Raw genomic sequence first — 228,307 nt, 5'->3', positions numbered from 1 at the left:
CTGCGGGAGGTCGTCACGGCGCGCTGCGCGCAGCGCGGGATCCGCGTGGTGGTCCCGCCGCTGTCCCTGTGCACGGACAACGGGGCCATGGTGGCGGCCCTCGGTGCCCGCCTCGTCACGCGCGGCGTGGCACCCACGGGCATCGAGTTCACCGCGGATCCGGGACTGCCCGTGACCACGGTGTCGGTGCCCGCTCCGGCCTGAGTCCGCGCCACCCGGACTGCGCCGGTGCGACCTGCCCGGACCGGCCCCGGGGTCAGCGGATCTCGCGGTTCTGCGCCACGATGTCCCGCACCACGGCCCGCAGGTCCCCGCCGTTCTCCTGGGCGATCCGGCGCTGGCGCAGGTAGCCGGCTTCACCGCTCATCATGGTCTCCACGTAGGCCAGCTCTTGGGCGCACCCGAGCTCCGCGGCGAGCGGCTCCAGGCGGTTCAGCACGTCGGTGAGGTCCTCGGTGAGCGGTGTCTGGTGGTTCTGCGCGTCCTTGATGACCACGGCGTCCAGACCGTAGCGGGCGGCACGCCACTTGTTCTCCTGGTGGTGCCACGGGGGCATCACGGGGATGCTGCCGCCCTCGTCCAGCGTGCGGGAGAAGGACTCCACGAGGCACTGGGTCAGGGCCGTCAGCGCACCCACCTCACGCAGGTTGGAGGGACCGTCGCACACGCGCATCTCCACCGTGCCGAAGCGTGGGACGGGGCGGATGTCCCAGCGGTTCTCGGAGGTCTCCTCGATCACGTCCGTGGCGATCAGGTCCGCCACGTAGGCCTCGTACTCGTCCCACGAGTCGAAGTGGAAGGGCAGCCCGGCCGTGGAGAGCTGCTGGAACAGCTGCGCGCGCTGCGAGGCGTAGCCGGTGTCGTGGCCGCACCAGTACGGCGAGTTGGCGGACAGCGCCAGCAGGTGCGGGTAGTAGTTCATGAGCCCGTCCAGCACGGGCAGCGCCTTGTCCCGGTGGTCGACCCCCACGTGCACGTGCAGCCCGAAGATCACCATCTGACGGCCCCAGTACTGCGCGCGGTCCAGCACCTTGTAGTAGCGCTCCGCGTCCACCACCGGCTGGTCCGCCCAGTCCGAGAACGGGTGGGTTCCCGCCGCGAAGATCTCGAGCCCGCGCGGGTCCGTGACCTCCCGGATCCGGTCCTGGGTCTGCGAGAGGTGCTCGAGGGCCTCGGGGACGTTCTGGCACACGCCCGTGACCATCTCCACGGTGTTCTGCAGGAACTCGCCCGTGACCTGGGGGTGGTCCCCCTCCTCGCCGAGCTCCGGGTACTCGGACACCACGGCCTCGAGGACCTCCTGCGCCCGCTGCGCGAGCTCTCCGGAGTCCCGGTCCACCAGGGCGACCTCCCACTCGACACCCAGGGTGGAGTTGTCGGAGATCTCGAAGTCAATGTGCACGGCGTGGTCCTCTCATGGGTTCGCCGGGAGCGGCTGCTGCGTCCTGGAGCGTGGCCGCGGCTCGCGGTCCGAACGCAGGGGCTCTCAGTGTAGGGGGTTAACGGCCAGCACCACACGACGTTCCCCGCCGGGCTCGGCCACGCGTGTCATCACCAGGGTGGCGCGCTGCGTGCCGCGCGGCGCGAGCTGCTTCCGCAGCTGCTCAGGGGTCACGTCCGTGCCGCGCTTCTTCACGTCCAGGGTGCCCACGTCGTGCTCCCGCACCCACCGGCGCAGCACCTTGACCGTGTGCGGCAGCACCTCGCGCACCTCGTACGCGCGGGCCAGCGGAGTCTCCACCAGGGTCTCCGAGGAGAGGTACGCGATGTCCGGGTGCACCAGGTGCGCCTCGAGGCGCCGCGCGAGGTCGGTGACGAGCCCCGCGCGGATCACGGCGCCGTCGGGCTCGTAGAGGTAGCGGCCCACGGGGCCCAGCAGGGGGCCCTCGGGGGCCGGGGAGTCCCAGGAGCCGGAGGTCAGTTCCGCCGCCGACGACGCCGCGGAGCCGGGTTCCGCGCCCCCGCCCAGCACGAGCGCGGAGCGCACCACGTCCGGGCGGCGCACCGCCCCGAACCACAGGACGGCCTCCACCACGTCCCCGCGGTCGGAGATCCACTGGGCCTCCGCGCCCTCGGGCACGTGCTCGTGGGGGATCCCGGGTCCGATCTTCGCGCCCACGGCGAGTCCGGCCTCCGCGAGCGACGTGACGAAGGACAGCGGAGGGGAGAATGCCTCGGGGTCGAAGATCCTGCGGGTGCGGCCACCGCCCGTGACGCGGCGAGCCGGATCCAGCCACACCCCGTGGACGGGGCCGTTCTCCAGCGCGGAGAGATCCAGTTCCTGCGCGTCCGAGCACAGCACGCGGGCCCGCGGCCAGCCCGTGAGGTTCACGGTGGCCGCCGCCGCAGTGAGGGGATCCCGCTCGACCGCGGTGACCGTACGGTCCAGGGCCGCAAGCGCCAGCGAGTCTGCGCCGATGCCGCAGCCGAGGTCCACCACGTGCTCCGCGCCCGCCTGGGCGAAGCGCTGGGCGTGCAGGGCGGCCACGGACCACCGGGTGGCCTGCTCCACGCCGTCGCGCGTGAAGACCAGCTGCCGCGCGAAGTCCCCGAACTTCGTCCGGGCCTTCTCCCTCAGTCGGGACTGGGTGAGGGCCGCGGCCACGAGCTCGGGGTCGTGGCCCTGGTCGCGCAGGGACTTGTTCAGCGCGAGCGAGGCCGAGGCGTCGTACGGGGGGAGGGCGTCGAGCAGGTGGCGGCCCTCGGGAGTGAGGAGGCGGGCCAGGCCGCGGGCCTCGGCGTCGTCCGGAGCGGTGGGTGCAGTCACCCGACCATCACATCACGCCCCGGAGGCGGAGCGGGCGCCGCGGCTGTGACGCCCGGCAGGAGGGCTCCCGAGCGGCGTCGGCCGGGCCTGTTCAGCCCACAGGGGAGTGGCGCGGGCGCGTCTTGACCGGGCGCGGCCCGCGTCCCTACAGTGCTATTAGCACTCTCCCATGGAGGGTGCTAAAGGCCAGGCGCTCAATCGGCACCGCGACGACGGTTGGCACGCCAACTGGCCTGTGGCGCTCGCCGTCATGGGACCCCATGGCACGCGGCGGACGCACACCGTCTCACACGCCTAGAAGAAAGGGAGAAATCGTGTCGGTCTCCATCAAGCCCCTCGAGGATCGCATCGTGGTTCAGCCGCTGGCCGCTGAACAGACCACCGCCTCCGGTCTGGTCATCCCGGACACCGCCAAGGAGAAGCCCCAGGAGGGCACCGTCCTGGCCGTGGGCCCGGGTCGCGTGGATGACAAGGGCAACCGCATCCCCGTGGACGTCAACGAGGGTGACCTGGTCATCTTCTCCAAGTACGGCGGGACCGAGGTCAAGTACAACGGCGAGGAGTACCTGGTGCTCCCGGCGCGCGACGTGCTGGCCGTCATCGAGAAGTAACTTCTCCACAGCCTTTCGTACGCGGTGCCCGCCCGCCCGGGAACGGGCCGCGGGCACCGCGTGCGTCGTCTCCGCAGTCTTCCCGGTTCCCTAAGGAGCAACTCACATGCCCAAGCAGTTGGTGTTCGACGACACCGCTCGCAAAGCGCTCGAAGCCGGCGTGAACCGCCTGGCCGACACCGTCAAGGTCACCCTCGGCCCCCGCGGCCGCAACGTGGTCCTGGACAAGAAGTGGGGCGCACCCACCATCACCAACGACGGCGTGACCATCGCCCGTGAGGTGGAGCTCGAGGACCCGTACGAGAACCTCGGCGCCCAGCTCGCCAAGGAAGTGGCCACCAAGACCAACGATGTCGCCGGCGACGGCACCACCACCGCCACCGTGCTCGCGCAGGCGATCGTGAAGGAGGGCCTGCGCAACGTTGCCGCGGGCGCCGCCCCCAGCGACATCAAGCGCGGGGTCGAGGCCGCCGTGGCCACCGTGTCCCAGCGTCTGCTGGACAACGCCCGCCCCGTGGAGGGCAAGGACGTGGCCCACGTGGCCGCGATCTCCGCCCAGTCCGAGGAGATCGGCGAGCTGATCGCCCGCGCCTTCGAGACCGTGGGCACGGACGGTGTGATCACCATCGAGGACGGCTCCTCCACCGAGGTGGAGCTGGACGTCACCGAGGGCATGCAGTTCGACAAGGGTTACCTGTCCCCGTCCTTCATCACCGACCAGGAGCGCCAGGAGGCCGTCCTGGACGACACCTACGTGCTGCTGTTCCAGGGCAAGATCTCCTCGATCCAGGACCTCATGCCGGTGCTGGAGAAGGTGCTGCAGGCCAAGAAGCCGCTGACCATCATCGCGGAGGACGTCGAGGGCGAGGCCCTGTCCACCCTGGTGGTCAACAAGCTGCGCGGCACGCTGGACGTCGTGGCCCTCAAGGCGCCCGGGTTCGGAGACCGCCGTAAGGCGATCATGCAGGACCTCGCGGTGCTCACGGACGCCACCGTGATCACCCCGGAGCTCGGCATTTCCCTGGAGGGCGTGGAGCTCTCCCAGCTGGGCCGCGCCCGCCGCATCACGGTGACCAAGAACCAGACCACCCTGGTGGACGGCGCGGGCTCCTCCGACGCCGTGGCCGAGCGCGTGGCGGAGATCCGCTCCGAGATCGCGCGCACCGACTCCGAGTGGGACCGCGAGAAGCTCCAGGAGCGCCTCGCGCGTCTCGCCGGCGGCATCTCCGTGATCAAGGTCGGCGCCGCCACCGAGGTGGAGCAGAAGGAGCGCAAGCACCGCATCGAGGACGCCGTGTCCTCCACGCGTGCCGCGCTCGAGGAGGGCATCGTGGCCGGCGGCGGCTCCGCCCTGGTCCACGCCTCGAAGTCCCTGGACGGCACGGACCTCGGCCTGGACGGCGACGCCGCCACGGCCGTGAACATCGTGCGCCGCGCCCTCACGCAGCCCCTGCGCTGGATCGCGGAGAACGCGGGCCAGGACGGCAACGTGGTGGCCTCCCGCGTGGCCGAGATGGAGCCCGGCAACGGGTACAACGCGCTGACCGGCGAGTACGAGAACCTGCTCTCGGCGGGCATCATCGACCCCGTGAAGGTCACCCGTTCCGCTCTGCAGAACGCGGCCTCCATCGCGGCCCTCGTGCTCACCACCGAGACCCTGGTGGCTGAGAAGAAGGACCAGGACGAGGACTGATCACCCCTCGTCGCTCCAGTGAGCGCCCCGCCCTCTGCGGCACGCGCCACGGGGTGAGCGGTTGATCGGCACGGCGGCCCCCTCCTGCGGGAGGGGGCCGCCGTCGTGCTGTGCGCAGACCAGCACGCGGCCCACTGGGGGTCTGCGCGAGCGGAGCCGTGGTTGGACCTGCCTGCGCCCCCGGCCTAACCTGATGCGATGCACTTCCCCACGGTCCCGTCTCCCGACTCCGCGAAGACCCCTCCCTGGGGTGCGGGGAGCGGCGGAGCCGGGGGATCGAGACCCTCCGACCGGGTGTCCCGGTACTCGGGGTTCCGCCCCGAGGTGCAGGGTCTGCGCGCTGTGGCCGTGCTGCTCGTGGTGGTCTACCACGTGTTCATGGGCCGGGTCTCCGGTGGTGTGGACATCTTCCTGTTCATCTCCGCCTTCTTCATGACCTCGTCCTTCGTGCGCAAGATCGAGGGCGGGCGTCCGCTCGCACTGGGGCGGTACTGGCTGCACACGTTCAAACGTCTGCTGCCCCTGGCCACGCTGGTGGTCCTGGGCACCTTCGTGCTGCTGTGGCTGTTCTACCCGGCGCAGGACGCAGCCGCTTTCCGCTCCCAGGGTGTGGCGTCGATCCTGTACGTGGAGAACTGGTCGCTGGCGTTCAACGCCGTGGACTACTACGCGGCGGACCACTCCAGCGCGTCCCCGTTCCAGCACTTCTGGTCGCTGTCGGTGCAGGGTCAGGTGTTCCTGGTCTGGCCGTTGATCTTCGCACTCGCGTGGCTGGTCAAGCGGCGCACGGGTCGCAGCAGCGTGCCCGTGCTCGCGGTGTGCTTCGGGGCGGTCTTCGCGGTCTCGCTGGCGTTCTCGGTGATCACCACGCACACCCAGCAGGCGTTCGCGTACTTCGACACCCGCGCCCGGCTGTGGGAGTTCGCGCTGGGGTCCCTGGTGGCTCTGGCCATTCCGTACCTGCGGCCGAGCCGTGGGCTGCGGGTGCTTCTGGGATGGGCTGGTTTCGTGAGCATGGTGTCCGTGGGCATCCTCGTGGACGTGCAGGGCGCGTTCCCGGGGTGGATCGCACTGTGGCCCCTGGTCTCTGCCGCGGCGATCATCGTGGCCGGGCAATCGGGTTCGCGGTGGGGTTTCGACCGTTTCCTCTCGTGGGGTCCGGTGGTGCGGATGGGTGACTCGGCCTACGCCCTCTACCTGGTGCACTGGCCCCTGCTGATCACCTACCTGGTGGTCCGTGACCGCCCCGTGGCGGGGCCGCGCTCCGGCGTGGCGATCGTGGTGGTCTCGGTGCTCCTGGCGCTGCTGCTGACCCGTCTGGTGGAGACGCCCCTGAAGAACTGGGCGTGGCCGGAGGCGAAGAACTGGCGGCTGGGGCTGGTGATCGCGGTGTGCATGAGCCTGGTGCTGGCCGTGGCGGGTTCCTGGGCAGCCGTGGAGGAACGACGGGAGACGAAGCTCGAGGCGCAGGCGGAGCTCAACAACCCCGGCGCCCGGGTGCTGGAGCCCGGTTTCGAGTTCGAGGGGGACCCCGACGCTCCGGCGCTGCCCACCTCCATGACGGACCAGTGGGTGGGGCTGCCCGAGCGGTGCAGCGGCGAGTTCACCTCCCAGAACCCGGTGGCGCAGGACTTCTGCCGCCAGACCGAGCCGGTGGAGAATCCCACCAAGGTGGTCGCCGTGGTGGGCAACTCCCACATGGAGCAGTACATGGGCGCCGTGATCCCGGTGGCCGAGGAGGAGGACTGGCAGCTGGTCTCCGTGCTGCAGCCCGGGTGCGGACTCGGCGTGGAGGGCCAGACACCGGAGTGCCGGAAGGGCAACGAGGCGGTCCTGGAATACCTCGACCAGCTGCAGCCCGATGCCGTTCTGACCACCTCCACGCGGGCCGAACTCATGGACGGGGCGGCCGAGCACACCGTGGCCGGACTGGAGCCGATCGTCCGGGACCTCACCGCGGACGGCGCCACGGTGGTGGGGTTCCGGGACAACCCCCGCCTGGGCTACGACCCCACACGGTGCGTCGCGGAGAAGGGACGCGAGGACCCGTCCTGCACCACGGAGAAGGACGAGGTGCTCGCCGCGGAGAACCCCGCGCGGTCCCTGGAGTCCATCCCGGGCTACACGGGCATCGACCCCACCCCCCTGATCTGCCCGCAGGGCGTGTGCGCTCCCGTGATCGGCAACGTGAACGTGTGGCTGGACTTCCACCACCTCACGTGGGACTACGCGCGCAGCATGGCGCCCCTGCTGCGGGAGGACCTCGTGGCGGCCGTGGAGTCCGAGGGCTGAGGCGAGTTCGCGGCGCGCGGCAGCGGCGTCGTCGAACGCACCCGTGACGACGAGGGCCGTGGGGCGGGGGGAGCGCGCGGCACGGCCCGTAGACTGGCGGCGACATTCTCGCGTGGAAGGGACTACCCGTGTCTGACAACGTGCCCACGGCACTCATGGACGATCCGTTCGGCTTCACCGGACTGACCTACGACGACGTCCTGTTGCTCCCCGGCAACACGGACGTGATCCCCTCGGAGGCCTCCACCAGCACGCGCCTCTCGCGCCGGATCACGCTGGAGGCGCCCGTGCTCTCCGCCGCCATGGACACCGTGACCGAGTCCGCCATGGCCATCTCCATGGCCCGTCAGGGCGGCATGGGTGTGATCCACCGCAACCTGTCCATCCAGGACCAGGCGGACCACGTGGACCGTGTGAAGCGCAGCGAGTCCGGGATGATCACCAACCCCGTGACGGTGTCCCCGGACGCCACCCTGGCCGAGCTGGACCGGCTGTGCGGCTACTTCAAGGTCTCCGGGCTGCCCGTGGTGGACGAGGATCAGCGGCTGCTGGGCATCATCACCAACCGCGACACGCGCTACCTGCCGGAGAGCGACTTCGACACCCGCCTGGTGCGCGACGTGATGACCCCCATGCCGCTCGTCACGGGCAAGGTGGGCATGGGCAAGGACGAGGCCCACGCGCTGCTCGCCCAGCACAAGATCGAGAAGCTGCCGCTGGTGGACGAGCACGACCGGCTCACCGGGCTCATCACCGTCAAGGACTTCACCAAGGCGGAGCAGTACCCCCTGGCCACCAAGGACGACGAGGGGCGGCTGCGCGTGGGCGCCGCCGTGGGCTTCTTCGGCGACGGCTGGGAGCGCGCGATGACCCTGGTGGAGGCCGGGGTGGACGCGCTGTTCATCGACACCGCCAACGGCCACTCCCAGGGCGTGCTGGAGATGATCGCCCGGCTCAAGAAGGAGTCTGCGGCGGCGCACGTGGACGTGATCGGCGGCCAGGCGGCCACGCGCGCGGGTGCACAGGCGATCGTGGACGCCGGCGCCGACGCCGTGAAGGTGGGCGTGGGTCCGGGCTCCATCTGCACCACCCGCATCATCGCGGGCGTGGGCGTCCCGCAGATCACCGCGATCAACGAGGCCGCCCAGGTCACGATTCCCGCCGGTGTGCCGCTCATTGCGGACGGTGGCCTGCAGTTCTCCGGCGACATCGGCAAGGCGCTTGTGGCCGGCGCGGACTCCGTGATGCTCGGCTCGCTGCTCGCGGGCTGCGACGAGTCCCCGGGGGAGCTCGTATTTGTGCAGGGCAAGCAGTTCAAGGCCTACCGGGGCATGGGCTCGCTGGGCGCCATGCAGTCCCGCGGCAAGAACACCTCCTACTCCAAGGACCGCTACTTCCAGGCGGACGTCTCCGACGACGAGAAGCTGATCCCCGAGGGCATCGAGGGTCAGGTGCCCTACCGCGGGCCGCTGTCCTCCGTGCTGCACCAGCTGGACGGCGGGCTGCGCCAGACCATGTTCTACGTGGGCGCGCACAGCGTGGACGAGCTCAAGCACAAGGGCCGCTTCGTGCGGATCACCCCGGCCGGGCTCAAGGAGTCCCACCCGCACGACATCACCATGACGGTGGAAGCCCCCAACTACAAGCGCTGACCCGCACCGCACATCCCCCGTGCGCCCTGCGCGGTGAAAGGACCCCACGTGAGCTACGACATCGAAATCGGGCGATCCAAACGCGCCCGCCGCACGTTCAGCCTGGACGAGATCGCCCTGGTGCCCTCCCGGCGCACGCGCGATCCCCGGGACGTGAGCACGGCGTGGCAGATCGACGCCTACCAGTTCGACATCCCCGTGGTGGGCGCACCCATGGACTCGGTGATGTCCCCGGCCACCGCGATCGACCTGGGCCGTGCCGGTGGGCTGGGCGTGCTGGACCTCGAGGGCCTCTGGACGCGCTACGAGGACCCGCAGCCGGTCCTGGACGAGATCGCCGACCTCAGCTCGGAGAACCTTCCGCAGGCCACGCGCCGCATGCAGGAGCTCTACTCCGCGCCCGTCCAGCCCGGGCTGATCACCGCCCGGCTGGCGGAGATCCGTGAGGCCGGGGTGATCGTCTCCGGTTCGCTGTCCCCGCAGCGCGTGGTGGAGCACTACCGCACGGTGCTCGAGGCGGGCGTGGACCTCTTCGTGATCCGCGGCACCACGGTCTCCGCGGAGCACGTGTCCAAGACGCAGGACCCGCTGGACCTCAAGCAGTTCATCTATGACCTCGACGTCCCCGTGATCGTGGGCGGTGCCGCGGGCTACACCCCGGCACTGCACCTCATGCGCACGGGCGCGGCCGGCGTGCTCGTGGGCTTCGGCGGGGGAGCGTCCCTGCGCACCGAGTCCATCCTGGGCATCCACGCCGCCATGGCCTCGGCCATCTCCGACGTCGCCGCGGCCCGCCGCGACTACCTCGACGAGTCCGGCGGCCGCTACGTCCACGTGATCGCCGACGGCGGTCTGGGCACCTCGGGCGACATCGTCAAGGCCATTGCCATGGGCGCCGACGCCGTGATGCTCGGCACGCTGCTGGCCCGCGCGGAGGAGGCCCCCGGGCAGGGCTGGCTGTGGGGTGCGGAGGCGCACAACCCGCACTCGCCCCGCGGCGTGCGCACCCACGTGGGCACGGTGGGTCCCCTGGACGAGCTGCTCAACGGGCCCTCGCGCCACGTGGACGGCTCCTCCAACGTGATGGGCGCGCTGCGCCGGGCCATGGCCACCACCGGATACTCGGACCTCAAGGAGTTCCAGCGGGCCGAGGTGGTCATCCGCAGCTGAGCGGACGCCGGGGGTTTGGAGAACGCCCAGGGCGGGCCAGTAGTGTTGGGTCGTGCTCAAAACCGCGCTGCGCCCCCGTTCACTGGCCTTCCTGGCCGTGGCGCTGCTCGTGGCGTCCCTGTTCGTGGGGCTGAGCGCGTGGCAGCTGAACGCGTCCCGCAGCGCAACCACGGTGGCGGACCCTGCCAAGGACCGTGTCTCCGCGCTCGAGACCGTCACCACCCCCGGTGAGCCGACCTCGGCCCAGCAGGCGGACCACGTGGTCTCCGTGACGGGGCGCTACGCCCCCGACTCCACGGTCCTGGTGCCCGGACGTCTGCACGACGGCGACTCGGGGTACTGGGCGGTCTCGCAGCTGGTGATCCCCGGTTCGCAGGACCGCTGGGACGCCGCGGATGAGGACCTCTCCATCGCCGTGGCCCGCGGGTGGGTGGCCTCCCCGGACGAGGTGCCCGCCGCGCCGTCGGGCGAGGTCCGGGTGATCGGCAGGCTCATGCCCACGGAGTCGCCCCTGCCGAGCGAGGCCCTGCCCGCCGACCAGGTGAGCACCGTGGCCTCGGCGCAGCTGAGCAACCTGTGGGACGCTCCGGTGTACACCGGGTACGTGGCCTCGTTCTCGGAGAACCCGGCCGCGCAGCCCGCGCCCGTGACGCCGGAGGGGACCCTGGCGGCGTCGGCGGCTCCCATGGGGGAGGGGCTCGCGGAGCTGCAGATCGACCAGCAGCCCACGGACACGTCCGTCCACGCGCTGAACCTCTTCTACGCCGTGGAGTGGGTGGTGTTCGCGGGCTTCGCGGTCTTCCTGTGGTGGCGTTTCGTGCGGGACGACTACCTGCGCCGTCAGAACCCCGAGCAGTACTTCTACTTCGACGGCGACTACTTCTGGGACGAGTCCGAGCAGTCCTACTACTACTGGGACGCCCAGGACCAGCGCTACTACTACTTCGACGACCAGCCCGCGGTGGCCGGGGCGGACCGCTCCGCCGGGCCCCGCGCCACCCCGCGATCCGACAACGGAGCCTCTGATGACTGACCCCACGCCGCACTCCGATCCGCAGCCCCGCCCGGTCCGCCGCACCGACGGCGTGCGGGTGAGCGCCCCCGAGGACGCGAGCCCCGAGCGGGCCACCGTGCCGGACAGCGTGCGTGCCAAGGCCGCGGCGCTCAAGCCCCGGCGCCGCTTCGGCGGCACCGAGGCACAGATCCGGGGCGCGCTGACGTTCTACAAGGTGTGCGCGTGGATCTCCGGCACGTTCCTGCTGCTGCTCGTGGCCGAGATGGTCACCCGCTACGGGCTGGGGTACGACCTCATTGCCGGCGGCACCGACAAGGTGACGGGCGAGACCGTCGCGCTGGGCTGGCAGAACCTGGAGCTGGAGAACCTGGCCGGCGGCGTGAACATCTCCACGTGGATCCTGATCGTCCACGGCTGGTTCTACGTGATCTACCTGCTCTCGTGCCTGCGGGTGTGGTCCCTCATGCGGTGGCCCTTCGCCCAGCTCATCGTCATGGCCCTGGGCGGCGTGGTGCCGTTCCTCTCCTTCATCGTGGAGCGCAAGATCCACCGCTCCACCGAGGCAGAGCTCGCGGCCAACCCCAAGGCCGCCAAGCGCTACTGAGCCCCGCCGGGGGAGGCCCGTGCGTGTTCTAGACTTGAGGGCGTGACTGAAACCCCTGACACCCTGAGCGAACTGGAGCAGCGCCCGGTCCTCGTGGTCGATTACGGTGCGCAGTACGCGCAGCTGATCGCCCGCCGGGTCCGCGAGGCGAACGTGTACTCCGAGATCGTCCCGCACACCTGGTCCACCGAGCAGATCCTCGCGCGCAACCCCGCCGCGCTGATCCTCTCCGGGGGCCCCGCCTCCGTGTACGCGCCCGGTGCGCCGCAGCGCGACGCCGAGCTGTTCGAGGCCGGCGTGCCCGTGCTGGGCATCTGCTACGGGTTCCAGGTCATGGCCAACGCCCTGGGCGGCACCGTGGAGCGCACCGGTGTGCGCGAGTACGGCGCCACCACCGCCACGTGCCCGGACACCGCCGTGGGCACTCTGCTGGACGGCACCCCGGACGTGCAGACCGTGTGGATGAGCCACGGGGACTCCGTCACGGCCGCCCCCGAGGGGTTCACCACGCTCGCCACCACCGAGGGTGCCCCCGTGGCCGCCTTCGAGAACCGGGAGCGCCGCCTCTACGGCGTGCAGTGGCACCCCGAGGTCAAGCACTCCGCGTTCGGCCAGAAGGTGCTGGAGAACTTCCTCTTCAACGGCGCGCAGCTGACCCCCACGTGGTCCACCGGCAACATCATCGAGGAGCAGGTGGCCGCGATCCGTGCCCAGGTGGGCGACGGCAAGGCGCTGTGCGGGCTCTCCGGCGGCGTGGATTCCGCGGTGGCCGCAGCCCTCGTGCAGCGCGCCATCGGCGACCGCCTCACGTGCGTCCTGGTGGACCACGGGCTGATGCGTCAGGACGAGGTGGCGCAGGTGGAGAAGGACTACGTGGCCGCCACGGGCGTCAAGCTCCACATCGCCCGCGAGCAGGACCGTTTCCTGGACGCGCTCAAGGGCGTCACGGACCCCGAGACCAAGCGCAAGGCCATCGGCCGGGAGTTCATCCGCGCGTTCGAGGCCGCCGAGGAGAAGGTGCTGCGCGAGGAGGCCCAGGACGGCCAGCCCGTGCGGTTCCTGGTCCAGGGCACCCTCTACCCGGACGTCGTCGAGTCCGGCGGTGGCGAGGGTGCGGCCAACATCAAGAGCCACCACAACGTGGGCGGGCTCCCCGAGGACCTGCAGTTCGAGCTCGTGGAGCCGCTGCGGGCCCTGTTCAAGGACGAGGTGCGCGCGGTGGGCCGCGAGCTCGGGCTTCCCGAGAACATCGTGGGCCGTCAGCCCTTCCCGGGTCCGGGTCTGGGCATCCGCATCATCGGCGAGGTCACGGAGGAACGCCTGGACGTCCTGCGCCGCGCGGACGCGATCGCCCGTGAGGAGCTCACCCGGGCGGGCCTGGACGACGAGGTCTGGCAGATGCCCGTGGTCCTGCTCGCGGACGTGCGCTCCGTGGGTGTGCAGGGTGACGGCCGCACGTACGGCCACCCGATCGTGCTGCGCCCGGTCAGCTCCGAGGACGCCATGACCGCCGACTGGTCCCGGCTGCCCTCCGAGCTGCTGGCGCGGGTGTCCAACCGCATCACCAACGAGGTCGAGGAGATCAACCGCGTGGTCCTGGACGTGACGTCCAAGCCGCCGGGAACCATCGAGTGGGAGTGATCCCCGCCCTCTGAGAGCCATCGTCAGTCCCGGTGCGCCGGTCGGCCCCACGTCCCCGTGGCGCGCGGACCGGCGCACTCGTGAGTAGGAGCACCATGCCGACACCCCAGGACAGCCCGCGACCCACCCCCCAGGACACGGACGCCATGCAGGGGCCCCGGGAGCACCCCCGCGTGTCCCTGCGCGCGTGGACCCAGCAGATGGACGCGTACACGGGGCCGGACACTCTCCTGGACTTCAACCAGGTGGACAACGTGTGCATCGACCTCACGGAGGCCAACTCCTCGGGGCAGGCGCAGCTGCTGATGCAGCGGCCCACGCGGCTGTCCACGATGATCCACCAGAACACCCCCGCGTACGACCGCGCGGTGCGCTCCGCCCGTGCGCTGCGCACCAAGATCCACGAGCTGTCCGTGGGTCACGGGCTGGACGCGGCGTACCTCGCGGCGGGCACCGCGTCCTGGCTCGCGGACCCCGTGGCGGACGGGCTGCGGCGTTTCATCGCCCCCGTCCTGCTGGCGCCGGTGACCGTGAAGCTGCGCCCGGACCACAAGGACTTCGAGCTGCACATCGTGGGACCGGCGCACCTGAACCCCGCGCTGGTGCGCAGACTCCGGGAGGACCACGGTGTGGAGCTGGCCACCGCGGAGATGTCCCGGCTGGCGTACGGCACGCGCAAGCTGGACCCCGCCCCTGTGCTCGAGACCCTGCGGCAACTCGCTGTGGAGGTCCCCGGGATGCACGTGGAGCACCAGCTGGTGGTCTCCACGTTCGCGGACCTGCACGAGCGTCCGGCGGACGAGCACATGGTGGCCCGCACCCGCCTGGTGCAGGACCTGGCGCGCCTGAAGAACTCCGAGGTGGGCAAGCTGCCCGTGGTGCACGCCCTCACCAACGACGCCCCCGCCCTGGACCAGCGGGATCCCGCGGACGAGCTGCTGCTCACGGACCTGGACGCGAACCAGCAGGAGGTTGTGGACCTCGCGGAGCAGGGCAAGAGCTTCGTGGTGTCCACCCCGGTGGGAACCGCCGCGGTGGACACCGTGGTCTCCACCGTGGGCGCCCTGGTGCACCGCGGGCGCAGCGTGCTGGTGCTGGGCGAGTCCCGCACCACGCTGGCCGCCTTCAACCGCGCCTGGAACCGCACGGGACTGGACTCGCTCGTGCTCCCGCTGGGCTCCCACCTGAGCCCGGACGACGTCGCCGAGCGGCTCGTGCGCGCGGTGGCCCGCAACGAGCGCACCCAGGAACCGCACACCGAGCCGATCCGGGAGGCGCTGCAGCGCACTCGGGAGCAGCTGCGCGTGCACGAGGAGTCGCTGCACACCCGCCGGCCGCGCTGGCAGGCGTCCCCCTACGAGGCCATGCAGGCCCTCGCGGAGCTGACCGCTCGGGATCCCGGGCCCCAGACCACGGTGCGCTTCCGGCGCTCCGTGCTCGACGCCGTGTCCCACCGCGGCGAGGTGCGGCGCCAGCTGCAGCGCGCCGCCGCCCTGGGGGCCTTCGACCCGGCCACGCTCGCGGGCCCGTGGCACGGTGCCCGCCTGGTCAACGACGACGAGGCCCGCCAGGCCCACGACCTCGCGAAGTCCCTCCTGCTGGAGCTGACCACGCTGTCCACCGCCATGCGCCACGTCCTGGGCGTGTCCGGGCTGCGGGTGGGCTCCACGATCGCGGAGTGGGAGCAGCAGCTCGAGCTGGTGATCGACGTGGGCAACTCGCTGCGCCACCTCACCCCGGACATCTACGACCGCCCCGTCACGGACCTGATTGCCGCCACGGCCTCCGCGTCCTGGCGCCGCGACCACGAGATCGAGCTCAGCGGACTGCAGCGCTCCCGGCTGCGCAAGGCGGCCAAGGAGTACATCCGCCCGGGCGTGCACCTGTCCGACCTGCACGCCGCGCTGGTGAAGGTGCAGTCCGAGCGGGACCGCTGGCGGCAGTGGGCCACCACCCTGGAGCAGCCGGCCGTGTCCGACCGCGCGGAGGAGACCCTGCGCACCCACCGCCGCTTCCGGGAGGACCTCGAGGGCCTGGCCATCGCCCTGGAGGGCTCGGTCACCGCGGCCCGGCTGGAGACCGCCACCGTGGACGAGCTCCAGGTGATCCTGGACGAACTGATCAACGACGAGGCCCACCTGAGCACCCTTCCCGAGCGGACCGTGCTGCTCGAGGACCTGCGGGCCCGTGGTCTGGGGGAGTTCCTCGCGGACCTCGAGTCCCGGGGCGTGCCCGCCGAGCAGGTGGACGACGAGCTCGAGCTGGCGTGGTGGCAGTCCGTCCTCGAAGCCATGATCAGCGGAGACGACTTCGTGGCCATGCCGGACGGTTCCCAGCTGCGCAGGACGGAGTCCGCCTTCCGGCGTGCCGACTCCGCGCACATCGCCGCGGCCCCGGCTCGGCTGGAGCACGAGCTGGCCACACGGTGGGCCCGTGATGCCAAGCGGTTCCCGCGGGAGGCACGCACCCTGCGCGACATGCTGCGCAGCGGACGGGTCCGCACCGAGGAGCTGGACCGGGTCCAGCACCTCACGCCCTCCCTGGTGCCCGTGTGGACGGCCAGTCCGCTCGTGCTCACGGCGACCCTCGGTGACGAGCAGGCCGTGGACGCCGTCGTGATCCTGGACGCCGAGTCCACGCCGCTGGCCGCTACGCTCCCGGCGGTGGTCAAGGCGGAGCAGGTGATCGCCTTCGGCGACCCCCACGCGGGCGGTCCGCAGCCGTTCACGGTGGCTCCCCGCGTGAGCGCGCGGGACACCCCGCAGCCCGTGACCGAGGTGGACTCCGCGTTCGAGACGCTGTCCCGCGTGGTGGACTCCCGCTCACTGACCTCGGTGCGCCGTCCCATGGACCCCCGCCTGTTCTCTTACCTCAACGAGGCCTTCTACGACGGCGCGCTGACCCGTGTGCCCTACGCCTCGGAACTGATGGGCGCCACCACCGGGCTTTCCGCGGAGTACGTGGTGGACGGTGTGGGTGTGCTCACGGCCGGGAGCGAGGGCGTCCAGGCCCCGGCGGCAGAGGTCCAGCGCACCGTGGACCTGGTCTTCGCCCACGCGGCGCGCCACCCGGAGCGCTCGCTGGCCGTGGTGACCGCGAGCGCGATGCACGCCGCCCGCGTGGCGCAGGCCGTGCAGCGCAGGCTGCGCGAGTCCGGGGAGTCCGCGGAGTTCTTCGCCCCGGGCCACGAGTCCTTCCGGGTGGTGGAGCTGCACCGGGCGGCCGGCATCGAACGGGACACCGTGATCTTCTCGCTGGGCTTCGGACGGACCACCTCCGGGCGCAGCACTCCCCAGCTGGGATCGCTCTCCGAGCGTGACGGCCGCCAGGCGTTCGTGCGGGGGATGACCCGCTCGCGCCGCCACACGCACATCGTGACGTCCATCCACCCCAAGGACACCGAGCTGCGGCGGCTGCAGCACGGTGCCAAGGACATGTACCACATGCTCGAGGTGCTGTTCGGGGAGGAGACCACGTCCGAGCGCGCCCCGGCACCCGTGGACGACCCCGGGGCCGCGACCGATGCGCTCGTGGCAGACCTCGCGCGGCGGCTGCGTGCCGCCGGAGCCACCGTGCACACCGGCTACGCGCACGCCGTGGACATGGCGGCGCACGCGGATGCCGAGTCGCTCTCCGCCGGCGCGGTCCTGCACCGCGGGGACGACGACGCTCCCGTCCGGATCCCCGTGGCCCTGCAGTCGGACGGCTCCGACCGCAGCCGTGCCCTGAGCGTGCGCGAACGTTTCCGGCTGATCCCGCAGCACCTGGAGCGCGCAGGGTGGAACTACGTGAGCCTGTGGTCCGTGGAGGTCTTCACCGATCCGCAGACGGTGGCCGGCCTCGTGCAGCGCTATCTGGGACTCTCGGGTGGCGTGGCCGGGGCAGCTGCCGCCCCGGCGCCGGGCGCTGGGCAGGGGAGCGCGGACCGTGTCGGCTGAGACCTCGGGTGGCCGGCGGCGCGGGTCGCACCGGCGCGTGACCGGAGGGACCGCCCCCGACCAGGAGCGCGCCCTGGGCGGTTCCGTGTGGGGCGAGGCCACGCCGCCGCTCGGCTCGGACGCCCCGGACCCCCGGGAGGCCGGGACCTCGGACGGGCACGAGCAGTGGCTGCGCGAGCAGCGGCCCCCGCACTGGGGCTGACCGTCCGGCCCGGCCGCGCCACGGGTTCCGTCCCGCCGCACTGCGTGGGGCGCTCCCGGTCCGAGCGGGGCGCTGTCACCGTTCAGCGGGTCACGGTGCCACGAGGACGAGTGACACCCGGCCGGAACCCTCGAGCGCGGCAAGACTCGCTGCCGTCTCCCGTGGAGCGGCCAGCACCACCAGGCCGGAGTCCGTGTCCGTCCCGGCCGGGGCGAGCAGGGATGTGTCGCCTCCGGACGTGGACGCCGCGGCCCACAGCACCGTGACCGAGCGGGCGACCGGGCGGCCGCGCGCGGCCGAGGCGCCGTCCGCATGGTGCACGACGTCCACGGCGTCCCCGGGACGGATGTGACGCAGCACCGCGGGATCGCTCACCCGCACGGTGGCGGCGGTCGTCCCCGGGGGCTGGCCGGTCAGCACACCGGGCCCCAGCACGCTGGTGGAGGTCACCGGCTGACCGGGTGAGAGCGCCACGGTGGTGGTCTGCCCGCCCGCCTCGGGAATGCCGGTGAAGGCAGCTGCCGGCGCGATGTCCACGGGGAATTCGGTCACCGTGAGGTCTTCGGCGGTCAGGGCGGTGCCCGCGGGAACGTCGTGGGCGGCCGTCACCACGGGGGTGGTCCGGTCACCGGGCGGGGCGAGCCGGAGGACCACGATCGTGAGGGCCAGCGCGCAGAGCGCGGCGGCCACGAGCCGGTGGCGCCGGCGCACCGCGGTGCGCAGCCTCAGACCCAGGGGATAGTGCGGACGGGGCGGTGAGCTCATACCCGGACGCTAGGGCGGCACGGAGCATCTCCGGGCCTGCGCTCCACGAGCGGTGCACTGCGCCACGGTCTGCCGCACCCGGTCCGGGACTGTGCAGGGCGCTCGCCGCGGGCGGAGCGTGGGATCAGCGGGCGGGGAGCGTCACCGGGAGCTCGCGGAACTGCCCGACGTCGTGGTCGCGGAGCCCGATCCGGTGGTGGGCGGGGCCGAAGGCGTCGAGGCGGCGCTTCCCGAGGAACCAGAGCCGCTGCCGGTGGCCGCGGTGTCCCCGGAGGTTCCAGAACCACCGGAGGCTCCCGACCCGCCGGCGGATCCCGAGCCGGAGGCCGTGCCGACATCCCCGGAGGCCCCGGAGCGGGAATCGGTGCGGTAGAAGCCGGAGCCCTTGAACACCACGCCCACGGAGTTGAACTTCTTGCGCAGCACGCCGCCGCACTCGGGGCACACGGTCAGGGCGTCGTCGGAGAAGGACTGGCGGATGTCGAAAGCATGGCCGCAGTCTTTGCAGGCGTAGGCGTAAACGGGCACGGATGATTCCTTCGAGAGCGGGAGGGACGGTGGTTCACCGACGTCACATCCTACTCGCGGGCTCCCGCTCGACCGCGCCAGCTCGGGCCGCGCACACGGGTGCGCTCAGGCGGACCCGCCCAGCGCCACGACGCCGTGCTCGGTGAGCACCTCGGCCAGGACCGCGTCGTGGGGCTCCGCCGGGACCTCACCGGTGGGGAGCACCTCGTCCGCGAAGCAGCACGCCACGGTGCGGGGCCGGTGTCCGGCGGTCTCGAGGGCCTCCAGGAACCGGTCGTAGTAGCCGCCACCGAAGCCCAGTCGCACGCCGCTGCGGTCCACGGCCACCACGGGAACCACCAGGACGCGGACGGCGGCGAACACTTCCAGGCCGTGCCGCGGGCCGGCGGGTTCGCGCAGACCGGGCAGGGCGCCGTCCACCAGCGCGGCCCCGGGTCGCCACTGCACCCAGGCCAGTGCGCGCCGCGGGGCCACGACCGGCAGCCACACGCGCCGCCCCCGCCGGTGGGCGTCCTCGAGCGCCGGCAGCAGCGGCGGTTCGTCGGGCAGCGGCAGGAAGCCGGCGACGTCGCCCGCTCCGGTCTCTGCGAGAAGCCGGGTGAGGTGCCTCCCCAGGCCCGCCTGCGCCTCGCGGCGCACCCCGGCACTGCGGTGACGACGCCGCTCGAGCACGTGCGCGCGCAGGGCTGCCTTGGCGGCGCGGTCCCCTGAGGGCTGTTCCATGGGCACGCTCCTGGGTGACTGTCCGCTCTTGGGAGTACACGGAGTGCATTACCGGCCGGATTCCGGAGTTGGAACCGGGGCGCGGATGCCTCGTCGTTTACCCTAAGTCCATGAGCCCTCACGAAACCAAGCGCGTACACAAGGCCGTCATCCCCGCCGCGGGACTGGGCACCCGCTTCCTGCCCGCCACCAAGGCGATGCCCAAGGAGATGCTGCCGGTCGTGGACCGTCCGGCCATCCAGTACGTGGTCCAGGAGGCCGTGGACGCCGGCCTGGACGACGTCCTCATGATCACGGGCCGCTCCAAGCGGGCCCTGGAGGACCACTTCGACCGCGTTCCCGCCCTCGAAGCCCAGCTGAAGGAGTCGGCCAAGGACGCCCTGCTCTCCGAGGTGGAGCACGCGTCGGACCTCGGGGAGATCCACTACCTGCGCCAGCAGGACCCCCAGGGCCTCGGCCACGCCGTGCTGCGCGCCAAGATCCACGTGGGGGAGGACCCATTCGCGGTGCTGCTCGGAGACGACCTGATCGACGAGAAGGAGGACCTGCTCTCCCGGATGATCGAGGTGCAGGAGCGCACGGGTGGCTCCGTGGTGGCCCTCATGGAGGTGCCGCGCGAGAGCATCAGCGCCTACGGCTGCGCTGACGTCACCGCCGTGGAGGGCGAGGACTACGTGAAGGTCAACGGACTGGTGGAGAAGCCGGCACCGGAGGACGCCCCCTCCAACCTGGCGATCATCGGCCGCTACGTGCTGCACCCGGAGATCTTCGCGATCCTCGAGAGCACCGCACCGGGCCGCGGCGGCGAGATCCAGCTGACGGACGCCATGCAGACCGTGGCGGACCGCGGTGAGGACGCCCACGGCATGTACGGCGTGGTGTTCAAGGGACGCCGTTTCGACACCGGCGACAAGCTCTCCTACCTCAAGGCCAACATCGAGCTCGCGTGCGAGCGCGACGACCTCGGCCCGGGTCTGCGGTCCTGGATCGCGGACTACGCCAAGACCCTCAAGGTCTGAGGACCCGCACCGGGTGAGCACGGCAGCCGAGTGGCCCGTCACCGTCCAGTGGGCGCAGCTGATGCTGCGCCCACTGGTCATGAGTGACCGCGGTGAGTGGGACCGGGTGCGCTACCGCAACCGGGAGTGGCTCGAACCGTGGGAGGCGAGCAACCCCGAGGCGGCGGGGACGGCGCCGTCGTACCGCAGCTTCGTGCGGCAGATGCGGCAGCAGGCGCGGGCCGGGCAGTCCCTGCCGTGGCTGATCACGGAGCTGGACCCGGTGAGCAGGCGGCAGGAGCTCGTGGGGCAGCTGACCGTCTCGGGCATCACCCTGGGCTCGTTCCGCTCGGCCAGCCTGGGGTACTGGGTGGACGGCGCGCAGGCGGGCCGGGGGATCGCTCCGATGGCCGTGGCCATGGCCACCGACTACTGCTTCCAGCACCTGAGGCTGCACCGCATGGAGATTAACATCCGTCCCGAGAACGCCAAGTCCTTGCGGGTCGTGGAGAAACTGGGGTTCCGGGACGAGGGCCTGCGGGAGCGTTTCCTGCACATTGCCGGCCGGTGGGCGGACCACCGCAGCTTCGCGCTCACGGCCGAGGAGGTTCCCGAAGGCCTCGTGCGCCGGTTCACCGGCGAGGACGAGGGCATCACCGTGCGGCGCGGGCTGCGCTGACCCACCGCTCGGCGCGCGGGTGCGCGCCGAGCGGCCGGACCCAGGGCTGCGCCCGTCGCGCGACCGGCCCCGGGCGTCCGCCGGTCGGGCCTGAAACCGGACGACGTGCGGCTGGCGGGCACCCGAACTCCGCCCCAGGACCATCGAATGACATTGATGTGAGCAACACGCTCATTCCACGCCGGGAATCCTTCTCACCTGTCCTACCCTGAAACGGTGGGTTTGTCTTGGGTGAGCAGTTCAGCGGTCCTGGCCGCTATCATCGTGCTGTGTGTGATGTGGTTCGCACCGCACGTGGCCAGGCGCACCAGCGTTCCGGTCCGTGCCCAGGTGGAGGCCCCGGACCTGCTGCTCCACCCGTCGGACCGCCCCCGCGAGCACGTCCGCAGCACGCCCAGTAGAGTGGGGGCCACGGCCTCAGCACAGCTTCATGAACGGGAGACGACAGCCATGGACACCTCGGCACATGCGCCGTCCGCCATCACCGTCCGCCGCGGATCCGTGGCGGGTCTCCGGATCAAGTGGGACCGCACCATCGTGTTCCTGACCGGTGCCGCGCTCGTCCTGGCCGCCGTGCTCACCGGAATCGCCGCGCCCTTCACCGCCGTCACGTGGGCCGTGCCCGTGGTGCTGCTCCTGCTGGGGGCCGGCTGCGTGGCGGGTCTGCGCTACCTGGCCGTCACCGACCGCGCCGGTGTGTCGGCCCAGGCCGCCACGCGTCAGACGGCCCCCGCCCAGCACGCCATCTTCGACAACGAGGACCAGGCCCGTCAGGACCGCGAGGAGCAGGAGCTGCAGGCGGACGCCGCACTGGACCTGCCCGCCGAGGGGCAGCTGCCCGAGACGGTGGCGCCCGAGCGCCCCGCGGCGGAGAAGACCTACACCGTGGCGGAGCTGCGCGCGGAGGCCCTCAAGGTGGCCCGCAGCTCGGCCGCCGCGGGATCCACCGCGGCCACGTGGGAGCCGGTCCCGGTGCCCAAGCCGCTCTACACCCAGGCGCCCGTGGTGCAGCGCCGCGCACCGGAACCGCTGCGGGTGCCGCAGCGCCCGGCGGCCACCACCACGTCCCTCAAGGACGCGGTCCGCGCGGGGGAGCAGGAGAGCGCCGCGCTGAACCTGGACGACGTCCTGAAGCGACGCCGGGCCTGACGCCTCCAGCACCTACCGATTTGACGACAGCAGCGCGCCGCGGATCCCGAACAGGGCCGCGGCGCGTTCTACTCAGGGAGCACCATGGTCACGCATCAGGTTGAGATCGAGCGCAAGTACGACGTCGCGGGGAAGAAGAAGCCCAAGCTCAAGCTGCACAAGCTGGAGCACTTCACCGTGGGCGATCCCGTGGAGCACGACATGAGCGCCACGTACTACGACACCGCCGATCTGCTGCTCGCGCGCTCCGCGGTGGCCGTGCGGCGTCGTACCGGCGGCAGCGACGACGGCTGGCACGTGAAGTACGAGGCCGGTGCGGTGCGTGGCGAGCTGCACTACGAGCCCCTCAAGACCGCCCCCGACCGGCTTCCGGCGGCACTGCGCAAGGTGCTGCTGGGTCTCACCCTGGGCGAGGACCTCCAGCCCGTGGCCACCGTGGACACGCGGCGCACGCTGTACCCGGTGCTCGCGGAGGACGGGCAGTACGCCGAGCTGTGTCTGGACGCCGTCTCCGCGCGGGACGAGCGCGCTGGGGTCACCCGGGAGTGGACCGAGTGCGAGGTCGAGCTCACGCGCGACGACCTCACCGAGAAGCAGGCCAAGGCCGTGTTCGAGGCCGTGGAGACCGTCCTGTTCGCCGCGGGGGCGGAGCCGTCCTCCTCGGTGGCCAAGATCGCCCGGGCCCTCGGCCAGGACGGCGGGGACGTGGTGCGCGTGGTCTCGCCGGAGCACGCCGCCGTCACGTCCGACGACGCCGCTGACGCCGCCTCCGCGGGGTTCGCGCCGGGTGCGGGAGAGTCTGAGGGAGAGCAGCCGTCCGGGAAGGGCTCGTCGAACGACGAGGGCTCCTCCAAGGACACGAGCTCGTCGAAGAACAAGGGCTCGGGGAAGAAGAAGGACAAGGGCTCCGCCAAGGGCAAGTCGTCCAAGAACGGCAAGGACACGAAGAACGGCAAGAGCTCCGCGGGGAGTGGGGGCGGGCATGCGAAGGGCAACGACGCGGCGTCGTCGTCCGACACCGGGGACCGGGGGGAACGCACGGGGGCCGACGTCCTCGCGGAGATGATCTCCCACCTGACCTCGCAGCTGCAGCGCTGGGACTTCGCCGTGCGCATCGAGGCCGAGGACTCGGTGCACCAGATGCGCGTGCGCTCGCGGGCGCTGCGCAGCGTGCTCCAGGCGTCCCGGAGCTTCGTGGCCGAGGACGTGGTGGCGGACATGGAGCAGCGGCTCAAGGACCTGGCGCGTGTGCTCGGCGACGCCCGGGACCAGGAGGTCGCCCTGGAGCGGCTGGACGTGCTGCTCGACGGCCAGCCGGCGGGTGTGCTGAGCGGTGCCGCCAAGGAGGAGCTGCGCGAGGCGGCCAGTCACCTGGGCACCGGCACCGGGCGGGCGGTCCGGCGGGAGCTGGACAGTCAGGACTACCTCCAGCTGGTCCGGGACCTGCACGCGCTCGGTCGTGGAGAGGGGTTCACGGAGGAGGCCGCGGCGCTGTCCGACAGGAAGTTCGCCAAGGCGGTGCTCGGCGCGGCACTGAACCGGGTGGTCGTCACGGCCAGCACCACCCCGCCCGAGCCGGGGGCCGAGGTCTCGCTGAGCGACATGGCCATGGACGTGGGGGAGCGGATCGCCCTGCCCGGCAAGGACGCACTGCAGACCGCGGCGGCGTTCGAGGTGCTGCACGAGACCCGCAAGGCCGCGAAGTCCGCGCGCTACGTCTCCGAGGCGCTGGGACGGGCGCACGCCAAGGCGGGGAAGAAGCGGATCCGCGCCGCCGCGGTGGCCAAGGACTACCAGGACGACCTCGGGGTGATCACGGACGCCGCGGTCATGGAGGAGTGGCTCGCGCGCGCCGCCCGCTCGTTCCAGCGCACCGGCAAGGACCGCTACGCGGTGGGCGTGCTCCACGGGATGGAGCTCACCGAGCTGCGCAACGGGATGCTGGAGGCCGCCGAGATCCTGGAGGACCTCGTGGAGGACCTGAGGGACGAGCTGCCCTCGCAGGACTGACCCGCGCGGGTGCCCCGGTCCGTGAACCGGGGCCACGGGAGACGGGAGCGCCCCGTCGACGAGTGGTCGTCGACGGGGCGCTCTTTCGAAGGGGCCGCTCCGTGGATGTGCTCAGGCGCGGTGTCGCGGTGCCCGGCGGCCTGACCTGCGGGTCCGCTGGGCAGGTCCCTCACCCGAGGAAGCGGCGGTGGCGCTGGTCTCGGCACCACCGATCGCGGGCCGGGCCGCAGCGGGCTCGGGCTCACGCTCGGTGGCATCGTGATCCGCGGGGTCCGCGGACGTGTGCGCGTCCGCCACGCTGTCCGAGGCGTCGGTGGACGTGGTGGTCCCGGTGGCCCCGGACTCCGTGGCAGTGGCCTGCACTGTGGAGATCTCGCCGGTCCCGGTGTGGTCCACACGGGTGGCCAGGGGCTTCTCCTCCACGAACAGCAGCAGCAGGAACGCCACCACGGCCAGCGGGATCATGGCCAGGAAGATGGGCAGCAGCGCATCGTTGTAGGACTGGACCACAGGGTCCTGGATCATCTGCGGCAGCTCGTGCACGGTCTCCGGCGTGAAGGAGTTGGCGTCCACGGAGCCGGAGGCCTGGGGAGGCAGCGGGGGCAGGTTCTCCGCCAGCAGGTCCTTCAGGCGGGAGATGAACAGCGAACCCACCACGGCGGAGCCCACGGTGGCACCCACCTGGCGGAAGAAGTTGCTGGAGGCGGTGGCCGTGCCCACGATCCGGTTGGGCACGGAGTTCTGCACTATCAGCACCAGGATCTGCATGCTCAGCCCGATGCCCGCGCCGAACACCGCGAGGAACACGCACATCCGAACGGTGGAGTCCGAGACCTCCAGGGTGGACAGCAGCCACAGGCCGATGCCCATGATCAGCATGCCCACCAGGGGGAACAGCTTGTACCGGCCCGTGCGCGAGACGATCTGGCCCGAGACGATCGAGGTGATCAGCAGGGAGGCCATCATGGGGGTCATGAGCAGACCAGCCTGGGTGGCGTCCACGCCCTTGACCATCTGGATGTAGGTGGGCATGTAGCCGATCGCGCCGAACATGGCCACGCCCACCGCGAGCCCGGACACGGTGGTCAGGGTGAAGTTGCGGTCCTTGAACAGGGACAGCGGGATCACGGGGCTGCTGGCCCGGGTCTCGGCGACCACGAAGGCGATGGCACCGGCGAGGGTGGTGGCGCACAGCAGCAGGATCTGCGGTGAGTTCCAGTCGTACTGGGTTCCGCCCCACGTGCACACCAGGATCAGGCACGTGGTGGCACCGGCCAGCAGGATCATGCCCAGGTAGTCGATGCGCTCGCGCTCCTCGCGGGGCCGCCGGGGCAGCTTGAGGAACACGGCCACGGCGATGATGGCCAGGATGCCGAGCGGGATGTTGAAGGAGAACGCCCAGCGCCAGCCGGGACCCTCCGTGATCCAGCCGCCCAGCAGCGGTCCGGCCACCGAGGACACGGCGAACACGGCGCCCATCACGCCCATGTACTTGCCGCGCTCACGGGCGGGCACCACGTCCGCGATGGAGGTCTGGGCGAGGATCATCAGACCGCCGCCGCCCAGGCCCTGCACCACGCGGGCGGTGATGAGCCAGCTCATGCTCTCGGCCGCCGCGCCCAGGGCGGAGCCCGCGATGAACAGCACGATGGCCGCGATCAGCACGGGCTTGCGGCCGAAGAGGTCGGAGATGCGGCCGTAGACCGGCATCATCACCGTGGAGGCCAGGATGAAGCCGGTGATGACCCAGCTCATGTGGTCCACGCCGCCCAGGTCCCCCACGATGGTGGGCAGGGCGGTGGAGAGGATGGTCTGGCCGAGGGACGCGAGCAGCATGACGACCATGAGGCTCGCGAACAGCAGTCCGAGGTGGGGTGGTTTCTCGTCCACGGGAGGGCTGGACGCAGCCCGGGTGGCGGTGGCGGTCATGAGATCTCCTTGAGAGCGGTGCGGAAGACGCCGATGGCGTGGTCGAGCGCGCGCTGGATGGCGGCGTCGTCGGACACGGCAGCCAGGTGGGTGTCGGTGCGGAATGCGAACTTGATGACCGAGCCGGCCAGCAGCACGAAGGCGTGCGTGGTCTCCTCGGAACGGGGCGTGGGGCCGCGCCCGGAGTGCTCCGCGACCGTGGAGACCACGAGGGACTCCGCGGTGGTCACGTGCATCCCGATGCGGCGCTTGAGCTCGGGGTGGTGGTCCACCAGGGCGCGGCGCTGGGCCATGAGCTCGGGTGGGCCGGTGGCGTCCCGCAGTACGTCCATGAACAGCCGCACGGTGCGCGCGAACTCGTCGCCGGTGCTGCGGTCCATGTAGCGCGCGTGCGCGGCCTCGGAGATCTGCGGCGGGGTGATGCCCAGCACCGCGTCCTCCTTGCTCGCGTAGTAGTTGAAGAACGTGCGCCGGGACACGCCCGCGCGTTCGGCGATCGCGTCCACGGTGGTGTCCGAGAAACGGCCCTCGGCGGAGAGCTCGAGGGCGGCCTGGTGGATCTCGGCGAGTGTGCGGGTGCGGTTGCGTTCACGCAGGGACGGCTGGGGTGTGGACACGGGTACACATTATGCACTCGTGCAAACTTGCACAAGTGCAGAATTTGCCCGGTGGGTATGATTCCGCTCACCGCGCACGGCGACGGCCCTCCACATGGCTGTGCGCGGGCGGTAACACCCCGAGGCGCTCGCTACAGTGGGCGTGTGACAGCACCCTTACTGGCCTGCGTGGGGCCCGCTCAGCACGGTGTGCGGATGCACGCGGAGAACCTCGCGGCCCACACTCCGCGCGCCCGCTCTGTCGAGGGGCCCATCGACCGTCTCCGCATGGAACTTCTCGCCGGGCGGTCCCCGGTGCACCTGCACTTCACGGACCGCATCTTCGGGTCCACGCCCGCCAGTGCCGCGGACGCGGTGGCTGAGATCGCACGCGTCCGCCCGGTCACCGTGACGCTCCACGACCTCCCGCAGCCCGCCAACGGCCACGCGTTCGAGGCCCGCCGCGCGTGCTACGCACGGGTGGCCGACGCCGCCCGCACCGTCATCGTGAGCAGCGACTCCGAGCGGGCCCAGCTGGCGCGGTACGTCCCGATCACGGGCAGCGCTCCCGTGCTCGTGGCGCCCCTGCCGGTCGATCCGCCGGAGCGCGGGGCGTGGGACGCCGCTCGACGGCACGCCGCTGCGGGCGAGCACCCCACCGAGGGGGAGCGGCCCACCGTGGGGATGCTGGGCTTCCTCTACCCCGGAAAGGGGCACGACCGTGTGTTGGATGCCCTGGCTGACGTGCCGTTCCCCGTGGACGTGCTCGCGCTCGGCCGCGCGTCCGACGGTCACGAGGACCTCGTGGAACAGCTGGACCGTGCCGCCCGCCGCGCCGGTCACACCTTCCGTGCCACGGGCTTCCTGGACGACGCCGCCCTGACGCGCGCCGCGCAGCAGGTCACCGTCCCGGTGGTCGCCCCCGCCCACGTCTCGGCCTCCGGGTCCGTGGGGCGCTGGATCAGTGCCGGGCGCCGCCCGCTGGTCACGCCCCATCCGTTCTTCGAGGAGCTTGCCGCACGGGCTCCGTGGGCGCTCACCCTCACCGATGATCTGCCCGGCGCACTGCGCCGTGCCCTCAAGGACCCGGCGGGCACGTGGATCGCGCCGGACGAGTGGCGCACCACCGACCTGCCGTCCAGCGCAGTGGCCGCGGCCGTGCAGTGGGAGCAGATCACCGGCGGCGGGGAGCTGTCATGACGGTCGAGCACGCCGCCCCGCCCCGCGTGAGCGTGGTGATCCCCTACTTCGAGAACCAACGCGGTCTGGACCGGCTGCTCGCCGCCCTCGCCCGCCAGGACATGACCGCCCGGGAGTTCGAGGTGGTCATCGCCGACGACGGCTCCGCCACCCCGCCCGTCCTTCCCGCCACGCCGTTCACGTGCTCGGTGGTGCGCCAGGAAAACCTGGGCTTCCGAGCCGGTGCCGCGCGAAACCTGGGGGCGCGGGCGTCGTCGGGAACGGTGCTCGTGTTCCTGGACGGGGACATGATCCCCGAGCCGGGTTTCCTCACCGCGCTGCTCGCGGGCCGCGACGCCGCGGACGACGGCCACGGTGCGCTCGCCGTGGGAGCGCGCCACCACGCGGAGCTGTCGGAGCTGGAGGTCCAGGACGTGCTGCGCTGGGTGGCGGGGGAGGACGTGCCCGGTGCTCGGCGCCTGGAGGATCCCGCCTGGCTCGCGGAGGGCTACGCACGCACCGCGAATCTGCGTGAGGCGGGCGTGGAGGATTTCCGGCTGGTCATCAGTGCGCTGCTGGCCGTGGACCGGGAGCTCTTCGAGCGCTGCGGCGGTTTCGACGAATCCCTCGTGGGCTACGGCGGCGAGGACTGGGACCTCGCCCACCGGTGCCGGCAGCTCGGGGCGAACCTCGCCCACGTGCCCGGGGCCGGGGCGTGGCACGACGGTCCGGACCTCGGTGGGCGGGCGGACACCCGCGCCGTGAAGGACGCGGAGACCCTCGCGCTTGCGCAGCGCATTCCCCTGCCGAGCACGCGCGGGATCGGCGTGGTCTTCGAGCAGCCCTGGGCGGTGGTGCGTGTGCACGGCCACCGCGAGGACGCCGAGGCGTATCTCATCGCGTGCCACCTGCTGCGGGACACGGACGCCGGGCTGTGGTTCGTGGACCGCCAGGACGTTCCGGCCGCGCTGGCCGCGGACCCGCGCGTGCGCACGGGAGAGCCGCCGGCCGGGGTGCTGGAGCGCGCCGTGGTGCTCGCGGACGCCCACGCTGCGCTGACGCTGGACGAGCCCCTGCGCGTGTGGTGCGAGCGCGGAGAGAGCGAGGTGCCGGGAGTGCTCACGGTGCGCTCGGTGCGCGCCGTCCACCGCGCGGAGTCTTCTCCGCGGCGCATGCCCCGTGACCACGCCGGCTGCGCGGTGCACCCCGCAGACACTGACCGACGACTCGAGGACAGGGTGGGCCACCATGGCTGAGCTGGGATTCGACCCGCAGGACGAGGGCCGCCGCGCCCACTACGGGGACTTCTACGGGCTGAGCGAGCTCCCGGACAAGCCCCTGTTCGCCGTGCACGGCAACTGCCAGGCGGAGTCCCTGCGCGTGCTGCTGCACGGCGCGCTCGCCGGTGACTGGCACGGGGTGCGGATGCCCCCGGTGCACGAGCTGCTGGATCAGGACCTGCCGCACCTGCACGCCCTGCTGCCCCGGCTGTCCCTGCTGGTCACGCAGCCGATCGCGGCGGGCTACCGGGGGCTTCCGCTGGGCACCGACGACGTCCTGGCGCGGCTGTCCCCGGACGCCCGGGTGGTGCGGGTGCCCGTGATGCGATGGACCGCGCTCATGCCCACGCTCGCGATCGTGCGCGCTCCCGGGGTCGGAGATCCGCCGATCGCGCCGTACCACGACCTCCGGGTGCTCAGCGCAGCCGCCCGTGGAGAGCGGCGCGTGGACCTCACCCCGCCGTCCGCCGACGCCGCCCGGGCCGCCCGTGAGGAGTCCCTCGCCCAGCTCCGGCTGCGTCAGGACGCCCACCGCACGCTCGACGCCGCCTCCCTGCTGGACGCCGCTGGACCCAACGCGGTGCACGTGATCAACCACCCGGGCAACGGGGTGCTGCGGGCGGTGGCCTCGGCGGTGCTGGACGATGCGGGGCTGTCCGCGCCGGTCCCGGATCCGGGCCGGGTGCTGCTGGGCGGCATCCGGGCACCCATCCTGGCGAGCACCCTCGAGGCCCTCGGGTACGACCCCGCCGAGCTCGAGGGTGGGCCGCACGAGGACTGGGTCATCCACGGGGAGCACGTTCCCGCGCAGGACATCGCCGCCGAGCACCTGCGCTGGTACGCACAGCACCCGTCCGTGGTGGCCGCGGGGCTGCGGCGCCACGAGCACCTGATTCAACGACTGGGATTGAGCGCATGAGCACGGACAAGGCACGCGGGAATGGGCCTGCGGAACCGGGCGAGGACAGCGCGAACGGGCCTGCGGAACCGGGCGAGGACCGCTCGAACGGGTCGGCGGGACCCGGCAAGGATCGCGGGAACGGGTCCGTGGAACCGGGCCAGGGCCGCAGGAACGGGCCCGCGGGACAGGGCGAGAACGGGCAGGAAGGCGGCGCAGCGGCGTCGTCGGGCCCGGAACGCACCCCGGACGGGCACCACATCGTGGTCAAGGGCCGGAAGTGGCGGGCCACGGACACCGGGATCCCCGAGACGTTCCGGAAGGAGCTGGTCGCCGAGCTGATGAGCGCGCGCCGCGCCGTGAAGTCCAGGGACGAGCACGCGCGGGACCGCGTGCAGGACGCGAAGGTGGCGCTGGGCGAGCGCGGGGAGCCGTGGTGGGAGGAGCCCACCGAGGACGGGCTGCGCGCACGGGAGGCCGCGACCATCCGGGCGCTGCTGCGGCACCGGGCGGGGAAGACCATCTGCCCGTCGGACGTGGCCCGCACCCTGGGCGGGGAGCACTGGCGGGACCTCATGCCGCAGATTCGGGACGTGGCGGGGGAGATGGCCGGTGTGGGAGAAGTCACAGTCACCCAAAAAGGTGAGACAGTGGACCCTTGTACAGCCCGCGGTCCCATCCGGCTGGCACCGGGACCGGACCTCGCGGGGATGCCCGCGGACGGGGAGTGAACCCGCCCGCCGAGACCGAGGAGTCCGCACGTGAGCTTCCTGGACGACGCCCACCGGATGCACGACGAGCTGGTGGCGCTGCGCCGCACACTGCACACCAACCCCGAACTGGGCACCGACCTGCCGTGGACGCAGCAGCAGGTCCTCGCCGCGCTGGACGGGTGCGGGTTGGAGCTCACGAAGGGCGAGTCGCTCACGTCGGTGACCGCGGTGCTGCGCGGTGCGAGGCCCGGGCCCACGGTGCTGCTGCGCGGTGACATGGACGGGCTGCCCGTGGTGGAGCAGACCGGGCTGGAGTACGCCTCGACCAACGGGGCGATGCACGCGTGCGGTCACGACCTCCACACCGCTGCCCTCGTGGGTGCGGCCAGGCTGCTGAGCGCGCGCCGGGACGAGCTCGCCGGGAACATCGTGTTCATGTTCCAGCCGGGGGAGGAGGGTCCGGGCGGCGCCAGGCCCATGATCGAGGAGGGCGTGCTGGACATCGCCGGGGAGCGCGTGGTGGCGGCCTACGGCATCCACGTGAACCCCGGGCCGCTGGGGCAGTTCAGCTACCGGCCCGGGACCGCGATGGCCGGGGCCAACAACCTCACCGTGACCTTCCACGGACGCGGCGGGCACGGCTCGCAGCCCCACACCGCGCTGGACCCCGTGACGGCCGTGTGCGAGTTCGGCACCGCGCTGCAGACCATGGTCACCCGCCGGTTCGGCGTGTTCGACCCCGTGGTGGCCACCATGACCCGGCTCTCCGCCGGCGAGGTGAACAACGTGATCCCCGAGAGCGCCTGGATCTCCGGGGACGTGCGCACCCTGTCCCCGGAGACGTCCGCACGGTTCCCGCGGCTCGTGACGGAGCTCGCGGACGGGATCGCCGCGGCCCACGGGCTCACCGCGCAGGTGGACTGGTCCCCGCTGTACCCGCCCACGGTCAACGACGCCGCCGAGGCCGCCTTCGTGAGCGACACGCTCGCCCGCGTGTTCGGCCCGGAGCGCGTGTCCCGGAACCCGGACCCCCGCATGGGCTCGGAGGACTTCTCGTTCGTGCTGCGCGAGGTCCCCGGGTGCTACTTCTTCCTGCACTGCACCCCGCCCGAGGTGGATCCCGCGGACGCCGGCTGGAACCACTCGCCCACGGTGCTCTTCGACGACTCCGTCCTGGGGGACCAGGCCGCCGCGCTTGCCGAGGTGGCGTGGGAGCGAGTGGCGCGGGGCTGAGCCGCCCACCGATGTCCCGGCCGGCCTCGTGCGGGGCCGCTTCCTGGGCCCTGTGAGCCGGGACCTGTGCGCCATCGACTGGGCCGCCACGTTCCCCTTGGGGGTCGCCGTGTGGTCTGGCGGCCCACCGACCACCACCCACCCGTTCCCGTTGTGAAGGAGTTCCACCATGTCGTTCCTCGACCATGCCACGTCCCTGCAGCCGGAGCTCGTTGCCCTGCGCCGCTCCCTGCACGCCCACCCGGAGGTGGGCAACGACCTCCCGTGGACCCAGCAGCGGATCGTCGAGGCCCTGGACGGGCTGGACCTGGAGGTCACCCTGGGGCACTCGGTGTCCTCGGTGGTCGCGGTGCTCCGTGGCGCCAGGCCCGGGCCCACGGTGCTGCTGCGCGGCGACATGGACGGGCTGCCGGTGACCGAGCAGACCGGGCTGGAGTACGCCTCGACCACCGGGGCGATGCACGCGTGCGGTCACGACCTGCACATGGCCGGGCTGGTGGGAGCGGCGCACCTGCTGAGCGCGCGGAGGGACGAGCTCGCCGGGAGCGTGGTGTTCATGTTCCAGCCGGGGGAGGAGGGCCCGGGCGGTGCCAAGCCCATGATCGAGGAGGGGCTGCTGGAGGTCACGGGCGAGAAGCCGGTGGCCGCGTACGGGATCCACGTGTTCCCCGGGGAGCGCGGGCTGTTCACGTACCGCCCCGGCACCGCGATGGCGGGCGCCAACTACCTCCACGTCACGTTCCACGGCGAGGGAGGACACGGGTCCCAGCCGCACACCGCCAAGGACCCCGTTCCCGCGCTGCTCGAGTTCGGCACGGCCCTGCAGACCATGGTCACGCGGCGGTTCAGCGTGTTCGACCCCGTGGTCGCCTCCATCACGCAGCTCTCCGCGGGCGAGGCGATCAACGTGATCCCGGGCCGCGCGAGCCTGGGCGCGAGCGTTCGCACGCTGTCCGCGGCCAGTGACGAGGCCTTCCCCGCCGCCGTGCGCGAGCTGGCCCACGGCATCGCCGCCGCCCACGGTGTGCGCGCCGAGGTGGAGTGGACCGTGCTGTACCCGCTCACCCTCAACGACGACGCGGAGACGGCGTTCGTGGCGAACACCCTGGCCGAGCTGGTGGGGGAGGAGCACGTGCGCCAGGATGCGGACCCGCTCATGGGTTCCGAGGACTTCTCGTTCGTGCTCGACCAGGTCCCGGGCTGCTTCTTCTTCCTGGAGTGCAGCCCTCCGGACCTGGACCAGGAGAATCCCGGGTGGAACCACTCGCCCACGGTGCTGTTCGACGACGCCGTGCTGGGCACCCAGGCCGCGGCGCTCGCCGAGCTCGCGTGGCGGCGCCTGCAGCGGGACTGATCGGCCGGTCACTCCGGGGGCAGTGGGACCCGGCTCAGGCGTGCAGGACCTCGTGGGACTCGGAGTCGCGGATCTCCACGGTCTCGATCTGGAACGTGGAGTGGTGGACCGAGACGTCGAAGTGCTCGGCCACGCACGTCTTGACGTCCTTGAGCAGGTCGGCGGCGTGGCCGTCCCGGAAGCACTCGTCCTCCACCACCACGTGGGCGCTGATGGTGGGCAGGCCCGTGGCGACCGTGGAGGCGTGGACGTCGTGCACGTCCACCACGTGGTGCAGCCCCATGATGTGCTCGCGGAACAGGTCCAGGTCGAGACCCCGGGGCGTGAACTCCATGAGCACCGCCGCGGTCTCGCGCATGATGGTGACCGCCCGCGGCAGGATCAGCGCGGCGATGAACAGGGCGGCCACGGTGTCCGCCCGCTGGAAGCCGGTGGTGGCGATGACCACGGCGGCCACGATGACGCCGAGGGACCCCAGGGCGTCGTTGGCCACCTCCAGGAACGCGGCGCGCATGTTGAAGTTGGCGCCGCGCCCGGAGGCGAGCACCAGGATGGCGACCACGTTGCACGCCAGGCCGATCGCACCGAACACGAGCAGCTCGGTGGGTGGCACAACCCGGGGCTCCAGCAGCCGCCGGATGCCCTCGACCACGGCGAAGATCCCCACGCCCAGCAGGAGGGTGGCCTGCGCGAGGGCGGCGATGACCTCCACACGTCGGAACCCCCACGTGTGCTTGGAACTCGCAGGGCGGCGCATCAGGTGGGCCGCCACCAGGGCGACCAGCAGACCGAGGGCGTCCGTGAGGGCGTGCACGGTGTCCGTGAGCAGGGCGAGGCTGCCCGTGAGCACGGAGCCCACCGCCTGGGCGAGGACCATTCCGGCGGTCAGCCCGAACGCGATCCACAGCCGGCCGCGGTGGTCGCCCGCGCCAGCGCCGTGGTCGTGCGCGTGGCCGGCGCCCATCAGAGGGACTCCTGCCGCGGCGTCGTCGGCGCAGCTGCGGCCCCGGTGAGCGGGGCGCCCGTGGCCGAGTTCCCGGAAAGGACCCCGGAGGGGTGGCCGTCCGGGAAGGGCTCCTGGTTGGCGGGAGGGTGGTGCAGGTGCGTGCACAGCACCGCGCGGGTGCCCGTTGCACCCAGCAGCTGCTCGGGCGCCGCGATGAGTCCCGCCAGCTCGTGGGGGTGCGTGAGGGAGTACCACGTGGCGCGGCCCTCGGGGCGGGAACGGATGAGCCCGCACTGCGCCAGAAAGCTCAGGTGCTTGCTCACCGTGGACTGCGCAAGCCCCATGTGGGCCACGAGATCCCGCACGCGGTGCTCGCCGGAGGCCAGATGCTGCAGGACCGCCAGGCGGGTGGGCTCGCTCAGGGCCTGGAAGAGGTGCGCGTACGCGTGGGTGGCCTGCTCATCGAGTGCAGGGAGGTCGGTAGGACAGATCGCCATGCAACGATGATATCGCTGACAAGGCGGATGTGTCTGCCTAGAGGAGACCTCTGCGGCGGACGAGACGAGCTCACCGGACGCGAGGAACCTGCCGCCGGAGGGTGGCCCGGTCCCGGTGCAGTCCACCGCGTCAGTGCCGCGAGCGGAGTGCTCCGGCCCGAGCTGCACAGTGAACGGTGGCCGCTCACTGAGGCGCTCAAGAGTGATGAGGTCGTAGCTGCCGCGCGGCGGCGCCCACCGCCGCGGCCAGGGCGTGGGTGATGTCGTTGAAGTTCAGCGCGGACTCCGCGCGGGCATTCTCCGGGTCGGTCTCGGCGCCGATGCTCGCGGTTCCCTGTGACCTGACCGCGGGCACGTGGATGAACGTGGCGGGCAGGTCTGTTCGGTGCAGGGCGGTCCAGAAGACGGCGTTGCACAGGAATGCACCAGCGTCCTCGGACACCTCCGCGGGAACTCCCGCGTCCTGAATGGCCCGGGTCAGAGCCGCAGGATCGAGGCGGGACTCGAGGCGTGCGGGCCCGGGGGCCAGGGGAGCGGCATCCCGCACCACACCGTCGTTGTCCGGGATGCGCCCGTGCCCCAGGTTCCTGGCCCAGCGCTCCGGAGTGACGACCGCGCGGCCACCCGCTTCTCCCACGGCGATGATCGCGTCCGGCTGGTGGGTCTCGACAGCCCGCAGCAGCGCCGGACCGGCGCCGGACCACGTCACCGGGAGGATCGCCGTGGCGAGGTTCACGCCGTCCGGACCAGGGATCTCGCCGAGCCGCTGGACGGCGGTGCCGCTCGCGTTCTCCGTTTCACCGCCGAAGGGCTCGAAGCCTGTCACGAGGATCTTCATGGGCCCACCGTATCGCCGCTCGGCGCACCGGCCGATGCTCGCGGAATGCGCGGTGTCCCTGGGGCAGGAGCCACCGGAGGCAGCAAGAAGGCCCCGGAACGGTGCGTTCCAGGGCCTTCTCGGCGTTCCCTCGATCCTTCGTGCGAAAGCACGTGACCGTGGACGTGGTGTGGAGCCTAGGGGAATCGAACCCCTGACCTTTTCATTGCGAACGAAACGCTCTACCAACTGAGCTAAGGCCCCGAACAACAGGAGTCACTGTAGTCCTCCCGGACGGATTTCGCACATTCGCGGGGCGCCGGGTGCCCCGGGGCGGTGATCGCCGCGGCTGCACTGGCCCTAGGGTGGGTCCATGACCGCAGCGGACCCCACGCCTTCCTCGCCCCAGCTCTCCTCCGCAGATCCCGCAGACGGCCCCGATGACGTTCGCGGCACCGCTGCGCCCGCCCCGGGCCACGACGACGCCGCGCCTGCCCCGGGCCACGACGACGCCGCTCCCGCATCGGCCCACGACGACGCTCCTGCTCACGAGGACGCCCTGCACCCTGGGGACCCCGAGGCCGCCGGGCCGTTCCTCACCGTCGGCTACGTCCCCGGGGTCATGCCGGGGAAGTGGCTCGGCCGGTGGCGCCAGCGCCGCATGCGGCCGGTCCTCCGGGACGAGCTGCTGACGGCCGCCGGGTGGCGGCAGGCCCTGGACTCCGGGGAGGTCACCGCGTGCTTCGTCCGCCTCGACTGGTCGCCCGAGGACCCCGACCCGGACCACCTCCGCACCACTCACCACGCGGTGCACCTCTACGACGAGCTCCAGGTGGCCGTGCTGAGCACCGACGACGTCCTGGGGGTCCTGGACAGCCTCACCACGGCACAGCTCGCGGAGGAGTCCACGCCCCAGGCGCACGCGGACATCGACGACGCCGCCATGGCCGTGGAACTCGCGGCCGCCGGTGTGGGTCCCGTGGTGCTGCCGATGTCCGTGGCACGGCTGCACGCCCGCAAGGACGTCACCCACCGCGAACTCACGGACGCCCCGACCGTCCCCGTCTTCCTCGTGTGGCCCCGGGGTCTGGACGAGGACATGGAGGGCGCGGTGCAGCGCTTCGTGGGCATCGTGCGTGGGCGCAAGGAGTCCAGCGGGCGGGACGACGGCGCGGCGCCCGGCCAGGCGGCGTCGTCCGGGGTAGAGGGGCGGCCGTCACGGGCGATGAAGCCTGCGGCCTCAGAGAAGTCGCAGGAGAAGCAGCCGGCAACGCGCAGCGTCAAGCCCCAGTCCGGTGGGTGGGCCAAGGCCGGGGCGAGCACGAAGCCGGGGCTGCGCCGCAAGCCCGGGCGCAAGGTCAAGAACAGCCGGTCCAAGAAGCGGCGCTGAGCCGGGGCCTGCCTCCCGGGACGAGTCGAGCCGGACGGGAAGGGCTCCGAGCGGCGTCGGGCGAGGGTCTGTTGCGGAAAGAGTGGCAGCGGAGGCCGAGCCTGTGGCTCAGCCGTCCCCGCGGCGTTCCGAGGACGTGGTGCCCTCGCCGGTCTCGTCCCGGCTGGGGGTGCGGCCGTCCGGTGTGTGGCTGTCCGCGGCCGAGCCGTGGGGGCGCAGCGGAGTGGTGCGCACCTGGCCCGTGGTGGGCACACGCGGCATCGGGAAGGACGTGGTGGGGGCGTCAGCGAAGGTCTCAGGCTCGGAGCCGGTGCGCACCGTGACCTGGTTGGTCAGGGGGATGCGCAGCCCGTCCCGGTCCAGCATCTTCTTGATCCGCACGCGCATCACCCGGGCCACGTCCCACTGCTCGAGCGGGGCGGTCTTGACAGCGAGGCGGATGGTGATGCTCTCCCCGGAGATGTTCTCCACGCCCCACACCTCGGGGTCGTCCACGATGCTGGGGCCCACGTCCGGGTCGTCGCGCACCAGCAGGGCCTCGTGCTCGATCATGTCCGCCACCAGGTCGATGTTCGTGTCGTAGGGCACGGGGATGTCCAGCACGCAGCGGGCCCAGCCCTGGGACTGGTTGCCCACCCGCAGGATCTCGCCGTTGCGCACGTGCCACAGGGTGCCCTTGACGTCCCGCACCTGGGTCACGCGCAACCCCACGTTCTCCACGGTGCCGATCGCCTCCCCGAGGTCCACGGAGTCACCGATGCCCAGCTGGTCCTCGGCCACCATAAAGATGCCGGACAGATAGTCCTTCACCAGGGACTGCGCGCCGAAGGACAGGGCCACACCGGCGATGCCCGCCGAGGCGATCACCGGGGCGATGTTGAAGCCCAGTTCCGAGATGATCATGAGGATCGCGATGGCCCACACGATGATGGTGGCCACCGAAGCCAGCACCGCACCGATGGTGCGGGCCCGCAGCGCCTGCCGCTCCGAGGCCACCCCGGCGTCCTGCACCCAGCGGGACTGGCCGTGGTCGAGGCGCTTGACGATCCGGGATTGCGTGCCGCGCGCGATGCCGCGGGTGACCTTGCGGATCAGCAGGCGCACCACGGCGGAGACCACCACGCCCCCGATCAGCACCAGGAGCACGCGGAAGGGTTTGTCGAGCCAGAATTCGAGGTTGTGCATCGGCTTCAGCGTATCCGCAGCCCGTGGGTGTGCGCTTGGCGCGGCCGGGGCGGGAGCTGGGGGAGCGGCGTCGTCGGTCGGCAGGCGGGTCCCGCGGACCCGACGCAGACCCGGGGCGGCTCAGACGCTCAGAGCCAGTCCTTGACCTTGAACACCACGTACAGCGCCACGCCCACGAGCACCATGAGCACGAGCGCCATGGGGTAGCCGAAAGCCCACTCCAGTTCCGGCATGGCCTGGAAGTTCATGCCGTAGATGGAGCCCACGATGGACGGCGCGAACAGGATGGCCGCCCAGGAGGAGATCTTCTTCATCTGCTCGTTCTGGACCATCGCGGCCTCGTTCTGCCGTGCCGTGGTGAGCGTGGAGTCCAGGCTCATGGCGTCGGTCAGCGAGGAGCGCATGGACTCGAGCTTGCCGGTCACCGCGATCACGTGGTCCAGGACGTCCCGCAGCCGGTGCTGCAGCTCCTCGTGGGTGCCGTACTTGGTGAAGCCCGCGAAGTACCGCTGCATCACGGTGCTCAGGGGTGCCACGCCGCGGTGGAAGTCGTTGATCTCCCGGGCGAGCTCGTAGATCCGCTGGGACACGTTCGGTTCCCCGGCGAACAGGGCGTCCTCGATCTCGTCGATGTCGTTCTCCAGCCCGGAGAGCACCGGGAAGTAGTCGTCCACGATCTGGTCCAGCAGCGCGTAGAGCACCCCGTCCGGGCCGAAGCACAGCAGCTCCTGGTCCGCCTCCACGCGCTTGCGCACCCGGCTCACGCCACGGGACTCGGAGTGACGGATGGTGATCACGAAGTTGGGGCCGGTGAAGATGTGGATCTCCCCGATCTCCACGGTCTCGGTCTCGTCCTGGTAGACGGCCGGGCGGATCACGGTGAACAGCGTGTCCCCGTAGCGCTCCATCTTGGGCCGCTGGTGGGCCTGCACGGTGTCCTCCACGGCGAGCTCGTGCAGCTGGAAGTGCTCGGCGAGCGAGCGGATCTCCTCCGCCTCGGGGCGGTACAGCCCGATCCACGCCAGCACGGTGTCCTCGCCGCTGCCCGACTCGTCCGGCTGGTCCATGACCCGCCGCAGCAGGCTGTACGTCTCCTCCAGGGAGCGCGGGGACTCGACCTTGCGGCCGTTGCGATAGATGGCGTTCTCCACGATGCTCACCCGCCCATTATGGGGGTCCGCCACTAGACTGGCCGCCATGAGCCAGCCGTTCGATTCCCGCGTGGGCGCCTACGCCCTGATCACCCGCGACGAGCACCTCCTGCTCACGCACTGGAACCCCCGCCACCCCGATTTCGAGGGCGCGTGGACGCTTCCCGGCGGCGGCATGGAACCGGGGGAGCAGCCCGAGGAGACCATGGTGCGGGAGGTCTTCGAGGAGACCGGGTTCCACGTGGCCTCGGACGGACTCGTGGGCGTGCACAGCTACTGGATGAGCGCGGAGCAGCGCCTGGACCCCACCACGCGCGGCAACCACGCGTGCCGCGTGCTCTACACCGCGCACATCACCGGCGGTGATCTCGCGGTGGAGCAGGACGGCTCCTCGGACGACGCCGCCTGGGTCCCGTTCTCGCAGCTCGGCTCGATCAAGCGGCTGGACCTCGTGGACCAGGGGCTTCGCCTCGCGGGGCTCAGCGACGTGGTGGACGCGGCGGCCACACCGCCGGAGAACGTGGCCGAGCAGGACGTCTCCACCGAGCCCGGCGGGGACCGGTGACCCACCCCGGGCGGCTCCGGGCCGTGGCCGTGCTCGCCACGGGTGCCCTGCTGCTGAGCGGCTGCTCCGCGGGGGACGGGCAGAACGGGACCGGCGGCGGGGAACCCAGCGCGGCGGCGTCGTCCACCGGGCCCGAGACCGTGAAGATCGCCGCGGGCGTGGACACCCAGACCCGCGTGCTCGCGCACCTGTACCAGCAGCGGCTCAGTGCGGACGGCGTGCCCGCCACCGTGGTGGACGTGGGATCCACCCGCGCGGAGATCTTCGACGCGCTGCAGGACGGGCGGGCCACCATGGTCCCGGACTTCACGGGCGACCTCTACGTCTACGCGAGGCAGCACGAGGTGCCGGCCTCGCAGACGACCGGCGCGAGCCCCACCCCGGCGCCCAGCGCCTCCGCGGACACCGACGCCCCCCGCGGGCTCCTGGACTCCCTCGGGCAGCTGCTGGGGATCACGGGGGAGACCGGGCCGTCCGGGGACGACGTCTACCGGGCCCTGCCGGACGTGATGCCCAGCGGTCTGGAGGTGCTGGACTCCTCCGGCGCCCAGCGCACGGACCAGGTGGTGGTCACCGCCGCCACGGACGCGCAGTACGACCTCAAGAGCCTGGACGGCTCGGGCAAGCAGTGCGGCAAGCTCGCCGTGGGGATGCCCACCGACTATGCGGACAGCGCCCAGGGGGAGCCCGGCCTGAAGGCGTACTACGACTGCGACCCCAAGGCCGCGCCCGAGTACAAGACCACCGACGAGCTCGTGGACGCGCTGCTCACCGATCAGGTGCAGGCCGCCGTGCTGCGGTCCTCGGAACCGGTGATTCAGGACGACGGGCTCGTGGCCCTGGAGGACCCCAACCGGCTCTTCCGCCCGGAGCACGCCGTGGTGGTGGGATCGGAGAAGCTCAGCGACCAGGCGGTGTCCAGCGTCAACGCCGTGACCGCGGAACTCACCACCGAGGACCTCACCACCATCACCCGGCTCACCGGCGGTGAGGATCCGGCCATGAGCCCCGAGAAGGCGGCCACCTACCTCCGGGAGCAGCCCCGCTGACTCCGGAGGCGATCCGCGGGGCACCATGCCCGCTGTGGACCGATCCGGGGACCCGGAACGGGTGCGTCGCACCGCTGAACCGCCGGGGACCCGCGAGTAGTCTGGCCCCATGGCAAAGGTGAAGCAGTCCGACAAACTGAAGAACGTCCTCTACGACATCCGCGGCCCCGTGCTGGAGCAGGCGGAGAAGATGGAGGCGGCGGGTCAGCGCATCCTGCGCCTGAACATCGGCAACCCCGCACCCTTCGGCTTCGAGGCACCGGACGCCATCCTGGTGGACATGATCAAGAACCTGCCCAACGCGCAGGGCTACTCGGACTCCCGGGGCATCTACTCAGCCCGCACCGCGGTGGTGCAGTACTACCAGACGCGCGGGATCATGAACCTGGACACCGACGACGTCTACCTGGGCAACGGCGTCTCCGAGCTGATCACCATGGCCCTGCAGGCACTGTGCAACCCTGGTGACGAGCTGCTCATCCCCTCCCCGGACTACCCGCTGTGGACCGCGTCCGTGGCGCTGTCCGGCGGTACCCCCGTGCACTACGAGTGCGACGAGGAGAACGGGTGGAACCCTGACCTCGAGGACATGGCCTCGAAGATCACGGAGCGCACCAAGGGCATCGTGGTCATCAACCCCAACAACCCCACGGGCGCGGTGTACTCCAAGGAGACCCTGCAGAAGATCGTGGACCTGGCCAAGGAGCACGACCTCATCCTGTTCTCGGACGAGATCTACGAGAAGATCACGTACGACGACGCCGAGATGATCAACACCGCGAGCCTCACCGGTGAGGACGTGCTGTGCCTGACCTTCTCCGGGCTCTCCAAGGCGTACCGCGTGGCGGGCTACCGCTCCGGGTGGCTCGCGATCACCGGGCCCAACTGGCGCGCGGAGTCCTACCTGGAGGGCATCAAGCTGCTCGCCAACATGCGCATGTGCGCCAACGTCCCCGCGCAGCACGCCATCCAGACCGCCCTGGGCGGATACCAGTCGATCAACGACCTCATCCTCCCCGGCGGCCGGCTCAAGGCCCAGCGGGACATCGCCCACCGCAAGCTCAACGAGATCGACGGCGTCACGTGCGAGCAGGCCCGCGGTGCGCTGTACCTGTTCCCCAAGCTGGACGTGGAGAAGTTCGGGATCGTGGACGACGAGCGCTTCGCCCTGGACCTGCTCAAGGAGCAGAAGATCCTGCTCAGCCACGGCACGGCGTTCAACTGGGGCAAGCCCGACCACTTCCGACTGGTCACCCTGCCCGCGGTGGACATGCTGGACACTGCCCTGGACCGCCTGGGCGAGTTCCTCTCGACCTACCAGCAGTAGGCCGTTCCTACTCCTACTCGGCGTCCGACGCCGCCTGGTCCCGGCTCTCCCGTCGGGCGCGGGCGGCGTCGAGCCGTTCCCGGGCGCCGTCGAGCCACTGCTCGCAACGGGTGGCCAGGGCCTCGCCGCGCTCCCACAGCCGCAGGGACTCCTCGAGGGAGGCGCCGCCCGTCTCGAGCTGGGAGACGATCTGCACGAGCTGCTCGCGGGCCTGCTCGTAGCCGAGCTGGTCCACGTCGGAGAGGTCCGGCGCGCCCTGCTGGGGGCTCTGCTGGGAGTCGGTGCTCTGGTTCTGCTGTGCCACGGTGTTCCTTCCGGTGGTGGTGCCTGGTGATGCGTGGTGTGCGGGTGCTGTGCGCCCCGGGTCGGATGCCCTGTCCGGTCGCTGGTGGGACGGGCGAACGCCTCAGCGCTCGCCCGGCTGACGGGTACTGGCGGCGGTGACGTCCACGCCCAGCTCTCCGGCGGCCAGCCGCACGGTGAGGGACTGGCCCGTCTCCGCGCGGGCGGCGTCCGTGAGCACGGAGCCGTCCGCGGTCTGCACCACGGCGTAGCCGCGGTCCAGGGTCTGCTGCGGGGACAGGGCACGGACCCGGGCGCGCAGCTGGACCACGGAGTCCTGGGCCCGCAGGGCCAGGGAGTTCGCGGCAGACCAGGCGCGGGAGCGCAGCCGGTCCACGTCCTCCTCGCGCACCAGGATCATGCCCTCCGGTTGGGCGAGCACGGGACGTGAGCGCACGGTGTCCAGGCCGTGCTGCTCGCGGTCGAGCATCGAACCCACGGCGCGGTCCAGTGCGGCGCGGGCCTGGCCGAGGCGCAGCCGTTCGTCCTGGACATCCGGCACGATGCGCTTGCCCGCGTCCGTGGGGGTCGAGGCCCGGACGTCCGCCACGTGGTCCAGCAGGGGCTGGTCGTTCTCGTGGCCGATCGCGCTGACCACCGGGGTCCGGGCCGCGAAGACCGCGCGCAGCAGGGATTCGTCACTGAACGAGAGCAGGTCCTCGAAGGCACCGCCACCGCGGGCGATCACGATGACGTCCACCTCGTCCAGGGCGTCGAGATCCTGCAGGGCCCCGATGACGGCGCGTGCCGAGCCCGAGCCCTGGACGGGGACCTCGCGGATCTCGAACTGCACACCCGGCCAGCGGTTGGTGGCGTTGCGCACCACGTCCTTCTCCGCGTCCGAGTTGCGCCCGGTGATCAGCCCCACGCGGTGGGGGAGCACCGGCAGAGGCTTCTTGTGGGCCTGGTCGAACAGTCCCTCGTCCGCGAGGGACCGGCGCAGCCTCTCCAGGCGCTCCAGGAGGTCGCCGAGTCCCACGGGGCGGATGTCCCGACCCAGCATGGAGAGCCGCCCGGTCTTGACGTAGAAGTCCGCCTTGAGGCTCACGACCACGCGCGAGCCCCGTTCCAGGGGACGCTCCAGCCGGGCCATCTCGTTCTTGAACAGGGTGACGTTCACGGAGACCTCCTCCTGGAGGTCCCGCAGGGTCACGTAGCAGACCCGGGCCCGCTCGTTGACCTCGATCACCTGGCCCTCGACCCACGCGTCCGGGGCCTTCTGGACCCAGCCGTGCAGGGAGTGGGAGAGCTTGCTCAGCGGCCAGGGGTTCTCGGGGGTGGTGTCCCGTGCCAGGCGGGGGAGCTCGGCCGGAGCACCCGCCGGCGCGGCGGAGCGCTCGGCGTCCGGGGGGAACGCGGCGCTGGGAGACGACGAGGTGTCCATGGGACATAAGTATCACCCGTCGGGGACACGCACAGCCGCTGCTCCCTAGAGTGGAGCGGTGAGCTCCTCGCCGTTCCCCCACCCCTCCGATGCCCTCCGCAGCGTGGCCGCCGCTGCGCTGGCCCTGCTGGCCGGCGCAGGCTTCGCCCTGTGGCTGGGGGTGTCCTGGCTGCAGGACCACCTGCTCTCGCCCTCCGGGTTCCAGGACACCGCCGCGTCCGTGATCACGGAGACGAGCTTCCAGGACGAGCTGGTCCGCACCCTGCTGGACCGGGCGACTTTCAGCGCCCTGGAGGACAAAGCCACCGGCATCGACGCCGTGGACCGGACGATCGAGTCCATCCGCGAGACGGTGGTGGACTCCGCCCAGTCCTGGCTGACCGCGCCCGAGCAGGAGGGCGCGTGGCTCGCGGTGCTCAACGACACCCACGACGCGAACATCCCCCTGACCCCCTCCGCCGGGCACGCGCCGGACGAGCTCGTGGTGGACGTCAGCGCGCTCGGGGAGGCCGTGAACCGCCAGGTGGAGGACGCCGTGGGCTTCTCCCCGGGCATCGACGAGCAGAACTTCACGGTGACCGTCCCGGGCGTGCACACGGGAGCGGTGGTGGACGCCCTCGTTCAGCTGGCCCAGTGGCGCTACGTCCTGCCGTGGCTCGCGGGCGCGGCCGGGATCGCCGCCGTGGTGGTGTCCCCGCGCCGCTGGCTCGCGCTCGCGGGAGTGGGAGTCGCGGGGGTGGTGTGCACGGGGATCGTGCTCGCCCTGGCGCTCGCGGGCGGACGCGCGGTGGTGGACGCCGCCGCCGTGGACCCGGTGGCGCACCTGGTGACTGAGCAGATCGTCTCGTTGCTGCAGGAGTCCTTCACGGAACGCGGCGTCACCGGCATGATCTGGGCGGGGGTCGTGGCGCTGGCGGGTGTGATCGGCGCCGTGGTGCGTGTCCGTACGGTCACTTACGATAGTGGGCATGTCCACCGTGGTTGACCTCTCCATGCCCACCGTCCCCCGGGTGCGTCGCACTCCCCAGGAGATTGCCGACGCCGCTCCGGTCACCGGGCGCAAGGTGCTCCTGGCAGCGCCGCGCGGCTACTGCGCGGGCGTGGACCGGGCCGTGATTGCCGTGGAGAAGGCCCTGGAGCACTACGGCGCCCCGGTGTACGTGCGCAAGGAGATCGTGCACAACAAGCACGTGGTGCAGACGCTCGAGGAACGCGGTGCCGTGTTCGTGGAGGAGACCGACGAGGTCCCGGAGGGATCGCTCGTGGTGTTCTCCGCCCACGGGGTGTCCCCGGCCGTGGTGCAGTCCGCGCAGGACCGCAACCTCAACACCATCGACGCCACCTGCCCCCTGGTCACCAAGGTGCACCGCGAGGCCGTGCGCTTCGCCAAGAACGACTACGAGATCCTGCTGATCGGCCACGTGGGCCACGAAGAGGTCGAGGGCACGTTCGGGGAGGCCCCCGAGCACATCCAGATCGTGAACTCCCCGGAGGACGTGGACACCCTGGAGGTGCACGACCCCGACAAGGTCGTGTGGCTCTCCCAGACCACCCTGAGCGTGGACGAGACCATGGAGACGGTGAACCGGCTGCGCGCCAAGTTCCCCAACATGATCGACCCGCCCAGCGACGACATCTGCTACGCCACCTCCAACCGCCAGGCTGCGATCAAGGAGATCGCCCCGCAGGCGGACCTGGTGCTGGTCGTCGGTTCGGCGAACTCCTCCAACTCGGTGCGCCTCAAGGAAGTGGCCCTGGAGTACGGGGCCCGGCGCGCAGAGCGTGTGGACTTCGCCAACCAGGTGGACGAGTCCTGGTTCGAGGGCGTGGCCACCGTGGGGCTGACCTCCGGAGCCTCCGTCCCCGAGGTGCTCGTGCAGCAGGTCCTGGACCTGCTCGCGGAGTACGGCTACGGGGAGGTCGAAGAAGTGGTGACCGCCCAGGAGGACATCCTGTTCTCCCTGCCCAAGGAGCTGCGCGCCAAGCTCGCGAAGGACGGGGACACCACCCGCGGTCTGGGTGGCCGCGGCACCAAGCCCTCCCGCTGAGGCCTGACGCCAAGACCTCGTGCTGAGCGCTGGATCCAGGCCCTCGCGCTGAGCCTTGGCTCCGGGTCCTCTCGCTGAGTCCTGGCACCGCCTCGTCCCCCCCCCCGAGCCCTGGCGTCAGGACCTTGCCCCTGAGCCGTCGCGCCAGGCCCTTGCCCTGGGCCGCCGTGCCAGGCCCTTGCCCTGGGCAGCGGTCAGTCGTTCACGAACTCCGTGGCCGTGACTGGTCGCGGCACGGACTCCACGGTTCTCGTCTCCAGCGCCTCGGAGTCGGTGGCCGTGGGGTCCAGCTCGGCAATCCTCCGCGCCGAGGGCAGGACCCGGGACTCGAGGGAACCCACCAGCTTGTTGTAGCCGTCCACCGAGCGCCGCAGTGAACCGCCCATGTCGGAGAGGTGCTTGCCCACGGCGCCCATGCGGTCGTAGAGCTCCCGGGACAGCCGGTACAGCTCTCGTGCGTTGTCCGTGAGGGTGGCCTGACGCCAGCTGAACGCCACGGCCTTGAGCGAGGCGAGCAGGGACACCGGGGACACCAGGGCCACGTTCGCACGCGCCGCGTGATCCAGCAGGGAGGCGTCAGCGTCCAGCGCGGCGGCGAGGGCGGACTCGACCGGCACGAAGCACATCACCAGCTCGGGGGAGTTCTCCTCTGCGGACCAGTACTTCTTGGTGCCCAGGGTGTTCACGTGGGCCCTCAGGGCCTTGGCGTGCGCGGTGAGCAGCTGGGCGCGGCGCTGCTCGTTCTCGGGGGAGCCGTCCGCGGGGACGGCCTGGGCGTCCAGGTAGGAGGACATGGGGGCCTTCGCGTCCACCACCACGGTCTGCGCCCCGGGCAAGTTGATCACCATGTCCGGGCGCTGGGTGCCGGAATCCGTGGAGCGCACCGTCTGCTCCGTGAAGTCCACGTGGCGGGTCATGCCGGCGGCCTCCACCACGCGGCGCAGTTGCATCTCACCCCAGGCGCCGCGGGCGGTGGTGGAGCGCAGGGAGCCTTCCAACGAGGTGGTGGCGTGCAGCAGCTGCTGGTCCGTGGTGCGGGCCGCTTCAAGGGCCTGGGCCACGGCCCCGAACTGCTGGGCACGGTCCCGCTCCAGCTGGTTCACGTGCCGTCCCACGGACGAGAGCTGGTCGTTGAGCGGTGCCAGCGCGCGCATGACGTCCTGGTCCTGCACGGCTCGCGCCTCGAGGGACTCCACACGCTGCTCGAGCTGCTCGGCTGCGGCCCGCGCGGAGGCGGCGTCCTGCAGAGCGGCGAGCCGCTGCGCCTGGGCCTCCTCCAGCTCGGTCTCCAGCGCCGTCGACTTCTGGTGGGCCAGCACGTACCCCAGCACCATGCCCACCACGAGGGCGAACAGCGCCCACAACCACCACACCTGAGCCATCACCGAAGCATCCATGCGCTCACCATGACAATTCCGTCCGACACGCATAAGCGTCCCGGTGGAGCTCATCAACGGGTCCGGAAGGCTACAGCCACCCGTTGCGCGCGGCGACGGCCGCCGCCTCGGTCCGGTTGGCGGTTCCGGTCTTGCCGATCGCGGAGGACAGGTGGTTGCGCACCGTGCCCGCGGAGAGGTACAGGGCCCGCCCGATCTGTCCCGCCGAGGCCCCGTGGGACGCCTCGCGCAGCACGTCCTGCTCCCGCGGGGTCAGGGGATTGGGCCCCGCCAGCAGGGACTTCTCGGCCAGGGCCGGGTCAACCACCCGCAGCCCGGCGTGCACCTTCCGGATGGCCTCCGCGAGCTCCGCAGCGGGGGTGTCTTTGACCACGAAACCGGACGCCCCGGCGTCGAACGCGCGCCGCAGGTAGCCGGGACGGTCGAACGTGGTGACCATCAGGCAGCGCGTCTCACGCCCAGCGGCGACGATCCGCTCGGTGGCCTCCAGGCCCGTGAGCCCCGGCATCTCGATGTCCAGCAGGGCCACGTCCACGGGGAGGTTCCCGGCAAGAGCAACCGCCTCGGCGCCGTCCGCTGCCTGGGCCACCACGGTGATGTCCGGTTCCAGGTCCAGCAGGGCGGCCAGCCCGGCGCGCACGAGGGCCTGGTCGTCCGCGATCAGCACTCGGATCTCGGTCATGCCCGCCTCACCTCCACGATCGTGCCGCCCCGGGGATCCCGCGCGACCGTCACGTCACATCCTGCCGCTCGTGCCCGCTCCTTCATGCCGCGGATGCCGTTGCCCTCTCGCAGCGCCGGCTCGGCGGCACCGGCCCCGGTGCTCTCCTCGGTTCCGGAGCACGACGACGGCGCCTCACCGCGGTCCCCGGCACGCACCGGCCGCTCCGTGTCCAGGCCGACGTGCACCACCTTGTCCTGGGTGAGTGCATCCGCCGCAGCGTCGTCGGTGCGCGGACAGCTGGTCGAGGGCGCCGCGTCATCCGGACGAGCGCCGGTCCCGGTCCGGGCTGAGTGGTGAGTGGAGGCACCCGCGGCCCGTGCGCCGTCGTCCGCGATGCGCAGCGACGAACTGGTGACCGTGACGCGGCAGTGCGCGGCGCCCGAGTGGCGGACCACGTTGGTCACGGCCTCCCGCAGGATCCACGCGAACGCGGAACGGGTGGCGGCGTCCAGGGGCGGGACCGAGGACGGCAGGTGCGGGGTGATCCCGGCGGCGCGCAGGGCCGCGCGTGCCTGGACGAATTCGACGCCCAGGTCCAGGTCCCGCAGCTTGCCGACCGTGGAGCGCACGTCGGTGAGGGCTTCGCGGGACAGCGCCAGGACGTCGTCGAGCTCGGCGACGGCGCGCTGCGGGTCCGTCTCCACGAGCCGCTGGGCGAGCTGCGTCTTGACGGTGATGACCGTGAGGGAGTGGCCCAGGATGTCGTGGACGTCCCGGCCCACGGACTCACGCTGCCGGGAGACCTCGAGCTCGCGGGCCAGGCGTTCGTGGGTCTCGGAGCGCTCCACGGCGAAGCGGGAGAGCAGGATGATCAGCCCGGACGGGACCAGGCCGAACAGCGGCCAGAACCACTGTCCCCGGGGGAGCAGCATGAGCAACGGAACGAGGGCCGCCACCTCGATCAGGAGCATGGCCAGGATGCCCTGGCGCAGGGGCAGCCGGAACGCGCACACGGCCACGAAGAACGGGGCCATGTAAGTCATGCCCCACGGAGAGGCCGGCAGCAGCAGGGCCAGTGGCACGAGAAGGACCACGCACCACAGCACGGCGTTGCCCAGCACGCTCAGGCGCGGGACCAGGATGTGCCGGATCCAGGAGAGCGTGTAGAGCCCGGCGAAGAGCACCAGTCCGAGCAGTCCCAGGGCAGTGGCCCAGACCGACTCGTCGCTCTGCAGCAGTGCCGCGGCGGGAATCACGAGGAACACGAGCCAGACGGTGGCGAACAGCAGGTCGGACCAGTCGTGCTCGGGTTCCTCGGTGCGTGGGCGCGGGGCGGTCCCCGTGGGAGCGCTCATCGGCGGGCCGTGGACGTCCGGGCGGCCAGCAGCGCGATGACCCCGAACACGGCGGCCCAGGCCACGGCATTGACCACGAGCCACAGCAGGCTGTCGGTCTGCGGGGCACCGCCCATGGTGGCCACCTCACCTTCGGTCACGGGATAGCGGGCAATGCCCACGATTCCATACATGGGGGTGAACCGGGCGACGGCCAGCATCCCGCCGGAGAGCGGCATGAACACGTTGCCGAAGAACGCGAACACCACCAGCGCGCCGGAGGCGGCCCCCACGGCGGTGTCCGAGCGGAAGATCAGGCCCGCGGCAAGCCCGTAGAACGCGAAGACCACGGAGACCACCACGCACAGCACGGCGGCCAGCGCCCAGCGCCAGAGACCATCCATCGAGGCGTTGGTGAACGCCCCCACCAGGAACACGATGACCACGGGCAGCACCGCGATCAGCAGGGCCACCGCCACCTTGGTGGCCGCGTAGCCGCCCGTGCCCATGGGGGTCAGCGCGAGCTGCCGGCCCCAGCCCTGCAGCCGCTCCACGGCGGCGCCGGCGGAGATGGCGGTGGTGGCCGTGACGGCCCCGTACACGGCCATCGACACCATCACGTACGCGGAGACGTTGCCCCCGGGCAGGCGGGCGTCGGACCAGCCCTGCACCGCGCCGAACAGGATGAACAGCACGGCGGGCAGCAGGGCCACGAACACCAGGTTGGGGATCGCGCGGACGTTCCGCAGGACGTCGTGGGCGGTGTAGGTCAGGGACATGATGGTCTCCTCGGGGTCGGGATGCGGTTCAGGGGTGTGAGCTGCGGCGCGCCGCGCGCTGGCTCACGCGGCGGCGTCGTCGTGCCGGACCAGCGCGGCGAACGCCTCGTCGAGGCCGCCGCGGGAGATCTCCAGGGCGCTCGCGGGGGTGCGGGTCAGCAGCTCGCGGGCGAGGGCGTCCGCATCCTCGGTGCGCAGGTGCACGCGGGACTCCGAGCGGCGCGAGACGGTGGCGCCCGCGAACTCGGGCAGCGGTTCGCCGGCCGGCCACACGAAGGAGACGGTGTGGTGCCGGGACGTGGAGCGCAGCTCGTCCACGGAGCCGTCGAACGTGAGGCGCCCGGCGTCCATCAGGACGATCCGCTCGGCGACGTCCTCCGCCTCCTGAAGGTAGTGCGTGGCGAACACGACCGTGAGCCCGCGCTCGGTCTCGGCGCGCATCGCGTCCCAGAACTCGGTGCGGGACTGCACGTCCATGCCCGCGGTCGGCTCGTCCAGCACGAGCAGCTCGGGGCGCGGGAGCAGGGCCAGGGCGAAGCGGACGCGCTGCTGCTGCCCGCCCGAGCACTTGGCCACCTTCCGGCGCGCGAACGACGCCGCTCCCGCCCGTTCCAGCGCCTCGTCCACGGGCAGGTGGTCCGGGTAGAGGGACGCGATCATGGTCACGGTCTCGCGCACGCTCAGGTCCGCGAGCAGCCCGCCCACCTGCTGCACCGCGCCCACCTTGCCGTGGGCCACGGCCGCGCGGGGGCGCTCGCCGCACACGCTCACCGCGCCGGAGGTGGGCTCGCTCATGCCGAGCACCATGTCCAGCAGGGTCGTCTTCCCGGCGCCGTTCGGTCCCAGCAGGGCGACGACGCCGCCGCGCGGGATCTCCAGCGAGACACCCTGCACGGCGCGGACCGTCTCGGAGCGGGTGCGGAAGGTCTTGACGGCGTCCTGCACCTGGATGGCGGGGGAGTGGGGCTGCGGTGGGTGTGTGGTGTTCATGGGTTCAGATTCCCGTGCGGCGGGGTGGCGCTGAACTGCGGATTGTCACGAGTGGGGCATGACATGTGTCAGGGGTGGGGTTGCGGGAGGGTGCCGCAAAGCGCACTGGCCCGGTGCTCTGCGTGGATACGGACCGCTGTGCCCTTGCCCCGGTCGGGGCCGTGGGCGGGGACCGCGCGGTGGTGCGGCGGGGCGCGGAGTCGCGTGGCGGCGTCGTCGGGCGGCCCCGGTAAGATGGCGGACCGTGGCTCTTACTATTGGAATCGTCGGTCTGCCGAACGTCGGAAAATCAACCCTGTTCAACGCGCTCACGCGCAACACGGTGCTCGCCGCGAACTATCCGTTCGCGACCATCGAGCCGAACGTGGGCGTGGTGAACCTGCCGGACGAGCGGCTGGACAAGCTCGCGGAGCTGTTCGACTCGCAGAAGATCGTGCCGGCCACGGTGTCCTTCGTGGACATCGCGGGCATCGTGAAGGGCGCGTCCGAGGGGGAGGGGCTGGGCAACCAGTTCCTGGCCAACATTCGTGAGGCGCACGCGATCGCCCAGGTGATCCGCGTGTTCGACGATCCGGACGTGATCCACGTGGACGGCAAGATCGACCCGGCCTCGGACCGCGAGACCATCAACACCGAGCTGATCCTGGCGGACCTGCAGACCCTGGAGAACGCGATCCCCAAGCTGGAGAAGCAGGTCAAGATCAAAAAGGGCTCGCCCGAGCAGCTCGCGGCGTACCAGGCCGCGGAGAAGGTGCTGGCGGAGGGCCGCACGATCTTCGAGGCCGCCGGGCCCGAGAAGCTCGACACCGACAACCTGCGTGAGCTGAATCTGCTCACCGCCAAGCCGTTCATCTACGTGTTCAACGCGGACGAGGGCGTGCTGTCCTCACCCGAGCGTCAGGCTGAGCTGGAGGCGCTGGTGGCGCCCGCGCAGTGTGTGTTCCTGGACGCGAAGCTCGAGGCTGACCTCGTGGAGCTCTCCGAGGAGGAGGCCCGCGAGATGTTGGAGATGGAGGGCCAGGACGAGTCCGGCCTGGACAAGCTGGCCCGCGTGGGCTTCTCCACCCTGGGCCTGCAGACCTACCTCACCGCCGGCCCCAAGGAGGCCCGCGCGTGGACCATCAACCAGGGCGACACCGCCCCCAAGGCCGCCGGGGTGATCCACTCGGACTTCGAGCGGGGATTCATCAAGGCAGAGATCGTCTCCTACGACGACCTCATGGCCGCCGGGTCCATGGCCGACGCGAAGGCCGCGGGCAAGGTGCGCATGGAGGGCAAGGAGTACGTGATGCAGGATGGGGATGTGGTGGAGTTCCGGTTCAACGTCTAAAAAGCGCCTTTGACCAGGGATTTTATTTTCGCAGCTTCCGATCTGGCTCGGCGGACGAGTTCTGATTTAACATCAGTTGCTAAGCGTTTGTCCCGCTGACCTGGGACTGTGATCGGCATCTGCGGAGCTTCTGCAGGGGCCGAGTCTTGCTTTTGCGGTGCGGTAGCGTCTCTAGCAAGCAGCCTCGACTGGCCAGCTCCGGGGCGGGTTCGAGTCGTTCGACGCGCGATTTCTCGGCAGATGCGCCGACTCAATAAGCAGTCTCACTCAAAAGCCGGTTGCGCCAACACTGTAAGGGTTTATCGGGGCAGGTCTCGTTCCGCCACAGTGCGAGTGATCTCTTCCCATTGGGAGCTTGCGATCAATTCGGGGTGCCGGCGCAAGGCGGTCTGCCATGGCCCGAACGCTGCTGGGAGCTCGCGCCACGTGATGCCAGTGCGGGTCTTGTAGAGAGCAGCGTCGACGATCGTGCGTATGTCAGTGCGTGGCCGCCCTCGGCGAGGGCCTTCTTCTGCCTGAACGATGTGCTTGATCCAGCTCCACTGCTCATCTGTGAGTCGTTGATAGCCAGGCTGGAGGCGGTCGACGGTGCTACTACCGGCATCATCCTTCGCCTGGTCGTCGATTCGCACGGCCTTGACCACGCCGCGGATAACGGCGCAGTTGGTGCATTGGACGGTTGACTCCACATAGTTAGCGGCGTGCCCGGCCAGGGTCTCGACGTGCTGACAGGTCAGTTCCACACGCCAGACGGCGCTGCGGTCGATGCGCAATGAGGACGGGTGCAGGAGCTGTCGGAACTCATCGCGCTGAGTCGGCGAAAGTGGCGGGAACGGGGTGCACAGGTGGCAGTGCTCCACCCTGTTGCCCGCGAGACGCCAAACGCCCATGTTGCACGCCTCATGTTCGGCTCGGAACTCGGCATTGTCGGCGTCGATCAGGGCAATGCTCTCTTCATCGGTTCCCAGGGCTGGCTCACCGAGAAGGGCACGCCCACACGCGCGGCATGGCTCGCCCGCTGCATAGGCTTCATACGGCAACTGGGAGTCGTTGCCTGCCCACTCCTCTCGCTTTGCCTCCTCCGCTTGGGCCCGCGATTCCGAGAGCAGTGCCCTGCTGCGTGGTGTGTGCAGGACGCGGGGGAGGACGTTCGGGCCGTCCTCAGGGATCTGTTGCGAACTGGGAATCGTCACGCCCTCCTTCAAGGTCTGATGCGGCCGCAATGCGAGTCGAGCGAGACCCACCGAACCGCAACTAGAAGCGATAACTTCCTGGAAGTCATGACTACCAGACCTGAGGCTGGATGTGTGACAGATCCGCTGAAGAGGGTGCTCGGAGCGCAGGTGCGCGATCTGCGCCTTGCGCGTCGGCTATCGCAGGAAGGTCTTGCTGAAGAGCTCGGTGTGTCGACTCGGTACCTCGCTGGTATCGAGCGTGGGGAGCGGAACCTCACTCTGGATTCGGTGGATGCTCTCGCTGAGCAGCTCGAGGTCGAGGCTCAGTCCCTGATCGTTCGTCGATGACGGTCGGTGCTTGAGCCGCTCTTGTGTGGCGAGCGGGGTGGTGTTGCGCGGATCCTGTCTGGGCATACAACGTCTCGCGCGAGCTGAGAGAATGTCAGTGGTGCCGTCTACCTTCAGTGTTGGGTGGCATTACCAGTGCCAGCTCCGCCGCTCGGCAGGTTGTCTAGTCACCAGTGAAGGATTCCCGTGCCACACAGCTCCATCAACCACTCTCGAATCGTGGCGCTCATCTGGAACATCGCTGACGATGTCCTCCGTGACCTCTATGTCCGAGGCAAGTACCGGGACGTGATCCTTCCCTTCACGGTCCTGCGTCGTCTGGACAGTGTCCTCGGCCCGACGCGCGATGCAGTGATGGCGATGAAGAAGACGCTGGATGAGGCGGGCGTCGCTGACCAGGATGCACCGCTGCGGGATGCGGCCAAGCAGGACTTCTACAACACGTCCGGTTTCTCGCTGCAGGACTTGCGCCACGTGTCGAACTCGACGCGCCTGCGGCAGAACTTCGAGGCCTACTTGGACGGCTTCTCGCCCAACGTGCAGGAGATCATCGACAACTTCGAGTTCCGTAACCAGCTTCCTCGGCTCACGAAGGCTGACGCGCTCGGTGCGTTGATCGAGAAGTTCCTCGCTCCAGACCTCGATCTCTCCCCAGCGGGTATGGACAACCACGGGATGGGCACCGTCTTCGAAGAGCTGGTGCGCCGCTTCAACGAGGAGAACAACGAAGAGGCCGGCGAGCACTGGACTCCGCGTGACGCTGTGCGCCTGATGACCCGGCTGATGTTCGAACCCATCGCGGACACGATCCCGTCGGGTACCTACCGGCTCTACGACGGTGCGATGGGGACCGGTGGCATGCTGACCGTCGCCGAGGAGACATTGCGCCGGCTCACGGAGTCGTCCGGCAAGAAGGTCTCGACCCACCTCTACGGGCAGGAGATCAACGCCGAAACGTACGCGATTGCGAAGGCCGACCTGATCCTCAAGGGCGACGGCAAGGCGGCCGACAACATTGTCGGCGGTCCGGAGTACTCCACCCTGTCGAACGACGCCTTTGCGGGGCAGGAGTTCGACTTCATGCTCTCCAACCCGCCGTATGGCAAGAGTTGGAAGACCGACCAGGACCGTCTCGGCGGCGCGAAGAAGATCATCGACCCACGGTTCGTTGTCAACCACGACAATGACAGCGAGTATTCGCTGGTGACGCGGAGCAGCGACGGGCAGCTGATGTTCCTCGCGAATCTGATCTCGAAGATGAAGCAGGGCACCGAGCTTGGTTCCCGGATCGCATCGGTGCACAACGGCTCCTCGCTGTTCACCGGTGATGCCGGCCAGGGCGAGAGCAACATCCGACGATGGATCATCGAGAACGACTGGCTCGAAGCGATCGTCGCGCTGCCGTTGAAGATGTTCTACAACACCGGCATCGCCACGTACGTGTGGGTGCTCTCCAACCGCAAGGAAGATCGCCGCAAGGGCAAGGTCCAGCTCATCGACGCCACGACCTGGTTCACGCCGCTGCGCAAGAACTTGGGCGAGAAGGGCGTCGAGGTCAGCTCAACTGACGCCGACAAGGTGCTCGAGGCGTTCAAGGCATTCGACGAGTACGAAGACATTGACCACTCGAAGATATTCGACGGTGTGGACTTCGGATACCACAAGATCACCATCGAACGTCCGCTCCGCATCGCCGGTGTCGACCCACACCGTGTCTACACGGCGAAGGAGATCAAGCAGCTGAAGGAAAACGGCGTGCGCGATGCGAGCGCACCGCCTCTCATCCGCAAGGCCCTGCCGTACGCGGCAACGCCGGATCCGTTGCACGGGAGGTACGAAGCCGTCATCGACGGCCGCGCTCGCGTCGTCGAGTACGAGTCTGATACCGAGTTGCGCGACACCGAACAGGTACCGCTCACCGAGCCCGCGGGTGACTATGCCGACGGCATCGAAGGGTTCTTCCGTCGTGAAGTCGAGCCTTACGCCACTGATGCCTGGATCGACGACTCAAAGACGAAGATCGGCTACGAGATCTCTTTCGCCCGTCACTTCTACAAGCCCGCGCCAATGCGCACCCTGGCTGAGATCCAGGCCGACATCCGCGCGCTGGAGGAAGAGACTGAGGACATTATCACCGAGATCGCAGGTGAGGACTGATGTTTCGCAACTGGCCAAACTACGGTGCTTATCGAGGAAGGCCCGAATCTAGGCTGCCGCGAATACCATCCACCTGGCAATGGAGGCGATTGGCGTCAATAGGGCGAAAGGTTAGCGCATCTGGTCGGCCAGACCTGCCACTCTTGTCTGTCTACCTGGACAGAGGCGTCATTCGGTACGCCGAAGGCGGACGGCGTGTTCACGCACCTAGTGAGCAGCTAGACGCATACCAAATAGTGCGGCCAGGTGATCTCGTACTAAACAACCAGCAAGCCTGGCGTGGATCCGTCGGCGTATCGGACCATCACGGGATCATCAGCCCGGCGTATGTGATTTGGCGGAACTCGTCTACCATCAGTGCCCAGTATGGAAAATACTTGTTCCGCGCCCCGGTCATGGTGGACCAGTTTGTGATGGCATCGCGCGGCGTAGGAGACATCCAGCGAGATTTACATGGCCCGTCTCTACGGAATCTGCTCGTGCCGGTACCTCCGCTAGAAGATCAGGACGCGATCGCCAAGTACCTCGCCCACGCGAACGTCCGCATCGACAAGGCCATTGCCGCCAAGCGCCGCCTCATCTCCTTACTTGATGAGCTTGATAGGTCGGTCGAGAATAGTCTTGCCGGTTCCCTTAGCTCGATGGCCTCGGGGGGTCGCGAGATTTCCTGGTTGGGTGGGCTGCCGCGTACGTGGTTATCTGCACCAGCCAAGCGGCTCTTTAAGGAGGTGGATCGGAGAAGTAAGAGTGGGCGAGAGGGTCTCCTCTCACTGCGGATGCGTGAAGGCTTGGTCGACGCCAACGAATTCACAGAGACCCCGATCCCTCCAGACGATCTTCTCGGCTACAAGATTGTTCAACCTGGTGAACTTGTGATGAACCGGATGCGCGCTGCTATCGGTCTTTTTGGGGTAGCTAAGACGACTGGATTAGTGAGTCCTGATTACTCAACGATGACCGTAGCGGAAGGAATCGATCCACACTTCTATCTGCACCTCTTCAAGACAGATGCGGCAATGGCGGAGTTTCGTCGGCGATCAAACGGCCTAGGAACTGGGTCATCGGGATTCATGCGATTGTATTACGAAGATTTTGGGCCAATCGCGTTGCCGTTACCACCGTTAGAGGAGCAGCGGCGGGTTGTTCGTGACATTAATAGGCACTACGCCGAGACGTTGCCGGTACGGTCGCGCACATCTCGTGAGATCGCGCTGCTCCAAGAGTTCCGTATGCGACTCATCGCGGACGTCGTCACCGGCCAGGTTGACGTTCGCAAGATTGCTGCGACGTTGCCGGACACAAGTGCATCGTCTGCCAGCGGGAACTTGACGACCGATGCGGAGCTTGTCGAAGTACTAGGCGAAGGGGAGTTGTGAGTATGTGGCGTCTCAATGAAGAGAGCTTGGAAGCACTCATCGTCGACCAGATGGTCGACGGTGGGTGGGCCGAGGGTGCGCCGGCCGACTACGTCGCGTCCTACGCGCTCGATCTCGGCCAGTTCAACGAGTTCATCGAGGCGACCCAGCCCGACCTCGTGGAGCCGCTTGGCATTACTTCGGACACGCCTGCACGTCACAAGTTCCTTGCGCGGCTTCAGGGGGAGATCACGCGCCGTGGCGTTGTGCATATGCTGCGCAACGGCATCGATCACCTCGGTCTGCATGTTGATCTCTACTATCCGACGCCTGACGCGGCGAACCCGAAGGCTACCGCTCTCTTCGGGGCGAACCGATTTGTGGTCACACGACAGGTGCATCACAGCGTGAGCAACACGGGTGACGCTGTCGATCTCGTCGCGTTCGTGAACGGACTGCCGGTGTTCACGTTCGAATTGAAGAACAACATCACGAACCAGACGGTCGAGGACGCGGTACAGCAGTATCAGCGCGACCGAGACGCCCGCGAGCCGCTGTTCGCATTCGGTCGGACGATCGCGCACTTCGCCCTCGACGACCAGCGAGTCCGATTCTGCACCCAGCTCAAGGGCGCTTCCTCCTGGTTCCTCCCCTTCGACCGGGGCTTCAACGACGGGGCCGGCAACCCGCCGAACCCCGACGGCGTGATGACCGACTACCTCTGGCGGCAGGTACTTGCTCCGCTTAGCCTCGCGGGGATCATCGAGAACTACGCACAGATCGTCGTTGAAAAGAACCAGAAGACCGGCAAGAAAGTCTCGAAGGCGATCTTCCCGCGCTACCACCAGCTCGACGTCGTCCGAAAATTGCTCGCAGATGTCGAGGCGAACGGAGCCGGTCGCCGGTACTTGATCCAGCACTCGGCAGGTAGCGGCAAGTCGAACTCGATTGCCTGGCTGACCCACCAGCTGACCGAGACTACCCACGACGGTCGCATCGCATTCGACTCGATCATCGTCGTCACCGATCGCATCATCCTCGACAACCAGCTCACCCAGACCATCAAGTCGTTCCTGCAGGTGGGCTCAACGGTTGTCCACGCGGATCGGTCGGGGGACCTGCGCCGGGCGATCTCGGCTGGCAAGAAGATCATCGTCACGACGGTGCAGAAGTTCCCGTACATCCTGGATGACATTGGAGCGGACCATCGGGACCGCACGTTCGCTATCGTGATCGATGAGGCACACTCGTCGCAGGGGTCGAAGACGTCTGCAGCAGTCTCTCGAGCTCTTGCCGGTGTCGACGACATCGAAGACGACGCCGTTGAGGACCAGATCAACCGAATCATTGAGGGCAAGAAGCTGCTGCCGAACGCCAGCTACTTCGCGTTCACGGCGACCCCGAAGAACAAGACGCTCGAGATGTTCGGCGAACCGGTGCCCAACGGCGAAGGAGGCACGAGCTTCCGGCCATTCCACTCCTACACCATGAAACAGGCGATTCAGGAGGGCTTCATCGTCGATGTCCTCTCCAACTACACGCCGGTCGGCAGCTACTACAAGCTGATGAAGACTGTAGAGGACGACCCTGAGTTCGATGCGAAGCGCGCCTCGAAGAAGCTGCGCGCATATGTCGAGGGCAACGAGCACGCCATTGCTCAGAAGACTGACATCATGATCGATCACTTCCTTGCTCAGGTGGTCGCGAAGCGGAAGATCGGTGGCCAAGCGCGGGCAATGGTCGTAACTTCGTCGATCGCACGGTGCATCGAGTACTTCCATGCGATTCGTGACGCGCTCGCGGCCCGCAAGAGCCCGTACAGGGCAGTCGTCGCCTTCTCTGGGGAGCACGAGTACAAGGGGCTGAAAGTCACCGAGGCAAGCTTGAATGGCTTCCCCTCCAACGCGATCGCCGAGCAGGTAAAGACCGACCCGAATCGGGTTCTCGTCGTCGCGAACAAGTTCCAGACCGGTTACGACGAGCCACTGCTCCACACGATGTACGTGGACAAGGCGTTGTCGGGTGTACTAGCGGTGCAGACGTTGTCTAGGCTCAACCGGGCACATCCGGCGAAGCATGACACCTTCGTTCTCGACTTCGCCAACGATGCTGAGGAGATTCAGCGCGCGTTTGAACCGTACTACCGCACGACCGTGCTGGCTGAAGAGACGGACGCCAACAAGCTGCATGACCTGGTCAACGACCTCGACGCATTCGGGATCTACACACCTGAGCAAGTCGAAGAGTTCGTCGGCCGGTACCTGGCGGGCGAGAGGCGCGACCAGCTTGACCCGCTGCTGGACACCAGCGTTGCTGAGTACATCGAACTCCCTGACGAAGATGACCAGGTGAAGTTCAAGGGTGATGCCAAGGCCTTCCTTCGCACCTACAACTTCCTCTCCACCGTCCTGCCCTACGGCAGCGCTGAGTGGGAGAAGCGATCGATCTTCCTTGACCACCTCGTGCCCAAGCTGCCGGCTCCCAAGGAAGAGGATCTCGCCGCCGGAATCCTCGAGAACATCGACTTGGAGTCGTATCGCGCTGAGAAGCTCAAGGCGATGAAGATCGCGCTCGATGACGAAGACGGCACTCTTGCGCCGATCCCGCCTGCCGGCGGAGGACACCTCTCGGATCCGGAGCTTGAGAGGCTCTCGGCGATCGTCCGGAGCTTCAACGATCACTTCGGCAACATCGAGTGGAACGATGCTGACCGGGTCCAACGGTTCATCACCGAAGAGATCCCGCGGCTGGTGTCCGAGGACGAGGCCTACAAGAATGCGCAGGCCAACGACGATCCAGTAAACGCCCGCGTCGAGAGCGACCGCGCACTTAGCCAGGTAATGCTGCGCCTCATCTCCGACGATACTCAGCTCTTCAAGGAGTTCCAGGACAACAGCAGCTTCAAGCAGTGGCTTGCGAACGCGGTATTCAACGCGACCTACCGGAAGAGCGCCTGAACGTCAGCCACCAAGCTCACCGGTGTGCTACCGCCTTCGGTTGACCTTCCAGAATGACCTAACTTGACAGTCAAGCTTCCCGAAGGAGTTTCGCATGTCCTATGAGGACTTTCGCTCGAGGTTCGACGAGGCGCGAAACCAATACAACGTGTTGGCCTTAGTTGGGAACGGATTCGACATTCAGGTGCTAACCTCATTAGGTTCGCTAACGGATACGCGATATGAATCCTTCTACCACTTCTTGAAGTATAGAAAGTTTAACCCATCCAATCGCATCCTTGGTCGGATGGAATCTCTGCGCAGCAGCGGAGCTGAAGACTGGAGCGATGTTGAACGTGCGATTGGTGAGCTTCACCTGACTGATCGTGTAGCTCCGGATGCCATTGCGGCCGATCTGAAAGAGGTGCAGCGAGAGTTTGCGAACTTCCTGGACGGGGTGGCGACGCCGGATGTCCTTTCTCAGCTAGGTGAAGCGGCTGTTGAACATGAGCTCACAGTCTTTAGCTTCACTGAGTTTCTTGGCGACGTTGCTGAAGCTGACGAGTACCACAAGATGAAATTGCCTACGCGTCTAAATATTGGTGATGTGTTTAACTTCAAATTTGTGAACTTTAACTACACAACACTTCTAGATGACTTCGTCTATCTGGACCAAGACCAATTTGAGCCTCACCCGTACGAGACGTCTGATCGGAACATCACATTCCGTCCCAATCCGCGTGGACACGAGGGTGCGCGTGAACGTGCTGGGTTCAGGATGGTGTCATACCTCGTTTCAGAGGTTGTTCACCCGCATGGCATCCAATCGACGCCGAGATCGTTGCTGTTCGGTGTCGACGAGGTGTCCAATCGTCGCGCACGAAAGCTATCAAAGCCGTACTGGGCACAGAATAATCTGAAATATGGTGACCTATTTTCGACCACCGATTTGTTCATCATATTCGGCTGTTCTCTGGGGGAGACAGATCGCTGGTGGTGGCGTTCCATCGTGGACGGTCTTCGCCAGAACGAGCGCGCAGATCTAATTCTGTACTGGCGTCGCGGGACTGCAGATACTGGCCTTACGGCCGCCGGGCTACGTGACAAGCTCGCAAGCGCGGCGGGGTTCGCCGCACACGACGGAGTAGTCGAATTGCTTGAGGAGAGAGTTCGTGTGGTGCTGTACGACGACAATACAGAGCGCGCTTGGCTGAATACCAATCACGCGACGCTTCCCCATTAGCGGGACCTAGGCGCGAATAACGAAGGATCCGAGTCGATGCGGAATTCTGGCCGATTCGCAAACTCCGCGGAAGCGATAGCGCGTGATCTCGGGCGGGGGAACGCAGGAGCTCTCGTCGCTCAGTTGAACTCGAAAGTTCGATAGGACGACCGAACGTTGAAACGCCGGCCGTCTTTGCGCCGTTGCACGAAGTCGGCGATGATATCGACGTCCTTGCCGCGCATGCCGAGCTGTCGGCACTTCGCTCGTACTTGCTCGACGGTCACGTCGGCCCATCGATCGGGCCGGTTCATCATGTCCGCTTTGAGCTGGTCCTCCTCGTTCCACTTCAAGCCTGTTGAGTAGCCAGCTGCCATCGCAGCGACATGTTCGAGGATGGCATCCACTCCGTTCGGTAGCGGATCGAGAGTTGCCAGATGTCCGTGCTGCGGCTCGATGGTGCGCCCCGGATACAGCTGCACGGGGTTGACGTCTTCAACCCACGCGGCCGTTTCCTCAGTGCTCCACTCGATGACAGCGATCGCGTCAGCGTCAACGTTCCAGATCTTGTTCAGGCGCTGTCGATCGGGCCAGGCGTATAGCACCCGCTGGCCGTCATAGAAGCCGCCACTGTGTCCGCGCCATGCATAGTGACGCACTCGCGGGTGCGAAGTCAGACGAGCCAAGCACTCACTTTCAACAGCACGCCGTGGGGTCACGATGACTATCGGGCCACCATCCTGTGCCAGGAGCCACTTCACAGCGCGCAGATTCTGCGATTCACGTGAGTCGTCCTCGCCGAGTCGCGATATAGCAGTGGGAACCATACTCATGCCGGGCCTCCTTAGCCGTTTCAGGCTCACGCTATCGATGGGTTCGGACATCGCTCGCCTTGCCATGAACGAGAGAACGTGGAACTGGCCTCCTCGAGTGGAAGGATGGACCCATGACTACTGATGACACCGAGCGCACGCCGAAGGTCATCCGCTGCGAGCACTGGTCTGAGGAGCTTGGGCGCTCCGGCGGCTGGCACCACCACGAAGGGCCTCACGCATGCGACTCGGGGAACCATGGCGGCGAATGTCCGTACCTGGAAATGCGTCGGTGGTCGGCCGAACCTGTGATCGCGCCCCGAGGGTCAGCTGACTCGTGAGTGCAGCGTGGTCCGTCTAATCGTGCCCTGCCGGCCCGCCTAGCGTCCCACCGGTGCAGCGTCGGCTCAAGCTTGGTGTACGACGCTCCAGCTGGCACGGATCTGCCTTTGTGCAGCGCTCAAAGCCTAGGGCGGACCTGCTCAACGCGCAGGCTGGTCCATACCGGAGTTTGTTCGAATGGAATTTCTCGCTGTGAATCGATGCTTCGTGGCCCACGCGACCGCGGGCCGGTTTCAGAGGCTTGCTGTCAATTGCTGAAGTGTAACGGTTAGCTTTCCCGGTGTGACACGGGTGTCTGGCCTGCCGGGAAGCTGACGTCCGCTTCCTGACATCCGGGCACAGACTTCGACCGATCGCTTGTCGATTTGGGTGCAGCAGACTTGAATCTCTTTCTTAGCGCCATGGCTCGACCCCACGACGCAATGCAAGTGCCCTGCATGCGTCACGCGGTACCAGTCTCGGCTTCCCTGGGCGGCGCTCACCAAAGCATTGCCGAACTCTGTTGCGCTCGCATGGCGTTGTGTCGGGTCACGTTTGAGTGACTTGCGTACTACCGCTCCGACCGCTCGAGACACGTGCGGCGCGATGCTGCGAAGCTCGCGGATCGAACCAGTCGCGATCAGATCATGCTGTTCTTGTTTCGAGATCCGGTGGTCAACCGGATACTCGCCGCTCAGTAGGTAATATGCCGTCGCAGCCAGGGAATAGACATCGCTCGCTGGCGAGCATTTGCCATTCTCGCCGAGTACCTCAGGGGCAACCGTGCAGAAGGTTCCGTTCGGGGGTGCTGTTTCATCGTCACCCAGGAGGTGGCAGAAGCCCAGGTCGCCAAGGACTGCCTCATCGCTGCTTACCAGGACGTTGCCAGGCTTGACGTCCCGATGAACCATGCGAGCTCGGTGGATGCGGTCGAGTCCCGAAGCGATTTGTTGCACTAGGTGAGCAGCCGTCGATGGGGGCAGGCCATTCGGTTTGGCAATTTCTTCCAGGTCGCCACCGCTCATTACAGGAGTGACGATGAACCGAATATCGCTGTTAATTACGATTTCGGCATTCAATACATTGAGCAGGAATCGCGACTTAAGTTGCTCGAGCAGTTGGGCCTCGTGCCAGGGGCCCGTCGAACCCTCCTCCGATGGGTTGAGCAGTTTCACCGCGATCAGAGCATCGAGGTGTCTGTCGTGAGCTGCGTAGACGGAGCCGCCGGCCCCAGTTCCGAGGCTGCCTACTAGCTCGTAGCGGTCGTTTATGGTCGTTCCCAGGGGCAACTCCGACAAGTTCACATGTCAAAGGATAGGGTCTGCGTATGCGTGTGTTGGGAGTATCTGTGGATCCCGCGGCTGGGAGCCCAAAGGTCTACGTCGCGACCGTCGAACAGCAGCCGTCTGGCCCTGCTCTCGTTGAGAGTTTTACGCTCAAGACGATGGAGACTGAGCCCGGCGCGCAAGCGGTCAGCCTGGCTCGACTCCTCCAAGGGCGACTCCCGGGGTTGTCGTTCGACGCTGCCGTGATCAAGACTGCAGGTGCATCCCCAGTTGCGCGTAGGAACCGTGCGGGATTTCACCGAGCTCATGCAGAGGGAGCTCTTCTCTTCGTCATGCATGAGGTCGTGGACGTCCGGGTGGAGGCCAAGGACGCCCAAGGCTTAGCGACGCTAGCGGGAAAGAAGAAAGCCGACTTGGAAGCTACCGCAGCGGGTCTAGCAGTGCCCAAGTACCGCGACGCGGTCTACGCCGCGCTGGTCCTCCTGCCGTAGCGGGGCTCGCGTCGGCTCGACGTGGACATAATCGAGCTCTGCGACATGAATCTCGTTGCTTGCATCGACCAGTAGGTTGAGCACGACGCCGACGAGCGGTGATTGATTACCGTGGTCCCGTAAGCGTCGAGCTGCGCGGGCGAGCAAGGTTCCACTTGCGAAGTTCACGTCGAATACGATCGATGGACCATCGCTGTTGCCATGCATGGTCGGAGCTAGCATCATCGCTGCCCCGAGCACTCGCTCGGCCTGAGGACTGGCGGGGACCACGCCGAAGCCTTCGTATGCAGACGCTGCACTCACCAGAGCCTCGGCCGAGCGCCGCAGCTGGTCGGCCGCATTATTCTCGCGAACAACTGCTGAGCCGCGATTCATGATGCTTATAAGGTCCACGACGGTCTCCTTCCATTCCTCACCGTAACGATGCTGGATTGGTTGAGACTATCGCGTCAGGGGTCGAGCCTCTGGAGGCACCGGAGGTTCGTGCAATCTTTAAGGTCCCGGCTCCGGGCCTGCCGAAGGGCTCGGCGGCCTCGTTGTCAGAAGTGGTGATCGCGACCAAGTCCATCGAACCCACCGCGTCACGCGCATGGGCGCGGCACGCGACGGCATAGCCGTAACGACTCGGGTTGCTGTTCACACGCTGCTCCAGTGGTAGTCCATGAGGCGACGGGGGCGTGAGCACAGTCCTGACGCGCTCTGGGCGAAAGCCCGGAGGGCGACCGAAGCTCACCCCGACTCGGGGCCCTCCCTTCAGACGTGCTGACAGCTGCAGGCCTCGCCTCAGACCTCGGCATTCGCATCTGGCGGATCTCCCCAATCCCCGCTGCGCAGATCAGCGTCGATTCCACGTCAGGAGACGTTTTCGTCGACATGCCGCCAAGAGGTCACCAGATGTACAGCCTGTCCAATCTCAGCCCCAACCAGAGTTCTGTAGGACCCAGATGACCCTCGACTGCTAGCCTGGATACAAGTGCTCCAGCTGAGCCAAGACCCCAGGTCAGAGACCTGGAAACTCGCTTCCAGCCGCTCCTGGGACAGCCTCAGCACCAAAGGTTCCGAAATCACCGGAACGCGGTGGAATTTCGTTTCGCCGTATAACCTCTGGCGTCGATTGAGTGGTCTGACCTGCCGATGCGATGACCAAAATAGGTCAGCAGTCACTGTATAGTTCAGTGCATGCTGACCATTGCTTCACGCCTCGACGTCATGAACCGGCTCGGCCGAGCCATGGCGGACCCGACGCGATCCCGGATCCTGATGACCCTGCTCGACGGCCCGAGCTATCCGGCGGTGCTGTCGCGCGAGCTGGAGCTGACCCGGTCGAACGTGTCGAACCACCTGACCTGTCTGCGCGACTGTGGCATCGTGGCCGCCGAGCCCGAGGGACGGCAGACGCGCTACGAGATCGCCGACCCGCACCTCGCTGCGGCGCTCACGGCGCTCGTGGATGTGACGCTGGCCGTCGACGAGCACGCGCCATGCGTTGATGACCAGTGCCCGGTGCCGGGCTGCTGCGGGACGGGGGCAGGCGCATGAGCGCGGCGTGCGGCTGCGACGAGCCCGAGACCACGGTCGGCGAAGCAGTTGAGGAGGTGCAGGAGCGACCCTGGTGGCGGGACCGCGGGATCATGGTCCCGGTCCTCTCCGGCGTCGCTTTCCTGACCGGTCTCGTCCTGGAGTGGTCCGGGCTCGAGATCCTGGCGCTGGTGCTGTTCTGGCTCGGTCTGCTGCTGGGAGCGTCGACGTTCACCCCGGGCGCGATCCGCAAACTGTTCAAGCGCAAGCTCGGCATCAGCCTGCTGATGACGATCAGCGCCATTGGCGCGGTGATCCTCGGCTACGTCGAGGAGGCCGCGGCCCTGGCGTTCCTGTACTCGATCGCTGAGGCGCTGGAGGACAAGGCGATGGACCGCGCCCGCGGCGGGCTCCGGGCGCTGCTCAAGCTCGTCCCTGAGACAGCGACCATCCGCCGCGACGGCGCGTCGGTCGAGGTCGCCGCGAAAGACCTCCAGGTGGGCCAGCTGATGCTGGTGCGGCCGGGCGAACGGATCGCGACCGACGGCGTCGTGGTCACGGGTCGTTCGAGTTTGGATACGTCTGCGATCACTGGAGAGTCGATCCCGGTCGAGGTCGAGCTGGGAGATGCAGTCTCGGCCGGTGCAATCAACTCCGCCGGCGCGCTGGAAGTCGAGACGACCGCGGCGGGCACCGACAACTCGCTGACCACGATCGTGGAGCTCGTTGAGCAGGCGCAGGCCGAGAAGGGAGACCGCGCCCGCCTCGCCGACCGCATCGCTCGACCCCTCGTCCCTGGTGTGCTCGTCCTCGCCGTCCTGGTGGCGCTGATCGGTTCGCTGTTCGGCGACCCCGAGCTGTGGGTCACTCGCGCCCTGGTCGTCCTCGTGGCGGCGTCGCCGTGCGCGCTGGCGATCTCCGTGCCGCTGACCGTGGTCGCCGCGATCGGCTCGGCGAGCAAGTTCGGCGTGATCATCAAGTCCGGTGCCGCGTTCGAGCGCTTCGGCGTGATCCGCCACGTCGCCGTCGACAAGACCGGCACCCTCACCCGAAACGAGCCCCTCGTCACCGCCGTTCTCACCGCCGACGGGACCACCGAGGCGCAGGCGCTGGCGTGGGCGGCCGCGCTGGAGCAACACAGCACCCACCCGCTCGCGGCCGCGATCACCGCCGCCGCGCCGGGGGCCTCAGTAGCCGAGGACGTGACCGAGCAGGCCGGGCACGGCATCGAGGGCAAGCTCGACGGCGCGCGGATCACGGTCGGCAGCCCCCGCTGGCTGGACGCCGGGACGCTCGGCGACCGGGTCGCAGGGCTGGAGGAGCAGGGCATGACGGTCGTCATCGTGCACCGCGACGGCGAGCCGGTCGCTGCGATCGGCGTCCGCGACGAGCTGCGCCTGGAGGTCCCGGAGGTCGTCCGCACGCTCGCCGCGCAGTGCATCGGGGTCACGATGCTCACCGGCGACAACGCCCGCACCGCCCGCGCTCTCGCGGCGCAGGCCGGGATCGAGGACGTGCGCGCCGAGCTGCGCCCCGAGGACAAGGCCGCTGCGATCGCTGAGCTCGGCCAGCATGGTTCGGTGGCGATGATCGGCGACGGCATCAACGACGCCCCCGCCCTCGCCGCCGCGGACATCGGGATCGCGATGGGCGCGACCGGGTCGGATGCCGCGATCGAGTCGGCCGATGTCGCGTTCACCGGGCACGACCTGCGGCTGCTGCCGCGCGCGTTCGACCATGCCCGGCGCGGACGGCACATCATCAACCAGAACATCATCCTGTCGCTGCTGATCATCATCGCCCTGCTCCCGCTCGCCCTCTTCGGCGTCCTGGGACTCGCTGCCGTGGTGCTCGTGCACGAGATCGCGGAGGTCGTCGTGATCCTCAATGGCTTGCGCGCGGCCCGGACCCGGAAGGAGCAGATCGTATGAAGGTCGAACTGCTGCACATCGTCGACTGCCCGAACACGGCCATCGCCGAAGCAAACGCGCGCGCCGCGCTGGATGCCGCCGAGCTCGCGGAAGTGCCCATCGAGCTGGTAACGATCCACACCGAGACCGAAGCGGCGAACACCCGATTCGGAGGCTCGCCCACGATCCTCGTCGACGGCGTCGACCTGTTTCCGACGCAACCGGTTCGCTCGCTCGCGTGCCGGGTCTACGCGACTGAGCGCGGGTACGCCGGTGCACCGACTCCGTCTCAGATCGAGGAGGCGTTGCACGAGACCTATCGTTGACGTCGAACGCAAGCTGTCGGTCCCGGACGCGGGGCCGAGCGCTTCACTGCACACCTCAAGAGGGTGGTATGTACCGGAAATCGGTGGAGTGGAGATTCGCGCTGTAGGGATTGGTCGCCGCGCGGAGCATCGTAGTGAGCGCGGGTTAGTCGGCTGACGCGCCTCGGGCAAGCAATAGCCGGAAGTGCTTCAGGAACTGCTTCTTGTAGTGGCAGGATCGAGCCATGGATGTCCTCGCGCTGGTGATCTCGGCCCTGTCGCTGCTGATCGCCGGCGTCGGCACTTACCAAGCGAACAAGCGCGCGAACGAGGCACTCGCCGAGTCGCGCAAGGCGGCCGAGGACGCACGCTGGTTCGCGGTGCAGGAAGCCGTGCAGCGCCTAATCGGGTTCGATCCGACGGCCGAGCCGGTGGGGGAGCGGCTCGCCAACCTGCGCATCACGTCGATCGCGCTCGTCGACCAGCTCGACGGCTGGGATGGTATCGACTCGTGGCTGGAGGCCGAGCGCACGCTGGGCGCGACCATCGGCCGCCAGGTGATGGAGGCCGCCAAGCCCGGCGACACCGTTGAGCGGCGGGTGGCGAACCTCGACCCGCTGATGAGTTGGGCGCACGCGCTGAGCAGCAACCTGCGCCATTTACGATCAGTCGGCCACGACGCGGCTGCACTTGCCAAGCTCCAGGTCAACGCGGAAGAGTTGGTAGGGAAATTCATGCGCGTCACGGCTGGGATTTGCCGCCGCGGACCAACCTCCGGATCCAGCCGTTGGACTAGATGTGGTGTAACGACTCGGCCTTACGGGTTGCTCAGCACTGTGAACGACGTCGCCGTGTACTTAGGCTTAACTTCGCCGGCAGGGCCGGTTTCTTCCGTGACTGACACATCGACTGAAACTGACATGCCGGTGCGCAGCGTTGCAGTGTTCGCCGCAGGGATCTTCTTCGCGTCGATCTTGACGATCTCGCCGTCCTCGATCTCCAGCTGCCAAGCGCTGATCTCGCTGACAGTCCGCACGATGCCGCGGATGGTGGTCGGCTCGAGCTCGAGTTCCCGAGAAGCGATGAGCTCTCCAATGTGAGCGAGTTCAGCCGTGGAGAGGCGCGTGCGCAGGCGCGCCTGGCGAGGCTGGGACCAAGTGAGATCAGGCTCGAACCCTGATTTCACCAGACCTGTCGAGAAGTCGCGCAACGTCGTGGCGACGCGCGGTCCGTACTCGCGGATGCGCGCCAAGAAGTCACTGGTGTCGGCATCTGGGCCGAGACGACGTCCGTCCTCGAGCAGTCCCAGTGCTCGCTTCATGGCGGTGTCGATCAACTGGGGCTCTGCATTGTCGTCTCCGAACAGCCCGACTTGGCCATCGGGTGAGATCTCGTCCGCTGGCAAAGTCGTCGGCACGATCTGCAGGATGAGGCTTCCCGGCAGTGGTGAACCATTGAGGTTCAGTCGGGTCTTCGAGACGACGTCGGCGGGCGGTTGCCCACGCAACGACTTGTGCCCCTTCACCGCGAGGCCTGTCGCAAGCACCAGGCGCTGAAAATTGCGAAGCGTGTCAGCAATCCCGTCGATCGCTCCCGAGTGGATCGTGATTCCTGGCCCAGTCAGGCGCAGAGACCCTGAAGAAGCGTCGCGCCGCAGCAAGCCGTGCTCAGCGCGCAGAGTCTCGATGCTCATGCGCGCAAGATCATCTGCGTCCTGCCACTCAGCTTCGCCTTGGACGTTGGCCTTGAACTGCTCCCAGTCAAACGCCATGGAAACCGTCCAGAGTCACTTCGAAGTAGCCGCGCTGCGGTAGGGCATCCGGCCGTTGCGGAGGATCTTCCTTCGCGCCGTTGCGCTTGCGCATCCAGAAGTCATCCCAGTAGCCACGATTCAACGCATATGACTGGTGCTCGACTGAGTGGGCGCGGTCCGCCTCGGGGAACACGTGCCATAGGCAGTATCGAGTATCAACGCGCAGGCCCGTCGCTGGCCGGACCTGGTTCATCCCGAACATCTGCAGGATGTACCGATCCTTGGGGTCGGTCACCTGGTCAACGAGCACGTCTTCGCCCCAGTAGACGAGGTCGATGTCGTCAGGATCGATCTTGTCGGTAAGGAAGCTGCCACCCACCCATACGCACACCACGGGGACGACAGAGCGGATGCCGTCGGTAGGGACTGCTGCACGGTTAGGGGACAGTTGTAGTGTCAAGCCGCGAGGCCCACGGCTGGGTTCATGATGGTCTTGCACTCCCGCGGGGTCAAACGGCCCAGACGAACCTGTCGGCGGCCCCGGTGGTAGGCCCGTTCGATCCAGGTGATAATCGTGATCCGCAGCTCGTCACGGGCCTGCCCGCGACGGCGGTCGAGGACGTTCTTCTGCAACAACGCGAAGAAGGACTCCATCGCCGCGTTGTCACCGGCGGCACCGACCTGGCCCATCGACCCGTGCAGGTGCTGCTCGTTCAGTGCGTGCACGAATGACCTGACGCGGAACTGGGACCCAGAGCGCTTCACCCAGGACCAGAGGAGGTCGAGATCGTTGACTACCATTGACAAGATCGAGCCGATCCACCCTGGAGAAGTTCTGATGAAGGACTTCATCGAAGGACTCGGCATCACCCAGGGCAAGCTCGCCGTCTCCATCGGGATGTCTCCCCGGCGGATCAATGGGATCGCGCACGGCAAGCGGGGGATCAGTGCGGACACGGCCCTCCGTTTGGCACGGTATTTCGGGACATCAGCCGAGTTCTGGCTCAATCTTCAGAGCCACTACGAGTTGGACTGCGCGGAGGATCGCGCTGGGGAACGAATCGCGGCAATTATTCCGCTTGTCATTGCAGATCCCTGAAGTGCATCGTGCAACCACCCCTGGAGATCCGCGGATGCAGTGCTCTCCCGCCTTGGCAAAGTCCTCAGTGAAGGACGATGATGTCTGATCGTCGTCATCCGGACCATCCCAGGGCGCTGACTGGTACCATAAACAAGTACCACTCAACGTAGGGGAGGAACCCCATGCCCATCAGCGCAAGCGAGGCCCGCAAGACTCTCTTCCCGCTCATCGAGCGCGTGAACGAGGACCAAGAAGCCATCGAGATCGTCTCTCGGAAGGGCAACGCGGTGCTCATGCCCGCCGACGAGTACGCGGCGTGGCAGGAGACCGCCTACCTGTTCCGGTCGCCGTCGAACGCCCGCAGGCTTCTCGACGCCTACGATCGTGCCCGTGTCGGAAAGACCCAGGTCCACGAGCTCGACCGTTCCGACGAGTCGGTCAGCCAGGCTCGGGACGTCTGAATGCGGCTGGTCTGGGACGAGGCCGCCTGGGAGGACTACACGTACTGGCAGACCGCCGACCGGAGAATCCTCAAGCGGATCAACCTGCTCATCGATGCCTGCCTGCGCGAGCCGTTCGAGGGCATCGGCAAGCCGGAGCAGTTGAAGTACGGGGCGCGGGGCTCGTGGTCGCGGCGCATCAACGAGGAGCACCGGCTCGTCTACCTCGTGACTGGTGAGGATCTCGTGATCTTGCAGGCTCGATACCACTACTGAGCCGGGCTGAACTGTCGTTGTTCGGATCGGCTGTGCCAGGTGACTTTGCTGCCGACGTCTAGGGCGCCTGGGGTGACCTCATGAACCGCGGGCCGTCGTCGCGAAAAGAGCTGGTTTCCTCAAGGAGGGGACCCAGCGTCAGAAATTCCTGGTGGACGGGGAACGCCTCGACGTCGACACCTACGGGCGGTTGAAAACCGACCCGCATCCGGCCTTTGACCCCCTGCCCATGGTCACCCGATGAATGGTGACGGGAATCACCAGACTGGTCGCCTCCACATGACCGGGGAGCCGTATTTTCGCTGGCCACGGGCCTAAAATTGAGGAGAGAAGAGTCTCACACCGGAGCGACACTCGGAGGCAGAAATGTCCGGCCATCAGGTTGATTCCACCCGCGAATCCAGAACCATGAGTCGGGACACCGTCTCCATGCTCTGGAAGTTCGGGCTCATGGTCCTCGTCGGGGCGGTGATCTTCTTCATCCCCGCGCCGGAGGGCGTGGACCCCCGCGGCATGCACATGTTCGGCATCTTCGTCGCGACCATCCTGGGGCTCATCCTTCAGCCCCTGCCCACCCCGTCGGTGGCGCTGATCGGTCTGGCCACGGCCATGATCACCGGCGCCATGGACGTCAAGGGCGGGGAGGCGCTGAGTGGGTTCTCCAACTCCGCGGTGCTGCTCATCGTCGCGGCGTTCTTCATCGCGGACGGGTTCCTGCTCACCGGGCTGGGCCGCCGCATCGCCCTGATGTTCCTCTCCGTGCTGGGCAAATCGCCCCTGGGCATCGCCTACGGCATGGCCGTCACGGACCTTCTGCTCGCACCGGCCACGCCGTCCAACACGGCCCGCGCCGGTGGCGTGATCTATCCGATCGTCCGCTCCGTCGCGGAGGTCCAGGGCTCCACCCCGGACACCGACGAGTCCCGCAGGAAGCTCGGCTCCTACCTCACGTTCACCGCCGCCCACGTCAACGTGATCACCAGCGCCATGTTCATCACGGCCATGGCCGGCAACCCGCTGGCCGTGGCCTCCGCGGAGAAGCTCGGCGTCCACATCTCCTGGGGACAGTGGGCCCTGGCCGCGCTGATCCCCGGCCTCGTGAGCCTGGCGGTGGTTCCGTGGCTGCTCATGAAGGTCTACCCGCCCACGCTCAAGAGCACGCCGGAAGCACCCACCATGGCCCGCAGCGAGCTGCAGAAGATGGGGTCCATGACTCGCGGTGAGATCATCATGGCGGCCACGTTCGTGCTGCTCCTGCTGCTGTGGGTCTTCGGCACGGCCATCGGTGTCAACGCCACCACGGCGGCCTTTGTCGGCATCGCGGTGCTGCTGGTGACCAAGGTGCTCACCTGGAACGACATGGCCAAGAACGGCTCCGCCTGGAACACCCTGATCTTCTTCGCGGTCCTGGTGGGCATGGCGGAGAACCTGAACAACCTGGGCGTCATCACCTGGATCGGCTCGGTGGTCTCCGGCGCTGTCGGCGGCATGCCCTGGGCTGTTGCCTTTGCCATCCTGGCGCTCGTCTACTTCTACGCGCACTACATGTTCGCCTCGAACACCGCGCAGATCGTCGCCATGTACGGCGTGTTCCTGGGCGCGGCCATCACCGCCGGTGCCCCGCCGATGTTTGCGGCCCTCGCCCTCGGCTACATCGGCAACCTCTTCGGCGCCATCAGCCACTACGCCTCGGGCCCGTCCGGGGTGGTCTACGGCTCCGGGTACGTCAAGGTCTCCGAGTGGTTCAAGGTCGCCTTCATCATGTCCGTCGCGATCATTGTCATCTGGACCGTCGTGGGCAGCGGCTGGATGTGGGTCCTGGGCGACCTCGCCATGTAGCCCGCCCCGCGAACCCTCCCAGCACGACGACGCTCGGTACCCTCCCAGGGGCACCGAGCGTCGTCGTCTGTTGTGGGAAGCGGCCGGGTCAGTCGTCCTTGTTGCGCAGCACCTGCCGCAGCTTCTCCCGGTTGAGCCCGGCGATCGCGGTGAGCGGGATGCCCGCGGGGCACACCTCCGCGCACTCGCCGTACACCGAGCACGGGCCGAACTCCTCCTCGGCGGCGCGCGTGATGCCCTTGGCCCGGCGGCTGCGCTCCTTCTGGCTGGAGGGCAGCGTGGCCAGGTGCATGGTCTTGGACCCGGCGAACAGCTGGGCGGAGCCGTTGGGGCACGCCGCCACGCACGCACCGCAGCCGATGCACGCGGCCAGGTCCAGGGCCCACTCCGCGGATTCGTGGGTCACGGGAATGGCGTCCGCGTCCGGGGCGGTGCCCACGGAGGTGGACACGAAACCACCGGCCTCGATCACCCGGTCCAGCGCGCTGCGGTCCACCGCGAGGTCCTTGACCACGGGGAACGCGCCGCTGCGGAACGGTTCGAGCTGCACGGTGGCGCCGTCCTCGAAGGAGCGGAGGTGCTGCCGGCAGGACGGCGTCTTCTCCTGAGGGCCGTGGGGCCTGCCGTCCACGGTCACGCCGCACGCCCCGCAGATGCCCTCGCGGCAGTCCGAGTCGAACGCCACCGGGTCCTCGCCACGGGCCACGAGGTCGTCGTTGAGCTTGTCGAGCGCCTCGAGCAGCGAGAACTCGGGCCCCACGTCCTCCAGCGGGTACTCCTCGAAGTGCCCGCCCTCGGCGCCGGACTCCTGCCGCCAGACTTTCAGCGTGAGTTTCATGAGGATGGTCCTCTCATCGGTAGTCGCGGGTCTCGGGCGGGACGCTCGGGAACTGCAGGTGCTCCTGGTGCCGCACGTAGCGCGGGCCGTGCGGGGCGGCGTCGTCAGACCCGACACGTTCCCAGGCCGAGGCGAAGAGCCAGTGGGCGTCGTCGCGCTGGGCCTCGCCGCCCTCGGTCTGGTGCTCGTCCCGGAAGTGCGCCCCGCAGGATTCGTCCCGGTCCAGCGCGTCCAGGCACATGAGCTCGGCCATGTCCAGGTAGTCGGCCACGCGCCCGGCCCGTTCGAGCTCCTGGTTGAAGCCGTCCGGGCGGCCCTGCACGCGCAGGTCCGTCCAGAACTCCTCGCGCAGCGCGCGGATGCCCTCCAGGCCCTCGGCGAGGCCTTCGGCGGAGCGCGTGACCCCGCACTTCGCGTAGAGCAGGTCGCCCAGGCGCCGGTGGAAGCGCTCCGGGCCCTGGGTGCCGCCGATGTCGATCAGCGCCTGCACGCCCGCCTCGGCCTCGGCCACCGCGGCCCGCACGACGTCGTCGTCCACCGACAGCTTCTCCTGGCCCAGCAGCGGGGCCAGGTAGTTCGGCACCGAGTAGGGGAGCGTGAACCAGCCGTCCACGCACGCCGAGAGCAGCGAGTTGGCGCCCAGGCGGTTGGCCCCGTGGTAGCCCCAGCCGGCCTCGCCGCCCACGAACAGGCCGGGGACCGACGTCATCATGTCGTAGTCGCTCCACAGCCCGCCCATGGCGAAGTGCGCGCCCGGCGCAATGCGCATGGGCTGCTCGTACGGGTCCTCGCCGGTCGCGTCCGAGTACATCTCGAAGAGGTTGCCGTAGCGCTCGGCAATCATCTTCTTTCCGAGCCGCTCGATCGCGTCCCGGAAGTCCAGGTACACGGAGTTCTTCAGTGGCCCGACGCCGCGGCCCGCGTCGATCTCGGTCCTCGCCGCCCGGCTGGCGACGTCGCGGGGCGTGAGGTTGCCGTAGGCCGGGTACCGGCGTTCCAGGTAGTAGTCGCGCTTGTCCTCGGGGATGTCGTTGGGCGCGCGCTCGTCCCCGGGCTGCACGGGCACCCAGATGCGGCCGTCGTTGCGCAGGGACTCGCTCATCAGCGTGGTCTTGGACTGCCACTCGCTGGAGACGGGCAGCGCCGTGGGGTGGAACTGGATGAAGCACGGGTTGGCGAACAGCGCCCCGCGCCGGTGGGCCCGGAACGCGGCCGTCACGTTCGAGTTCTTGGCCAGCGTGGAGCGGTAGTACACGTTGCCGTAGCCGCCGGTGGCCAGCACCACGGCGTCGCCGGTGACTGCGGAGATCTTTCCCGTGATGAGATCGCGTACCACGATGCCCTGGGCGCGGCCGTCCGCGACGATCAGGTCCAGCATCTCCGTGCGGGTGTGCAGGTTCACCTGCCCCGTGGAGACCTGCCGCAGCAGCGCCTGGGCGGCGGCCACCTGCAGCTGCTGACCGGTCTGCCCCCGGGTGTAGTAGGTGCGGGAGACCTGCACGCCACCGAACGAGCGGGTGGCCAGCTGGCCGCCGTACTCACGCGCGAACGGGGCGCCGATCGCGTTCATGTGGTCGATCACCCGCACGCTCTCCTCGGCCAGGCGCCAGGCATCCGCCTCGCGGCCCCGGAAGTCACCGCCCTTGACGGTGTCCTTCACGAACCGGGCCACGGAGTCGTTGTCCACCTTGCGGGCGCGGGCCGCGTTGATGCCGCCCTGGGCCGCCACCGAGTGCGCTCGCCGTGGGGCGTCGTGGAACGTGAAGGACTCCACGTTGTACCCGAGCTCCCCGAGGGCCGCGGCGGCGCCCGCCCCCGCGAGGCCCGTGCCGACCACGATGACCGTGAACTTGCGGCGGTTCAGCGGGGAGACCAGGCGGTAGTGCAGCCGCCGGTCCGCCCAGATCTGGGACGCGGGGACCTCCGCCTGCAGCCCGGGCAGGTCCGAACCCACCGTGCGGAGCTCGTCGAGCAGGGCCTGGGCCTGTGTGGATGCCGTCATCACTGAATCACTCCCAGCAGAACCATGAGGGGGATGGTCACGTTGCCCACGCAGATGGCGATCGCCACCAGCCCGGCCACCCAGGCCGCGACCTGGCGCAGCCGCCTGCCCGTGGCACCGAGGTCGTTGGCGGCGGTCCACGTGCCGTGGGCCACGTGGGCGGTGAGCACCAGCATCGTGAGCATGTAGAACGCCGCGACCACGGGGCGCTGGAAGCTGGCGACCAGGTTGGCGTACGCCGAGCCGGCCTCGAACGAGCCGGTGGCGGCCGGTGGCGCCCCCAGGGTGAGGTCGAGGATGTGGAAGATCACGAACAGCAGGATCACCACACCGGTGCCCAGCATGGTCCGGGCCAGCCACGCCTCGCCGCGGCGCAGCCCGGTGCGGGGGAACGCCCCGCGGGCCCGGCGGGCGCGCGTCCACAGCAGAAGCCCGCACCCCACGTGCAGCACGAGGCTGATCAGCAGCACCACGCGCAGGATCCACAGCACGCCCTCGTACGGCACGAGCGGCATGAGCAGCTCGCGCAGCCAGTGGGCGTAGTGGTCGAACTCCTCCTGGCCCCGGTAGATGTGCAGGTTGCCGTACATGTGGACGAACACGAATCCCACGAAAACGAGCCCCGTGAGGGCCATGGTGGTTTTCGCCGCGAAGTTCGACACCGGCAGCCTTCTGCGCGGTGGAGACGATCGGTGGTGCTCTCGGTGCGCAGTGGCCGTCATGATTGCCCTTCCCCGTACCTGGGCCGCATTGTCGGCATTGCCAGGTGTGTTTTCCACGCTACTCCCGTCTCACGGCCGGGAGGGGCATTGCCGCGCATTGCGGGAAAGCGTGTGGAAAGCTGCTGGGGGAAATGATCAGTGCACTGCAGTTTTCCGACGTGCACAATCAATTTTTCAGTCGACGACCCGGGAACAATTCGCCTGCAGCACATTCTTCGCGCGCTCGGTCAGCGCCCGGACGTCCAGGTACGGCACCACCACGTGACCCTCGACCTGTTCGTGCAGCCAGTGGGACAGGGTGCGCAGTCCGGCGCTGTCACCGGGAAGCAGCTCGACCATGAGGCGTCCGAGGTTGTCGTGGACCAGCAGGGTGCGTCCACTCTCGGCGAGGGCCTGGACCAGGCGTTCGTCGTCGGCGGGTCACCGAGGGTGCGCGGGGAGTCGTACTCGAACCACACGGCGTCGCACCGCGCGTCGATGGCGTTCCAGTGGTGCGCGAGCACGTGGATGTCGAAACCGTCGATGTTGCTCTTCCACACCACCAGGTCCTCGGGGGCGGGCATCTCCAGCAGCGATGCGGGGGAGACCCAGTCCTCGACGGTGTGCTCGCCGCTGCCCTCGTCCGGCTGGAACCCGCCCGTGGAGCCTGCGCGGCTGAAGGACACCCGCGTGCCCACCGGTCCCACGAACCCCTCCACCACGGTCGCGCTCGACGGGCGGAGCCAGGTTGCGGGTCAGGTAGCCGAGGAACGTGGGATCGCCCTCGACGCTGATCACCGAAGCCCGCGGATCCGGAGTTCCTCGCCGCCGGGGGACAGGTGTACCTGCCGGAGCCCAGGGTCCGGGGCGAGGAGCCCGTGCGTCCCTGATCTCGGGGACTGGTGTATTGCCTCACACTTGGCGCTTTTCTCGCAGTGGCCGGGTCCCGCGGGGCCCTCGCAGGACTAGCGTTGAGCCTGCGATCTAGGCGTTGTGGTACGGCGCCGCGGCGGGTGGTGCGGAGGGCTTCATGGCCCCCCGATGCAGCCGCCGCGCGCCCGCCCGGCCGTGAGCGACCGAGGGCGCCCCGCAGCGTCGTCGTCGGCCTGGGTCGTTGCCCGCCCACCCGCCGGACGTCGTGGAGGACGCCATGTGGACCCAATCGCTCGACACCCTGGGCAGCCTGCCCCTGACCGCGCTGGTGGCCGCCGTGCCCATCGTCGTGTTCCTGGCGTGCATGATGCTGTTCAAGCTCACCGGCCTGAAGTCGGGCGTGATCGCACTCGTGGTGCAGGTGCTGGTGGCCCTGCTCGTGTTCCGCATGCCCGTCACGGCCATCGCGGGCTCCGGTCTGCTGGGGCTGCTCACCGCGCTGTGGCCCATCGCCTACATCATTGTGATGGCGGTGTGGCTGTACCGGCTGAGCGTGCGCTCCGGGCGCTTCGACGTGATCCGCTCCTCGATCGCGAGCGTCTCCGCCGACCAGCGGGTGCAGGTGCTGCTCATCGCGTTCGCGTTCGGCGCGTTCCTGGAGGGTGTGGCCGGCTTCGGCGTGCCCATTGCCATCTGCGCGGCGCTGCTCGTGCAGCTCGGGTTCCCGCCCGTGCGCGCGGCCGTGCTGTGCCTCGTGGCCAACGTGGCCGCCGGCGCGTACGGCGCGATCGGCGTGCCGGTGCTCGTGGGTGCGCAGGTGACCTCCATGGAGGTCCAGGACCTCTCCCGGGCGCTCGTGATCCTGCTCCAGCCCCTCACCTTCCTGGTCCCGTTCCTGCTGGTGTGGATGGTGGACGGCATCCGCGGCCTGCGCGAGACCTGGCTCCCTGCCCTCGTGTCCTCCGCGGTGTTCTGCCTGGTGCAGGGCGGGCTGCTGTGGTTCATGGGCCCGGAGCTCGCGGACCTCGCCGCCGGGCTGCTGGCCATGGTCTCCCTGTTCGCGCTGTGCCACGTGTGGTCCCCGCGACGGATCTCCCGCGCCCCAGAGGCCCCCGAGGCCTCTGAGGCCAGCCACCCCGCGAGCGAGGTGATCCGCGCGTGGAGCCCCTTCTACATCCTCACCGGTGTGATCCTGCTGTGGTCCGTTCCCGCCGTGCAGGGCCTCTTCACCCAGGGTGCCCTCGGGTTCACGACCGTCAAAATCCCCATCCCCGGCCTCACCGGCCACGTGACCACCGCCGCCGGCTCCGTGGTCAACGCCACCTGGACCTTCTCGCTGCTCGGCGCGACCGGCACGGCCATCCTGATCGCGGTGCTGATCACGTTCTTCACCACCCCGCAGATCCACGCGAAGGAGCTGTTCGAGGAGCTGCGCGGTGCTCTGAAGGCCCTCGGCCCCGCCATCGTGCTGATCGCCGTGATCCTCATGCTCGCGAACATCGCCAACTACTCCGGCGGCTCCACCGCCATGGGCACCGCGCTCGCCGCCGCCGGGCCGGTCTTCCCGCTGTTCGCACCCATCATCGGCTGGATCGGCGTGTTCCTCACCGGTTCCGTGGTCAACAACAACACGCTGTTCGCGCCGCTGCAGGTGGCCACCGCGGAGGGCATCGGGGCCAGCCCGGCCCTGCTGGTGGGCACCAACACGGCCGGCGGCACCACTGCCAAGGTGATCTCCCCGCAGTCCATCGCGATCGCGGCGGGTGCCGTGGGCCTCAACGGCCGCGAGGCGGAGATCATGCGCGGCTCGCTCATGTACAGCCTAGGCATGCTTGCGGTGATGTGCGTGTGGACGTTCGGGCTCACCATGGTCTAACCGGTCGGTCCCCTCGTCACGGCCTGCGCGGCGCCCACCCTGTTGCGGGGTGGGCGCCGCGCGTCATACTGGCTTCGCACACCCCCGCACCCCCACGCTCGGAAGGAGCCCACCATGGTCCAGAACCTGGCCACCTACATCGCCCTTCCCGGCACCGCGGCCGAGGCCATGGAGCACTGGCACGACGTCTTCGGCGGTGAGCTGCACATCCTGCGCTACGGGGACATGGACCTGCAGGGCATGCCGTTCGAGAAGGCCCCCTGGGGCGACTGGTACGGCCAGGTCTTCGACCGCTACGGCGTCATGTGGTCTTTTTCAGCGCCTGCCGAGTGACGGTCCCGGGGGCGTCCGCCCCGGGGCACAACGACGCCGCACCGCCGGTCCCGCACCTGCGTCCCCTCGCGGAGACGGACGCCCCCGCGCCCACCGGATGACCCGGTGTCACCGCCTCACGAACGGGGTGCGGTGAGCCAGTCCACGAGCTCGGGCCACACGGTCTCGCCCACGGAGCGGCGGAGCAGGCCGTGGTGGCCGATCCGTGCGACCCCCAGCTGCTCGGGCGTGTACGTGCGGTGCTCCTCGGTCGCGGACGTCAGCCGCGTGGTCAGCGCCTTCATCTGCGCCGGGCTCGCCCAGGAGTCGTCCGACGCGCCGAGCGCCAGGACCTCCTGCGTCACGGATGCGGCCCGGGCCGGGGCGTCCATGGAGGGGTCGTCGAAGAAGTAGCCCCGGTGGCGGGCCCACGTGCCCCACTCGAGCATCGCGGCGGCCGGCATGTCCTCACCGATCCCGAGCTTCTTCCCCGGCATGTACCCCAGGGCCCGGCTGATCGTGGGCCCCACCACGTGGAGCATCGCGGCCACGCGCACCTTCTCCTTCGTGGGGGTCACCGTGCGGGTGTCCGCCACGTGCGAGGAGACGATGGCAAACCGGTCCAGGCCCTCCAGCCCGTTGCCCAGCACCATGGCGTGCCCACCGATGCTGTGGCCCACGGCCGTCACCGGCAGGTCCGGGAACCGGGCACGCGTCCAGGCGGCGACCGCGGGCACGTCACCGTCCATCCAGTCCCGCATCCGCAGGTGCCTGTGCTCACGGGGATCGCCCGAGCGCCCGGTGCCGCGGTAGTCGTAGGTCACCGCGGCCAGGCCGCGCCCCACCACGTGCTCGGCGAACGCGCGGTAGAACCGTTCCGGGGTCGCCGTAGCCGGGTGCACCACCACGACGCCGCTCGGCTCCTGCGCGGGCAGCCACACCGTGCCGACCACGGTCTCGGATCCCACGGGGACGGACAGGCGCTCGGTGCGCACGGGGGTGCTCTGGTCGTCTCGCATGAAAGTTACTTTAGGGTACGAGGCGGATGCCGGCACGGGTCGCCCCGCCGGTGCTCGCGCCGTTCCCGGCGTGCACGACACCGGCGCCGGTGCTCACTCCGCCCGGCCCCTGCCGCTGGTGTCCGAGCCGAGGTAGAACCGCGCGGCATTTCCCCAGAACACGTCCGCCATGTGTTTTGCAGGAACGGCCTCCTCGATCACCCGGAGATCGTCGTCCCGGAACGGCCGGCCGGCCCGGGTGGAGGGCAGGTCTGTGCCGACCATGAGTGCCGTGGGATCCACGTCCACGATCGCGCGCACCGCCGCAGCGGGATCGAGGTGGACACGGCCGAAGCCGGTGGCCTTGACCTTCACGCCGCGCTCCACGAGCCGCAGCAGTGCGGGCAGCCCGTCCTCGTGCATCCCCAGGTGGTCGATGCTCGCGGCGGGCAGCGCGGCGATGCGGCGGGAAAGTGTCTCGTCGATGGTGCGCGCGTCGATGTAGAACTCGGCGTGCCAGCCGGCCAGCTCGTGGACGCGCCGGGCCAGCCGTTCGAGGTCGTCCAGGTCGGCAGATCCGCCGCGGGCCACGTTGAACCGCACCGCCCGCACCCCCGCGCGGTCGAGATCGAGGATCCGGGCGTCGTCGGCGTCCGCGGGGAGCTGGGTGACGCCCACGAACCCGGGGCCGAGCGCGCGCAGCGCCTCGATCAGGTACCCCTGGTCGAAGCCCTGGAACGACCCCGAGACCACCGCCCCGCCCGCGATTCCGAGATCGCTGACGCGCCGCCGGTAGTCCGCCACGGTGAACGGCTCGGGCAGGTACCCGCGGTTCTCCACCAGGGGATGGGCAGGGTCGATGATGTGCAGGTGCGAGTCGAACACGCGCTGCTCCACGGGTTTCCCTCCTCATGGTGCGTGGTGGGCCGCCGCTCGCGACGACGCCGCGTGGCCACGTTGTGCGCCGGCAGCTCATGGGCATGGTGCCACGACCCGCGCCGCACCGCAGCCCAGGTGACGGACTGATGCTCTGCGCCCGTACGGGGTGCCGAGGATCGCCCACGCACGCACCGAACGATCCGTGGCCGACTCACAGTCGCAGCGCTCAGGTTTGGCGGTCCCGCAGGTGCGTGGGAAGCCACAGGGCCTCCCACGCGGGGGCCTCCTGCTGCATGTTGGCCGTGCGCTCGGGCACGTTCTCGGGGAGCCAGTAGCGCCCGGCGTCGCGCTGCAGGTAGCCGTACTCCACGAGTTCGCGGTGCCAGAACGCCCAGTCCTCGACCACGGGGCGGAGAACGTCGTTCACCTCGGGCTCCGTGTACGTGCGCCCCGCGGGGAACAGCGAGAGAAGGTGCAGCAGCACGTGCACGCGAGCCTTGCGGCGGGCCGGGACCGAGACCACCAGGCCCTCGCGAAGGAACCGGCCGAGGGCCCTGCGGTGCTCGGCCTCGGCGCGCTGCCACTGCTCGGACGCCGTCTCCGGAACTGACGGCGCGGGCTGGGCGTCGGTTCACGCCGTCTGGACGCGAGTACGCCACATGACATCCGGGTGCTCGGCGGCGGCGGAGATGGTTGTACGAACCGGAGCCGAGGTCTGTCCTGGGCTGAGTGCGCCGAATAAGCTGGAGATGCGGCGCGAGGAAGGCTGTTTCGGGGATTGCCGAAGTGTGCCGGAGCTGCACCGCGGACAGCGCAGGGAGAACTCAAGGAGGAGTTTGTCATGGCACGCATGAACGCAGCAGAGGTCGAGGCCTTCGGCGAGGACCTGGTCGTCGGCGAGCACGAGATCCCCGAACCCGGGCCCCACCAGGCCCTCGTGAAGCTCATTGCTTCCGGGGTGTGCCACACGGACCTGCATGCCGCGGGAGGGGACTGGCCCGTCAAGCCCAAGCTGCCCCTGATCCCCGGTCACGAGGGCGTGGGCATCGTGGAGAAGCTCGGCCCGGACGTCACCGAGCTAGAGGTCGGGCAGATGGTCGGAAACGCCTGGTTGTGGTCCGCGTGCGGCAACTGCGACCACTGCCGCACCGGCTGGGAGACGCTGTGCGAGCAGCAGGTCAACGGCGGCTACGGCATCGACGGCTCCTTCGGGGAGTACATGCTGGTGGACGCCCGCTACGCCGCTGTCATCCCTGAGGGTGCGGATCCCTACGAGATCGCACCCGTGCTGTGCGCAGGGGTGACCGTGTACAAGGGGCTCAAGCAGACGGAGGTCAAACCGGGGCAGTGGGTCGTGATCTCGGGCATCGGCGGGCTCGGACACGTGGCGGTGCAGTACGCGGTGGCCATGGGCATGCGCGTGGTGGCCGTGGACGTCGCGGACGACAAGCTGGCGCTTGCCACCAAGCACGGTGCGGAGATCACGGTCAACGCCTTCGCCGAGGACCCCGCGGAGGTCATCCAGGAGAAGATCGGCGGCAGCCACGGGGTGCTCGTCACGGCGGTGCACCCGCAGGCCTTCGGGCAGGCCATCGGCATGACCCGCCGTGGTGGCACGATCGTGTTCAACGGTCTGCCCCCGGGGGACTTCCCGGCTCCGATTTTCGACATCGTGCTCAAGGGGCTCACCATCCGCGGGTCGATCGTGGGCACCCGCCAGGACATGATCGAGGCCCTGGAGTTCTACGCCGCCGGCAAGATCCACCCCACGTTCAGCAAGCGTCCGCTCGAGGACATCAACGCGATCTTCGACGAGATGGAGCACGGCAAGATCGACGGCCGTGTGGTGATCGAGTACTGATCCGTCCGGTGGTCGCCATCCGTCCACCGGACGAAAGGCGCCCCCCACGACGCCGCCGTCCCGAGGATCAAAGCCCCGGGACGGCGGCGTCGTGGTCTACCCTCCGAGGTCGAGCTCCGCGAAACCCGTGGCCGCCATCCAGAACCCCACGAGCCCGGCAACCCACAGGAGCGTGATCTTCGCTTCCCGCTCGAGAACGGGGACGAGTTTCTCCAGGCGGGGCCAGATCCGGTCGCCCAGGACAAGGGCGCCGATGAGCAGGACCACGGCGGGCAGCACCATCACCAGGCAGTACCCCGCGAGCAGCAGGAGACGTGCGGGCCAGCCGATGGGCATGGCCGTGATGATCCCGTTCGCGGCGAGGTACGGCACCATCGTGGCGGCCTCCGTGAGCGCGGCACCGCCGCCCAGGGCAATCATGGTTCCGGGACTCAGGGAGCGCGGGGCCTGGCGGGGTGTCTCCCGCGTGGTCGGATCGGGCGCCAGGATGCCGAACGCGAGCAGACCCACACCGGCAATGAGCTTGAACCACTGGGCGGGTTCGCTGTCCCACACCCTGCCGGCGAAGTCGGAGACCAGATCGAACCCCAGGGCGATGGCCACGCCGAGCGCGAAGTAGATCAGCACCACGGTGGCGAAGTAGATCACCAGGGGCACCACGTCGACGCGCCGCCGGGAGAGCACCAGAACGACGGGGATCACCAGCGTCCCCAGACTCATGCTGTCCAGCAGGGCCAGCCCGGTCAGAGCCAGAAGATCGCCCATGCGCGGTCCTCTCGTACGATCGTATGAACTGCACTGACCATACACTCGTACGAGAGGTGGTGGACAGATGTCGGAGCAGCGGACACCGGATCAGGGTGCGCCGAGCGGCCAGCGCATTGCGGACGCGGCGATCAGGGTGATCGCCCACCGTGGGTTCGACGTGGTGAGCGTGCGCAGCGTGGCTCAGGAGTCGGGGCTGTCCGCGGGGACCGTGCAGTACCACTACAGGACGCGCAAGGACCTGCTGGTCGCAGCCCTGGAGCGTTCCGTGGAGCGACAGACGCAGCGCGTCATGGCTGCACGCGGTCAGTCGCGCCATCGGGCGTCACTCACGCGCACCCTGAGCGAGCTGCTGCCGGGGGAGGGGGTGCGCGATGAGGACGCCGCCGTGTGGGTCAGTTTCGGAGCCGCGGCGTCCACGCGGGACTGGCTCGCGGAGCTCTACTGGGAGGAGATGCGCACCTTCCAGATGCTGGTGCGCCGGGCACTGACCCGGGCGCAGGAGGACGGCGTGCTCCGCGACGGGCTGAGCCCGGAGACCGCCGCGCCTCTGGTCACGGCCCTGGTGAACGGGCTGACGCTGGACTGCCTCAACGCGCCGGATCCCGTGCGTCGCGGCGTCGACGACGCTCTGGAACGTGGGCTCTCGCTGCTCCTCTCGGACTGAGGCGGGTCGGACGCGGGCGGAGTCACGCCGGGCAATGCCACCGGGTTCGAACCGTTCGCGGGGCGGCCGGGGCGAGACCGCTCGCGCCTCGGCGCCATCCCCGGGGAGGACGGGCCAGGGCTCAGCGTGCGAACGTGTCCTGCAGGACGCCCCGGGGTGACCACAGGGCCACGGAGTCACCCACGTGGTCCGGGAGATCAGCGTCCGGCTGCTGGTCGGTGGTGTCCGAGCTGTGCGTGCCCGGTCCCGTGTGGAGGTGCAGCTGCTGGCCCGGCGCCAGCACACACCCCCGGCCCACGGTCATGCTGTGGCCCCGGGAGGCCCGGATGCTGTAGCCGGAGGCGTCCACCGGGTGCGGCGAGGTGTTGTGGAGGACCACGTGCCCGCGGGTGCAGTGGCGCGGTTGCTGGTCCGGGTCCTGGCCGGTCGCGCCCACCACGCGCAGACCCTCGTTGTCGGGGAACGGTTCGGATCCCTGCACGTGGCGGGCCAGCTGCACAGGGAAGTCCCCGGTGATCCGGTCCACCCCGAGTGCCACCATCCGGTCGTAGGCGTCCGGGGAGTCCACGGTGTACACGCCCACGCTGAGGCCCGCGGCCTTGACCCGTTGCACGGCCGCGGCGTCCAGCGGTCGGTACTCGGTGCCCACCGCGTGCGCGTAGCCGGCGATCTCGCCCAGCTCCGCGGCTGCGGGCACCTCGTCCGCCAGCTGCTGCAGGGGGATCTCCGGGGCCAGCGCCGCGAACGCCCGGTTGGAGGCGGCGTCGTAGCCCAGGACCTCCACCCGACCGTCTCGTACCAGTGGCTGCCACTCGGGCTTGCGCTGCAGCGCGTCGGCCAGGACCTGCTCGATGCCCGGCGAGTTCTCGGGCGACTTGACCTCGATAAATACGCCGATCCGGTCCCCGGCGACCGCGGCGGCGTCGTCCAGGTGCGGGATCCTCTCGCCGTGGAACGAGGCGGAGAAGTGCGAGCCCACCTCGAGGCGCTGCAGCTCCGCCCACGTGAAGGAGGTGATCGGGTCGCGCTCGCGGCCAGGGAAGACCTTGGCCGCGTCGGTCGTGCGGGCAGGGGTGTCGTCGTGGAACGCGAACGGCACTCCGTCCGCGGAGAGCTGGACGTCCAGTTCGAAGAAGTCCGCGCGGGAAGAACGGGCCTGCCGGAATGCGCACACGGTGTTCTCGGGGGCGGTGCCGGCCGCGCCGCGGTGGCCGACCAGCAGGGGAGTGTGCATGGGCTGGGCCGGGCGGGGCACGGTGGGATCCGGGACGGTCAACGGGGCGGCAGGGCAGGCTTCCGCGCGGTGGGGACGGCGGTCAGGGCACGCGGGTGCCGGAGCGGTGTGGGGTGAGGAGCAGGACACGGTGCGGTGGCCTTTCGGAGGGATCTGCAGAGGGGCGTGCGAGCAGACCGTGGCCTATCCCAACGGGTCGCCCTTCGTGCGGTCCAGGGCCACTCGCACCAGTGCGGAGGCCAGGACGGGCAGCTGCTCGGGGTCCACGAGGTCCGCCAGCGCGGCGGCGTCCTCCGGCAGGCCGACGCGGCGGGCACCGGCGAGCGCCTTCTTGTCGACGTGCGGAGCCAGCATCGGCCACACGCCCTGTGCTTCACGCGCGAAGATGGACGCGCCGGTGGGCCCGATGCCGGGGAAATCCTGCAGCCGGCGGAGAATCCCCGAGGCGTCGTCGGAGGCGTCCCGCAGCGCTCGCAGGTCACCGCCCCAGGTGTCCAGGATCAGGTCCGCGCCGTTGCCCAGCATGGTGGAGGTGCGCTCGTCGTAGCGCTTGTACCCGCCACGGCCCAGGGCGGCCACCCGCTGGCGCCAGGAGGAGTTTCGCATCGCCTCGGGGGTGCGGAACCCGGCGTCGAACAGCGCGCGGGCAGAGGCCACCGCCGCGGGTGCCCCGATCCGGGCGGAGAGCAGATTGGCCAGCACGAGCAACTGGTAGAGAGGAGCGGGAGCGTCCCGCAGCTCGATCCCCGCCTCCTGCGCGTATGTGCGGCCGTGCCGCTCCAGCAGCGCGTCCACGGTCTGCGCAGGGGTTCGGGCCACGGCGGCGGTCCTCTCGGTGCGGCTCGGCGGGTTCCGGCCCCCGGAGGACGACGACGCCGCGCGGCTCGCGGGGGTCGGCGTCACTGGTCGGCAGGCCGTTCGTCCAGCCTAGAACCGCTGAGCCCGGGAGGTCGAGCGGCCCGTGAGCACGTGCCGTGGGACGCCGTGGGCTGAGCGGGCGGCGGAAAGGCGGCCGATCGGCGTCGTGATGCGGCGGAGGATGGCGAGCAGGTGGGAGAGGATTCCGCTGGCGGCCAACTCCTCGTGGGGAAGGTCACTGATCAATAGACTGATGACCAACGCCGCCCCGTTCTGCGCGAGCAATCGAGCACTTCGAGGGCTGCGGTCGAACTGATTGGTCACGACGAAAGGCAGTGCCATGGCAGAGAGCAACGAGAACATCCAGAAGGTCCGCGACATCATCAAGGGCACGCGCATCGCCATGCTCACCCACGTGGACGAGAAAGGCCGCCTGGTCTCCAAGCCCATGGCCACGCAGGAGGTCGATTTCGACGGCACGGTGCGCTTCATCGCGGAGCGCGCCTCCGACCAGGGCATGGACATCCAGAAGAACCCGAACGTGAACGTGGCCTACTCGGGCAACGGTGCCTGGGTGTCGCTGAGCGGCAAGGCACGCATCGTCAACGACACGGACAAGCTGCGTGAGCTGTGGAGCTCCTTCACCGGTTCCTGGCTGGAGGGCGGCCCCGAGAACCCCAACAACGTGCTCATCGAGATCGACGCGGACACCGCCGAGTACTGGGACACCCCGGGTGGCAGCAAGGTCACCCAGGTGGCCAACCTGATCAAGGCCAAGGTCACCGGCAACACCGTGGACGGTGAGAACGAGGTCGTGGACCTCTGATCGCATCGGAGTCGTTGCGGACCTGACCGGGCCGTGCTCGCACCGTGCGGGCGCGGCCCGTTGCCGTTCCACGGTTCGCCGCACCACCAGGTGGCATCCAGCTGGCCACCAGGTGCCGTGGCGGCTCCCGTGGGACGGTTCCTATGAGGGCGAGCCACAGGACCCGCTCACCCCGACCGCACCAGTGACCGGCTCCGAACGGGCCGAGAAGAGGAGCCCGATCACCATGGAGACGACCCCGAACAGTGTGTGGACCTTCCTCTCCCACGTGGAGTTCCCCGCCGAGATGGCCCCGTTCCTGGTGGCCGGTGAGGTCCCCGTGGCCTCTTTCAAGACCGTGCGGGACACCGCCACGTTCACCAACCGCCGTCTGATCGTGCGGGACGCCCAGGGGCTGCGCGGCAAGAAGATCGAGACGGTGTCCATTCCCTACTCCAGCATCAGCATGTGGTCCACGGAGAACGCCGGGACCCTGGACTTCAACGCGGAGATCCAGCTCTGGACGCGCGCCGGCGTCATGAAGATCAACGTGGGCCGCGGCATCGACGTCGTTGCACTGGACCAGCTCATCGCCCACTCCGTCCTCGGCTAGTCAGACCGCCCGCCCGCCCCGGCGGGTGACCGGAACCACGGCCGCGGTGCCTACCATGGGGCATGACCGTTCGCATGCTGTCGATTGAGACCGTGGTCCCCGAGACCGTCATCCGGCAGGAGGACGTCACCCGCCTGTTCGCGGGGCAGCCGGGTATGACGCGCCTGGGCTCGCGGCTCGTGCGCTCCGCGTTCGACGGCGCCGGGGTGGCCACGCGCCACACCGTGCTCCCCGAGCTGGCGGAGGCCACCGCCCGCGCGTCGCACGCTCCCACCGCTGGCCCGGAGGACGACCGGGAGCGGGGGCAGTTGACGCCCCCGCGGACGCCGCACGGGGAACCCCCGGGTGACGACGCCGCGGCGTCGCCGTTCGTGGATCCCGTCACCGGTCACCTGCTCTCACCCGGCACCCACGCCAGGAACCAGATCTACACGCGGAACGCCCGGGAGCTGTTCGTGGCCGCGGGCAGGGCGGCGCTGAGCGGCGTCGGCCCCGGGATCACCGCGGCGGACGTGACCCACGTGGTCACGGTGTCCTGCACCGGGTTCTTCGCGCCGGGCCCGGACGTGCGTGTGGCCAAGGACCTTGGGCTGCCCGCGGACGTCAAACGTGTGCACCTGGGATTCATGGGGTGCAACGCGGCCTTCCCCGCGCTGCAGACGGCGGCGACCGCGTGCCGCGCGGACCCGGACGCCGTGGTGCTCGTGGTGTGCGTGGAACTGTGCACCCTGCACCTGCACGTGCGCAACGATCCCGACACCGTGATGGGCAACGCCCTGTTCGCGGACGGCGCGGCCGCTGCTGTGGTGACCGCGCGCGACGTCGCCGTCCCCGGCGCCGCACTCGAGCTCGTGGACTTCGAGACCACCCTGGCGCCCGTGGGCGAGGACGAGCTCGCGTGGAGCGTGGGGGACGAGGGCTTCGAGATGATCCTGGGGACCTACGTGCCCCGCATCATCGACGACCACGTGACGGACGCCCTCGCGCCCCTGCTCCGGCGCACGGGTCTCGCTGTGGAGGACATCCCGCAGTGGGCCGTTCACCCGGGCGGGCGCAGCATCCTGGACAAGGTGGAGTCCCGGCTGGGGCTGAGCGCCGAGCAGATGGCGCCCTCGCGTGCGGTGCTCCGCGATGCGGGGAACATGAGCAGTGTGACCATCCTCTTCGTCCTGGCCCGCCTGCTGCACACCGGAATGTCCGGGCACGTGGCGGCCATGGCGTTCGGGCCGGGCCTGAGCATCGAGTCCGCCCTGCTCCGGTTGCTCCCCGCCGCGCAGCGCTGATGGATCTCCTCCTGCGCCGCCGGTCCGTGGGCGAGCCCGAGCTCATGGACGACCCCGCGTGCGATCCCGTGGCCCTGGACAACACCTACCGGTTGTTCGGGGTGATCAATCCGCTCGTAGCGTCCTGGCGGCCGGTGTACCGCCGGCACCTGCGACCCGCTCTGCGGGCGGCCGCGCGACAGGGGCGCCCGGCCACGGTGCTGGACGTGGGGTGCGGGGGCGGGGACGTCGCCCGGGCCGTTGCGCGCTGGGCTCATCGGGACGGACTCGACGTGCGGGTCACGGGCATCGACCCCGATGAGCGGGCCACCCGGTGGGCCGCGGCCCACGACCGCGGGGCCGGGATCACCTACCGCACGGTGGCCAGTGGCGCGCTGGTGGAGGCGGGGGAGAGCTACGACGCGGTGATCTCCAACCACATGCTGCATCACCTCACCCCCGGGGAACTGGCCGGGGTGCTCTCCGACTCCGAGGCACTGGCCCGCGGGGTGGCGGTGCACAACGACCTGCGCCGCAGCCGTACGGCGTGGCTCATCTACTGGGTGGCCACGCTGCCCCTGGCCCGCGCCCGCACCTTCGTGCGCTTCGACGGGCTGCTCTCGATCCGGCGCAGCCACACTCCCGCCGAGCTGGCCACGGCTCTACCCCCTGGCTGGCAGGCCGTGGGGCAGCGATTCTTCCGGCTGCTCGCGGTGCACCGCGCACCGGAGACGACGCCGCCCCGGACGGGCCGGGGCCGCGCGTAGCCGGTGCCACCGGGCAGGACTCAGGCGGAGCCGGGCCGGACGTCCTGGTCCCAGCCCTGCTGCGGGGTGTCGCAGGTCTCACGGAACACGAACTGGGAGGGGCGCTTGCGCTCGCGGCTGGACCAGTCGATCGCGGGGCGGTGCGTGCGCTCGGGCACGTAGCCCAGCCGGTACACGGCCATGAGCTCCAGGTCGTCCGGGACGTGCAGCATGTCCACGATCCGCTGCCACTGGTGCGGGGCCTCCATGGGGAAGGACACGAACTGGATGCCCATGCCCAGCTCCACCGTGGTCAGCCACAGGTTCTCCATGGCCGCGCCCATGCTGAACACGGAGTAGAACCCCGAGAGCTCCTCCGGGCGGTACTCGCCGCGTTCGAGCATCACCCCGATCAGCAGGGGTGAGCCCGCCACGAGCTTGCGGTTCTCCTCACCCAGGGTCTGCGGGACGCGCAGCCTGTTCATGAGGGCCTGCCCGGACGGTGTGAACGCCCGGGAGGTGAACGGGCGCAGCAGGGCGGGCAGCTTGTCGAAGAGCATGCCGCTGCGCAGGGTGTCCATCTCCTTCTGGCTGAACCGGAAGTACTTCTTGTACCGGTCGAAGAACGTGCCCGCGCCCATCACCTCGGTCATGCTCTCGCCACTGATGCGGGCGACCGTCTCAATGGTGTCCCGGTCCTCGATCAGCACGAACCGCCACGGCTGGCTGTTGAACTGGGACGGTGCGGCGGCGGCCGCACGGATCAGCAGCTGCTGGTGCTCGGGGCTCACCGGGTCTGGTCGGAACGGACCGTTGGTGGTCCGCCGGTTGAACACGACATCCAGGAATTCCACGATTCACCTCCAGGCCAGCACGAGACCGGCCACGTAGCAGGGGGCCGCCGCGATGGCGTCCCGGGTGTGTCGCCGCAGCGGACGGGCGCCGTGGCGCTGCAGCAGGAACAGGGGAGCCAGGGCAGGGGCCAGCGCGAGCGGCGTCGTCGAACGCGCCCTCAGCCCGACGGCGCACGCGGCCGCAGTGAGCGACGAGGTGGCGATGTACAGGCCGTGGTGGACCCAGCGCACGTTCGAGGTGTCGAGCAGGCCGAGGGCCACCGAGCCGCCCAGGGCGCAGTTCGCCGTGTACGACGCCGCCGCGGCCGTGACGAGCGTTCTCACCGGGTCCATGGCTCTCCTTCACGACGGCGTGCTCCTTCTGGCCATCGTGTCACAGGTCACGGCGCCGCCCGGGGACGCAGTGACCCGGAGCCCGGGGACTTGGGGCCACCGTGTGGGAGCGGTCGCGGCGCGCCTCACGGCGCTACGAGCCTCGGGGTTGCGGGAAGCAAGCACTACGATCGGGGCGTGGCCCCCGCACAGATCTTCTCCGTGATCATTCCCACCCTGCAGCGTTCGCGAGAGCTGCCCGAGTTGGTGGAGCTGTGCGCCGTGCATCCCACGGTCCTCGAGGTGATCGTGGTCAACAACCACCCGGACCCGCTGGACTTCGGCCGGGAGAATGTGCGCGTGCTGCAGCAGGAACGGAACATCTACGTGAACCCGGCCTGGAACCTGGGGGTGCGGGAAGCGCGGGCGGAGTATCTGGCGATCATCAACGACGATGTCTTGTTCGACCCGGCGCTCCTGGACCTTGCGGCTCGAGCCGTGACAGCGCCGTTCACCGGCCTCGTGGGCATCGATCCACTGCACATGAACCGGGCCGAGTCCCTCCCGCCCAAGATCCGCCTCGCCTCGCACCATCTGATCTGCTCGGGATTTGGCATGTTCATGTGCATGCCCAAGAGCAACTACGTGCCGATCCCGGAGGAGATGAAGATCTGGGGCGGGGACGACGTCCTCTACATGAGTCAGCGCTGGCCGAACAAGGTGATCATGGGCCCGTGGATCCGCTCCGAGGTGGGGACCACATCGTCCGACGCGACCTTTTCGCCGTTCCTGGAGCACGACGGGCGGATCTGTGAGCGCTATCTGCGTGACGAGGTGGGATGGCGGTGGTGGCACCGCCCTGAGGAGTGGGTGCTGGCCATCCGCAGGCTGCGACATCGTCTTGCGGGTCGTGGTGGTCGAGTTCGACACCTGGATCCGGCCGGCGGGGAGCAGGCACCCGGCACTGAGGTGGGATGAGTGGCCCCCGCACAGATCTTCTCCGTGATCATTCCCACCCTGCAGCGTTCGCGAGAGCTGCACGAGTTGGTGGCGTTGTGTGCCACGCACCCCACGGTCCGTGAGGTGATCGTGGTCAACAACCACCCGGACCCGTTGGACTTCAGGTACGAGAACGTGCGGGTGCTGCAGCAGGAGCGGAACATCTACGTGAACCCAGCGTGGAACCTGGGGGCGCGGGAGGCGCGGGCGGAGTTCCTGGCGATCATCAACGACGACGTCCTGTTCGACCCCGTGGTCCTCGACGTCGCCGCCGAATTCGTGGTGAAGCCGCGCCGGGGGATCCTGGCCCTGGAGGGGACCTTCCTCAACCGCGAGCACGCCACGCGCCCCAGGCTGCGGGTGGCCGGGAGCAACCTGATCGGCAACAGCTTCGGCATGTTCATGTGCCTGCGCAGGGAGAACTACGTGCCCATCCCCGAGGACCTCAAGGTGTGGGGCGGGGACGACTGGCTCTTCTTCCACCAGCCGTGGCCCAACTGGGCGCTCATGGGACCCCGAGTGCGCAGCGAGGTGAGTGTGACCAGCTCTGAGGGGCAGTTCCAGCAGATGCTGGGTGAAGAGAGCTCACGCGCACAGGAGTACGTGCGGGACATGTATGGCTCCCGGTGGTGGCACCGCCCCGTGGACGCTCTGGTGGCCCTGAGGGTGGCGCGAGGGCGCGTGAAAGAAGCCGCAGCCCGTTGGCGAACCCGCACCCGCCCGGGAGGGTGAACTTCCCCTCCACACGTGTGCAGGGCCGCCCACCGGTGGGGTGGGCGGCCCTGCACGCGTGAGAGCGGCTCGCCCGTCGCCCCAGGGGGCCCGGGTGCGTGACTGGCACGCGCCTTCTTGGAGTTACTGCGGCGGAACTCGCCGGTGTGCACCACGGTGCCGGATTCCTCGTCGTAGTAGAACTCTGAGACAGCCTGGCCCCGGGGCGCCGCGCTGGCGTCTCCCTCGAGCGGGTACCGGTAGGTGACCCTGAGGTTGGCGTCGTCCACGCGTGCCACCTTCGGCTCGAATTCCGCACTGGGAGTTCGGCGCTGGATGTGCAATAGCAAACGCCAAGACCGGGGGGTCTTCGTCTGTCCGCCACGGGGCGGGATCTGTGTCGCCGCACGTCAGGCGGCGGTTCCAGTCGAGATCACGGTTGGATCACACTTCTGGACGGTGGCCCGTCACCGGGCGTCAGCCGATGCCCGGGGGCCACTCGCCGGCGTGGTCGATGGACTCGGTGTCCGGGTTCCAGGTGTAGGTGGAGACGGCTCGGCCGCGGGCCTCTGCGTTGCTCTCGTCCCCCTCCACGTACGTGTAGGTGACCTGGATGGAGGAGTCGGTGAGCCGCTGAGTGGCGGGGTGGAAGCCGATGGGCTTGGACGTGGTGGTGCCCAGGTAGTCGCCCTGGTGGAAGAGCATCTGCTGCCGCGGGGACGAGCCCGTTCCGCCGCCGATCAGGGTGATCCAGGAGAGATCTGCGCACGGATCGTAGCCATCGCTGTCCTCAACGGTCCAGGACGAGGGATCGGCGACGCCCGGCACATCCGCCAGATGCGCGCTCACGGCGGCCTCGGCGCCGCTCGCACCGCACGTTTCCTGACCGGCCGGAGCGCTTGCCGAGGCGCTCTTCGCGCCAGACTCCTTGGTCGGCTCTGGCGCGGATTCCGTGGTGCGCTCCGGGGTCGGCTGCCCGGCTGGTTCCGACGACTCCTCGGGTGCTGGCGACGCCGCCTGCGAACGAATGCCCGACGTCGGGCCTGCCACCTGTGCGCTGGTGGCAGCAGACTGCGGCTCGTTCGACGAGTCGGACCCGCACGCGGTGAGTGAACCGACCCCGAGAATCAGCAGCGCCGATGCCGCGGTGAGTGTCCGAAATCGTTGCATGGTGGCCCCTTGAGCAGTCCTGGACCCGTGTTCTCACGGTCAGGATCAGGGTGCCCGCTTTCGTTCGCTTGTGCAATCTCCACATGTCATTGCATGGAATTATGTCGGCCCCGCGGGGTCACCGCGCCGTGCCAGCGCGGTCCTGGAATATCCCGGGGCCCTTCCCGCGCTTCCATCAGTAGTCTGATGATCCGGCGGGTGCCGGGTCCACCACCGTCGAGAGGGGAGCCGTGCCATGGGGACGTGCGGGGTGCACGGCCGGACCGTTGCGGAGCTGACGGCCTGTGCGGGTGCCGAGCTGCGTGCGGGCGACAGTGCCGCGGAGCAGGCCGGGAACGTCAGAATCCTCGGCGTCTCGGAAGTCCACACGGAGGTCCGCCCGGGGGATCTCTTCGTGGCGCTGCAGGGACGCCACCACCACGGGGCAAGCAAGGTCGCGGAGGCAGTGGCCGCAGGAGCGGGCGCGGTGCTCACCGACGCCGCAGGGGCGCGGTCCATCGGCCGCGACCCGGGGGTTCCGCTGCTGGTCGCCGAGCATCCCCGTGCCGTGCTGGGACCACTCGCCTCGCTCCTGAACGGCCACCCCTCCCACCACCTGCCCGTCTTCGGTGTCACGGGAACCAACGGCAAGACCACCACGGCCTACATCCTCGAAGCTGCCCTGCGACGTCTGGAGCAGCATCCCGGGCTCGTGAGCACCCCGGAGACCGTGGTGGGCACGCAGCGAGGGCCCAGTCGCATGACGACACCCTCGGCGCCGCACGTCCAGGACCTGCTGGCCAGGATGCGTGCGGCGGGCAACCGGTCGGCCGTGATGGAGGTCAGCAGCCACGCCCTGGACCAGGAGCGCGTCAACGGCGTGCGCTTCGACACTGTGGCCTTCACCAACCTGACCCATGAGCACCTGGACTACCACGGGGACATGGAGTCCTACTTCAACGCGAAGGCGAGGCTGTTCACGCCGGAGTTCGCGGCACGCGCGGTGATCGTGGTGGACGACGACGCCGGGCGGCGCCTCGACCGCCTGGCCCGCCGGAGAGGACTGCCCACCGTGACCCTGGGTACCCGGCCCGGGGGCGCCGCCACCTGGCACCTCGCCGGCGTCGAGGGCGCGGACGGGTTCGAGCTGCACGGTCCACGGGGCCCCATGCGGCTGCGTGCACCCCTGCCCGGGGAGCACAACCGCGTGAACACCGCGCTGGCCGCGCTGATGCTCCTGGGTGCCGGGCACCCGCTGCAGGAGGTGGCCCGTGCGCTCGACGGACCGGTGAGCGTGCCCGGCCGCATGGAACGGGTGGACCTGGGGCCTGGATGGCCCACGGTGCTGGTGGACTTCGCGCACACGCCCGATGCCACCGCCAAGTCCGTGTCCGCGCTGCGCGCCAGGACCCGGGGCCGCCTCGTGGTCACCGCCAGCAGCGGCGGGGACCGGGACACGTCCAAGCGCGAACTCACCGGGCGAGCGGTGGTCGAGTCCGGCGCGGACGTCGTCGTGGTCACGGACGACAACCCCCGCTCCGAGGATCCCGCAGCGATCCGTGCGGCCGTGATGCGGGGCGTCGACGCCGCAGTGCAACGGCTGCGTGCCGCGGGGCAGCCCGTACCGTACGTCGTGGAGGCGCCCACCCGTCGGGACGCGATTCGGACGGCTCTGGAACTCACGGGCCCGCAGGACACCGTGGCCCTGTACGGGAAGGGCCACGAGCGCTGGATGGGGATCGGCCCGCCCGGTGCACGGGTTCCGTTCGTGGACAGCGACGAGGTCCGGGCGGCTGCCGGGCAGATCGGCCACCGAGCGGCGTCGCCGGCCCAGGCAGGCCCACCCCCGGGGCGGGGCGGCAGCGGGTGGAGCGCGGCCCCGGTGGCGCCGTAGTCTGACGGTGCGCGTGACCGCGCGTCGGACGAGAACCTGGCAAGGAGCACCGCATGACGCAGCCCATCCCGGATCCCAATCCTCTGGACAACCCGGAGGCCGCAGGGGACACGTTCCGCGAGGACGACCTGATCGAGACCACGGGTGCCGAGGACTCCGCATGGGAGGAGGACGACGCCCAGTGGGGTGAGGACGCGGATCCCCTGAAGCACCCCGAAGAGGCGGACATCGAGCAGATCGCCGTGGGGGACTCCGACCCCGGGGCCGCGCTCGGGACGGAAGACCCGGAGGTCGAGGCCCTCGTGGCGGACCCCCAGGCGGACCGCGAGGTCGAGCGCTCGTTGCAGGACGGTGCCCAGGATCCCACCGATCCCATGGAGTAGATGCCCGCCGGCTCCACCCCGGGAGGACGCCGCCGCGGGCCCCGAACGGGACGGCCGTGGTGGCCGGGACGACCCCCGGCCGCCACGGGTGTGCACCGTGGGACAGGCAGTGGCCGGGGTACGCGCCGGGGGCGTTTTGACCATGGCACACACGTGGTACCTGTGACTGTCGGACCACGGGTCTATCCTGGGCGCATGTCCAGATTCAGCCCGCTGGAGTGGCCGGTCATCCGCCAGCTCCGCACCGGGGACCACACAGGCCGCAGCAGTGCGGTGCAGTCCCGCAGGACCCAGGAGATCACCGCGCGCACCGCCACGGCGGACCGCGTGGTGCAGAGCATCTGCCCGTACTGCGCCGTGGGTTGCGGACAGAAGGTCTACGTCAAGGACGAGCGCGTCATCCAGATCGAGGGTGACCCGGACTCGCCGATCTCGCGTGGTCGCCTGTGCCCCAAGGGCTCCGCGAGTGAGCAGCTCGTGAACTCCCCGGGCCGCCAGACACAGGTCCTCTACCGTGCGCCCGGCGCCGCCGACTGGCAGCCCCTGGACCGGGACACGGCCATCGACATGATCGCCGACCGCTTCCTGGAGTCCCGACGCCGCGGCTGGCAGGACGCGGACGAGCAGGGGCGGCCGTTGCGGCGCACCATGGGCATCGCGTCCCTGGGCGGCGCCACCCTGGACAACGAAGAGAACTACCTGATCAAGAAGCTGTTCACCGCGGCGGGGGCCGTGCAGATCGAGAACCAGGCCCGGATTTGACACTCCGCCACGGTTCCCAGTCTGGGAACCTCCTTCGGGCGCGGCGGCGCCACCCAGTCCCTGCAGGACATGGCCAACGCGGACTGCATCGTCATCCAGGGCTCCAACATGGCCGAGTGCCACCCCGTGGGCTTCCAGTGGGTCACTGAGGCCAAGGCACGCGGCGCCCGCGTGATCCACGTGGACCCGCGGTTCACGCGCACCTCTGCCGTGTCGGACAAGCACCTGCCCATCCGTGCGGGCTCGGACATCGTGCTGCTCGGGGCGCTGATCAACCACGTCCTGAGCAACGACCTCTGGTTCCACGAGTACGTGCTGCACTACACCAACGCCGCCACCCTCGTCAGCGAGGACTTCGAGGACGCCGAGGACCTCGACGGCATCTTCTCGGGCTACGACCCCGAGACCGGCACCTACCACCTGAAGTCCTGGGGCTACGAGACCGAGGGCGAGGACCACGGGGAGCGGGCCGACGAGGAGGGCAACCAGGGGGGTCAGGAGCGCGCGGAGGCCGGCGGTCAGCAGTACGGCAGCGGCGGCGCCCCCGTGGGCTCCGGCACGCCGGTGCGGGACGAGACCCTGCAGCACCCGCGCACGGTGTTCCAGATCCTCAAGCGCCACTTCTCCCGGTACACCCCGGAGATGGTGCGGGAGACCTGCGGCATCTCGGAGGAGGACTTCGACTACCTCGCCCGCTCCGTCACGGAGAACTCCGGGCGGGAGCGCACCACGTGCTTCGCGTACGCGGTGGGCTGGACACAGCACACGCTGGGTGCGCAGTTCATCCGCACGGCCTCGATCCTGCAGCTGCTGCTGGGCAACATGGGCCGCCCGGGCGGCGGCATCATGGCGCTGCGCGGGCACGCGACCATCCAGGGCTCCACGGACATCCCCACCCTGTTCAACCTGCTGCCCGGGTACCTGCCCATGCCCTCGGTCACCGCGCAGAGCTTCTCGGAGTACGTGGACGGCATCCGCACCACCAGCCAGAAGGGCTACTGGGCGAATGCTGAGGCGTACTCGGTCAACCTCCTGAAGGCCTGGTGGGGGGATGCCGCCACCGCCAAGAACGACTGGGCCTACGACTACATTCCGCGGATCAACGGGGCCCACGGCACCTACCAGACGCTGATGTCCATGCTCAAGGACCAGGTGGAGGGGTACTTCCTGCTGGGGCAGAACCCCGCGGTGGGTTCGGCCAACGGGCGGCTGCAACGCATGGGGATGTCCCACCTCAAATGGCTCGTGGTGCGGGACCTCAACATGATCGAGTCCGCCACGTGGTGGAAGGACGGTCCGGAGATCGCCTCGGGCGAGCTGAAGACCGAGGACATCGACACCGAGGTCTTCTTCATGCCCGCGGCCACGCACGTGGAGAAGTCCGGCTCCTTCACCCAGACCCAGCGTCTGGTGCAGTGGCGCCACCAGGCCGTGGCACCGCCGGGGGACGCCCAGAGCGAGCTCGAGTTCTTCTTCGAGCTCGGCAACCGGATCCGCGAACGCCTCGCGGACTCCACGGACCCCCGGGACCGGCCCTTGCTGGACCTCACGTGGGACTACCCGCTGGACGAGCAGGGTGAGGTGGACCCGGTGTCCGTGCTGGTCGAGATCAACGGCCGCTTCGAGACCGGGGAGCAGGCGGGTGAGCCGCTCAGCAACTACGGCCAGATGCGCACGGACGGCTCCACGTCCGGTGGCTGCTGGATCTACACGGGCATCTACGCGGACCGCGTCAACCGGGCGGCCATGCGCGTGCCCGGGTGGCAGCAGGACGAGATCGCCTCGCAGTGGGCGTGGGCGTGGCCCGCGAACCGCCGCATCCTCTACAACCGCGCCTCGGCGGACCCCGAGGGCAAGCCGTGGAGCGAGCGCAAGAAGCTCGTGTGGTGGGACCAGGAGCAGGGGCTGTGGACCGGCAAGGACAATCCGGACTTCCCGCTGGATCGTGAGCCCTCCGCGCGGCCGGGCCCGGAGGCAACCGGGCCGGACGCCCTTGCCGGTGACGACCCCTTCATCATGCAGGCGGACGGCAAGGCCTGGCTCTTCGCGCCCAAGGGCATGATGGACGGGCCCCTGCCCACGCACTACGAGCCGCAGGAGTCCCCGGTGGACAACCCGCTGTACGCGCAGCAGCAGAATCCCGCGCGGATCATGTTCCCGCGGGAGGACAACCTGTCCGCGCCCAGCGGGGAGGCGCCGGGCACCGGGGTCTACCCGTTCGTGTTCACCACCTACCGGCTCACGGAGCACCACACGGCCGGTGGCATGAGCCGGTGGCTGCCGTACCTGTCCGAGCTGCAGCCCGAGATGTTCTGCGAGATCTCCCCGGAGCTCGCTGAGCTCAAGGGGCTGGAACCGTACGGGTGGGCCACCATCATCTCGCCGCGCTCCGCGATCGAGGTCAAGGTGCTGGTCACGGACCGCATGACACCGCTCACCGTGGCGGGCAGGACCATCCACCAGATCGGTCTGCCGTACCACTGGGGGGCGGGCTCCGACGCGGTGGTCACGGGTGACGGTGCGAACGACTTGCTGGGCATCACGCTGGACCCCAACGTGCAGATCCAGAACTTCAAGACGGGCTCGTGCGACATCGTCCCGGGCCGTCGGCCGCGCGGTGCGGCGCGGATGGAACTGGTGCGCGAGTACCAGGAGCGGGCCGGGCTCACCGTGCGCACGGGAATGGAACGCATCACGGATCCGGAGCGCGAGCTCGACCAGGATCCGCTGCGAGGACGCGACAGCGGGGACATCGCGGGGCAGTCCACCGCCTGGCGGCCGGGCGCCCCCGCGACGGACCAGGAAGAAGAGCAGTGAGCACGGACAACCTGACACCCACCCCCAGTTTCGCGGACGACACCTACTGGGAGCACCCGCACCACCGGCGCGGGTTCTTCACGGACACGTCCATCTGCATCGGCTGCAAAGCCTGCGAGGTGGCGTGCAAGGAGTGGAATCGCAACCCGGTGGACTCGGACTACGAGATCCTGGGCTCCTCCTACGACAACACCGGTGGTCTGGGTGCGGACACCTGGCGCCACGTGGCGTTCATCGAGCAGTCCCAGGAGCGCATCGAGCAGGCCCGCGAGTCCGGCCGCGCCCTCGTGAGCCTGGGCATGCCGCGCGTGGGTCCGCCGGCGGCGTCGCCGGCTCCTGCCGCGGGCGGGTGCGCGTGCGGCTCCGCCCCCGCTGCGGCGGACTCCGCCGCCGTTCCCGTTCCGGATTCGGGCGGGCGTGCGTGCGGGGCGCCCCCGGCAAACGACGCCGCTGGGCCCGGTTGCGCGTGCTCGTCCCAGTCCACACCGGGCGTCACCGCGCCGGCGGGCTGCGGATCGGCGGGCGGTTGCGGCTGCTCTGCGGAGGGTGGGGCAGCCCCTGTGGCGGCCACCGGTGGGGACGACTCCCCGGTGCTGGACACCCCCGACTTCCGCTGGCTCATGTCCTCAGACGTGTGCAAGCACTGCACCCACGCCGGGTGCCTGGACGTGTGCCCCACGGGTGCGCTGTTCCGCACCGAGTACGGCACCGTGGTGGTGCAGGAGGACATCTGCAACGGCTGCGGCACGTGCGTGGCCGGGTGCCCGTTCGGGGTGATCGAGCGCCGCAACGACGGGCTGGTGGAGCCGAAGACGCAGCGGGGCGCCCCGCCCATGCCGGACACCGTGAAGGTCCCGCAGGACGGCATCGCCCAGAAGTGCACGCTGTGCTACGACCGCATGAAGAACGACCAGACCCCCGCGTGCGCGCAGGCGTGCCCCACCACGTCCATCAAGTACGGGGAACGGGAGAGCATGCTAGCCACGGCGCAGCAGCGGGTGGCCCAGCTGCACGAGCAGGGCAGGACCGAGGCGCGGCTGTACGGTGCCAATGCCCAGGACGGCGTGGGTGGCACGGGCTCGATCTTCCTGCTGCTCGACGAGCCGGAGGTCTACGGGCTGCCGCCGGACCCGCAGGTTCCCACCAAGGACCTGCACCGCATGTACAAGCGCGCGGGCATGGCCGTGATGGGCATGCTGGCCCTCGGCGCGGCGGCGTTCACTGTGGGTGAGCGCTCATGAGCCTCTCCCCGTACGACAGCTACCGTCCGCCCGAGGAACCGCGGCGCAAGCGGCGTCGCCGGAACCGTGGACCGGGCGGCGGCGCGTTCCGCCGCGGTGGCGGTGACGGCTCCCGCGAGATGCCCATGGTGCCGGACACCGAGTTCACCTCCTACTACGGCCGCCCGATCGTCAAGGCGCCGCCGTGGGACTCCAAGATCGCCACCTACCTGTTCCTGGGCGGGCTGTCCGGGGGCTCGGCGATCCTCGCCCTCGGTGGGTACCTGACCGGCAGGCCCGCGCTGCGCCGCAACGCCCGGCTGTCCGCGCTCACGGCGGCGGGTCTCGGCGGGGTCCTCCTGGTGGCGGATCTCGGCCGCCCGGAGCGCTTCCTCCACATGATGCGCACGTTCAAACCCACCTCGCCCATGAGCATCGGTTCGTGGGTGCTCGCCTCGTTCTCCACGAACGCGGGGGTTGCGGCGGCGGTGGAAGTGGACCGGATGACGGGGGAGAGGTTGCCGCTGGGCCCGCTGCGTCCCGTGCTGCACGCCGCGGAGCTGCCCACGAGCGTGGCCGCAGGTGTGCTCGGTGCCCCGATGGCCACCTACACCGCCATGCTGCTCAGCGACACGGCCGTGCCCACGTGGCACGAGATGCACGGGCACCTGGCGTTCGTGTTCGCGAGCTCGGCGTCCCTGGCCTCCGGTGGGCTGGCCATGCTCACCACGCCGGTGGAGCAGGCCGGACCCGCCCGCTTCTTCGCGGTCGCGGGCGTTGCCGGGGAACTCGTGGCCATGCGCGTGATGAAGGACGCCATGGACCCCGTGACCGTGGAGCCCCTCGAACAGGGCAGGCCCGGCCAGTGGCTCGAGTGGAGCGAGCGCCTCTCGATCGCCGGCGGGCTGGGCGCGCTGCTCGGCGGGCGACGCCGCTGGGTCGCCGCGGCCTCGGGACTCGCCCTGGTCTCGTCCTCGGCCCTCACCCGCTTCGGCGTGTTCTGGGGCGGCAAGGAGTCCGTGAAGGACCCCAAGTACACGGTGATCCCGCAGCGCAACCGGCTCGAGAAGCGCCGCGCGGCGGGCATCACGCACGACTCCATCACCACGGCGGGCTGACCCACCAGGTCACACTGTCGAGGCGTGATCCGGGGTGGCCGCGCACGGCCGCCCCGGTCACGCCGTGAAAAGGACCGGCTCAGCGCACGGTGACCAGGGTGTCCGCGGTCTCCGGGAGCGCGGTGGTCTCGCCGATCACCGGGTAGCCCGGGACCTCGCCCACCACGAGCAGCCCGCCCGAGGTTTGGGCGTCCGCGAGCAGCAGCAGGGTGTCCTCCGTGACGCCTGGGCCCGCTGCCAGGTGGGGTCGCACCCAGTCCAGGTTGCGCCGCGTGCCGCCTGAGACGAATCCGTCCCGCAGCGCTTCGGACGCTCCGTCCACGAGGGGGACGGCGGCGGCGTTGATCGTGGCGCCCACGCCCGAGGCGCGGCACATTTTGTGGAGGTGGCCCAGCAGGCCGAATCCCGTTACGTCCGTTGCCGCCTCGACCCCTGCCGCCAGTGCGTCCCGAGAAGCGTCCCTGTTGAGAGCCGTCATCGTCTCGATCGCGGCGGGGAAGACCTCGCCCGTGGACTTGTGCCGGTTGTTGAGCAGCCCCACGCCAATCGGCTTGGTCAGGGTGATCGGCAGACCGGGCCGGGCGGCGTCGTTGCGCAGCAGGCGCTGCGGGTCCGCGGTGCCCGTGACCGCCATGCCGTACGTGGGCTCGGGGGCGTCGATCGAGTGCCCGCCGATCACCGGGCAGCCCGCCTGCGCGGCAACGTCCAGCCCGCCCTGCAGCACCTCGGACATCAGCTCCATGGGCAGCAGCTCGCGCGGCCAGCCCACCAGGTTGATGGCCACCACGGGGGTGCCGCCCATGGCGTAGACGTCCGAGAGGGCGTTGGCCGCGGCGATCCGGCCCCAGTCGTGGGCGCTGTCCACCACGGGCGTGAAGAAGTCCGCCGTGGACACCACCGCGAGGTCGGGGCGCACGAGCACGGCCGCGGCGTCGTCGCCGTCGTCCAGGCCCACCAGGACGTTCGGCGCGTTCTGACCGGTCAGCCCGCGGACCGCGTCCTCCAGCTCTCCCGGGGGGATCTTGCACGCGCAGCCTCCGCCGTGGGCGTAGCTCGTGAGGCGGCCGAGACCGGCTGCGGGGTTCTGGGCGGGGGAGTCCGCGGGGCGTTCACTCATGGGGCCAGTGTAGGAACGCGCTCCGACAGCATGCTGAGCATGCGGGTCCCCGGGCGGTGATACATTCGGCCGCGGAGGCGTACGTGTCCTGGTGGGCGCCCCGGTCTTCAAAACCGGTGAGACCGAGCACCTCGGTCTGGCGGGTTCGATTCCCGTCCGCCTCCGCCAACCATCCGAGGAGCACCGTGAGCACAGAGGACCCCCGCCGTCGCATCCCCCGCACGGACCGCGTGCTTGCGGACCCGCGGGTCCGCGCGGCGGCCGGAGGACTGGGCGACGCCGCCGTGCGGGCCGCCGTCGTCTCCGCCCAGGACCGCGCGCGGGGCGGGGAGATCGCCCCGGAGGCCGTGGTGGACACGGTGGTCGCGGGCCTGGGCGCGCGCGGCGCGAGCTCCCTGACCCCGGTGCTCAACGCGACCGGCGTGGTGGTGCACACCAACCTGGGCCGGGCCCCGCTGTCCGACGCCGCGCGCCAGGCCCTGCTCGACGCCGCCGGCTACGTGGACGTGGAGCTGGACCTGACCACCGGGCAGCGCTCCGCGCGCGGTGCGGGTGCCCGGGAGGCGCTGCTGGAGGCGTGCCCTGCGGCGGAGGACGCGCTGGTCGTCACCAACGGCGCCGCCGCGCTGGTGCTCGCCACCACGGCCCTGGCCGGTGCCCGGGAGGTGGTCATCAGCCGCGGTGAGTTTGTGGAGATCGGGGCCGGATTCCGGCTCTCGGACCTCATGGAGTCCACGGGGGCGCGGCTGCGCGAGGTGGGCACCACCAACCGCACCCACCTGGGCGACTACGAGGCCGCTCTGGGCCCGGAGACGGGCTGCATCCTCAAGGTCCACCCCAGCAATTTCCGGGTGGATGGATTCACCTCCTCGGTGCCGCTGCGCGAGCTGCGGTCCCTCGCGGACGAGCACGGCGTGCCGCTCGTCGTGGACGTGGGCAGCGGCCTGCTGACCCCGGACCCCGCCCTGCCGGACGAGCCGAGTCTCGCCGAGGCCCTGGAGGCCGGGGCGGACGCGGTGATCGCGAGCGGGGACAAACTCCTCGGCGGCCCCCAGGCGGGCCTGCTGCTCGGGCGCACCGAGACGGTTCGGCGCCTGGCGCGCTTCCCCCTGGCCCGGGCCGTGCGCGCGGACAAGCTCACGCTCGCGGCCCTCGAGGCGACCCTGCGCGGGGGCAGACCGCCGGTCGACGTCGCCCTGCACGCGGAACCCGGTCGCCTGCGGGAACGCGCGGAGGCCCTGGCCGCCGCAGTGGACGCGGAGGTCGTGCCCCACGACGGTCGTGTGGGTGGCGGCGGCGCCCCGGGGGTCCCGCTGCACGGGTGGGCCGTGCGGCTGCCCGAGGCCGTCGCCCGCCCCCTGCGCCTCGGGCGCCCGGCCGTGCTGCCCCGGGTGCACGACGGCGCGTGCCTCGTGGACCTGCGCTGCGTGCCCGAGTCCCGGGACCACGAGCTGACCGACGCCGTGACGGCAGCGCTCGAGGAGATCCGCTGATGCACGTGGTGGCGACGGCCGGTCACGTGGACCACGGCAAGAGCACTCTGGTCCGGGCGCTCACCGGCATCGAACCGGACCGCTGGGACGAGGAGAAGCAGCGCGGGCTGACCATCGACCTCGGCTTCGCGTGGACCGAGCTGCCCTCGGGCACGCACGTGGCGTTCGTGGATGTCCCAGGCCACGAGAGGTTCCTGGGCAACATGCTCGCGGGGGTGGGGCCCGCACCGGTGGTGTGCTTCGTGGTGGCTGCGGACGAGGGCTGGCAGGAGCAGTCCGGCGACCACCGGGACGCGGTGGCCGCCCTCGGGATCACCCACGGGCTGATCGTGGTGACCAAGGCGGACCGCGCCCCGGAACGGGTCGACGCCGTCATCTCCCGTGCCCGCTCCGAACTCGCGGGCACGGGCCTCGCGGGCGCGCCCGCCGTCGTCGTCTCCGCGCAGCGGGGCACGGGACTGGAGGCATTCCGCGACGCGATGGACGCCGTGCTGCGCGACGTGCCGGAACCTGACCCGATGGCGCGCGTGCGGCTGTGGATCGACCGCGCCTTCACCATCTCGGGGGCCGGGACCGTGGTCACCGGCACGCTCACGGCAGGGACGCTGCGCACGGGGGACCGGATGGTGCTGCGCGGGGTGGAGGGGGAGCAGGCCGTCACCGTGCGCTCGCTGCAGAGCCAGAACCGCTCCGTGACGCAGATCGGGCCCACTGCCCGGGTGGCCGTGAACCTGCGGGGGACCGGCCGGGATGCGATCCACCGCGGTGACGCGCTCCTGACTCCCGGGTCCTGGCCCGCCACGGAGGTCCTGGAGGTGCGCCGGGACCGCGGGGCGCCGTTCACCGAGGTCCCCGAGGAGCTCGTGGTCCACGCGGGCACCGCGGGCGTGGGCGCGAGGATCCGGCCGCTGGACGCGGACCACGCCCGGCTGCAGCTGGACCGCGATTTGACCCTGGTGCCGGGCGACAGGCTCGTGCTGCGCTACCCGGGTGCCCGCGTGGTCGTGGGCGGTGCCCGGGTGCTGGACGTGGACCCGCCCGCGCTGACCCGCCGCGGCGACGGCGCCCGCGAGGCCGCCCGGCTCGCCCGGATCCCCGATCTCGGGGACCCGGCGACGGAGACGGTCAAGCACGGGGCGGTCCCGCTGCACCGGCTGCGGCTGCTCGGGTTCCCCACGGACGGGGCCCCGCCGGCTGACGTGGTGTCCACCGGGCAGTGGTGGATCCACGCCCCGCGCCTGGACGAGTGGGCCACCCGGTTGCGCGCGGCGGTGTGGGCCGCCCACGAGCGGGAGCCCCTGGCGCCGGGGCTGTCCCGCGGGGCCGCGCGCACGGTGCTCGGTGAGCCCGGGGCGAGCGTCCTGGCCGCCGTGGTCGACCGCGCGGGACTCGAGGACCGGGACGGGTACCTCGCGGTGCCCGGTCGGCAGGGCGGGCTCGGCGCCGCGGAGCAGGGCGTGACCGCCCTCGAGGTCCGTTTGCGCGCCCAGCCCTTCGCGGCCCCCGAGTCCCACGACCTCGACGCCCTGCGGCTCGGTCCGCGCGAACTTGCCGCGGCGCAACGCCTCGGTCGGCTGCTGCGGCTGCCGGGCGACGTCGTGCTGCTGCCCACCGCGCCCGCGCTCGCGATGCGCGAGCTCGCCCGCCTCCCTCAGCCCTTCACCGCGAGCCAGGCGAGGCAGGCGTGGGAGACCACGCGCCGTGTGGCGATCCCGCTGCTCGAGCACCTCGATGCGAAGGGATGGACCCGTCGGGAGGACGGCAACCGCCGGAGCATCGTGCGCTGAGCGGTGCGGCTCGTCGGACGCGCCCGGGCTGCGCGCCGTGAGCGAAACCCCCTCCCCGGGGTGGCCGCGGAGCACTAACCTCGGGGACACGACAACGGGCAACGCAGAGCCGGACGTGCCCGCGCGGCACCGTGCGGCACCGTCCGCGGCGCGTTCCCGTGAGACCGGGACCGGAGCAGACCGGCCCAGGAGACGATGGAGGAGCACCATGACCGACACCCCCGCCCAGGACCCCCAGATGCAGAACGAGCAGCCCCCGCTCGAGAACGGCACCCCGGACGGCTCCGTGCCGCAGGGCGGTGCCGCCCAGAACGGCGCGCCGCAGAACCAGGCACCCCAGGACGCCACCGCGCAGAACGGCGCGCCGCAGGGCGAGACCATCGGCGCCACCGGTGACGCCCAGGACTCCACGCTGGAGAAGGACCCCTCGGACTGGGTCAGCGGCGACGAGCCCATGACCGGCGCCCAGAAGTCCTACCTGGACACCCTCGCCAAGCAGGCCGGCGAGGAGCTGCCCGCGGACCTCACCAAAGCCCAGGCCTCGGAGCACATCGAGCGGCTCAAGGGCTCCTCGAACTGACCCCGCTCCCGGGAACCACGCCCCGTGCGCGCCTGACGACCAGGCTGCCGCGGGGCGTTTCCCATGGAGTTCACGGCCTCGCCCGGAGTGGACGGCCAACCCGGGTGTTCACCGAGACAGGAAAGCCTCAACTTGCTTGTGGGCAACCGGTTCCGGGCCGATGATGATCGCGTGCTCACATCGATCGCGGGACTGCCCGCCCATCCGCTCCTCGTCCACCTGTCCGTCGTCGCCGCTCCCGTGGGCGCGGTTCTCCTTCTCCTCTGGGCCACCGTGCCGCGCTGGCGTGCCCGGCTCGGGGTCGTCACCGTGGGGGTCAACGCCGTGGCCTTCGCCGCCTCCCTGCTCGCCAAGAGCACGGGCGAGGCCCTGCTGCCCGCCATGGGTCTGAGCGAGCACGCCCCCGGTCAGGTGGGTCCGCACGCGCAGTACGCGGACCTGCTGGTGGTGGCGGTGGGGTTGTGCCTCGGAATCTCGGTGCTGCTCTGCGCGGCGCAGCGCTGGCTCACCACTGACCGGTTCCCCCGCCGGGAGACCCTCCTGCTGGCGCTGAGGGTGCTCGCGGTGCTTGCCGCGGTCTTCGCCCTGGTCATGGTGGCGCTCACGGGCCACGCCGGTGCGCAGCTGGTGTGGGGGAACTTCCCCAACTGACCCGCACGTGGCCGCGCCGGCGCCGCTGCCGCCCGTTCTGTCTCCGCGCCGCCCACGCCCTGTTCTACTCCGCCCCGAGCCCCGAGCCCCGAGCCCCGACCTGGGTACCGGGGCCCGGGCCCGAGGAGGCCCGGGCGTGCGACGGCGGGGCGGGCCGGGCGGCGTCGGCGGCTTTGGTGCGGGTTGGCGCGGCGCAGTAGATTGACGCCCGTGCCTCAGGATTCCAAGCCCACACTGAAGACCACGCTGATCGGCTCCGGGGAGCACCGCGTGGTGTTCCTGCACGGGCTGTTCGGACGCGGCAAGAACTTCACGAACATCGCCAAGGGGCTGCAGCCCGAGTTCAGCTGCCTGCTCGTGGACCTGCCCAACCACGGGGACTCCGCGTGGACGGAGTCCTTCGGCTACGCCGCCATGGCGGACACCGTGGCCGAGCAGCTGCGCGCGAACTTCGCCGCCGCGGGCCCCGTGGACGTGGTGGGGCACTCGATGGGCGGGAAGGTGGCCATGGTGCTCGCCCTGCGGCACCCGGAGCTGGTGCACCGGCTCGTGGTCGAGGACATCGCCCCCGTGGACTCCCAGGAGGCGGACACCACCTCTTCGCGCGGCAACTTCGAGCACCTGCTCGGTTCCCTCAAGCGACTGGACCTCACCGGCATCACCCACCGCTCCCAGGCCGACGCCGCCCTGCGCGCCGACATCCCGGACGACACCGTCCGCGGGTTCCTCCTGCAGAACCTCCGCCACCGGGACGGCGGCTTCGGGTGGCAGCCCAACCTGGACCTGCTGCACTCCGAGCTCGGGGACATCGGGGCGTGGCCGGCGGACGACGTCGCGGGGCGCACCTACACGGGGCCTGTGCTGTGGGTTGCGGGGGAGAACTCGCCCTACATCCGGGCCGAGGACGCGCCCGCCATGCGCGCGCTGTTTCCCCGGACCGTGCGGATCACCGTGCGCGGCGCCAGCCACTGGGTGCACGCGGACCGCCCGGAGGAGTTCATCATGGCCCTGCGGACCTTCCTCCTCAAGGACCTCTAGCCGTGACCGGCCCGGACGGCTTCCCACGGCCTGACGGCACAGCGCAGGGCGTGGCCCTGGTGGTGGCGGCGGCCTTCGTCACCCAGACGGGTGCGGCCATCGCCGTGGGGCTGTTCGACGAGGTCGGTGCCCTGGGGGCGGTCTTCCTGCGACTGGCGCTGGCCGCGGTGCTGCTGTGCGCCGTCGTGCGCCCGCCACTGCGTGCCGTGACCCGGCAGAACGTGGGTGTGGTGCTCGGATTCGGGGTGGCGCTGGGTGGGATGAACATGCTCATCTACCAGGCCATCGCCCGGCTGCCGCTGGGGGTGGCGGTCACCGTCGAGCTGCTCGGGCCGCTGGTGCTGTCCGTGGTGCTGTCCCGCAGGCTCAGTGGCCTGCTGTGGGCGGGGCTCGCGCTCGCGGGGGTGCTGCTGCTCAGCGGTGTGGGCCCGGGAACGGAGATCCCCGATCTTGCGGGAGTGCTGTTCGCGCTCGCCGCGGCGGGGATGTGGGCGTGCTACATCCTCCTGTCCCGGCAGGCGGGGCGGTCCTTCCCCGGCATCCAGGGACTGGCCCTGGCCATGGTGGTGGGGGCGGTGCTCGCGGCACCGTTCGGGGTCGTGAGCGGCGGGGCGGCACTGCTTCAGCCGCGCGTGCTGCTCGTGGGCGTGGCGGTGGCGCTCATGTCCTCGGCGCTGCCGTACGCGCTCGAACTCGCGGCGCTGCGGCGGCTCCCCGCGGAGACCTTCTCGATCCTCGTGAGCATGGCGCCCGCGGTGGCCGCGCTCGTGGGGTGGCTGATCCTCGGGCAGGGCATGGGACCGGGGGAGATCGCGGGCATGGGGCTCGTGATCGTGGCGAGCGCGGCCGCCGTACGGTCCGGGCGGAGGCCGCCGTCCCGTCAGCCCGAGGCCCTCGCTCCGCCCGCGCCGTGAACCCGGCAGCCGTCGAGGCTAGTGTCCGCCCCAGGCCCTATCCTCGGGTGCCATGGGCTTCACACGCGCAGAACTGGACTCCTACCGGGACCGCACCGTGCCGGACCTGATCCCGCACCCCCTGCGGCTGCTGTTCGTGGGGATCAACCCGGGGCTGTGGACCGCGGCCACCGGGGCGCACTTCGCCCGCCCCGGCAACCGGTTCTACCCCGCGCTGCACCGGGCGGGCATCACGAGCACCCGGATCGACGCCGCGGACGGGTACGACCCCGCGGAGCTCGCGCAGCTGACGGACCGGGGCATCGGGATCAGCAACGTGTGTCCGCGCGCCACGGCCCGGGCGGATGAGCTCACCAGGGAGGAGCTGCACGAGGGGGCGAATCGGCTGGACCGGCTCATCCGGCGGGAGCGTCCCGCGGTGGTCGCGGTGCTGGGGATCACCGCCTACCGGGCGGCCTTCGACCGTCCGAAGGCCACGGTGGGGTGGCAGGAGTCACCGTGGCCGGGCACCGAGCTGTTCGTGGCGCCCAATCCGAGCGGACTCAACGCCCACTCCTCACTCGATGATCTGGCCCGGGTGTACGGGGAGATCGCGCGAGCTGCCGGAGTGGTGGACGCCCAGCGCGACTGACCAGGCAGCGGGTGGATCGCCTGCACCGGCATCACTCCAGCGGGAAGACCCTCAGCCCGGCCTGCGGATCGCTGTCCGGGGCCTGACCGCGCGCGAAGTCCGCCCACGCGCGGCGCAAGCGGGCGCCGTCGTGCACCACCTGGGCCCAGGTGTGGCCGTCCACCAGCGGCGTGTGCTCCCACACGTCGTGACCGGGGAACAGCAGGGGCAGCTCGGAGATGTGCGCGGCGGCCACGGGGTTGCAACCCACGCCCCACGAAAACTCGTAGCGCCGCCCCGTGCCGCCGGCCTCCGCGTGGCGCCGCGCGAAGCGCGCGGCACCCTTCCCGTAGAGGCGCTGGGTGAACGGTGTGATGAGCAGCCGTTCCACGCGCGCGGCCCTGCGGGGATGCTGCATGCGGGAGAGCAGGGGCGGAATGCGCGCCGTGAACAGGGCGGCCTCACGGGTGGTGCTGCCCACCAGGACCTCGACGTCCGGTGCGGCGGCCCGCCACGCCGCGTCGAGCTCGTTCTCCGGGGGCAGGGGATCGTGGCCGTACTGCAGCCCGAAGGGCATCTGGCCCTTGAGGCCGTGGCGCACGGCGGCCTGGGCCACCCGCCGCTGCATGGCGCGCACCTCGTCCAGTGGGGCATCGCGTGCCAGGGGTGCTGCCGTGGTGGCCATCAGGGCGCTCATCTTCGCGCGGCCGGCCAGCAGCCCGAAGGGCGCGCTCTGGATGATCGCCCGCCGGAACAGACCCCGGGCCTGCGGGACGAGCATGAGGTGCGCCACGGCGTCGCCGCCGGCGGACTGTCCGAACAGGGTGACGTTCTCGGGATCCCCTCCGAACGCGCTGATGTTCTCGCCGGACCACCGCAACGCCGCGACCATGTCCAGCAGCCCCAGGTTGGCCGGGATCTCCGTGCCGTCGCCCAGGAACCCCAGCAGTCCCAGCCGGTACGTCACGGCCACCACCACCACGTTCTGCTCGGCCACGAGCGCACCGGGGTCGTAGAAGGGTGCGTCCCCGCCGCCGGCCGCGTAGGAGCCGCCGTGGATCCAGATCATCACGGGCAGCCGCGCGTCCACCGGCGTGCCGGCGGGAACGGTCACCGACACCCGCAGGCAGTCCTCGTCCTGGGGCAGGTCCCCGATGTTGCTGCCCACGATGTCGTCCAGGAACGGCATGGGTGGCTGGGGGCACGCGGGTGCGGGCTCAGTGGCCAGGAGCGGGGTCGACGCCGCCGCCACCGGCCGCGGGCGCTCGTAGCGTCCCGCGCGGGCGTACCGGATGCCGGTGGCCCGGTCCACTGCGCCGTCCCGCCGCCCGATGATGGTGCCGCAGGGAGCATCCCAGCGAGGTGCCTGTGCGTCCATTGGTCTGGCGGTCCCGGAGGTGTCAGCCACGGGGGACCTCCAGGCGCAGGCTCATGCCGATGGTGTGCGGCGCCCTGTCCTGGAATCCGTGGCGGGCGTAGAGGGCCTGGCCCGGGCCGTCCGCCATGAGATTCACGTAGGCGCCCGGGGGAGCGTCCGCGCGGATGGTGTCCAGCAACCGCTGCAGCACCGCGCTGCCCAGCCCCTGCCCCTGGTGCTCGGGCAGCACCGCCATGTCGATCACGTGGAAGTACCATCCACCGTCACCGATCACACGGCCCATGCCCACCGTTGCGCCGGTCTCCTCGTGGCGGACGTGGACGGCAGCCCACGCTCCGTGGATCCCGGCCTCCGCCTGCTCCTCGGTCTTGGGGTGCATGCCGCTGTCCCGGCGCAGAGCGAGGTAGTCGGCCACGGAGGGTGGGGAGTCCACCAGGATGTATCCCGGACGCACGTCTGTCATGTGACCAGTCTGACGGCTCCGTCCGACATGTGCAGGGGGACCGACCCGCATCTGCGGACCCTATGCTTGTCCCCGGACTTTCGGCGGACACGGCACAGGAGGAGGCACCCGGTGGACATCCAGGCTGAGGTGGTCTTCGACCTCGTGGACCTGCTGGGGGTGCTCACCAACGGCATCCTGGGCGGTGTGGTGGCGCGGCAGCTGCGCATGGACCTCGTGGGCTTCGTGGTCCTGGCCATCGTCTCCGGTCTGGGCGGGGGCATGCTCCGGGACACGCTCCTGCAGCAGGGCTTTCCCGTGGCACTGACCAATCCGGCGTACCTCACCTCCGCGCTCGCCGGTGCACTGATCGCCTACCTCCTGGTGTTCGACAGCAAGTGGACCTTCCGGGCGCTGTTCGTGGCGGACTGCCTCTCGGTGGGCTGCTGGGCCGCCACGGGCACCGTCAAGGCGCTCGGCGCGGGTCTCGCGTGGCCACCGGCAATCCTGCTCGGGGTGGTCACCGCGGTGGGCGGCGGCATGATCCGAGACATCGCCGTGGGCCGGCTGCCCGCCATCTTCGGCGGGAACACGCTCTACGCCACGAGCGCCCTGCTGGCCAGCGCGCTGATGGCCCTGCTCTCCGAGCTCGGGCACCCCACGTGGGGCATGGCCGGGGCGATCGTGCTCAGCGCCGTGGTCAGCGTGTCCGCGCGGCGCTTCGGCTGGCGCCTTCCGGGTCCGGCGAACCTCAGCCCCAGTGCCCTGAAGAAGCTGCGCCTGCGTCCGGTCCTGGGCAGGCGCACGCGGCGCGAGTGACGGCTGGTTCCCAGCACCGCGGTTCTCTTCCGACATGCCGCACACCGTTCGCCGGGTCCGGTGGCCGGGCACGATGCCGCTGGGTCTCGTTCCCGGGGCGGAGGTGCCGTGCGCGGGGCCGCGCCGTGACTCCGACCCCGGGTGGCAGGCCGTGGCAGGGAGGCGCCGCGACGGTGAGGTGCCCTGGGTGCGGTGCCGGACCGTGCGGCGTCGTGCGGTCTCGATACGCGGCCCTGTGGTCACCTCACTGCGGACTTGAGCCGCAGGGTGGGCTTCTCCACGAGATGCCACGAGAGCCACGCGAGGACCAGGGTGACGAGCAGCGCCACCGTGGCGAACCCCCAGTAGCCCAGCACGGTGTGGGCTCCTGCCACGGCGAGCAGCTGCTGGACGGGGAACGCGTAGATGTACGTGCCGTAGGAGAGGTCGTTGACCGAACCCAGACGCACGGGCAGCACGGCACCCAGCCACAGCAGGCCGTAGGCGAACGGGATGGCCACCGCGAACCACCCGAACGGTTCCGGCCAGGTCTGGGACGCGTACGTCAGCAGGAGTGAGGGGACGGCCAGCCACCACCGCAGCGGGACACGGTTGCGGGCGGCCCACAGCAGCATGCCGGCCAGGAAGAAGCCGCCCAGGCGGAACCCCTGGAAGAGCTTGGTGGCACTGAGGTCCACGGGGTCGAAGGTGGCGAACTGCAGGAGCGACACGATGACGAACGCCAGCGAGATCCAGGTGAGTGGGCGGCGTCGTGCCCACGGGAGGGTGAGGAGCAGCCCCGCGGCAATGTAGGCGGCGGCCTCGTACCAGAGGGTCCACAGCGAGCCGTTCCAGACGTCGGGGTAGGGCACGCTCGTCAGCAGGTGCTGGATGTCCCACTGCGTGATGTAGAGCGCGGCATTGGCCACCACGTAGGCCAGGGCGCTGCCCGGTACGACCGTCTCTCCCCTGAGGAGCGCGCTCACCGGGGCGATCACGGCGGCCGTGATGGCCAGGGACACCCAGAACGCGGGGTAGAGGCGCAGGGCCCGGCGCCACAGGAATCCCCGCAGGGAGAGCCGCATGCGGGACCCCGCGATCAGGTACCCCGAGATCGCGAAGAACCCGTTCACAGCGGTGCCGCTCGCGTTCTGCCACGCGCTCTCCGGGTAGCCGCCCACGGGAACCGTGTGACCCAGGATCACCGCGGCCGCCAGCAGGAGGCGGATGGCGTTGAGGGCGTTGGCGTGCGAGGACAGGCGGGAGCCCAGGGTGGCGCGCTGGCGGCCCTCAGTGGACCGGTCGCCGCGGGTGGAACCCACGGGGGGAAGGGCCGTCACCGGACCAGCCCTTTGAGGCTCAACGCCGGCCTCTCGATCAGGGTCCACGAGAGCCAGGCCACGGGCAGGGTCACCGCCACGGACACCGCACAGTATCCCCAGTACCCGAGAACCGACGTGGCACCCGAGACCACCAGCAGCTGCTGCAGGGGAAAGGCGTAGATGTAGACGCCGTAGGAGAGGTCGTTACGCGCGCCGATCCGGAGGGGGAGCACCGATCCCAGCCAGAGCACCGCGTACGCCAGCGGCAGAGCGGTCAGGGTCCAGCCCCAGGGCTCAGCCATCCAACGACCGGCACACACGATGACCATGGCCGGCAAGGCCAGCCACCATGTCACGCGGACGTGGTGGCGGGCGGCCCACAGGACCATGCCGGCCAGGAAAAACCCGGCCAGGCGCAGACCCAGGAGGTAGTGCGAGGAGCCGATGTCCAGCGGCCCGAAGGCCAGGACCTGCACGCAGAGAACCGCGAGCAGGAGTGCGGTGAGCCAGAGCAGAGGCCGGCAGCGGACCGCGGCCAGTCCGAGCAGAAGCCCGGCCGCGATGTAGGCGAGTCCCTCGAACTCGAGGGACCACAGTGATCCGTTCCACACCTCCGGGTAGGGAACGCTGCGCAGGAGGTCGTCGATGTGCCACTGGTGGATGCGCAGGGCGGCGTTGTCCACCACGTAGCTGACCGCGCTGCCACCGTCCCACCGTTCGTGACCCACGGCCCCGGCCACAGGCGCGACGACGAAGGCCGTGAGCACCAGCGTGGTCCAGTAGGCGGGAAAGATCCGCAGCAGCCTCCGCCACACGAACGCGGTCAGAGAGGTCCGGACGCGTGATCCCGCGATGAGGAAGCCGGAGATGGCGAAGAATCCGTTGACCGCCGTGCCGCTGAGGAAGTGCCAGGGCAGGTCGGGGAACCCGCCGAGGGGTGCGGCGTGCACGATGATCACGACGACGGCGAGCACCAGCCGGACGAAGTTCAGGGCGTTGTCATGGTTTCCGAGCCCGTCTCCGAGCGTGGCCCGTGCCGGACGGAGGAGGGCCTGGGCGGTGCGCGCTCGGGGACCGGGGGGAGGTGGGGACACGGTCGAAGAATAGCTGGGCCTGTGGGCGAGATGGGGGACAACACCCCGCGTTGTGCAGATGGTGCGCGCGCCTCCCCGTGCCGGCCCCTGGAGGGCCGTGCGGTGCACACCACGCGGCCCGCCGCAAGGACCCCTACTACGCTGGACCCATGTCCCTCCCCAAGATCGTGCTGTTCTACGTGTTCACCCCTTTGGCGGACCCGGAGGCCGTGAAGCTGTGGCAGCTGAACCTCGCTCGGCGCACCGGGGTCAAGGGCCGGATCACCGTCTCGGAGCAGGGCATCAACGCCACCGTGGGCGGGGACATCCAGGACGTGAAGGCGTACGTCCGCGGGCTCAAGGAGTACGCCCCGTTCAAGCGCGCGGACGTCAAGTGGTCCGACGGCGCGGGGGACGACTTCCCGCGGCTGAGCGTGAAGGTCCGCCCGGAGCTCGTGACTTTCGACGCCCCGGACGTCATCCGGGTCTCGGAGAACGGCGTGGAGGGCGGAGGCACGCACCTGAAGCCCCACGAGGTGCACGAGCTCGTGGAGCGGCGCGGTGAGGACGTCGTGTTCTTCGACGGGCGCAACCAGCTGGAGGCGGAGATCGGGAGGTTCCGCGGCGCCGTCGTGCCCCGGACCGAGACCACGCGGGACTTCCTGCGGGAACTCGATTCCGGCGCCTACGACCACCTCAAGGACAAGGCCCTGGTGACGTACTGCACCGGTGGGATCCGCTGCGAGGTGCTGAGCGTGCTGCTGCGCAACCGCGGTTTCCAGGACGTGTACCAGCTGGACGGCGGGATCGTGCGCTACGGGGAGGCCTACGGGGACCGCGGCCTGTGGGACGGGTCCCTCTACGTCTTCGACGAGCGCCGGCACATGGAGTTCTCTCCCGGGGCCAGGTCCCTGGGGCGGTGCGTGCAGTGCGGGCAGGCCACACCCCGGTACGTGAACTGCGCCAACCAGCAGTGCCGGCAGCTGTTCCTGTGCTGCGAGACGTGCACGGACACCGAGGCCCGGACCCGGTGCGCGGACTGTGTTCCCGTGGCTGTTTGACCCGGCAGCCGGTTGCACGCACCCGTGGCGGCGTCCGGCGCCGCCTCCCTCGAGAGCAGGAGACCACCGTGGAGAACCCTCAGCCCACCGTCACCGACGCCGCGGTGACCGCACTGCACACCGGCGAGGTGCGGCGTCATCGCTGGGACGGCCGGGAGCTGGAGACCGCGGCGGAGAAGTCACCGTGCGCCGGAAAGGTCTTTCTGAGCGGCACCGGGTTCATCGGGGACGAGCAGGGCGATCTGAAGAACCACGGCGGCCCGGACAAGGCGGTGTGCTGCTACGCGGCCGAGAACTACGAGGCGTGGCGCGCGGAGGGGCGGGACCTCGGCCCCGGGGCGTTCTCGGAGAACCTCACCCTGCGCGGCGCCACGGAGGACCGCGTGTTCCTGGGCGACACGTTCCAGGTGGGCACCGCGCTGGTCCAGGTGACCCAGCCGCGCACCCCCTGCAACACCATTTCCCGCCGCTGGTCGGACTGGGACCTGCCGCGGGACATGGAGCGGACCGCCCGCACCGGCTTCTACCTGCGGGTCCTGCGCGAGGGCCACGTGGGCGCCGGGGACACGTTCGAGTTCGTGAGCCGACCCTCGGGCGCGGTGTCCGTGGGCGACGTCGTGCGCATCATGGCCGCCGGACCCGCGGACCGGGAGGCGTACCGCGGCCTGGCGTCCGCGCCCGAGTTCCCGGAGCAGTGGCGCCGCAAGATCCTGCGCCGGCTGGGGGAGGACGGACTGCTGTGAGCGCACGACGCCGCCCTTGTCAGGCCCCGCACACAACGGCAGCCCGGTGAGCAACCACCGAGTCACGACACCGAATCCCGAGGATGACGCCGCATGAGCCCTGACCACGCATCCCAGCTGCCGCACCCCCTCACCGGGCAGCCGTTCCCGTCCCCGGTTCCCCCCGGCTCGGGGTGGCCGGAGGACCCAGCACCGGCAGACGCCCCCGTGGCCCACGACGCCGCCGCGGTGCGGGATCTCGCGGCCACCGCCTCGGACGTGGACCAGCTCAACGGGATGGCCAGCGTGTGCCGTGCGTGCGAGCGCCTCGTGCAGTGGCGTGAGGACGTGGCCCAGACCAAGCGCGCATCCTTTGCGGGCGAGCCGTACTGGGGCAGGCCCGTGCCGTCCTACGGGGACCCGCGGGCGCGCATCGCCATCATCGGGCTGGCCCCCGCCGCCAACGGAGGCAACCGCACCGGGCGCATGTTCACGGGGGACCGCGCGGGCGACTGGATCTACGCGGCGCTGCACCGCGCCGGATTCGCCGAGCACGAGACCGTGAGCACCGCGGGCGACGGCCAGGCCCTGCACGGGGTCCGCATGGTCGCCCCCGTGCGCTGCGCCCCGCCCGCCAACAAGCCCACCCCCGACGAGAAGGCCGCGTGCGGTGGCTGGTTCGACCGCGAGATCGCCCTGCTCACCGAACTCCGCGGCATCCTGGCCCTTGGCGGCATCGCGTGGCAGACGGTGCTCGCCGCGGCCGTGCGGATGGGCTGGGAGGTGCCCCGGCCGCGCCCCAAGTTCGGGCACGGCGTCGTCGTGCCCCTGCGCACCTACGACGGGCGGGACGTGCGGCTCGTGGGCTGCTACCACGTGAGCCAGCGCAACACCTTCACGGGCCTGCTCACCGAGCAGATGCTCGACGACGCCCTGGCGCTGGCCGCCGCGCCGCCCGCCTGAGCACGGGCCCCACCGATGTCGCCCACCGATGGCCCCGACGGGGCGGTCGTGCTCCGGCGTGTGGACCCGCCCGAGGCGCGACCACGGGAACTCGACTGCCCGTTGGGATGCCCCGCCGGCCGGTCCGTGCCCGGCGGCAAGGGTCGCTCTGCGCGGGAAGCGGGTGCGGGTACTCTCGGGGAGCATGAACGTGTGTCCCTGCGGTGGTCTGCCTGCCGGTGCGTCCCTGAACGAGTGCTGCGGTCCCGCGCTGAACAACGAGACGTGGCCGGACACGGCCGAGACGCTGATGCGCTCGCGGTACACGGCCTACGTCCTGGGCGCGGAGGACCACCTGTTCCGCACGTGGCACCCCCTGACCCGCCCGGCGGAGATCTCCATCGACCCCGAGACCCGGTGGATGGGTCTGCGGGTGGACAGCACAGTGGACGGCGGGCCCGAGGACGAGCACGGGATCGTGGAGTTCACCGCGGCCCACGTGAACGAGGGGCGGTCGCTGGAGCTGCACGAGGTCTCCGAGTTCGCCAGGCGCGCGAAGCGCTGGATGTACGTGGGCCCCGCGTACGAGTGAGCGGCGCCGTCTCGAGGGGCCGCCGTCGTCGTGCGCAGTAGGGTTGGGCCATGAACATCGAGATCCGCAAGGGCGACATCACCACGGTGGAGACGGACGCGATCGTCAACGCCGCCAACTCCAAGCTGCTCGGCGGCGGGGGAGTGGACGGCGCGATCCACCGGGCGGCGGGCAAGCAGCTGCTCGCGGAGTGCCGGAAGTTGCGGGAGACCACGCTCAAGGACGGTCTGCCCGCGGGGCAGGCCGTGGCCACGGACGGCTACGACCTCCCCGCGCGCTGGGTCATCCACACGGTGGGCCCGGTCTACGCCAAGACGAAGGACAAGAGCGACATCCTGGCGTCCTGCTACCGGGAGTCGCTGCGCGTGGCGGACGAGATCGGTGCCACGTCCGTGGCGTTCCCGGCCATCTCCGCGGGCATCTACGGCTGGCCCATGGACAGTGCCACGCAGATCGCGGTGAACACGGTGCTGCACACGGACACGACCGTGGAGACGGTGGTGTTCGTGCCGTTCTCGGCGGAGGCGGAAACCGCCTTCCGAGCAGCCCTCGACGCCGCGCGGGCCTGACTCGACACGGCAGACCTGACCCGCCCGCAGCTGGCCGTGTGCGCTCCCTAGTGGAGTAAATGCACCGGGAACGGGCCCGCGGTGCATTTACTCCACTTCACAGCATGAGCTGCCCGGGACCACCTCGGCACAGCCCCGGGTCGGCGCGGTCCGGCTCCAGCTCCGCCACGGAGGCATCGATGCGGGTAAACATCCGGTGGGTAAGTCCTCGCAACGCCTCATGATCCGGAACAGCGCACCTGCCCCGCTCCGCGACGATTCTCCGGATGGGTCATATCGGTTCTGCGGCACGGTGAGCTGACTGTTCAGGTAACGCGGCCGGTCGAGACACTCTCCAACGAGCAGGCGAGCCGCAGGTCATCCGCGCCCGGTCGCTGCTCGAAGGCCCCCGAGGTCCGCGAGAGTTCCACGAAGCCGAGGGACAAGTACAGCCGGATGGCGGGGACATTGGTGGACAGCACCTTCAGCCACACCTGGTGGCCGTCGTGCTGAGCGGCTCGGTCCAACGCCGCGCGTACGAGCTGGCGGGCCACTCCCTGTCTGCGCGCTGCCGGAGCCGCCGCCAGTCCGGCGATGTACCAGTCGCCGAACGGCCCCGACTCGGGGCGAATCTTGACGTAGCCCACGATGCTCCCGGACCGGCAGGCCACCAGCACGTCCTGCACCGTGGTTCTGGTGGCTGGTCCGAAGAAAGGACGGTCGGCACTCCAGTGATCACCGGGATCGGTGCGTGGGGACCATCCCGCATGGTCGATCTGCGCCAGGATCCTGTCGTCCGCACGGCATGCGGGCCGGAGGAGAATCTTGTCCGGCCCCGGTACCTCGGCGCGCTCGCGGCCGATCAGATCAGGCCCAGTTCATCCACCGCGGCGCGCTCCGACTCCAGCTCCGCCACGGAGGCGTCGATGCGCGCACGCGAGAACTCGGAGATGTCCAGACCCTGCACGATGGACCAGTCCCCTCCGGACGTGGTCACCGGGAAAGAGCTGACCAGCCCCTCCGGCACACCGTAGGAGCCGTCCGAGACCACGGACATCGAGGTCCAGTCTCCGCGGTGGTTGCCCAGCATCAGGTCCCGGGCGTGGTCGATCGTGGCATTCGCCGCAGATGCTGCCGACGACGCCCCGCGGGCTTCCAGGATCGCCGCACCGCGCTTGGCCACCGTGGGGATGAAGGTGTCCTCGACCCACTCGCGGGACACCAGGTCCAGGGCCGGGCGACCGGCCACCCTGGCGTGGTCCAGGTCCGGGTACTGGGTGGCGGAGTGGTTGCCCCACACGGACAGGTGCTTGACGTCGTTCACCGCCGCCTCGGTCTTCGCCGCGAGCATGGCCACGGCCCGGTTGTGGTCCAGCCGGGTGAGCGCGCTGAACCGGGACGCGGGAATGTCCGGGGCGTTGCGCTGGGCGATCAGCGCGTTCGTGTTGGCGGGGTTGCCGGTGACCACCACGCGGACGTCGTGGTCCGCCACGTCGTTCAGGGCCTTGCCCTGCTCGGTGAAGATCGCGCCGTTGGCCTCCAGGAGGTCACCGCGCTCCATGCCCTTGGACCGCGGGCGGGCGCCGACGAGCAGGGCCAGCTGGGCGCCGTCGAACACCTTTCGGGGGTCCGAGCCGATCTCCACGTCCGCGAGCAGCGGGAACGCGCAGTCCTGCAGCTCCATGACCGTGCCCTCCAGGGCGGGCAGCGCGGACGGGATCTCGAGCAGCCGCAGGCGGACGGGGCGTTCACGGCCCAGGAGGTCTCCGTGCGCGATCCGGAAGAGCAGGCTGTAGCCGATCTGGCCGGCGGCTCCGGTGACGGCCACGGTGACGGGTGTGAGGCTCACGGGTTCTCCTCCTGGAACGGGTGACGCCTGTGTGGTGCGTCACACGGGGGTGCGGTGGCTCCGAGGCTATCAACAGCACCTGTTCAGCGCACGGCGGAAGCTCCTGTCGGCGTGTGCCGCGCCCGGTCAGAATGGAGTCATGGCTGAAACTGCAATGCAAGGAGATCCCGTGCACACCGTGGGCGAGCTGCCCGCCGAGGGCACGTCCGTCCGCTCCTTCGAACTGGTCGGCGCCGATCTGGGGCCGGTGGCCTCGGACGAGTTCACCGGCCAGCGCATGGTGCTCAACATCTTCCCGTCCCTGGACACCGGCGTGTGCGCCCAGTCCGTGCGGGAGTTCAACCAGCGCGCGTCCGAGCTGCAGAACACCACCGTGCTGTGCGTGTCCAAGGACCTCCCGTTCGCCCAGGCGCGCTTCTGCGGCGCCGAGGGCCTGGACAACGTGGTCACCGCCTCCGCGTTCCGCTCGTCCTTCGGTGAGGACTACGGCGTGACCATGACGGACGGCCCGCTGCAGGGTCTGCTCGCCCGCGCCGTGGTGGTCGTGGACGAGAACGGTCAGGTGGTCCACAGCCAGCTCGTCCCGGAGATCTCGCAGGAGCCGGACTACGACGCCGCCGTGGCCGCCCTGTCCTGACCGGTACCTCACGCCCCGGGACAGGGCGGACTGAGCTCGTGCCCTCCTGACCCGTGCGTGGCGCGCCGCCCCTGCGGGAGCTCGTTGCCCTCGCCGGGCCGCGCCCCAGACAGAACCACGCCGCCGCGTCTCCATAAAAGGGGGCGCGGCGGCGTCGTCATAGGAGGGCGTGGTGCGAGGACCGCGCCGGGCACGCGGCGCGCCCGGAGGTGCGCCGCGTGCGGAGCGGATCAGGCCGTGAGGGAGCCCATGATCCGGTTCAGCGTGGCGGACGGGCGCATGACGCCCGACACCAGCTCCGGCTTGGGCCAGTAGTAGCCGCCCAGGTCCGCGGGGGAGCCCTGAACGCCGAGCAGCTCGGCGTTGATGGTCTCCTCGTTGGCGCGCAGCCCGGAGGCGACCCCCTGGAAGGCCTGGGCCAGCTCGGCGTCCTCGGTCTGCCGCGCGAGCTCCTCGGCCCAGTACATGGCCAGGTAGAAGTGCGAACCGCGGTTGTCCAGCTCGTTGACCTTGCGGGACGGGGACTTGTTCTCGTTCAGGAACGTGCCCGTGGCCCGGTCCAGGGTGTCCGCGAGGACCTGTGCCTTGGGGTTGTCGAAGCGCGTGGCGAGGTGCTCGAAGGACGCCGCGAGGGCGAGGAACTCACCGAGGGAGTCCCAGCGCAGGTGGTTCTCCGCCTGCAGCTGCTGCACGTGCTTGGGGGCAGAGCCGCCGGCACCGGTCTCGAAGAGGCCGCCGCCGTTCATGAGCGGCACGATCGACAGCATCTTCGCGGAGGTGCCCAGTTCCAGGATGGGGAACAGGTCCGTGAGGTAGTCGCGCAGCACGTTGCCGGTCACCGAGATGGTGTCCTCGCCGCGGCGGATCCGGTCGATGGTGAACTTGGTGGCCGCCACGGGGGAGAGGATGCGGATGTCCAGCCCGTCCGTGTCCTCCTGCGCGAGGTACGTGTTCACCTTCTCGATCAGGTTGCGGTCGTGCGCGCGGGACTCGTCCAGCCAGAACACGGCGGGCATCCCGGACTCGCGGGAGCGGCGCACGGCCAGCTGCACCCAGTCCTTGATGGGGGCGTCCTTGGCCTGGCACGCACGCCAGATGTCACCCGGCTGAACGTCGTGGGACATGAGCACGTCCCCGGCAGAGTTGACCACCTGCACGGTGCCGGCCTCGGTGATCTCAAAGGTCTTGTCGTGGGAGCCGTACTCCTCGGCCTTCTGCGCCATGAGACCCACGTTCGGCACGGTGCCCATGGTGGTGGGGTCGTACGCGCCGTTCTCGCGGCAGTCGTCGATCACGGTCTGGTACACACCGGCGTAGGAGGAGTCCGGCAGCACGGCCAGGGTGTCCTTCTGCTCGCCCTCGCGGCCCCACATCTGGCCGGAGGTGCGGATCATCGCGGGCATGGAGGCGTCCACGATCACGTCCGAGGGCACGTGCAGGTTGGTGATGCCCTTGTCCGAGTTCACGTAGGCCAGCTCGGGGCCGTTGTCGATGGCCTCCTGGAACGCGGCCTTGATCTCGGCGCCGTTCTCGAGGGCGTCGAGGCCCGAGAGGATCCCGGCCAGTCCGTCGTTGGGGGAGAGCCCGGCCTTGGCCAGGTCCGCGCCGTAGCGCTCCATCACGTCCTGGAAGAACGCGCTGACCACGTGGCCGAAGATGATGGGGTCCGAGACCTTCATCATGGTGGCCTTGAGGTGGGCGGAGAACAGGATGCCCTCCTCCTTGGCGCGGGCCACCTGGGCCTTCAGGAACTCGTCCAGGGCGGCGGCACTCATGAACGTGGCGTCCACCACCTCGCCGGCGAGCACGGGCACCGACTGCTTGAGCACGGTGGTCTTCCCGTCGCTGACCAGCTGGATGGTGAGGGTGTCGTCCGCGGGCATCACCACGGACTGCTCGTTGGTGCGGAAGTCGTCGTGACCCAGGGTGGCCACGTTGGTCTTGGAGTTCTTGGACCACGCGCCCATGGTGTGCGGGTGCTTCTTGGCGTACTCCTTGACGGCCTTGGGCGCCCGGCGGTCCGAGTTGCCCTCGCGCAGCACCGGGTTCACGGCGGAGCCCTTGACTCGGTCGTAGCGCGCGCGGATGTCCTTGGCCTCGTCCGAGGAGGCGTCCTCCGGGTAGTCCGGCAGGTCGTAGCCGTCCGCCTGCAACTCCTTGATGGTGGCCTTGAGCTGCGGGATGGAGGCGGAGATGTTGGGAAGCTTCACAATGTTGGCTTCCGGGGTCTTCGCGAGCTCACCGAGCTCCGCGAGGGTGTCCGGGACGCGCTGCTCGTCCGTGAGCCGGTCCGGGAACTGCGCGAGGATGCGGGCGGCCAGGGAGATGTCCCGGGTCTCGACCTCCACCCCGGCGGTGGACGCGAACGCCTCGACCATGGGCTTGAACGAGTACGTGGCCAGCATGGGCGCTTCGTCGGTCTCGGTGTAGATGATCTTGGGCATGGACAATGACTCCTTGCATCGACGGTCACTGGGGCTGCCCTCCAGCCTACCCGCAGTGGGGCCCCGCGAACCCTGCCGGGACGGGCCGTGATCGGCTGGCGGGCCCACGCTGCCGGGCGCCGCCGTGCCGCTGCGGTGCCCGCCGCCGGGATGACGACGGCGCACGGCACCGCCCCGGGGGTCGGTCGCCGTGCGCCGTGGTCGGCAGTGGCCGCCGCGCGGGGTCAGCCCTGCAGGGCGTGCTTGATCCGCTCGCGCTCCCTTTCGAGCTTGCGCAGCCGGTGGCTCAGCGTGAACATCCGCACGGAGCCCACGAGCGCCATGATGAGCGCGCCCGCAATGGCCGAGAGCAGCATGGCCACCCCCAGGGGCAGGGAGAAGCTCCAGGCGAGGAACTCGAACTGGGTGGCCACGTTGTTCTGGATGATGAAGACCAGCAGCAGGATCAGCACGACCACGCCCACGACCAGCGCGGCCCACACCGTCCCGGAGACGCCGCGCTTGGCGGGGGTGTCCAGAGCGGGGTCCACCACGGGGTCGTAGGTCCCCGCGTACTCGCTCGTTCCCGTCTCCTCACCGCGCGCGGTGCCTCCGGTGGGCGACGCCGCCCGCCCGGCCCCCGTGGGCGCGGCACCCGCGGTTCCCGTCTGGTGTGCGCCGGACCCCGTGACCGCATGCTGGTCGAGGGCACCGTCCGCGTGGTCGCCGCGCACCGGCCCGCGGTTCTGCGGAGGCAGCCCGCCGTGGACGGGACCGGCGCCGGCGGGGGCGGCAGCGGCGTCGTCGGTGGGGACGCGGGGTGCGGCTGAACGTTCGTGCGGGGTGTTGCTCACTGGGTGCCTCCCGGGGGTCGCGTGGTGGTGGGTCCAGCGTAGGCCAGGTGCGCTCCGAGCACAGGGGCGGGGCAGGGCGGCGCGACACGCCCGTAAAATCACGACACGCTTGCGATCTCCTGACATGTCGCACGGAATCGGTTATCGCTGGGTAACCTTTCGTTCATTGTGAGACGCACCACAATCAACGGTGACGCCAGTCACGGCTCGGGGTGACCACTTCCGAGGGTGCAACGCACATTCCATGGGCACCACATCAGGAGGAAACGACATGGGCAAGTACACCTTCAAGGGCAAGGCCGCCGTCTCCGTCGCGGCGATCGCAGCACTCACTCTGACCGGCTGCGCCAGCGTGGGCGGCGGCGGGGACCAGGGTGGCGGTGAGAGCAGCGCGGCGGGCCAGGAGGGCGGCGTCGTGACCGTCGCGGAGACCAACGCGTTCTCCGGCGCCAACCCGAGCTACACCAAGACCAACCTGGACATCAACAACAAGATCGCCCAGATGACCCGCGAGGGCTTCTACACCGTGGACACGGAGCAGAAGATCCAGCCCAACGAGGGCTTCGGCACCTACAAGAAGATCTCGGACGACCCGCTCACGGTTGAGTACGAGCTCAAGGACCCGCAGTGGTCGGACGGCAACAAGATCGACAAGGCGGACCTGCTGCTCGAGTGGAGCATGCTCTCCGGCTACGCCAACGACTCCAGCGAGGACGGCAAGACCGGCAAGGACTACTTCTCGATCGCCGGCTCCACGGACATCCTGGGCACCACCGAGATGCCCACGTTCTCCGAGGACGGCAAAAAGATGACCCTCACGTGGGGCAAGCCCAACGCGGACTGGGAGATCGGCTTCGGCGGCGTGACCGAGCCCGCCCACGTGGTCGCCAAGAAGGCCGGCATGACCGAGGACGAGCTGCTCAAGGTGCTCGAGAACCAGAAGAAGGGCGATCCCAAGAAGCCCCAGAAGCAGCCGGAGCTGGAGAAGATCGGCAAGGCCTGGGACACCGCCTTCAACTTCACCTCCATGCCGGACGACAAGGACCTCCTGGTCTCCAGCGGCCCGTTCAAGATCGAGAACATCGTGGAGAACAACTCCGTCACGGTGAAGAAGAACGAGAACTACACGGGCGACATGCCCGGCAAGCTGGACGAGATCACGGTGCGCACCATCTCCGATCCCACCGCCCAGATCCAGGCGCTGCGCAACGGCGAAGTGGACATCATGCAGCCGGGCAACGTCAACAAGGACACCCTGGACCAGGTCCAGCAGATCGAGAACGTGAACGTGCAGAAGGGCGACCAGCTCGCGTACGACCACTTGGACCTGAACTTCGGCTCGGACGTTTTCAAGGACCAGAAGGTGCGCGAGGCGTTCCTGAAGACGATCCCTCGCCAGCAGATCGTGGACCAGCTCATCAAGCCGGTCAAGGACGACGCCTCCGTGCTGAACTCCCAGATGTACGTATCCAGCCAGAAGGACGAGTACGGCAAGGCCGTGGAGAAGAACGAGGCCGAGTCCATGTACGGGGAGGTGGACATCGAGGGCGCCAAGGAGCTGCTCGGCGGCAAGACGCCCACCGTGCGGATCCTCTACAACAACCAGAACCCCCAGCGCGTGGACACCTTCCAGCTCATCAAGGAGTCCGCGGAGAAGGCCGGCTTCAAGGTCTCGGACATGGGCGACCCCAACTGGTCCGAGAAGCTCGCGGACGGTGACTACGACGCCTCCCTGTTCGGCTGGGTCTCCCCGGGCGTGGGCACCGAGATGCTCTCGCAGATCTTCAAGACCGGCGGCGGTGGCAACTACACCAAGTACTCGAACAAGGACGTCGACAAGCTCGTGGACGAGGCCCGCACGAACCTGGACGAGAACTCGCGCGTGGACCAGATCGTGGACATCGACAAGCACACCTTCGAGGACGGGTACGGTCTGCCGCTGTTCCAGTCCGTGGGTTACGTGGCCACCTCGGACAAGATCGCCGGCGTGGACACCTACCAGCCCAACCAGACCGGTGTGTTCTGGAACGTCTCCGAGTGGAGCCGCAAGTAGGACTGCCGAGCTCCTGTTGACCGAGGCACTCCCCTCATGAGCACTGCGCGGGCGCGGATCTGCTGCGCCCGCGCAGTGTCGTGACCACCACTCGTACAGAGGCTGCGACATGATTTCTTACATTCTCAGACGGCTCGTCACCGCTGTCCTCATCCTGCTGGGCGCATCGTTCATCGTGTACCTCATGACGGCGGCGTCCGGAGACCCCCTGTGGGACCTCTACGGCAACCCCAACGCCCAGCAGCTGATCCCAGCGCGCGTGGAGGCCCTGAACCTGGACACCCCGCCCGTGCTGCGCTACTTCACGTGGCTCGGCGGCGCGGCCGGGTGCCTGGTGCCCTTCGCGGACACCTGCTCCCTGGGCGTGAGCCGGGACGGCCAGGAGGTCACGGACCTGCTGGCCTTCGCCATGACCCAGACCATCATGCTGGTCACGGTGGGCACCATCCTGGCCATCGTGGTGGGCATCACCCTGGGCATCGTCTCCGCCCTGCGCCAGTACTCCGGGCTGGACTACGGCATCACGTTCTTCACCTTCCTGTGCTTCTCCCTGCCGAGCTTCTGGCTCGCGGTGCTGCTCAAGGAGATCGTGGCCATCCAGTTCAACGACTTCCTGCAGGACCCCGTGATGTCCATGGGTACCATCGCGCTGATTTCGCTCGTGGCGGGAGCCATCTGGTTCCTCGTCTCGTTCGGGCAGATGCGCACCCGCCTGCTCATGGGCCTGCTCGGCTTCGCGGTGACCTTCGGGATCATCTACTTCGTGCTGGCCACCAACTGGCTCAACCACCCGTTCCTGGGCATCCCGCTGATCGCCCTCACGGGCATCCTGGTGGCGGTGATCGCCACCGTGCTGATCTCGGGGCTGCGCAACAAGCGCGCCCTCTACGCGGCACTGGGCACCGTGGTGGTGGGCCTGATCATCTACTTCCCGGTGCAGTACCTGTTCGCGGACGGCGGGCTGCTGACCGTGCTGCTCCTCACCGTGGTGATGATCGGCGTGGGTGTGGGAGCCGGCTTCCTGGCCGGTGGCTACGACCGCGGCCAGGGCGCACGGGTGGCCGGTGTCACCGGCTTCTTCGTGGCGCTGCTGATCGTCCTGGACCGGTTCATGCAGTCCTGGCCGGACTACGTGAACTCGAGCCACATCCGCGGCCGTCCGATCGCCACGGCCAACTCGGCCACCCCGGGCTTCACCGGTGACTTCTGGACCACCGGACTGGACCGGTTCACCCACCTGCTGCTGCCCACCATCTGCTTGACGCTGCTGGCGCTGGCCTCCTACTCCCGGTACTCCCGGGCCTCGATGCTCGAGATCATGGGCCAGGACTACATCCGCACGGCACGTGCCAAGGGTCTGTCCGAGCGCACCGTGGTCATGCGCCACGCCTTCCGCAACGCGCTGATCCCGCTGGCCACCCTGGTGGCCTTCGACATCGGCGGTCTGATCGGCGGCGCGATCATCACGGAAACCGTGTTCGCGTTCACCGGCATGGGACAGCTGTTCGTCCATGCTGTGCGCAACGTGGATCCCAACCCGGTGATGGGCGTCTTCCTCGTCACCGGCATCGTCGCCATGGTCTTCAACCTGATTGCCGACCTGGTGTACTCCGTACTCGACCCGCGCGTGAGGGTGAAATCATGAGCCAGCCCCAACCCATCGACATCCCGCAGACCGTGGAGCAGCATCCCGAGGCGGGTCAGAAGCCCCAGGACGTGCGCGGCAAGAGCCAGGGTCAGCTGGTGCGCGGACGCTTCTTCGGCAACACCGGCGCGGTCATCTCACTGGTGGTCCTGCTGTTCATCGTGCTGCTGTCCGTCACGTCCATCGGCATCGGTCCCATCCCGGGCTGGTGGAAGTGGGACCCGGACACCACGGGGCCCGTGGTGGACGGCGGCGAGCCCACCCTGAGCCTGCTGCCTCCGAGCATGGGGGAGCACCCCTTCGGTCAGGACAACCTGGGCCGCGACCTCTTCGCCATGGTCATGCAGGGCACGCAGTACTCGCTCATCGTGATGCTCGTGGTGGGCCTCATCACCGGCATCGTGGGCACCGTGATCGGCGGCCTGGCCGGGTACTTCCGCGGCTGGGTCGAGGCCGTGCTGATGCGCCTGACGGACGTCATCATCATCATCCCGCTGGTCATCATGGCCGCCCTGCTGGGCCGCATGGCCATCTCCTGGGTCCGCGCCCACGGCCTGCCGTCCTTCGCCACGGTCATCGCGCTGGGTCTGCTGATCGGCCTGGCGGCGTGGCCGGGCCTTGCCCGCCTGGTGCGCGGCGAGTTCCTGTCCCTGCGCGAGCGCGAGTTCGTGGACGCCGCCCGCCTCGCGGGGGCCTCCAGCGGCCGGATCATCTTCAAGCACATCCTGCCCAACACCGTGGGCGTGATCACCGTGAACATCACGCTGCTCATGTCCTCGGCCATCCTGCTGGAGACCTCGCTGTCCTACCTGGGTCTGGGCATCCAGGCCCCGGACTGGTCCCTGGGCCGGTTGATCAACGAGAACCAGACGGCGTTCGCCACCCGGCCGTGGCTGTTCTGGTGGCCGGGTGTGTTCATCGTGGCCATCGCGCTGACCATCAACTTCATCGGTGACGGTCTGCGTGACGCCTTCGACCCGCGCCAGCGCAAGTTCAACCCCAAGCGGGCCCGCGAGACGGGGGCCGGCCGTGCGGCAGCTCCCGCCGCGTCACCGCAGGCGGCGCAGTGACCCGCGTGCGCTCACACCGAGTACAGGACCACGCTCGCGGCGGTCAGCACCACGACCGTCGCGAGCGGGCCCGGTACGAGGCGGGTGGTGACGGGTTCGGGGTCGCCCTGCCGGGTGAAGACGTCCAGCTCGCCGGAGTCCACGCGACGCTGCCACTGGATGCGGACGCGATGGGCCGCGGCTCCGGAGGCGGTGGACGTCAAGTCACCCACGCGCACCGCCCCCTCGGGGCGGGCAATGGGGTGGTTGCGGTTCACGGCGTCGGCGTCGGAGCGGAATGCCGCCCCCGCACCAGCGGAGGGCAGCGCGAAGCTGGAGTACGAGCCCTGGTCCGTCACCACGGTCACCGCGAACCGGGTGCGCACGTCCACGATGCGCGCCCACGGGATGCCCACGGTGCGCGCGGGGTTGACCAGCCGCACCCCGCTCTCGTGGACTTCCAGCCGGGGTCGCCAGTACAGGGCGTGGGCGAGTGCCACCAGCGCGAGACCACCGCAGACCGCTCCCGCGTGCTGGGTGGCGGTGTGGCCCCAGCCGCCCACGAGCACCAGGACTCCCAGGACCACCAGGAATCCCGTCAGCCACGGCGTCGACGACGCGCGGAAGGTCTCGTGGTCAGGGGCGGGTCCGTCGCTTTCAGGCATGGCCACCATGCTAGGCAACGCGCGCGAGCCACGGCCGCGCGCCCAGTTCTCGACACGATGGAGCACACACGATGAGCACCTCGCACCAGCCCGACGGCATCCCCGAGGGCACCCCCGAGCCCCACGGCACCCCCGAGAACCCTGCGGCCTCCGGGCACGACGACGCCCGGGCCGCGGGCGCGCAGGCCGGACCGGCGGCGTCGTCCACCGGTGGCGCCGAGTCCACGCCCGGTGACGTCACCGCGGCAGAGCACAACGCACCCTGGAACGGCGCGCAGGCGGGGGACGGCCGTGTGGCGTCCCCGGACGCCGCCCCGGTCACGGGGGAGGGCGCGGCCGTGGCCGGTGCCACCGCGGTGGGTGCCGAGAAGAAGCGGGGCCGGCGTGCCCAGCGCAGCGAGCCCGCAACGCGGCGGAGCAGGGCCAGGACGACCGTGGCGCGCGGTGAGCCCGTGCTGAGCGTGCGCGGTCTGTCCGTGGACTTCGGCGTGGACCGGGAATGGGTTCCCGCGGCGGTCGACCTCACGTACGACGTGGCCGCGGGCGAGGTGCTCGCGATCGTGGGCGAGTCCGGCTCCGGAAAGTCCGCGAGCTCGATGTCCATGCTCGGGCTGCTGCCCTCCAACGCCCGCGTGAGCGGTTCCGCGAAGCTCGGTGGCACGGAGCTGATCGGACTGCGTGGCAGCGGGCTGCGGCGTGTGCGCGGCGAGGAGATCGCCGTGATCTTCCAGGAGCCCATGACCGCGCTGAACCCCGTGTACACGGTGGGGCAGCAGATCGTGGAGACCATCCGGCTGCACCGGGACCTCTCGCCGTCGGAGGCCACCGAGCGCGCGATGCAGATGCTGACCATGGTGGAGCTGCCGGATCCGGAGAAGGCCTTCCGCTCCTACCCGCACCAGCTCTCGGGCGGTCAGCGCCAGCGCGCGATGATCGCGCAGTCGCTGTCCTGCGATCCCAAGCTGCTGATCGCGGACGAGCCCACCACCGCCCTGGACGTGACCGTGCAGGCCGAGATCCTGGACCTCATCCGCAACCTCAAGGACCAGCTGGACTCCGCGGTCATCCTCATCACCCACGACATGGGCGTGGTGGCGGACCTCGCGGACAAGATCGCCGTGATGCAGAAGGGCGTGATCGTGGAGCAGGGCTCGGCGGAGCAGATCTTCAGCTCCCCCCAGCACCCCTACACGATCTCCCTGCTCGAGTCGGTGCCGCACCTGGGCGAGGGCGGCGAGTCGGACGAGTCCGTGGACCTGGCGGCGGTGCTCGAGCAGTCCATCGCATCCCCCACCGTCGTGGACCGCAGCACCGCGGAGGAAGCCTCCATGGACACCCTCGCGCAGCGGGTGGTCGCCCCGGTGCTGCAGCTCAAGGACGTGGCCATCGAGTACCCCAAGCAGGGGCGCAACCCCGCGTTCCGCGCGGTGGAAGGCGTGAGCATCACCGTGGCCTCGGGCGAGACCGTGGGTCTGGTGGGCGAGTCCGGTTCGGGCAAGACCACGATCGGCCGCGCGGCCGTGGGGCTGCTGCCCGTGGTCGAGGGCTCGCTGATCGTGGACGGCGTGGAGCTGGCCGGTGCGTCGCGCTCGACCCTCAACAAGGTGCGCAAGGACGTGGGCATGGTGTTCCAGGACCCGTCCTCGTCCCTGAACCCGCGCCTGCCGATCGGCGAGTCGATCGGTGAGCCCATGTACCTGGCCGGCGTGGCCAAGGGTGCGCAGCTGCAGACCAGGATCGAGCAGCTGCTGGACCAGGTGCGCCTGCCGCGCAACTACCGCAACCGCTACCCCCACGAGCTCTCGGGCGGCCAGAAGCAGCGCGTGGGCATCGCCCGGGCGCTGTCCCTCAAACCCAAGCTGCTCGTGGCGGACGAGCCCACGTCCGCGCTGGACGTGTCCGTGCAGGCCACGGTGCTGGACCTCTTCGAGGAGCTGCAGGCGGAGATGGGCTTCGCGTGCCTGTTCGTGACCCACGACCTCGCGGTCATCGACCGGCTGGCCAACCGGATCGTGGTCATGCAGCACGGGCACATCGTGGAGCAGGGCTCGCGTGAGGCCGTGCTGCGCCACCCGGAGCAGGAGTACACCAAGCGGCTGCTCGCGGCCGTCCCGGTGCCCTCGCCCGAGGCGCAGCGTGTGCGCCGCGAGCTGCGGCAGCAGATGGCCCACCACGTGTCCTGAGCACCGCAGATTCCCGCGGCCCGGTCCGTGCCCCCGGGGGTGGACCGGGCCGCGTCGTGCCGTGGCCCTGCCTGCCTGCTCGGCCGGCCCGGCGGGGGCCCGTGTGCACCGCGCCAGGACACCCATGCGGCTCCCTGCCGCGCCACCTAGACTGCCCAGCATGACTGACACCACACGTCTGACCGCCGTCCTCGACCGCCTGATCCGCGAGCGGGACTCCTTCCTGGTCTCCGCGCGAGCCCTCTCGCCAGAGCAGCTGCGCGGCCCGTCCGACTGCGAGGAGTGGGACCGCGCCCACGTGGTCGCCCACCTCGCGTCCAACTCCCGTGCCCTCGTGAACCTGGTGGACTGGGCCACCTCGGGGGAGCCCAAGCCCATCTACTCGTCGCGGCACGAGCGCAACCGTGAGACCGACGAGCTCGCGCAGCTGCCCCCGGAGCAGCTGCTGCGGACCTTCGTGGAGAACAGCCAGTACCTGGCCGAACAGTGCGAGCGGCTCAGCGGCCCCCTCGAGGTGGAGGAGCTGGACCTCAACGGCAAGACCGTTCCCTCCGTGGGGATTCCCACCGTGTGGATCTCGGAGCTCGTGCTGCACCACCAGGACCTGAACACCGGGTGGACCGTGGCGCAGGCGGAGCCCGAGTCCCAGCTCAACGCCCTGGAGGGCGCGGTCCGTGCCATGCGCGCCAAGGGCGCACCGGGCATGACCCTGCGCACCACCGAGCACGACGAGTGGATCCTCGGTGACGGCGGTCAGCTCGTGACCGGTGACCGGGTGGGCATGGTCATGTGGCTGGCCCGCGGCGACGCGCAGGGTGTCTCCTCCGAGGGACCGCTCCCGGAGCTGCCCGAGTGGTGAACCGCCCCCGGACCGGGTGCGCTCAGGAGAACAGCGTGAGCACGTAGACCGAGAACAGCACCAGGTGGGCCGCCCCGTGCACGGCCGTGACGCGGGGTGCTGCGAACGTGAGGATGGAGAGCAACAGGCTCAGCCCCAGCAGCATGAGGTTCACGGGGCTCTCGGCGAGCACCACGGGCTGGCCCGTGATCAGGCCGATGACGAGCACCGCCGGGATCGTCAGCCCCAGGGTGGAGACCAGCGCCCCGTGGCACAGGTTGCTGACCCGCTGCATCTGACCGGCCCGCGCCGCGCGCACCGAGGTGATGGACTCGGGCAGGAACACGATGGCGGCGATCAGCACCCCGGCCAGGGCGGGCGGGGCACCCAGCCGGCCCAGACCGTCGTCGAGCAGGGCGGCCATCTCGTGCGAGAGCAGCACCACCGGCAGGGCGGTCGCCACCAGGAGCGCGAGCCGCACAGCCACCTCGCCGCGCGGCCCCGTGGCGGAGCCCGTGCGGTCCGTCTCCCGCGCAGCCGCGACCGGCTCCGGGCGGAAGCGGCGGTCCACCTCCGTGAAGTCCGCCGCCTGCGCACCGGTCTGGCGGACCAGGAAGAACGCGTAGGTCCCGACGGTGAGCGCGACCACCGGGATCTGCTGCCAGGTGCGGTAGGCACCGTCCGTGCCGATGGCCGCGGGCAGCGCGAAGGCAAGCGCGCCCAGCACCGTGAGCAGGCTCAGGTAGACGGAGACCCCCGCGCGGTGGTGCTCCAGGTGGCCGTGCCGCAGTCCTCCCACCAGCAGGCACACGCCGATCACGAGGTTCAGGATGATCATGGACACGGCCATGACGGAGTCCCGGGCGATCGTGGAGTGCTCGCCCGGGCCGAGCATCACCGCGCAGATCAGCACCACTTCGATCACCACGATCGACAGGGTGAGCACCAGGGAGCCGTACGGGTCGCCCAGCCGGTCCGCGAGCCGCTCCGCCTGGTGCACCACCCCGCCCGCCGCCACGAGGATCACGCCCACGATCAGCACGAGAGCGGTGACCAGCCGCCCGGCGGGGACGGGCGGGGGCAGGAAATCCCCGAGGAGCTGCAGGACCAGGACGGCGCCCCACCCGGTGAGCAGGCGCGCAATGGCCGTGGGAGTCAGGACGTGGTGCAGGGTGGTCTTCACGAGGGACCTCGTTCCTCGGGCCCGCGTGGGCGGGCCCGGTCGCGGGGTCGTCCCCAGGTGGTGTCAGACAGTGCGGGGTACGGGTCGTCCCGTGTCCCGGCGTGCGAGTGCGCTCAGTCGCGCACGCCGAACAGCCACGGCTCGGCGCGGTCCGTGTGGGGGTCGTCGAAGTTCACGAACGTGCGGCCCTTGGCCTCCACGGCCTTGTACTCCTGCACGACTTCCAGGCTCAGGCGCTCGCGGTGCTCGACCTCCGCGATCACGGCCGAGGCGCCGGAGCGGTCGGGGAGGGTGGCCGGGTAGGCCAGTGCGGCCACCAGAGTGGTGGGCGCTTTCTCCCGGGCGGTGGCCCGCAGGGAGTCCAGGATCTCCTCGGGGGACAGGCCCTCGGGGTCCACGGAGTCGAGCTCGAACTCGCCGTCCTTGCCGCCCGTGACCAGGAAGGCCGGGAACGCGCCGAACTGGGAGACCTGGTCCTCCACGACCGCCTGCACGTGGCTCAGCGCGGTGTCCACCGACTCCACGGCGGAGTCCGAGACCCACTGCCGCCACGCGTTGTCGTGATCGGCCCGGGCGCGGGCGGCCTCCGCCTTGGTCATCCGGGACGTGCCCCGGGACGGCGTGGAGCGGCGTCGTGAAGAGTGTGCGGAGGACTGGGCCACGGAGGAGGACTCCTTAGGAAGACAGGGGTGTGCTCAGACCAGGGTAGGCGCTCGCTAGACTGGATCGGAACCGCTGAAGCCAATCCCAGGAGCATGCATGTCTGCGATCGATCGCGAACAGGTGGCGCACCTGGCGGAGCTGGCGCGGATCGAGATGACGGACGAGGAACTGGCCCGGGTGGCCGGGGAACTCGAACTCATCGTCTCGTCCGTGGCCTCCGTCAGCCAGGCCGCCGGACCCGACGTCCCCGCCACGAGCCACCCCCTGCCGCTGCAGAACGTCTTCCGCGAGGACGTGGTGGGTCAGACGCTCACCCAGGAGGAGGCCCTCCTGAACGCCCCGGACGGCCAGGACGGCAAGTTCCGTGTTCCCGCGATCCTGGACGGTGAGTGAGCATGAGCGAGCAGATCATCGAACTCTCCGCCGCCGAGCTGGCGGGCAGGCTCGCCGCCGGCGAGATCTCCTCCGTGGACGCCGTGCAGGCCCACCTGGACCAGATCGAGGCCACGGACGGCGCGGCGCTGGACGCCGAGGACCGCTCCCGCGGCACGGCCGGGCTGAACGCCTTCCTGCACCGCAACACCGAGGAGGCGCTGCGCGTTGCCCGTGAGGTGGACGAGGCCCGCGCCCGCGGCGAGGAGCTGCCCGAGCTGGCCGGTGTGCCGGTCGCGGTCAAGGACCTCATCGTCACGAAGGGCCAGCCCACCACAGCGGCCTCCCGCATGCTCGAGGGCTTCATGAGCCCCTACGACGGCACCGTGACCCGCAAGCTGCGCGCGGCGCGGATGCCCATCCTGGGCAAGACCAACCTGGACGAGTTCGCCATGGGCTCCTCTACGGAGCACTCCGCGTTCGGCCCCACCCGCAACCCGTGGGACCTCACCAAGATCCCCGGCGGCTCCGGTGGCGGCTCGGCCGCGGCGGTCTCCGCGTTCCAGGCCCCGCTGGCCCTGGGCACGGACACCGGCGGCTCCATCCGCCAGCCCGCGGCCGTGACCGGCACCGTGGGCGTGAAGCCCACCTACGGCTCGGTGTCCCGCTACGGCGTGATCGCCATGGCGTCCTCGCTGGACCAGGTGGGCCCGTGCTCGCGCACGGTGCTCGACGCCGCCCTGCTGCACGAGGTCGTGGGCGGCCACGATCCCGCGGACTCCACCTCCCTCACCGATCCCGTGGGCGGCTACGCGCAGGCCGCGCGTGCCGGCGCCGCGGACGGCGGGCTCAAGGGCCTGCGCGTGGGCGTGGTCAAGCAGCTCACCGGAGCGGGCTTCCAGGCCGGTGTGCAGCAGCGCTTCGAGGAGTCCCTCGAGCTGCTGCGCGCGGCCGGTGCGGACATCGTGGAGGTGGAGACCCCCAACTTCCAGTACGCGCTGGGCGCCTACTACCTGATCATGTCCTCCGAGGTCTCCTCCAACCTGGCCAAGTACGACGGCGTCCGGTTCGGTCTGCGCGTCACGCCCGAGGGCACCCCGACCATCGAGAAGGTCATGGGCGCCTCGCGCGCCGCGGGCTTCGGGGACGAGGTCAAGCGCCGCATCATCCTGGGCACCTACGCCCTGTCCGCCGGGTACTACGACGCCTACTACGGCTCCGCCCAGCAGGTGCGCACGCTCGTGCAGCGTGACTTCGCCGCGGCGTTCGAGAAGGCCGACGTGCTGATCTCGCCCACCGCCCCCACCACCGCGTTCGACATCGGCGGGGTGGACGAGTCCGCGGACCCCATGCAGATGTACCTCAACGACATCGCCACGATCCCCACCAACCTGGCGGGCATTCCCGCGATCTCGCTGCCCGGTGGACTGGCACCCGAGGACGGGCTGCCCGTGGGCATCCAGTTCATGGCACCGGCCCGGGAGGACGCCCGCGTGTACCACGCCGGCGCCGGGCTGGAGCGGCTGCTCGCCGAGCAGTGGGGCGGCCCGCTGTGGCAGCACCGCGGGGACGTGGCCGGGACCGTTCGTGACTTTGCGGCCACCGCCGCGCAGGGAGGCAAGTGATGAGCCAGGACGTGCTGTCCTTCGAGGAGGCCCTCGAGCGCTTCGACCCCGTGCTGGGGTTCGAGGTGCACGTGGAGCTGAACACGAAGACCAAGATGTTCGACGCCGCGCCCAACGTGTTCGGGGACGAGCCCAACACCAACACCACCCCGGTGTCCCTGGGGCTGCCGGGTGTGCTGCCCGTGGTCAACGGCAAGGCCGTGGAGTCCGCGATCAAGCTGGGGCTCGCGCTGAACTGCTCGATCGCCGAGAAGTGCCACTTCGCCCGGAAGAACTACTTCTACCCGGACACGCCCAAGAACTTCCAGACCTCGCAGTTCGACGAGCCCATCGCGTTCGACGGGCACCTGGACCTCGAGCTGGAGGACGGCACCGAGTTCCGCGTGGAGATCGAGCGCGCTCACATGGAGGAGGACGCCGGGAAGCTGACCCACATGGGCGGTGACGCCGGGCGCATCCAGAACGCGCAGTACTCCCTGGTGGACTACAACCGCGCGGGTGTGCCGCTCATCGAGATCGTCACCAAGCCCATCGTGGGGGCGGGGGAGCGGGCTCCGGAGCTGGCGCGCGCCTACGTGGCGGCCATCCGCGAGATCGTGAAGAACCTGGGCATCTCGGACGCCCGCATGGAGCGCGGCAACGTGCGCTGCGACGCGAACGTGTCCCTGATGCCCAAGGGCGCCACGCAGTTCGGCACGCGCTCGGAGACCAAGAACGTGAACTCGCTGCGCGCCGTCGAGCGCACCGTGCGCTACGAGATCCAGCGCCACGCCGCGGTGCTCTCCGCCGGGGAGAAGGTCACGCAGGAGACCCGCTTCTGGCACGAGGACACCCGCTCCACCACGGCGGGCCGCCCCAAGTCGGACGCGGACGACTACCGCTACTTCCCCGAGCCGGACCTCGTGCCCGTGGTCACCACCGCGGAGTGGATCGAGGAGATCCGGGCCACGCTGCCCGAGCCGCCCGCCGAGCGCCGCAAGCGGCTCAAGGCGGACTGGGGCTACTCGGACGAGGAGTTCCGGGACGTCGTGAACGCCGGCGTGCTGGACGAAATCGAGCGCACGATTGCCGCGGGCGCCTCACCGGCCACCGCGCGCAAGTGGTGGATGGGCGAGATCGCGCGCCTCGCCAAGCAGCGCGAGGTCGAGATCGCGGAGCTGCCCGTGACCGCGGAGCACGTGGTGGAGCTGGACGGGCTGATCTCCGAGGGCAAGATCAACGACAAGCTCGCCAAGAAGGTCCTGGGCTTCGTGGTCGAGGGCGAGGGCACCCCGGCGGAGATCGTCGAGGCCCGCGGCCTGGCGGTCGTCTCCGACGACGGCGCGCTCTCCACCGCCGTGGACGACGCCATGGCGCAGATGCCGGACGTCGTGGAGAAGATCAAGGGCGGCAAGGTGCAGGCCGTGGGCGCCCTGATCGGCCCCGTCATGAAGGCCACGCGCGGTCAGGCGGATGCCGGTCGCGTGCGGCAGATCATCCTGGAGAAGCTCGGCGTGCAGGGCTGACGCTCTCGCGCTTCTGTCGGCCACGGCCCGGCTCCCCGAACGGGGAGCCGGGCCGTTGCGGTCTCGCGAGCGCCACACATCCTTGGCCTGCTGACCGGGGGTGGACCGCGCCGGTGGTGTGCGGTGCTCGGAGGCTGACCCAGAAATGCGCGGCCACCGGAACCGCCGGTGCGGGTGGGGCTCGGACACCGTCCGGACGGGCGCCCGATGGGGTCCTGGGTGCCCGGGGCTCAGCCCGTGCGGTCCTCGCTGAGCTCCCACTCGTGCAGCCCGTGCGCCACGGCGGAGTCCGTGCTCACGATCCCGTCGATGCGCTCGCGGATCGCCCGGTCCTCGGCCCGGGAGCGGCACACACCGGCGGGGGCGTCCGAGGCCACGGGGCACCATGCGTACGCCCCGCCCCGGGTGTTGGAGCTCGGAGCCCAGGCCAGGTCACTCACCCACCACTGCCCGTCTGCTCCGCGGGCGAACTGGAAGCGGGCCAGGAGGCCCTGGTTGTTGCTCTCGTTCGAGGGCGGTGCGGACTCGGTGACGTTGTTGCCCACTCCATAGACGATCCATGTGCCGCGGTGGTTCTCGATGGGCTGCACGCTGTGGGAGCCGTGTCCGTACACGGCGTCGAAGGCCCCGGACTCCGCAAGGGCGTGCGCGGTGCGCTGCTGGTAGGCGTCCGCGGTGTCCGTGTACTCCGTGATGGAGTGCATTGCGGCGACCACCACGTCCGCCCCCTGCTCGCGGGCCTTCTCCGCCTGCGCCACGGTGTGCGCCACGTCCTGGGCTGCGGTGTCCTCGCCCACGCGCGGGTCCGCGCCGTCCCGCAGGCGGTCGATCCGCCACGGGGTGTCCTGGGGCTTCTCGTTGAGACTTTTGGTTCCCGTGACGACCGCCATCCGCCCGGTGGGGGTGTCCACGATCATGGGCTGCCCGGCGTCCTGCTCGTTCGCGTAGGTCCCGGTGTGCTGCAGCCCGGCGGCATCCAGGGCGGAGACGGTGCGCTCCACTTCGGCCACCCCCTGATCCACCGCGTGGTTGCTCGCGGAGGTGCACGCGTCGTATCCCGCGTCCTTCGCGGCCCGCAGGATCTCCGGGGGCACGTTGAACTCCGGGTAGGCCGAGTACGGCCCACCGGCTTCTGCCACGGGGGTCTCGGCCTGGCACACGGCCACGTCCGCCTCGTCCAGGTAGGGCTTCTGCTGCGCGAACAGGGGAGCGAAGTCGAAGTTCTCGCCGCCGTGCGTGGCGGGGTCCACGGCGAACCGGCTCCACAGCCCCTCGTGGAGCAGCAGGTCACCGGAGACCGCCAGGCTCATGCAGGTGTCCTCCGGGCACTCGGGTCCCCTGCCGGGGCCGGTGGCCCGTGACGCGGTCTCCTCGGGGGTCGACGACGCCGCGGGGCCGCCGCTCTGCCCGGGGTCCGGGGCCGTCCGGGGCGCGGAGCACCCCGTCAGCAGGAGCGCCCCCGCGCAGAGCACCGCAACGCCGGTCCGCAGGACGAACCGCGGCGATGAACGGGGGCGGGAGAGGTCGGCCATCCGGCGATGCTATCGCGAACGCGGGTGACGGGGGCCACCCCTGAGAGGTCACGCACGGACACGACAGCATTTAGGTCATGCATATCTGACGAAATTGCCGTTTTGGCTTCCGTTTCGGCTCCTCAAGAGGTTAGGCTTCCCTAAGTTCTGAAGTCGAGTGAGCGGGGACGGTCGTGGATCGAAGCACCAGCGGGCGGCACCACGGGGTGGCCTGCGTGGCGGACCGCGCGGTGTCCCTGGCCCACCGGATGATGTCCGGTGCGGGGCAGGCCGCCGTGGTGGCGTACCGGATGCCCGGTCAGCCGGTGCTGACCTCCGTGGCGCACGGCCTCACGGCCAGCGGGGAGCTGGTGCTGGCCGCCACCGTGGACACCGCATCGGTGGGGCCGGAGCTGCTGGTCACGGGGGAGTCCCTGGACGTGCGGATGGACATCACCAAGGTGGCTCCCGAGCCGGGGGTCCGGATCGTCGCCGCCACCGCCCACATGCTGGCCCGCCTGGAGTGGCTGGACCCCCTGGACGCCGAGCTCCTGGTGGGCACCGGCAAGGTGCCGGAGCTGGTGGCCGCCGTGGCCGCGGCACCGCGCGGGATGCTCGCCGTCCTGGACGTGGAGCGGGTGCTGCTGCACGACGGCTCGGGCGTGACGCCCATCGGGTACGGCGCCCTGCTGGAGCACCACGGCAGCGGGTGCGCCGGGACCGCGCAGGAGATCGAGGCCGCGGGTTTCGACGTGGTGGTGGACGTGGACCGGCTGGACCTGGCCAGCGTGTGCGACGCCGCGGAGCAGGGCTGGGTGCCGTGCCACCTGCTCACCCGCAAGCCGTCCGAGGGTGGGTGCGCGCACACGGTCGAGCGCGACTTCGTGGTGGACGTGGACCTCACCGGGGTCACCATCCTGCGCCACGGGGCGCGGCTCACGAGCGTCTACTTCGTCCCGTTCGTCTCGGAGTGCACCGGAGCGGCGGATCTCACCGACAATCTGCGCGAGCTGCTGGGGGCGCGTGTCGCGGCCTGAGCCGCCAGCGGGTGCCGGCCCCGCAGCGCACGACGAAGACCGCGAGTCGGGTGACTCGCGGTCTTCGTCATGGGTGAGGGACCGGGCCGGACGCGGTGCACGTGCTCCGGAGGGTGGGCTGCGGTGCCCTCTGGAACGGCCCGGGAATCGCTGCGGTGGCCGATGGGCCGCCGCAGAGGGGCCTTACGCGGCCTCGTAGCTGCTGCAGTCCGCGTCCGCGGTGACCTCGATGGAGGACGCCGTGCACATCAGGTCCTTGTTGTGCGTGCACTCGAGGCGCTGGCACGCACCCACCTGGCCGTTGGCCGTGGGGAGGCCGCCGCGGGCGTCCAGGGAGATGAACGTGGTGCAGGACGCGGCGGCGCCCTGGCCGCCCACCGTGATGGCGGGGGCGGTGCAGCCGTTGTCGTTGAAGGCGCAGCCGGTGGCGGTGCAGGTGGAAACAGCGGTGAGAGTTGCCATGATCTTCTCCTTCTGGTGCGGGTGGGCGGTGCCCGTCCCGGTGGTCGTGAAAGAAGAGTATGGGCATTCCAAGAATTCGGCTAGTAAGCAAAACCTTAGGGTACGGCATTGTTTTCTAATACCGCCGTGGGTTGCCCCGGTGAATTCAGGCAGGACTCAGTGGATTAGGAAAACGCATTGTTTCTTAATCAGGTCAGCACCAGACCGGACAGGGAGTACGCCGCGAAACCCGCGATGAAACCGATCAGGAAGTTGCGCGAGGCCAGGTTCACCAGCACGGACACCGCCGCTGCGAGCACCAGACGGGACAGCTGCACTCCGGAATCCGCCTCCAGCAGCGTGTAGGCCACCAGGATGAGCATGAGTCCCGCCGGAAGCAGCGCGGACAATTCCTGCAGGTCCTCGCGGTCGCGGTATCTGTGCGCCAGCTGCACGGGAATGAATCGCAGCGCAAAGGTGACGGCGGCGCACACTGCGATGGCGGCGAGCATCTCACACCCCGCTCTCGGGGATGGGTACACCGTGGCCGGAGCGCGGTCTCTTCACCATGAGCACGCACAGCAGGGCGTAGCAGAGCATGGCGCCGAGCAGGAACAGGTCGCGGGGCAGCAGCAGACCCACGCCGATGGAGACGAGGGCGGCCGCCAGGATCCTGGTCCGCTGCGCGGCCGCGGTGATGGCACCCACGAACAGCAGGGAGAAAAGTCCGGTGAGGGCGAAGTCGAATCCGTCCCACGAGGCGGGGACGAGCCCGCCGGCCACAGCGCCCACGGCCGCGCCGAGCACCCAGTAGAGGTGGGAGACGCCCTGGATCAGCATCAGCTCTCGCTCGGTGGTGGGGCGCACGCCGCTGGTGATGAGCGCGTAGGCCTCGTCGGTCAGCGCGTAGGGGCCGTAGAACCTGGCGAACGGTGTGCGCAGCAGGTGTGTGGGGTAGGAGAAGCCGTAGAACACGTGGCGGGCGTTGACCAGAAGGGTGGTCACGGTGATCTGGGCGAGTCCCGCGCTGGCGGCCACGAGGCCCACGAGCAGGAACTCGATGGACCCGGCGAAGACCACCAGGGCGGTGAGGGGAGCGAGGTGGGGCGCGAAACCCAGGGACACCGAGTAGGCGCCGAAGGCCATGCCCAGGGGCAGGTACCCCATGGCCACGGGCACGGTGACCCGCAGGGCCCAGGCGAGGCTGCCCTTCTCGGAGGTCATGCGGGCACTCCTTGCTGCCGACCGGTGGGGATCCTGGGTCACGGTAGCGCGGACGGCGCCCTGTCACGGCCCCGGGGTGGCCGAGGCCGTCTGTAATGTACGACACATGACTTCCGGTTACTCGATTCCCGAACAGCTCGTGGCCGTTCCTCGACTCAGCGGTCTGGCCGCCCACCGCGCGGGACCCGTGGTGGCCCTGCGGCAGGAGCTCTCCTCCGACGCCAAGCGCTACGTGAAGCACGCGTGGGCCGTGCCCCGTCACGGTGAGCCGGTGCAGCTCACCCACGGGGACCACGGAGTCCAGGAGGTCCGCCCCACGTCCTCGGGCTCCGTGTGGTTCACCTCTGACCGGCCCGTGGCCGGTGACGACGCCAAGCGCACCCGGCTGTGGCTGCTCCCCGAGCACGGCGAGGCACGCATGGTCCTGGACGCCCCGGAGGGGGTGTCGAACCTCGAGCTCGGCGGTGACCGGCTGTTCTTCGTCTCCGGCCTGTACCCCGCGGCACGGGGTGCCCAGGACGAGTTCGCGCGCAACCGCGAGATCCACGACCGCCGCGACGAGACGGGGGTCAGTGGCATCCTCTACGACAGCGCGCCCATGCGCTTCTGGGACCACGACCTCCCCGCTGCGCAGGACGCGCTGTGGTTCCTGGACACCGCCGCCGTGGCGGGCGGCGTCGACCCCGTGGCGGCCGTGCGGCGGGTGGAGCTGCCCGAGGGTCGGCTGGGCCAGTACACCGTGGCCCCGGACGGCACGTGGGTGCTCGCCACGGTCTCCACCCTGCTGCCGGAGGGCACGCAGCGCTCGCAGCTGTGGCGGCTGCCGGTGGCCGCCGAGCACGGGGAGGAGGCGGTCCTGCTGCACGACACCGACGAGGCGGAGATGTGGGCTCCCGCCGAGATCAGCCCCGACGGCACCCGGGCGCTGCTCGGGCGCCAGCTGCTGTGGCGCGAGGGCGTGAGCATGGCCGTGTCCGTGTGGGTGCACGACCTCGCGAGCGGCGAGGAGACCGAGGTGGTCCCCGCGGACGAGCACTGGGCGCAGGACCCGCACTGGGTGGACGACGAGACCTTCGTGTGCACCGCCGACCACCGCGGCCGCGGCATCGTGCTGCGCGTTCGCTGCCCCCGGGGCGGCGCGAGCACGGTAGAGACGGCCGCGGGTGGCCCGGACCAGGACGAGACCTACTCCTCGGTGCAGGTCGCGGGCGACGAGCTGGTGGGACTGCGCGCGAGCTACGCCCACCCCTTCGAGCTCGTCCGGTGGCCGGCGACGGCTGCGGCCGGCTCGGCCGAGTCGGCGCCCGTGGCGGGCCTCGTCCCTGACCACGAGGTCCCCGGCCGCCTGGAGGAGGTCACCACCACGGCGGAGGACGGCACGGAGATCCGGGCGTGGCTCGCTCTGCCCCGCACGGAGGACGACGCCGCACGGCACCCGCTGCTCGTGTCCGTCCACGGTGGGCCGTGGGGCTCCAACAACCAGTGGAGCTGGCGCTGGAACCCGTGGCCGTTCGTGGCCCAGGGCTACGCGGTGCTGCTGCCGGACCCGGCGATCTCCACGGGCTACGGACAGACGATGATCGACCGCGGTCAGCAGGAACTGGGTGGCGCGCCGTTCACGGACGTCATGGCCCTGACCGAGGCCGCCACCGAACGCCCCGACATCGACCCCGAGCGGCAGGCCCTGATGGGCGGGTCCTACGGCGGGTACATGGCCAACTGGGTGGCCACCCACACGGGGGACCGGTTCCGGTGCATCGTCACGCACGCGTCCCTGTGGAACCTGGACACCATGGGCGCCACCACCGACAACACCCTGTGGCGCGAGGCCATGGGGCCCTCCCAGGCGGGCACCTACTCCCCGCACCGGTTCGCGGAGGACATCGAGGTGCCGCTGCTGGTGATCCACGGGGACAAGGACTACCGCGTGCCCATCTCCCAGGGCATCGAGCTGTGGGCGGACCTGCAGCAGCGCACCGCGGTGGAGGGGCACCGCTTCCTGTACTACCCGGACGAGGGGCACTGGATCCTCAAGCCGGCCAACGCGCGCACGTGGTACGAGACCGTGCTCGCGTTCGTGGGTGAGCACGTGCTGGGGCAGGAGCAGGAGCGGCCCGAGCTGCTGGGCTGAGCGGAGAGATCCGTCACGCGTGTGCGGGTGCGTGGGCGGAGGGGAGTAGAATCACCACGATTCCCCTCTGCCTCTACCTGCGAAGAGAGACTCGTGTATGTCTGAAAACACCGCCCAGCGCGCCGATCTGCGCAACGTGGCCATCGTGGCCCACGTTGACCACGGCAAGACCACCATCGTCGACGCCATGCTCCAGCAGACGCACGCGTTCTCCAGCCACGGAGAGGTCGAGGAACGGGTCATGGACTCCGGCGACCTGGAGCGCGAGAAGGGCATCACGATCCTCGCCAAGAACACCACGGTGTTCTACGACGGGCCCGCCGCGAACGGCGAGACCATCACCATCAACGTGATCGACACCCCGGGCCACGCGGACTTCGGCGGCGAGGTGGAGCGCGGACTGTCCATGGTGGACGGCGTGGTGCTGCTCGTGGACGCCTCCGAGGGCCCGCTGCCCCAGACCCGCTTCGTGCTGCGCAAGGCCCTCGAGGCCAAGCTGCCCGTGATCGTGGTCGTCAACAAGGTGGACCGCCCCGATGCCCGCATCGAGGAGGTCGTCTCGGACACCATGGACCTGCTGCTGGGCCTGGCCTCGGACATCGCCGAGGACAACCCGGACCTGGACCTGGACGCCGTGCTGGACGTCCCCGTGGTCTACGCCTCCGGCAAGGCCGGGCGCGCCTCCACGGACCAGCCCGCCAACGGCGAACTGCCGGACAACGAGGACCTCGAGCCGCTGTTCAAGACCATCATCGAGCACATCCCGGCGCCGTCCTACAACCCCGAGGGCGTGCTGCAGGCCCACGTGACCAACCTGGACGCCTCCCCGTTCCTGGGTCGTCTCGCGCTGCTGCGCATCTTCAACGGCACCCTCAAGAAGGGCCAGACCGTGGCCTGGGCGCGCCAGGACGGCACCATCAAGAGCGTGCGGATCTCCGAGCTGCTCGCCACCAAGGGCCTGGACCGCGTGCCCGCGGAGAGCGCCGGCCCCGGTGAGATCGTGGCCGTGGCGGGCATCGAGGACATCACCATCGGTGAGACCCTCACGGACCTGGAGAACCCGGAGCCGCTGCCCCTGATCACCGTGGACGATCCCGCGATCTCCATGACCATCGGCATCAACACCTCCCCGCTGGCCGGGCGCGTCAAGGGCGCCAAGGTCACCGCGCGCCAGGTCAAGGACCGCCTGGACAAGGAGCTGATCGGCAACGTCTCGCTGAAGATCCTCCCCACCCAGCGTCCGGACGCGTGGGAGGTCCAGGGCCGCGGCGAGCTCGCCCTGGCCATCCTGGTGGAGCAGATGCGCCGCGAGGGCTTCGAGCTCACCGCGGGCAAGCCCCAGGTGGTCACCAAGACCGTGGACGGCAAGGTCCACGAGCCCTACGAGCACATGACCATCGACGTCCCCGAGGAGTACCTGGGTGCGGTCACGCAGCTGATGGCCGGGCGCAAGGGCCGCATGGAGAGCATGAGCAACCACGGCACCGGCTGGGTGCGCATGGAGTTCAAGGTCCCCTCCCGCGGTCTGATCGGCTTCCGCACCAAGTTCCTCACGGACACCCGCGGCGCGGGCATCGCCTCCTCCTACGCGGACGGCTACGAGCCGTGGGCCGGGGAGATCGAGTACCGCACCAACGGCTCCATGGTCGCGGACCGCGCCGGCGTGGTGACCCCGTTCGCCATGATCAACCTGCAGGAGCGCGGCTCGTTCTTCGTGGAGCCCACCTCCGAGGTGTACGAGGGCATGATCGTGGGCGAGAACTCCCGCGCGGACGACATGGACGTGAACATCACCAAGGAGAAGAAGCTCACCAACATGCGTGCGGCCTCCTCGGAGACGTTCGAGAACCTCACCCCGCCGCGCAAGCTCACGCTCGAGGAGTGCCTCGAGTTCGCCCGCGAGGACGAGTGCGTGGAGGTCACCCCGGAGGCCATCCGCATCCGCAAGGTGGTCCTGGACGCCAACGAGCGGCTCAAGGTCGCCCGTCAGCGGGCGCGCGCCTAATCGTGGTCGACCCGAAGTACCCGGGCGGGGGACACGCCATCGCGGGCGCGGCGGACACGCTGCTGCCCGCGGGTGTGGACCCCGCCCGGGCGCGTCTGCTCTTCGTCCACGCCCACCCGGACGACGAGGCGATCAACACCGCCGCGTCCTTGGGCCACTACAGCGGCCTGGGCGCCACCACGGTGCTGCTGACCATGACGCGCGGTGAGCGCGGGGAGGTCATCCCGCCCGCGCTGCGCCACCTCGAGGTGGGCCAGCCGGGCTGCCCGGACACGGACGGCACCGCCCTGGGGCTGTACCGGATCGCCGAGCTCGACGCCGCCGCGGCCGCCATGGGTCTCACGGACCGGTTCTACGCGGGAGAGCCTCCCGCCCTGGACGCGTCTGTGGGCTTCGCCAACGGCGCGGGGAAGTACGTGGACTCCGGCATGAGCTGGGGCCCCGACGGCTTCGCCCAGCCGGCAGCGGACGTCTCCCCGGCCGCGCTGACGGCTGCGGACCCGGACGAGGCCGCGGCCCACGTGGCCGCCGCGATCCGTGCACTGCGTCCCCACGCCGTGATCACCTACGCGGACGACGGCGGCTACGGCCACCCCGACCACGTGGCCACCCACCGGATCACCGTGCGCGCGGTCGAGGCGGCCGCCGCGTCCGACGACGCCGAGGACCCCGCGTGGGACGTGCCCCTGACCTGGGGGATCGAGTCCGAGGTGGACCCGACGGATACGCGTCCCCAGGCCGCGATCCACGGGGACCTCGCGGTCAAGCGCGCCGCCATGGCCGCGCACGCCACGCAGATCGTGCTCGCGGAGGACCTCGACGATCCCTCGTACACGATGTCCAACGGCGTGCCGCAGACGATCCACTCCACGGAGACCTTCCGGCTGCTCCGAGGGGACCGGGGATGAGCGGGCAGGGCACCCCGCGCCGCGCTGCCCCCTGGGCGGCCAACTCCTCCGTCCCGCGCACCGGCTCCACTGACGAGGCGCCCGCCGGGTCCTCGGAGCGTGCCGCCACGGGGCCCGTGGACGGCGTGGCATCCGTGTCCACGCACGACACCTCCGCCGAGCGCACTTCCGGGGTCGGCTCCGACGCGGAAACCGTTGCGCACGGTGACACCGCAGAGACCGTCGCGGCCCGTGAGCGGCCGGGAACGGCGTCGTCGGTGCTGACCGCCGTGCTCACGGGGCTGCTGGTCGGCGCGGTGGCCACGGCCATGCACGGGAACATCTGGTACCTGGACGGCTGGTGGCTGCCGTGGGGACTCGTGTTCTCCGGTGCGCTGCTGCTGAGTGCCAGCGTGTGGTGCGGCACGTCCACCGAGCGTGTGTGGGCGGCGGCGGTGCCCGGACTCGTGACCTACGTGATCGCGTGGGCCGGGGCGTACCTGCGAGAGGGCTCCGCACTGGTGGTCACCACGTGGCAGGCCCCGATCGGCGTGGTGGGGATCCTGTGGTTCGTGGTGGTCTTCGTGGCCGTCATGTGCTCCGTGATTATGACGGGCCGTTGGCTCGTGCGCCGGCGGGCGCGGTAGCGTCGGGAGCCCGTCGCTAGAATGAACGACAACTTGGGAACTGAAGGAAAGGTCCGTCACCCGTGACTTACGTGATTGCTCAGCCCTGCGTGGACGTCAAGGACAAGGCGTGCGTGGAGGAGTGCCCCGTGGACTGCATCTACGAGGGTGAGCGCACGCTCTACATCCACCCGGACGAGTGCGTGGACTGCGGTGCGTGCGAGCCGGTGTGCCCCGTGGAGGCCATCTACTACGAGGACGACACCCCCGAGGAGTGGGCGGACTACTACAAGGCCAACGTGGAGTTCTTCGACGACCTCGGCTCCCCGGGCGGGGCCGCGAAGCTCGGCAACACCCACAAGGACCACCCGCTGATCGCCGCACTGCCCCCGCAGAACCAGGACTGATCCGGTGAGCGAGCGGCGCGGCTTCGGCCTGGACCTGCCCGACTACCCGTGGAACGCGCTGGCCCCGTACCGGGAGCTCGCGCAGCAGCACCCGGACGGTGTGGTGGACCTGTCCATCGGGACCCCCGTGGACCCCACGCCACTGGTGGTCCAGGACGCCCTCGCGGCCGCCGCGGACGCTCCCGGCTACCCCACCACGCACGGCACGCCCGCGCTGCGGGAGGCCGTGGTCGCGTGGTACGCCGAGCGGCGCGGTGTTCGCGGGCTGGACCCGGAGGCCGTGATGCCCACCGTGGGCTCCAAGGAGCTCGTGGCGTGGTTGCCCCTGCTGCTGGGGCTCGGCCCCGGCGACGTGGTGGTGCGCCCCGTGGTGGCGTACCCCACCTATGACATCGGGGCGCGGCTCGCTGGCGCCGAGTCCGTGGCCGCCGACTCCCTGGACGAGCTGGAACCGTCCGTGCGCGAGCGCGTGCGCATGGTGTGGGTCAACTCCCCGGGCAACCCCACGGGCATCGTGCGCGACGCCGCCTCGCTGCGTGAGCTCGTGGACCAGGCGCGGGCGCAGGGTGCCGTGGTGGTCTCGGACGAGTGCTACGCGGAGCTGGGCTGGGGCCGGTGGGATCCCGCGGAGGGCGGGGAGCCCGTGCCGTCCGTGCTGGACCCGCGGGTCAGCGGCGGGGACATGTCCCTGCTGCTCAGCGCGTACTCGCTGTCCAAGCAGTCGAACCTGGCCGGCTACCGCGCCGCGTTCCTGGCCGGGGATCCCGCACTCATGCCGTCCCTGATCAACTCGCGCAAGCACGCGGGGATGATCGTGGCCTACCCCGTGCAGGAGGCCATGCGCGTGGCCCTGGGGGACACCGCTCACGTGGCGGCGCAGAAGAGCCTGTACCGGCAGCGTCGTGCCGCGCTGAAGCCCGTGGTGGAGGCGTTCGGACTGAGCATCGAGCACTCCGAGGCGGGGCTGTACCTGTGGGGCGCGGCGGGGGAGGACACCTGGACCACCGTGGAGCGCTTTGCCCACCTGGGCATCGTGGTGGGGCCCGGGACGTTCTACGGCGAGGCCGGGCACGGCTTCGTCCGGCTGTCCCTGACCGCCACGGACGAGCGCATGGCGGCGGCCGTGCAGCGCCTGGAACGGGCGGTCTGACAGCACCCCGCGCACCGGGGCAAGTGGAATCACGCTCGCACTAGCGAGTAGGTTGGTGCAGGATCACACCGTGTCCCGTCCGGTGTCCGTGCCCTCCCGCCGCCACGACGGTGTGGCGGCGTGTGAGGACACACCGATCAGCGGAACACCCGAGAAAAACGTGAAGGACTCACCATGGCAGAGGCCAAGAAGAACACCGGCAAGGTGGAACTGAGCTACGACAAGGACAAGACCCTGGACCTCCCCGTGCTGGAGGTGACCGAGGGCAACAAGGGCTACGGCATCGGCTCGCTGCTCAAGGAGACCGGCAACGTCAGCTTCGACCCCGGTTTCGTGAACACCGCGAACACCCGCTCCTCGGTGACCTACATCGACGGCGCCCAGGGCATCCTGCGCTACCGCGGCTACCCCATCGAGGAGCTCGCGGAGCACTCCAACTTCCTGGAGACCGCCTACCTGCTGATCTACGGCGAGCTGCCCACGCGTGAGCAGTACGAGGACTTCCAGCACCGGATCACCACGCACACCATGGTGCACGAGGACATCAAGCTGTTCTTCAACGGCTTCCCGCGCTCCGCGCACCCCATGCCCGTGCTCTCCTCGGCGGTCTCCGCGCTGTCCACGTTCTACTCGGACTCCCTGGACCCGTTCAACAAGGAGCACGTGGAGATCTCCACCATCCGCCTGCTCGCCAAGGTCCCCACCCTGGCCGCGTACGCGTACAAGAAGTCCGTGGGCGAGCCGCAGCTCTACCCCCACAACAACCTCAACTACGCGGAGAACTTCCTGCGCATGTGCTTCGGCGTGCCCGCCGAGGACTACGAGGTGGACCCGGTGGTCGCCAAGACCCTGGACATCCTGTTCATGCTGCACGCGGACCACGAGCAGAACTGCTCCACCTCCACCGTGCGACTGGTGGGCTCCTCCCACGCCAACATGTTCGCGTCCGTCTCCGCGGGCATCAACGCCCTCTACGGCCCGCTGCACGGCGGCGCCAACGAGGCCGTGCTGGCCATGCTGGACCAGATCCAGAACCGCGGGCTGTCCGCGGACGAGTTCATGGAGAAGGTCAAGAACAAGGAGGACGGCGTCCGCCTCATGGGCTTCGGGCACCGTGTCTACAAGAACTACGATCCCCGGGCCCGCATCATCAAGGGCTACGCCCACGACGTCCTGGCCAAGATGGGCGGCAACAACGAGCTGCTGGACCTGGCCATCGGCCTGGAGGAGAAGGCGCTCGCGGACGACTACTTCGTGGAGCGCAAGCTCTACCCGAACGTGGACTTCTACACGGGTCTGATCTACAAGGCCATGGGCTTCCCGGAGAAGATGTTCACCGTGCTCTTCGCGATCGGCCGCCTGCCCGGCTGGATCGCCCAGTGGCGCGAGATGATCGAGGACCCCGAGACCAAGATTGGCCGTCCCCGCCAGCTCTACGTGGGCGAGGGCGAGCGCCACTACCCCACGGCCAACTGAGCCGGCCGGCACTGCCGGTACGACGCCGCCCCGGTCACCTTCTCGGTGACCGGGGCGGCGTTCTCGTGGGGCCCGGCGCGAACGCCGGGACGGAGGCGGTCGCAGGGGTGCCGTACGGCTCTGCTGCGCGTCCAGGCGCCCCTGACCCGGGCCGGCGCGCGGGCGGCGTCGGGCCCGGGACCGGGGGAGGGTCTCAGCCCTCGTAGCCGTTGGGGTTGTTCTTCTGCCAGTTCCAGTGGTCCCGGCACATGGTGTCGATGTCCCGGTCCGCGGACCAGCCCAGCTCCGCGAGGGCGGACGCGGGATCCGCGTAGGACACGGCGGCGTCGCCGGGGCGGCGCGGGGCGATCTCGTAGGGGATCTCCCGGCCGGAGGCCTTCTGGAACGCCTCCCGGACCTCCAGGACCGAGTAGCCGCGGCCGGTGCCCAGGTTCCACAGGTGCACCCCGGGGTCCTCGCTGATCCGGTCAAGGGCCCTCAGGTGGCCGTCCGCGAGGTCCACCACGTGGATGTAGTCGCGCACGCCGGTGCCGTCCGGGGTGGGGTAGTCGTCCCCGAAGACCATGAGCTTCTCGCGCCGCCCCACGGCCACCTGCGCCACGAACGGCATGAGGTTGTTGGGAATGCCCGAGGGGTCCTCGCCGATCCGCCCGGACTCGTGGGCGCCCACCGGGTTGAAGTAGCGCAGCAGCGCCACGGACCAGCGCTCGTCCGAGGCCGCGAGATCCGTGAGCATGTCCTCGATGTGCTCCTTGGTGCGCCCGTAGGGGTTCTGGGCGTCCATGGACAGCTTCTCGGTCAGCGGCATGGTCTCCGGCGCGCCGTACACGGTGGCGGAGGACGAGAACACGATGCTGCGGCAGTCGTTCTCCTCCATGGCCCACAGCAGGTTCACGGTGCCGGAGACGTTGTTGGTGTAGTACCACAGGGGCTTCTGCGCGGACTCGCCCACGGCCTTGAGCCCGGCGAAGTGGATCACGGCGTCCGGGCGGTGGTCCCGGAACACGGTGTCCAGGCCCGGGCGGTCCAGCAGGTCCACCTGTTCGAATGCCGCCACGTCACGACCGGCCAGTTCGGCCACGCGGTCCAGGGACGCGCGGGAGGAGTTGGAGAGGTTGTCCAGAACGACCACGTCGTGGCCGGCCTCCAGCAGGGCGAGGACGGTGTGCGAGCCGATGTAGCCGGTTCCCCCGGTGACAAGAATCTTCATGGGCTCCACCCTATCCAGTGCACCCGGGAAACACGGGTGGCCGGGCTCCCCGTCTCCCGGGAACCCGGCCACCCGCCGGCGGACGACGCCGCCCGCGTCAGTTCGCGTGCAGCTGCGCGTTCAGCTCCACGGTGCCGTTGCGGCGGGGCAGGGCCTCCACCGCGCCCGTGGTGGAGTTGCGGCGGAACAGCAGATTGGAGACGCCCGAGAGCTCCGAGGCCTTGACCACGCGGGGTTCCGCGGCGGCGTCGAGCAGGGAGACCCGGGTGCCCGCGGTGACGTAGAGCCCGGCCTCGACCACGCAGTCGTCTCCCAGGGAGATGCCCACGCCCGCGTTCGCGCCCAGCAGGCAGCGCTCGCCCAGGGTGATGCGCTGCTTGCCGCCCCCGGAGAGCGTGCCCATGATGGACGCGCCGCCGCCGATGTCCGTGTGGTCGTGGACCACCACGCCCGCGGAGATCCGGCCCTCGACCATGGCAGCGCCCAGGGTGCCGGCGTTGAAGTTCACGAATCCCTCGTGCATCACCGTGGTGCCCTCGCCCAGGTGCGCCCCCAGGCGCACGCGGTCCGCGTCCCCGATGCGGACACCGGAGGGGACCACGTAGTCCACCATGCGGGGGAACTTGTCCACGCCGAAGACCGTGACGGCCCCGCCGGCGCGCAGCCGCAGCAACGACCGGGTCAGGTCCTCGGCGAGCACCGGACCGCGACTGGTCCAGGCCACGTTGGCGAGCAGACCGAAGATGCCGTCCAGGTTGAGCGTGTTGGGCTGCGCGAGCCGGTGGGAGAGCAGGTGCAGCCGCAGGTAGGCGTCGGCGGTGTCGCGGGGGGCCTCGTCGAGGTCGATCACCGTGGTCACGATCTCGGAGCGCACGTTGCGGTCCGGGTCCGTGGTCGCGGCCACGCGCAGGTCCGCCTCGTAGCTGGAATCGGGGTTCGCGCTCAGGGCCGGGGCGGGGTAGAAGACGTCCAGGACGGTCCCCGCGCGCTCGCCGGCGTCCACCACGGTGGCCAGGCCCACGCCCGAGGCGACGCGGGAGTTGACGGTGCTCTTGCTCGTTGAAGTCATGGCTCCATCCTAAGCGGGGAGGCGTGCCGCACCTTCCTGCCAGGGCCTCTGTGCCCGACGCCGCCGCACCAGCCTGCCGGGCGGCAGCCGGGTCGTTCGCGGTGGGCCCCAGGGCCCCGGTGACTATGCTGGCCGCCATGGCAGTCGATCAGCAGACACCCGTACTCGACCTCAGCATGGACCCCGCGGACCTCACGGCCGCGCTCGTGGACGTGGAGTCCGTGTCGGACCACGAGGGGCCGCTCGCCGACGCCGTGGAGGCGGCCCTGCGCGAGCTGCCGCACCTCACGGTGCACCGGGACGGGGACACCGTGGTGGCGCGCACCGAGCTGGGACGGGACGAGCGGGTGATCCTCGCCGGGCACCTGGACACCGTGCCCCTGCCCACCGTGGAGGGTGCCCTGGGCGCGGTACCGTCCGTGCGGCGTCGTGAAGGAGACCGGGACGTGATCTACGGCCGCGGCACCACGGACATGAAGGGCGGGGTGGCCGTGCAGCTCGCGCTGGCCCACGAGCTGAGGGAGCCGAACCGGGACGTCACGTACGTGTTCTACGACCACGAGGAAGTCTCCAGCGACGCCAGCGGTCTAGGGCGCGTGATGCGCAACGCGCCGCAGCTGCTCGAGGCGGACTTCGCGGTGCTGCTGGAACCCACCAACGGCACGGTGGAGGGCGGGTGCAACGGCACCATGCGCTTGCGGATCACCACCCACGGCAAGGCCTCGCACTCGGGGCGTGCGTGGATCGGGGACAACGCGATCCACAAGCAGGCGGAGCTGCTGGAGCGGTTGGCGCGCTACGAGCCGCGGACCATCACTGTGGAGGGGCTGGACTACCGCGAGGGGCTCAACGCCATCCGGATCGGCGGGGGAGTGGCGGGCAACGTCATCCCGGACACCGCGTGGGTGGAGGTCAACTACCGCTTCGCCCCGGACAAGACGCTGGAGCAGGCGCAGCAGCACGTCCGTGAGGTGTTCGAGGGGTACGAGATCGAGTGGCAGGACCTCTCCCCGGCGGCGCGGCCCGGACTGGACCGCCCGGCAGCCGCGCAGTTCGTGGCGGCGGTGGGCCAGGAGCCCATGCCCAAGTACGGCTGGACGGACGTGGCCCGGTTCTCCGAGGCCGGGGTGCCCGCCGTGAACTTCGGTCCCGGGGACGCCCTGCTGGCCCACACGGACGACGAGCACGTGGTCGACGACGCCGTGCGCGCGTGCCACCGTGCCCTGTCCCAGTGGTTGTCCTGATCCGCCACGTAGCCTGAGCCCATGACTTCCCAGCAGACGACCCCCGATCCCCAGACGCCGTCCGCCGGCCCCGCCGAGCGCCACAAGGGCCCCGTGGTGCTGCGCCGCGGCCAGCTGCAGCGCCGCACCTCCGACCAGCGCTTCCTGGACCAGCGCCCCGCGGAGCCGGACGACTTCACCCGCACGGACCCGTGGCGCGTGCTGCGCATCCAGGCGGAGTTCGTGGAGGGCTTCGACGCGCTCGCGAACCTCGGCCCCGCGATCACCGTGTTCGGCTCCGCGCGCACCGCCCCCGGACACCCCGAGTACGAGCTGGGCCGCGAGCTCGGGCGGCAGATCGGCGCCGCGGGCTACGCCGTGATCACGGGTGGCGGCCCCGGTGTCATGGAGGCCGCGAACCGCGGTGCCGTGGACGTGGGCGCCCACTCCGTGGGCATCGGGATCGAGCTGCCCCACGAGCAGCACCTGAACCACTGGGTGGACCTGGGCATCAACTTCCGGTACTTCTTCGCGCGCAAGACCATGTTCATGAAGTACAGCCAGGGGTTCGTGGCGCTGCCCGGTGGCTTCGGCACCCTGGACGAGCTGTTCGAGGCGCTGACGCTCGTGCAGACCGGCAAGATCACCCGCTTCCCCGTGGTCCTGGTGGGCACCGAGTACTGGGGTCCGCTGCTGGACTGGATCACGGGCACGCTCGTGGCCGGCGGCAAGGTGGGCGAGGCGGACCTCGACCTGCTGCGCGTGGTGGACACCGCCGAGGAGGTCCTGGAGATCCTCACGTCCGTCCACGCCGAGGACCCCGGGATCCCGGTGGACGACGCCGCCGCACCCCGTTCTGCGGCCCGCCCCGGTTCCCCCGACGTCACCCCGGACCACGACCTCCCAGGGGAGACCGCTCCCGGATCCGAGGCATGAGCCGGACCCCGCACACGGAGCCTTCGGGTTCCGAGCGCTCGCCGGGCGCGGGCGACACGACTGCCGTGGTGGCACCGGCTGCCGGAACGGTGACGCCCGAGGACGTGCGCACCGTGCGGCGCGGTTCCCGGCGGGCCGCACTGCGCGGTGCGTGGGCTCGGAGCCCGTGGTGGCTCGCGGTGCTGCTGGTCTACGGGCTTTCCCGGGTCTGGGGGTGGGCGGTCTTCAGCGTGGTCGGCGGCCAGCAGGGCCCGGGGCCGTGGGGCGACGGCGCCCTGGGCTACCTGGACTTCGTGGCCACGTGGGACTCCGACTGGTACCGCACCATCTACGAGCAGGGGTATCCCACGGAGCTGCCCCGGGACTCCCTGGGCACGGTGAGCGAGAACCCCTGGGCGTTCTACCCGGTCCACCCCCTGCTGGTGCGCGGGATCGCGGAGGTCACCGGGACCGGGTGGGCGGCCACTGCGGTCACGGTGTCCCTGCTGGCGGGGTTCGGGGCGGCGCTGGTGCTGTACCGCCTCACGTGCACGGCCCCGGTGATGAGCACCCCGCGAACCCGCGGGGGAGCGAGTGTGCCCGCGCTGTGGACGGTGGCGGTGTTCGCGTTCAACCCCGTGGCGCCCGTGCTGCAGACCCCGTACGCGGAGGCCCTGAGCATGCTGCTCCTGCTCAGCGCGATCCTGTGTGTGGTGCAGGAACGACCGGTGTGGGCCGTGGTGTTCACCGTGCTGCAGGCCCTGACCCGTCCCACCGGGGTGGCCCTCGCGGCCGCCCTCGGCGTGTGGTGGCTGTGGCGCAGCGTGGCGGACGTGCGCGCGCGGCGTCGTCCCTGGTACCGCTGCGCCGACCGGTGGCTCGCCGTGGCGCTGACCGCGTGCGCTGCGGCCCTCGCGTGGCCGGCGATCGCGTGGGCCGTCACGGGCGAACCCACGGCGTACACCGAGACCGAGGCCGCGTGGCGCGGTGCCTCGGACGTGATTCCCGTGCTCCCGTGGTTCCACCAGGCCACCGTGCTGCTCGGCCCGGTCGTGGGGCTGCTCGCTCCCGTGGCGCTCGTTGTCGCGGTGGTGCTCATGCTGCGCTCGGCTCCCGTGCGCCGGGCCCTGCCGTTCTTCGTGCGCGTGTGGATCGCCGCCTACGGGTGCTACCTGCTGCTCGTGCTCAACCCGCAGACCTCCACGTTCCGGCTGCTGCTGCCGTGGGCGCCACTGGCCGCGGCCCTCGTGCACGTGAGCGGGTCCAGGGCGTACCGCACGCTGCTCGTGGTCACGGGCGCCGTCATGCAGATCGTGTGGGTGGGGTGGCTGTGGCACTGGAAGCAGCTGCCCGGCGGTGGGGACTTCCCGCCGTGAGCCGGGGGCGTGGGCGGGGTCACGGCCGGGGGTTGTGGTTCGGTAAGATGGTGCGGTCAGCACACACGAAGAGGAGCTCTTAAATGGCGGCCATGAAGCCGAGAACGGGTGACGGACCCATGGAGGTCACCAAAGAAGGACGCAGCCTGATCATGCGGGTCCCCCTGGAAGGCGGCGGACGCCTCGTGGTCGAGCTCAAGGCGGACGAGGCCGCCGAGCTGCGCGAATGCCTCGCGGGCGTGACCCAGTAGTTCCCGGTCCCCGCACCACAAGCGCGAGAGCCCTTCACTCCGGTGAGGGGCTCTCGCGCCGTTCCGGGATGAGGTCGCGCCCCGTGACCCGAGCGCTAGGAGGCCCAGTTCGCTGCGAGCGTCATGCCCGCGGCAACCGCCAGCAGGCTCCAGAGCAGCGTGCCCAGCACCACCGCCGCGGCGGCTCCGCCGCGGTGCTCGCGGGCGAGGCGCACCGCGTCCACCATGGCCGTGGAGAACGTGGTGAAGCCGCCGAACAGGCCGGTCCCCAGGGCGAGGGTCCACTCCGGGCCCAGGAGGATTCCCAGCCCGCTCACCACTCCCAGGCCGAAGGAACCCACCACGTTGACGAGGACCGTTCCCAGAGGGAGCGAACCCCGCCGGTGCGAGGTCACGAACCGGTCCACCACGAACCTCAGGGCGGCGCCCAGCCCGCCACCCACCGCCACAGCGAAAGCCGCGATCACTGCTCGGGGCCTTCCGCAACGCCGCGTGCGTGCGACGACGGTCGGGTGCCCTGGCGCGTTCCGAGCACCATGCCGCCCGCGGCCGCGAGCAGACCCGCCACCAGGGTGACGGCCGCGTAGGCGAGGGCCTGGGTGGTGTCCCCAGAGCGCACCTGCTCCCACAGCTCCTGGGCGAAGGTGGAGTAGGTGGTGAAGCCCCCCAGCAGCCCGGTGCCCAGCAGCAACCGTGCCGTGTGCGTACGGCGGGACTCGACCCCCGGGCGGGTGAGGGCCTCGAGCAGCAGGCCCAGCAGGAGGGCACCGACCACGTTGACGGTCAGCGTGGACCAGTGCCACACGGAACCGGAGGGCAGCACGTGCCCCAGACCCCAGCGCAGAAGACTGCCAGCGGCACCACCCACGGCGACGAGCAGCACGTCAGTGACGACCGAGCGCGTCATCGCCGCACGGCCAGCAGCATCCCCGTGCCGGTGGGGAGCAGCGCGGTGGACAGTCGCGGCTCGTCCCGCAGGGTGCGCACGACCTCCCGCATGATCACGGTCTCCTCCTGGCGCTGCGCGGGCTGGGGGACGAGGTCCTGGTGCAGGGCGTCGTTGACCACGAGCATGCCCCCGCGGCGCAGCAGCCGGGCGCCCTCGATCACGTAGTCCGCCGTGTTCTCGATGTCCGCGTCCACGAACACCATGTCGTAGGCGTTCTCCGTGAGCCGGGGCAGCACGAGACCTGCCGCGCCGGAGATGGTGCGGGTGCGCTTGGTCTCGAAGCCCGCCTCGCGGAAGGTGTCCCGCGCCGCCCGCAGTGCGCGGATGTCGGTGTCGATCGTGGTCAGCACGGAGTCCGAGGGCATCCCGCGCAGCAGGGCCAGGCCCGAGACGCCTGCACCGGTGCCCACCTCCACCACGGTGGCCGGGCGGGCCGCGGAGACCAGCACCGTGAGCAGCGCGGCGGCCGCGGGCGTCACGGGGTCCAGCCGCAGGGCCAGGGAGCGCTCGCGGGCACGCAGAGCCGTCTCGTCCTCCGTGGCGTAGGCCTCGCAGTAGGCCCAGCTCGTGGTCTTGTCCGTGGTCATGGACGCGGGGTGTCCTTCGCTGCCGTGCGCTCCGGGGACCGGTGGCCCCCGGGACGTCGTTCTGACGGGTCCGGCGCGGTGCCGGTCGTTTCCGGGCCCAGCCTATCGCGGTCCGTGAGGGGGCCGGGGGAAACGCCCTGTGGCCGCCCAGAGCGCTGTCAGGCTCCTGTCCCAGAATGGAGCCGACAGCGGCACCGCACCCCCTGGTGCGCCCGCGGAACCGGACCGACGAGGAGAGGACGCAGGGTGTCCACACGGGTGACTGAGCACCGCGCGCGGCGGACGCGGCGACCGGGCCGACGCACCATCGGGCTCGTCTCGGCGTTCACGGCGTGCCTGTGCGTGGCCGCGCTGACGACCACCGCGTGGAGTGTGGGGCGGCAGACGCAGTACGAGCACCGGGCCGGTGCGCAGGCGGAGGCCACGTGGAACCCGGGGCCACGGGCGATGATGGACACGGCCTCAAAGGCCGACATCCACGCCCTGCACGCCCAGGGCTGGACCGTGCCCGTCCTGGCGGCGGAGGGCCACCGGGTGGTGGACGTCCGTCAGGCGGTCTCGGCGGGCCAGCCCACCGTGACGGTCACGCTGCGCAACGACCACGGCACCGTGGAGATCGTGGAGCAGCGCGGCCAGGTCAACCCCGACAATCCCGTGGACGGCGTCTCCCAGCTCCCCGTGAGCGCCGAGGGGATGCACGAGTCCGCGGTCTCCGGCTCACGGCTGTGGGTGGAGCGCGGAGAGCCCTGGCGCGCGGTCATGGTGCGCCCGGACGCCGTGTACACCGTCACCTCCGACACTCCTCCCGCCACGATGGCCCAGACCGTGAGCGCGATCGTGGCCGAGGACCGCGGCCGGGTCAGCCTGCCCTCCGAGACCGACGACAGCTTCGGGGCCACCGTGCAGGACGGGCTTCGGGCGATGTTCGGGTGACACCCCGCCCGGGTGCCCTCCGACGTTGGTAGGCTCGACCCGTGTTCGGGATTACTGGCGGGGAAGCCATCATCATTCTCATCGTGGCTCTGGTGATCATCGGCCCCGAGCGGGTTCCCGAGTACGCACAGAAGTTCAAGGAACTGGTCAAGACCATCCGGGGCTACGCCACGGGCGCCACGGAGGACCTGAAGGAGACCCTCGGTCCGGAGTTCTCCGACATGGACTGGCGCAAGCTGGATCCCCGGCAGTACGACCCCCGCGTGATCGTGCGCGAGGCCCTCATGGAGGACGACCAGGAGCGGGCCGGCGGCTCGACCACCTCGACCGCGGTGACCTCCGTGGCGGCGCCCACCGTGCGTCGCCTGGCCCGCGGGGAACGGGCGCCCTTCGACACCGAGGCCACCTGAGCGGCGTCGCCGTCACGGGGGCGAGCACGCACCGTCCACGGCGCGCAGCAGCCGACCCCGCGTCCCTGCCCCGCCCGACGACGCCGCTCGGCAGGCTCCCGCGCCGCCGCGCGCCTCAGCCCCGGGGCGTGATGCCCAGGGACTTCCCGGCGAGACCGCGGCCCTGCCGGTCCAGCTCCCGGGCGATCCGCCACAGCTGCGCGGCCGCGGGGGACTCCGGGTGGGCCCACACCGCGGGCACCCCGCGGTCCGAGGCCTCGCGCACCGTGACGTCCAGGGGCACGCTGCCGAGCAGCGGGACGTCGTAGCCCAGCCGTTCGGTGAGGGAGGCCGCGATGGTCTCCCCGCCGCCCGCGCCGAAGACCTCCAGGGTGGAGCCGTCCGGCATGACCATGGCGGACATGTTCTCCACCACGCCCGTGACCCTCTGCTCCGTCTGCTCTGCCAGGGTTCCGGAGCGCTGGGCCACGCTGACCGCGGCGTGCTGCGGGGTGGAGACCACCACCACGCCGGAGCGGGGCAGCAGCTGGCCCACCGAGATGGCGATGTCCCCGGTGCCCGGCGGCAGGTCCAGGAGCAGGTGGTCGAGGTCCCCGAAGTGGACGTCCGTGAGGAACTGCTCCACCGCGCGGTGCAGCATGGGGCCACGCCACGCCACGGGCTGGGCGGGATCCACGAACATGCCGATCGAGATCACCTTGACCACCCCGCGGGAGCGGTGACCGTCCCCGGCCGCACCGTCACCGGAGGCGTGGTCCACACCCTCCGGAACCTCCACCACGGGAGGCAGGATCATGTCTCCCACGCGGGTGGGGGACTGCGTGATGCCCAGCAGCCCGGGGACCGAGAAGCCGTGCACGTCCGCGTCCACGATGCCCACGGTACGGCCCATGGCGGCCAGCGCCGCCGCGAGGTTCACGGTCACGCTGGACTTGCCCACCCCTCCCTTGCCGCTGGTGATCGCGTGCACGCGCGTCAGCGAGTTCGGATCCGCGAAGGGGTTGCTGCGGTGGTGACCCAGCCGCTCCTGCAGCTCCTGGCGCTGCGCGGGCGTCATGACCCCCACGTCCACCACCACGTCCGAGACCTCCGGGAGCGCTCCCAGCGCCGTGCGCAGATCCGCCTCGATGGTTCCGCGCAACGGGCAGCCGGAAATCGTGAGCAGCACGGACACCCGGGCGGTGCCGTCCTCCAGGGATGCCTCGGGGATCATGCCGAGCTCCGTGACGGGGCGGCGCAGCTCGGGGTCGATCACGCTGTCCAGCGCGCCGCGCAGCCGCGGGTCGATGGTGCGGTCCATCCGGTTCTCGCTCACCGTCGCTGGTCCTTTCCGCCCTCGGTCCGCCTGCCACTCTCCGACCGCCTGCCACCGTCGGAGCGCCTGCTCTCGGGGCCGGGTTCGGAGGTCTCGTCGCGGCGGTCCTGTGCCTCGAGGATCTCCTCGAGCAGGCTGCGCAGCTCGGAGCGGACGTAGTCGCGCGTGGCGACCTCGCGCAGAGCGATGCGCAGGGACGCGATCTCCCGGGTGAGGTACTCCGTGTCCGCGAGGTTCTGCTGGCCGCGCTTGCGGTCCTCCTCGGCGACCACGCGGTCACGGTCGTCCTGCCGGTTCTGCGCGAGCAGCAGCAGGGGCGCGGCGTAGGAGGCCTGCAGGGACAGCATCAGCGTCAGCAGGGTGAAGTTCAGGGCCCGTGGATCGAACTGGATCTCCTCCGGGGCCAGGGTGTTCCAGCCGAGCCACAGCGCCACGAACACGGTCATCCACAGCAGGAACTGCGGTGTGCCCATCCACCGGGCGATCGCCTCGGTGGACTGCCCGAAGGCGTCCGGGTTGGGGCGGAACCTGGTGAGGTACCCCTGTCGCTTCTCCCGCGGCTGGTCCAGTGGACCGGGGGAGTACTGCGAAGAGGGGTTCTGCCGGGGGCTACTCATAGCGCTTGCCCACCTTCCGCACCGGGGTGCCGTCGTCGTACGTGCGCCAGTCCTCGGGCAGCAGGGCGTCCAGGACGTCGTCGATGGTCACGGCGCCCACGAGCCGGTCCTGGTCGTTGACCACGGGCAGGATGGTGAGGTCGTACGTGGCCAGCTCGCGTGCGACGTCCGCCAGGGATGCCTGGTCCGAGACCGGCTCGATGGAGCGGTCGATCAGGTTGCCGATGGCCTCGGGCGGGGGATACCGCAGCAGCCGCTGCGTGTGCACGAAGCCCAGGTACTTGCCCGTGGGGGTCTCCAGCGGAGGACGGCACACCAGCACCGCGGAGGCCGCGGCAGGGATGATCTCCTCCTGCCGGATGTGGGCCAGTGCCTCCGCCACGGTCGCCTCGGGGGAGAGCACGATGGGGACGGGGGTCATGAGAGAGCCCGCGGTGCCCTCCTCGTACTCGCGCAGCCGCCGGACGTCCTCCGCGTCCTCGGGCTCCATCATGGTGATCAGCCGCTCGGCCTCCGCCTCGGGCAGCTCGTTGAGCAGGTCCGTGGCGTCGTCCGGGTCCATCTCCTCGAGCAGCGCCACCGCGCGCTCGTTGTCCAGGTGCGTGAGGATGAACACCTGGTCGTCCTCGGGCAGCTCCTCGAGCACGTCCGCGAGCCGTTCGTCCTGGAGTTCGGCGGCGATCTCCAGCTTGCGCTTGTCCGGCATGTCCCGCAGCTCGTCCGCGAGGTCTGCCGCCTGGTCCTCCTCGTGCTGCGCGATCCACTGGGTGGCCGGCTGGTGGCCCGCACTGGAGGGGTCGTCGGTGTCCTCCCAGTCCACGATGAGCGTCTGGTTGCGGCGCCTGATCAGTCCGCCGGTGGACTGGGAGCGGCGCACGAACAGCTGCGAGATCACCCAGTCCCCGCGGTTGTTGGACTTCTCCATGGCCACGTCCTCGATGGTCGCCGTGCCGGAGCCGTCCAGCAGCACCACCGTGCGGTCGAACAGCTCACCCACCGCGAGGGTCTCCGCGCCGCGCTGCTCGAAGCGGCGCAGGTTCACGAGCCCCGTGGAGATGATCTGGTCCGCGTCGATGCTCGTCACCCGGGTCATGGGCACGAACACGCGCTTCTTTCCGAGGACCTCCACCACGAGCCCCACCACGAGGGGACGGGTCTTCAACGACGGTCGGCTGCCGGGGCGCAGCAGCACCACGACGTCGCGCAGCCGCCCCAGGCGGTCGCCCAGGGGGTCGAAGACGTCCAGGCCGATCAGCCGGGCCACGAAGATCTTGGAAAGGTTTGTGCTCACCCGCCCAGCCTAGTGACCCGGGGTCAATGGGCCCACTCGGTGCGGACCGGACGCCCCGTCGCCCGCGGCGGTGGTCACCGCAGCCACCGTGTTCACCCGCTGCGATGATTCAGGAACCTCCCTGGGAGCTTGCGGGTGGGTGGGGAACAATGGGGCGCATGAGCACCCCGAATCGCGCCCCGTCCCAGTTGTCCATCGCACCGGAGATGCCACGCGGCGAAGTGGTGGGCCGCTACCGCACGTACGCCGAGGCCCAGAAGGCCGTGGACTACATGTCCGACGAGCACTTCCCCGTGGCCATGGTCTCCATCATCGGCAGCGACCTGAAGTCCGTGGAGCAGGTGACCGGGCGGCTGTCCTACCCCCGGGTGGCCCTGCAGGGTGCGCTCAACGGCCTCTTCTTCGGAGCGTTCTTCGGTCTGATCCTGACCCTCTTCGGCGGCCCGGAGGCGGCTGCCTCCATCCTGCCCACCATGCTGCTCGGCGGCGCGTTCTTCATGCTCACCGCCACCCTCACCTACGCCATGTCCCGCGGCAAGCGGGACTTCACGTCCACCAGCAGGATCGTGGCGGGCAGCTACGAGGTGCTCGCGGCACCGGAGGTGGCCGGTCAGGCCCGCCAGGTGCTCGGTGGCATGCAGGGTGGCCCGGGCCCCCGTCCGCAGGGGCCCGGCCAGTACGGCGGTGCACCCGTGGGTGCGCGTGGCCAGGGTGGGGCCCCGCAGGCCCAGCAGTGGGGTCCGGGCCACGGCCAGAACCCGGGTGCCGCCCACCCGCAGGGAGGCCCGCAGCAGCAGGGCCCGGCGGCCGGTCGGCCCCACCCCGCGGCCCAGGGCGGCAGCAGCGCCCAGGGAGCCGATCCCTCGCAGGCGGCCCCGCAGCAGGAGAGCACCCGCTCGGCGGCGTTCCCGGACCTGCCGGACGGACGTCCCCAGTACGGCATCCGCGTGGAGCCGGAGCAGAACGAGCGCTCCGCGCCGTGGACGCAGACCGGTGGGCCCACGGGCCAGACCTCCGCGGCGGGCCAGGACTCCGCGGCGAGCCAGGACACGCACGGTGCCCCGGGCCCGGCCGCTCCGGAGGACCGCCGGTAGCCGTCAGCCGCTCACGAGAAACGCCCCGCACTGCAGTGCGGGGCGTTCTCACGCGCGGGGACGGGTCAGGACGCCGGGCCGGCCGAAGGGCCCACGTTCTCGTCCCGGTTCCAGATGCCCTGGATCCAGGCCTCCACGTCCTCCGGGCGCCGCGGCAGGGCGGCGGAGAGGTTCTCGTTGCCCTGCTCGGTGATCAGAACGTCGTCCTCGATGCGCACACCGATCCCGCGGTACTCCTCCGGGACCGCGAGGTCCTCGTCCTTGAAGTACAGCCCGGGCTCGATCGTGAACACCATGCCCGGCTCGATCACGGCGTCCAGGTACAGCTCACGCTTGGCCTGCGCGCAGTCGTGCACGTCCAGCCCCAGGTGGTGGCTCGTGCCGTGGGGCATCCAGCGGCGGTGGTGCTGACCGGACTCCGACAGGGACACCTCCGCGGACACGGGCAGCAGCCCCCACTCGTCCAGGCGCTGGGCCAGGACCTTCATGGCGGCCGCGTGGACGTCCCGGAAACGGTTGCCCGGCACGGCCACCTCGAAGGCGGCGTCCGCGGCGTCGAGCACGGCCTGGTAGATCCGGCGCTGGACCTCGGTGTAGGTGCCGTCCACGGGCAGGGTGCGGGTGAGGTCCGCGGTGTAGAGCGAGTCCGCCTCCACGCCCGCGTCCACGAGGATCAGCTCGCCCGGCTTCACCGAGCCGTTGTTGCGGATCCAGTGCAGCACGGTGGCGTTGTTGCCGGACGCGGCGATCGTGTCGTAGCCCAGGTCGTTGCCCTCCAGGCGGGCGCGGGAGAAGAACGCACCCTCGACCACGCGCTCACCGCGCTCGCCGCCGATCGCCCGCGGCAGCACGGAGACGATGTCCTCGAAGCCGCGGATGGTGGCGTCCACCGCCACGCGCAGCTGACCGATCTCGTACTCGTCCTTGACCAGGCGCAGCTCGCTGAGCGCCTCGGTGAGCGTGGCGTCCTTGCTGTCCGACTGCTCCAGGTCCACGCCCGTGTTGATCCGGGAGGTGTCCACGAGGGCGTCCATGTTCAGGTCCACGTCCCGCACCAGGCGGATGCTCAGCCCGCCCAGGGCGGCGTTGCCGGCATCCTTGGTCACGGCCGTCTCCAGCGCGGAGAGGTCCTGCGTGGGCAGTCCGAACTCGTCCTGCAGCTGCTGGAGCGTGGGGCGGGAACCCACCCAGAACTCGCCGTTCTTGGCGTCCGCGTAGAACTCGTCCGTGTCCCGCCCCGCCATGGGGTGGAAGTACAGCGTGGCCACGTGGTCGCTGCCGTCGTCCCCCTGGCCCGGCTCGGTGGGCTCCATGACCAGCACGGCCTCGGGCTCGTGGTCCACGCCCATGCCCGTGACGTGGGCGAACGCGGAGTGCGGGCGGAAGCGGTAGTCGGTGTCGTTGGAGCGCACCTTGGGGGCACCGGCCGGGATCACCAGGCGCTCACCCGGGAACAGGCGCGACAGCCGGGCACGGCGCGCGGCGGCGAACTCCGCGACCTCGGCGCGCGGCGTCGTCGTGTGCTCCGGCTGGGCCCAGCCCGAGGCCATGAACTCGCGGAACTGGTCGCTGTCCGGGCGCTGGGAGCGGTTGTCCACCCGCTCGTCCATGGGCTGCGCGGCGTCCTCGCTCGCGTGGTGGGAAACGGCGGTGTGTTCTGAGCCCTGGCTCATGGGCGCGGTCATCTCCTTCGCGGCGCGATCGCTCGCGCTCGGTGGGGTCGGGATCTGTCCCGTCCATGGTGTCACGCCGGTCAACCGCGCGGACGCCCGCGGGTATCGTGGGGGCGGTGAGAATCGACCTGCACACCCACTCGATCGCCTCGGACGGCACGGAGACCCCCGCCGACGTCGCCCGCTCGGCCCACGCGGCCGGGCTCAGCGTCTTCGCGCTCACCGACCACGACACCACGGCCGGGTGGCAGGAGGCCGGGGACACCGCGGTGGGGCTGGGGGTGGCGTTCGTGCCGGGCATGGAGATCACCTGCACCACCTCGGACGGCATCTCCGTGCACATGCTGAGCTACCTGCACGATCCCACGCACCAGCCGCTCGTGGACCGGATCGAGGAGTGCCGCCGCAACCGGCTCACCCGGGCCCGGCGCATGGTGGAGCTGCTGGGGGAGGACTACGACATCACGTGGCAGGACGTCACCGCCCAGGTGGGCCCCGGCGCCACGGTGGGCCGCCCGCACATCGCGGACGCGCTCGTGGCGCTGGGCGTGGTTCCCACGCGCTCGGACGCGTTCTCGGACCTGCTGTCGGGGCGTTCCAAGTACTACGTGCGCCACGACGCCCTGGACCCCGTGGAGGCCATCAAGCTGGTGCGCGCGGCAGGCGGGGTTCCGGTCTGCGCGCACCCCATGGCACCGCTGCGGGGCCGTGTGGCCAGTGCCGCGGACTTTGGAGCCATGATCGACGCCGGGCTGGGCGGGCTGGAAGTGGCCCACCGGGACAACCCGGACGAGTCCCGCGCGATCCTCATGACCATGGCCGCCGAGCACGACCTGATCGTGACCGGCTCTAGCGACTACCACGGGGAGGGCAAGCCCAACCGGCTGGGGGAGAACTCCACGTCCGCGCGGTCACTGACCCGGATCTGCGAGCAGGCCACCTCCGGCGTGGAGGTGCGCTGGCCCTGAGCCGGGTGCTCAGACGGTGCGCACGGGCACGTCCGGCAGCCGCAGCCGCATGACCTCCACGGCCTCGGGATTGCTGTCCACGCACACGAACCGGCGGCCCAGCTCGGCGCTGACCGCTCCCGTGGTGCCCGATCCCGCGAAGAAGTCCAGCACCCAGTCCCCGGGCCGCGAGGACGCGGTGACGATCCGCCGCAGCACGCCCGCGGGCTTCTGGGTGGGGTAGCCGGTCTTCTCCCGCCCGGTGGGGGAGACGATGGTGTGCCACCACACGTCCGTGGGCAGCTTGCCGCGCGCCGCCTTCTCCGGTCCCACCAGCCCCGGGGCCATGTACGGTTCCCGGTCCACGTCCTGCGAGTTGAAGTGGTACGCGGTGGGGTCCTTCACGTACACCAGGATGGTGTCGTGCTTGGCGGGCCAGCGCCGGGTGGTGCGCCCGCCGAAGTCGTAGGCCCAGACGATCTCGTTGAGGAAGCACTCGCGGCCGAACATGGCGTCCAGCAGCACCTTGACGTAGTGCACCTCGCGGTAGTCCAGGTGCACGTACAGGGTGCCGTGGCGGGCCAGCACGCGCCGGGCGTGCGCCAGCCGGGGCTCCAGGAACCCCAGATAGTCCGCGAACGAGTCCTCGTAGCGGCGCAGCGAGCCCATGATCGTCTCGTAGGAACGCCCGGCGAACCCCACCCGGTCCCCCTCGCCGTGGGCCACGGGAACCGAGCGGGTGGTGCGGCGCACCTGGTCCCTGCCCGTGTTGAACGGCGGGTCCAGGTACACCAGGGAGAACGCCTCGTCCGGCAGGGACTCCAGGACGGTGAGGTTCTCACCGTGCACGATGGCGCTGGTGCCCTCCGGGTCGAACACGAAGGGCTCCCGCGCGCCCACCGCCCCTACTCTCCCGCGGCGGGGGACTGCTGGCCGTTCTGCCCGCTGCCGCCCTTGTTCTGCCCCGAGGGACGACGACGCCGCCTGCGCCGCTTGGCGCCGCCCTCACCCGAGGTCTCCACGGACTTCTCACGCGGGGCGTGCGCGGTCTTCTCGCGGCCGTTCTCCCGGCTCTCGGAGGACTGCCCCGAGCGCTCGCGGGAGCCGGAACCACCGGAACGGCGGCCGTCGGAGCCCGAGGCCCCCGAGCGGCGTCGTCCGCCGGAGTTGTTGCGGGACCCGCCCGAGGATCGCTTGTCGTCGCGGCGGGGACGGGCGTCCCCGAGGTCCTCCATCTCCTCGGCGTCCAGGCCCTCGAGCGTGCGCTGGGCCCTGGGCAGCTTGCCCTTGGCGGTGCGCGGGATGTTGAGGTCCGAGTACAGGTGGTCGGAGGAGGAGTAGGTCTCCACGGGCTCGGGGATGCCGAGCTCCAGGGCCTTGTCGATCAGGCGCCAGCGCGGGACGTCGTCCCAGTCCACGAACGTGATGGCGGTGCCCTTGTTGCCCGCGCGGCCGGTGCGCCCGGTGCGGTGCAGGTAGGTCTTCTCGTCCTCGGGGCACTGGAAGTTGATCACGTGGGTGACGTCCTCCACGTCGATGCCGCGGGCCGCGACGTCCGTGGCCACGAGCACGTCCACCTTGGAGTTGCGGAACGCGCGCAGCGCCTGCTCGCGCGCGCCCTGGCCGAGGTCGCCGTGCAGGGGAGCGGCCGCGAAGCCGCGGTGGATTAGCTCGTCCGCGAGCTTGGCGGCGGCGCGCTTGGTGCGCGTGAAGATGATGCTGCGTCCGCGGCCCTCGGCCTGCAGGATGCGCGCGACCACCTCGTCCTTGTCCAGGTGGTGGGCGCGGTAGATGACCTGGCGGATGTCCTTCTTGGTGGTGCCCTCGTCCGGAGCGGCCGCGCGGATGTGCATGGGCCGGGTCATGTAGCGCCGGGCCATCGCGACCACGGGGCCGGGCATGGTGGCGGAGAACAGCATGGTCTGGCGCACGGCCGGAACCGTGGAGAGCAGCTTCTCCACGTCCGGGAGGAAGCCCAGGTCCAGCATCTCGTCCGCCTCGTCCAGCACGACCATGCGCACGTGGCTCAGGTCCAGGAAGTGCTGGCGGTTGAGGTCGATCAGGCGCCCGGGGGTGCCCACCACGACCTCCACGCCCTTCTCGAGCTCGGCGAGCTGGGACTCGTACGGGCGTCCGCCGTAGATGGTGGCCACGCGTGCGTTGCGGGTCCTGGCGGCGATCGAGAGGTCGCTGCCCACCTGCACCGCGAGCTCGCGGGTGGGGACCACGATCAGGGCCTGCGGGGCGCCCGGCTTCTTGAGCTGCGCCCAGCCCTCGTCGTCCCGGCCCACCGCGCGCTGCAGCGCGGGGATGCCGAAGCCCAGGGTCTTGCCGGTGCCGGTCTTGGCCTGGCCGATGATGTCCTGCCCGGACAGGGCGATGGGCAGGGTCATGGCCTGGATGGGGAACGGGGAGGTGATGCCGTGGGCGGCCAGCGCGTCCACGATGTCCTGGCGGACCCCGAAGTCCGCGAACGAGGACTCCTCCACCGGCTCGGCGGTCTCGATGGCCTGCGCGCCGGACTCGTCGAGCTCCGGGGCATCCTGCTCGGGTGTTGCGGTGATGTCTGTCAAAACGGTCCTTCACGGGTGTCGGCGCGGGGCACCGTCACCGGCGCCCGTGCCGGGACCGCCTCGGTGGGGCGCTCTCGACGCGGGCCGGGGGCCACCGCGCGGGTGTGAGGAAGCCGATCGTGGAACGTGCCCACCCGAGCGCTCATCGGAACGGTGCACGACCATCCGGGCGCGGTGCCGGAGCGGGTGAAGACTGAACGTGACGGTGTCCTGGGACGACCGGTCATCCTGCTGAAACACCCCCAGTGTACCCGCAAACGCACCGACGCCCCCGGGCGTGTGCTCCGGGGGCGTCGGTGCGGGTGGGCGGGAGTGCCGGTGGCGGTCCTGCCCAGAGGGACTCAGCCCAGCGGCAGGGGAGTGAAGCCCACCTTGCGCTTGGTCTCCTGGCCGGTCTCCACGTAGCCGATGCTCGCGGCCGGGACCACGGCCGTACCGCCCTTGGAGTCCTGCAGCACGAGGGGAGCGCCGGAGCTCAGTGCCTCGGCGACCTTGGCCTGCACCTCGTCGGCGGTCATCTCGGCGTGGACCACGAGCTCACGGGCCACGTTCTGGATGCCGATCTTGATTTCCATGGGTACCTCCTGCGGGGGTGGTCTCCCCGCGGTGCTCGCGGGTCGAACGCTGTGCGGCGGACCGGTCGCGCGGGGTGTCCGCGTGCGGCGGGTCAGTCCTGGTCGTCGCCGCTCAGTCTAGGAGCCGCTTCCGCGTGCTCCTCGTTGAGGGACTTGATTCCGCCCCAGGCTAAACGGAACAGCCGGTCCTGGACCTCCTCGCGAGAACCGGCCTCGGGGTGCCGGGTCCAGAAGACCGCGGAGGTCTCCACCAGGTGCACCAGGCCCCGGGACAGCAGCATGGCCTGGGCCGGGGGTGCGCCGGTCCGCGGACCGAGGAACGCCGCCACGGTCTGGGCGACCTCCTGGTAGAACTCGTCCAGCTGCGCGGCGACCTCGGGGAAGGACATCAGGTCCGCGCTGAACACCAGGCGGTGGGCCTGGGGGCACGAGTGCACGAACTCGAAGTGCGTGTCGATCTCGTTGCGCACCTGCGCGCGGTTGGAGTCCGCGGTGGCCAGGGAGTCGCCGATGCGCTGCGAGAGATCCGCGAGCGTGTGCTCCACGAGGGCGAGGAACAGCTCCCGCTTCCCCGGGAAGTGCTGGTACAGCACGGGTTTGGACACACCGGCCGCGGCCGCGATCTCGTCCATGGACGTGGCGTGGTAGCCGCCGTCGGAGAACACCCGCAGTGCCGTGTCCAGAAGCTGCTCGCGGCGCTGGTCCCGACTCATGCGCCGGGCGCGGACGTGAGCGGGGCGCGCGGGTGCGCCGGCGGCGTCGGAAGCTGTCATGTGGCCCTCCTCCGAGGACGAGCGGTCGGACATGGTCTCAGCCGACCGCGCGCGGGCGCGGGGCGTCCGAGGGGGACTGTTCGGCGGGAGGCTCCTGCGCGGCGTCGGAGGCCTCCGGAACGGCGACCTCCAGGCCGTAGAGCGCCTCCAGGCCGGTGATGTACTCGTCCGCGCGGCCCTCCGCCGCGAGCTGGCGGGCCCGGACCGTGGGGGTGTGCAGCAACGAACGGACCATGCGGCGCATGGCCATCTCGATCTGCTCTTCGGCGCCGGTGCAGCCGTGGTGGGCGCGGACCTTGTCCAGCTCGGAGTCCAGCACCGCCATGGTGTGCTTGCGCAGGGCCACGATCGCCTGGTCCATGCTGCGCGCGTTCTGGGCCGTCTCGAACCCGCGGGCGGCGCGCTCCACGATCTCGCACGCGGCGCTCACGGACTCACTGGTTTCCTCGGGAGCGGCGACGCGCACGGACTCGAGGGTGATCAGCTCCACGCCCGGCAGGTCCGCCACGGCGGGGTCGAAGTCTCGGGCCAGCGCGAGGTCCACCACGGTGCGCGGCCCGTCCGGGAAGGCGGCCGCGGGCATGGGAGCGGAGCCGCCGGAGCACCCGATGATCACGTCCGCCCGGCGCAGGGCCGCAGGAAGGCCCGCGTCCGTCACGGGGGAGCCTCCGCGCTGGTCCGTGAACTGCTCGGCGCGTCCGGAGCCGGAGTAGACCTCGATGTCCGCGCACCCGCGGTCCCGCAGGGCGGCCATGGTGGCACCCGCGTACGCCCCGGTGCCGAACACGAGGGCGTGGCGTCCGGGCCAGTCGCCCGGGGTGATGTCGTCGGCGAGGTCCAGCGCCACCGACACGATGGAGCGTCCGCGTTCGCCGAGCCCCGTGCGGGCGCCCACCTCGCGGGCGGTGCGGGCCGCGGCCTCGAACAGCTGCACGAGGTGACCCGAGGCGGTGCCCGACTGGCGGGCCTGGGTGAGGGCCCGGCGGACCTGGCCCGTGATCTCGCGCTCGCCCACCACGGCGGACTCCAGCCCGGAGACCACGGTGAACAGGTGACGGGGAACCTCGGGCCCCTGGTACGCGTCCATGGTCTCGAGCACGAAGCGCTCGTCCAGGCCGGCACGTTCCGCGATCCTCTCCGCAAGCTCCTGCTGGGCGCGGGCCACGTTGCGCGGGTCGTGCTCGGACAGCTCACCGTAGAGCTCGAGCCGGTTGCACGTGGAGAGGGTGATGGCTCCCGCCAGCGCACCGCGGGACACGGCGTCCTCGGCCACGCCGAGGGCCCCGGTGCTCAACCTGGCCACAGTGTTGAGGTCAACGGTGCGGTGCGATGCGACAAGACAGAAAAGAACCACAATCCCGCCATCCTAGACGAAGTCGTTCTGCTCCGCCCAGCATAGCCACCAGCGCGCGGCACGGTTCAGGTCCCACCCGTGCGGACGGATCGTCACCAAAACGCGTCGGAGTCCTTTGGCATGATGGGACCATCATGGCTTCCCAGAACGCGCGCATCCCCGAGTCCTCCGAGCCCCGTCCGGCAGGGTCTGCCGCCACGGCCCACGAGGCGGCCCGACCGGACCTGGATCCCCAGGCCGAGGCAGCCGCGTGGCAGCGCCGCCTCGGCGCTCTGCCCGAGGCCCACCCCCTGCGCGTCGGCACCGCCGAGTCGCCGCTCGTGCGCACCCTGCGCGGGCTGCCCGCCGAGCACCGCCCCGTGTGGTTCATGCGCCAGGCCGGCCGATCCCTGCCCGAGTACCGGGCGGCCCGGGAGGGCACCGGGATGCTGGAGGCCTGCCTGACCCCGGCGCTCGCCGCGGAGATCACGCTGCAGCCGGTGCGCCGCCACGGCGTGGACGCCGCCATCTTCTTCTCCGACATCGTGGTGCCCATGAAGCTCGCGGGAGTCGGAGTGGACATCGTGGCAGGACGCGGTCCGGTGCTGGAGCACCCCGTGCGATCGGCCGCGGACGTCGCCGCTCTGCCCGAGCTTCCCGACGCCGCCCTGGACCCCATCCGTGAGGCCGTGCAGCGCACGGTCGCGGAGCTGGGGGACACGCCGCTCATCGGCTTCGCCGGGGCACCGTTCACCATTGCCGCCTACGCGGTGGAAGGCGGTCCCTCCCGCGACCACCTGCGTCCGCGCACCATGATGCACGCGGACCCGGCGTCCTGGGACGCACTCGCCCAGTGGGCCGCCCGCACCTCCGGCGCCTTCCTCCGGGCGCAGGTCGAGGCGGGGGCGTCCGCCGTGCAGCTCTTCGACTCCTGGGCGGGCTCGCTCTCGCTGGGGGACTACGAGGCCCACGTGCAGCGCCACTCCGCGGACGCGCTCGGGGCGGTGGCGGACCTCGGGGTGCCCCGCATCCACTTCGGGACGGGCACGGGGGAGCTGCTCGCCGCCATGCGGGACGCCGGCGCGGACGCCGTGGGCGTGGACTACCGCATTCCTCTCGACGTGGCCTCGCACCGCCTCGGCGGGCGTACCGTGGTGCAGGGCAACATCGATCCCGCTCTGCTCTGCGCGCCGCGGGACGTGCTGCACGAGCACGCCCGTGACGTCCTGCGCCGGGGCGAGAGCGCTCCCGGCCACGTGGTCAACCTGGGCCACGGTGTCCCGCCGGACACGGACCCGGACGTGCTCAGCGACCTGGTGACTTTCATCCACGAGGAGACCCGGTGACACCCTCCCCCCGAGACACACGGCCGTCCTCCCCCCGGCGTCCCCGCACCGCGCTGGTGGTGGGCGGGGGAGTGGCTGGCCTCACGGCGGCGCGGGACCTGGCCGCCGCCGGGCTGCGCGTCACGCTCGTGGAGGCCTCGGACCACTTCGGAGGCGCCGTGGGCGCCCACGAGGTCGCGGGGCTCGTGCTGGACTCCGGTGCGGAGTCCTTCGCGACCCGCTCCACGGCCGTGCCCGAGCTGATGTCGGAGCTCGGTCTCTCGGAGCGGATGGTCACCCCCAATCCCGCGGGGTCCTGGCTGCACCTGCCCGAGGGTGCGGTGCCGGCACCGCGTTCCGGGGTGCTCGGAATCCCGGCCGATCCCACCGCGCCGGAGCTGCGCGCGGCGCTCGGGCGCTCCGGCGTGTCACGCGCGCGGATGGACAAGGTGCTTCCCTCCCGCATGGGTGCGGGTGAACGCACCGTGGGTGCCCTCGTGCGGGCCCGCATGGGCCAGCGCGTGGTGGATCGGCTGGTGGCACCGTTCGTCTCCGGCGTCTACTCCACCCACCCCGACCAGCTGGACGTGGACGCCGTGGCCCCGGGCCTGCGCTCACGCATGCGCGAGCTCGGCAGCCTGGGTGCCGCCGCGGGCGCGCTACGGGAGGCGAGCCCAGCGGGGGCGAACGTCGCCGGGATCGACGGGGGGATGAACCTGCTGAGCGAGCGGCTCGTGGACGACGCCGAGCGGCTGGGCGTCAAGCTGGTGGCCCGCTACGACGTGATCGCCCTGGACCGTGATCCCCGCCGACCGGGGTGGATGGTCATCCAGCGACAGCCCACGGACGGTGACAAGACCGCGGTGGCCCGCGGCGAGCTGCTCGTGCTGGCCGCGGACGGCCCCACGTCCGTGCGGCTCATGGGCTCGCACGTCACGGACGCACAGAACTTCACACCGCGCTCCGGTCCGCGGATCGCGCTCGCGACCCTCGTGCTGGACTGCCCCGCTCTGGACGACGCGCCGCGCGGCACGGGCGTGCTCGTGAGCGACGACGTCCGCGAGGTCCGTGCCAAGGCCCTCACCCACTCGAGTGCCAAGTGGGCGTGGGTGGCACGGGAAGCGGGGGAGCACCGCCACGTGGTGCGGCTCTCCTACGGGCGCACGACCCCCAAGGGCACCGGCGCCTCGCCGGAGGTCGCCCTCGAGGACCGGCACTTGATCTCGCTGGCCCTGGAGGACGCGAGCACGCTGCTGGGCGTGCCCATCGAGCCCGCCCAGCTGGTGGGCGCGGACGTGGTCCGCTGGCACGCGGCCCTGCCCCGCACCGACGCAGGGCACAGCGCCCGGGCCGCGGGCTTCCGCCGCGCACTGAAGGACGTCCCGGACGCGGTGGCGGTCGGCGCGTGGCTGTCGGGGACGGGGCTCGCAGCGGTGGTCACGGACACGCGGCAACAGGTCAGGAACCTGCTCGCCCGCCACGGGTACGACGTCGCCACGTGACGTCGCCCACGGGAGCGGCACGGGCGGCGTCGTGGACGCCGTGGCCGGTGACCGGGACCCGCGCGGGTGCAGCGAACGAGAAGAGAAGACGGCGAGAGGAAGTGCACGATGACTGAGCACGGAGCAACAGACGCACAGGGCGCCGCGGGAGAGGGCGGCGAGACCCTGTACTGGGCCGGCTACACGGTGCTGGAGCGCACGGGGCAGCGGCCGCAGGACGCCGATTCACCGGCCAACCGGGAGGCGTTCGACGCCCTCGTGGCGGACCTCGAGCAACGGGACGTGACCGTACGCGGCGTGTACGACGTCTCCGGGATGCGCGACGGGGCGGACCTCATGGTGTGGCTCACCGGCAAGGAGCCGGAGGTGCTGCAGGCCGCGATCCGTGAGCTGCGCCGCCAGCCCCTGCTGGCCGGGACCCGGCAGGCATGGAACGCCATGGGCGTGCACCGCGAGGCGGAGTTCACGTCCAACCACTCGCCCGCGTTCGCGCGCGGTGCCGAGGCCCAGAAGTGGGTGTGCGTCTACCCGTTCGTCCGCTCCTACGAGTGGTACTACATGAACCCTCAGCGCCGCGGGGAGATGCTCAAGAACCACGGCATGAAGGCCCGCGAGTACCCGCAGGTGCTCGCCAACACCATCGCGTGCTTCGGGCTCAACGACTTCGAGTGGCTGCTGGCCCTGGAGGCCCCGGAGCTCGTGGACCTGGTGGACATCATGCGCCACTTCCGCAACACCGAGGCACGCCTGCACGTGCGCGAGGAGACCCCGTTCTACACGGGGCGCCGGATCACCACCCACGAGATTGCCGAGGTGCTCGACTGAGATGACTGACACCCGAGAGACCAATGCCCTGAGTGCCGAGCGCGCCAACGCGCCGCACAGCTTCGACGCCCTGATCCTCTCCTCCTTCGGTGGGCCGGAGGGTCAGGAGGACGTGATCCCGTTCCTGCGCAACGTCACGCGCGGCCGCGGCATCCCGGACGAGCGGCTCGAGGAGGTGGCCACCCACTACCGTGCGAACGGCGGCGTGAGCCCCATCAACGCCCAGAACCGGGCGCTGCGCGATGCGCTCGAGGCCGAGCTACGGCGTCGTGGTGTGGAGCTGCCGGTGCTGCTCGCCAACCGCAACTGGGACCCGTACGTGGCGGACGTGCTGCGCGAGAGTCACGAGCGCGGGTACCGGGACCTGCTGGTGCTCGCCACGAGCGCGTACTCCGGGTACTCCAGCTGCCGCCAGTACCGGGAGGACTACGGCGTGGGCCTGGAGGAGACGGGGCTGCAGGACGAGCTGCACGTGGAAAAGATCCGGCAGTACTACGACTCCGAGGGCTTCCTGCGCCCGTACGCCACCAAGCTGCGGGACTCGCTGCTCGCCCTGCGCGAGCGTACTGACGGACCCGTGCGCGTGCTGTTCACCACCCACTCCGTGCCCATGACGGACGCCAACGCGGCCGGCTCCCAGCGGATGAGCTTCGAGGGGAACTCCGCCTACGTGGCGCAGCACCTTGCGGCCGCGCGCTGGATCGTGGAGCAGGTGGGCGAGCCCATGAACGGGGTGGAGTGGGAGCTCGTGTACCAGTCCCGCTCCGGGCCCCCGCAGGTCCCGTGGCTCGAACCGGACATCTGCGACGTCATCGAGGAGCTGCCCGGCAAGGGCGTCACCGGCGTGGCCGTGGTGCCCCTGGGCTTCGTCTCGGACCACATGGAGGTGCTCTGGGACCTCGACACCGAGGCCCGTGACGCCGCGGCCGAGGCCGGTCTGGAGTTCGAGCGCATCCCCACCGCCGGCACTGATCCCGAGTTCGTGGCCGCGCTCGCGGACCTCGTGGAGCAGCGGCTGGGCACGCCCACCGCGCCCCCGCGGGTCTCCGCGTGCGCCCAGGGCACGTGGTTCGACACGTGCGCCCCGGACTGCTGCGTGAAGGTGCTGCGCGGCCAGAGCGAACCCCGCCCCACGATCGCCCAGCGGCCCGTCGGCGAGCCCATCCCCGTGGGCCTCGACGAGAACGGCGAGGTGATCCACCGGTGAGTGGACCCGTGTTCAGGGTGGGCACCCGTGGCTCGCAGCTGGCCATGACCCAGAGCCGGTGGGCGGCCGAGGCCGTCTCCCGTGCGGGGGGCATCGACCACGAGCTCGTCACGGTGCGCACCGAGGGGGACGTCCTCACGGGGCCGCTGTCCCAGATGGGCGGTACCGGTGTGTTCGCCACCGCGCTGCGGGCGCAGGTGCTCGACGGGCGGGTGGACCTCGCGGTGCACTCGCTCAAGGACCTCCCCACGGCCCCCGTGGAGGGTCTGCGGATCGTGGCCCTGCCCGAGCGTGAGGACCCGCGGGACGCCCTGTGCGCCCGGGACGGCTTGACGCTCGCCGAGCTGCCCGAGGGTGCGGCCGTGGGCACGGGCTCACCCCGGCGCGTGGCCCAGCTGCGGGCCCTGCGCCCGGACCTGCGCATCGTGGACATCCGCGGCAACGTGGGCACCCGCCTGAACCGGGTGGCTCCCGGTGATCCGGGGGACCTGGACGCCGTGGTGCTCGCGGCCTCCGGTCTCAAGCGGCTGGGCCTCGAGGGCAGCATCACGGAGTACCTGGACCCCCACATGATGCTGCCCGCCCCCGGTCAGGGCGCGCTCGCACTCGAGGTCAGTGCCCAGCTGGACCCCGCCGGGCCGCTCATGCGGGGTCTCGAGGCCGTCGACCACCTGCCCACCCGGCTCGCGGTCACCGCAGAGCGGGCCGTGCTCGCCCAGCTCGAGGCCGGCTGCGCCGCGCCCGTGGGCACGTTCGCCCGCGTGGCCGGGGACGTCCTGGAGCTCGACGTGGTCGTGGCCAACCCGGACGGGTCCGAGGTGATGCGCCGCAGCGAGTCCGTGCCCGCGCTGTCCGTCGAGGAGGCCGAGGCCTTCGGGCGCCGGATTGCGGACGACCTGCTCTCCCAGGGCGCCGACCGGTTGGCACGGCTGAGCCTGTGACGGCCCGTCGCGTGCTCGTGACCCGCGATCCCGCCGCCGCGCGCCCTCTGGCCGCGCTGCTGCGGGAGCGCAGGTACGAGCCGTGCACCGCCCGGTTGCTGGAGGCCTCCCTGCCCCTCGACACCGAGCCCCTGCGCGAGATGCTGCGCGAGGCGGCTCGACCCGCTGTTCCCACGTGGCTGTGCGTGACCTCGGCCACCGCGGTCCACGCCCTCGCGGCGGTCGCGGACTCCCCGGACTGGAGCGCGCATCTCGACGCCGCCCGGCCCGCCCCGCTGCGGATCGCCGCCGTGGGTGCCGCGACCGCGCGGGCCCTCGCCGAGCACGGTGTGGGCGTGGATTTCGTGCCCGCCGAGACCTCCAGCGCCGTCGGCATGCTCGAGGAGTGGCCGGAGCGCATCGAGGAGCCGGGGCACGAGGGCAGGCAGTCCCCCGCCGCGTCCGGTGCACCACGGGCCCTGCTGCCCGTGTCCGCGCTGGCCTCCACCACTCTCGAGGAGGGCCTGCGGGCCAAGGGGTACCGTGTCTGGCGGACTCGCGCCTACGACATGGTGCCCGCCCCCGCCCCGCGGCCGCTGAGCAGGATCGCGTCCGAGCCGGACGACGCCCCGGAGCTCGATCGCACGGCCGCCCGGGCAGCGTGCGCCTCGGGTGAGCTGGCGGCCGTGGTGGTCACGGCGCCGTCGCGGGCGGCGGAGCTGCTGGACGGCAACCGTCCGTCGGCGGGCACCGCGTGGATCGCGATCGGTGAGCCCACCGCCCGCGCACTGCGTGAACGCGGCCTGACCCCCGTGACCGCCGCGCAGCCCACCCCGGAGGCGCTCGCCGACGCGGTGGACCACGCCCTCGCGGACCGCCGAGGTGGTCCCAGGACGACCTCTCATGACACAACGATTCAATGAACCAGGAGATCTGCAGATGAACGACGACGTGTCGTACGACATCGTGTCCCGCCCCCGGCGCCTGCGCACCACCCCGGCCATGCGCCGGTTCGTGGCCGAGACGCGGCTGGACGCCTCCGACCTGATCCTGCCGGTGTTCGTCAAGGAGGGGATCACCGAACCGCAGCCCCTGACCTCGATGCCCGGTGTGGTGCAGCACAGCATGGACTCGCTCCGGCGCGCCGCCGCGGAGGCCGTGGAGCTCGGCCTGGGCGGATTCATGATCTTCGGTGTGCCCGAGACCCGGGACGCCGAGGGCTCCGCGGCCCTGGACCCGGAGGGAATTCTCAACCGCGGCATCCGTGCGGTGCGCGAGGAGGTGGGGGACGGCGTCGTCGTCATGGCGGACCTGTGCCTGGACGAGTTCACCGACCACGGCCACTGCGGCGTGCTGGACGCCCAGGGCCGCGTGGACAACGACCGCACCCTGGAGATCTACGGCCGGATGGCCGTGGCCCAGGCCGAGGCCGGGGCGCACATGCTGGGGCCGTCCGGGATGATGGACGGCCAGGTGGGTGTGATCCGCGCCGCGCTGGACGCCGCGGGCCGCGAGGACGTCTCCGTGCTCGCGTACACCGCCAAGTACTCCTCGGCGTTCTACGGCCCGTTCCGCGAGGCCGTGGACTCCACGCTCACCGGAGACCGCAAGACCTACCAGATGGATCCCGCGAACCGGCGCGAGGCGCTGCTCGAGCTGCAGACGGACCTCGCCGAGGGCGCGGACATGGTCATGGTCAAGCCCGCGATGAGCTACCTGGACATCCTGCGCGAGGTCGCGGATGCCTCTCCGGTTCCGGTGTCCGCGTACCAGATCTCGGGGGAGTACGCGATGATCGAGGCCGCGTCCGCCAACGGGTGGATCGACCGCGAGGCCGCGATCCGCGAGTCCGTGCTCTCCATCAAGCGCGCCGGGGCCGACTCGATCCTGACCTACTACGCCGCTGAACTCGCCCGCCGCCTCCGCCAGGAGAACGGCCGGTAACTGCCCACCCGCCGCGCCCGCGCGGTGCCCGGGACACGGTCCCGGCGAAAGGAATGACGTGATCTCATGAGTGTTTCCCAGGAACTGTTCGACCGTGCCCGCCGCGTGATGCCCGGGGGTGTGAACTCGCCCGTGCGCGCGTTCAACTCCGTGGGCGGAACCCCGCCGTTCATCGCGGCCGCCAAGGGCCCGTACCTCACGGACGTGGACGGCCGCGAGTACGTGGACCTCGTGTGCTCGTGGGGCCCCGCCCTGATCGGGCACGCGCACCCCGTGGTCACCGAGGCCGTGCACGAGGCCGTGGAGCGCGGCCTGGGCTTCGGCGCCACCACGCGTGGCGAGACCGAGCTCGCGGAGCTCGTGGTGGAGCGCGTGGCACCGCTCGAGGAGATCCGCATGGTCTCCACGGGCACCGAGGCCACCATGACCTCCCTGCGCCTGGCCCGCGGCTTCACGGGCCGTGACCTCGTGGTGAAGTTCGCCGGCTGCTACCACGGCCACGTGGACTCGCTGCTGTCCGAGGCCGGCTCGGGCCTCGCCACGCTCGCGCTGCCGGGTTCCGCAGGTGTCACCGAGGTGACCGCCGCACAGACCCTGGTGCTGCCCTACAACGACGTCGCCGCGCTCGAGACCGCGTTCGCCGAGCACCCCGGCCAGATCGCCGCGGTGATCACCGAGTCCGCACCGTGCAACATGGGCGTGGTCACCCCCGAGGACGGCTTCAACGCCGCGATCCGCCGCATCACGCAGGCGGACGGCGCGCTCATGATCCTGGACGAGGTGCTCACCGGCTTCCGCGTCCACGAGGCCGGGTACTGGGGCCTCAGCAACGCGGCGGGCGAGAGCTGGGCGCCGGACCTCTTCACGTTCGGCAAGGTCATCGGCGGCGGGCTGCCCACCGCGGCCCTCGGCGGTCGCCGGGACATCATGGAGCACCTGGCCCCCACCGGTCCCGTGTACCAGGCGGGCACCCTGTCCGGGAACCCGGTGGCGATGGCCGCCGGTCTCGCGACCCTCAAGTGCGCGGACGCGGTGGCCTACCAGACCATCGACCGCCGCTCCGAGCAGCTGCGTGCCGGACTGCGCGAGGCCCTCGACGCCGCCGGGGTGGACTACTCCATCCAGGAGGCGGGCAACCTGTTCTCGGTGGCGTTCGGCACCCGCGCCACGGGCGTGCACGACTACGCGGACGCCAAGGGCCAGGAGGCCTTCCGGTACACCCCGTTCTTCCACGCCATGCTGGACGCCGGCGTCTACCTGCCGCCCTCGGTGTTCGAGGCGTGGTTCCTCTCCGCGGCGCACGACGACTCCGCGATGGACCGGATCCTCTCGGCGCTGCCGGCCGCGGCGCGGGCCGCCGCGGAGGCACAGCCCCCGCAGGCCTGATCCGCTCCTGCGCGCCCCGTCCAGATCCGGATCGCGGGCGCGGGACGGGCACGTGCTCGACGACGGCGCGGCACCCTGGGAGGGGTGCCGCGCCGTCGTGCCGGGGCTGCGGGGACTACGGGCGCGGGTGGACGGGCCACGTGCCGTCCACGACCGCGGCGGGGTCCTTGCGGCGGAAGTACTCCTGCAGGGAGGCGGCCTGTTCGGCGGCCCACCCGATCTGCGCCTCGTGCAGCGCGGCGGCGGGTTGACGGAGCTCCGCGAAACGATCGGCCAGGGCCGCGGCGAGCCGCTCGGTGGCCAGGGCGTCCGCGGCGGAGGTGTGAGCGGCGTCGAGCACCACGCCGTACTCCTCGCACAGCGCGCCCAGGGTGCGCTTGCCGCGGCGGTAGCGGTGCACCCGCTTGTTGAGCACGAACGGGTCCAGCACGGGGAACGGCTCGGGGGCGGGCAGGCCATGGCGCTCGGTCTCGCGCGTGAGCACCGTGAGGTCGTACGCCGCGTTGAACGCCAGCACGGGGACCCCGGAACGCCAGAACCCGGCCAGCACCTCGCCCAGCTCGGCCGTGACCTCGGCCACCGGGCGGCCCTCCGCTCGCGCCCGTTCCGTGCTGACCCCGTGCACGGCCGCGGCCTCCTCCGGGATCTCGATGCCCGGATCGGCGAGCCACTCCCACTCCTGCTGCACCTCTCCCGCGGGGGAGACCAGCACCACGGAGGCCGTCACGATGCGCGCCTGCTGGGGATCACGCCCGGTGGTCTCCAGGTCGAAGCACGCGCGGGGGCCCTGGTGCCACGGGGCATCGGACGCCACGACGCCGCTCGCGACCGCACCGTTCGCGGCCGCACCGCTGGCGACCCTACCGTTCGCGGAGTTCGGTGCCTGGGCCCCTGTGGAGGCTGTGCCGGGAACGGACCACCGCGGAGCAGGTGCCGCTCGCGTCACCATCCCCGCGGACGTGGGCGTCTCCAAAGATGCGGGGGCCGCACCCGGCTTTGACGGGCCCGGCCCGATTGATCCCGACCCGTGTGGTGCTGGCCCGGTCGATCCGTCACGGGGATCCTCGGTGGTTCCGGGGACCGGATCGAAGAGCGAGGGCTGCTCGGGCGCCGGTTCGGCGCCAGCGGCGGCACCCGGGGCGGCGGGCGGCTCCGGGGCGTCGAAGAGGGCGGGCTGGGCGGCGTCGTCGGAGTGGTTCGGGGAGGACATGGCACCACGGTACTGGGTGTGACCCACGCCCTTATGCGTGTCGGAGGCACGTGGTGGGATGAGCCCATGCGAACGCAGCGAGAAGCCTCCTGGCGTGTCCTCCCGCCACGCGGCACGGACACCGCCCAGGTGCCCGTGGAGCTGGACCCCGCGCAGCGGACGGTGGTGGACCTGTCGGCCGGGCACGGCCCCGTGCTGGTGCTCGGAGCGCCCGGAACGGGGCGCAGCACCGTGGTCGTCGAGGGGGTGGCGCGTCGGATCGCCGCGGGCACGGACCCCCAGCGGATCCTCGTGCTGACTCCCTCCCGCGAGTCCGCGGCCACGCTGCGGGACCTCGTGAGCCGCCGGGCCGCGGCCACCATCAGCACCCCGCTGGTTCGGGCCTGGCAGGCGTACGCCTTCGACGTCCTGCGTCGCGCGCAGTCGGAGGGGCTCATGCCGGGCATCGACCTCCCCCCGGTGCTGCTGTCCGGGCCGGAGCAGGACGCTTTCCTCGCGGACATGATGCGCGGTCACGCCGCTGGTCTCGGCGGCTCCGTGGTGTGGCCCGCTGACCTCCAGGACGCGCTCGGCACGCGGGGATTCCGCGGTCAGCTGCGGGAGCTGTTCGACCGCATGAACGAGTACCGCGTGGAACCCGAGCAGCTCGCCGCGTGGGCCGAGCCCCTCGGCCACCCGGAGTGGCGCACCGCGGCCGCGTTCCGCACCGAGTACCAGCAGGTCCGGGCGCTGCGCATGCCCAACGTCTTCGACCCCTCCGAACTGGTGGACCGCGCCGCCCGTGTCCTCGAGGAGAACCCCGCGTTCCTTACGCGGGAGCAGCAGCGCCTGGACGTGGTCATGGTGGACGACCTGCAGGAGGCCACCCGCTCCGTGCACCGGTTGATCGGCGTGCTGTGCCGCGGTCAGGACGCGGTGCTCACCGCCAATCCGGACACCACGGTGCAGGGGTTCCGCGGGGCACGCCCCGAGGCGCTGCGCACCCTGGAGGACCGCGTGGGGACACCCGCCCACCCCGTCCAGCGCCTGCACCTGCACACGAGCCACCGCATGTCCCGTGCCGTCAATGAGGCGTGGCAGCGCGTGGCGCGGGCCGTTCCCGTTGTGGCGGGAGCACGTATCGACAGAGCACCGGAGCAACCGGACGACTCGGAAGCCGAACCCTCAGCTGATCCCCCCGCTGGTCCTCCGGACGAGCACGCCGCCGGTGTCGCCGCATCCGTGGCCCCCGCGGCTACGGCCGCACGCGCGGTCGTACCGGACGGGGTGCGGGTGGCCACGTTCGAGTCGCCCACGGCCCAGTCGCGCTGGTGCGCGGACCACTTCCTGCGGCTCCACGTGCTGCACGGCGTCCCCTACCGGGACATGGCGGTGATTGTGCGCAGCGGCCCGCAGCTGTCCGCGCTCACCCGGCAGCTCTCGTCCCTGGGTGTTCCCACCACCACGTCCGCCGCGGAGACCCCGTTGCGTGACGAGCCCGCGGTGATTCCGCTGCTGGACGCCCTCCGGCTGCTCCTGGCGGCGCAGGAGCTGCCCGGCGACCATCCCCAGGTTGAGGGCCCATCCCCGTCCAGTGGGGCGGACGACTCACCATTGCGGGAGACGGACCAGACCGGGGACGCAGACACGCCGCACGAGGAGTCAGCCGCTCGTGACGAGCAGACGAGCCCGCGCACCGTGCTCACCGCTGCCACGGCAGTCTCCCTGCTGACCTCGCGGATCGGTGGCGCCTCCCCCATGGAGGTGCGCCGCATCCGGCAGCGGCTGCGCGGCTACGAGCTGCGCACGGGCGGTGGGCGCACGAGCGACGACCTCCTCGTCCAGGCCCTCGGGGACGGCGTCCTGCTGGAGCTCGCCGAGGTCCGTTCCGACGCCGCCGCTCGGGTCGCCGACATGCTCGAGGCCGGGCAGGCCGCGCTGGACGCTCCCGGTGCCACCGCGGAGTCCGTGCTGTGGGCGCTGTGGGAGGCCTCGGGAGTGGGGCCGCGCTGGCGGCGTCGTGCGCTGGCCGGGGGAGCGGAGGCCGTGCGGGCGGATCGGGACCTGGACGCGGTGGTCGGGCTGTTCGAGGCCGCCGAGCGCTTCGTGGACCAGGTTCCCGGGGCCACCGCTCGGGCGTTCATGGACTACATGGACCACCAGGAGCTGCCCATGGACACCCTCGCGGCCAGGGCACCCGCGGAGGACAACGTGTCCGTCACCACCCCCGCCGGGGCCGCGGGAAGGGAATGGGCGCACGTGGTCGTGGCCGGCGTCCAGCAGGGGGTGTGGCCCAACACCGCCCTGCGCGGGCAGCTGCTCGGCACGGAGGTCCTCACGGACGCGCTGGACCACGGCCCCGAGCAGGCCACGCGGCTCGGTGCCGTGGACCGGTTGCGCCAGGTGCGCTTCGACGAGCTGCGCCAGTTCGCCACGGCCGTCTCCCGCGCCCGCACGAGTCTCACCGTCACGGCGGTGGCCACCCAGGACGAGCAGCCGTCCGAGTTCGTGGATCTCGTGGCACTGGGCCGCGGTGAGGAGACGGGCATCGCCGTCGAGGCGCTCGACGCTCCGGAACCGCTCACCCTGCGCCAGCTGACCGGCACCCTGCGGCGGACCCTCCACGCGGAGGACGTGCCCCGGACCCACCGTGAAGCGGCCGCGCGGCTGCTCCACGAGTTCGCCACCGCCGTGGACCCCGTGGCGGGTGCCGCCCCCGAGCAGTGGTGGGGAGTGAACCCCCTGACCACGGAAGATGCGCTGTTCGACCCCGAGGAGGCCGTCCGGGTGTCACCCTCCAAGATCGAGACCGTGCACCGCTCGCCCCTGGACTGGTACGTGAGCGAGGCCCGCGCCACGGAGACCACGGACCTCAAGCGAGGGCTGGGCACACTCGTGCACGACATCGCCGAGCACATGCCGGACGCGGACGCCGTGGAGCTGATCGCGGAACTGCGCCGCCGGTGGCCCTCCCTCGGGATGCCCGAGGGGTGGACCGGTGCGCAGGAGCTCGAACGCGCCGAGACCATGCTGCGGAAGTTCGCGCAGTACGCCCGGGAGATGCGCACGCAGCACGAGCGCGAGCTGGTCGCGGTGGAGGGGAGCTTCCAAGTTCTCGTGCGCAACCCCGCGCGGGACGCGCTGCTCACGGGGCGGGTGGACCGCCTGGAGGTGGACGCCCACGGCCGCCACGTGGTGGTGGACCTGAAGACCGGCAAGCACAAGCCCACCAAGGACGACATCCCCGAGCACCCGCAGCTCGCCGCCTACCAGGTGGCACTCCAGGCCGGTGCCGGGCAGGCCATGCAGGACAGCGTTCAGAGCGAGGACCTGCACGGCACGGACCGTCCCGAGCGGATCGAGCTGCCCGAGGGCACGGTGCTCACGCAGCCGGGAGGAGCGCTGCTCGTCCAGCTCGGTGACGCCGCCGCCAGGCCCGGCGTCCAGCAGCAGGACCCGCTGGACGAGGACCACCAGTGGGCCCGGGAACTCATCGCCCAGGCGGCGCTGCTGATGGCCGGGACCCAGTTCGAGGCCCGCCACACCGCGGAGCAGGAGAACGGCGGCCACGGCAGATCGTGCGCGGTGCCGTGGTTGTGCCCGTTGTGCGCGCAGGGCAGACAGGTGACGGAGAAATGACCATGCAGGACTTCACCCCGGGGGACATCAGGTTCTCCCCGCAGGACATCGCCGAGGCCCTCGGGGAGCACCCGCCCACGGAGCAGCAGGCCGAGGTCATCGCCTCGCCCCTCACACCGCGGCTCGTGGTGGCCGGTGCCGGTTCCGGCAAGACCACCACCATGTCCGACCGCGTCACCTGGCTGGTGGCCAACGGGCTGGTGCGTCCCGAGGAGATCCTGGGCGTCACCTTCACCCGAAAGGCCGCCGGTGAGCTCTCGCAGCGGATTGCCACGAAGATCCGCAGGCTGCGCAGCACGGGTCTGCTCGCAGAGCCCGAGGAGGACGAGGACGCTCCGGGGGCCGTGCAGGAGCCCACCGTGAGCACCTACCACTCCTACGCGAACTCCCTGGTGCGCAGCTACGGGCTGCGGCTGGGCATCGAGTCGGACACGGTGCTGCTCGGGCAGGCCCAGACGTGGCAGCTGGCGAGCGATCTGGTGCGCGGCTGGGACGGTCCCCTGCCCGAGTCGGTCCCCGCCGTGGACACCCTGACCGGGGGACTCATCACCCTGTCGTCGGAGGCCTCCGAGCACCTGGTGGAGGCCCGCCGGATCCGCGAGTTCGTCCAGCGCTTCCGGGTGGCGTGCCAGGACGTCCCGCCGGACGGCCGCAAGAAGTCCCCGGGGGACAAGGTGGTGAAGGCCTTGTCCCGCATGGAGCAGACGGATGTCCTCGCGCAGCTGGTGGAACGCTTCCACGCCGTCAAGCGTCAGGAGTCGGCGCTGGACTACGGCGACCTGCTGTCCCTGGCGGCGCGCATCGTCCGGGTGGACCCGCACGCGCGGACCGTGGAGCGGGACCGCTTCAAGGTCGTGCTGCTGGACGAGTTCCAGGACACCTCGCACGCCCAGCTGGCGCTGTTCTCCGGTCTCTACGGGGACGGGCACTGCGTCATGGCCGTGGGCGATCCGCAGCAGTCGATCTACGGCTTCCGCGGCGCCTCGTCCGGGCAGCTGTTCAGTTTCGTGGAGAACTTCCCGCTCCGCGGGGCGGACGGTCACTCCCGGTACGCCCCCACGAGCTTCCTCACCACCGCGTGGCGCAACAGCCTGGCCGTCCTGGACGTGGCCAACGCCGTGGCCGCCCCGCTGCGCACGGCACCGTCCTGGAGCCGGTCCGCCGCGTCCGTGGAGGTGCCCCCGTTGGATCCCGCCCCCGGCGCGGTCCGCGGACGCGTGCGGGTGAGCCGCTACCTCACGGACACGGAGGAGGCCCAGGCCACCGCCGGGCTGATCCACGAGCAGCGGGCCGCCCACGAGGGCCAGCCTCTCGAGGAGATGCCCACCATGGCCGTGCTGTGCCGCCGCAGGGCGCAGTTCGAGCCCCTGAGGCTGGAGCTCGAGGCTCTCGACATCCCCTACGAGGTCGTGGGGCTGGGCGGGCTGCTGCACACGCCGGAGGTCAGCGACGTCGTGGCCATGCTGCACGTGCTCACGGACCCGGGCCGTTCGGACGCCCTGGCCAGACTGCTCGGGGGGGCGCGCTGGCGTCTCGGCGCGCGGGACCTCGCCGCGCTGGGGGACTGGGCGGCCGAGCTGGAACGGCGGCACGAACGCGCCGCGCGAGGCGAGGGGCCCACCCCCTCGGAGACCGGGGCCCCAGGAACCCGGGACACCCCCACGGGCGAGGACGCCGGCGACGTGGTGATGGCCGATGCCGTGGACGGCTCCAGCCTGATCGAGGCGCTCGAGACCCTCCCGCGTGACGGCTGGGTGTCCTCGCGGGGCCGCAGCATCACCCCGGAGGGCATGCGTCGGCTCCGGTCGCTGCTTGCGGACGTCAAGGCCCTGCGGGAGGTGCTCGGGGACGAGCTGACCACCGTGATCCACGAGGTGGAGACGGTGCTCGGGCTGGACATCGAGCTGGCCGCGCTGCCCGGGGAGGATCCCGCGACCGCGCGGCGCAACCTGGACGCCTTCACGGACCAGGCGGTGCAGTTCTCGGCCACCACGCGCACCCACGACGTCGCGGCGTTCCTCGCCTGGCTCGAGGCCGCGTCCCGGGAGGAGAACGGTCTGGACCTGCCGCCCTCCCACACCCGGCACGACGCCGTCCAGCTGCTCACGGTCCACGCCTCCAAGGGCCTGGAGTGGGACCACGTCTACGTTCCGGGGCTGAACCAGGACGACTTCCCGTCCAAGAACTCCTCCGCGTGGACGGGGGACGCCGCCAAGCTCCCCTGGCCGCTGCGCGGCGACGCGTCGCAGCTGCCGGAGTGGGCACCGCGGGTGGATGACGTGCGGGAGCTCGAGGCGTCGTTCGCGGAGTTCACCGAGGACGTGGCCGAGCACGACCTGGGGGAGGAACGCCGCCTGGCCTACGTGGCCTTCACCCGCGCCAAGACGCTGCTGGAACTCTCCGGTTCGGTGTACCGCGGCACCGGCAAGAAGCCCAAGGCGGTCTCGCCGTTCCTGGAGGAGGCCAGGGACATGGCGGAGGCCGCCACCCCGGGGTTCGAGGAAGGACCGTGGGCTGACGGTTCCGAGGCGGACGGCAACCCCCAGCTCGACACCCGGGTCAGCGCCCTCTGGCCCTACGACCCCCTGGAGGGCCCCACAATCACCCGCACCTCACGGGACGCGGACGGCAGGCTCACCGAAACGGTTCTGCCACCGGCACACGCGGGCCGCCGCGCACGGGCGGAGGCGGCCGCGCAGGCCGTGCGGGAGGGAGGCTTCCCGGAGCTGCGCGAGCTCTCGGACGAGGAGCTTGCCTCTGGCCCCGAGGGCGCCACCGTGCGGCGGTGGCGGCACGAGGCCGAGCTGCTGCTCGCGCGACGCGCCGACCCCGACCGCCCGCGCACCGTGCACATGCCCTCGCACGTCTCGGCATCCGCACTCGTGGCCATGGACAGCGATCCCGAGGGGTTCGTCAGCGGGCTGCGCCGTCCAATGCCCCGGAAACCGGGATCAGCGGCCCGGGCGGGGACCGCGTTCCACACGTGGGTGGAGAACTTCTACGGGGACGCCGCCATCTTCGACCTGGACGAGCTGCCCGGCGCGGACGACCACGTGGACGAGGACCTCGACCTTCCACGACTGACGGAGACGTTCCGGGCGAGCCCGTGGGCCACGCTGCAGCCCTTCGCGATCGAGCTGCCGGTGGAGACGCCGGTGGGTTCGCTCACGGTGCGAGGGCGGATCGACGCCGTGTTCCGCACCCAGGACGGGTGGGAACTCGTGGACTGGAAGACCGGGCGGGTCCCGCACGGCCGGGACCTGCGGCAGAAGTCCGACCAGCTCGCCCTCTACCGGCTCGCGTTCGCACGGTGGCAGGGCGTCCCGGTGGAACGGGTCTCGGCAGCGTTCTACTACGTGGCGGAGGACCGTGTGGTGCGCCCCCACGACCTCGCGGACGAGGAGCAGCTCGAGCGCATCGTGGCGTCCATCTACCGTCGGGGAGGAGCGCCCTCGTCAGACGAGACGCCCGATACTCCGTGACCGTCACCGTGACCGTGAGCTGAGCCCTCCACCTCAGGGGCACCCTCGCAGGTGGCCTCCGCGCCGGTGGTCTCCTCACCGGTGGCTTCCCCGCCGGGCCCGGACTCGTCCGCGGGGACGTGCGTGCCGGTCTGCGGCGGGTCCAGGGCGCTCGAGCCGGCCCCGGACGGGATCGGTTCGTCGAGCGGGCCGGGGACCCCCGGGGAGGGGGACTCGCTGGCCCGCACGTCGCGCGCGAGCGTGTCCAGCATGCGGCGCGCGTTGTCCACCATGGACGGGATGTCCCGGTCCACGCCGCGCACCAGCCACTCGGCCAGTGCGAACTCGGCCTTGAGGTGCGCGCGGCGCAGCAGGTGGCGGTCGGGCGGCTGGACGGCGGCCACGGAGTAGGCCTCCAGCACGGTGTCCGCGAACGTGGAGTCGCTCATGCCCACGAGCCACGAGAAGTCCTCGGCGGGATCTCCCACGTGCAGGTCGCTCCACCCGGTGAAGGAGGCCAGGGACCCGTGGTCCACCGTGATGTTGTCCTCGTGCAGGTCCCCGTGCACCACGCGGGTGGAGAACTGCCACAGGGTGGTGTCCTCCATGGCCTCCTCCCAGCGGCGCAGCAGCTGGCCGGGGATCTGACCGGTGGTGGCGGCGCGGTCGAGGTCGTGGAGCATGCGCTTGCGGCACTGCTCGGCGCTGTAGGCGGGCAGGTCCGCATCCATCACGAGCGCGCGGGGCAACGAGTGCAACGCGCCCAGGGCCCGGCCGATCTGCACGGCGATCGGCGCGCGCGGCGTGGCACTCGGGGACGGAGCGTGCAGGGGCGGCTCAGGGTGGGTGTTCTGCCGCTGCAGCTCAGCCAGGCTGAGCGTGGCACCGGGCAGGTGGGAGTACACGAAGGTGCGCAGCTCGCCCCGGGCCACGGACCCGGCCACGGAGGGCAGGTGGAACGGCAGGTGGGAGCGGATGGAGGGCGTGAAGGCCTGCAGCACCAGGTGCTCGGTCTCCAGGCGCATGCTCGCCTCGGTGGTCAGGGGACTGCGGACGCGCCAGCGCTTCCCGGCGGCGTCCTGGACCACGCAGGACCGAAAGTCCGCGGCGTCGTCGGGAGAAGGACCGGTGGCCACGGGGGCCACTCCGGGCACGGCTGCGGCGGCAATGGCGGCTAGCAATTCGGGGGTCGTTCTCACCCCGTCCACCCTACCGTCCGAGCCCTCGGCGGGGGCTGTCCACACAGCCCGTGTGGGTGTCCGGGGCCGGGTCTACAGTGGTGCGGTGATCTCATCCCAGGACCCTGCCACCACGCCCGCGCCGCCGCTCGGCCCCGAGGACCTGCCCTTCGCCGGCCGGCCGTTCGACCGTGATGCGGTGGAGCGCGAGCACCGGGACCTCGTGGCCGCGGCAGAGGAGTCGGGCTGCGCACGGGTCCTGGTGCTCCGGGGGTCCCACGTGCCCACGACGCCGGACGGGCCGTTCCTGCCGCTGCTCACCGAGGTGCCGGCCGCCACCGGGGACCCGGCGCGTCCGGACGTGTACCTGGGCCGCACCGCGGACGGGACCTGGGTGGTTCTGCGGACCTTCCCGGAGGACGCCCAGCTGCCCGGGTTCGAGGCCGTGGCCTGGCAGGGGCTGCGCAGCCTGGCCACCACCGTGGCCCCGGAGCTGACGGCGCTGCTGGTCACGGGCCAGGCCATCGCCCTGTGGCACCGCGACCACCCCCGGTGCCCCCGGTGCGGTGCGCTCACGGAGGTGGTGCGCTCGGGCTGGGCCCGCCGCTGCCCCGGAGACGACTCCCTGCACTTCCCCCGCACGGATCCCGCGATCATCGTGGCCGTGGTGGACGACCACCCGGACCCCGCTCAGCAGCGGATCCTGCTGGGACGCTCGTCTCTGTGGAGCGGCAACAGGTACTCCACGTTTGCCGGTTTCGTGGAACCCGGCGAGTCCGCGGAACAGGCCGTGGTGCGGGAGGTGAGTGAGGAGGCCGGGGTCGTCGTGGACACCGTGCAGTACCAGGGCTCGCAGCCGTGGCCGTTCCCCCGTTCGCTCATGCTGGGCTACCGCGCGGTGGCCCACACCGCGCGGGTGCACGCGGACGGCGAGGAGATCCTGGACGTGCAGTGGTTCACCCGCGAGCAGCTGCTCCACGCGGCCCGCCGGGGTGATGTCGTTCTGCCCGGCCGGGTGTCCATCGCCCACGCGCTGATCGCCAGCTGGCTGGGCCAGGAGCTGCCGGAGACGGCGTGGTGAGCGCGGACGCGGTGGGGGAGCAGACCGCGGAGGAGCGGATCCTCGGGGGACTGGACCCCGAGCAGCGGGTGGTGGCCACCACGCTGCGCGGCCCGGTGTGCGTGCGGGCCGGCGCGGGCACCGGCAAGACCCGGGCCATCACCCACCGCATCGCGTGGGGCATTGCCTCGGGCGTCTACGCCCCCCAGAAGACCCTCGCGCTGACCTTCACCGCACGGGCCGCCAACGAGATGCGCCAACGGCTGCGCGTGCTCGGTGCCCCCGGCGTGCAGGCGCGGACCTTCCACTCCGCAGCCCTGCGCCAGCTGCAGTACTTCTGGCCGCAGGCCGTGGGCGGGCCCCCGCCCGGGCTGGTGAACCACAAGGCGCGGCTGATCACGGAGGCCGGCCAGGCCATGCGCCTGTCCACGGACCGGGCCACGGTCCGGGACGTCGCCGCCGAGATCGAGTGGGCCAAGGTCTCCATGCTCACCCCGGACACCTACGTCCAGGCCGCGGAGAAGCGGGACATGCCCGCGGGCTGGGACGCGCGCACCATGCAGCGTCTCTACCAGTCCTACGAGGACCTCAAGGCGGACCGGCACCTGATCGACTTCGAGGACGTCCTGCTCATCACCGTGGGCATCCTGGAGGAGGACGAGCGGATCGCCGCGGCGGTCCACGCGCAGTACCGGCACTTCGTGGTGGACGAGTACCAGGACGTCTCGCCCCTGCAGCAGCGGCTGCTGGATGCCTGGTTGGGCACACGGGACGATCTCTGCGTGGTCGGGGACGCCTCCCAGACCATCTACTCCTTCACGGGCGCCACGTCCCGCCACCTGCTGGACTTCCCCGCGCGCTACCCGGGGGCCTCGGTGGTCGAGCTGATCCGCGACTACCGTTCCACCCCGCAGGTGGTGAACACCGCCAACCGGCTGCTGGCGGCGCGCCGCCCCTCCCTCGGTTCCACCCCGGACACCTGGGCCACCCCGTTGCGGCTGGTCTCGCAGCGGCCCGCGGGCCCGGAGCCCGCCTGGAACGAGTACCCGGACGACGAGGCCGAGGCCGCGGGTGTGGCCGTACGCATCCAGGACCTGATCGACGACGGTGTGGCCCCGCACGAGATCGCCGTCCTGTTCCGCACCAACGGACAGTCGCAGGCCTTCGAGGCGGCGCTCGCCGACGCGAACATCGGCTTCCAGCTCCGTGGCTCGGAGCGGTTCTTCAACCGGCCGGAAATTCGCCAGGCCATCGTGCAGATCCGCTCCGCCGCGCGCACGGCGGGCGCGGACCGCGCGGACGTGCCCCGGCAGGTGCGCGACATGCTCGGCTCCCTGGGCTACACCGAGCGGGCCCCGCGCTCCGACAGCGCCACCCGCGCCAAGTGGGAGTCCCTGCGCGCGCTCGTCTCTCTCGCGGACACCATGGCCCGCCGCGCGGCCGAGGACGGCGAGACGCTCTCGCTCGCGGGGTTCGCCCAGGAGATCGAGCGCCGCGCCGCCACCCAGGAGGCGCCGGTGGTGGACGGCGTCACCCTGGCGTCCCTGCACTCGGCCAAGGGCCTGGAGTGGGACGCCGTGTTCCTGGTGGGGCTGTCCGAGGGGCTCATGCCCATCTCCTTCGCGGACACCCCGGACGCCATGGACGAGGAGCGCCGCCTGCTCTACGTGGGGATCACCCGCGCGCGGGAGCACCTCGTGTTCTCGTGGTCGCTCTCGCGCACGCCGGGCGGGCGCCCCAACCGCTCGCGCTCGCGGTTCCTCGACGCCGTGCTGCCACCGGAGCCGCGCACCCCGGCACGACGCCGCGGCGGCCGCTGAACGGGTCGGCCGCCTCCCGGCGTCGCTGGCTCGTCCGGCCCCGTTGCGCCTCCCGACGCGTCCCGCGGTCGAGGTGCGCCCGGTGACCGTGGGCCGGGACCGGCCCGGGCGGCGTCGTCAGGCGCGGTCCACGTCCGACCAGAACTCGGTGGCCAGGCGCGCGAACTCGTCCGCCCGCTCGATCATGGGCCCGTGACCCGTGTTCCGGAAGCGGTGGGTGCGGGCCCCGAGGGCCTTCGCCCCACGGGCGAGGTGGCGGAAGGGCAGCACCGTGTCCTTGTCGCCCCACACGATGAACACCGGCAGTCCCGTGGCACGCACACGAGGCACCAGGGCCGCGCGCCACCCGCTCCTGACCCCCGCGGGCGTGCCCACGGAGCGCAGCATCTCGAGCATGGCCTCGGAGCCCCCGGGCCGCTGCGAGAGCCGGTGGTTGTGCGCCACCCGTTCGGGGGTCGCGAAGCGCGGGTCGTGGTACATGGCCCGTTCGGAGCGCAGGGCGCCCTTGCGGCTGGGCGCGAGGGCCCGCTCGCCCACTCCGGGGATGCTCGCGAGCCGCAGGGCGGGACTCACGCCGCGGCCGAAGCCCGCCGAGTCGACCAGCAGGAGGCTGCGGACGAGGTCGGGGCGGTCCGCGGTGAGCTGCATGGCCACCGCCCCTCCCAGCGAGTTGCCGACCACGTGCACCGGTGCGATCCCGAGGGTCTCCACGAGTCCGGCCACCCGGGCGGCCAGGTGCTCCAGCCGCATCCCCTCGGGCGGGACCTCGGAGCCGCCGAAGCCCGGGAGGTCCACGCTGACCACGCGGTGCCCGGTGCTCAGCAGCTCGTGCTGCTCGTCCCAGTCCTTCAGGCTGCGGCCGATGCCGTGGATCAGGAGCACGGGGGTTCCCGCGCCGGTGTCCCGGTACTGCAGCCCGTTCCAGTGCTGCAGGTCGGTCTGCTGGCCGTCCGCGGCGGGGGCGAACGTGAACTCCAGCTGGTCGTCCCGCTCGGTGCCGGGGCGGAACAGGACCTTGTCCCGCAGGTAGTTCTGCCGCACGTTCCAGGCGCCGTCGGCACCTTGGCGGGGGAGCAGGTGCGCGCCGCGCTGGATGTACCCCGAGGCGAGGTCGATGAGCGGTCGCAGCCCGGTCCGGGGCCCCGAGTACCGGGGTGTCACGGCCACTGCGCCCGCGCGGTCCATGCGGTCCAGCACGCGGTGGAAGTACTCGGTCACGAGGTCCACGCGCAGCGTCCACGAGGAGTTGGTGTAGCCGATCGCGAAGGCCATGTTGGGCACTGCGTCCAGCATCATGCCCCGGTAGCTCACGTGCTGGGCCGGATCCACGGTCTCGCCGTCCACCACGAGCTCCGTGTTCCCCAGGAACTGCACGTTGAGCCCCGTGGCGGTCACGACCACGTCCGCGTCCAGGTGGCGCCCGGACGCCAGCTGGATCCCGTCCGGTGTGAAGCGCTCGATGGTGTCCGTCACGACCTCCGCGTTCTCCCCGCGCACGGCGCGGAAGAAGTCCCCGTCCGGTGCGGCGCACAGCCGCTGGTCCCACGGGTCGTACTCCGGCGTGAAGTGCTCGTCCACCGGGAAGGTGGGGCCCAGGTGCTTCACCGCACCGCGGTGCAGCAGCTCGCGCATGGCCTGCGGGCGGCGTCGGCTGAACTCGTAGACCGCCATGCCGCGGGCGATGTTGCGCCAGCGGTTGGCCGCGCCGGCCAGACGGGCAGGCAGGCGGCGCCGCAGCCTGATGCCCGCCTCGTCCCGGCCCGGCACCGAGGCCACATAGGAGGGGGAGCGCTGGAGCATGCTCACCCGGGCACCGCGGTCCACGAGCGAGGGGACCAGGGTGATGGCCGTGGCGCCGCTGCCGATGACCACCACGCGCCTGCCCGCCACGTCCAGGTCCTCGGGCCAGTGCTGCGGGTGGACGACCGTGCCCCGGAACTCGGGGAGGGTGGGCCAGTCCGGTGTAAAACCTTCGTCGTAGCGGTAGTAGCCGGTGGCCATGAACAGCCACCGCCCGCGCAGCCGGGAGACCTCGCCCGTGCGGACGTCCTCGTGGGTCACGGTCCAGGTGTGGGTGGCTGAGGACCACTCGGCCCGCCGCGCACGCTGCCCGAACCGGATGTCCTCCAGGACGCCGGCCTCCTCGGCGGCGGCACGGACGTACTCTAGGATGGTGTCTCCCGTGGCCAGGCTGCGCTCGCCGGTCCACGGGCGGCTGCGGTAGCCGAACGTGGCCATGTCCGAGTCGGAGCGGATGCCGGGGTAGCGGAAGAGGTCCCAGGTCCCGCCGATGTCGTCCCGTGCCTCCAGGACGGCCACGGTGCGGCCCGTCCCGGCCAGTTCCCGCGCGGCCCCGATGCCGGAGATCCCCGCGCCGACGATGATGACGTCGACCTCGTGCGTGCTCATGCCGTCCTCCAACTGCCTGTGCTGTGGTGTGCCACGACGCCGCGGCGCGTGGGCCCCGCCCCGCGGCTCCGGGGTGGCCTCGTCGAGCACCGGCCGGTGACCCGCTCCCGCCCGCCGGACCGGAGCCTCACGATGGGTACTAACGCGCGTTAGTGTCGTGGACTTCGAGTGTAACAGCTCACATCCCCGGCCTGGCAGGGCCGGTGCCAACCGGCCGGCCACTAGCATGTGGGCATCGACACCCACGGAGAGCACATCAGCATGGACGGCGGCAGCACCCCCGCACGGCGGGCCACGAGCGCGGACGTGGCGCGTCTCGCCGGAGTCTCGCGGACCACCGTGAGCTTCGTGCTCAACGACACGCCAGCGCAGTCCATCTCCGCCGAGACCCGGCGTCGCGTCCTCGACGCCGCCCACAGCCTCTTCTACGCACCGTCCGCGGAGGCCCGCGCACTGAGCAGCGGGCGCTCCACGTCCGTGCTCCTGTACCTGCCACCCGCGGGTTCCCTGTCCGAGGACATCGGGGACATCATCGAGCGGCTGTCCGTGCTGTTCGAGGAGGCGGGCCTGTCCATGGTGATCCACGCGTGGACCCGCCGCCCCGCCACGCACGTGTGGTCCTCCGTGACCCCGGCGGCCGTGCTCGCGTGGGACCTCGCGGACGACGACGCGCAGCGGATGCGCCGCAACGGCGTCCGCGGGGTGGTCTCCTGGACCGGTTCGGACAGCATGGGCCGGTGGATCACGGGTCCGCGCGAGGAGGACATCGCCCGGGTCCAGGTCGGTCGCCTCAGGGCCGCCGGCCACGAGCACCTGGGGTACGCGGTGACCGGCGGGGACCACATGCACGGTGTCTCCCAGTGGCGCTACGCCGTGCTGCGCCGCGAGTGCGAGGCCCAGGGGCTGCCCGACCCGCGGCTGCTCCCCGTTCCGGCCGATCCCCGGGACGCCGCCGAGGTCCTGCGCGCCTGGCGGGCCGAGGATCCCGGGGCCTCCGGGGTGTGCGCGCACGACACCACCGCCGCGCTCGCCGTCCTGGCCGGGATGCGCGCGCTGGGCTGGTCCGCGCCCCGGGACCTGGGGATCGTGGGGGTCAACGACTCCCCGGCCGCCGCCCTCGCGGATCCGCCGCTCACCATGGTGGCCCTGGACACGGACGTCACGGCCCGGCACATCGTGGCCGTGATCACCGCGCTGGTCCGGGGGGAGCCGGAGCCTCCCGCACCACCCACGGGCGGGGCGTCGATCGTGGACCGCGAGTCGGTCTGACAACGTCCGCGGACACGGGCGGGTGCGATGCTCCGGGTCGGCCGGCGGCCTGCGACTCAGTCGCCCGTGGGCGCGTGGGGACGTGGCGCTCGGGTGGGGGTGTTGCGGCCGTGTGCCCCGCGGTGGGCTCAGCCCCTCATGGGCGCGTGCGGACCGGCACGGCGGAGTGGTTTCAGCCGCCCGTGAACGCGAGGGCGCACAGGCACCCGGGGTCGGGCGCCAGCCGGGTCCGAGCGAGGCCTCTGCGGAGCACGAGCATGTCCGACGGATGGCCGTCCGCCGCCAGGGAAGGCGCGGCTGCGGCGTCGCCCGCGAGGGCCAGACCGAGCAGCTGCCCGGCGACCTCGCCGGCCACCACGGTGCGCGTGATCGCCGCCAGGGCCGAGCTCGCCCCCGGCGGGACCGGATCCGCACCCTCGGGTGCGGCACGACGGACCACCCGCCGTGACTCGCGGGCCGCCGCCACCAGGCACCCGCGGCACGGGCGGTGGGCCCAGTCCGTGGCCGGCCACGTCACGGCGCTCGCGCCGTCCGACACGAGGTGCAGGGACGTCAGGGCGCCGTCGAGAGGGGGATCCTCCGGCTCCACGAGGTCGGTCACGAGGTCACCGGTCACGGCGCCCGCGCGCAGCACGACGGCGGCGGGGACAGCGGCGGAGGGGAAGAGCTCCGGTGCGCTGAGCGGCACGCAGCGGGCGGCACGGCGACGCAGCTCCCGGCGCAGCACCAGCTCGCGCGGCTGCCCCTCCGACTCTGCGGGATACGGCCCGTGGCGGATGTCCGCGACGGACACGGGTGCGGGGTCGTGAATGTTGAGCAGGCACACGCCCGCCTCCGCGAGCCGGAGGCACACGGCAGCTGCCAGGGGGTCCAGGCCGGAGACGAAGACGTGCACCTCGTCGACAGCCGGAGGGGAGCAGAGCTCCGGCGGGTGCTCACGTCCTGCCGGCCGCGGGACAGTGGTGGGGGACCCGGAAGCGCCCCGCACGCGGAGCGCAGGCGCGCGCCCCGGCCCGGGGGGAGCGCTCGGTGCTGCGGCCGGGACGACGGTCTGAACGGGTGGACGGGTCATCCTCCCAGGGTGCGCGTGGCGGCCGCCGTCCGCCGGGCGGTGCACGGAATCCACAGCGCGGGTGCCGGTTCGCCCGCCGCGGGACCACAGTGGTGAACTGGGAGCATGCCCCGACCACGAGCCAGAGCGAGTCAGCCCCCTGAGGACCTGCCGGAGATCATCGTGCAGCGCAGCAGTCGACGCACCAAGACCGTGAACGCGCACTTCAGCGGGGACGCCGTGGTCCTCGCCGTGCCCCAACGGGCCACCCGCGCCCAGATCGCGCACTGGAGCGCGACGCTGGTGCCCCGCGTGGTGGCCAAGCGCCGGGCGGCGGAGGCGGCCGCACGCACCCGGCACTCGGACGAGGCGCTCGCCCAGATGGCCGAGCGGCTGTCCCGCACCCACCTGGAGGGCCGCGCCCGGCCCACGAGCATCACGTGGTCCACACGTCAGCACACCCGCTGGGGATCGGCGACCCCGAGCACCGGGAGCATCCGGATCTCGAGCCGCCTCGCGGACGCGCCCGAGTGGGTCCTGGAGACGGTGGTGCTCCACGAACTCGTGCACCTCCTCGAGGCGCACCACAACGACCGCTTCTGGGAGATGGCCCGGCGGCACCCCCGAGCGCACGACGCCGCCCAGTTCCTGGACGGCGTCGCGTGGGCGGAGCATCACCCGGCAGAGGATCCCGACCGGGGGTGAGGCGCCCGGTGGGCGGGCCCCGTGAGGTCAGGACCTCGTGACCGGGATCAGTGGTCCTTGGGCGTGGTGTTGGGATCGTCCTGGTCGTCGTCACCCGCGTGGCCGGCGTTCCCGTCCGTGTCCGGATTCCGGGAGGTTCCCTGCGGATCGTCGTCGCCCTGGGCGGGGGAGTCCGTGCCGGGTTCCTGGCCGGCCTCGTAGCCGCCGGCCAGCAGCTTCTCGAGCGCGGCGTCCATCTCCTCGTCGCTGGCGGTGAGCAGGCCACGGCGCTCCTCGAAGCCCTGGGGGTCGTCGAGGTCCTCGTTGGTGGGCAGCAGCTCGGGGGACTCCCAGAGGCTGTCCCGCTCGGTGATCCCGCGCTGCTCGGCCACGTAGTCCCAGAACGTGGCGGCCTCGCGCATCCGGCGGGGGCGCAGCTCGAGACCCACCAGGGAGCCGAAGGTGCGCTCGGCGGGCCCGCCCTCCGCGCGGCGTCGGGCCATCATCTCGGTGAGCGCCGGGGCGGACGGGATGTTCACGGTGGAGGCCACCGTGACCCGGTTGACCCAGCCCTCCACGAGGGCGAGCACCGTCTCCAGCCGGGCGAGCGTGGCCTCCTGCTGCGGGGTCATCTCGGGGCTGAACACACCGGAGGCGAGCGCGTCCTGGACGCCGGAGGGGTCGGTGGGGTCCAGGTCCCTGGCGATGGACTCGATGCGCTCCATGTCGATGTGGATCTCGGAGGCGAACGCCGTGATGAGGTCCAGCACGTGCTGGCGCAACCACGGGACGCCGTGGAACAGGCGGGCGTGCGCCGCCTCACGGATGGCCAGGTAGAGCAGGACGTCCGAGGCGGGCAGGTCCAGCCCCTCACTGAACTCGGCGATGTTGGAGGGGACCAGAGCGGTGCGCTTCGCCGCGAGCGGGATGCCCACGTCCGAGGAGGAGAGCACTTCGCAGGACAGCCCGCCCACGGCCTGCCCCAGCTGCATGCCGAACATCATGGACCCGGCCCCGGAGAGCATCCCGGACAGGTCCGCCCCGCCCATGGCCTGGGAGAGCTCGGGCGGTAGCTGCTGGGTGAGCGCCTCGGACATGGCCTGGGAGACGGAGGCGGCCACGGGTGCGGACATCTCCTTCCAGGTCTCCCACGTGGCCTCGATCCACTCGGCGCGCGCCCACGCGGCGGGCATCACGGGGGCCTCGTCGAACGCGGTGTTGTCCTTGAGCCACAGGTCAGCAAGCTTCATGGCGTCGCTCACGGCGCCCTTCTGCCTCTCGGTCACGGAGGGGTCGCCCTTCTGGGATGCCACCTGCCGTGCGTGCTGGTTGGCCAGGTCCCAGTTCACGGGCTCGTCGGAGGACGAGGAGCTCATCATGGACTGGATCTGCTGGAACATCATGGACATGGTCTGCGGGTCCACGGGCATCCCGGCCGGCATGTCGCCGGGCTTCATGGCCCCGGACCCCAGCAGACGCTCGAACATCTCCTGGAACGGGTCCTTGGGGTTCTCGCCGTTCTCGTCGTTCGGAGGATTCGAGGGCATGGGACCGCCAATCGTCGTGAAAAAAGGAGTGCTGGAACTGCCGTCCAGGATATCGGGCGGCCCCTGGGCCCCACCATCCCGCCGACCCACAGTTCGCTGATGGCTCAGGTTCCTGCGCCCGGGGCACGACGACGCCCGGGCGCGGCGGCGTCGTCGTGGGCCAGCCACGGGACGGGTACGCTGAGCCCTCGTGAAGCGCACCCACAGCCCAGGGAAGACCACGGCCGGAACCACGGCGGCCCGGGGACGGCCACGCCGGTGGTCGCTGCCCACGGTCTCGCTCGTGGCCACCTCCTCCCTGCTCGTGGCGGGAGTCGTTCTGCCCGCGCCCTATGTGATCGAGGCCGCCGGGCCCACCTTCAACACCGTGGGTGCGCACCAGGACAAGCAGCTCGTCAAGATCCAGGGTGCCCCCACGTATCCCAGCGACGGACAGCTGGACCTCACCACCGTCTACGTCACGGGCGGGCCGTCCGGGCGGATCAACTCCATCAACGCCCTGCTCGGCTGGCTGGACCCCTCCGACGCCGTGATCCCCGAGGACACCCTGTACCCGCCCGAGACCACGGGCCAGGAGGTGGACGACTCCAACGCCGCGGCCATGGCCTCGTCCCAGGACGAGTCGGTCGCGGCCGCCCTGGACCACCTGGGCACCCCGTACACCACCACGCTCAGCGTCCACGCCGTGGTCGAGGGCGGGCCCGCGCAGGGCAAGCTCCGGGCGGGGGACGAGCTGGTCTCCGTGGACGGCAGCCCGGTGACCTCCCTGGGGCAGCTGCGCTCGCACCTGGACGAGGCGGGCTCCGAGGGGGCGGATGTCACCGTGCGCCGGGACGGCGCCACCGCCACGGAGCACGTGGAGCTGACCCGCGGCGAGGACGGCACGAGCTGGCAGCTCGGTGTGTACCTCGTCCCGAGCTACGACTTCCCCGTGGACGTGGAGTTCCAGCTGGAGCAGGTGGGCGGGCCCAGCGCGGGCATGATGTTCGCCCTCGGGATCATCGAGGAGCTGACCCCGGGATCCATGGCGGGGGACGAGCACATCGCAGGGACCGGCACCATCACCGCGGACGGCGCCGTGGGACCCATCGGCGGGATCCGCCAGAAGCTCGAGGGGGCGGCCGACTCCGGGGCCTCGTACTTCCTGGCACCCACCGAGAACTGCTCCGAGGTCACGGGGCACGTCCCGGAGGGACTCACGGTGGTCGAGGTCGACACGCTCGGCGAGGCGGTGAACGCGGTGGAGCAGGCGGCGGCGGGCAACGTCTCCGGGCTCCCCAGCTGCGGAACGCGGTGACACCCCGGCCCTGAAATGTCCGCCCGCGGGGTCCACGACACCATAAGGTTGACTGTGATCATCCTCAGGTGATCGTCCGCGCCCAGGGAATTCAGAGGTAAGCAGTGACCGCCGGATCCACGTCTCCCCGCCCGTCCGAGAGGTCCGCAGCGGGCCGCCCCAAGCGCGGGGCGCTGCTGCCCACCGTGATCGCGGTGGTGGTCCTCATCGCGCTGTTCGTGGCCGCCACCCAGGTCTACACCAACGTGCTGTGGTTCGAGCAGCTCGGGTACCTGAAGGTGTTCGTCACCCAGAACCTCGCCGCCATCGGCCTGTTCGTGGTCTCCGCCCTGGTCGTGGCGGGTCTCATGTTCCTCAGCCTGTGGCTCGCGCACCGTCACCGGCCCCGGGGCGGTGAGGTCACGGACACCATGCGCAAGTACCAGCAGGCCCTGGACCCGGTGCGCAAGGTCGTGATGATCGCGGTGCCCGTGATCTTCGGCCTCTTCGCGGCCTCCACGGTGGCCACGCAGTGGCAGACCGTCCTGCTGTTCTTCAACCAGGAGCCCTTCGGCCAGACCGATCCCGAGTTCGACCTGGACCTCGCGTTCTACGTGTTCACGCTGCCGTTCCTGCGGCTGCTCATCGGGTTCCTGGTCACGGCGCTGCTGCTCGCGGGCGTGGCCGGTCTGCTGATGCACTACGTCTACGGTGGCATCCGCATCCACGAGCGCGGGATCAGCACCACACGTGCCGCCCGCGTGCACCTGGGCTCGATCGTCGCGGCGTTCCTCGCCCTGCAGGCGGTGAACTTCTGGCTGGACCGCTACTCCACTCTGATCTCCGGCTCCGGGAAGTGGACCGGCGCCCTCTACACGGACGTCAACGCCGTGATCCCCACCAAGGGCATCCTGGCCGTGGCCGCGCTGCTCGTGGCCATCCTCTTCGTGGTGGCCGGGATCATCGGCCGCTGGAAGCTTCCCCTGATCGGGCTGGCCATGCTGGTGGTCGTGGCCGTGGTGGCCGGCGGCCTGTACCCGTGGGCCATCCAGCGCTTCCAGGTGACCCCCACCGAGCAGGCGCTCGAGAACGAGTACATCCAGCGCAACATCGACATGACCCGCCAGGCCTACGGCCTGGACCAGACCGAGGTCACCCCGTACGACGCCACCACCCAGACGGAGAAGGGCGCCCTGCGCCAGGACACGGAGACCACGTCCAACATCCGTCTGCTGGACCCCAATGTGGTCTCGCCCGCGTTCGCCCAGCTGCAGCAGTTCCGCCCGTACTACCAGTTCCCGGAGATGCTCGCGGTGGACCGGTACAAGATCGACGGCCAGATGCAGGACACCGTGATCGCCCCGCGTGAGCTGAACCCGGACCAGATCCAGGGCTGGTACAACCAGTCCGTGGTCTACACCCACGGCTACGGCGTGGTGGCCGCCTACGGCTCCCGTGTGCAGGAGGACGGCAAGCCGCAGTTCATGCAGTCCGGCATCCCGTCCAAGGGCGAGATCTCCGACGACTACGAGCCCCGCATCTACTTCGGCGAGAACTCCCCGAACTACTCCATCGTGGGCGGCTCCCCGGAGGACGAGCCCCTCGAGCTGGACCGCCCCCAGACCAACGAGGGCGACGCCGCGGACGCGAAGACCACCTTCACCGGGGACGGTGGGCCCAACGTGGGCAACTGGTTCAACAAGCTGGCCTACTCGATCAAGTTCCAGTCCACGGACATGCTGCTCTCGGACGCGGTGCGCCCCGAGTCGCAGATCCTCTACGACCGAAACCCCCGTGAGCGCGTGGAGAAGGTCGCACCGTACCTCACCGTGGACGGCAAGCCCTACCCGGCGATCGTGGACAACAAGGTCGTGTGGATCGTGGACGCCTACACCACCGCCGCGTCCTACCCGTACTCCTCGCCCTCCGTGCTCCAGGAGGCCACGCAGGACACGCAGACGGCGCAGGGCACGGCCGCAGCACTTCCCAACGAGCGCGTGAACTACATCCGCAACTCGGTCAAGGCCACGGTCAACGCGTACGACGGTTCCGTGGACCTCTACGCGTGGGACGACAAGGACCCTGTCCTGAAGGCGTGGCAGAAGGTCTTCCCGGAGACCGTGAGGCCCTACTCGGAGATGTCCGCGGACCTCATGGCCCACGTGCGCTACCCCGAGGACATGTTCAAGGTCCAGCGCGAGCTGCTCAACCGCTACCACGTGACGGACGCGAACAGCTTCTACGCGAGCGACGACGTGTGGTCCGTGCCGAACGATCCCACCCAGCAGAACCAGGACGTCCCGCAGCCGCCGTACTACCTCTCCATGCGCATGCCGGGGGAGAAGGAGGCGAACTTCTCGCTCACGTCCTCCTTCATCCCGCAGCAGAACGAGACGGGCAACACCCGCAACGTGATGTACGGCTACCTCTCCGCGAACGCGGACGCCGGCACGGGCAAGGACGGTCAGAAGAGCGACGAGTACGGCAAGCTCCGGCTGCTGGAGCTGCCGCGCTCCTCCGTGGTGCCGGGCCCGGGCCAGGCGCAGAACCAGTTCAACTCGGACACGGACGTGTCCCAGGAGCTGAACCTGCTGCGCCAGGGCGCGTCCGAGGTCATCAACGGCAACCTGCTGACCCTCCCGGCGGGCGGGGGCATGCTCTACGTCCAGCCGGTCTACGTGCAGTCCTCGGGCGACGCCGCGTACCCCACGCTGCGCCGCGTGCTCGTGGGCTTCGGCGAGCAGGTCGGCTTCGCTCCCACGCTCGACGGTGCCCTGGACGAGGTCTTCGGGGGCAACTCCGGTGCCACCACGGACACCGGCGCCGGTGTGAGCGAGAAGGCGGCGGAGGCCGCCCAGGGCGGTGGCGGGGCCGGGAAGAAGGACGACTCCTCGTCGCCGAGTCCCTCGCCGTCCGGCACCCCGGCGCCGCGCTCCTCCTCCCTCCAGGAGGCGCTGGACTCGGCGAACAAGGCCATGCAGGACTCGGACCAGGCCATGAAGGACGGGGACTGGGCCAAGTACGGCGAGGCCCAGGACCGGCTGCAGCGGGCCATCGAGGACGCCATGGCACAGGACGGCGCCACGCAGTAGCACGGCCGGCACCGCACGCGAAGGGCGGCCCCCGGGAAGCAGTTCCCGGGGGCCGCCCTTCGATTTGCACGACCCCCACGCCCTGCGTATAGTTGTTGATGTCGCCGCGGGGTGGAGCAGTTCGGTAGCTCGCTGGGCTCATAACCCAGAGGTCGCAAGTTCAAATCTTGCCCCCGCAACCACGAAGAAACCCGGTTCCGCAAGGAACCGGGTTTCTTGCTGTCCGGACATCTTCGCGTGCTCCGGGTGACACGCCGGGCCGCGTGTCCGGCGCAGTGGCCGCCGCAGCGCTCCGAGCGGGCACGGCAGCCACCCGGCGGGGCGTTCAGAGGCCGCGACGGTGGCCGACGAGGCGCGCGGGGTTTCCCGCCCAGATCTCGTTCTCCCCGGTGGAGTTCATGAGCACGGAGTTGGCGCCCACGATCGTGCCGTTGCCGATGCGGGTGACTCCGGCGCCTCCGAGCACCACGCAGCCGGGGAACAGCACCACGTCGTCCCCCACGTGCAACCACTCGAACGGGGAGTCCTCGCGGGACACGTGGGCGTCCTTGCGGCCCACCGTCACGTTCTGGTAGATCCGGACCCGCTCGCCGAGGGTGACCTCGGGGTAGACCACGCTGCCCATGCCGTAGTGCACGAGCCGCAGGTCCTTGCCGCCCTGCACCCCCGCGGGGATGGAGATGTTCAGGGGAAGCAGCGCCAGACGCGCCCAGCGGTGCTTGCGAAGTGCCACGAGTTTTTCAGGAAGTCCCATGTCAGACCACAGTAATCGAGTGCGGGACACCTCCGTCCGCCGTGACGGACGGAGCGTCCGGCTCCCGCGAGTCACGGCCCGCGTACGACGACGCCGCCGTGCCCCGGGTGGGGCGCCGGCGGCGTCGTGGGTGGCGGCGGGGCAGCCCGTCAGCGGCGGCGCCGGGAGGTGCCGAAGAGGGAACGCGTGATCTCCCGGCCCAGGGTAGTCCCCGCCGAGCGCATCATCGAGCGCACGGCGGGGTTGTCCATCACGGAGCCCAGGAAGCCGCCCTCGTCCTGGCGGGTGCGCCGCTGGCCCTCCTCCTGCCGACGCCGCTCGTCCGGCTCCTCGTCGCGGCGCTCCCGGGGCTCGTCCGGGTGCTCCACCGAGTGGTCCTCAGCCGCGCCCGCGTGGCCCTGCGGCCCGTCGAGACGTGCTCGCAGCAGCTCGTAGGCGGACTCACGGTCCACCGGCTGGCCGTAGGTCCCCATGAGGGGCGAGGCGCTCACGGCCGCCTCGACGTCCGCCACCGGGGCGGGCTTCATGAGGGACTGCGGGGCCCGCATCCGGGTCCACGCCACCGGGGTCGGGGCACCGCTCTCGGACAGCACCGTGACCACCGCCTCACCCGTGGCGAGCTGGGTGAGCAGCTGCTCGAGGTCGTACTCGCTGCGGGGGTAGGTGCGGGCGGCGGCCTTCAGGGCCTTGGCGTCGTCGGGAGTGAACGCGCGCAGGGCGTGCTGCACGCGGTTGCCCAGCTGCGCGAGGACGTCCGTGGGGATGTCCTTGGGGGACTGGGTCACGAAGAAGATGCCCACGCCCTTGGAGCGGATCAGCCGCACGGTCTGCTTGATGGAGTCCAGGAACTCCTTGGAGGCGTCCTCGAAGAGCAGGTGCGCCTCGTCGAAGAAGAACACGAGGTTCGGCTTCTCGGCGTTCCCCACCTCCGGGAGGTCCTGGAAGAGGTCCGCGAGCAGCCACATCAGGAACGTGGAGAACACCCGCGGCTGCTGCTGCACCGCGGCCAGTTCGAGGCACGAGACGACGCCCCGGCCGTCCTCGGTGGTGCGCAGCAGCTCGGCGGTGTCGAACTCGGGCTCACCGAAGAAGATGTCCGCCCCCTCGTTCGCGAACGTGGTGAGCTCGCGCAGGATCACCCCTGCGGTCTGCTTGGAGAGCCCGCCGATGCCCGCGAGCTCCTCCTTGCCCTCCGGGGAGGTCAGGTGCACGATCACCTCGCGCAGGTCCTTGAGGTCCAGCAGGGCGAGCCCGTTCGAGTCGGCGTAGTGGAAGACCAGGCCCAGGGAGGACTCCTGCGTGGCGTTGAGCCCCAGCACCTTGGCCAGCAGCGTGGGCCCAAACGAGGTCACCGTGGCGCGCACCGGAACGCCCGGTCCCTGTCCGCCCAGGCTGTAGAACTCCGTGGGGCTCGCGGTGGGAGTCCACGTCTGGCCCACGGACCGTGCGCGCTCGGCCACCTTGGGGTTGTCCTCCCCGGGCTGGGAGATCCCGCTGAGATCACCCTTGACGTCCGTGAGGAAGACGGGAACTCCCTGGGCGCTGAGCTGCTCGGCGAGCGCCTGCAGGGTCTTGGTCTTGCCGGTACCGGTAGCCCCGGCCACCAGTCCGTGGCGGTTGAGGGTGGCCAGCGGGACCCGCACCGGGGCGTCCGGGTGCGCACCGGACTCGTCCAGTGCCGCCCCGAGGTCGAGGCACGGTGCCTCCGACGCGTAGCCGGAGCGGACGGCCTCGAGCTGCTTCTGCGCCCCCGTGGGGTTCTCGGCCATTCTCAGACCTCCTCCGCGGAGACGATGTTCTCGCCGTTGGTGGGGGAGCCGCCGTTCTTGAGGGCGGCCAGCCGGGCCTCGATCTCCGTCTGCTGGCCCATGGACTCGAGGGCCCCGAACTGGCGGTCGAGGGAGGAGTCCGCGAGCTCCTGCTGACCGGCCACGCGGGCCTCCTCGCGGCGGATCTTGTCCTCGAAGCGGGAGACCTCGCTCGTGGGGTCCATTACGTCGAAGGACTTCAGCGCGTCCTGCACCTGCGACTGCGCCTGGACGGTCTTCTGCCGGGCGGCGAGCTCGTCCCGCTTGGCGGAGAGCTCCTGCAGCTTCCCGCGCATGGTGTTCAGCCCGTCCTTGAGCTTGGCGACCGTCTCGGTCTGCGCCGCGATCTGGGGCTCGGCGCCGCGGGCCTCGTTCTCGGACTGGATCTGACGCTGGATGGCCACCTTGGCGAGGTCGTCGAACTTCTGCGCCTCACCGGCCTTGCCGGCCGCGCGGAACTCGTCCGCCTTGTTGGACGCGGCGAGCGCCTTGGAGCCCCACTGCTGGGCCTCCTGCAGGTCCTCCGCGTGGTCCTTCTCGAGCAGCCGCAGGTTGCCGATGGTCTGGGCCACGGCGGACTCGGCCTCGCGGATGTTCTCGGTGTAGTCGCGCACCATCTGGTCGAGCATCTTCTGCGGGTCCTCCGCAGAGTCGATGATGGCGTTGATGTTGGCCTTCGCCAGCTGGGCGATCCGGCCGAAGATGGACTGCTTGGTCATGGTGTTCTCCTCTTCTCGTCACTGGACTGGAGCTGAAATTTGGGGGGGGGGGCGCAGGCCCGGGGCGGGTCAGAAGTTGCCGCCCACCCCGCCGTCGAAGCCGCCGCCCCCGCCGCCGAAGTCTCCTCCGCCGCCGAAACCGCCGCCTCCACCGAAGCCTCCACCGAAGCCTCCGCCGTAGCCGCCGCCCCCGCCGTTGAGGATGCCGCCCAGCAGGATCCCGCCGAGCATCGCACCGCCCATGCCGTTGCTGCGGCGGCCGTAGCCGACTCCGGCGTACCCGGGGCCGCCGTAGCCCATGGGTGAGATGAACTGGTCCACGTCCTGCTGCGCCGCGCGCTGGGCGGCGTCGGCCAGACGGATGGACTGGTTGGCCTCGTTGAGGGCGCGTTCGGGGTCGGAGTTCTGCAGCTCGTGGGCGATCTCGAGGTGGCGCTCGGCCTCCGCGAGCTCGGTGCGGGCCCGCGCTCCCACCCCACCGCGGCGCGCCCACACGTAGTCGGACGCGGTGGTCAGGCTGGCCTGGGCGCTCACCAGCGCGTGGGAGAGCGTCTCCCGTGCGGAGCGGGCGCGGTCGTTCGCGGAGCGGACGTCCTGCAGTCCCTTGTCCAGCTCCGCCTTGGCCTGCGCGAGCCGGCGGGTGGAGCCGATCGGGTCGTAGCGGCCCGTGGCCATCTGCTGCGTGACCGTCTCCAGCACGGAGCGCACGCCCGCGGCGGCGCCCGCGAGCTCGGGGCGGGAGCCCTGCCGCACAAGGCCCTCGGCCTCGGCGACGTCCCGCTGCGCGATGCTCACGGCGTCCTTGAGGGACTCCTCCGCGCGGGCGAGCTCCCGGCGGGCGTTGTCCACGGAGTCGACGAGCCGGGCGGCCTGCCCCTGCGCCTCCTCGGCCGCGCGGATGTCCAGCACGGCCTTGGAGACCTGCCCCGCGTCCAGGTGCTGCTGCGCCCGGGTTGTGGAATCCTCGGCGAACTCGAGCCGCTCCCGCGCCTGCTCGCCGTTGTCACGGACGGACGCGAGAGCGGCGTCGTCGTACTCGCCGTGCAGCGAGACGAGCTGGGCCTCGACGTCCCGCAGCCGCGGCGCCGTGGCGGCCACCGCGGAGCGGACGCGCTCGAGCGCTTCCGGGGCGCACGTCTCCAGCTGGCGCAGCCCGGCGAAGTTCTGCTCTTGCTCGGCCAGGGGAGCGCGGGCCTGCCGCGTGCGCTCGATGATCTCCCCGAGCCACGCGCGCTGGTCCGCCTCGCTGTCCGGAATGTGGTCCTCGAGCTTCTGCTGCAGCTCGAACGAGGCGCGCATGTGCTCCTTGGCCCGCGCGAGCGCCTCCTCGAACGGGCGCGTCTGCTCGCTGCCGTACTGCAGCTGCGCGAACGCGAGCTCCTGCTCCGAGTGCTGGATGGCGTTGTCCGCCTCCACGAGCGCGGACCCGGCCTGCTTGTGCAGCTCGGGCAGCGGGACCAGCGGGCGCTGGGGTGCCGCGCCACCGCGTGGGCCCTCGCCCCCGGACGGTCCGCCGGGGCCCGGCTGCCCGCCCTGCGCACGACGCCGCCGCGAGCGCATCACGGTCGCGGCACCCACCCCGGCGGCCGCCACACCGCCCGCCAGCAGCAGGCCGGTCACGGCGCCGCCGGCGCCCGCCCCGCCGAGCTCCCGGTCGATCCCGTCCACGGCGCCCTGGGCGGCACCGTCCCAGTCTCCGGTGCGCAGCGCGGGCGCGATGTGCTCGTCGTAGATCTTCTGCTGCTCGGACCGCGACAGCGGGCCGGAGGAGTTGGCCACGAAGCGCGCCTGCTTGGACTGCGTGGCCACGGCCAGGACGGCGTCGTTGGTCCCGAAGCCGTTGGTCCTCGCGAACTTCTGGACCCACTCACCGGGGTCCGTGGGATCCGTGAAGGTGTCCACGTACACCACGTAGAGGGTGATGCTGTGCTCGTTCGCCAGCTCCGAGATGTCGTTCTGCAGGCCCGAGGTGTCCCCGAGTGCGCCGCTGGTGTCCACCACGCGCTGGCCGGGATCCACCCGGGAGGGCGGCTCCGCGTGCGCGGCCGGGCCCGCCACCAGGCAGGCGCCCGTGAGCAGAGCGGCGGGAATCGTGCGGTGCCAGGCGGTGCGTGGTGTCATGACCCTCGTTCCGATCGGATGTCAGCCCGGTGGACGTGCGGCGCCCGGTGCGCCCGGGGAAGGTCCCGCCGTCCGGTTCACAGGATACGCGTCGGTGTCAGCGGGGTCGCACGCAGGCGCTCCGGAGTCGGCCGTCATTCTCCCGGCAACGGTGCGGAGGGCGTCCAGCCCCGCCCCAGTCGGACCGGGCATACTGGGCTCCGCAACCTGTCGGGCCGGTCACCGGTACCCCGCTCTACGAGGAGAGAACATGGCTGATTCCCACGATCCGCGCACCGGGGGCGATCCCCAGGGACCGGTGCCCCCGTACGGCCAGTACGGCGCGGGCCAGCGGGGCGGTGCCGCGAGCCCCCAGGACGGTTCGGGGTGGCAGTCCCAGGAGACCCGGCCGATCCCGCCCGCCGGGGCAGAGGGCTCCCCCCAGTACGGCGGGGCCTCGTACGGCGACGCGCCCGCCCGCGGCCCCTACGGGGGCGGGCCGTACGACGGCGCAGGGTACAACGGTGGGGGGTACAGCGGCGCGGGCTACGACGACGCCTCCGGGGCCGGCTATCCGCCCGCGGCGGGCGGGCCGGGCTGGGACGGGCAGGATGGCGGGGCCTATCCGGCTCAGGACGGCGCGGCGGCACCGAAGCGGAAGTTCTCCGGGGGGATCATGATCGCCGGGATGGCCCTCGCCGGGCTGCTCGGTGCGGGTGTGGCGGTCGGCGCCGGCGCGGTGGGGGACACCAACGCCACCGGCGGCACCAGCAGCTCGCCCGTGATCGTCAACGACACCGAGTCCGTCAACGAGATCACCGCAGCCACCCAGAAGGCCTCCCCGTCCGTGGTCACGATCTCCGCCGCCTCCGGCAATGAGGCCGGCACGGGCTCGGGTGTGCTGCTGGACGACCAGGGCCACGTGCTGACCAACACCCACGTGGTCACCCTGGACGGCGCCGCCTCGGACGCCAAGATCGAGGTGCAGGCGGCTGACGGCTCCGTCCGCAAGGCCACCGTGGTGGGCACCGACCCCGGGTCCGACCTCGCGGTCATCAAGATCGACCCCAGCGGTCTGACCCCCGCGGTGCTCGGGGACTCGGACAAGCTCAACGTGGGAGACGCCGCGATCGCCATCGGTGCGCCGCTGGGACTGAGCGGGACCGTCACGGACGGCATCGTCTCCACGCTCAACCGCACCATCGCCGTGGCGTCCTCGGCCGCCGAGGACACCCCGGACGACTCCCAGCAGAGCCCGGGCGGTCCGCAGGACTTCTTCTTCAACTTCCCGGACAACGGGCAGTCCGGCTCGCAGTCCGCCAAGTCCAGCGTGTACCTGAACGTGATCCAGACGGACGCGGCCATCAACCCCGGCAACTCCGGTGGTGCGCTCGTGAACTCCGCCGGTGAGGTGATCGGCATCAACGTGGCGATCGCCTCCGCGGGAGGTTCCTCGGGCGAGTCGTCGGCGTCCGGCAACATCGGCGTGGGCTTCTCGATCCCGTCCAACACCGCCAAGCGTGTGGCGGACGAGATCATCAAGGACGGCAAGGCCACGCACGGCTACCTGGGCGCCTCGGTCTCCCCGTACGTGCCCTCCGGCAGCTCCTCGGACCAGTTCTCCTCCGGCGCCAGGGTGCGCTCGGTGGAGTCCGGATCTCCCGCCGCGGACGCCGGGCTGAAGCCCGACGACGTGATCACGTCCTTCAACGGCAAGCCGATCACGGACGCGGACGCCCTCACGGCAGGGGTGCGCGAGCTCGCCGCGGGCTCGGAGGCCGAGGTTGTCTTCAAGCGCGGCAACGACGAGCAGAAGGCCACCGTGACCGTGGGCAACGCCGCGGACCAGAAGAAGTAGCCGCGTCCCTGCGGTGACGGGCCGGCGGCCACCGGTCCGTCACCGCAGGGGCCGCGTCACATCAGGTGCCACGTCACATCAGGCGCCACGCCAGGGACGGTGCACGGCGGCAGGGAACGGGCCGGGCGGCGTCGTACCCCGTGGATCACACCCCGTCCGGGAAGCCCAGCTGGCGCCACGCCTCGTAGAGGGCGATCGAGGCCGAGTTCGCGAGGTTCAGGGAGCGGCGCCCCGCCAGCATGGGGATCCGCACCCGCTCGTGGACGCGCTCGTCCGCGAGCACCTCGTCCGGCAGTCCCGTGGACTCGCGTCCGAACAGCAGGACGTCCCCGTCCCGGTAGGCCACGTCCGTGTGGCGCGTGCTCGAGTGGGACGTGAACGCGAAGACCCGCGCGTCGCCGAGGGCGTCCCACAGTGCCTCGACCGTGGGGTGGACGTCCATCACCGCGAGGTCGTGGTAGTCCAGGCCCGCGCGGCGCAGGTTCGCGTGGTCGAAGTTGAAGCCGAGCGGCTCCACGAGGTGCAGGCGGGCCCCCGTGCACGCGGCGAGCCGGATGGCGTTGCCGGTGTTGCCGGGGATCTCGGGGGTGTGGAAGACGAAGTGGAGCATGGCTGCGAGTCTAGGCCCCGTCTGCGTCCCCCACTCGGCGGTCCCAGCCCTCTGGGGATGCCTGACCGGCCGGGCGCGGCGCGGCGCCGGTCGTAGGATGGGCCCATGCCCACACCCCGCGTCTACATGGACCACGCCGCCACCACGGACATGCTCCCGGAGGCCGTGGAGGCCTACCTGGAGCAGGCCAGGCGGGGCGGCAACCCCGCGTCCCTGCACTCCGGCGGGCGGTCCGCGCGCATGGCGCTGGAGACGGGGCGGGACGCCGTCGCGGCCGCCCTGAACGCGGAACCGGTGGAGATCATCCTCACCTCCGGGGGCACCGAGGCGGACAACATGGCGGTGCTCGGCCTGTTCCGCGCCGCCCGTGAGGCGGACCCACGGCGCACCGTCATCGTCCTGTCCGCCGTGGAGCACCACGCCGTGTCCGAGGCCGCGGAGTGGCTCGCGGCCCACGAGGGCGCGGAGCTGGTCTGGCTCGACGTCGACGCCACGGGACGTGTGGACCCCGGGCAGCTCGAACGGCTGCTGGCCGAGCGCGCGGCGGAGGTTGCGCTGGTCACCGTGATGTGGGCGAACAACGAGGTGGGGACCGTGCAGCCGGTGGCCGAGCTGGCCGCCCTGTGCGACGCCGCCGGGGTGCCCTTCCACGTGGACGCGGTCCAGGCGTTCTGCGCCGTTCCCGTGGACGCCCACCTGCCCGGGATCAGCACGCTCGCGGTCTCCGCGCACAAGCTCGGCGGGCCCATGGGGGTGGGCGCCCTCTACGCGCCGCGCAGCGTGCGTCTCGCGGCCACGAGCTTCGGCGGCGGACAGGAGCGCAGCGTCCGCTCGGGCACCGTCAACGCCGCCGGCGCGGCGGCCTTCGGCGCGGCCGTGGAGGCCGCGCAGCGCGGGTTCCGGGGCGAGTTCCTGCGCCGGGCCACCCTGCGGGACGCCCTCGTGGCGGGCATCCGGGAACGCGTCCCCGAGGCGGTGCTGCGCGGACCAGAGCCCGGGAGCCCGGCCGAGGAGTGGGAGCACCCCACCCGGCTGCCCGGCAACGCACACTTCACCTTTCCCGGCTGCGAGGGCGACTCCATGCTGTTCCTGTTCGACGCCGCCGGGGTGGCCCTGTCCACCGGCTCGGCGTGCAGCGCCGGGGTGCCCCGGGCCTCGCACGTGCTGCTCGCCATGGGCGTGGACGAGCAGACCGCCCGCGGGGCGCAGCGCTTCTCCCTGGGCCACTCCAGCACGTCGCGGGACGTGGACACCGTCCTCGACGCCCTCGTGGACGTCCACGCCCGGGCCCGCGCGGCAGGGCTGTCCGGACACGTGCCGGCCTCCTTCACGTCCTGAGCCGCTGCGCCGCGGGGAATAGCCGCCCCGGGGTGCGGGTTGTTAAGGCGTCTCGTCCAACCACAACCTTCCGAAGGGGACCCCGTGCGCGTTCTGGCAGCAATGAGTGGCGGTGTGGACTCCGCGGTGGCCGCGGCCCGTGCGGTGGACGCCGGGCACGACGTCACGGGTGTGCACCTCGCCCTGTCCCGGACCCCGGGCACGCTGCGCACGGGCGCTCGCGGCTGCTGCACCATCGAGGACTCCCGGGACGCGTGGCGCGCGGCGGAGAAGCTCGGCATCCCGTACTACGTGTGGGACTTCTCCGAGCGCTTCCAGGCGGACGTCGTGGACGACTTCGTGGCCGAGTACGCCGCCGGACGCACCCCCAACCCGTGCATGCGCTGCAACGAGAAGATCAAGTTCGCGGCCCTGCTGGAGAAGGCCCTGGCGCTCGGCTTCGACGCCGTGTGCACCGGCCACTACGCGAAGGTCGTGGAGGACGCGGACGGCCACAAGGAGCTGCACCGCGCCGCGGACTGGGCCAAGGACCAGTCCTACGTGCTGGGCGTGCTCACCGCCGAGCAGCTCGAGCACGCGATCTTCCCCCTCGCCGAGACCCCCTCCAAGGCGCAGGTGCGCGCGGAGGCGGAGGAGCGCGGGCTGTCCGTGGCCACGAAGCCCGACTCCCACGACATCTGCTTCATCCCGGACGGGGACACCCGCGGCTGGCTCGCGGACCACATGGACCTGGACCCCGGGCGGATCGTGGACACCGAGGGCAACGAGCTCGGGGAGCACCGGGGTGCGCAGGCCTACACCGTGGGTCAGCGCCGCGGCCTGCACATCGGCCGCCCGGCTCCGGACGGCAAGCCGCGGTTCGTGCTGGAGATCCGCCCCAAGACCAACGAGGTGGTGGTGGGTCCCGAGCAGCTGCTCGCGATCGACGTCATGGAGGGCATCCGTCCCTCCTGGGCCGGGCTGCCCCCGCGGGAGGTCGCGGCACTCGGCGACGACCCCGAGGCCCGTTCCGACGAGTTCGAGGTGACCGTGCAGGTCCGCGCCCACGGGGACCCGGCGCCGGCCCGGGCGTGGCTCACGCGCACGGAGGGGACCCCGCGGCTGCACGTGCGCCTGGACACGGCCCAGCGCGGCGTGGCCCCGGGCCAGACCATGGTGCTCTACCAGGGCACCCGCGTGCTCGGCCAGGCCACGATCGACGCCGCGTTCGCGGACCGCGCCCACCACGCGTCCGTCTGAGCGGAGACCGTTCACCGCCGGCGGGGCGGTCACGACGACGCCGCGGGCCTCGTCCCAGGGTTCGCCCGCCCTCCGGGGCGGGTGCCGGGTGCCCCGCGAAGAGCGCGCGGGCCGGGCCCGCCACCCCGTTTAGAGTGGTGGTCATGAGTTCCGCGACCGATCCCGCAGACCACGCGCCCCTCGATCCCGCCGCGGGCGGGGCGGGGCCCGGTGACACCGTGTCCGCCCGGCAGCGGCTGGACGCGATCCGGGGCACGATCGACAACATCGACGCCGCGCTGATCCACCTGCTCGCCGAGCGCTTCAAGGCCACCCAGCGGGTGGGCACGCTCAAGGCGGAGAACGACATGCCGCCCTCGGACCCGGAGCGGGAGAAGGCCCAGATCGAGCGGCTGCGCAGCCTGGCGGTGGCCGCCCACCTGGACCCCGAGTTCGCCGAGAAGTTCCTGAACTTCATCATCAGCGAGGTCATCCGCCACCACGAGGCCATCTCCGAGGACCACCAGCGCGGAACGGACGCATGAGCGGGTTCGCCACGGACGCCGTCACCGCCGCCCTGACCCGGCCCCTGCGCGGCACGGACCTCGTGGAGACGTTCACGGTGCTGCGGGGCGAGCTCGGGGCTCCGCACCGCGCGGCCGTCCCTCTTCTCCCGGACCGCGGGCCGCACGCGGAGCTCGCGGCGCGCACGTGCGCGGTCCTGGAGTCCCTGCACGCGGACCGGCAGCCGCACGGCTGGCGCGTGACCGGCGTCGCCGGGGACGACTCCCGCCAGGCCCGCGGACTGCTCGCGAGCGACCTCAACGCGGTGGCCGACGTGCTCGGTGCGGAGTCCGGGGCGGACTCCGCACCCGTGGTGCTCACCCTCCTGGGCCCGGTGTCGCTCGCGGCCACCGTCCACGTGCGCAACGGTGAGAAGCTGCAGTCGGACCCCGGGGCGCGGCGCGACCTGACGGAGTCCTGGTGCGCGGGGATTGCTGGTCTGATGACTGCGCTCCGGCGCAACACCGACGGCCGCGGCGCGGTGCTCGTGCTCTCGGAACCCGAGCTCGACAGGGTCCTGGAGGGCACCATCCCCACCGCGAGCGGCTACCGCACTCTGCGCTCCGTGCCCCGCGCGGAGGTCCACGGCGCGCTGACCGCGGCGGTCGGCGCGTGCCGTGACGCCGGCGCCGCGTCGGTCGTGCTCGACGCCGGGGCAGCCGGTGTGCACTGGGCGCCCCGCTGCGGCGCTGACACCGTGGTGGTGCCCGTTCCCACGGGGAGCACGCGGGAGTGGGAACCGCTGGCGGGCCTGCGCGAGGCGGGACTGCGGCTGTGCTTCGACGCCGCGGGGACAGCCGCACCGACCCCGGCGCGCGCCGTCGTCGATCGGCTGCTCGGGCCCTGGAGCGAACTGGGCATGGACCCGGCGGCTCTGCTGGGAACCGTCCTGGCACCGTCGTCCCGGATCAGTGAACTGGCGCCCCCGCAGCTGCCCGACGCGCTGCGGCGGGTGACCGGGGCGTGCGGCGCGCTCACGGAGGCGTGCAACGAGGGTTGACCCCGCTCAGGCCGTAGAATCGGCACACAGGACGCGGGTCGTCGGCCGCGGCCGACCCCGGAGCAGGAACGAGGGCGAAGGCAGGCCATGAAGGCGAGAATTCTGGTGGTGGACGACGACGCCGCGCTGTCCGAGATGATCGGCATCATCCTGGCGTCGGAGGACTTCGAGCCGGTGTACTGCTACGACGGTTCGAGCGCCCGCGAGGTCTTCCGCTCGTCGGAGCCGGACCTGATCCTCCTCGACCTGATGCTCCCCGGGATGGACGGCATCCAGGTGTGCCAGCAGATCCGCGCGGAGTCGGACGTGCCCATCGTGATGCTCACCGCCAAGTCCGACACCGCGGACGTGGTGCGCGGGCTCGAGGCCGGCGCGGACGACTACGTCCCCAAGCCCTTCAAGCCCGCCGAGCTCGTGGCGCGGGTCAAGGCGCGGCTGCGTCCCATGGACCGCGGGGCCACCCAGGAGATCACGCTCGGCGACATCGTCATCGACGTCACCGGCCACACCGTGACCCGGGGCGGGGAGGAGATCTCCCTGACGCCGCTGGAGTTCGACCTGCTCGCCACCCTCGCGCGCTCGCCGCACCAGGTCTTCAGCCGCGACGAGCTGCTGCGTGACGTGTGGGGCTATCCTCACGCGGCGGACAACCGGCTGGTCAACGTGCACGTGCAGCGGCTGCGCTCCAAGGTGGAGCGCGACCCCGAGAACCCCGAGGTGGTGCTCACGGTGCGCGGCATCGGGTACAAGGCCGGCGGGCACCCGCATAAATGACGGCGAGCGCAGCACCGCCGGCGTCGACCCCGGCACCGCGCCGCCGCCCCAAGAGGTTCCGCAGGATCCGCCTGGGGCGCCGCGTGCTGTTCCGGCGCTGGCGGCAGTCACTGCAGTTCCGCACCATCGCGATCGCCCTCACGCTGACCTCCGTGGCGTTCCTCGCCACGGGCAGCTTCCTCTCCCACCAGATCGCGGACCGGCTGTTCACGGACCGGCTGAACCAGGTGCTCGAGGAGGCGCGCACGGACATCAGCGTTGCCCAGGCGAGCTTCGACGCCTCGGACGCCTCGGACCGCACCGAGGTGCAGGCGCTGATCAACTCGACCATGGGGAGCCTGAGCCAGGACACGGACGCCGCCGACCACCGGTGGATCCTGATCCCCCTGGACCAGGGCTCGGGCCAGTCCTTCGTGGGGGTCCAGGCGGAGAGCTCCTGGATGACCTCGGCCACCGTCCCGCAGCAGCTGCAGCAGCGCGTGGCCAACGCGGACGGCACCTACTGGCAGCCGGCCTCGGCCCGGATGACGGAGAACGGCGCCGAACAGCCAGTCATCGTGGTGGGGGACGTGGTGCAGCTGAACCAGAACTCGCGCTACGGGCTGTACTTCGTGTACGACTTCTCGGATCCGCAGGCCACGCTGGACTCGATCCATGCCGTGCTGCTGCTGTCCATGGTGGCGCTGCTGCTGCTCGTGGGCACCATTGTCTGGTACATCACCCGTGAGGTGGTCCGCCCCGTGTCCAACACGGCACGCGTGTCCCAGCGGCTGTCGGAGGGCGACCTCGACGTGCGCATGCAGGTGCGGGGGACCAACGAGGTGGCGCAGCTGAGCCGCTCCTTCAACCGCATGGCGGACTCCATCCAGACCCAGATCACGCAGCTGGAGCAGCTGTCCTCGATGCAGCAGACCTTCGTCTCGGACGTCTCCCACGAGCTGCGCACGCCCCTGACCACCGTGAAGATGGCCGCGGAGGTGCTCTACAACGCCCGCGAGGACTTCGATCCCGTCAACCGCCGCTCCGCCGAGCTGCTGCACAACCAGGTGGACCGGTTCGACTCCATGCTCTCGGACCTGCTCGAGATCTCCCGCTTCGACGCCGGCGCCGCCCGCCTGGACATGGCCTCCACCGACATCTTCTCCGTCATCTACGACGTGGTGGAGGCCGCGGCCCCCATCGTGCTGCGGTCCGGCTCCGAGCTCACCGTGCGTTCCACCCTCACCCGGTGCGTGGTGCAGATGGACCAGCGCCGCATCGACCGGATCCTGCGCAACCTGGTGACCAACGCCCTGGAGCACGGAGAGAGCCGACCCGTTGACATCTACGTGGCCGCCAACGAGAACTGCGTGGCCGTCGCGGTGCGGGACCACGGCATCGGGATGACCGAGGAGCAGACCGCGAAGGTGTTCAACAGGTTCTGGCGCGGGGACCCCGCGCGGGCGCGCACCGTGGGCGGCACCGGTCTGGGGCTCGCGATCGCCACGGAGGACACCCGGCTGCACGGCGGCCGGCTGGAGGTGTGGGCCGAGCCCGACAACGGGGCGTGCTTCCGACTCACGCTGCCGCTGCTGCACACCCAGTCCCTGGACCCCGAGCTGGTCAACCCGCTGGACATGCCGCCCGCCGAGAGCTTCACCGAGTCCACCGCCCGGGTCACCGACACGGGATCGCTGCAGCTGACGGCTCCGGCCGTGCAGCCCGCCATGGAACCGGACACGGGACAGATGCTGATTGCGTTCCCGCCGGCACCGGGGGGCGGCTCCGGGGGCGAGCGGGCGACGCCGTCCGACGCCGGGAGCACGCAGGACGAGAACGGTGGCCGGACCGAGGACGTCCGGGGGAGCGGATCCACGGCGGCTGGCCGCAGCGAGGGGACGGAGAAACCATGAACCACGGGTGGACCACACCCCGGCGCCCGGACACCGTGGGCGGCACCACGCGCCGTCGACGGTGCGCCGCAGCCGCCCTCGCGGTGGGGCTGTCGCTGACGCTGTCCGCGTGCGGGGCCATGCCCCGTTCCGGGCCCGTGCACAAGGTGGTGGAACCCACCGAGCAGTCCCAGCAGAGCGCCATGGCGTACAACCCGCAGGCCCCGCGGCCCGGTGCGTCCGCCCAGGAGGTCGTGGAGGGCTTCCTGGCGGCGGGCGTGGGGGCGCAGGACGACTACTCGGTGGCCCGCCAGTACCTCACGCCGCAGCTGGCGACCACGTGGAAGCCGGACGCCCGGGTGCTGATCCACTCGGGTGAGCCCACCACGGTGCCGCGGCTGAACGAGGGCGAGTTCCGCACCACGATCGAAGTGGGTGCCGTCCTGGACGCCGAGGGGGTGCGCACGGCTCAGCCCCGGGGGAGCACGCGCGTGCTGGACTTCGCGCTGACCTCGGTGGACGGTCAGTGGCGCATCTCCCAGGCCCCGGACGGCGTGATCATCCCGGACACGGACTTCGCGCAGATCTTCTCGCCCGTGGACCTGTACTTCTACTCGGCCAACGACAGCACCACCGTGGTCCCTGACCCGCGATGGTTCGCCAAGCGGCCCACGGCGTCCACGGCCGCGGTGCGCGCGCTGCTGAGCGGGCCCGCGTCCTACCTCGAGGGCTCTGTGTCCAGCGCGCTCCCGCAGAGCGCCACCCTGTCCAAGTCCTCGGTTCCCGTGTCCGGTGGGACCGCGGCGGTGGACCTCAGCATGTCCGGTTTCGATCCCGCGGACGTGGAGCAGGCCCGCCGGATGGACCAGCAGCTGCGCGCCACCCTGCAGTCCGTGCCGTCCGTGGAGGACGTGGACCTCACGGTCAACGACGCGCCCGTGGACACCTCCGGGCGTGCGGGGGCAGACCCCACGCGGTCCGTGACCGTGCCCAACCGCCAGGTCGGCGTCTCGGACAACCAGCTGGCGTTCTACCAGGGAGGACAGACGGAGCTCGTCCCCGGTCTCTCACTGCCGGACGGGGCCAAGGTCACCAAGCCGGGAATGGACACCGAGGCCTCGACCTTCGCGTTCGTGGACGCTGCGAGCGGCGCGATGTACACGGTGTCCTCCGGCGAGCAGGCGCAGCGTCGCTGGACGGGCACCGCGCTCACCCGCCCCAGCTTCGACCGGCAGGGCTGGGTCTGGGGATCCGACCGCTCCGGCACGGTCCACGCCGCGCCGGCAGCCGCCGAAGGCTCCGGGCGCACCGTCGGAGCAGACTGGTTGAAGGACCAGCACGTCGCGTCACTGCGCATCTCCAGGGAGGGCAACCGCGCCCTGGTGGTCACCACGGACGAGTCCGCCCAGCGCTCCACGCTGTGGATCTCGGGCGTGGTGCGTGATGACTCCGGCCGGCCGGTGGAGCTGGAGAAAGGCAACGCCGTAGCTGCGGACGTGGACGTGAACACGGCGCAGTGGATCGGCTCGGACGAGTTCGTGACCACGGCGCTGAACCAGGACAGCAACGCCCAGCCCCGCCGGTACTCGGTGTCGGGGACCTACGAGGACCTGCCCTCCCTCACCGGCGTCACGTCCATCACGGGCGGCAACGGACCTGCCGCCGTCTACGGCGCCTCGGACGGCAAGCTCTACATGCTGACCGGCAGCTCGTGGGCGCTGCAGAGCGAGGACGTCACGGACACCTCCTTCGCGGGGTGACCGCGCCGGGGCCCGGCGCACCACCGGCACCACCGTGCGCAGAGCACTGCCCAGTGCCGGTCAGGGCTGGTGGTTCCGGAATCCTCGGGCTGGACTGGACGGATGACAGCCGACCGCACTGGACCACCGCCGCGCTCTGCCGCGATCCCACTCCCGGCACCCGGGCTTCACCCCGGTTCCCCGAGCCGAGGGCAGTACCGGCCCCCGGGCACCGCCCCGGTGCGTGCTCCGCGTCCAGCGCCACCGCCGGACACCCGTGGTCTGCAGGGCACCACTGCCGCGCACGGCCACGGTCTTCCGCCGGTTCCTCTCCCGCTCCGCCACCCCGCGCCACCACGGCCGGCCGCCGAGGCCGCCCGGCCAGGCTCGTGGGGCGGGGCCGTCACACCGCAGTGGTTCACCGCCGGCACCCGGGCGCGCTGGGACCGCGCGGCCGCCCGCCTCGTCGACTGGTGTGCACAGGCCGTGGAACTGTTCCTCCCCGTCTCGTGCGCGGTGTGCGGGGAGCCCGGTCGTACGCTGTGCCGCCCGTGCCGTCTCGTGCTGCGCCGCTGCACCGCCGCCCCCGGGCAGGTCACCGCGCCGGAGGTGCTGCGGGACCAGGGAGTCAGCGTCTTCGCGGCAGGGGAGTACGAGCACGAGCTCGCGGCGTGCCTGCTGGCGTACAAGAACGGTGGTCGCACCGATCTGGCCCCCGTCCTCGGGGTCGTGCTCGGGGCTGTCCTCGCCGCCGCGGCGCGGGACGTGAGGGAGCACGGCCGCGGCCCGCTGCTGTGGGTGCCCGTCCCCACGAGCGCCCGCGCGCGTCGTCGTCGGTGGTTCGACCCCGTGGCCTGCCTGCTCGACGCCGCCGCGCTGCCTCCCGGAACTCGCGTGCACCACGCGCTGCGTCACAGGGGAGGCACGGTTCGCGGCGCGCGAGGTCCGCAGAAGGGCAGGGGGAGGAGGCAGCGGGCGCGGGCCGTGAGGGGGTCGATGCGCGCCCAGGACGTGCGGGGACGCACCTGCGTGGTCGTGGACGACGTCCTCACCACGGGAGCCACCATGGCAGAAGCCGTCCGGTGCCTCACCAGGGCCGGCGCTCACGTGCCCGCGGTGGTCACGATCGCCGGGGTGCGGGCCGGGCGTTCACCCCGGGAGAACTCCCAGACGTCGGACGCCGTTGTCCGTGAATTTCCCTGAGGTTTCATCTAGCGTTGGACCACGGGAAGCAATGAAGGTGTCCCGTGTGGGAGAGCAGCACGTCCCGCGCCATCCTCAAGATGTGGAGGGTCTCATGGAACTGAACATCCAGGGCCGCAACGTCACTTTGCCGGACCGATTCAAGGAGTACGCCGAGGAGAAGAGCGAGCGTTTTCAGCAGCTCGGCGACAAGGTCCAATCCATCGAGGTCAAAGTCACCAAGGACAACGGCGCCTCCGGCCACCAGGGCATGCGCGTGGAGATCACCGTGGTCGGCCGCGGACCGGTGCTGCGGGCGGAGGCCCGCAGCGACGACAAGTTCGCCGCGTTCGACGAGGCGTACGGCAAGCTCGTGGAGCAGCTGCGGCGCGCCCGGGACCGCCGGAAGATCCACCGCGCCGGGCACCAGAAGCCGGTCGCGGTGCACGAGGCCACGGGCTCGCTGCCCGTGGTTCCCACCACCGGGTCGTTCACGGGCTTCGAGTCCCCGCAGGCGCTGTCCGCGGCGGAGGACGAGGCCTTCGACACCGAGTACCCCCTGAGCGACACCCCCACCCCCGTGGAGATCCGCCGCAAGCGCTTCCCCGCCCACCAGATCACGGTGGACGAGGCCGTGGACCAGATGGAGCTGGTGGGCCACGACTTCTTCCTGTTCGTGGACAGGGAGACCCAGGAGCCATCCGCCGTCTACCGCCGCAAGGGCTGGGAGTACGGTGTGATCAGCCTGAGCCAGGACGGGCGGTCCGAGCAGGAGAAGGTCCGGGCCTACCAGTCCGAGACCTCCGCCGCGGATTCCTGAGCCACCCCTGACGCGCGCCCACGCGCGCACCATGTCACGAGCGGGCCCCGCGACCACGTCGCGGGGCCCGCTCCACTGTGAGGGACCGCTCGGAGTCCCTCACGTACACTGTTCGGCGGTGCACCCTCTGTTCTGCCCGGTGCCCACCAAAGATCTCTGAGGAGCGAACACACGTGGCGTCATTCCTGGAAACGGTTCTCCGCACGGGCGACAAGCGCGTCCTGAAGCGACTGAGGACGTACGCGGACGCCGTGAACAGCCTCGAGGACGGGTTCAAGGAACTCACGGACGCGGAGCTGCGGGCAGAGACGGACGCGTTCCGGGAGCGCATCGCGGACGGCGAGTCGCTCGACCGGCTGCTGCCTGAGGCGTTCGCCGCTGTGCGCGAGGCGGCGTCCCGGACCCTGGGCCAGCGCCACTTCGACGTGCAGATCATGGGCGGTGCGGCACTGCACCTCGGCTACATCGCGGAGATGAAGACCGGTGAGGGCAAGACCCTGGTGGCCACGGCCCCGGCGTACCTCAACGCGCTCTCGGGCAAGGGCGTGCACGTGGTGACCGTCAACGACTACCTGGCCGAGTACCAGGCCAACCTCATGGGCCGCGTCTACCGTTTCCTGGGCCTGGAGACCGGGGTGATCCTGGGTGGTCAGGAACCCTCGGTGCGCCGCGAGCAGTACGCCGCGGACATCACCTACGGCACCAACAACGAGTTCGGCTTCGACTACCTGCGCGACAACATGGCGTGGACCAAGGACGAGCTCGTCCAGCGGGGTCACCACTTCGCGATCGTGGACGAGGTGGACTCCATCCTCATCGACGAGGCCCGCACCCCGCTCATCATCTCCGGCCCTGCCTCGGGGGAGGCCAACCGCTGGTACCGCGAGTTCGCGACCGTGGTGAAGACGCTCTCCCCGGAAACCGACTACGAGGTGGACGAGAAGAAGCGCACGGTGGGTGTGCTCGAACCGGGCATCGAGAAGGTCGAGGACTGGCTCGGCATCGACAATCTGTACGAGTCCCAGAACACCCCGCTGATCGGATTCCTCAACAACGCGATCAAGGCCAAGGAGCTGTTCCGCAACAACAAGGACTACATCGTCTCGGGCGGCGAGGTGAAGATCGTGGACGAGCACACGGGTCGCGTGCTCGCCGGGCGGCGCTACAACGAGGGTGTCCACCAGGCCATCGAGGCCAAGGAGGGCGTGGACATCAAGCCCGAGAACCAGACGATGGCAACCATCACCCTGCAGAACTACTTCCGCCTGTACGACAAGCTCTCCGGCATGACGGGCACCGCCCAGACCGAGGCCGCAGAGTTCATGAACACGTACGAGATCGGCGTGGTGGCCATCCCTCCGCACCGTGGCATCGCGCGCGAGGACAAGCGGGACGTGGTCTACAAGAACGAGGCCACCAAGTACGCGGCCGTGGTGCGCGACATCGAGGAGCGCCACGCGAAGGGTCAGCCCGTGCTCGTGGGCACGGCCTCGGTGGAGAAGTCCGAGTACCTCTCCCGGCTGCTCGCCAAGCGCGGTGTGCGCCACGAGGTGCTCAACGCCAAGAACCACGCCCGGGAGGCCGCGATCGTGGCCCAGGCCGGACGCAAGGGCGCGGTCACCGTGGCCACCAACATGGCGGGGCGCGGCACCGACATCATGCTCGGCGGCAACGCGGAGTTCAACGCCGTGGAGAAGATGGCGGAGCTGGGACTGGACCCGGAGCGGGACGCCGAGGAGTACGAGGCGCGGTGGCCCGAGGTGCTCGAGGCCTGCGAGGAAGCCACCCGGACCGAGCACGACGAGGTCCTGGAGGCCGGCGGGCTCTACGTCCTGGGCACGGAGCGTCACGAGTCCCGCCGCATCGACAACCAGCTGCGCGGGCGCTCGGGGCGTCAGGGCGATCCGGGGGAGTCCCGGTTCTACCTGTCGCTGTCCGACGACCTCATGCGCCTGTTCAACCCCGGTGCCGCCCAGCGGCTCATGGCGATCGCACCGGATGACGTCCCCGTCACGGGGCGGCTCATCACCTCCGGGATCGCGAACGCACAGAACCAGGTGGAGGGCCGCAACGCCGAGCAGCGCAAGAACGTGCTGAAGTACGACGACGTCCTCAACCGCCAGCGTGAGGTGGTCTACAAGGACCGCAGGCGGATCCTCATGGGAGACGACATCGAGGACCAGATCCGGCAGTTCACGGAGGAGGTCATCTCCTCCGTGATCGTGGAGCGCACCGGCAGGGGCCACCCCGAGGACTGGGACATGGACGGCCTCTGGGATGCACTGCGGGCCATCTACCCCGTGTCCCTGACCCCCGAGGAGGTCGCCGAGGAGGCGGGCGGGCTCCCGCGCCTGACCAGCGAGTTCCTGCAGGAGCAGATCCTCTCGGACGCCAGGGTGATGTACCAGGAGCGCGAGGAGGAACTCGGCTCCGAGGCCATGCGCAACCTGGAGCGCCGGGTGCTGCTGTCGGTCATCGGCCAGCGCTGGCCCGAGCACCTCTACGAGATGGACTACCTCAAGGAGGGCATCGGGCTGCGGGCCATGGCCCAGCGCGATCCCCTGGTGGAGTACCAGCGGGAGGGTCATGCGATGTTCCAGGACGTCATGGCCGCCATCCGCGAGCAGACGGTGGTGACTCTGTTCCACCTGGAGGTCCGCAAGCAGCGCACGGGAGCGGACGGTGGAGCCGTGGAGCTGAGCACCCCCCAGCGCCCGGCATTCCTGAAGTACACCGCCCCGGACGAGGACGGCACGCCCACGGCAGCCGTGGAGCGGGAAGGCTCCCCCGGCGTCGGTTCCTCGGACACCGTCGACTCGCAGGTCGACGCGGACGCCGCGGGCTCCACGGCGGCGCAGGGCGAGACTGCGTCCGCGGCCGTGTCGGAGGACTCCCAGGAGGTTGTCTCCAACCGGGCGCAGCGCCGCGGGAAGTCGGCGAGGAGCAGCTCCAAGGCCAGGCGCGGCAAGCGCCGCTGAGACCGGTACCGCAGTGGCGGG

General features: G+C 70.7%; 199 protein-coding genes, 3 tRNA genes and 2 pseudogenes (1 of these 204 running past the window's edge). 123 read left to right on the top strand and 81 right to left on the bottom strand.

What is annotated here, in order from left to right; genetic code table 11:
• Positions 1-204: the 3' portion of a tRNA (adenosine(37)-N6)-threonylcarbamoyltransferase complex transferase subunit TsaD gene (tsaD, locus tag HMPREF2833_RS04575; protein WP_039102076.1), read on the top strand. The gene continues 879 nt to the left of window position 1, outside the view; 204 of the gene's 1,083 nt are visible here — the last part of the coding sequence; the start codon falls outside the window, past its left edge; its stop codon occupies positions 202-204.
• Positions 205-256: 52 nt separating this feature from the next.
• Here tsaD and HMPREF2833_RS04570 read toward each other — a convergent pair whose 3' ends face one another.
• Positions 257-1,402: a glutamate--cysteine ligase gene (locus HMPREF2833_RS04570; protein WP_039102075.1), complete on the bottom strand. Its 1,146-nt coding sequence runs from the start codon at positions 1,400-1,402 to the stop codon at positions 257-259.
• An 84-nt stretch (positions 1,403-1,486) separates the two neighbouring features.
• Positions 1,487-2,767 carry a class I SAM-dependent methyltransferase gene (locus HMPREF2833_RS04565; protein ID WP_070636800.1) on the bottom strand — a complete coding sequence of 427 codons (1,281 nt, stop codon included), beginning with the start codon at positions 2,765-2,767 and terminating at the stop codon, positions 1,487-1,489.
• A 314-nt stretch (positions 2,768-3,081) separates the two neighbouring features.
• Here HMPREF2833_RS04565 and groES point away from each other — a divergent pair, with 314 nt between their 5' ends.
• The 10 genes from groES (at position 3,082) to HMPREF2833_RS04515 (ending at position 17,585) form a co-directional block, all read left to right on the top strand.
• Entirely contained in the window at positions 3,082-3,378 is a 297-nt protein-coding gene (gene groES / locus HMPREF2833_RS04560) for a co-chaperone GroES (RefSeq protein WP_012397747.1), read from the top strand.
• Positions 3,379-3,484: 106 nt separating this feature from the next.
• On the top strand, positions 3,485-5,071 hold the full coding sequence (groL, locus tag HMPREF2833_RS04555; protein WP_019309603.1) for a chaperonin GroEL: 1,587 nt from the start codon (positions 3,485-3,487) through the stop codon (positions 5,069-5,071).
• A gap of 198 nt (positions 5,072-5,269) precedes the next feature.
• On the top strand, positions 5,270-7,363 hold the full coding sequence (locus HMPREF2833_RS04550) for an acyltransferase family protein (protein ID WP_246829081.1): 2,094 nt from the start codon (positions 5,270-5,272) through the stop codon (positions 7,361-7,363).
• A 155-nt stretch (positions 7,364-7,518) separates the two neighbouring features.
• Entirely contained in the window at positions 7,519-9,015 is a 1,497-nt protein-coding gene (gene guaB, locus HMPREF2833_RS04545; protein WP_059281002.1) for an IMP dehydrogenase, read from the top strand.
• Positions 9,016-9,063: 48 nt separating this feature from the next.
• Complete coding sequence (locus HMPREF2833_RS04540; RefSeq protein ID WP_039102071.1) at positions 9,064-10,185, top strand: GuaB3 family IMP dehydrogenase-related protein; 1,122 nt, start codon at positions 9,064-9,066, stop codon at positions 10,183-10,185.
• 52 nt (positions 10,186-10,237) lie between these two features.
• A complete protein-coding gene (locus tag HMPREF2833_RS04535) occupies positions 10,238-11,218 on the top strand; it encodes an SURF1 family protein (RefSeq protein ID WP_059280926.1) in 981 nt (326 codons plus the stop codon).
• A complete protein-coding gene (locus tag HMPREF2833_RS04530) occupies positions 11,211-11,804 on the top strand; it encodes a DUF3817 domain-containing protein (RefSeq protein WP_019309598.1) in 594 nt (197 codons plus the stop codon). The genes HMPREF2833_RS04535 and HMPREF2833_RS04530 overlap by 8 nt, the downstream gene beginning before the upstream one ends.
• A 42-nt stretch (positions 11,805-11,846) precedes the next feature.
• Complete coding sequence (gene guaA / locus HMPREF2833_RS04525; RefSeq protein WP_029603150.1) at positions 11,847-13,445, top strand: glutamine-hydrolyzing GMP synthase; 1,599 nt, start codon at positions 11,847-11,849, stop codon at positions 13,443-13,445.
• Positions 13,446-13,540: 95 nt separating this feature from the next.
• A complete protein-coding gene (locus HMPREF2833_RS04520) occupies positions 13,541-17,383 on the top strand; it encodes an ATP-binding protein (protein ID WP_070636799.1) in 3,843 nt (1,280 codons plus the stop codon).
• A 37-nt stretch (positions 17,384-17,420) separates the two neighbouring features.
• Positions 17,421-17,585, top strand: coding sequence for a hypothetical protein (locus HMPREF2833_RS04515; protein ID WP_223110605.1), 165 nt, complete (start codon positions 17,421-17,423; stop codon positions 17,583-17,585).
• 90 nt (positions 17,586-17,675) lie between these two features.
• Here the strand turns inward: HMPREF2833_RS04515 and cpaB are convergent, their stop codons facing one another.
• The 3 genes from cpaB to HMPREF2833_RS04500 form a co-directional block, all read right to left on the bottom strand.
• Positions 17,676-18,350, bottom strand: coding sequence for a Flp pilus assembly protein CpaB (gene cpaB, locus HMPREF2833_RS04510; protein WP_070636798.1), 675 nt, complete (start codon positions 18,348-18,350; stop codon positions 17,676-17,678).
• Between the two features lie 141 nt (positions 18,351-18,491).
• A complete protein-coding gene (locus HMPREF2833_RS04505; protein ID WP_070636797.1) occupies positions 18,492-18,878 on the bottom strand; it encodes an FmdB family zinc ribbon protein in 387 nt (128 codons plus the stop codon).
• Between the two features lie 105 nt (positions 18,879-18,983).
• Positions 18,984-19,601, bottom strand: coding sequence for a 5-formyltetrahydrofolate cyclo-ligase (locus tag HMPREF2833_RS04500; protein ID WP_070636796.1), 618 nt, complete (start codon positions 19,599-19,601; stop codon positions 18,984-18,986).
• Between the two features lie 110 nt (positions 19,602-19,711).
• On the opposite strand from HMPREF2833_RS04500, the gene galU reads away from it, so the two are divergent.
• The 4 genes from galU to HMPREF2833_RS04480 all read left to right on the top strand — a co-directional run bounded on the left by galU (position 19,712) and on the right by HMPREF2833_RS04480 (position 24,437).
• Positions 19,712-20,620, top strand: a complete 909-nt coding sequence (gene galU, locus HMPREF2833_RS04495; protein WP_070636795.1) for a UTP--glucose-1-phosphate uridylyltransferase GalU — start codon at positions 19,712-19,714, stop codon at positions 20,618-20,620.
• Positions 20,621-20,633: 13 nt separating this feature from the next.
• The gene (locus tag HMPREF2833_RS04490; protein WP_019309590.1) at positions 20,634-21,278 is read left to right on the top strand and encodes a GNAT family N-acetyltransferase; all 645 of its coding nucleotides are present in this window, start codon (positions 20,634-20,636) and stop codon (positions 21,276-21,278) included.
• A gap of 231 nt (positions 21,279-21,509) precedes the next feature.
• Positions 21,510-22,427 carry a hypothetical protein gene (locus HMPREF2833_RS04485; RefSeq protein ID WP_245190528.1) on the top strand — a complete coding sequence of 306 codons (918 nt, stop codon included), beginning with the start codon at positions 21,510-21,512 and terminating at the stop codon, positions 22,425-22,427.
• 84 nt (positions 22,428-22,511) lie between these two features.
• Entirely contained in the window at positions 22,512-24,437 is a 1,926-nt protein-coding gene (locus HMPREF2833_RS04480; RefSeq protein WP_070636794.1) for a CYTH and CHAD domain-containing protein, read from the top strand.
• Between the two features lie 111 nt (positions 24,438-24,548).
• On the opposite strand, the gene HMPREF2833_RS04475 is transcribed toward HMPREF2833_RS04480, so the two are convergent.
• Positions 24,549-26,366 carry an MDR family MFS transporter gene (locus tag HMPREF2833_RS04475; protein ID WP_070636793.1) on the bottom strand — a complete coding sequence of 606 codons (1,818 nt, stop codon included), beginning with the start codon at positions 26,364-26,366 and terminating at the stop codon, positions 24,549-24,551.
• Positions 26,363-26,983, bottom strand: a complete 621-nt coding sequence (locus tag HMPREF2833_RS04470; RefSeq protein WP_047978164.1) for a TetR/AcrR family transcriptional regulator — start codon at positions 26,981-26,983, stop codon at positions 26,363-26,365. The genes HMPREF2833_RS04475 and HMPREF2833_RS04470 overlap by 4 nt, the downstream gene beginning before the upstream one ends.
• Before the next feature lie 267 nt (positions 26,984-27,250).
• Here HMPREF2833_RS04470 and HMPREF2833_RS04465 point away from each other — a divergent pair, with 267 nt between their 5' ends.
• The 6 genes from HMPREF2833_RS04465 (at position 27,251) to HMPREF2833_RS04440 (ending at position 33,619) form a co-directional block, all read left to right on the top strand.
• A complete protein-coding gene (locus HMPREF2833_RS04465) occupies positions 27,251-28,162 on the top strand; it encodes a glycosyltransferase family protein (protein ID WP_223246034.1) in 912 nt (303 codons plus the stop codon).
• Positions 28,159-29,397: a glycosyltransferase family 2 protein gene (locus tag HMPREF2833_RS04460; RefSeq protein ID WP_070636791.1), complete on the top strand. Its 1,239-nt coding sequence runs from the start codon at positions 28,159-28,161 to the stop codon at positions 29,395-29,397. Before HMPREF2833_RS04465 ends, HMPREF2833_RS04460 begins: the two co-directional genes overlap by 4 nt.
• Positions 29,390-30,340 carry a WcbI family polysaccharide biosynthesis putative acetyltransferase gene (locus HMPREF2833_RS04455; RefSeq protein ID WP_047978165.1) on the top strand — a complete coding sequence of 317 codons (951 nt, stop codon included), beginning with the start codon at positions 29,390-29,392 and terminating at the stop codon, positions 30,338-30,340. Before HMPREF2833_RS04460 ends, HMPREF2833_RS04455 begins: the two co-directional genes overlap by 8 nt.
• The gene (locus HMPREF2833_RS04450; protein ID WP_180956155.1) at positions 30,337-31,050 is read left to right on the top strand and encodes a DUF3253 domain-containing protein; all 714 of its coding nucleotides are present in this window, start codon (positions 30,337-30,339) and stop codon (positions 31,048-31,050) included. Before HMPREF2833_RS04455 ends, HMPREF2833_RS04450 begins: the two co-directional genes overlap by 4 nt.
• 30 nt (positions 31,051-31,080) lie before the next feature.
• Positions 31,081-32,265 carry a M20 metallopeptidase family protein gene (locus tag HMPREF2833_RS04445; protein WP_019309581.1) on the top strand — a complete coding sequence of 395 codons (1,185 nt, stop codon included), beginning with the start codon at positions 31,081-31,083 and terminating at the stop codon, positions 32,263-32,265.
• A gap of 169 nt (positions 32,266-32,434) precedes the next feature.
• On the top strand, positions 32,435-33,619 hold the full coding sequence (locus tag HMPREF2833_RS04440) for a M20 metallopeptidase family protein (RefSeq protein ID WP_019309580.1): 1,185 nt from the start codon (positions 32,435-32,437) through the stop codon (positions 33,617-33,619).
• Between the two features lie 34 nt (positions 33,620-33,653).
• Here the strand turns inward: HMPREF2833_RS04440 and HMPREF2833_RS04435 are convergent, their stop codons facing one another.
• From HMPREF2833_RS04435 to HMPREF2833_RS04420, 4 genes are all read right to left on the bottom strand, one after another.
• Entirely contained in the window at positions 33,654-34,583 is a 930-nt protein-coding gene (locus tag HMPREF2833_RS04435; protein ID WP_070636790.1) for a cation diffusion facilitator family transporter, read from the bottom strand.
• Entirely contained in the window at positions 34,583-35,062 is a 480-nt protein-coding gene (locus tag HMPREF2833_RS04430) for an ArsR/SmtB family transcription factor (RefSeq protein ID WP_070636789.1), read from the bottom strand. The genes HMPREF2833_RS04435 and HMPREF2833_RS04430 overlap by 1 nt, the downstream gene beginning before the upstream one ends.
• A gap of 196 nt (positions 35,063-35,258) precedes the next feature.
• Positions 35,259-35,900: a pyroglutamyl-peptidase I gene (locus tag HMPREF2833_RS04425; protein WP_019309577.1), complete on the bottom strand. Its 642-nt coding sequence runs from the start codon at positions 35,898-35,900 to the stop codon at positions 35,259-35,261.
• Between the two features lie 170 nt (positions 35,901-36,070).
• A tRNA-Ala gene (locus tag HMPREF2833_RS04420) sits at positions 36,071-36,143 on the bottom strand.
• Between the two features lie 109 nt (positions 36,144-36,252).
• Between HMPREF2833_RS04420 and HMPREF2833_RS04415 the strand changes: the two genes are divergently transcribed.
• Positions 36,253-37,269, top strand: coding sequence for a LysR substrate-binding domain-containing protein (locus HMPREF2833_RS04415; protein WP_019309576.1), 1,017 nt, complete (start codon positions 36,253-36,255; stop codon positions 37,267-37,269).
• A gap of 108 nt (positions 37,270-37,377) precedes the next feature.
• Here the strand turns inward: HMPREF2833_RS04415 and HMPREF2833_RS04410 are convergent, their stop codons facing one another.
• Both HMPREF2833_RS04410 and corA read right to left on the bottom strand, forming a co-directional pair.
• Positions 37,378-38,454, bottom strand: a complete 1,077-nt coding sequence (locus HMPREF2833_RS04410; RefSeq protein ID WP_070636788.1) for a mechanosensitive ion channel family protein — start codon at positions 38,452-38,454, stop codon at positions 37,378-37,380.
• A 128-nt stretch (positions 38,455-38,582) separates the two neighbouring features.
• Entirely contained in the window at positions 38,583-39,614 is a 1,032-nt protein-coding gene (corA, locus tag HMPREF2833_RS04405; RefSeq protein WP_019309574.1) for a magnesium/cobalt transporter CorA, read from the bottom strand.
• Positions 39,615-39,651: 37 nt separating this feature from the next.
• Here corA and HMPREF2833_RS04400 point away from each other — a divergent pair, with 37 nt between their 5' ends.
• From HMPREF2833_RS04400 to HMPREF2833_RS04390, 3 genes are all read left to right on the top strand, one after another.
• Positions 39,652-40,170, top strand: coding sequence for an NUDIX hydrolase (locus HMPREF2833_RS04400; RefSeq protein WP_019309573.1), 519 nt, complete (start codon positions 39,652-39,654; stop codon positions 40,168-40,170).
• Complete coding sequence (locus HMPREF2833_RS04395; protein WP_070636787.1) at positions 40,167-41,219, top strand: glycine betaine ABC transporter substrate-binding protein; 1,053 nt, start codon at positions 40,167-40,169, stop codon at positions 41,217-41,219. The genes HMPREF2833_RS04400 and HMPREF2833_RS04395 overlap by 4 nt, the downstream gene beginning before the upstream one ends.
• Before the next feature lie 109 nt (positions 41,220-41,328).
• Positions 41,329-42,546, top strand: a complete 1,218-nt coding sequence (locus HMPREF2833_RS04390) for a pyridoxal phosphate-dependent aminotransferase (protein ID WP_019309571.1) — start codon at positions 41,329-41,331, stop codon at positions 42,544-42,546.
• A 13-nt stretch (positions 42,547-42,559) separates the two neighbouring features.
• Here HMPREF2833_RS04390 and HMPREF2833_RS04385 read toward each other — a convergent pair whose 3' ends face one another.
• Together HMPREF2833_RS04385 and xseA are read right to left on the bottom strand one after the other, a co-directional pair.
• Positions 42,560-42,850, bottom strand: a complete 291-nt coding sequence (locus HMPREF2833_RS04385) for an exodeoxyribonuclease VII small subunit (RefSeq protein WP_019309570.1) — start codon at positions 42,848-42,850, stop codon at positions 42,560-42,562.
• Positions 42,851-42,952: 102 nt separating this feature from the next.
• On the bottom strand, positions 42,953-44,272 hold the full coding sequence (gene xseA, locus HMPREF2833_RS04380) for an exodeoxyribonuclease VII large subunit (protein ID WP_047978172.1): 1,320 nt from the start codon (positions 44,270-44,272) through the stop codon (positions 42,953-42,955).
• 58 nt (positions 44,273-44,330) lie between these two features.
• Here xseA and HMPREF2833_RS04375 point away from each other — a divergent pair, with 58 nt between their 5' ends.
• Positions 44,331-45,257, top strand: a complete 927-nt coding sequence (locus HMPREF2833_RS04375) for a hypothetical protein (protein WP_070636786.1) — start codon at positions 44,331-44,333, stop codon at positions 45,255-45,257.
• Positions 45,241-46,320 (top strand): 4-hydroxy-3-methylbut-2-enyl diphosphate reductase, encoded by a 1,080-nt coding sequence (locus HMPREF2833_RS04370; protein WP_019309567.1) that lies wholly within the window; start codon positions 45,241-45,243, stop codon positions 46,318-46,320. The genes HMPREF2833_RS04375 and HMPREF2833_RS04370 overlap by 17 nt, the downstream gene beginning before the upstream one ends.
• Before the next feature lie 194 nt (positions 46,321-46,514).
• Here HMPREF2833_RS04370 and rmuC read toward each other — a convergent pair whose 3' ends face one another.
• From rmuC to HMPREF2833_RS04345, 5 genes are all read right to left on the bottom strand, one after another.
• Positions 46,515-47,717, bottom strand: a complete 1,203-nt coding sequence (gene rmuC, locus HMPREF2833_RS04365; protein ID WP_047978174.1) for a DNA recombination protein RmuC — start codon at positions 47,715-47,717, stop codon at positions 46,515-46,517.
• 70 nt (positions 47,718-47,787) lie between these two features.
• Complete coding sequence (locus HMPREF2833_RS04360) at positions 47,788-48,399, bottom strand: response regulator transcription factor (RefSeq protein WP_047978175.1); 612 nt, start codon at positions 48,397-48,399, stop codon at positions 47,788-47,790.
• Positions 48,396-49,736 (bottom strand): sensor histidine kinase, encoded by a 1,341-nt coding sequence (locus tag HMPREF2833_RS04355; protein WP_070636785.1) that lies wholly within the window; start codon positions 49,734-49,736, stop codon positions 48,396-48,398. Before HMPREF2833_RS04355 ends, HMPREF2833_RS04360 begins: the two co-directional genes overlap by 4 nt.
• Positions 49,733-50,494, bottom strand: a complete 762-nt coding sequence (locus HMPREF2833_RS04350; RefSeq protein ID WP_070636784.1) for an ABC transporter permease — start codon at positions 50,492-50,494, stop codon at positions 49,733-49,735. The genes HMPREF2833_RS04355 and HMPREF2833_RS04350 overlap by 4 nt, the downstream gene beginning before the upstream one ends.
• 63 nt (positions 50,495-50,557) lie before the next feature.
• Positions 50,558-51,484, bottom strand: coding sequence for an ABC transporter ATP-binding protein (locus HMPREF2833_RS04345; RefSeq protein ID WP_070636783.1), 927 nt, complete (start codon positions 51,482-51,484; stop codon positions 50,558-50,560).
• A 244-nt stretch (positions 51,485-51,728) separates the two neighbouring features.
• Between HMPREF2833_RS04345 and ychF the strand changes: the two genes are divergently transcribed.
• Positions 51,729-52,814 (top strand): redox-regulated ATPase YchF, encoded by a 1,086-nt coding sequence (gene ychF / locus HMPREF2833_RS04340; protein ID WP_070636782.1) that lies wholly within the window; start codon positions 51,729-51,731, stop codon positions 52,812-52,814.
• Between the two features lie 299 nt (positions 52,815-53,113).
• Here ychF and HMPREF2833_RS12675 read toward each other — a convergent pair whose 3' ends face one another.
• Positions 53,114-54,007: a transposase gene (locus HMPREF2833_RS12675; protein ID WP_237573777.1), complete on the bottom strand. Its 894-nt coding sequence runs from the start codon at positions 54,005-54,007 to the stop codon at positions 53,114-53,116.
• 114 nt (positions 54,008-54,121) lie between these two features.
• Between HMPREF2833_RS12675 and HMPREF2833_RS04330 the strand changes: the two genes are divergently transcribed.
• The 5 genes from HMPREF2833_RS04330 (at position 54,122) to HMPREF2833_RS12115 (ending at position 62,028) form a co-directional block, all read left to right on the top strand.
• A complete protein-coding gene (locus HMPREF2833_RS04330; protein ID WP_039102318.1) occupies positions 54,122-54,337 on the top strand; it encodes a helix-turn-helix domain-containing protein in 216 nt (71 codons plus the stop codon).
• 219 nt (positions 54,338-54,556) lie between these two features.
• Entirely contained in the window at positions 54,557-56,494 is a 1,938-nt protein-coding gene (locus HMPREF2833_RS04325; RefSeq protein WP_237573778.1) for a type I restriction-modification system subunit M, read from the top strand.
• A gap of 329 nt (positions 56,495-56,823) precedes the next feature.
• The gene (locus HMPREF2833_RS12340; protein ID WP_141756159.1) at positions 56,824-57,870 is read left to right on the top strand and encodes a restriction endonuclease subunit S; all 1,047 of its coding nucleotides are present in this window, start codon (positions 56,824-56,826) and stop codon (positions 57,868-57,870) included.
• 26 nt (positions 57,871-57,896) lie between these two features.
• Positions 57,897-60,806, top strand: a complete 2,910-nt coding sequence (locus HMPREF2833_RS04320) for a type I restriction endonuclease subunit R (protein ID WP_246829080.1) — start codon at positions 57,897-57,899, stop codon at positions 60,804-60,806.
• A 94-nt stretch (positions 60,807-60,900) separates the two neighbouring features.
• Positions 60,901-62,028: an AbiH family protein gene (locus HMPREF2833_RS12115; protein WP_083310930.1), complete on the top strand. Its 1,128-nt coding sequence runs from the start codon at positions 60,901-60,903 to the stop codon at positions 62,026-62,028.
• Between the two features lie 119 nt (positions 62,029-62,147).
• On the opposite strand, the gene HMPREF2833_RS04315 is transcribed toward HMPREF2833_RS12115, so the two are convergent.
• The 3 genes from HMPREF2833_RS04315 to HMPREF2833_RS12335 form a co-directional block, all read right to left on the bottom strand.
• Entirely contained in the window at positions 62,148-62,840 is a 693-nt protein-coding gene (locus tag HMPREF2833_RS04315) for a hypothetical protein (protein WP_039101680.1), read from the bottom strand.
• Between the two features lie 554 nt (positions 62,841-63,394).
• Positions 63,395-64,444, bottom strand: a complete 1,050-nt coding sequence (locus tag HMPREF2833_RS12110; RefSeq protein WP_082019309.1) for a serine/threonine-protein kinase — start codon at positions 64,442-64,444, stop codon at positions 63,395-63,397.
• 416 nt (positions 64,445-64,860) lie between these two features.
• On the bottom strand, positions 64,861-65,310 hold the full coding sequence (locus tag HMPREF2833_RS12335; RefSeq protein WP_141756158.1) for a hypothetical protein: 450 nt from the start codon (positions 65,308-65,310) through the stop codon (positions 64,861-64,863).
• A gap of 786 nt (positions 65,311-66,096) precedes the next feature.
• Here HMPREF2833_RS12335 and HMPREF2833_RS04310 point away from each other — a divergent pair.
• From HMPREF2833_RS04310 to HMPREF2833_RS12670, 4 genes are all read left to right on the top strand, one after another.
• A complete protein-coding gene (locus HMPREF2833_RS04310) occupies positions 66,097-66,456 on the top strand; it encodes a Cd(II)/Pb(II)-sensing metalloregulatory transcriptional regulator CmtR (protein ID WP_039101681.1) in 360 nt (119 codons plus the stop codon).
• Positions 66,453-68,366 (top strand): heavy metal translocating P-type ATPase, encoded by a 1,914-nt coding sequence (locus HMPREF2833_RS04305; protein WP_070637538.1) that lies wholly within the window; start codon positions 66,453-66,455, stop codon positions 68,364-68,366. Before HMPREF2833_RS04310 ends, HMPREF2833_RS04305 begins: the two co-directional genes overlap by 4 nt.
• A complete protein-coding gene (locus HMPREF2833_RS04300; RefSeq protein WP_012397801.1) occupies positions 68,363-68,671 on the top strand; it encodes a hypothetical protein in 309 nt (102 codons plus the stop codon). Before HMPREF2833_RS04305 ends, HMPREF2833_RS04300 begins: the two co-directional genes overlap by 4 nt.
• Before the next feature lie 224 nt (positions 68,672-68,895).
• On the top strand, positions 68,896-69,750 hold the full coding sequence (locus HMPREF2833_RS12670) for a hypothetical protein (RefSeq protein ID WP_229565482.1): 855 nt from the start codon (positions 68,896-68,898) through the stop codon (positions 69,748-69,750).
• A gap of 660 nt (positions 69,751-70,410) precedes the next feature.
• On the opposite strand, the gene HMPREF2833_RS04285 is transcribed toward HMPREF2833_RS12670, so the two are convergent.
• Together HMPREF2833_RS04285 and HMPREF2833_RS04280 are read right to left on the bottom strand one after the other, a co-directional pair.
• Positions 70,411-70,797, bottom strand: coding sequence for a DUF6932 family protein (locus tag HMPREF2833_RS04285; protein WP_371441076.1), 387 nt, complete (start codon positions 70,795-70,797; stop codon positions 70,411-70,413).
• Positions 70,798-70,859: 62 nt separating this feature from the next.
• Positions 70,860-71,156, bottom strand: a pseudogene (locus HMPREF2833_RS04280) (IS3 family transposase); the annotation flags it as partial.
• A gap of 37 nt (positions 71,157-71,193) precedes the next feature.
• On the opposite strand from HMPREF2833_RS04280, the gene HMPREF2833_RS04275 reads away from it, so the two are divergent.
• The 4 genes from HMPREF2833_RS04275 to HMPREF2833_RS04260 all read left to right on the top strand — a co-directional run bounded on the left by HMPREF2833_RS04275 (position 71,194) and on the right by HMPREF2833_RS04260 (position 74,039).
• On the top strand, positions 71,194-71,502 hold the full coding sequence (locus HMPREF2833_RS04275; protein ID WP_039101684.1) for a HigA family addiction module antitoxin: 309 nt from the start codon (positions 71,194-71,196) through the stop codon (positions 71,500-71,502).
• A 164-nt stretch (positions 71,503-71,666) separates the two neighbouring features.
• Positions 71,667-71,945: a type II toxin-antitoxin system Phd/YefM family antitoxin gene (locus HMPREF2833_RS04270; RefSeq protein ID WP_039101685.1), complete on the top strand. Its 279-nt coding sequence runs from the start codon at positions 71,667-71,669 to the stop codon at positions 71,943-71,945.
• Complete coding sequence (locus HMPREF2833_RS04265) at positions 71,946-72,200, top strand: Txe/YoeB family addiction module toxin (protein ID WP_035965439.1); 255 nt, start codon at positions 71,946-71,948, stop codon at positions 72,198-72,200.
• A 408-nt stretch (positions 72,201-72,608) separates the two neighbouring features.
• The gene (locus HMPREF2833_RS04260; protein ID WP_039101686.1) at positions 72,609-74,039 is read left to right on the top strand and encodes an anion permease; all 1,431 of its coding nucleotides are present in this window, start codon (positions 72,609-72,611) and stop codon (positions 74,037-74,039) included.
• An 88-nt stretch (positions 74,040-74,127) separates the two neighbouring features.
• On the opposite strand, the gene HMPREF2833_RS04255 is transcribed toward HMPREF2833_RS04260, so the two are convergent.
• The 4 genes from HMPREF2833_RS04255 to HMPREF2833_RS12500 form a co-directional block, all read right to left on the bottom strand.
• Positions 74,128-74,877, bottom strand: a complete 750-nt coding sequence (locus tag HMPREF2833_RS04255) for a succinate dehydrogenase/fumarate reductase iron-sulfur subunit (protein ID WP_039101687.1) — start codon at positions 74,875-74,877, stop codon at positions 74,128-74,130.
• Positions 74,878-74,890: 13 nt separating this feature from the next.
• Entirely contained in the window at positions 74,891-76,879 is a 1,989-nt protein-coding gene (locus HMPREF2833_RS04250) for a fumarate reductase/succinate dehydrogenase flavoprotein subunit (RefSeq protein WP_070636780.1), read from the bottom strand.
• Complete coding sequence (locus HMPREF2833_RS04245) at positions 76,879-77,541, bottom strand: succinate dehydrogenase cytochrome b subunit (protein WP_237573733.1); 663 nt, start codon at positions 77,539-77,541, stop codon at positions 76,879-76,881. The genes HMPREF2833_RS04250 and HMPREF2833_RS04245 overlap by 1 nt, the downstream gene beginning before the upstream one ends.
• 234 nt (positions 77,542-77,775) lie before the next feature.
• On the bottom strand, positions 77,776-77,940 hold the full coding sequence (locus HMPREF2833_RS12500; RefSeq protein ID WP_161792334.1) for a hypothetical protein: 165 nt from the start codon (positions 77,938-77,940) through the stop codon (positions 77,776-77,778).
• A gap of 790 nt (positions 77,941-78,730) precedes the next feature.
• Here HMPREF2833_RS12500 and HMPREF2833_RS04235 point away from each other — a divergent pair.
• Positions 78,731-80,329: an L-lactate permease gene (locus tag HMPREF2833_RS04235; RefSeq protein ID WP_070636779.1), complete on the top strand. Its 1,599-nt coding sequence runs from the start codon at positions 78,731-78,733 to the stop codon at positions 80,327-80,329.
• 114 nt (positions 80,330-80,443) lie between these two features.
• Positions 80,444-80,662, top strand: a complete 219-nt coding sequence (locus HMPREF2833_RS04230) for a VOC family protein (RefSeq protein ID WP_012397824.1) — start codon at positions 80,444-80,446, stop codon at positions 80,660-80,662.
• Positions 80,663-80,778: 116 nt separating this feature from the next.
• Here HMPREF2833_RS04230 and HMPREF2833_RS04225 read toward each other — a convergent pair whose 3' ends face one another.
• The 3 genes from HMPREF2833_RS04225 to HMPREF2833_RS04215 form a co-directional block, all read right to left on the bottom strand.
• A complete protein-coding gene (locus tag HMPREF2833_RS04225; RefSeq protein ID WP_070636778.1) occupies positions 80,779-81,660 on the bottom strand; it encodes an alpha/beta hydrolase family protein in 882 nt (293 codons plus the stop codon).
• Between the two features lie 93 nt (positions 81,661-81,753).
• Positions 81,754-82,536, bottom strand: coding sequence for an amidohydrolase family protein (locus HMPREF2833_RS04220; protein WP_039101692.1), 783 nt, complete (start codon positions 82,534-82,536; stop codon positions 81,754-81,756).
• A gap of 208 nt (positions 82,537-82,744) precedes the next feature.
• Entirely contained in the window at positions 82,745-83,041 is a 297-nt protein-coding gene (locus HMPREF2833_RS04215) for a DUF2087 domain-containing protein (RefSeq protein ID WP_237573734.1), read from the bottom strand.
• 318 nt (positions 83,042-83,359) lie between these two features.
• Between HMPREF2833_RS04215 and adhP the strand changes: the two genes are divergently transcribed.
• Positions 83,360-84,379: an alcohol dehydrogenase AdhP gene (gene adhP / locus HMPREF2833_RS04210; RefSeq protein WP_039101693.1), complete on the top strand. Its 1,020-nt coding sequence runs from the start codon at positions 83,360-83,362 to the stop codon at positions 84,377-84,379.
• A 96-nt stretch (positions 84,380-84,475) separates the two neighbouring features.
• On the opposite strand, the gene HMPREF2833_RS04205 is transcribed toward adhP, so the two are convergent.
• Positions 84,476-85,144: a GAP family protein gene (locus HMPREF2833_RS04205; RefSeq protein ID WP_039101694.1), complete on the bottom strand. Its 669-nt coding sequence runs from the start codon at positions 85,142-85,144 to the stop codon at positions 84,476-84,478.
• A gap of 67 nt (positions 85,145-85,211) precedes the next feature.
• Here HMPREF2833_RS04205 and HMPREF2833_RS04200 point away from each other — a divergent pair, with 67 nt between their 5' ends.
• Positions 85,212-85,811 (top strand): TetR/AcrR family transcriptional regulator, encoded by a 600-nt coding sequence (locus HMPREF2833_RS04200; protein WP_039101695.1) that lies wholly within the window; start codon positions 85,212-85,214, stop codon positions 85,809-85,811.
• 121 nt (positions 85,812-85,932) lie between these two features.
• On the opposite strand, the gene HMPREF2833_RS04195 is transcribed toward HMPREF2833_RS04200, so the two are convergent.
• The 3 genes from HMPREF2833_RS04195 to HMPREF2833_RS04185 all read right to left on the bottom strand — a co-directional run bounded on the left by HMPREF2833_RS04195 (position 85,933) and on the right by HMPREF2833_RS04185 (position 88,245).
• Complete coding sequence (locus HMPREF2833_RS04195; RefSeq protein ID WP_081477429.1) at positions 85,933-87,045, bottom strand: glycerophosphodiester phosphodiesterase family protein; 1,113 nt, start codon at positions 87,043-87,045, stop codon at positions 85,933-85,935.
• A gap of 183 nt (positions 87,046-87,228) precedes the next feature.
• Positions 87,229-87,864, bottom strand: a complete 636-nt coding sequence (locus HMPREF2833_RS04190; RefSeq protein WP_019309541.1) for an endonuclease — start codon at positions 87,862-87,864, stop codon at positions 87,229-87,231.
• A gap of 108 nt (positions 87,865-87,972) precedes the next feature.
• Entirely contained in the window at positions 87,973-88,245 is a 273-nt protein-coding gene (locus HMPREF2833_RS04185) for a hypothetical protein (RefSeq protein ID WP_128973300.1), read from the bottom strand.
• Between HMPREF2833_RS04185 and HMPREF2833_RS04180 the strand changes: the two genes are divergently transcribed.
• The 4 genes from HMPREF2833_RS04180 to HMPREF2833_RS04165 all read left to right on the top strand — a co-directional run bounded on the left by HMPREF2833_RS04180 (position 88,244) and on the right by HMPREF2833_RS04165 (position 91,350).
• Entirely contained in the window at positions 88,244-88,729 is a 486-nt protein-coding gene (locus tag HMPREF2833_RS04180; RefSeq protein ID WP_039101698.1) for a pyridoxamine 5'-phosphate oxidase family protein, read from the top strand. The two genes, HMPREF2833_RS04185 and HMPREF2833_RS04180, sit on opposite strands and share 2 nt — an antisense overlap.
• A 226-nt stretch (positions 88,730-88,955) precedes the next feature.
• Complete coding sequence (locus tag HMPREF2833_RS04175; RefSeq protein ID WP_019309538.1) at positions 88,956-89,321, top strand: PH domain-containing protein; 366 nt, start codon at positions 88,956-88,958, stop codon at positions 89,319-89,321.
• A 62-nt stretch (positions 89,322-89,383) separates the two neighbouring features.
• On the top strand, positions 89,384-90,604 hold the full coding sequence (locus HMPREF2833_RS04170) for a type III polyketide synthase (RefSeq protein ID WP_039101699.1): 1,221 nt from the start codon (positions 89,384-89,386) through the stop codon (positions 90,602-90,604).
• The gene (locus tag HMPREF2833_RS04165) at positions 90,604-91,350 is read left to right on the top strand and encodes a class I SAM-dependent methyltransferase (RefSeq protein WP_047978506.1); all 747 of its coding nucleotides are present in this window, start codon (positions 90,604-90,606) and stop codon (positions 91,348-91,350) included. Before HMPREF2833_RS04170 ends, HMPREF2833_RS04165 begins: the two co-directional genes overlap by 1 nt.
• A gap of 20 nt (positions 91,351-91,370) precedes the next feature.
• On the opposite strand, the gene HMPREF2833_RS04160 is transcribed toward HMPREF2833_RS04165, so the two are convergent.
• Both HMPREF2833_RS04160 and HMPREF2833_RS04155 read right to left on the bottom strand, forming a co-directional pair.
• Complete coding sequence (locus HMPREF2833_RS04160; RefSeq protein WP_019309535.1) at positions 91,371-92,183, bottom strand: nitroreductase family protein; 813 nt, start codon at positions 92,181-92,183, stop codon at positions 91,371-91,373.
• Between the two features lie 3 nt (positions 92,184-92,186).
• A complete protein-coding gene (locus HMPREF2833_RS04155) occupies positions 92,187-92,516 on the bottom strand; it encodes a hypothetical protein (protein WP_070636777.1) in 330 nt (109 codons plus the stop codon).
• 177 nt (positions 92,517-92,693) lie between these two features.
• Between HMPREF2833_RS04155 and HMPREF2833_RS04150 the strand changes: the two genes are divergently transcribed.
• On the top strand, positions 92,694-93,473 hold the full coding sequence (locus HMPREF2833_RS04150) for a glycosyltransferase family 2 protein (protein WP_052239317.1): 780 nt from the start codon (positions 92,694-92,696) through the stop codon (positions 93,471-93,473).
• Positions 93,474-94,226 (top strand): glycosyltransferase family 2 protein, encoded by a 753-nt coding sequence (locus tag HMPREF2833_RS04145; RefSeq protein WP_070636776.1) that lies wholly within the window; start codon positions 93,474-93,476, stop codon positions 94,224-94,226.
• A gap of 179 nt (positions 94,227-94,405) precedes the next feature.
• On the opposite strand, the pseudogene HMPREF2833_RS12850 reads toward HMPREF2833_RS04145, so the two are convergent.
• Together HMPREF2833_RS12850 and HMPREF2833_RS12495 are read right to left on the bottom strand one after the other, a co-directional pair.
• Positions 94,406-94,549: pseudogene (locus tag HMPREF2833_RS12850) on the bottom strand (LppP/LprE family lipoprotein); the annotation flags it as partial.
• Between the two features lie 133 nt (positions 94,550-94,682).
• The gene (locus tag HMPREF2833_RS12495; protein ID WP_052239318.1) at positions 94,683-95,054 is read right to left on the bottom strand and encodes an LppP/LprE family lipoprotein; all 372 of its coding nucleotides are present in this window, start codon (positions 95,052-95,054) and stop codon (positions 94,683-94,685) included.
• A gap of 571 nt (positions 95,055-95,625) precedes the next feature.
• On the opposite strand from HMPREF2833_RS12495, the gene HMPREF2833_RS04135 reads away from it, so the two are divergent.
• From HMPREF2833_RS04135 to nrfD, 5 genes are all read left to right on the top strand, one after another.
• The gene (locus HMPREF2833_RS04135) at positions 95,626-97,248 is read left to right on the top strand and encodes a Mur ligase family protein (protein ID WP_246829078.1); all 1,623 of its coding nucleotides are present in this window, start codon (positions 95,626-95,628) and stop codon (positions 97,246-97,248) included.
• Positions 97,249-97,301: 53 nt separating this feature from the next.
• Positions 97,302-97,631 carry a hypothetical protein gene (locus HMPREF2833_RS04130; RefSeq protein ID WP_039101703.1) on the top strand — a complete coding sequence of 110 codons (330 nt, stop codon included), beginning with the start codon at positions 97,302-97,304 and terminating at the stop codon, positions 97,629-97,631.
• Positions 97,632-97,826: 195 nt separating this feature from the next.
• Positions 97,827-101,210, top strand: a complete 3,384-nt coding sequence (fdh, locus tag HMPREF2833_RS04120) for a formate dehydrogenase (protein ID WP_246829077.1) — start codon at positions 97,827-97,829, stop codon at positions 101,208-101,210.
• Positions 101,207-102,451 carry a 4Fe-4S dicluster domain-containing protein gene (locus tag HMPREF2833_RS04115; RefSeq protein WP_070636773.1) on the top strand — a complete coding sequence of 415 codons (1,245 nt, stop codon included), beginning with the start codon at positions 101,207-101,209 and terminating at the stop codon, positions 102,449-102,451. The genes fdh and HMPREF2833_RS04115 overlap by 4 nt, the downstream gene beginning before the upstream one ends.
• On the top strand, positions 102,448-103,548 hold the full coding sequence (gene nrfD / locus HMPREF2833_RS04110; RefSeq protein WP_070636772.1) for an NrfD/PsrC family molybdoenzyme membrane anchor subunit: 1,101 nt from the start codon (positions 102,448-102,450) through the stop codon (positions 103,546-103,548). Before HMPREF2833_RS04115 ends, nrfD begins: the two co-directional genes overlap by 4 nt.
• A gap of 79 nt (positions 103,549-103,627) precedes the next feature.
• Here the strand turns inward: nrfD and selD are convergent, their stop codons facing one another.
• Positions 103,628-104,665: a selenide, water dikinase SelD gene (selD, locus tag HMPREF2833_RS04105; protein WP_070636771.1), complete on the bottom strand. Its 1,038-nt coding sequence runs from the start codon at positions 104,663-104,665 to the stop codon at positions 103,628-103,630.
• 73 nt (positions 104,666-104,738) lie between these two features.
• Here selD and HMPREF2833_RS04100 point away from each other — a divergent pair.
• The 8 genes from HMPREF2833_RS04100 to HMPREF2833_RS04065 all read left to right on the top strand — a co-directional run bounded on the left by HMPREF2833_RS04100 (position 104,739) and on the right by HMPREF2833_RS04065 (position 111,759).
• A tRNA-Sec gene (locus tag HMPREF2833_RS04100) sits at positions 104,739-104,833 on the top strand.
• A gap of 17 nt (positions 104,834-104,850) precedes the next feature.
• On the top strand, positions 104,851-106,158 hold the full coding sequence (gene selA / locus HMPREF2833_RS04095; protein WP_039101708.1) for an L-seryl-tRNA(Sec) selenium transferase: 1,308 nt from the start codon (positions 104,851-104,853) through the stop codon (positions 106,156-106,158).
• Complete coding sequence (gene selB, locus HMPREF2833_RS04090; protein WP_070636770.1) at positions 106,158-107,945, top strand: selenocysteine-specific translation elongation factor; 1,788 nt, start codon at positions 106,158-106,160, stop codon at positions 107,943-107,945. The genes selA and selB overlap by 1 nt, the downstream gene beginning before the upstream one ends.
• A gap of 208 nt (positions 107,946-108,153) precedes the next feature.
• Entirely contained in the window at positions 108,154-108,525 is a 372-nt protein-coding gene (locus tag HMPREF2833_RS12845; RefSeq protein WP_019309521.1) for a DUF3072 domain-containing protein, read from the top strand.
• 171 nt (positions 108,526-108,696) lie between these two features.
• Positions 108,697-109,176, top strand: coding sequence for a DUF2231 domain-containing protein (locus HMPREF2833_RS04080; RefSeq protein WP_070637536.1), 480 nt, complete (start codon positions 108,697-108,699; stop codon positions 109,174-109,176).
• Positions 109,177-109,386: 210 nt separating this feature from the next.
• Positions 109,387-110,214: an alpha/beta fold hydrolase gene (locus HMPREF2833_RS04075; protein WP_070636769.1), complete on the top strand. Its 828-nt coding sequence runs from the start codon at positions 109,387-109,389 to the stop codon at positions 110,212-110,214.
• Between the two features lie 2 nt (positions 110,215-110,216).
• Positions 110,217-111,128 (top strand): EamA family transporter, encoded by a 912-nt coding sequence (locus tag HMPREF2833_RS04070; RefSeq protein ID WP_070636768.1) that lies wholly within the window; start codon positions 110,217-110,219, stop codon positions 111,126-111,128.
• A gap of 52 nt (positions 111,129-111,180) precedes the next feature.
• Complete coding sequence (locus tag HMPREF2833_RS04065; RefSeq protein WP_019309517.1) at positions 111,181-111,759, top strand: mismatch-specific DNA-glycosylase; 579 nt, start codon at positions 111,181-111,183, stop codon at positions 111,757-111,759.
• A gap of 31 nt (positions 111,760-111,790) precedes the next feature.
• Here the strand turns inward: HMPREF2833_RS04065 and HMPREF2833_RS04060 are convergent, their stop codons facing one another.
• A complete protein-coding gene (locus HMPREF2833_RS04060) occupies positions 111,791-113,146 on the bottom strand; it encodes a carboxylesterase family protein (protein ID WP_246829076.1) in 1,356 nt (451 codons plus the stop codon).
• The gene (locus tag HMPREF2833_RS04055; protein WP_070636766.1) at positions 113,139-113,579 is read right to left on the bottom strand and encodes a GNAT family N-acetyltransferase; all 441 of its coding nucleotides are present in this window, start codon (positions 113,577-113,579) and stop codon (positions 113,139-113,141) included. Before HMPREF2833_RS04055 ends, HMPREF2833_RS04060 begins: the two co-directional genes overlap by 8 nt.
• A gap of 111 nt (positions 113,580-113,690) precedes the next feature.
• On the opposite strand from HMPREF2833_RS04055, the gene HMPREF2833_RS04050 reads away from it, so the two are divergent.
• Positions 113,691-114,377: a trimeric intracellular cation channel family protein gene (locus HMPREF2833_RS04050; protein WP_070636765.1), complete on the top strand. Its 687-nt coding sequence runs from the start codon at positions 113,691-113,693 to the stop codon at positions 114,375-114,377.
• 239 nt (positions 114,378-114,616) lie between these two features.
• Here the strand turns inward: HMPREF2833_RS04050 and HMPREF2833_RS04045 are convergent, their stop codons facing one another.
• Positions 114,617-115,696 (bottom strand): acyltransferase family protein, encoded by a 1,080-nt coding sequence (locus tag HMPREF2833_RS04045; protein ID WP_168165713.1) that lies wholly within the window; start codon positions 115,694-115,696, stop codon positions 114,617-114,619.
• Complete coding sequence (locus HMPREF2833_RS04040) at positions 115,693-116,772, bottom strand: acyltransferase family protein (RefSeq protein ID WP_168165712.1); 1,080 nt, start codon at positions 116,770-116,772, stop codon at positions 115,693-115,695. Before HMPREF2833_RS04040 ends, HMPREF2833_RS04045 begins: the two co-directional genes overlap by 4 nt.
• A gap of 149 nt (positions 116,773-116,921) precedes the next feature.
• On the opposite strand from HMPREF2833_RS04040, the gene HMPREF2833_RS04035 reads away from it, so the two are divergent.
• The 5 genes from HMPREF2833_RS04035 to HMPREF2833_RS04015 all read left to right on the top strand — a co-directional run bounded on the left by HMPREF2833_RS04035 (position 116,922) and on the right by HMPREF2833_RS04015 (position 120,637).
• A complete protein-coding gene (locus HMPREF2833_RS04035) occupies positions 116,922-117,812 on the top strand; it encodes an oxygen-dependent tRNA uridine(34) hydroxylase TrhO (protein WP_070636763.1) in 891 nt (296 codons plus the stop codon).
• A gap of 68 nt (positions 117,813-117,880) precedes the next feature.
• Complete coding sequence (locus tag HMPREF2833_RS04030; RefSeq protein ID WP_070636762.1) at positions 117,881-118,555, top strand: MOSC domain-containing protein; 675 nt, start codon at positions 117,881-117,883, stop codon at positions 118,553-118,555.
• A 93-nt stretch (positions 118,556-118,648) separates the two neighbouring features.
• The gene (locus HMPREF2833_RS04025; protein ID WP_070636761.1) at positions 118,649-119,497 is read left to right on the top strand and encodes a uracil-DNA glycosylase; all 849 of its coding nucleotides are present in this window, start codon (positions 118,649-118,651) and stop codon (positions 119,495-119,497) included.
• A 184-nt stretch (positions 119,498-119,681) separates the two neighbouring features.
• Positions 119,682-120,068 (top strand): YchJ family protein, encoded by a 387-nt coding sequence (locus HMPREF2833_RS04020; RefSeq protein WP_019309509.1) that lies wholly within the window; start codon positions 119,682-119,684, stop codon positions 120,066-120,068.
• Between the two features lie 50 nt (positions 120,069-120,118).
• Positions 120,119-120,637 carry an O-acetyl-ADP-ribose deacetylase gene (locus HMPREF2833_RS04015; RefSeq protein WP_019309508.1) on the top strand — a complete coding sequence of 173 codons (519 nt, stop codon included), beginning with the start codon at positions 120,119-120,121 and terminating at the stop codon, positions 120,635-120,637.
• A gap of 305 nt (positions 120,638-120,942) precedes the next feature.
• On the opposite strand, the gene HMPREF2833_RS12100 is transcribed toward HMPREF2833_RS04015, so the two are convergent.
• The gene (locus HMPREF2833_RS12100) at positions 120,943-121,440 is read right to left on the bottom strand and encodes a GNAT family N-acetyltransferase (protein WP_256388767.1); all 498 of its coding nucleotides are present in this window, start codon (positions 121,438-121,440) and stop codon (positions 120,943-120,945) included.
• A gap of 38 nt (positions 121,441-121,478) precedes the next feature.
• On the bottom strand, positions 121,479-122,465 hold the full coding sequence (locus HMPREF2833_RS04005; protein WP_039101717.1) for a malate dehydrogenase: 987 nt from the start codon (positions 122,463-122,465) through the stop codon (positions 121,479-121,481).
• A gap of 139 nt (positions 122,466-122,604) precedes the next feature.
• On the opposite strand from HMPREF2833_RS04005, the gene tpx reads away from it, so the two are divergent.
• Positions 122,605-123,102: a thiol peroxidase gene (tpx, locus tag HMPREF2833_RS04000; protein WP_070636759.1), complete on the top strand. Its 498-nt coding sequence runs from the start codon at positions 122,605-122,607 to the stop codon at positions 123,100-123,102.
• Between the two features lie 230 nt (positions 123,103-123,332).
• On the opposite strand, the gene HMPREF2833_RS03995 is transcribed toward tpx, so the two are convergent.
• Together HMPREF2833_RS03995 and HMPREF2833_RS03990 are read right to left on the bottom strand one after the other, a co-directional pair.
• Positions 123,333-125,546 carry an NADP-dependent isocitrate dehydrogenase gene (locus HMPREF2833_RS03995; RefSeq protein ID WP_070636758.1) on the bottom strand — a complete coding sequence of 738 codons (2,214 nt, stop codon included), beginning with the start codon at positions 125,544-125,546 and terminating at the stop codon, positions 123,333-123,335.
• 224 nt (positions 125,547-125,770) lie between these two features.
• On the bottom strand, positions 125,771-126,379 hold the full coding sequence (locus HMPREF2833_RS03990; RefSeq protein WP_070636757.1) for a LapA family protein: 609 nt from the start codon (positions 126,377-126,379) through the stop codon (positions 125,771-125,773).
• Positions 126,380-126,623: 244 nt separating this feature from the next.
• Here HMPREF2833_RS03990 and HMPREF2833_RS03985 point away from each other — a divergent pair, with 244 nt between their 5' ends.
• From HMPREF2833_RS03985 to HMPREF2833_RS03975, 3 genes are all read left to right on the top strand, one after another.
• Positions 126,624-128,432 (top strand): ABC transporter family substrate-binding protein, encoded by a 1,809-nt coding sequence (locus tag HMPREF2833_RS03985; protein ID WP_246829075.1) that lies wholly within the window; start codon positions 126,624-126,626, stop codon positions 128,430-128,432.
• A 109-nt stretch (positions 128,433-128,541) separates the two neighbouring features.
• Positions 128,542-130,077 carry an ABC transporter permease gene (locus HMPREF2833_RS03980; protein ID WP_019309500.1) on the top strand — a complete coding sequence of 512 codons (1,536 nt, stop codon included), beginning with the start codon at positions 128,542-128,544 and terminating at the stop codon, positions 130,075-130,077.
• Complete coding sequence (locus tag HMPREF2833_RS03975; RefSeq protein WP_019309499.1) at positions 130,074-131,147, top strand: ABC transporter permease; 1,074 nt, start codon at positions 130,074-130,076, stop codon at positions 131,145-131,147. The genes HMPREF2833_RS03980 and HMPREF2833_RS03975 overlap by 4 nt, the downstream gene beginning before the upstream one ends.
• 11 nt (positions 131,148-131,158) lie before the next feature.
• On the opposite strand, the gene HMPREF2833_RS03970 is transcribed toward HMPREF2833_RS03975, so the two are convergent.
• The gene (locus HMPREF2833_RS03970) at positions 131,159-131,791 is read right to left on the bottom strand and encodes a PH domain-containing protein (RefSeq protein ID WP_019309498.1); all 633 of its coding nucleotides are present in this window, start codon (positions 131,789-131,791) and stop codon (positions 131,159-131,161) included.
• A gap of 71 nt (positions 131,792-131,862) precedes the next feature.
• On the opposite strand from HMPREF2833_RS03970, the gene HMPREF2833_RS03965 reads away from it, so the two are divergent.
• On the top strand, positions 131,863-133,974 hold the full coding sequence (locus HMPREF2833_RS03965) for an ABC transporter ATP-binding protein (RefSeq protein WP_019309497.1): 2,112 nt from the start codon (positions 131,863-131,865) through the stop codon (positions 133,972-133,974).
• Positions 133,975-134,134: 160 nt separating this feature from the next.
• On the top strand, positions 134,135-134,833 hold the full coding sequence (locus HMPREF2833_RS03960; protein ID WP_047978053.1) for a maleylpyruvate isomerase family mycothiol-dependent enzyme: 699 nt from the start codon (positions 134,135-134,137) through the stop codon (positions 134,831-134,833).
• A 22-nt stretch (positions 134,834-134,855) separates the two neighbouring features.
• Here the strand turns inward: HMPREF2833_RS03960 and HMPREF2833_RS03955 are convergent, their stop codons facing one another.
• Both HMPREF2833_RS03955 and HMPREF2833_RS03950 read right to left on the bottom strand, forming a co-directional pair.
• Positions 134,856-135,995 (bottom strand): calcium:cation antiporter, encoded by a 1,140-nt coding sequence (locus HMPREF2833_RS03955; RefSeq protein WP_019309495.1) that lies wholly within the window; start codon positions 135,993-135,995, stop codon positions 134,856-134,858.
• Between the two features lie 113 nt (positions 135,996-136,108).
• Positions 136,109-136,657 carry a hypothetical protein gene (locus HMPREF2833_RS03950; RefSeq protein WP_235586675.1) on the bottom strand — a complete coding sequence of 183 codons (549 nt, stop codon included), beginning with the start codon at positions 136,655-136,657 and terminating at the stop codon, positions 136,109-136,111.
• A 97-nt stretch (positions 136,658-136,754) separates the two neighbouring features.
• Between HMPREF2833_RS03950 and gatC the strand changes: the two genes are divergently transcribed.
• The 3 genes from gatC to gatB are packed head-to-tail and all read left to right on the top strand — an operon-like array spanning position 136,755 to position 140,160.
• On the top strand, positions 136,755-137,051 hold the full coding sequence (gene gatC / locus HMPREF2833_RS03945) for an Asp-tRNA(Asn)/Glu-tRNA(Gln) amidotransferase subunit GatC (RefSeq protein ID WP_019309493.1): 297 nt from the start codon (positions 136,755-136,757) through the stop codon (positions 137,049-137,051).
• A 2-nt stretch (positions 137,052-137,053) separates the two neighbouring features.
• Positions 137,054-138,655, top strand: coding sequence for an Asp-tRNA(Asn)/Glu-tRNA(Gln) amidotransferase subunit GatA (gene gatA, locus HMPREF2833_RS03940; RefSeq protein ID WP_235586676.1), 1,602 nt, complete (start codon positions 137,054-137,056; stop codon positions 138,653-138,655).
• Positions 138,655-140,160: an Asp-tRNA(Asn)/Glu-tRNA(Gln) amidotransferase subunit GatB gene (gene gatB / locus HMPREF2833_RS03935; protein ID WP_047978052.1), complete on the top strand. Its 1,506-nt coding sequence runs from the start codon at positions 138,655-138,657 to the stop codon at positions 140,158-140,160. The genes gatA and gatB overlap by 1 nt, the downstream gene beginning before the upstream one ends.
• 230 nt (positions 140,161-140,390) lie before the next feature.
• On the opposite strand, the gene HMPREF2833_RS03930 is transcribed toward gatB, so the two are convergent.
• A complete protein-coding gene (locus HMPREF2833_RS03930; RefSeq protein ID WP_246829074.1) occupies positions 140,391-141,470 on the bottom strand; it encodes a CapA family protein in 1,080 nt (359 codons plus the stop codon).
• Between the two features lie 395 nt (positions 141,471-141,865).
• On the opposite strand from HMPREF2833_RS03930, the gene HMPREF2833_RS03925 reads away from it, so the two are divergent.
• Positions 141,866-142,708: a hypothetical protein gene (locus HMPREF2833_RS03925; protein WP_246829073.1), complete on the top strand. Its 843-nt coding sequence runs from the start codon at positions 141,866-141,868 to the stop codon at positions 142,706-142,708.
• Between the two features lie 183 nt (positions 142,709-142,891).
• On the opposite strand, the gene HMPREF2833_RS03920 is transcribed toward HMPREF2833_RS03925, so the two are convergent.
• From HMPREF2833_RS03920 to HMPREF2833_RS03910, 3 genes are all read right to left on the bottom strand, one after another.
• Complete coding sequence (locus HMPREF2833_RS03920) at positions 142,892-143,170, bottom strand: DUF1540 domain-containing protein (RefSeq protein ID WP_047978049.1); 279 nt, start codon at positions 143,168-143,170, stop codon at positions 142,892-142,894.
• Between the two features lie 188 nt (positions 143,171-143,358).
• Positions 143,359-143,661: an AzlD domain-containing protein gene (locus HMPREF2833_RS03915; RefSeq protein ID WP_019309487.1), complete on the bottom strand. Its 303-nt coding sequence runs from the start codon at positions 143,659-143,661 to the stop codon at positions 143,359-143,361.
• Position 143,662: 1 nt separating this feature from the next.
• A complete protein-coding gene (locus HMPREF2833_RS03910) occupies positions 143,663-144,373 on the bottom strand; it encodes an AzlC family ABC transporter permease (RefSeq protein WP_059280666.1) in 711 nt (236 codons plus the stop codon).
• 106 nt (positions 144,374-144,479) lie between these two features.
• On the opposite strand from HMPREF2833_RS03910, the gene HMPREF2833_RS03905 reads away from it, so the two are divergent.
• The 7 genes from HMPREF2833_RS03905 to HMPREF2833_RS03875 all read left to right on the top strand — a co-directional run bounded on the left by HMPREF2833_RS03905 (position 144,480) and on the right by HMPREF2833_RS03875 (position 153,055).
• Positions 144,480-146,504, top strand: a complete 2,025-nt coding sequence (locus HMPREF2833_RS03905; protein ID WP_070636755.1) for a S9 family peptidase — start codon at positions 144,480-144,482, stop codon at positions 146,502-146,504.
• Between the two features lie 97 nt (positions 146,505-146,601).
• Positions 146,602-148,509: a translational GTPase TypA gene (gene typA, locus HMPREF2833_RS03900; RefSeq protein ID WP_070636754.1), complete on the top strand. Its 1,908-nt coding sequence runs from the start codon at positions 146,602-146,604 to the stop codon at positions 148,507-148,509.
• Positions 148,510-148,511: 2 nt separating this feature from the next.
• Positions 148,512-149,417 (top strand): PIG-L family deacetylase, encoded by a 906-nt coding sequence (locus HMPREF2833_RS03895; RefSeq protein ID WP_019309483.1) that lies wholly within the window; start codon positions 148,512-148,514, stop codon positions 149,415-149,417.
• Entirely contained in the window at positions 149,414-150,043 is a 630-nt protein-coding gene (locus HMPREF2833_RS03890; protein WP_070636753.1) for a hypothetical protein, read from the top strand. The genes HMPREF2833_RS03895 and HMPREF2833_RS03890 overlap by 4 nt, the downstream gene beginning before the upstream one ends.
• 62 nt (positions 150,044-150,105) lie before the next feature.
• Positions 150,106-150,429, top strand: a complete 324-nt coding sequence (gene fdxA, locus HMPREF2833_RS03885; protein ID WP_019309481.1) for a ferredoxin — start codon at positions 150,106-150,108, stop codon at positions 150,427-150,429.
• 4 nt (positions 150,430-150,433) lie between these two features.
• Positions 150,434-151,579, top strand: a complete 1,146-nt coding sequence (gene dapC, locus HMPREF2833_RS03880) for a succinyldiaminopimelate transaminase (RefSeq protein ID WP_070636752.1) — start codon at positions 150,434-150,436, stop codon at positions 151,577-151,579.
• Between the two features lie 174 nt (positions 151,580-151,753).
• Positions 151,754-153,055, top strand: a complete 1,302-nt coding sequence (locus tag HMPREF2833_RS03875) for a citrate synthase (RefSeq protein WP_081477418.1) — start codon at positions 151,754-151,756, stop codon at positions 153,053-153,055.
• Between the two features lie 193 nt (positions 153,056-153,248).
• On the opposite strand, the gene galE is transcribed toward HMPREF2833_RS03875, so the two are convergent.
• Both galE and dapD read right to left on the bottom strand, forming a co-directional pair.
• Positions 153,249-154,265 carry a UDP-glucose 4-epimerase GalE gene (gene galE / locus HMPREF2833_RS03870; RefSeq protein ID WP_070636751.1) on the bottom strand — a complete coding sequence of 339 codons (1,017 nt, stop codon included), beginning with the start codon at positions 154,263-154,265 and terminating at the stop codon, positions 153,249-153,251.
• A gap of 97 nt (positions 154,266-154,362) precedes the next feature.
• Complete coding sequence (gene dapD / locus HMPREF2833_RS03865) at positions 154,363-155,334, bottom strand: 2,3,4,5-tetrahydropyridine-2,6-dicarboxylate N-succinyltransferase (RefSeq protein WP_070636750.1); 972 nt, start codon at positions 155,332-155,334, stop codon at positions 154,363-154,365.
• A gap of 137 nt (positions 155,335-155,471) precedes the next feature.
• On the opposite strand from dapD, the gene dapE reads away from it, so the two are divergent.
• The 4 genes from dapE to HMPREF2833_RS03845 all read left to right on the top strand — a co-directional run bounded on the left by dapE (position 155,472) and on the right by HMPREF2833_RS03845 (position 159,099).
• Entirely contained in the window at positions 155,472-156,578 is a 1,107-nt protein-coding gene (dapE, locus tag HMPREF2833_RS03860; RefSeq protein WP_070637530.1) for a succinyl-diaminopimelate desuccinylase, read from the top strand.
• Positions 156,579-156,599: 21 nt separating this feature from the next.
• Positions 156,600-157,493, top strand: a complete 894-nt coding sequence (locus tag HMPREF2833_RS03855) for an LOG family protein (protein WP_070636749.1) — start codon at positions 156,600-156,602, stop codon at positions 157,491-157,493.
• Positions 157,490-158,848, top strand: coding sequence for a hypothetical protein (locus HMPREF2833_RS03850; RefSeq protein ID WP_070636748.1), 1,359 nt, complete (start codon positions 157,490-157,492; stop codon positions 158,846-158,848). Before HMPREF2833_RS03855 ends, HMPREF2833_RS03850 begins: the two co-directional genes overlap by 4 nt.
• Positions 158,849-158,931: 83 nt before the next feature.
• Complete coding sequence (locus tag HMPREF2833_RS03845; protein WP_012397900.1) at positions 158,932-159,099, top strand: DUF3117 domain-containing protein; 168 nt, start codon at positions 158,932-158,934, stop codon at positions 159,097-159,099.
• A gap of 95 nt (positions 159,100-159,194) precedes the next feature.
• Here the strand turns inward: HMPREF2833_RS03845 and crcB are convergent, their stop codons facing one another.
• Genes crcB through HMPREF2833_RS03830 form a run of 3 tightly spaced genes read right to left on the bottom strand, consistent with a single transcriptional unit; the run spans position 159,195 to position 160,635 of the window.
• Positions 159,195-159,566: a fluoride efflux transporter CrcB gene (gene crcB, locus HMPREF2833_RS03840; protein ID WP_070636747.1), complete on the bottom strand. Its 372-nt coding sequence runs from the start codon at positions 159,564-159,566 to the stop codon at positions 159,195-159,197.
• A complete protein-coding gene (locus tag HMPREF2833_RS03835; protein ID WP_070636746.1) occupies positions 159,563-160,006 on the bottom strand; it encodes a fluoride efflux transporter FluC in 444 nt (147 codons plus the stop codon). The genes crcB and HMPREF2833_RS03835 overlap by 4 nt, the downstream gene beginning before the upstream one ends.
• Positions 160,003-160,635 (bottom strand): O-methyltransferase, encoded by a 633-nt coding sequence (locus HMPREF2833_RS03830; RefSeq protein WP_019309470.1) that lies wholly within the window; start codon positions 160,633-160,635, stop codon positions 160,003-160,005. Before HMPREF2833_RS03830 ends, HMPREF2833_RS03835 begins: the two co-directional genes overlap by 4 nt.
• A gap of 258 nt (positions 160,636-160,893) precedes the next feature.
• On the opposite strand from HMPREF2833_RS03830, the gene HMPREF2833_RS03825 reads away from it, so the two are divergent.
• Positions 160,894-161,568 (top strand): hypothetical protein, encoded by a 675-nt coding sequence (locus HMPREF2833_RS03825; protein WP_237573743.1) that lies wholly within the window; start codon positions 160,894-160,896, stop codon positions 161,566-161,568.
• Positions 161,569-161,609: 41 nt separating this feature from the next.
• The gene (locus tag HMPREF2833_RS03820) at positions 161,610-161,978 is read left to right on the top strand and encodes a twin-arginine translocase TatA/TatE family subunit (RefSeq protein WP_070636745.1); all 369 of its coding nucleotides are present in this window, start codon (positions 161,610-161,612) and stop codon (positions 161,976-161,978) included.
• Between the two features lie 115 nt (positions 161,979-162,093).
• Here HMPREF2833_RS03820 and HMPREF2833_RS03815 read toward each other — a convergent pair whose 3' ends face one another.
• From HMPREF2833_RS03815 to HMPREF2833_RS03805, 3 genes are read right to left on the bottom strand one after another with little or no spacing between them, the layout of a single operon-like run.
• Positions 162,094-163,278, bottom strand: coding sequence for an Mrp/NBP35 family ATP-binding protein (locus HMPREF2833_RS03815; RefSeq protein ID WP_070637528.1), 1,185 nt, complete (start codon positions 163,276-163,278; stop codon positions 162,094-162,096).
• Between the two features lie 11 nt (positions 163,279-163,289).
• Positions 163,290-163,910 (bottom strand): DUF1003 domain-containing protein, encoded by a 621-nt coding sequence (locus HMPREF2833_RS03810; protein WP_070636744.1) that lies wholly within the window; start codon positions 163,908-163,910, stop codon positions 163,290-163,292.
• Entirely contained in the window at positions 163,903-165,201 is a 1,299-nt protein-coding gene (locus HMPREF2833_RS03805) for a magnesium transporter MgtE N-terminal domain-containing protein (RefSeq protein WP_019309465.1), read from the bottom strand. The genes HMPREF2833_RS03810 and HMPREF2833_RS03805 overlap by 8 nt, the downstream gene beginning before the upstream one ends.
• 158 nt (positions 165,202-165,359) lie before the next feature.
• Between HMPREF2833_RS03805 and HMPREF2833_RS03800 the strand changes: the two genes are divergently transcribed.
• Positions 165,360-166,295, top strand: coding sequence for a YflT domain-containing protein (locus HMPREF2833_RS03800; protein WP_224764830.1), 936 nt, complete (start codon positions 165,360-165,362; stop codon positions 166,293-166,295).
• A gap of 65 nt (positions 166,296-166,360) precedes the next feature.
• Here the strand turns inward: HMPREF2833_RS03800 and HMPREF2833_RS03795 are convergent, their stop codons facing one another.
• Positions 166,361-167,968: an aminopeptidase P family protein gene (locus HMPREF2833_RS03795; protein WP_047978064.1), complete on the bottom strand. Its 1,608-nt coding sequence runs from the start codon at positions 167,966-167,968 to the stop codon at positions 166,361-166,363.
• A gap of 116 nt (positions 167,969-168,084) precedes the next feature.
• Between HMPREF2833_RS03795 and HMPREF2833_RS03790 the strand changes: the two genes are divergently transcribed.
• On the top strand, positions 168,085-168,936 hold the full coding sequence (locus tag HMPREF2833_RS03790; protein WP_029603143.1) for a PHP domain-containing protein: 852 nt from the start codon (positions 168,085-168,087) through the stop codon (positions 168,934-168,936).
• A gap of 9 nt (positions 168,937-168,945) precedes the next feature.
• Here HMPREF2833_RS03790 and HMPREF2833_RS03785 read toward each other — a convergent pair whose 3' ends face one another.
• The 5 genes from HMPREF2833_RS03785 to HMPREF2833_RS03765 form a co-directional block, all read right to left on the bottom strand.
• Positions 168,946-169,815 (bottom strand): DNA-methyltransferase, encoded by an 870-nt coding sequence (locus HMPREF2833_RS03785; protein ID WP_047978038.1) that lies wholly within the window; start codon positions 169,813-169,815, stop codon positions 168,946-168,948.
• Between the two features lie 5 nt (positions 169,816-169,820).
• Positions 169,821-171,488: a DEAD/DEAH box helicase gene (locus HMPREF2833_RS03780; RefSeq protein ID WP_070636743.1), complete on the bottom strand. Its 1,668-nt coding sequence runs from the start codon at positions 171,486-171,488 to the stop codon at positions 169,821-169,823.
• A 341-nt stretch (positions 171,489-171,829) separates the two neighbouring features.
• Positions 171,830-172,063, bottom strand: coding sequence for a DUF3107 domain-containing protein (locus HMPREF2833_RS03775; protein ID WP_019309459.1), 234 nt, complete (start codon positions 172,061-172,063; stop codon positions 171,830-171,832).
• 92 nt (positions 172,064-172,155) lie between these two features.
• Entirely contained in the window at positions 172,156-172,836 is a 681-nt protein-coding gene (locus HMPREF2833_RS03770; protein ID WP_070637526.1) for a TetR/AcrR family transcriptional regulator, read from the bottom strand.
• A 37-nt stretch (positions 172,837-172,873) separates the two neighbouring features.
• Entirely contained in the window at positions 172,874-174,190 is a 1,317-nt protein-coding gene (locus tag HMPREF2833_RS03765; RefSeq protein ID WP_070636742.1) for a glutamyl-tRNA reductase, read from the bottom strand.
• Positions 174,191-174,324: 134 nt separating this feature from the next.
• On the opposite strand from HMPREF2833_RS03765, the gene hemE reads away from it, so the two are divergent.
• The 8 genes from hemE (at position 174,325) to hemL (ending at position 183,278) form a co-directional block, all read left to right on the top strand.
• Entirely contained in the window at positions 174,325-175,515 is a 1,191-nt protein-coding gene (gene hemE, locus HMPREF2833_RS03760; RefSeq protein WP_059280676.1) for a uroporphyrinogen decarboxylase, read from the top strand.
• Positions 175,512-176,996, top strand: coding sequence for a protoporphyrinogen oxidase (gene hemG / locus HMPREF2833_RS03755; protein WP_059280677.1), 1,485 nt, complete (start codon positions 175,512-175,514; stop codon positions 176,994-176,996). The genes hemE and hemG overlap by 4 nt, the downstream gene beginning before the upstream one ends.
• 108 nt (positions 176,997-177,104) lie before the next feature.
• Entirely contained in the window at positions 177,105-177,821 is a 717-nt protein-coding gene (hemQ, locus tag HMPREF2833_RS03750; protein WP_019309454.1) for a hydrogen peroxide-dependent heme synthase, read from the top strand.
• 1 nt (position 177,822) lies between these two features.
• On the top strand, positions 177,823-179,028 hold the full coding sequence (locus tag HMPREF2833_RS03745) for a ferrochelatase (RefSeq protein WP_047978030.1): 1,206 nt from the start codon (positions 177,823-177,825) through the stop codon (positions 179,026-179,028).
• The gene (gene hemC / locus HMPREF2833_RS03740) at positions 179,025-179,969 is read left to right on the top strand and encodes a hydroxymethylbilane synthase (RefSeq protein ID WP_070636741.1); all 945 of its coding nucleotides are present in this window, start codon (positions 179,025-179,027) and stop codon (positions 179,967-179,969) included. Before HMPREF2833_RS03745 ends, hemC begins: the two co-directional genes overlap by 4 nt.
• The gene (locus HMPREF2833_RS03735) at positions 179,966-180,871 is read left to right on the top strand and encodes a uroporphyrinogen-III synthase (protein WP_070636740.1); all 906 of its coding nucleotides are present in this window, start codon (positions 179,966-179,968) and stop codon (positions 180,869-180,871) included. Before hemC ends, HMPREF2833_RS03735 begins: the two co-directional genes overlap by 4 nt.
• Before the next feature lie 16 nt (positions 180,872-180,887).
• Entirely contained in the window at positions 180,888-181,892 is a 1,005-nt protein-coding gene (gene hemB, locus HMPREF2833_RS03730; RefSeq protein WP_039101750.1) for a porphobilinogen synthase, read from the top strand.
• 66 nt (positions 181,893-181,958) lie between these two features.
• A complete protein-coding gene (gene hemL / locus HMPREF2833_RS03725; RefSeq protein WP_070636739.1) occupies positions 181,959-183,278 on the top strand; it encodes a glutamate-1-semialdehyde 2,1-aminomutase in 1,320 nt (439 codons plus the stop codon).
• 115 nt (positions 183,279-183,393) lie between these two features.
• On the opposite strand, the gene HMPREF2833_RS03720 is transcribed toward hemL, so the two are convergent.
• Complete coding sequence (locus HMPREF2833_RS03720) at positions 183,394-184,092, bottom strand: 3'-5' exonuclease (protein WP_070636738.1); 699 nt, start codon at positions 184,090-184,092, stop codon at positions 183,394-183,396.
• Positions 184,093-184,554: 462 nt separating this feature from the next.
• Between HMPREF2833_RS03720 and HMPREF2833_RS03715 the strand changes: the two genes are divergently transcribed.
• Together HMPREF2833_RS03715 and HMPREF2833_RS03710 are read left to right on the top strand one after the other, a co-directional pair.
• Entirely contained in the window at positions 184,555-188,106 is a 3,552-nt protein-coding gene (locus HMPREF2833_RS03715; RefSeq protein WP_070636737.1) for a UrvD/REP family ATP-dependent DNA helicase, read from the top strand.
• Positions 188,103-191,588 carry an ATP-dependent helicase gene (locus HMPREF2833_RS03710; protein WP_070636736.1) on the top strand — a complete coding sequence of 1,162 codons (3,486 nt, stop codon included), beginning with the start codon at positions 188,103-188,105 and terminating at the stop codon, positions 191,586-191,588. Before HMPREF2833_RS03715 ends, HMPREF2833_RS03710 begins: the two co-directional genes overlap by 4 nt.
• Here HMPREF2833_RS03710 and HMPREF2833_RS03705 read toward each other — a convergent pair.
• The gene (locus HMPREF2833_RS03705; RefSeq protein ID WP_224764829.1) at positions 191,537-192,766 is read right to left on the bottom strand and encodes a macrolide 2'-phosphotransferase; all 1,230 of its coding nucleotides are present in this window, start codon (positions 192,764-192,766) and stop codon (positions 191,537-191,539) included. The two genes, HMPREF2833_RS03710 and HMPREF2833_RS03705, sit on opposite strands and share 52 nt — an antisense overlap.
• A gap of 85 nt (positions 192,767-192,851) precedes the next feature.
• Here HMPREF2833_RS03705 and nudC point away from each other — a divergent pair, with 85 nt between their 5' ends.
• Both nudC and HMPREF2833_RS03695 read left to right on the top strand, forming a co-directional pair.
• Positions 192,852-193,826, top strand: coding sequence for an NAD(+) diphosphatase (gene nudC / locus HMPREF2833_RS03700; protein ID WP_059281833.1), 975 nt, complete (start codon positions 192,852-192,854; stop codon positions 193,824-193,826).
• A complete protein-coding gene (locus HMPREF2833_RS03695; RefSeq protein ID WP_070636735.1) occupies positions 193,820-195,625 on the top strand; it encodes an ATP-dependent helicase in 1,806 nt (601 codons plus the stop codon). Before nudC ends, HMPREF2833_RS03695 begins: the two co-directional genes overlap by 7 nt.
• A 117-nt stretch (positions 195,626-195,742) precedes the next feature.
• Here the strand turns inward: HMPREF2833_RS03695 and HMPREF2833_RS12810 are convergent, their stop codons facing one another.
• Positions 195,743-198,034: an alpha/beta fold hydrolase gene (locus HMPREF2833_RS12810; RefSeq protein WP_101888307.1), complete on the bottom strand. Its 2,292-nt coding sequence runs from the start codon at positions 198,032-198,034 to the stop codon at positions 195,743-195,745.
• 261 nt (positions 198,035-198,295) lie between these two features.
• Between HMPREF2833_RS12810 and HMPREF2833_RS03685 the strand changes: the two genes are divergently transcribed.
• The gene (locus tag HMPREF2833_RS03685) at positions 198,296-199,303 is read left to right on the top strand and encodes a LacI family DNA-binding transcriptional regulator (protein ID WP_101888401.1); all 1,008 of its coding nucleotides are present in this window, start codon (positions 198,296-198,298) and stop codon (positions 199,301-199,303) included.
• Positions 199,304-199,475: 172 nt separating this feature from the next.
• On the opposite strand, the gene HMPREF2833_RS03680 is transcribed toward HMPREF2833_RS03685, so the two are convergent.
• The gene (locus HMPREF2833_RS03680) at positions 199,476-200,198 is read right to left on the bottom strand and encodes a hypothetical protein (protein ID WP_070636734.1); all 723 of its coding nucleotides are present in this window, start codon (positions 200,196-200,198) and stop codon (positions 199,476-199,478) included.
• Between the two features lie 282 nt (positions 200,199-200,480).
• Here HMPREF2833_RS03680 and HMPREF2833_RS03675 point away from each other — a divergent pair, with 282 nt between their 5' ends.
• The gene (locus tag HMPREF2833_RS03675; RefSeq protein ID WP_070636733.1) at positions 200,481-201,059 is read left to right on the top strand and encodes a M48 metallopeptidase family protein; all 579 of its coding nucleotides are present in this window, start codon (positions 200,481-200,483) and stop codon (positions 201,057-201,059) included.
• 47 nt (positions 201,060-201,106) lie between these two features.
• Here the strand turns inward: HMPREF2833_RS03675 and HMPREF2833_RS03670 are convergent, their stop codons facing one another.
• Positions 201,107-202,585 (bottom strand): zinc-dependent metalloprotease, encoded by a 1,479-nt coding sequence (locus HMPREF2833_RS03670; RefSeq protein ID WP_047979217.1) that lies wholly within the window; start codon positions 202,583-202,585, stop codon positions 201,107-201,109.
• Between the two features lie 190 nt (positions 202,586-202,775).
• Here HMPREF2833_RS03670 and HMPREF2833_RS03665 point away from each other — a divergent pair, with 190 nt between their 5' ends.
• The 3 genes from HMPREF2833_RS03665 (at position 202,776) to HMPREF2833_RS03655 (ending at position 207,135) form a co-directional block, all read left to right on the top strand.
• Entirely contained in the window at positions 202,776-203,882 is a 1,107-nt protein-coding gene (locus HMPREF2833_RS03665) for a YlbL family protein (RefSeq protein WP_070636732.1), read from the top strand.
• 104 nt (positions 203,883-203,986) lie between these two features.
• The gene (locus tag HMPREF2833_RS03660; RefSeq protein WP_070636731.1) at positions 203,987-206,953 is read left to right on the top strand and encodes a UPF0182 family membrane protein; all 2,967 of its coding nucleotides are present in this window, start codon (positions 203,987-203,989) and stop codon (positions 206,951-206,953) included.
• A gap of 105 nt (positions 206,954-207,058) precedes the next feature.
• Positions 207,059-207,135 (top strand) — tRNA-Met (locus HMPREF2833_RS03655).
• Positions 207,136-207,278: 143 nt separating this feature from the next.
• Here the strand turns inward: HMPREF2833_RS03655 and HMPREF2833_RS03650 are convergent.
• The 4 genes from HMPREF2833_RS03650 to HMPREF2833_RS03635 all read right to left on the bottom strand — a co-directional run bounded on the left by HMPREF2833_RS03650 (position 207,279) and on the right by HMPREF2833_RS03635 (position 212,355).
• Positions 207,279-207,707: an LbetaH domain-containing protein gene (locus tag HMPREF2833_RS03650; RefSeq protein ID WP_141756157.1), complete on the bottom strand. Its 429-nt coding sequence runs from the start codon at positions 207,705-207,707 to the stop codon at positions 207,279-207,281.
• 149 nt (positions 207,708-207,856) lie between these two features.
• Positions 207,857-209,476 carry a helicase HerA-like domain-containing protein gene (locus tag HMPREF2833_RS03645; protein ID WP_070636729.1) on the bottom strand — a complete coding sequence of 540 codons (1,620 nt, stop codon included), beginning with the start codon at positions 209,474-209,476 and terminating at the stop codon, positions 207,857-207,859.
• Positions 209,477-209,478: 2 nt separating this feature from the next.
• Positions 209,479-210,234 carry a PspA/IM30 family protein gene (locus HMPREF2833_RS03640; RefSeq protein WP_070636728.1) on the bottom strand — a complete coding sequence of 252 codons (756 nt, stop codon included), beginning with the start codon at positions 210,232-210,234 and terminating at the stop codon, positions 209,479-209,481.
• 69 nt (positions 210,235-210,303) lie between these two features.
• Complete coding sequence (locus HMPREF2833_RS03635; RefSeq protein ID WP_070636727.1) at positions 210,304-212,355, bottom strand: TPM domain-containing protein; 2,052 nt, start codon at positions 212,353-212,355, stop codon at positions 210,304-210,306.
• Between the two features lie 250 nt (positions 212,356-212,605).
• On the opposite strand from HMPREF2833_RS03635, the gene HMPREF2833_RS03630 reads away from it, so the two are divergent.
• Positions 212,606-214,192, top strand: coding sequence for a S1C family serine protease (locus tag HMPREF2833_RS03630; RefSeq protein WP_070636726.1), 1,587 nt, complete (start codon positions 212,606-212,608; stop codon positions 214,190-214,192).
• A gap of 145 nt (positions 214,193-214,337) precedes the next feature.
• Here HMPREF2833_RS03630 and HMPREF2833_RS03625 read toward each other — a convergent pair whose 3' ends face one another.
• On the bottom strand, positions 214,338-214,802 hold the full coding sequence (locus tag HMPREF2833_RS03625; protein WP_047979010.1) for a tRNA (cytidine(34)-2'-O)-methyltransferase: 465 nt from the start codon (positions 214,800-214,802) through the stop codon (positions 214,338-214,340).
• A 105-nt stretch (positions 214,803-214,907) separates the two neighbouring features.
• Between HMPREF2833_RS03625 and HMPREF2833_RS03620 the strand changes: the two genes are divergently transcribed.
• The 10 genes from HMPREF2833_RS03620 (at position 214,908) to secA (ending at position 228,286) form a co-directional block, all read left to right on the top strand.
• A complete protein-coding gene (locus HMPREF2833_RS03620; RefSeq protein ID WP_070636725.1) occupies positions 214,908-216,140 on the top strand; it encodes a cysteine desulfurase family protein in 1,233 nt (410 codons plus the stop codon).
• 84 nt (positions 216,141-216,224) lie between these two features.
• Positions 216,225-217,379, top strand: coding sequence for a tRNA 2-thiouridine(34) synthase MnmA (mnmA, locus tag HMPREF2833_RS03615; RefSeq protein WP_070636724.1), 1,155 nt, complete (start codon positions 216,225-216,227; stop codon positions 217,377-217,379).
• Between the two features lie 143 nt (positions 217,380-217,522).
• Complete coding sequence (locus HMPREF2833_RS03610; RefSeq protein ID WP_070637522.1) at positions 217,523-217,903, top strand: chorismate mutase; 381 nt, start codon at positions 217,523-217,525, stop codon at positions 217,901-217,903.
• Positions 217,900-218,922 (top strand): hypothetical protein, encoded by a 1,023-nt coding sequence (locus HMPREF2833_RS03605; protein WP_070636723.1) that lies wholly within the window; start codon positions 217,900-217,902, stop codon positions 218,920-218,922. Before HMPREF2833_RS03610 ends, HMPREF2833_RS03605 begins: the two co-directional genes overlap by 4 nt.
• Before the next feature lie 87 nt (positions 218,923-219,009).
• A complete protein-coding gene (mtrA, locus tag HMPREF2833_RS03600; protein ID WP_039101770.1) occupies positions 219,010-219,696 on the top strand; it encodes an MtrAB system response regulator MtrA in 687 nt (228 codons plus the stop codon).
• Positions 219,693-221,588 (top strand): MtrAB system histidine kinase MtrB, encoded by a 1,896-nt coding sequence (mtrB, locus tag HMPREF2833_RS03595; RefSeq protein ID WP_070636722.1) that lies wholly within the window; start codon positions 219,693-219,695, stop codon positions 221,586-221,588. The genes mtrA and mtrB overlap by 4 nt, the downstream gene beginning before the upstream one ends.
• Positions 221,585-223,327: an LpqB family beta-propeller domain-containing protein gene (locus HMPREF2833_RS03590; RefSeq protein ID WP_246829072.1), complete on the top strand. Its 1,743-nt coding sequence runs from the start codon at positions 221,585-221,587 to the stop codon at positions 223,325-223,327. Before mtrB ends, HMPREF2833_RS03590 begins: the two co-directional genes overlap by 4 nt.
• A gap of 465 nt (positions 223,328-223,792) precedes the next feature.
• Positions 223,793-224,509, top strand: a complete 717-nt coding sequence (locus HMPREF2833_RS03585; protein WP_070636721.1) for a ComF family protein — start codon at positions 223,793-223,795, stop codon at positions 224,507-224,509.
• Between the two features lie 94 nt (positions 224,510-224,603).
• Positions 224,604-225,308, top strand: coding sequence for a ribosome hibernation-promoting factor, HPF/YfiA family (gene hpf / locus HMPREF2833_RS03580; RefSeq protein WP_047979004.1), 705 nt, complete (start codon positions 224,604-224,606; stop codon positions 225,306-225,308).
• 173 nt (positions 225,309-225,481) lie between these two features.
• Positions 225,482-228,286, top strand: coding sequence for a preprotein translocase subunit SecA (gene secA, locus HMPREF2833_RS03575; RefSeq protein ID WP_070636720.1), 2,805 nt, complete (start codon positions 225,482-225,484; stop codon positions 228,284-228,286).
• The last annotated feature ends 21 nt before the right edge of the window (positions 228,287-228,307 follow it).

Source organism: Kocuria sp. HMSC066H03 (assembly GCF_001812045.1).
In the GTDB taxonomy this organism is placed as follows: domain Bacteria; phylum Actinomycetota; class Actinomycetes; order Actinomycetales; family Micrococcaceae; genus Kocuria; species Kocuria rhizophila.
Note: the sequence above shows the minus strand (reverse complement) of the source record. Positions and strands in the feature narration are given on the sequence as shown.

Coding starts and splice junctions, on each gene's coding strand:
- HMPREF2833_RS04460 (WP_070636791.1), top strand. CDS start 28,159: ATGACGGTCGAGCACGCCGCCCCGCCCCGCGTGAGCGTGGTGATCCCC.
- HMPREF2833_RS03710 (WP_070636736.1), top strand. CDS start 188,103: ATGACCATGCAGGACTTCACCCCGGGGGACATCAGGTTCTCCCCGCAG.
- HMPREF2833_RS04205 (WP_039101694.1), bottom strand. CDS start 85,144: ATGGGCGATCTTCTGGCTCTGACCGGGCTGGCCCTGCTGGACAGCATG.
- HMPREF2833_RS04360 (WP_047978175.1), bottom strand. CDS start 48,399: ATGACCGAGATCCGAGTGCTGATCGCGGACGACCAGGCCCTCGTGCGC.
- HMPREF2833_RS04390 (WP_019309571.1), top strand. CDS start 41,329: ATGGCAAAGGTGAAGCAGTCCGACAAACTGAAGAACGTCCTCTACGAC.
- HMPREF2833_RS04440 (WP_019309580.1), top strand. CDS start 32,435: ATGTCGTTCCTCGACCATGCCACGTCCCTGCAGCCGGAGCTCGTTGCC.
- cpaB (WP_070636798.1), bottom strand. CDS start 18,350: ATGAGCTCACCGCCCCGTCCGCACTATCCCCTGGGTCTGAGGCTGCGC.
- HMPREF2833_RS03810 (WP_070636744.1), bottom strand. CDS start 163,910: ATGAGTAGCCCCCGGCAGAACCCCTCTTCGCAGTACTCCCCCGGTCCA.
- HMPREF2833_RS03965 (WP_019309497.1), top strand. CDS start 131,863: ATGAGCACCTCGCACCAGCCCGACGGCATCCCCGAGGGCACCCCCGAG.
- HMPREF2833_RS03635 (WP_070636727.1), bottom strand. CDS start 212,355: ATGACACCACGCACCGCCTGGCACCGCACGATTCCCGCCGCTCTGCTC.
- HMPREF2833_RS03975 (WP_019309499.1), top strand. CDS start 130,074: ATGAGCCAGCCCCAACCCATCGACATCCCGCAGACCGTGGAGCAGCAT.
- HMPREF2833_RS04370 (WP_019309567.1), top strand. CDS start 45,241: ATGTCCACCGTGGTTGACCTCTCCATGCCCACCGTCCCCCGGGTGCGT.
- HMPREF2833_RS04165 (WP_047978506.1), top strand. CDS start 90,604: ATGGATCTCCTCCTGCGCCGCCGGTCCGTGGGCGAGCCCGAGCTCATG.
- HMPREF2833_RS12115 (WP_083310930.1), top strand. CDS start 60,901: ATGTCCTATGAGGACTTTCGCTCGAGGTTCGACGAGGCGCGAAACCAA.
- HMPREF2833_RS04185 (WP_128973300.1), bottom strand. CDS start 88,245: ATGGCACTGCCTTTCGTCGTGACCAATCAGTTCGACCGCAGCCCTCGA.
- dapD (WP_070636750.1), bottom strand. CDS start 155,334: ATGACTTCAACGAGCAAGAGCACCGTCAACTCCCGCGTCGCCTCGGGC.
- HMPREF2833_RS03795 (WP_047978064.1), bottom strand. CDS start 167,968: ATGAGCCAGGGCTCAGAACACACCGCCGTTTCCCACCACGCGAGCGAG.
- HMPREF2833_RS03675 (WP_070636733.1), top strand. CDS start 200,481: ATGCCCCGACCACGAGCCAGAGCGAGTCAGCCCCCTGAGGACCTGCCG.
- HMPREF2833_RS03835 (WP_070636746.1), bottom strand. CDS start 160,006: ATGACGCGCTCGGTCGTCACTGACGTGCTGCTCGTCGCCGTGGGTGGT.
- HMPREF2833_RS12845 (WP_019309521.1), top strand. CDS start 108,154: ATGACCGACACCCCCGCCCAGGACCCCCAGATGCAGAACGAGCAGCCC.
- HMPREF2833_RS04015 (WP_019309508.1), top strand. CDS start 120,119: ATGAACATCGAGATCCGCAAGGGCGACATCACCACGGTGGAGACGGAC.
- HMPREF2833_RS03590 (WP_246829072.1), top strand. CDS start 221,585: ATGAACCACGGGTGGACCACACCCCGGCGCCCGGACACCGTGGGCGGC.
- HMPREF2833_RS04350 (WP_070636784.1), bottom strand. CDS start 50,494: ATGTCCCTGACCTACACCGCCCACGACGTCCTGCGGAACGTCCGCGCG.
- hemL (WP_070636739.1), top strand. CDS start 181,959: ATGAGTGTTTCCCAGGAACTGTTCGACCGTGCCCGCCGCGTGATGCCC.
- HMPREF2833_RS04435 (WP_070636790.1), bottom strand. CDS start 34,583: ATGGGCGCCGGCCACGCGCACGACCACGGCGCTGGCGCGGGCGACCAC.
- HMPREF2833_RS03830 (WP_019309470.1), bottom strand. CDS start 160,635: ATGACCACGGACAAGACCACGAGCTGGGCCTACTGCGAGGCCTACGCC.
- HMPREF2833_RS03905 (WP_070636755.1), top strand. CDS start 144,480: ATGACTTCCGGTTACTCGATTCCCGAACAGCTCGTGGCCGTTCCTCGA.
- HMPREF2833_RS03620 (WP_070636725.1), top strand. CDS start 214,908: ATGCCCACACCCCGCGTCTACATGGACCACGCCGCCACCACGGACATG.
- hemB (WP_039101750.1), top strand. CDS start 180,888: ATGAACGACGACGTGTCGTACGACATCGTGTCCCGCCCCCGGCGCCTG.
- HMPREF2833_RS04400 (WP_019309573.1), top strand. CDS start 39,652: ATGAGCCAGCCGTTCGATTCCCGCGTGGGCGCCTACGCCCTGATCACC.
- HMPREF2833_RS03800 (WP_224764830.1), top strand. CDS start 165,360: ATGAGCACCCCGAATCGCGCCCCGTCCCAGTTGTCCATCGCACCGGAG.
- selB (WP_070636770.1), top strand. CDS start 106,158: ATGCACGTGGTGGCGACGGCCGGTCACGTGGACCACGGCAAGAGCACT.
- HMPREF2833_RS03670 (WP_047979217.1), bottom strand. CDS start 202,585: ATGCCCTCGAATCCTCCGAACGACGAGAACGGCGAGAACCCCAAGGAC.
- HMPREF2833_RS04170 (WP_039101699.1), top strand. CDS start 89,384: ATGACCGTTCGCATGCTGTCGATTGAGACCGTGGTCCCCGAGACCGTC.
- rmuC (WP_047978174.1), bottom strand. CDS start 47,717: ATGGATGCTTCGGTGATGGCTCAGGTGTGGTGGTTGTGGGCGCTGTTC.
- tpx (WP_070636759.1), top strand. CDS start 122,605: ATGGCTGAAACTGCAATGCAAGGAGATCCCGTGCACACCGTGGGCGAG.
- HMPREF2833_RS04425 (WP_019309577.1), bottom strand. CDS start 35,900: ATGAAGATCCTCGTGACAGGCTTCGAGCCCTTCGGCGGTGAAACGGAG.
- guaB (WP_059281002.1), top strand. CDS start 7,519: ATGGACGATCCGTTCGGCTTCACCGGACTGACCTACGACGACGTCCTG.
- HMPREF2833_RS04025 (WP_070636761.1), top strand. CDS start 118,649: ATGAGCCCTGACCACGCATCCCAGCTGCCGCACCCCCTCACCGGGCAG.
- gatC (WP_019309493.1), top strand. CDS start 136,755: ATGTCTGCGATCGATCGCGAACAGGTGGCGCACCTGGCGGAGCTGGCG.
- HMPREF2833_RS03770 (WP_070637526.1), bottom strand. CDS start 172,836: ATGACAGCTTCCGACGCCGCCGGCGCACCCGCGCGCCCCGCTCACGTC.
- HMPREF2833_RS12670 (WP_229565482.1), top strand. CDS start 68,896: ATGGATGTCCTCGCGCTGGTGATCTCGGCCCTGTCGCTGCTGATCGCC.
- adhP (WP_039101693.1), top strand. CDS start 83,360: ATGGCACGCATGAACGCAGCAGAGGTCGAGGCCTTCGGCGAGGACCTG.
- HMPREF2833_RS04430 (WP_070636789.1), bottom strand. CDS start 35,062: ATGGCGATCTGTCCTACCGACCTCCCTGCACTCGATGAGCAGGCCACC.
- HMPREF2833_RS03745 (WP_047978030.1), top strand. CDS start 177,823: ATGACTGACACCCGAGAGACCAATGCCCTGAGTGCCGAGCGCGCCAAC.
- galU (WP_070636795.1), top strand. CDS start 19,712: ATGAGCCCTCACGAAACCAAGCGCGTACACAAGGCCGTCATCCCCGCC.
- HMPREF2833_RS03625 (WP_047979010.1), bottom strand. CDS start 214,802: ATGCTCCACTTCGTCTTCCACACCCCCGAGATCCCCGGCAACACCGGC.
- hpf (WP_047979004.1), top strand. CDS start 224,604: ATGGAACTGAACATCCAGGGCCGCAACGTCACTTTGCCGGACCGATTC.
- HMPREF2833_RS04550 (WP_246829081.1), top strand. CDS start 5,270: ATGCACTTCCCCACGGTCCCGTCTCCCGACTCCGCGAAGACCCCTCCC.
- HMPREF2833_RS03930 (WP_246829074.1), bottom strand. CDS start 141,470: ATGAGCCTGGCGGTCTCCGGTGACCTGCTGCTCCACGAGGGGCTGTGG.
- HMPREF2833_RS04250 (WP_070636780.1), bottom strand. CDS start 76,879: ATGACGGCATCCACACAGGCCCAGGCCCTGCTCGACGAGCTCCGCACG.
- HMPREF2833_RS04255 (WP_039101687.1), bottom strand. CDS start 74,877: ATGAAACTCACGCTGAAAGTCTGGCGGCAGGAGTCCGGCGCCGAGGGC.
- HMPREF2833_RS04230 (WP_012397824.1), top strand. CDS start 80,444: ATGGTCCAGAACCTGGCCACCTACATCGCCCTTCCCGGCACCGCGGCC.
- HMPREF2833_RS04410 (WP_070636788.1), bottom strand. CDS start 38,454: ATGCACAACCTCGAATTCTGGCTCGACAAACCCTTCCGCGTGCTCCTG.
- HMPREF2833_RS04415 (WP_019309576.1), top strand. CDS start 36,253: ATGACCGCAGCGGACCCCACGCCTTCCTCGCCCCAGCTCTCCTCCGCA.
- HMPREF2833_RS04225 (WP_070636778.1), bottom strand. CDS start 81,660: ATGCGAGACGACCAGAGCACCCCCGTGCGCACCGAGCGCCTGTCCGTC.
- HMPREF2833_RS04235 (WP_070636779.1), top strand. CDS start 78,731: ATGTGGACCCAATCGCTCGACACCCTGGGCAGCCTGCCCCTGACCGCG.
- HMPREF2833_RS12810 (WP_101888307.1), bottom strand. CDS start 198,034: ATGAGCACGCACGAGGTCGACGTCATCATCGTCGGCGCGGGGATCTCC.
- HMPREF2833_RS03920 (WP_047978049.1), bottom strand. CDS start 143,170: ATGGCAACTCTCACCGCTGTTTCCACCTGCACCGCCACCGGCTGCGCC.
- HMPREF2833_RS04155 (WP_070636777.1), bottom strand. CDS start 92,516: ATGGACCCGGTGAGAACGCTCGTCACGGCCGCGGCGGCGTCGTACACG.
- HMPREF2833_RS03850 (WP_070636748.1), top strand. CDS start 157,490: ATGAGCCGGACCCCGCACACGGAGCCTTCGGGTTCCGAGCGCTCGCCG.
- HMPREF2833_RS04035 (WP_070636763.1), top strand. CDS start 116,922: ATGTCCCTCCCCAAGATCGTGCTGTTCTACGTGTTCACCCCTTTGGCG.
- HMPREF2833_RS03815 (WP_070637528.1), bottom strand. CDS start 163,278: ATGGACCGCACCATCGACCCGCGGCTGCGCGGCGCGCTGGACAGCGTG.
- HMPREF2833_RS04345 (WP_070636783.1), bottom strand. CDS start 51,484: ATGAACACCACACACCCACCGCAGCCCCACTCCCCCGCCATCCAGGTG.
- HMPREF2833_RS03915 (WP_019309487.1), bottom strand. CDS start 143,661: ATGCTCGCCGCCATCGCAGTGTGCGCCGCCGTCACCTTTGCGCTGCGA.
- HMPREF2833_RS03985 (WP_246829075.1), top strand. CDS start 126,624: ATGGGCACCACATCAGGAGGAAACGACATGGGCAAGTACACCTTCAAG.
- HMPREF2833_RS03775 (WP_019309459.1), bottom strand. CDS start 172,063: ATGGAAATCAAGATCGGCATCCAGAACGTGGCCCGTGAGCTCGTGGTC.
- HMPREF2833_RS04465 (WP_223246034.1), top strand. CDS start 27,251: ATGGAACTTCTCGCCGGGCGGTCCCCGGTGCACCTGCACTTCACGGAC.
- HMPREF2833_RS04300 (WP_012397801.1), top strand. CDS start 68,363: ATGAAGGTCGAACTGCTGCACATCGTCGACTGCCCGAACACGGCCATC.
- nrfD (WP_070636772.1), top strand. CDS start 102,448: ATGAGCCTCTCCCCGTACGACAGCTACCGTCCGCCCGAGGAACCGCGG.
- HMPREF2833_RS04065 (WP_019309517.1), top strand. CDS start 111,181: ATGGGCTTCACACGCGCAGAACTGGACTCCTACCGGGACCGCACCGTG.
- selD (WP_070636771.1), bottom strand. CDS start 104,665: ATGAGTGAACGCCCCGCGGACTCCCCCGCCCAGAACCCCGCAGCCGGT.
- HMPREF2833_RS03715 (WP_070636737.1), top strand. CDS start 184,555: ATGCGAACGCAGCGAGAAGCCTCCTGGCGTGTCCTCCCGCCACGCGGC.
- HMPREF2833_RS04260 (WP_039101686.1), top strand. CDS start 72,609: ATGAGTCGGGACACCGTCTCCATGCTCTGGAAGTTCGGGCTCATGGTC.
- HMPREF2833_RS03890 (WP_070636753.1), top strand. CDS start 149,414: ATGAGCGGGCAGGGCACCCCGCGCCGCGCTGCCCCCTGGGCGGCCAAC.
- typA (WP_070636754.1), top strand. CDS start 146,602: ATGTCTGAAAACACCGCCCAGCGCGCCGATCTGCGCAACGTGGCCATC.
- HMPREF2833_RS04175 (WP_019309538.1), top strand. CDS start 88,956: ATGGAGACGACCCCGAACAGTGTGTGGACCTTCCTCTCCCACGTGGAG.
- hemE (WP_059280676.1), top strand. CDS start 174,325: ATGGCTTCCCAGAACGCGCGCATCCCCGAGTCCTCCGAGCCCCGTCCG.
- HMPREF2833_RS03960 (WP_047978053.1), top strand. CDS start 134,135: ATGACTGACACCACACGTCTGACCGCCGTCCTCGACCGCCTGATCCGC.
- HMPREF2833_RS04475 (WP_070636793.1), bottom strand. CDS start 26,366: ATGACCGCCACCGCCACCCGGGCTGCGTCCAGCCCTCCCGTGGACGAG.
- HMPREF2833_RS03645 (WP_070636729.1), bottom strand. CDS start 209,476: ATGGCCGAGAACCCCACGGGGGCGCAGAAGCAGCTCGAGGCCGTCCGC.
- groL (WP_019309603.1), top strand. CDS start 3,485: ATGCCCAAGCAGTTGGTGTTCGACGACACCGCTCGCAAAGCGCTCGAA.
- dapE (WP_070637530.1), top strand. CDS start 155,472: ATGGCAGTCGATCAGCAGACACCCGTACTCGACCTCAGCATGGACCCC.
- HMPREF2833_RS04315 (WP_039101680.1), bottom strand. CDS start 62,840: ATGAGTATGGTTCCCACTGCTATATCGCGACTCGGCGAGGACGACTCA.
- HMPREF2833_RS04195 (WP_081477429.1), bottom strand. CDS start 87,045: ATGCACACTCCCCTGCTGGTCGGCCACCGCGGCGCGGCCGGCACCGCC.
- hemQ (WP_019309454.1), top strand. CDS start 177,105: ATGACTGAGCACGGAGCAACAGACGCACAGGGCGCCGCGGGAGAGGGC.
- HMPREF2833_RS03910 (WP_059280666.1), bottom strand. CDS start 144,373: ATGACCTCCGAGAAGGGCAGCCTCGCCTGGGCCCTGCGGGTCACCGTG.
- HMPREF2833_RS04130 (WP_039101703.1), top strand. CDS start 97,302: ATGACGCAGCCCATCCCGGATCCCAATCCTCTGGACAACCCGGAGGCC.
- HMPREF2833_RS03845 (WP_012397900.1), top strand. CDS start 158,932: ATGGCGGCCATGAAGCCGAGAACGGGTGACGGACCCATGGAGGTCACC.
- HMPREF2833_RS04200 (WP_039101695.1), top strand. CDS start 85,212: ATGTCGGAGCAGCGGACACCGGATCAGGGTGCGCCGAGCGGCCAGCGC.
- HMPREF2833_RS04355 (WP_070636785.1), bottom strand. CDS start 49,736: ATGAGCGCTCCCACGGGGACCGCCCCGCGCCCACGCACCGAGGAACCC.
- HMPREF2833_RS04180 (WP_039101698.1), top strand. CDS start 88,244: ATGGCAGAGAGCAACGAGAACATCCAGAAGGTCCGCGACATCATCAAG.
- mtrB (WP_070636722.1), top strand. CDS start 219,693: ATGACGGCGAGCGCAGCACCGCCGGCGTCGACCCCGGCACCGCGCCGC.
- HMPREF2833_RS03640 (WP_070636728.1), bottom strand. CDS start 210,234: ATGACCAAGCAGTCCATCTTCGGCCGGATCGCCCAGCTGGCGAAGGCC.
- HMPREF2833_RS03605 (WP_070636723.1), top strand. CDS start 217,900: ATGAGCGGGTTCGCCACGGACGCCGTCACCGCCGCCCTGACCCGGCCC.
- mtrA (WP_039101770.1), top strand. CDS start 219,010: ATGAAGGCGAGAATTCTGGTGGTGGACGACGACGCCGCGCTGTCCGAG.
- gatB (WP_047978052.1), top strand. CDS start 138,655: ATGAGCCAGGACGTGCTGTCCTTCGAGGAGGCCCTCGAGCGCTTCGAC.
- HMPREF2833_RS04305 (WP_070637538.1), top strand. CDS start 66,453: ATGAGCGCGGCGTGCGGCTGCGACGAGCCCGAGACCACGGTCGGCGAA.
- HMPREF2833_RS03650 (WP_141756157.1), bottom strand. CDS start 207,707: ATGGGACTTCCTGAAAAACTCGTGGCACTTCGCAAGCACCGCTGGGCG.
- HMPREF2833_RS04270 (WP_039101685.1), top strand. CDS start 71,667: ATGCCCATCAGCGCAAGCGAGGCCCGCAAGACTCTCTTCCCGCTCATC.
- HMPREF2833_RS03855 (WP_070636749.1), top strand. CDS start 156,600: ATGACTTCCCAGCAGACGACCCCCGATCCCCAGACGCCGTCCGCCGGC.
- HMPREF2833_RS03685 (WP_101888401.1), top strand. CDS start 198,296: ATGGACGGCGGCAGCACCCCCGCACGGCGGGCCACGAGCGCGGACGTG.
- HMPREF2833_RS04520 (WP_070636799.1), top strand. CDS start 13,541: ATGCCGACACCCCAGGACAGCCCGCGACCCACCCCCCAGGACACGGAC.
- HMPREF2833_RS12500 (WP_161792334.1), bottom strand. CDS start 77,940: ATGGTCGAGCTGCTTCCCGGTGACAGCGCCGGACTGCGCACCCTGTCC.
- HMPREF2833_RS04530 (WP_019309598.1), top strand. CDS start 11,211: ATGACTGACCCCACGCCGCACTCCGATCCGCAGCCCCGCCCGGTCCGC.
- HMPREF2833_RS04500 (WP_070636796.1), bottom strand. CDS start 19,601: ATGGAACAGCCCTCAGGGGACCGCGCCGCCAAGGCAGCCCTGCGCGCG.
- HMPREF2833_RS04055 (WP_070636766.1), bottom strand. CDS start 113,579: ATGACAGACGTGCGTCCGGGATACATCCTGGTGGACTCCCCACCCTCC.
- HMPREF2833_RS04020 (WP_019309509.1), top strand. CDS start 119,682: ATGAACGTGTGTCCCTGCGGTGGTCTGCCTGCCGGTGCGTCCCTGAAC.
- HMPREF2833_RS03875 (WP_081477418.1), top strand. CDS start 151,754: ATGGCAGAGGCCAAGAAGAACACCGGCAAGGTGGAACTGAGCTACGAC.
- HMPREF2833_RS03610 (WP_070637522.1), top strand. CDS start 217,523: ATGAGTTCCGCGACCGATCCCGCAGACCACGCGCCCCTCGATCCCGCC.
- xseA (WP_047978172.1), bottom strand. CDS start 44,272: ATGGACACCTCGTCGTCTCCCAGCGCCGCGTTCCCCCCGGACGCCGAG.
- HMPREF2833_RS03995 (WP_070636758.1), bottom strand. CDS start 125,546: ATGCCCAAGATCATCTACACCGAGACCGACGAAGCGCCCATGCTGGCC.
- HMPREF2833_RS03630 (WP_070636726.1), top strand. CDS start 212,606: ATGGCTGATTCCCACGATCCGCGCACCGGGGGCGATCCCCAGGGACCG.
- HMPREF2833_RS03980 (WP_019309500.1), top strand. CDS start 128,542: ATGATTTCTTACATTCTCAGACGGCTCGTCACCGCTGTCCTCATCCTG.
- HMPREF2833_RS04265 (WP_035965439.1), top strand. CDS start 71,946: ATGCGGCTGGTCTGGGACGAGGCCGCCTGGGAGGACTACACGTACTGG.
- HMPREF2833_RS04310 (WP_039101681.1), top strand. CDS start 66,097: ATGCTGACCATTGCTTCACGCCTCGACGTCATGAACCGGCTCGGCCGA.
- gatA (WP_235586676.1), top strand. CDS start 137,054: ATGAGCGAGCAGATCATCGAACTCTCCGCCGCCGAGCTGGCGGGCAGG.
- HMPREF2833_RS04480 (WP_070636794.1), top strand. CDS start 22,512: ATGGTCACGCATCAGGTTGAGATCGAGCGCAAGTACGACGTCGCGGGG.
- HMPREF2833_RS04450 (WP_180956155.1), top strand. CDS start 30,337: ATGAGCACGGACAAGGCACGCGGGAATGGGCCTGCGGAACCGGGCGAG.
- HMPREF2833_RS03970 (WP_019309498.1), bottom strand. CDS start 131,791: ATGCCTGAAAGCGACGGACCCGCCCCTGACCACGAGACCTTCCGCGCG.
- galE (WP_070636751.1), bottom strand. CDS start 154,265: ATGAAGATTCTTGTCACCGGGGGAACCGGCTACATCGGCTCGCACACC.
- HMPREF2833_RS04455 (WP_047978165.1), top strand. CDS start 29,390: ATGGCTGAGCTGGGATTCGACCCGCAGGACGAGGGCCGCCGCGCCCAC.